The sequence below is a fragment of the Novosphingobium sp. 550D genome (genome assembly GCF_057401885.1).
On the sequence record NZ_CM171613.1, the window covers coordinates 380,001 to 608,098 of the forward strand.

At 61.6% G+C, this 228,098-nt stretch carries 207 protein-coding genes, 1 tRNA gene and 4 pseudogenes (2 of these 212 cut by a window edge); 89 read left to right on the forward strand and 123 right to left on the reverse strand.

Translation table 11 applies throughout. The features are described 5' to 3' along the window. Together AC2S2E_RS01830 and AC2S2E_RS01835 are read left to right on the forward strand one after the other, a co-directional pair. Positions 1–620: the 3' portion of a retroviral-like aspartic protease family protein gene (locus tag AC2S2E_RS01830; protein WP_486523510.1), read on the forward strand. 304 nt of this gene lie to the left of the window's left edge; the window shows 620 of its 924 coding nt (coding positions 305–924); its start codon lies beyond the left edge, outside the window; it ends in the stop codon at positions 618–620. Between the two features lie 70 nt (positions 621–690). Further along, on the forward strand, positions 691–2,532 hold the full coding sequence (locus AC2S2E_RS01835) for an ABCB family ABC transporter ATP-binding protein/permease (protein WP_486523511.1): 1,842 nt from the start codon (positions 691–693) through the stop codon (positions 2,530–2,532). 33 nt (positions 2,533–2,565) lie between these two features. Here AC2S2E_RS01835 and AC2S2E_RS01840 read toward each other — a convergent pair whose 3' ends face one another. From AC2S2E_RS01840 to AC2S2E_RS01855, 4 genes are read right to left on the reverse strand one after another with little or no spacing between them, the layout of a single operon-like run. Then, positions 2,566–2,772, reverse strand: coding sequence for a DUF1737 domain-containing protein (locus AC2S2E_RS01840; RefSeq protein ID WP_486523512.1), 207 nt, complete (start codon positions 2,770–2,772; stop codon positions 2,566–2,568). Positions 2,773–2,824: 52 nt separating this feature from the next. After that, positions 2,825–4,141, reverse strand: coding sequence for an ATP-dependent protease ATPase subunit HslU (gene hslU, locus AC2S2E_RS01845; protein WP_476105962.1), 1,317 nt, complete (start codon positions 4,139–4,141; stop codon positions 2,825–2,827). A 6-nt stretch (positions 4,142–4,147) separates the two neighbouring features. Further along, positions 4,148–4,720 (reverse strand): ATP-dependent protease subunit HslV, encoded by a 573-nt coding sequence (gene hslV, locus AC2S2E_RS01850; protein WP_476105963.1) that lies wholly within the window; start codon positions 4,718–4,720, stop codon positions 4,148–4,150. A gap of 54 nt (positions 4,721–4,774) precedes the next feature. After that, positions 4,775–5,284: an outer membrane protein assembly factor BamE gene (locus AC2S2E_RS01855; RefSeq protein WP_476106128.1), complete on the reverse strand. Its 510-nt coding sequence runs from the start codon at positions 5,282–5,284 to the stop codon at positions 4,775–4,777. A 162-nt stretch (positions 5,285–5,446) separates the two neighbouring features. Here AC2S2E_RS01855 and AC2S2E_RS01860 point away from each other — a divergent pair, with 162 nt between their 5' ends. After that, complete coding sequence (locus AC2S2E_RS01860; RefSeq protein WP_476105964.1) at positions 5,447–6,028, forward strand: ubiquinol-cytochrome C chaperone family protein; 582 nt, start codon at positions 5,447–5,449, stop codon at positions 6,026–6,028. Then, on the forward strand, positions 6,025–6,540 hold the full coding sequence (locus AC2S2E_RS01865; protein ID WP_476105965.1) for a YceD family protein: 516 nt from the start codon (positions 6,025–6,027) through the stop codon (positions 6,538–6,540). Before AC2S2E_RS01860 ends, AC2S2E_RS01865 begins: the two co-directional genes overlap by 4 nt. Before the next feature lie 46 nt (positions 6,541–6,586). Here AC2S2E_RS01865 and ssb read toward each other — a convergent pair whose 3' ends face one another. From ssb to AC2S2E_RS01890, 5 genes are all read right to left on the reverse strand, one after another. Next, complete coding sequence (gene ssb, locus AC2S2E_RS01870; protein ID WP_476105966.1) at positions 6,587–7,174, reverse strand: single-stranded DNA-binding protein; 588 nt, start codon at positions 7,172–7,174, stop codon at positions 6,587–6,589. Between the two features lie 15 nt (positions 7,175–7,189). Continuing rightward, a complete protein-coding gene (gene feoB, locus AC2S2E_RS01875; RefSeq protein ID WP_486523513.1) occupies positions 7,190–9,034 on the reverse strand; it encodes a ferrous iron transporter B in 1,845 nt (614 codons plus the stop codon). Continuing rightward, positions 9,031–9,282: a FeoA family protein gene (locus AC2S2E_RS01880; protein WP_476106130.1), complete on the reverse strand. Its 252-nt coding sequence runs from the start codon at positions 9,280–9,282 to the stop codon at positions 9,031–9,033. Before AC2S2E_RS01880 ends, feoB begins: the two co-directional genes overlap by 4 nt. Before the next feature lie 129 nt (positions 9,283–9,411). Further along, positions 9,412–10,077 (reverse strand): COQ9 family protein, encoded by a 666-nt coding sequence (locus tag AC2S2E_RS01885; protein ID WP_476105968.1) that lies wholly within the window; start codon positions 10,075–10,077, stop codon positions 9,412–9,414. Between the two features lie 11 nt (positions 10,078–10,088). Next, entirely contained in the window at positions 10,089–10,706 is a 618-nt protein-coding gene (locus tag AC2S2E_RS01890; RefSeq protein ID WP_486523514.1) for an ankyrin repeat domain-containing protein, read from the reverse strand. A 99-nt stretch (positions 10,707–10,805) separates the two neighbouring features. On the opposite strand from AC2S2E_RS01890, the gene AC2S2E_RS01895 reads away from it, so the two are divergent. The 6 genes from AC2S2E_RS01895 to AC2S2E_RS01920 are packed head-to-tail and all read left to right on the forward strand — an operon-like array spanning position 10,806 to position 14,692. Then, positions 10,806–11,402: an SCO family protein gene (locus AC2S2E_RS01895; RefSeq protein ID WP_486523515.1), complete on the forward strand. Its 597-nt coding sequence runs from the start codon at positions 10,806–10,808 to the stop codon at positions 11,400–11,402. After that, positions 11,390–11,863, forward strand: coding sequence for a YcgN family cysteine cluster protein (locus tag AC2S2E_RS01900; protein WP_486523516.1), 474 nt, complete (start codon positions 11,390–11,392; stop codon positions 11,861–11,863). The genes AC2S2E_RS01895 and AC2S2E_RS01900 overlap by 13 nt, the downstream gene beginning before the upstream one ends. Then, positions 11,863–12,594: a M48 family metallopeptidase gene (locus AC2S2E_RS01905; RefSeq protein WP_486523518.1), complete on the forward strand. Its 732-nt coding sequence runs from the start codon at positions 11,863–11,865 to the stop codon at positions 12,592–12,594. The genes AC2S2E_RS01900 and AC2S2E_RS01905 overlap by 1 nt, the downstream gene beginning before the upstream one ends. Positions 12,595–12,621: 27 nt before the next feature. Continuing rightward, entirely contained in the window at positions 12,622–13,113 is a 492-nt protein-coding gene (locus AC2S2E_RS01910; RefSeq protein WP_486523519.1) for a hypothetical protein, read from the forward strand. Next, positions 13,113–14,102 carry a bifunctional diaminohydroxyphosphoribosylaminopyrimidine deaminase/5-amino-6-(5-phosphoribosylamino)uracil reductase RibD gene (gene ribD / locus AC2S2E_RS01915; protein ID WP_486523520.1) on the forward strand — a complete coding sequence of 330 codons (990 nt, stop codon included), beginning with the start codon at positions 13,113–13,115 and terminating at the stop codon, positions 14,100–14,102. Before AC2S2E_RS01910 ends, ribD begins: the two co-directional genes overlap by 1 nt. Beyond that, complete coding sequence (locus AC2S2E_RS01920; RefSeq protein ID WP_486523521.1) at positions 14,075–14,692, forward strand: riboflavin synthase; 618 nt, start codon at positions 14,075–14,077, stop codon at positions 14,690–14,692. The genes ribD and AC2S2E_RS01920 overlap by 28 nt, the downstream gene beginning before the upstream one ends. 253 nt (positions 14,693–14,945) lie before the next feature. On the opposite strand, the gene AC2S2E_RS01925 is transcribed toward AC2S2E_RS01920, so the two are convergent. Together AC2S2E_RS01925 and AC2S2E_RS01930 are read right to left on the reverse strand one after the other, a co-directional pair. Next, a complete protein-coding gene (locus AC2S2E_RS01925) occupies positions 14,946–16,124 on the reverse strand; it encodes an amino acid aminotransferase (RefSeq protein WP_476105976.1) in 1,179 nt (392 codons plus the stop codon). 63 nt (positions 16,125–16,187) lie between these two features. Continuing rightward, positions 16,188–16,919 carry a DUF1134 domain-containing protein gene (locus tag AC2S2E_RS01930; protein ID WP_486524525.1) on the reverse strand — a complete coding sequence of 244 codons (732 nt, stop codon included), beginning with the start codon at positions 16,917–16,919 and terminating at the stop codon, positions 16,188–16,190. 264 nt (positions 16,920–17,183) lie between these two features. Here AC2S2E_RS01930 and AC2S2E_RS01935 point away from each other — a divergent pair. Continuing rightward, a tRNA-Ser gene (locus AC2S2E_RS01935) sits at positions 17,184–17,275 on the forward strand. Positions 17,276–17,369: 94 nt separating this feature from the next. Here AC2S2E_RS01935 and AC2S2E_RS01940 read toward each other — a convergent pair. From AC2S2E_RS01940 to AC2S2E_RS01950, 3 genes and pseudogenes are all read right to left on the reverse strand, one after another. Further along, positions 17,370–18,479, reverse strand: a complete 1,110-nt coding sequence (locus AC2S2E_RS01940) for a tyrosine-type recombinase/integrase (protein WP_127709390.1) — start codon at positions 18,477–18,479, stop codon at positions 17,370–17,372. Positions 18,480–18,526: 47 nt separating this feature from the next. Continuing rightward, a pseudogene (locus AC2S2E_RS01945) lies at positions 18,527–18,655 on the reverse strand (hypothetical protein); the annotation flags it as partial. Positions 18,656–18,704: 49 nt separating this feature from the next. After that, positions 18,705–18,908 (reverse strand): helix-turn-helix domain-containing protein, encoded by a 204-nt coding sequence (locus tag AC2S2E_RS01950; RefSeq protein WP_227711300.1) that lies wholly within the window; start codon positions 18,906–18,908, stop codon positions 18,705–18,707. Positions 18,909–19,018: 110 nt separating this feature from the next. Between AC2S2E_RS01950 and AC2S2E_RS01955 the strand changes: the two genes are divergently transcribed. The 4 genes from AC2S2E_RS01955 to AC2S2E_RS01970 all read left to right on the forward strand — a co-directional run bounded on the left by AC2S2E_RS01955 (position 19,019) and on the right by AC2S2E_RS01970 (position 23,385). Next, positions 19,019–19,408, forward strand: coding sequence for a helix-turn-helix domain-containing protein (locus AC2S2E_RS01955; RefSeq protein ID WP_008068470.1), 390 nt, complete (start codon positions 19,019–19,021; stop codon positions 19,406–19,408). A gap of 1 nt (position 19,409) precedes the next feature. Further along, on the forward strand, positions 19,410–19,811 hold the full coding sequence (locus AC2S2E_RS01960; RefSeq protein WP_127709388.1) for a hypothetical protein: 402 nt from the start codon (positions 19,410–19,412) through the stop codon (positions 19,809–19,811). A gap of 240 nt (positions 19,812–20,051) precedes the next feature. Beyond that, the gene (locus AC2S2E_RS01965) at positions 20,052–21,035 is read left to right on the forward strand and encodes an AAA family ATPase (protein WP_127709386.1); all 984 of its coding nucleotides are present in this window, start codon (positions 20,052–20,054) and stop codon (positions 21,033–21,035) included. Between the two features lie 10 nt (positions 21,036–21,045). After that, complete coding sequence (locus AC2S2E_RS01970; RefSeq protein WP_127709384.1) at positions 21,046–23,385, forward strand: S8 family peptidase; 2,340 nt, start codon at positions 21,046–21,048, stop codon at positions 23,383–23,385. Positions 23,386–23,420: 35 nt separating this feature from the next. Here the strand turns inward: AC2S2E_RS01970 and AC2S2E_RS01975 are convergent, their stop codons facing one another. From AC2S2E_RS01975 to AC2S2E_RS02010, 8 genes and pseudogenes are all read right to left on the reverse strand, one after another. After that, positions 23,421–24,830, reverse strand: a complete 1,410-nt coding sequence (locus AC2S2E_RS01975) for an argonaute/piwi family protein (protein WP_127709382.1) — start codon at positions 24,828–24,830, stop codon at positions 23,421–23,423. After that, positions 24,827–26,272 carry an SMEK domain-containing protein gene (locus AC2S2E_RS01980; protein WP_127709380.1) on the reverse strand — a complete coding sequence of 482 codons (1,446 nt, stop codon included), beginning with the start codon at positions 26,270–26,272 and terminating at the stop codon, positions 24,827–24,829. The genes AC2S2E_RS01975 and AC2S2E_RS01980 overlap by 4 nt, the downstream gene beginning before the upstream one ends. Positions 26,273–26,317: 45 nt before the next feature. Next, positions 26,318–27,108, reverse strand: a pseudogene (locus AC2S2E_RS01985) (IS5 family transposase). 39 nt (positions 27,109–27,147) lie between these two features. After that, the gene (locus AC2S2E_RS01990) at positions 27,148–31,392 is read right to left on the reverse strand and encodes a beta strand repeat-containing protein (protein ID WP_278986206.1); all 4,245 of its coding nucleotides are present in this window, start codon (positions 31,390–31,392) and stop codon (positions 27,148–27,150) included. A gap of 431 nt (positions 31,393–31,823) precedes the next feature. Beyond that, the gene (locus tag AC2S2E_RS01995) at positions 31,824–32,321 is read right to left on the reverse strand and encodes an RcnB family protein (RefSeq protein ID WP_051887092.1); all 498 of its coding nucleotides are present in this window, start codon (positions 32,319–32,321) and stop codon (positions 31,824–31,826) included. A 67-nt stretch (positions 32,322–32,388) separates the two neighbouring features. Then, the gene (locus AC2S2E_RS02000) at positions 32,389–33,726 is read right to left on the reverse strand and encodes an ATP-binding protein (RefSeq protein WP_486523525.1); all 1,338 of its coding nucleotides are present in this window, start codon (positions 33,724–33,726) and stop codon (positions 32,389–32,391) included. Continuing rightward, positions 33,720–34,427, reverse strand: coding sequence for a response regulator (locus AC2S2E_RS02005; RefSeq protein WP_202902500.1), 708 nt, complete (start codon positions 34,425–34,427; stop codon positions 33,720–33,722). The genes AC2S2E_RS02000 and AC2S2E_RS02005 overlap by 7 nt, the downstream gene beginning before the upstream one ends. Positions 34,428–34,536: 109 nt before the next feature. Next, a complete protein-coding gene (locus tag AC2S2E_RS02010) occupies positions 34,537–34,794 on the reverse strand; it encodes an EF-hand domain-containing protein (RefSeq protein WP_122129198.1) in 258 nt (85 codons plus the stop codon). Between the two features lie 224 nt (positions 34,795–35,018). On the opposite strand from AC2S2E_RS02010, the gene AC2S2E_RS02015 reads away from it, so the two are divergent. The 5 genes from AC2S2E_RS02015 (at position 35,019) to AC2S2E_RS02035 (ending at position 42,941) form a co-directional block, all read left to right on the forward strand. Further along, positions 35,019–35,438 carry a hypothetical protein gene (locus AC2S2E_RS02015; RefSeq protein ID WP_051887088.1) on the forward strand — a complete coding sequence of 140 codons (420 nt, stop codon included), beginning with the start codon at positions 35,019–35,021 and terminating at the stop codon, positions 35,436–35,438. Between the two features lie 164 nt (positions 35,439–35,602). Beyond that, the gene (locus AC2S2E_RS02020; protein ID WP_051887085.1) at positions 35,603–36,676 is read left to right on the forward strand and encodes an efflux RND transporter periplasmic adaptor subunit; all 1,074 of its coding nucleotides are present in this window, start codon (positions 35,603–35,605) and stop codon (positions 36,674–36,676) included. Further along, positions 36,673–39,768, forward strand: a complete 3,096-nt coding sequence (locus AC2S2E_RS02025; RefSeq protein WP_037523049.1) for an efflux RND transporter permease subunit — start codon at positions 36,673–36,675, stop codon at positions 39,766–39,768. The genes AC2S2E_RS02020 and AC2S2E_RS02025 overlap by 4 nt, the downstream gene beginning before the upstream one ends. Continuing rightward, positions 39,765–41,099, forward strand: a complete 1,335-nt coding sequence (locus AC2S2E_RS02030; protein ID WP_486523526.1) for a TolC family outer membrane protein — start codon at positions 39,765–39,767, stop codon at positions 41,097–41,099. The genes AC2S2E_RS02025 and AC2S2E_RS02030 overlap by 4 nt, the downstream gene beginning before the upstream one ends. A gap of 285 nt (positions 41,100–41,384) precedes the next feature. Next, positions 41,385–42,941: an ISL3 family transposase gene (locus tag AC2S2E_RS02035; protein ID WP_486523527.1), complete on the forward strand. Its 1,557-nt coding sequence runs from the start codon at positions 41,385–41,387 to the stop codon at positions 42,939–42,941. An 80-nt stretch (positions 42,942–43,021) separates the two neighbouring features. Here the strand turns inward: AC2S2E_RS02035 and AC2S2E_RS02040 are convergent, their stop codons facing one another. Both AC2S2E_RS02040 and AC2S2E_RS02045 read right to left on the reverse strand, forming a co-directional pair. Next, positions 43,022–43,687 carry a DUF4410 domain-containing protein gene (locus AC2S2E_RS02040; RefSeq protein WP_486523528.1) on the reverse strand — a complete coding sequence of 222 codons (666 nt, stop codon included), beginning with the start codon at positions 43,685–43,687 and terminating at the stop codon, positions 43,022–43,024. A gap of 92 nt (positions 43,688–43,779) precedes the next feature. Continuing rightward, entirely contained in the window at positions 43,780–44,625 is an 846-nt protein-coding gene (locus AC2S2E_RS02045) for a hypothetical protein (RefSeq protein WP_037523047.1), read from the reverse strand. A 412-nt stretch (positions 44,626–45,037) separates the two neighbouring features. Here AC2S2E_RS02045 and AC2S2E_RS02050 point away from each other — a divergent pair. Next, positions 45,038–45,828: pseudogene (locus AC2S2E_RS02050) on the forward strand (IS5 family transposase). A gap of 340 nt (positions 45,829–46,168) precedes the next feature. Here AC2S2E_RS02050 and AC2S2E_RS02055 read toward each other — a convergent pair. Next, positions 46,169–46,510 (reverse strand): hypothetical protein, encoded by a 342-nt coding sequence (locus AC2S2E_RS02055; RefSeq protein ID WP_486523529.1) that lies wholly within the window; start codon positions 46,508–46,510, stop codon positions 46,169–46,171. A 162-nt stretch (positions 46,511–46,672) separates the two neighbouring features. Between AC2S2E_RS02055 and AC2S2E_RS02060 the strand changes: the two genes are divergently transcribed. After that, positions 46,673–47,056, forward strand: a complete 384-nt coding sequence (locus tag AC2S2E_RS02060; RefSeq protein ID WP_127709580.1) for a lytic transglycosylase domain-containing protein — start codon at positions 46,673–46,675, stop codon at positions 47,054–47,056. A gap of 85 nt (positions 47,057–47,141) precedes the next feature. On the opposite strand, the gene AC2S2E_RS02065 is transcribed toward AC2S2E_RS02060, so the two are convergent. Further along, positions 47,142–47,648, reverse strand: a complete 507-nt coding sequence (locus tag AC2S2E_RS02065; protein ID WP_246027394.1) for a helix-turn-helix domain-containing protein — start codon at positions 47,646–47,648, stop codon at positions 47,142–47,144. 87 nt (positions 47,649–47,735) lie between these two features. Beyond that, entirely contained in the window at positions 47,736–48,125 is a 390-nt protein-coding gene (locus AC2S2E_RS02070; protein WP_246027393.1) for a hypothetical protein, read from the reverse strand. A gap of 295 nt (positions 48,126–48,420) precedes the next feature. Here AC2S2E_RS02070 and AC2S2E_RS02075 point away from each other — a divergent pair, with 295 nt between their 5' ends. From AC2S2E_RS02075 to AC2S2E_RS02160, 18 genes are all read left to right on the forward strand, one after another. Continuing rightward, entirely contained in the window at positions 48,421–48,744 is a 324-nt protein-coding gene (locus AC2S2E_RS02075) for a hypothetical protein (RefSeq protein WP_127709378.1), read from the forward strand. 92 nt (positions 48,745–48,836) lie between these two features. Next, positions 48,837–49,121 (forward strand): type IV conjugative transfer system protein TraL, encoded by a 285-nt coding sequence (gene traL, locus AC2S2E_RS02080; RefSeq protein WP_008065174.1) that lies wholly within the window; start codon positions 48,837–48,839, stop codon positions 49,119–49,121. A gap of 1 nt (position 49,122) precedes the next feature. Beyond that, positions 49,123–49,686, forward strand: coding sequence for a type IV conjugative transfer system protein TraE (locus AC2S2E_RS02085; protein ID WP_127709376.1), 564 nt, complete (start codon positions 49,123–49,125; stop codon positions 49,684–49,686). Positions 49,687–49,727: 41 nt separating this feature from the next. Next, positions 49,728–50,525 carry a type-F conjugative transfer system secretin TraK gene (locus AC2S2E_RS02090; RefSeq protein WP_127709374.1) on the forward strand — a complete coding sequence of 266 codons (798 nt, stop codon included), beginning with the start codon at positions 49,728–49,730 and terminating at the stop codon, positions 50,523–50,525. Continuing rightward, positions 50,522–51,874, forward strand: a complete 1,353-nt coding sequence (locus tag AC2S2E_RS02095; protein WP_127709372.1) for a TraB/TrbI/VirB10 family type IV secretion system protein — start codon at positions 50,522–50,524, stop codon at positions 51,872–51,874. Before AC2S2E_RS02090 ends, AC2S2E_RS02095 begins: the two co-directional genes overlap by 4 nt. A gap of 50 nt (positions 51,875–51,924) precedes the next feature. Beyond that, on the forward strand, positions 51,925–52,755 hold the full coding sequence (locus tag AC2S2E_RS02100; RefSeq protein WP_486524527.1) for a DsbC family protein: 831 nt from the start codon (positions 51,925–51,927) through the stop codon (positions 52,753–52,755). Positions 52,756–52,764: 9 nt separating this feature from the next. Next, complete coding sequence (locus tag AC2S2E_RS02105; RefSeq protein WP_486523531.1) at positions 52,765–53,442, forward strand: hypothetical protein; 678 nt, start codon at positions 52,765–52,767, stop codon at positions 53,440–53,442. A gap of 6 nt (positions 53,443–53,448) precedes the next feature. Beyond that, positions 53,449–55,995, forward strand: a complete 2,547-nt coding sequence (gene traC, locus AC2S2E_RS02110; protein WP_486523532.1) for a type IV secretion system protein TraC — start codon at positions 53,449–53,451, stop codon at positions 55,993–55,995. Further along, complete coding sequence (locus tag AC2S2E_RS02115; protein WP_127709367.1) at positions 55,992–56,345, forward strand: hypothetical protein; 354 nt, start codon at positions 55,992–55,994, stop codon at positions 56,343–56,345. Before traC ends, AC2S2E_RS02115 begins: the two co-directional genes overlap by 4 nt. Then, positions 56,335–56,871, forward strand: coding sequence for a TrbI F-type domain-containing protein (locus AC2S2E_RS02120; RefSeq protein WP_127709365.1), 537 nt, complete (start codon positions 56,335–56,337; stop codon positions 56,869–56,871). The genes AC2S2E_RS02115 and AC2S2E_RS02120 overlap by 11 nt, the downstream gene beginning before the upstream one ends. After that, the gene (locus tag AC2S2E_RS02125; RefSeq protein ID WP_164852730.1) at positions 56,855–57,397 is read left to right on the forward strand and encodes a S26 family signal peptidase; all 543 of its coding nucleotides are present in this window, start codon (positions 56,855–56,857) and stop codon (positions 57,395–57,397) included. The genes AC2S2E_RS02120 and AC2S2E_RS02125 overlap by 17 nt, the downstream gene beginning before the upstream one ends. Continuing rightward, on the forward strand, positions 57,397–58,044 hold the full coding sequence (gene traW / locus AC2S2E_RS02130) for a type-F conjugative transfer system protein TraW (protein ID WP_127709363.1): 648 nt from the start codon (positions 57,397–57,399) through the stop codon (positions 58,042–58,044). The genes AC2S2E_RS02125 and traW overlap by 1 nt, the downstream gene beginning before the upstream one ends. Continuing rightward, positions 58,041–59,129: a conjugal transfer pilus assembly protein TraU gene (gene traU, locus AC2S2E_RS02135; protein WP_246027392.1), complete on the forward strand. Its 1,089-nt coding sequence runs from the start codon at positions 58,041–58,043 to the stop codon at positions 59,127–59,129. Before traW ends, traU begins: the two co-directional genes overlap by 4 nt. A gap of 14 nt (positions 59,130–59,143) precedes the next feature. Continuing rightward, complete coding sequence (gene trbC, locus AC2S2E_RS02140) at positions 59,144–59,902, forward strand: type-F conjugative transfer system pilin assembly protein TrbC (protein WP_127709361.1); 759 nt, start codon at positions 59,144–59,146, stop codon at positions 59,900–59,902. After that, the gene (locus AC2S2E_RS02145) at positions 59,899–61,812 is read left to right on the forward strand and encodes a conjugal transfer protein TraN (RefSeq protein ID WP_127709359.1); all 1,914 of its coding nucleotides are present in this window, start codon (positions 59,899–59,901) and stop codon (positions 61,810–61,812) included. The genes trbC and AC2S2E_RS02145 overlap by 4 nt, the downstream gene beginning before the upstream one ends. Beyond that, the gene (locus AC2S2E_RS02150) at positions 61,796–62,746 is read left to right on the forward strand and encodes a conjugal transfer protein TraF (RefSeq protein WP_127709357.1); all 951 of its coding nucleotides are present in this window, start codon (positions 61,796–61,798) and stop codon (positions 62,744–62,746) included. Before AC2S2E_RS02145 ends, AC2S2E_RS02150 begins: the two co-directional genes overlap by 17 nt. Next, positions 62,746–64,176 carry a conjugal transfer protein TraH gene (locus AC2S2E_RS02155; protein ID WP_486523533.1) on the forward strand — a complete coding sequence of 477 codons (1,431 nt, stop codon included), beginning with the start codon at positions 62,746–62,748 and terminating at the stop codon, positions 64,174–64,176. The genes AC2S2E_RS02150 and AC2S2E_RS02155 overlap by 1 nt, the downstream gene beginning before the upstream one ends. 10 nt (positions 64,177–64,186) lie before the next feature. Then, positions 64,187–66,967, forward strand: coding sequence for a conjugal transfer protein TraG N-terminal domain-containing protein (locus tag AC2S2E_RS02160; protein WP_127709353.1), 2,781 nt, complete (start codon positions 64,187–64,189; stop codon positions 66,965–66,967). Between the two features lie 12 nt (positions 66,968–66,979). Here AC2S2E_RS02160 and AC2S2E_RS02165 read toward each other — a convergent pair whose 3' ends face one another. Continuing rightward, positions 66,980–67,327: a hypothetical protein gene (locus AC2S2E_RS02165; protein ID WP_127709351.1), complete on the reverse strand. Its 348-nt coding sequence runs from the start codon at positions 67,325–67,327 to the stop codon at positions 66,980–66,982. A 305-nt stretch (positions 67,328–67,632) separates the two neighbouring features. Then, positions 67,633–68,682, reverse strand: a complete 1,050-nt coding sequence (locus AC2S2E_RS02170; protein ID WP_486523098.1) for a Rieske 2Fe-2S domain-containing protein — start codon at positions 68,680–68,682, stop codon at positions 67,633–67,635. 76 nt (positions 68,683–68,758) lie between these two features. Here AC2S2E_RS02170 and AC2S2E_RS02175 point away from each other — a divergent pair, with 76 nt between their 5' ends. The 6 genes from AC2S2E_RS02175 to AC2S2E_RS02200 all read left to right on the forward strand — a co-directional run bounded on the left by AC2S2E_RS02175 (position 68,759) and on the right by AC2S2E_RS02200 (position 76,340). Continuing rightward, entirely contained in the window at positions 68,759–69,343 is a 585-nt protein-coding gene (locus AC2S2E_RS02175) for a TetR family transcriptional regulator (RefSeq protein ID WP_486523534.1), read from the forward strand. Between the two features lie 309 nt (positions 69,344–69,652). Then, the gene (locus tag AC2S2E_RS02180) at positions 69,653–72,406 is read left to right on the forward strand and encodes a class I SAM-dependent DNA methyltransferase (protein ID WP_486523535.1); all 2,754 of its coding nucleotides are present in this window, start codon (positions 69,653–69,655) and stop codon (positions 72,404–72,406) included. A gap of 84 nt (positions 72,407–72,490) precedes the next feature. Continuing rightward, the gene (locus tag AC2S2E_RS02185; protein ID WP_227711292.1) at positions 72,491–72,784 is read left to right on the forward strand and encodes a type II toxin-antitoxin system RelB/DinJ family antitoxin; all 294 of its coding nucleotides are present in this window, start codon (positions 72,491–72,493) and stop codon (positions 72,782–72,784) included. Then, entirely contained in the window at positions 72,768–73,088 is a 321-nt protein-coding gene (locus AC2S2E_RS02190; protein WP_127709337.1) for a type II toxin-antitoxin system YafQ family toxin, read from the forward strand. The genes AC2S2E_RS02185 and AC2S2E_RS02190 overlap by 17 nt, the downstream gene beginning before the upstream one ends. After that, complete coding sequence (locus AC2S2E_RS02195; protein WP_127709335.1) at positions 73,085–75,151, forward strand: DEAD/DEAH box helicase; 2,067 nt, start codon at positions 73,085–73,087, stop codon at positions 75,149–75,151. The genes AC2S2E_RS02190 and AC2S2E_RS02195 overlap by 4 nt, the downstream gene beginning before the upstream one ends. After that, positions 75,144–76,340, forward strand: a complete 1,197-nt coding sequence (locus AC2S2E_RS02200) for a GIY-YIG nuclease family protein (protein WP_127709334.1) — start codon at positions 75,144–75,146, stop codon at positions 76,338–76,340. Before AC2S2E_RS02195 ends, AC2S2E_RS02200 begins: the two co-directional genes overlap by 8 nt. A 16-nt stretch (positions 76,341–76,356) precedes the next feature. Here AC2S2E_RS02200 and AC2S2E_RS02205 read toward each other — a convergent pair whose 3' ends face one another. Further along, positions 76,357–77,058: a hypothetical protein gene (locus AC2S2E_RS02205; protein ID WP_486523536.1), complete on the reverse strand. Its 702-nt coding sequence runs from the start codon at positions 77,056–77,058 to the stop codon at positions 76,357–76,359. Positions 77,059–77,161: 103 nt separating this feature from the next. Between AC2S2E_RS02205 and istA (AC2S2E_RS02210) the strand changes: the two genes are divergently transcribed. Beyond that, positions 77,162–78,682: an IS21 family transposase gene (gene istA, locus AC2S2E_RS02210; protein WP_126066408.1), complete on the forward strand. Its 1,521-nt coding sequence runs from the start codon at positions 77,162–77,164 to the stop codon at positions 78,680–78,682. An 11-nt stretch (positions 78,683–78,693) separates the two neighbouring features. Continuing rightward, the gene (gene istB / locus AC2S2E_RS02215) at positions 78,694–79,494 is read left to right on the forward strand and encodes an IS21-like element helper ATPase IstB (protein ID WP_126066410.1); all 801 of its coding nucleotides are present in this window, start codon (positions 78,694–78,696) and stop codon (positions 79,492–79,494) included. A 103-nt stretch (positions 79,495–79,597) separates the two neighbouring features. Here the strand turns inward: istB (AC2S2E_RS02215) and AC2S2E_RS02220 are convergent, their stop codons facing one another. The 11 genes from AC2S2E_RS02220 to AC2S2E_RS02270 all read right to left on the reverse strand — a co-directional run bounded on the left by AC2S2E_RS02220 (position 79,598) and on the right by AC2S2E_RS02270 (position 91,107). Then, positions 79,598–80,383: a nucleotidyltransferase domain-containing protein gene (locus AC2S2E_RS02220; protein ID WP_486523538.1), complete on the reverse strand. Its 786-nt coding sequence runs from the start codon at positions 80,381–80,383 to the stop codon at positions 79,598–79,600. 40 nt (positions 80,384–80,423) lie between these two features. Continuing rightward, on the reverse strand, positions 80,424–82,025 hold the full coding sequence (gene tnpC, locus AC2S2E_RS02225) for an IS66 family transposase (RefSeq protein ID WP_486522254.1): 1,602 nt from the start codon (positions 82,023–82,025) through the stop codon (positions 80,424–80,426). 41 nt (positions 82,026–82,066) lie between these two features. Next, positions 82,067–82,420, reverse strand: a complete 354-nt coding sequence (gene tnpB, locus AC2S2E_RS02230) for an IS66 family insertion sequence element accessory protein TnpB (protein ID WP_486522253.1) — start codon at positions 82,418–82,420, stop codon at positions 82,067–82,069. Then, positions 82,404–82,769, reverse strand: a complete 366-nt coding sequence (gene tnpA, locus AC2S2E_RS02235; RefSeq protein ID WP_486522252.1) for an IS66-like element accessory protein TnpA — start codon at positions 82,767–82,769, stop codon at positions 82,404–82,406. Before tnpA ends, tnpB begins: the two co-directional genes overlap by 17 nt. A gap of 68 nt (positions 82,770–82,837) precedes the next feature. Continuing rightward, positions 82,838–83,095 (reverse strand): hypothetical protein, encoded by a 258-nt coding sequence (locus AC2S2E_RS02240; RefSeq protein WP_486523539.1) that lies wholly within the window; start codon positions 83,093–83,095, stop codon positions 82,838–82,840. A 112-nt stretch (positions 83,096–83,207) separates the two neighbouring features. Then, the gene (gene mobF, locus AC2S2E_RS02245) at positions 83,208–86,222 is read right to left on the reverse strand and encodes a MobF family relaxase (RefSeq protein WP_127709330.1); all 3,015 of its coding nucleotides are present in this window, start codon (positions 86,220–86,222) and stop codon (positions 83,208–83,210) included. 3 nt (positions 86,223–86,225) lie between these two features. Next, positions 86,226–88,664: a type IV secretion system DNA-binding domain-containing protein gene (locus AC2S2E_RS02250; RefSeq protein ID WP_127709566.1), complete on the reverse strand. Its 2,439-nt coding sequence runs from the start codon at positions 88,662–88,664 to the stop codon at positions 86,226–86,228. After that, a complete protein-coding gene (locus AC2S2E_RS02255) occupies positions 88,654–88,944 on the reverse strand; it encodes a hypothetical protein (protein ID WP_127709328.1) in 291 nt (96 codons plus the stop codon). Before AC2S2E_RS02255 ends, AC2S2E_RS02250 begins: the two co-directional genes overlap by 11 nt. Before the next feature lie 446 nt (positions 88,945–89,390). Further along, positions 89,391–89,708 (reverse strand): type II toxin-antitoxin system RelE/ParE family toxin, encoded by a 318-nt coding sequence (locus AC2S2E_RS02260; protein ID WP_127709326.1) that lies wholly within the window; start codon positions 89,706–89,708, stop codon positions 89,391–89,393. Then, on the reverse strand, positions 89,705–89,959 hold the full coding sequence (locus AC2S2E_RS02265; protein WP_127709324.1) for an antitoxin: 255 nt from the start codon (positions 89,957–89,959) through the stop codon (positions 89,705–89,707). The genes AC2S2E_RS02260 and AC2S2E_RS02265 overlap by 4 nt, the downstream gene beginning before the upstream one ends. Before the next feature lie 188 nt (positions 89,960–90,147). Continuing rightward, positions 90,148–91,107 (reverse strand): DUF2493 domain-containing protein, encoded by a 960-nt coding sequence (locus AC2S2E_RS02270; protein ID WP_127709322.1) that lies wholly within the window; start codon positions 91,105–91,107, stop codon positions 90,148–90,150. Positions 91,108–92,095: 988 nt separating this feature from the next. On the opposite strand from AC2S2E_RS02270, the gene AC2S2E_RS02275 reads away from it, so the two are divergent. Beyond that, positions 92,096–93,961 carry a reverse transcriptase domain-containing protein gene (locus AC2S2E_RS02275; RefSeq protein WP_486523540.1) on the forward strand — a complete coding sequence of 622 codons (1,866 nt, stop codon included), beginning with the start codon at positions 92,096–92,098 and terminating at the stop codon, positions 93,959–93,961. A 305-nt stretch (positions 93,962–94,266) separates the two neighbouring features. Then, positions 94,267–94,950 (forward strand): NYN domain-containing protein, encoded by a 684-nt coding sequence (locus tag AC2S2E_RS02280; RefSeq protein ID WP_486523541.1) that lies wholly within the window; start codon positions 94,267–94,269, stop codon positions 94,948–94,950. A 67-nt stretch (positions 94,951–95,017) separates the two neighbouring features. Here the strand turns inward: AC2S2E_RS02280 and AC2S2E_RS02285 are convergent, their stop codons facing one another. The 3 genes from AC2S2E_RS02285 to AC2S2E_RS02295 all read right to left on the reverse strand — a co-directional run bounded on the left by AC2S2E_RS02285 (position 95,018) and on the right by AC2S2E_RS02295 (position 96,442). After that, a complete protein-coding gene (locus tag AC2S2E_RS02285) occupies positions 95,018–95,347 on the reverse strand; it encodes a hypothetical protein (RefSeq protein WP_127709318.1) in 330 nt (109 codons plus the stop codon). A 50-nt stretch (positions 95,348–95,397) separates the two neighbouring features. Beyond that, positions 95,398–95,727, reverse strand: coding sequence for a single-stranded DNA-binding protein (locus AC2S2E_RS02290; RefSeq protein WP_127709316.1), 330 nt, complete (start codon positions 95,725–95,727; stop codon positions 95,398–95,400). Between the two features lie 532 nt (positions 95,728–96,259). Further along, positions 96,260–96,442 (reverse strand): hypothetical protein, encoded by a 183-nt coding sequence (locus AC2S2E_RS02295; RefSeq protein WP_127709314.1) that lies wholly within the window; start codon positions 96,440–96,442, stop codon positions 96,260–96,262. 207 nt (positions 96,443–96,649) lie between these two features. Here AC2S2E_RS02295 and AC2S2E_RS02300 point away from each other — a divergent pair, with 207 nt between their 5' ends. Beyond that, the gene (locus tag AC2S2E_RS02300) at positions 96,650–97,678 is read left to right on the forward strand and encodes an IS110 family RNA-guided transposase (RefSeq protein ID WP_127709312.1); all 1,029 of its coding nucleotides are present in this window, start codon (positions 96,650–96,652) and stop codon (positions 97,676–97,678) included. A gap of 228 nt (positions 97,679–97,906) precedes the next feature. Further along, the gene (locus tag AC2S2E_RS02305; RefSeq protein WP_227711290.1) at positions 97,907–98,197 is read left to right on the forward strand and encodes a helix-turn-helix domain-containing protein; all 291 of its coding nucleotides are present in this window, start codon (positions 97,907–97,909) and stop codon (positions 98,195–98,197) included. A 103-nt stretch (positions 98,198–98,300) separates the two neighbouring features. Here the strand turns inward: AC2S2E_RS02305 and AC2S2E_RS02310 are convergent, their stop codons facing one another. Continuing rightward, positions 98,301–98,717 carry an RrF2 family transcriptional regulator gene (locus tag AC2S2E_RS02310; protein ID WP_127709308.1) on the reverse strand — a complete coding sequence of 139 codons (417 nt, stop codon included), beginning with the start codon at positions 98,715–98,717 and terminating at the stop codon, positions 98,301–98,303. A 115-nt stretch (positions 98,718–98,832) separates the two neighbouring features. Between AC2S2E_RS02310 and hmpA the strand changes: the two genes are divergently transcribed. After that, the gene (gene hmpA / locus AC2S2E_RS02315) at positions 98,833–99,999 is read left to right on the forward strand and encodes an NO-inducible flavohemoprotein (RefSeq protein WP_161719082.1); all 1,167 of its coding nucleotides are present in this window, start codon (positions 98,833–98,835) and stop codon (positions 99,997–99,999) included. Between the two features lie 9 nt (positions 100,000–100,008). Next, positions 100,009–100,725 carry an HXXEE domain-containing protein gene (locus AC2S2E_RS02320; RefSeq protein WP_127709303.1) on the forward strand — a complete coding sequence of 239 codons (717 nt, stop codon included), beginning with the start codon at positions 100,009–100,011 and terminating at the stop codon, positions 100,723–100,725. Positions 100,726–101,128: 403 nt separating this feature from the next. Here AC2S2E_RS02320 and AC2S2E_RS02325 read toward each other — a convergent pair whose 3' ends face one another. Next, positions 101,129–102,016 carry a bacteriophage abortive infection AbiH family protein gene (locus tag AC2S2E_RS02325; protein ID WP_127709301.1) on the reverse strand — a complete coding sequence of 296 codons (888 nt, stop codon included), beginning with the start codon at positions 102,014–102,016 and terminating at the stop codon, positions 101,129–101,131. Positions 102,017–102,346: 330 nt separating this feature from the next. Between AC2S2E_RS02325 and AC2S2E_RS02330 the strand changes: the two genes are divergently transcribed. Beyond that, positions 102,347–102,577 carry a helix-turn-helix domain-containing protein gene (locus AC2S2E_RS02330; protein ID WP_486523542.1) on the forward strand — a complete coding sequence of 77 codons (231 nt, stop codon included), beginning with the start codon at positions 102,347–102,349 and terminating at the stop codon, positions 102,575–102,577. Positions 102,578–102,640: 63 nt separating this feature from the next. Here the strand turns inward: AC2S2E_RS02330 and AC2S2E_RS02335 are convergent, their stop codons facing one another. The 9 genes from AC2S2E_RS02335 to AC2S2E_RS02375 all read right to left on the reverse strand — a co-directional run bounded on the left by AC2S2E_RS02335 (position 102,641) and on the right by AC2S2E_RS02375 (position 108,633). Next, positions 102,641–103,090, reverse strand: coding sequence for a DUF736 domain-containing protein (locus AC2S2E_RS02335; protein WP_486523543.1), 450 nt, complete (start codon positions 103,088–103,090; stop codon positions 102,641–102,643). A gap of 243 nt (positions 103,091–103,333) precedes the next feature. Beyond that, a complete protein-coding gene (locus AC2S2E_RS02340) occupies positions 103,334–103,714 on the reverse strand; it encodes a DUF736 domain-containing protein (protein WP_486523545.1) in 381 nt (126 codons plus the stop codon). Between the two features lie 117 nt (positions 103,715–103,831). Continuing rightward, positions 103,832–104,800: a hypothetical protein gene (locus AC2S2E_RS02345; protein ID WP_486523547.1), complete on the reverse strand. Its 969-nt coding sequence runs from the start codon at positions 104,798–104,800 to the stop codon at positions 103,832–103,834. Between the two features lie 103 nt (positions 104,801–104,903). Then, positions 104,904–105,761, reverse strand: a complete 858-nt coding sequence (locus AC2S2E_RS02350) for a DUF7146 domain-containing protein (protein ID WP_486523548.1) — start codon at positions 105,759–105,761, stop codon at positions 104,904–104,906. 27 nt (positions 105,762–105,788) lie between these two features. Further along, a complete protein-coding gene (locus AC2S2E_RS02355) occupies positions 105,789–106,076 on the reverse strand; it encodes a hypothetical protein (RefSeq protein ID WP_161719072.1) in 288 nt (95 codons plus the stop codon). Then, entirely contained in the window at positions 106,076–106,453 is a 378-nt protein-coding gene (locus tag AC2S2E_RS02360; RefSeq protein WP_161719070.1) for a DUF3768 domain-containing protein, read from the reverse strand. Before AC2S2E_RS02360 ends, AC2S2E_RS02355 begins: the two co-directional genes overlap by 1 nt. A gap of 23 nt (positions 106,454–106,476) precedes the next feature. Then, on the reverse strand, positions 106,477–106,827 hold the full coding sequence (locus AC2S2E_RS02365; RefSeq protein ID WP_161719068.1) for a hypothetical protein: 351 nt from the start codon (positions 106,825–106,827) through the stop codon (positions 106,477–106,479). An 89-nt stretch (positions 106,828–106,916) separates the two neighbouring features. After that, positions 106,917–107,174, reverse strand: a complete 258-nt coding sequence (locus AC2S2E_RS02370) for an SOS response-associated peptidase family protein (protein WP_486523550.1) — start codon at positions 107,172–107,174, stop codon at positions 106,917–106,919. Positions 107,175–107,260: 86 nt separating this feature from the next. Further along, positions 107,261–108,633 (reverse strand): IS3 family transposase gene (locus AC2S2E_RS02375; RefSeq protein ID WP_486523551.1). Its coding sequence is split into 2 segments (ribosomal slippage): positions 107,261–108,276 and positions 108,276–108,633, totalling 1,374 coding nucleotides; the frame shifts between segments, so codons are not numbered across the junction. A 67-nt stretch (positions 108,634–108,700) separates the two neighbouring features. Here AC2S2E_RS02375 and AC2S2E_RS02380 point away from each other — a divergent pair. After that, positions 108,701–109,699, forward strand: coding sequence for an IS110 family RNA-guided transposase (locus tag AC2S2E_RS02380; protein WP_486523552.1), 999 nt, complete (start codon positions 108,701–108,703; stop codon positions 109,697–109,699). Positions 109,700–110,099: 400 nt separating this feature from the next. On the opposite strand, the gene AC2S2E_RS02385 is transcribed toward AC2S2E_RS02380, so the two are convergent. From AC2S2E_RS02385 to AC2S2E_RS02430, 10 genes are all read right to left on the reverse strand, one after another. Continuing rightward, positions 110,100–111,194: a 5-methyltetrahydropteroyltriglutamate--homocysteine S-methyltransferase gene (locus AC2S2E_RS02385; protein WP_161719064.1), complete on the reverse strand. Its 1,095-nt coding sequence runs from the start codon at positions 111,192–111,194 to the stop codon at positions 110,100–110,102. Positions 111,195–111,270: 76 nt separating this feature from the next. Then, the gene (locus AC2S2E_RS02390) at positions 111,271–112,434 is read right to left on the reverse strand and encodes a molybdopterin molybdotransferase MoeA (protein ID WP_486523553.1); all 1,164 of its coding nucleotides are present in this window, start codon (positions 112,432–112,434) and stop codon (positions 111,271–111,273) included. Between the two features lie 26 nt (positions 112,435–112,460). Then, positions 112,461–112,955 (reverse strand): molybdenum cofactor synthesis domain-containing protein, encoded by a 495-nt coding sequence (locus AC2S2E_RS02395; RefSeq protein WP_227711288.1) that lies wholly within the window; start codon positions 112,953–112,955, stop codon positions 112,461–112,463. Between the two features lie 47 nt (positions 112,956–113,002). Beyond that, positions 113,003–113,998, reverse strand: coding sequence for a GTP 3',8-cyclase MoaA (gene moaA, locus AC2S2E_RS02400; RefSeq protein WP_227711287.1), 996 nt, complete (start codon positions 113,996–113,998; stop codon positions 113,003–113,005). Further along, positions 113,995–114,807, reverse strand: a complete 813-nt coding sequence (locus AC2S2E_RS02405) for a peptidylprolyl isomerase (RefSeq protein WP_161719058.1) — start codon at positions 114,805–114,807, stop codon at positions 113,995–113,997. Before AC2S2E_RS02405 ends, moaA begins: the two co-directional genes overlap by 4 nt. Further along, complete coding sequence (narI, locus tag AC2S2E_RS02410; RefSeq protein WP_161719056.1) at positions 114,800–115,504, reverse strand: respiratory nitrate reductase subunit gamma; 705 nt, start codon at positions 115,502–115,504, stop codon at positions 114,800–114,802. Before narI ends, AC2S2E_RS02405 begins: the two co-directional genes overlap by 8 nt. Then, positions 115,497–116,195, reverse strand: coding sequence for a nitrate reductase molybdenum cofactor assembly chaperone (gene narJ / locus AC2S2E_RS02415; protein WP_161719054.1), 699 nt, complete (start codon positions 116,193–116,195; stop codon positions 115,497–115,499). The genes narI and narJ overlap by 8 nt, the downstream gene beginning before the upstream one ends. Beyond that, a complete protein-coding gene (narH, locus tag AC2S2E_RS02420) occupies positions 116,195–117,751 on the reverse strand; it encodes a nitrate reductase subunit beta (protein WP_161719052.1) in 1,557 nt (518 codons plus the stop codon). Before narH ends, narJ begins: the two co-directional genes overlap by 1 nt. Continuing rightward, complete coding sequence (locus tag AC2S2E_RS02425) at positions 117,748–121,485, reverse strand: nitrate reductase subunit alpha (RefSeq protein WP_161719050.1); 3,738 nt, start codon at positions 121,483–121,485, stop codon at positions 117,748–117,750. Before AC2S2E_RS02425 ends, narH begins: the two co-directional genes overlap by 4 nt. After that, on the reverse strand, positions 121,482–124,217 hold the full coding sequence (locus AC2S2E_RS02430; RefSeq protein WP_161719049.1) for a nitrate/nitrite transporter: 2,736 nt from the start codon (positions 124,215–124,217) through the stop codon (positions 121,482–121,484). Before AC2S2E_RS02430 ends, AC2S2E_RS02425 begins: the two co-directional genes overlap by 4 nt. A 212-nt stretch (positions 124,218–124,429) precedes the next feature. Here AC2S2E_RS02430 and AC2S2E_RS02435 point away from each other — a divergent pair, with 212 nt between their 5' ends. Continuing rightward, a complete protein-coding gene (locus AC2S2E_RS02435; protein ID WP_161719047.1) occupies positions 124,430–125,122 on the forward strand; it encodes a helix-turn-helix domain-containing protein in 693 nt (230 codons plus the stop codon). A gap of 15 nt (positions 125,123–125,137) precedes the next feature. On the opposite strand, the gene AC2S2E_RS02440 is transcribed toward AC2S2E_RS02435, so the two are convergent. Next, positions 125,138–126,334 (reverse strand): NnrS family protein, encoded by a 1,197-nt coding sequence (locus AC2S2E_RS02440; RefSeq protein WP_486523554.1) that lies wholly within the window; start codon positions 126,332–126,334, stop codon positions 125,138–125,140. Positions 126,335–126,372: 38 nt separating this feature from the next. Then, the gene (locus AC2S2E_RS02445) at positions 126,373–126,840 is read right to left on the reverse strand and encodes a hemerythrin domain-containing protein (protein WP_201742495.1); all 468 of its coding nucleotides are present in this window, start codon (positions 126,838–126,840) and stop codon (positions 126,373–126,375) included. Positions 126,841–126,967: 127 nt separating this feature from the next. Here AC2S2E_RS02445 and AC2S2E_RS02450 point away from each other — a divergent pair, with 127 nt between their 5' ends. After that, entirely contained in the window at positions 126,968–127,432 is a 465-nt protein-coding gene (locus AC2S2E_RS02450; protein ID WP_161719041.1) for an RrF2 family transcriptional regulator, read from the forward strand. Beyond that, on the forward strand, positions 127,429–128,661 hold the full coding sequence (gene metB, locus AC2S2E_RS02455; RefSeq protein WP_161719039.1) for a cystathionine gamma-synthase: 1,233 nt from the start codon (positions 127,429–127,431) through the stop codon (positions 128,659–128,661). Before AC2S2E_RS02450 ends, metB begins: the two co-directional genes overlap by 4 nt. Positions 128,662–128,833: 172 nt before the next feature. Here the strand turns inward: metB and AC2S2E_RS02460 are convergent, their stop codons facing one another. Continuing rightward, positions 128,834–129,520, reverse strand: coding sequence for an HPP family protein (locus AC2S2E_RS02460; protein WP_161719037.1), 687 nt, complete (start codon positions 129,518–129,520; stop codon positions 128,834–128,836). A 136-nt stretch (positions 129,521–129,656) separates the two neighbouring features. Here AC2S2E_RS02460 and AC2S2E_RS02465 point away from each other — a divergent pair, with 136 nt between their 5' ends. The 4 genes from AC2S2E_RS02465 to AC2S2E_RS02480 all read left to right on the forward strand — a co-directional run bounded on the left by AC2S2E_RS02465 (position 129,657) and on the right by AC2S2E_RS02480 (position 132,309). Beyond that, positions 129,657–130,112 (forward strand): MarR family winged helix-turn-helix transcriptional regulator, encoded by a 456-nt coding sequence (locus tag AC2S2E_RS02465; protein ID WP_161719035.1) that lies wholly within the window; start codon positions 129,657–129,659, stop codon positions 130,110–130,112. A 168-nt stretch (positions 130,113–130,280) separates the two neighbouring features. Then, entirely contained in the window at positions 130,281–131,528 is a 1,248-nt protein-coding gene (locus AC2S2E_RS02470) for a Y-family DNA polymerase (RefSeq protein ID WP_486523556.1), read from the forward strand. After that, the gene (locus AC2S2E_RS02475) at positions 131,525–131,776 is read left to right on the forward strand and encodes a hypothetical protein (protein ID WP_486523557.1); all 252 of its coding nucleotides are present in this window, start codon (positions 131,525–131,527) and stop codon (positions 131,774–131,776) included. The genes AC2S2E_RS02470 and AC2S2E_RS02475 overlap by 4 nt, the downstream gene beginning before the upstream one ends. Positions 131,777–131,847: 71 nt before the next feature. Then, a complete protein-coding gene (locus tag AC2S2E_RS02480; RefSeq protein WP_486524528.1) occupies positions 131,848–132,309 on the forward strand; it encodes a Ros/MucR family transcriptional regulator in 462 nt (153 codons plus the stop codon). A 447-nt stretch (positions 132,310–132,756) separates the two neighbouring features. Here the strand turns inward: AC2S2E_RS02480 and AC2S2E_RS02485 are convergent, their stop codons facing one another. From AC2S2E_RS02485 to AC2S2E_RS02515, 7 genes are all read right to left on the reverse strand, one after another. Then, positions 132,757–134,055 (reverse strand): MFS transporter, encoded by a 1,299-nt coding sequence (locus AC2S2E_RS02485; RefSeq protein ID WP_081096413.1) that lies wholly within the window; start codon positions 134,053–134,055, stop codon positions 132,757–132,759. 25 nt (positions 134,056–134,080) lie between these two features. Further along, complete coding sequence (locus AC2S2E_RS02490) at positions 134,081–135,040, reverse strand: glycerophosphodiester phosphodiesterase family protein (protein ID WP_081096414.1); 960 nt, start codon at positions 135,038–135,040, stop codon at positions 134,081–134,083. Between the two features lies 1 nt (position 135,041). Further along, the gene (locus AC2S2E_RS02495) at positions 135,042–135,902 is read right to left on the reverse strand and encodes a glycerophosphodiester phosphodiesterase family protein (protein ID WP_073977048.1); all 861 of its coding nucleotides are present in this window, start codon (positions 135,900–135,902) and stop codon (positions 135,042–135,044) included. A 14-nt stretch (positions 135,903–135,916) separates the two neighbouring features. Beyond that, the gene (locus AC2S2E_RS02500) at positions 135,917–138,592 is read right to left on the reverse strand and encodes a TonB-dependent receptor (RefSeq protein ID WP_170271974.1); all 2,676 of its coding nucleotides are present in this window, start codon (positions 138,590–138,592) and stop codon (positions 135,917–135,919) included. A gap of 223 nt (positions 138,593–138,815) precedes the next feature. Beyond that, on the reverse strand, positions 138,816–139,934 hold the full coding sequence (locus AC2S2E_RS02505; RefSeq protein ID WP_161600402.1) for an ROK family transcriptional regulator: 1,119 nt from the start codon (positions 139,932–139,934) through the stop codon (positions 138,816–138,818). A gap of 269 nt (positions 139,935–140,203) precedes the next feature. Then, the gene (locus AC2S2E_RS02510; RefSeq protein ID WP_486523558.1) at positions 140,204–140,506 is read right to left on the reverse strand and encodes a type II toxin-antitoxin system RelE/ParE family toxin; all 303 of its coding nucleotides are present in this window, start codon (positions 140,504–140,506) and stop codon (positions 140,204–140,206) included. A gap of 2 nt (positions 140,507–140,508) precedes the next feature. Further along, the gene (locus AC2S2E_RS02515; protein ID WP_486523560.1) at positions 140,509–140,754 is read right to left on the reverse strand and encodes a type II toxin-antitoxin system ParD family antitoxin; all 246 of its coding nucleotides are present in this window, start codon (positions 140,752–140,754) and stop codon (positions 140,509–140,511) included. 173 nt (positions 140,755–140,927) lie between these two features. Between AC2S2E_RS02515 and AC2S2E_RS02520 the strand changes: the two genes are divergently transcribed. Beyond that, on the forward strand, positions 140,928–141,560 hold the full coding sequence (locus AC2S2E_RS02520) for a tyrosine-type recombinase/integrase (RefSeq protein WP_486523561.1): 633 nt from the start codon (positions 140,928–140,930) through the stop codon (positions 141,558–141,560). 121 nt (positions 141,561–141,681) lie between these two features. On the opposite strand, the gene AC2S2E_RS02525 is transcribed toward AC2S2E_RS02520, so the two are convergent. Continuing rightward, a complete protein-coding gene (locus AC2S2E_RS02525) occupies positions 141,682–142,314 on the reverse strand; it encodes an RrF2 family transcriptional regulator (RefSeq protein WP_486523562.1) in 633 nt (210 codons plus the stop codon). Positions 142,315–142,400: 86 nt separating this feature from the next. On the opposite strand from AC2S2E_RS02525, the gene AC2S2E_RS02530 reads away from it, so the two are divergent. From AC2S2E_RS02530 to AC2S2E_RS02545, 4 genes are read left to right on the forward strand one after another with little or no spacing between them, the layout of a single operon-like run. Further along, entirely contained in the window at positions 142,401–142,853 is a 453-nt protein-coding gene (locus tag AC2S2E_RS02530) for a group III truncated hemoglobin (RefSeq protein ID WP_486523563.1), read from the forward strand. Continuing rightward, positions 142,850–143,143, forward strand: coding sequence for a TehB family protein (locus AC2S2E_RS02535; protein WP_486523565.1), 294 nt, complete (start codon positions 142,850–142,852; stop codon positions 143,141–143,143). The genes AC2S2E_RS02530 and AC2S2E_RS02535 overlap by 4 nt, the downstream gene beginning before the upstream one ends. Continuing rightward, positions 143,136–143,600 (forward strand): hypothetical protein, encoded by a 465-nt coding sequence (locus AC2S2E_RS02540; RefSeq protein WP_486523566.1) that lies wholly within the window; start codon positions 143,136–143,138, stop codon positions 143,598–143,600. The genes AC2S2E_RS02535 and AC2S2E_RS02540 overlap by 8 nt, the downstream gene beginning before the upstream one ends. 20 nt (positions 143,601–143,620) lie before the next feature. Continuing rightward, entirely contained in the window at positions 143,621–145,900 is a 2,280-nt protein-coding gene (locus AC2S2E_RS02545) for a nitric-oxide reductase large subunit (protein WP_486523567.1), read from the forward strand. Positions 145,901–146,205: 305 nt separating this feature from the next. Here AC2S2E_RS02545 and AC2S2E_RS02550 read toward each other — a convergent pair whose 3' ends face one another. The 6 genes from AC2S2E_RS02550 to AC2S2E_RS02575 all read right to left on the reverse strand — a co-directional run bounded on the left by AC2S2E_RS02550 (position 146,206) and on the right by AC2S2E_RS02575 (position 148,973). Continuing rightward, on the reverse strand, positions 146,206–146,625 hold the full coding sequence (locus AC2S2E_RS02550; protein ID WP_486523568.1) for a hypothetical protein: 420 nt from the start codon (positions 146,623–146,625) through the stop codon (positions 146,206–146,208). Positions 146,626–146,627: 2 nt separating this feature from the next. Beyond that, the gene (locus AC2S2E_RS02555) at positions 146,628–147,059 is read right to left on the reverse strand and encodes a hypothetical protein (protein ID WP_486523569.1); all 432 of its coding nucleotides are present in this window, start codon (positions 147,057–147,059) and stop codon (positions 146,628–146,630) included. Next, positions 147,056–147,316: a zincin-like metallopeptidase domain-containing protein gene (locus tag AC2S2E_RS02560; RefSeq protein ID WP_486523570.1), complete on the reverse strand. Its 261-nt coding sequence runs from the start codon at positions 147,314–147,316 to the stop codon at positions 147,056–147,058. Before AC2S2E_RS02560 ends, AC2S2E_RS02555 begins: the two co-directional genes overlap by 4 nt. 333 nt (positions 147,317–147,649) lie before the next feature. Further along, positions 147,650–148,384: an alkylmercury lyase family protein gene (locus AC2S2E_RS02565; RefSeq protein WP_475283830.1), complete on the reverse strand. Its 735-nt coding sequence runs from the start codon at positions 148,382–148,384 to the stop codon at positions 147,650–147,652. A gap of 9 nt (positions 148,385–148,393) precedes the next feature. Beyond that, a complete protein-coding gene (locus tag AC2S2E_RS02570; RefSeq protein WP_081458651.1) occupies positions 148,394–148,621 on the reverse strand; it encodes a GDCCVxC domain-containing (seleno)protein in 228 nt (75 codons plus the stop codon). Then, positions 148,614–148,973, reverse strand: a complete 360-nt coding sequence (locus AC2S2E_RS02575) for a mercuric transporter MerT family protein (protein WP_008068557.1) — start codon at positions 148,971–148,973, stop codon at positions 148,614–148,616. Before AC2S2E_RS02575 ends, AC2S2E_RS02570 begins: the two co-directional genes overlap by 8 nt. 74 nt (positions 148,974–149,047) lie before the next feature. Here AC2S2E_RS02575 and AC2S2E_RS02580 point away from each other — a divergent pair, with 74 nt between their 5' ends. Next, a complete protein-coding gene (locus tag AC2S2E_RS02580) occupies positions 149,048–149,464 on the forward strand; it encodes a MerR family transcriptional regulator (RefSeq protein WP_008068555.1) in 417 nt (138 codons plus the stop codon). Here the strand turns inward: AC2S2E_RS02580 and AC2S2E_RS02585 are convergent, their stop codons facing one another. The 6 genes from AC2S2E_RS02585 to AC2S2E_RS02610 form a co-directional block, all read right to left on the reverse strand. Then, on the reverse strand, positions 149,465–150,328 hold the full coding sequence (locus AC2S2E_RS02585) for an ArdC family protein (RefSeq protein WP_018076189.1): 864 nt from the start codon (positions 150,326–150,328) through the stop codon (positions 149,465–149,467). A 170-nt stretch (positions 150,329–150,498) separates the two neighbouring features. Further along, entirely contained in the window at positions 150,499–152,661 is a 2,163-nt protein-coding gene (locus AC2S2E_RS02590) for a hypothetical protein (protein ID WP_008068559.1), read from the reverse strand. Next, positions 152,658–154,445 (reverse strand): hypothetical protein, encoded by a 1,788-nt coding sequence (locus tag AC2S2E_RS02595; protein ID WP_170171450.1) that lies wholly within the window; start codon positions 154,443–154,445, stop codon positions 152,658–152,660. The genes AC2S2E_RS02590 and AC2S2E_RS02595 overlap by 4 nt, the downstream gene beginning before the upstream one ends. Further along, positions 154,442–155,791, reverse strand: a complete 1,350-nt coding sequence (locus tag AC2S2E_RS02600; protein WP_170172298.1) for a tyrosine-type recombinase/integrase — start codon at positions 155,789–155,791, stop codon at positions 154,442–154,444. Before AC2S2E_RS02600 ends, AC2S2E_RS02595 begins: the two co-directional genes overlap by 4 nt. Positions 155,792–155,948: 157 nt before the next feature. Then, the gene (locus tag AC2S2E_RS02605) at positions 155,949–156,683 is read right to left on the reverse strand and encodes an ArdC family protein (RefSeq protein WP_486523571.1); all 735 of its coding nucleotides are present in this window, start codon (positions 156,681–156,683) and stop codon (positions 155,949–155,951) included. Between the two features lie 102 nt (positions 156,684–156,785). After that, positions 156,786–158,810, reverse strand: coding sequence for a ParB/RepB/Spo0J family partition protein (locus AC2S2E_RS02610; protein ID WP_486523572.1), 2,025 nt, complete (start codon positions 158,808–158,810; stop codon positions 156,786–156,788). A 219-nt stretch (positions 158,811–159,029) separates the two neighbouring features. On the opposite strand from AC2S2E_RS02610, the gene AC2S2E_RS02615 reads away from it, so the two are divergent. From AC2S2E_RS02615 to AC2S2E_RS02630, 4 genes are all read left to right on the forward strand, one after another. Next, positions 159,030–159,344, forward strand: a complete 315-nt coding sequence (locus AC2S2E_RS02615) for a type II toxin-antitoxin system MqsR family toxin (protein WP_486523573.1) — start codon at positions 159,030–159,032, stop codon at positions 159,342–159,344. Between the two features lies 1 nt (position 159,345). After that, a complete protein-coding gene (locus AC2S2E_RS02620; protein WP_486523574.1) occupies positions 159,346–159,837 on the forward strand; it encodes a type II TA system antitoxin MqsA family protein in 492 nt (163 codons plus the stop codon). 111 nt (positions 159,838–159,948) lie between these two features. Continuing rightward, the gene (locus tag AC2S2E_RS02625; protein ID WP_486523575.1) at positions 159,949–160,209 is read left to right on the forward strand and encodes a hypothetical protein; all 261 of its coding nucleotides are present in this window, start codon (positions 159,949–159,951) and stop codon (positions 160,207–160,209) included. 450 nt (positions 160,210–160,659) lie between these two features. Then, a complete protein-coding gene (locus AC2S2E_RS02630; protein ID WP_486523576.1) occupies positions 160,660–161,196 on the forward strand; it encodes a cytochrome b in 537 nt (178 codons plus the stop codon). Positions 161,197–161,249: 53 nt separating this feature from the next. Here AC2S2E_RS02630 and AC2S2E_RS02635 read toward each other — a convergent pair whose 3' ends face one another. The 5 genes from AC2S2E_RS02635 to AC2S2E_RS02655 all read right to left on the reverse strand — a co-directional run bounded on the left by AC2S2E_RS02635 (position 161,250) and on the right by AC2S2E_RS02655 (position 166,121). Further along, positions 161,250–162,164 (reverse strand): MlaA family lipoprotein, encoded by a 915-nt coding sequence (locus tag AC2S2E_RS02635; RefSeq protein ID WP_486523577.1) that lies wholly within the window; start codon positions 162,162–162,164, stop codon positions 161,250–161,252. 30 nt (positions 162,165–162,194) lie between these two features. Further along, the gene (locus tag AC2S2E_RS02640; RefSeq protein WP_486523578.1) at positions 162,195–163,625 is read right to left on the reverse strand and encodes a cytochrome-c peroxidase; all 1,431 of its coding nucleotides are present in this window, start codon (positions 163,623–163,625) and stop codon (positions 162,195–162,197) included. A gap of 67 nt (positions 163,626–163,692) precedes the next feature. Next, positions 163,693–164,709: a sensor histidine kinase gene (locus tag AC2S2E_RS02645; protein WP_486523579.1), complete on the reverse strand. Its 1,017-nt coding sequence runs from the start codon at positions 164,707–164,709 to the stop codon at positions 163,693–163,695. Beyond that, complete coding sequence (locus AC2S2E_RS02650; RefSeq protein WP_486523580.1) at positions 164,706–165,383, reverse strand: response regulator; 678 nt, start codon at positions 165,381–165,383, stop codon at positions 164,706–164,708. The genes AC2S2E_RS02645 and AC2S2E_RS02650 overlap by 4 nt, the downstream gene beginning before the upstream one ends. Positions 165,384–165,419: 36 nt before the next feature. After that, entirely contained in the window at positions 165,420–166,121 is a 702-nt protein-coding gene (locus tag AC2S2E_RS02655; protein ID WP_486523581.1) for a VIT1/CCC1 transporter family protein, read from the reverse strand. 254 nt (positions 166,122–166,375) lie between these two features. Between AC2S2E_RS02655 and AC2S2E_RS02660 the strand changes: the two genes are divergently transcribed. Next, positions 166,376–167,215 (forward strand): nickel/cobalt efflux transporter, encoded by an 840-nt coding sequence (locus tag AC2S2E_RS02660; protein ID WP_486523582.1) that lies wholly within the window; start codon positions 166,376–166,378, stop codon positions 167,213–167,215. 8 nt (positions 167,216–167,223) lie between these two features. Then, the gene (locus AC2S2E_RS02665) at positions 167,224–167,490 is read left to right on the forward strand and encodes a metal-sensing transcriptional repressor (protein WP_486523583.1); all 267 of its coding nucleotides are present in this window, start codon (positions 167,224–167,226) and stop codon (positions 167,488–167,490) included. A gap of 6 nt (positions 167,491–167,496) precedes the next feature. Here the strand turns inward: AC2S2E_RS02665 and AC2S2E_RS02670 are convergent, their stop codons facing one another. Continuing rightward, positions 167,497–167,925, reverse strand: coding sequence for a histidine kinase (locus AC2S2E_RS02670; RefSeq protein WP_486523584.1), 429 nt, complete (start codon positions 167,923–167,925; stop codon positions 167,497–167,499). A gap of 248 nt (positions 167,926–168,173) precedes the next feature. On the opposite strand from AC2S2E_RS02670, the gene chrA reads away from it, so the two are divergent. After that, a complete protein-coding gene (gene chrA / locus AC2S2E_RS02675) occupies positions 168,174–169,487 on the forward strand; it encodes a chromate efflux transporter (RefSeq protein ID WP_486523585.1) in 1,314 nt (437 codons plus the stop codon). Positions 169,488–169,502: 15 nt separating this feature from the next. Beyond that, positions 169,503–170,222 carry a superoxide dismutase gene (locus AC2S2E_RS02680; RefSeq protein ID WP_486523586.1) on the forward strand — a complete coding sequence of 240 codons (720 nt, stop codon included), beginning with the start codon at positions 169,503–169,505 and terminating at the stop codon, positions 170,220–170,222. Positions 170,223–170,724: 502 nt separating this feature from the next. On the opposite strand, the gene AC2S2E_RS02685 is transcribed toward AC2S2E_RS02680, so the two are convergent. Next, the gene (locus AC2S2E_RS02685) at positions 170,725–172,680 is read right to left on the reverse strand and encodes a heavy metal translocating P-type ATPase (RefSeq protein ID WP_486523587.1); all 1,956 of its coding nucleotides are present in this window, start codon (positions 172,678–172,680) and stop codon (positions 170,725–170,727) included. After that, positions 172,677–173,843 (reverse strand): annotated as a pseudogene (locus tag AC2S2E_RS02690) (efflux RND transporter permease subunit); the annotation flags it as partial. The gene AC2S2E_RS02685 and the pseudogene AC2S2E_RS02690, both read right to left, overlap by 4 nt. 84 nt (positions 173,844–173,927) lie before the next feature. Between AC2S2E_RS02690 and istA (AC2S2E_RS02695) the strand changes: the two are divergent. Both istA (AC2S2E_RS02695) and istB (AC2S2E_RS02700) read left to right on the forward strand, forming a co-directional pair. Then, on the forward strand, positions 173,928–175,448 hold the full coding sequence (gene istA / locus AC2S2E_RS02695) for an IS21 family transposase (RefSeq protein ID WP_486523588.1): 1,521 nt from the start codon (positions 173,928–173,930) through the stop codon (positions 175,446–175,448). 11 nt (positions 175,449–175,459) lie between these two features. Further along, positions 175,460–176,260, forward strand: coding sequence for an IS21-like element helper ATPase IstB (istB, locus tag AC2S2E_RS02700; RefSeq protein ID WP_126066410.1), 801 nt, complete (start codon positions 175,460–175,462; stop codon positions 176,258–176,260). A gap of 263 nt (positions 176,261–176,523) precedes the next feature. Here the strand turns inward: istB (AC2S2E_RS02700) and AC2S2E_RS02705 are convergent, their stop codons facing one another. Continuing rightward, positions 176,524–177,555, reverse strand: a complete 1,032-nt coding sequence (locus tag AC2S2E_RS02705) for an IS110 family RNA-guided transposase (protein WP_486523589.1) — start codon at positions 177,553–177,555, stop codon at positions 176,524–176,526. A 220-nt stretch (positions 177,556–177,775) separates the two neighbouring features. Further along, on the reverse strand, positions 177,776–178,273 hold the full coding sequence (locus AC2S2E_RS02710) for an SIR2 family protein (protein ID WP_486523590.1): 498 nt from the start codon (positions 178,271–178,273) through the stop codon (positions 177,776–177,778). A gap of 126 nt (positions 178,274–178,399) precedes the next feature. Here AC2S2E_RS02710 and AC2S2E_RS02715 point away from each other — a divergent pair, with 126 nt between their 5' ends. Further along, entirely contained in the window at positions 178,400–179,413 is a 1,014-nt protein-coding gene (locus AC2S2E_RS02715; protein ID WP_486523591.1) for an IS110 family RNA-guided transposase, read from the forward strand. A 790-nt stretch (positions 179,414–180,203) separates the two neighbouring features. Here the strand turns inward: AC2S2E_RS02715 and AC2S2E_RS02720 are convergent. From AC2S2E_RS02720 to AC2S2E_RS02750, 7 genes are all read right to left on the reverse strand, one after another. Beyond that, positions 180,204–181,124: a cation diffusion facilitator family transporter gene (locus tag AC2S2E_RS02720; protein WP_486523592.1), complete on the reverse strand. Its 921-nt coding sequence runs from the start codon at positions 181,122–181,124 to the stop codon at positions 180,204–180,206. Positions 181,125–181,232: 108 nt separating this feature from the next. After that, on the reverse strand, positions 181,233–182,480 hold the full coding sequence (locus tag AC2S2E_RS02725; protein WP_486523593.1) for an MgtC/SapB family protein: 1,248 nt from the start codon (positions 182,478–182,480) through the stop codon (positions 181,233–181,235). After that, on the reverse strand, positions 182,473–182,994 hold the full coding sequence (locus tag AC2S2E_RS02730) for a helix-turn-helix transcriptional regulator (protein ID WP_486523594.1): 522 nt from the start codon (positions 182,992–182,994) through the stop codon (positions 182,473–182,475). Before AC2S2E_RS02730 ends, AC2S2E_RS02725 begins: the two co-directional genes overlap by 8 nt. Before the next feature lie 9 nt (positions 182,995–183,003). Then, complete coding sequence (locus tag AC2S2E_RS02735; RefSeq protein WP_486523595.1) at positions 183,004–183,594, reverse strand: cytochrome b/b6 domain-containing protein; 591 nt, start codon at positions 183,592–183,594, stop codon at positions 183,004–183,006. A 409-nt stretch (positions 183,595–184,003) separates the two neighbouring features. Further along, positions 184,004–184,738: an MgtC/SapB family protein gene (locus AC2S2E_RS02740; RefSeq protein ID WP_486523596.1), complete on the reverse strand. Its 735-nt coding sequence runs from the start codon at positions 184,736–184,738 to the stop codon at positions 184,004–184,006. Positions 184,739–184,756: 18 nt separating this feature from the next. Next, the gene (locus AC2S2E_RS02745) at positions 184,757–184,900 is read right to left on the reverse strand and encodes a hypothetical protein (RefSeq protein ID WP_486523597.1); all 144 of its coding nucleotides are present in this window, start codon (positions 184,898–184,900) and stop codon (positions 184,757–184,759) included. A 19-nt stretch (positions 184,901–184,919) separates the two neighbouring features. Beyond that, complete coding sequence (locus AC2S2E_RS02750; protein ID WP_486523598.1) at positions 184,920–186,560, reverse strand: NRAMP family divalent metal transporter; 1,641 nt, start codon at positions 186,558–186,560, stop codon at positions 184,920–184,922. 441 nt (positions 186,561–187,001) lie between these two features. Here AC2S2E_RS02750 and AC2S2E_RS02755 point away from each other — a divergent pair, with 441 nt between their 5' ends. From AC2S2E_RS02755 to AC2S2E_RS02765, 3 genes are read left to right on the forward strand one after another with little or no spacing between them, the layout of a single operon-like run. After that, on the forward strand, positions 187,002–187,280 hold the full coding sequence (locus tag AC2S2E_RS02755) for a metal/formaldehyde-sensitive transcriptional repressor (protein ID WP_486523599.1): 279 nt from the start codon (positions 187,002–187,004) through the stop codon (positions 187,278–187,280). Continuing rightward, positions 187,277–188,365, forward strand: coding sequence for a sensor histidine kinase (locus AC2S2E_RS02760; protein ID WP_486523600.1), 1,089 nt, complete (start codon positions 187,277–187,279; stop codon positions 188,363–188,365). Before AC2S2E_RS02755 ends, AC2S2E_RS02760 begins: the two co-directional genes overlap by 4 nt. Next, on the forward strand, positions 188,362–188,973 hold the full coding sequence (locus tag AC2S2E_RS02765) for a response regulator transcription factor (RefSeq protein ID WP_486523601.1): 612 nt from the start codon (positions 188,362–188,364) through the stop codon (positions 188,971–188,973). Before AC2S2E_RS02760 ends, AC2S2E_RS02765 begins: the two co-directional genes overlap by 4 nt. 182 nt (positions 188,974–189,155) lie before the next feature. Here the strand turns inward: AC2S2E_RS02765 and AC2S2E_RS02770 are convergent, their stop codons facing one another. The 6 genes from AC2S2E_RS02770 to AC2S2E_RS02795 form a co-directional block, all read right to left on the reverse strand. Beyond that, on the reverse strand, positions 189,156–189,446 hold the full coding sequence (locus AC2S2E_RS02770) for a ribbon-helix-helix domain-containing protein (protein WP_486523602.1): 291 nt from the start codon (positions 189,444–189,446) through the stop codon (positions 189,156–189,158). A 4-nt stretch (positions 189,447–189,450) separates the two neighbouring features. Continuing rightward, the gene (gene parA, locus AC2S2E_RS02775; protein ID WP_486523603.1) at positions 189,451–190,098 is read right to left on the reverse strand and encodes a ParA family partition ATPase; all 648 of its coding nucleotides are present in this window, start codon (positions 190,096–190,098) and stop codon (positions 189,451–189,453) included. Positions 190,099–190,180: 82 nt separating this feature from the next. Next, complete coding sequence (locus AC2S2E_RS02780; RefSeq protein WP_486523604.1) at positions 190,181–191,374, reverse strand: helix-turn-helix domain-containing protein; 1,194 nt, start codon at positions 191,372–191,374, stop codon at positions 190,181–190,183. Positions 191,375–192,192: 818 nt separating this feature from the next. Beyond that, entirely contained in the window at positions 192,193–193,767 is a 1,575-nt protein-coding gene (gene nadB, locus AC2S2E_RS02785; RefSeq protein ID WP_486523605.1) for an L-aspartate oxidase, read from the reverse strand. Between the two features lie 630 nt (positions 193,768–194,397). After that, positions 194,398–195,339 (reverse strand): ABC transporter ATP-binding protein, encoded by a 942-nt coding sequence (locus AC2S2E_RS02790; protein ID WP_486523606.1) that lies wholly within the window; start codon positions 195,337–195,339, stop codon positions 194,398–194,400. Between the two features lie 41 nt (positions 195,340–195,380). Further along, complete coding sequence (locus tag AC2S2E_RS02795; RefSeq protein WP_476105980.1) at positions 195,381–196,562, reverse strand: glycosyltransferase; 1,182 nt, start codon at positions 196,560–196,562, stop codon at positions 195,381–195,383. A gap of 358 nt (positions 196,563–196,920) precedes the next feature. Between AC2S2E_RS02795 and AC2S2E_RS02800 the strand changes: the two genes are divergently transcribed. The 3 genes from AC2S2E_RS02800 (at position 196,921) to AC2S2E_RS02810 (ending at position 199,195) form a co-directional block, all read left to right on the forward strand. Then, entirely contained in the window at positions 196,921–197,124 is a 204-nt protein-coding gene (locus tag AC2S2E_RS02800; protein WP_476105981.1) for a zinc-finger domain-containing protein, read from the forward strand. Positions 197,125–197,221: 97 nt separating this feature from the next. Then, entirely contained in the window at positions 197,222–198,649 is a 1,428-nt protein-coding gene (gene tldD / locus AC2S2E_RS02805) for a metalloprotease TldD (RefSeq protein ID WP_486523607.1), read from the forward strand. A gap of 90 nt (positions 198,650–198,739) precedes the next feature. After that, positions 198,740–199,195 carry a hypothetical protein gene (locus AC2S2E_RS02810; protein WP_486523608.1) on the forward strand — a complete coding sequence of 152 codons (456 nt, stop codon included), beginning with the start codon at positions 198,740–198,742 and terminating at the stop codon, positions 199,193–199,195. A 76-nt stretch (positions 199,196–199,271) separates the two neighbouring features. On the opposite strand, the gene guaA is transcribed toward AC2S2E_RS02810, so the two are convergent. The 3 genes from guaA to AC2S2E_RS02825 form a co-directional block, all read right to left on the reverse strand. Next, the gene (gene guaA / locus AC2S2E_RS02815; RefSeq protein ID WP_476105984.1) at positions 199,272–200,831 is read right to left on the reverse strand and encodes a glutamine-hydrolyzing GMP synthase; all 1,560 of its coding nucleotides are present in this window, start codon (positions 200,829–200,831) and stop codon (positions 199,272–199,274) included. 478 nt (positions 200,832–201,309) lie between these two features. Next, positions 201,310–203,421 (reverse strand): TonB-dependent receptor, encoded by a 2,112-nt coding sequence (locus tag AC2S2E_RS02820; RefSeq protein WP_486523609.1) that lies wholly within the window; start codon positions 203,419–203,421, stop codon positions 201,310–201,312. 180 nt (positions 203,422–203,601) lie between these two features. Further along, positions 203,602–205,038, reverse strand: coding sequence for a M20/M25/M40 family metallo-hydrolase (locus tag AC2S2E_RS02825; RefSeq protein ID WP_486523610.1), 1,437 nt, complete (start codon positions 205,036–205,038; stop codon positions 203,602–203,604). A gap of 115 nt (positions 205,039–205,153) precedes the next feature. On the opposite strand from AC2S2E_RS02825, the gene gyrB reads away from it, so the two are divergent. Further along, entirely contained in the window at positions 205,154–207,694 is a 2,541-nt protein-coding gene (gene gyrB, locus AC2S2E_RS02830; protein WP_486523611.1) for a DNA topoisomerase (ATP-hydrolyzing) subunit B, read from the forward strand. Between the two features lie 43 nt (positions 207,695–207,737). After that, a complete protein-coding gene (locus AC2S2E_RS02835; RefSeq protein WP_476106133.1) occupies positions 207,738–208,007 on the forward strand; it encodes a hypothetical protein in 270 nt (89 codons plus the stop codon). Between the two features lie 277 nt (positions 208,008–208,284). Here the strand turns inward: AC2S2E_RS02835 and AC2S2E_RS02840 are convergent, their stop codons facing one another. The 3 genes from AC2S2E_RS02840 to lgt all read right to left on the reverse strand — a co-directional run bounded on the left by AC2S2E_RS02840 (position 208,285) and on the right by lgt (position 211,067). Then, entirely contained in the window at positions 208,285–208,977 is a 693-nt protein-coding gene (locus AC2S2E_RS02840; RefSeq protein WP_476105988.1) for a hypothetical protein, read from the reverse strand. Between the two features lie 106 nt (positions 208,978–209,083). After that, a complete protein-coding gene (locus AC2S2E_RS02845; protein WP_476105989.1) occupies positions 209,084–210,142 on the reverse strand; it encodes a class I SAM-dependent methyltransferase in 1,059 nt (352 codons plus the stop codon). Further along, positions 210,135–211,067 carry a prolipoprotein diacylglyceryl transferase gene (lgt, locus tag AC2S2E_RS02850; protein WP_486523612.1) on the reverse strand — a complete coding sequence of 311 codons (933 nt, stop codon included), beginning with the start codon at positions 211,065–211,067 and terminating at the stop codon, positions 210,135–210,137. The genes AC2S2E_RS02845 and lgt overlap by 8 nt, the downstream gene beginning before the upstream one ends. 195 nt (positions 211,068–211,262) lie before the next feature. Between lgt and AC2S2E_RS02855 the strand changes: the two genes are divergently transcribed. Next, entirely contained in the window at positions 211,263–214,019 is a 2,757-nt protein-coding gene (locus tag AC2S2E_RS02855; protein ID WP_486523613.1) for a [protein-PII] uridylyltransferase, read from the forward strand. Positions 214,020–214,289: 270 nt separating this feature from the next. On the opposite strand, the gene gltX is transcribed toward AC2S2E_RS02855, so the two are convergent. From gltX to AC2S2E_RS02885, 6 genes are all read right to left on the reverse strand, one after another. Further along, positions 214,290–215,618, reverse strand: a complete 1,329-nt coding sequence (gene gltX / locus AC2S2E_RS02860) for a glutamate--tRNA ligase (protein WP_486523614.1) — start codon at positions 215,616–215,618, stop codon at positions 214,290–214,292. 291 nt (positions 215,619–215,909) lie between these two features. Beyond that, the gene (locus AC2S2E_RS02865; protein ID WP_486523615.1) at positions 215,910–217,571 is read right to left on the reverse strand and encodes an NAD+ synthase; all 1,662 of its coding nucleotides are present in this window, start codon (positions 217,569–217,571) and stop codon (positions 215,910–215,912) included. Positions 217,572–217,950: 379 nt separating this feature from the next. Then, positions 217,951–222,228 (reverse strand): DNA-directed RNA polymerase subunit beta', encoded by a 4,278-nt coding sequence (rpoC, locus tag AC2S2E_RS02870; RefSeq protein ID WP_486523617.1) that lies wholly within the window; start codon positions 222,226–222,228, stop codon positions 217,951–217,953. Between the two features lie 70 nt (positions 222,229–222,298). Next, the gene (gene rpoB / locus AC2S2E_RS02875) at positions 222,299–226,450 is read right to left on the reverse strand and encodes a DNA-directed RNA polymerase subunit beta (protein WP_476105995.1); all 4,152 of its coding nucleotides are present in this window, start codon (positions 226,448–226,450) and stop codon (positions 222,299–222,301) included. Positions 226,451–226,454: 4 nt separating this feature from the next. Next, positions 226,455–226,637, reverse strand: a complete 183-nt coding sequence (locus tag AC2S2E_RS02880; protein ID WP_476105996.1) for a hypothetical protein — start codon at positions 226,635–226,637, stop codon at positions 226,455–226,457. Between the two features lie 322 nt (positions 226,638–226,959). Next, a protein-coding gene (locus AC2S2E_RS02885) for a spinster family MFS transporter (RefSeq protein WP_476105997.1) crosses the window boundary here: on the reverse strand, positions 226,960–228,098 show its 3' portion. The gene runs 103 nt beyond the window's last position; 1,139 of the gene's 1,242 nt are visible here — the last part of the coding sequence; the start codon falls outside the window, past its right edge; it ends in the stop codon at positions 226,960–226,962.

Below are 228,098 nucleotides of genomic sequence, written 5' to 3' on the forward strand. Positions count from 1 at the left end.
TCGTCAATGTCGACCGCCTGAAACTGGGCCGACGCAGTTGGGAGGGCAAGCAACTGCCCGTCCTGCTGGCCGATGATGTGGGCGCCGATGGCATCATCGGTCTCGACGGTTTGCAGGGGCAACGCGTTCTGATCGACTTTCGCCGCAACGAGGTTACGCTGGTCGACAGGATCAGCAAAAATCCCGAGGCCGACGGATTTGAAATCGTGGTCGAGGCGAAAAAGCATCATGGCGAACTGGTGATGACCAATGCCATGATCGATGGTGTGCGGGTTGATGTGGTGATCGACACCGGATCAGACATCAGCGTGGGCAACCGCGCCTTGCAACGCGCCTTGGGCCTTCGCATCCATGACCGCACCGAATTGCAAAGCGTGACCGGCCAAAGCATCACCGCCGACATTGCCACGGCCCAGCATTTCGCCATCGACGGTTTCAAGGTCACCGGCATGCCGATTGCCTTTACCGATTCGCCCACATTCAGCCTTCTGGGACTGGACCGGCGACCGGCGATCCTGTTGGGCATGCCCACCTTGCGCCTGTTCGACCGGGTGGCCATCGATTTTGTCAGCAAGCGCGTGTTGTTCGACATGCCATCGGCCATCGCCATGGGATCTTAGAGCCACGTGCATAGACCTTATGTGGGGACGAGGATTGGCGTTTGCCCTCTTCATCCCTACATAGGCGGCAATGCCTCCTGATCATTCCACCTCGACCGCCCCTGCCGACAAGACGCCGCGCCATGATGGCTGGCAAACCTTGCGCCGCTTCCTGCCCTATCTGTGGCCCAGCGACCGGCGCGACCTGCGCATGCGGATTGTCGCGGCGGTGGTCTTTATTCTGGCCTCGACCGCCACACAGATGGCGCTGCCCTATTTCCTGAAATGGGCGATCGACGCGATGAATGTCACCGGCCCGCGTGTGATGACCGGGGCGATGCTGTTTGTGGTGGCCTATGCGGCGGGGCGGTTTGCGGGCGTGGCCTTTGACAACCTGCGCAACATCGTCTTCGAACGCGTGGGACAGGAAGCCACCCGCGCTCTGGCCGAGAACGTCTTTTCGCGGCTGCATCAACTTTCGCTGCGCTTTCATCTGGCCCGCCGCACGGGCGAGGTGACCAAGACAATCGAGCGCGGCACCAAGAGCATCGACACGATGCTCTATTTCATGCTGTTCAACATTGCGCCCACGGTGCTGCAATTGCTCATCGTGGCGGTGATCTTTCAGATCAATTTTGGCTGGGGTCTTGTGGCGGCCACCGCGCTCAGCATCGCGGCCTATATCTATGTCACGCGCAAGATCACCGAATGGCGCACGCATTTGCGCGAAAAGATGAACCGCCTCGATGGACAGGCTTTGGCCCGCGCGGTCGATTCGCTGCTGAACTATGAGACGGTCAAATATTTCGCCGCCGAAAAGCGCGAGGAGGCCCGCTATTCCTCCGCCACCCGTGCCTATGCCGAGGCCGCCACGCGCAGTGAAAACAGCCTTGGCATGCTGAACATCGCGCAAGGGTTGGTGGTCAACCTGCTGATGGCGGGGGCCACGGCCTACACGGTCTGGGGCTGGACCAAGGGGGAGTATACGTCGGGGCAACTGGTCTTTGTCCAGACCTATCTGACGCAATTGTTCCGCCCGCTCGACATGCTGGGCATGGTCTATCGCACGATCCGGCAAGGGTTGATCGACATGGCCGACATGTTCCGCCTGCTCGACACACAACAAGAGGTGCAGGACAAGCCCGGCGCCCCCGCGCTGGTGGTGTGTCAGCCTTCGGTGGTGTTTGACAATGTGGTCTTTGGCTATGACCGCGACCGCACGATCCTGCGCGGCCTGTCGTTTGAAGTGCCCGCAGGCCATCATGTCGCGCTGGTCGGCCCGTCGGGCGCGGGCAAGAGCACGATTGGCCGCCTGCTGTTTCGTTTCTACGATCCGTGGTCGGGCCGCATCCTGATCGATGGTCAGGACATTTCGGAAATCTCGCAAACCTCGCTGCGCGCGGCGCTGGGCATCGTGCCGCAGGATTCGGTGCTGTTCAACGATACGATCGGTTACAACATCGGTTACGGCCACCCCACCGGCCATGCGACCTCGGCCGATATTGAGGGCGCGGCGCGGGCAGCGGCGCTGATGGGGCTGATCGACCGCCTGCCCTCCGGTTTCGATACCGAAGTGGGCGAGCGAGGGCTGAAACTGTCGGGCGGCGAAAAGCAGCGCGTGGCGATTGCGCGCACCTTGGTGAAGAACCCGCCGATCCTGCTGCTCGACGAAGCCACCAGCGCGCTCGACACGCGGACAGAACAGGACATTCTGGCCACGCTCCACGCCTTGTCGGAAAACCGCACCAGCCTTTCAATTGCCCACCGCCTGTCCACCATCGTCGATTCCGACAGTATTCTGGTGCTTCAGGACGGGCGATTGGTCGAACAGGGCAACCATGCGCATCTGCTGCGAATGGACGGACTTTACGCCGAAATGTGGGCCAGACAGGCTAATGAAACCAGCGAAGCGGTCGCCAACGCTGCCGAATAGGGAAAGGGCCGGATCAACCGGCCCTTTTTCGTATCAGATGTCCACCTCGTGCCAGACCACCGCCTGCCCTACTTTCACGCAGGCATTTTCCGCGTCATAGGTCATCGTGGGCGAACCATAGAGCCGCCACCCCTGCGTCAGCGCCTCGGACACGCGTTCGCAAAAGGCGCGATCATCCTTGCCGGTCAGCAGGCGATAGATCGGGCGGTCATCGGGGGTTTGATAAGTTTTTTCGGTCATGGGCCGGTGATCCTGCAAAAATCGGGGCAGCGCAAGCGCCGCCCCTCATGCATCAAAGGATGAACTTCGACAGATCCGTGTCGCGCGCCAGCGTGTTGAGCCGCGCCTCGACATAGGCCTCATCAATAGTGATCGTCTCGCCGCGACGATCCTCGGCCTCGAACGAGAGTTCCTCCAGCAAACGCTCCATCACGGTTTGCAGGCGGCGGGCGCCGATATTCTCGACATTCTCATTCACCTGCGCTGCGGTGCGGGCAATGGCGCGCACGGCCTCGGGGGTGAATTCGACCGTCACATCCTCGGTGCCCAACAAGGCGCGATATTGTTCGACCAGATTGGCGCGGGTTTCGGCCAGAATGCGCACGAAATCCTCTTCGGACAGCGCCTTCAACTCCACCCGGATCGGCAAACGGCCCTGAAGTTCGGGCAGCATGTCGCTGGGCTTGGCCACATGGAACGCGCCGCTGGCAATGAACAGGACGTGGTCGGTCTTCATCGGGCCATATTTGGTGGCAATCGTCGTGCCTTCGATCAAGGGCAACAGGTCACGCTGCACACCCTCACGCGAAACCGAGCCACCGCGCACATCCGACACGGCGATCTTGTCGATCTCGTCAATGAACACGATGCCGTTGGCCTCAGCATTGGCCAAAGCGACACGGGCCACATCGTCCTGATCCATCCGCTTTTCGGATTCTTCATCCACCAAACGGTCCCACGCATCGGCCACGCGCATCTTGCGGCGCTTCAACGGCTTGCCGCCCATCGCCTTGCCCAGCATATCGGACAGGTTGATCATGCCGATGCCGCCGCCCATGCCGGGGATCTCCATCGAGGTCGAGGATGGCGTATCCTCCACCTCGATCTCGACCTCTACCTCGTTCATCGCGCCTTCGTTCAAGCGCTGGCGGAAACTTTCGCGGGTGGCCTCGCTGGCGCCATCGCCGACCAAAGCTTTGAGCAAGCGGTCCATTGCCGCCTTGCTGGCCGCATCGCGCACGGCCTCGCGGCGGCGCGCCTTTTCCAGACGGATCGCTTCTTCGGCCAGATCGCGGCCGATCTGTTCGACATCGCGCCCGACATAGCCGACCTCGGTGAACTTGGTCGCCTCGACCTTTACAAAGGGCGCGTCGGCCAGCTTGGCCAGACGGCGGCTGATCTCGGTCTTGCCACAACCCGTCGGCCCGATCATCAGGATGTTCTTGGGGCTCACCTCATCGCGCAGATCCGCCGAGAGATGCTGGCGCCGCCAACGGTTGCGCAGTGCCACGGCCACGGCGCGCTTGGCGTCCTGCTGGCCAATGATATGTTCGTCCAATGCGCGGACGATCGCCTTGGGGGTCAGATTGTCATGAGTTTTGTCATTCATGGGGGGTCAACCAATCGTCTCGACCGTCACGCGGTCGTTCGTGAAGACGCAGATTTCCGCCGCCACAGCCATCGCGCGGCGGGCAATCTTTTCGGCGTCTTCTTCATAATCGGAAACGGCACGTGCAGCGGCCAGCGCATAATTGCCGCCCGAACCAATGGCCGTCACAATACCGCTATCGCTCGCTTCGGGCTCCAGCACATCGCCATTGCCCGTCAGCACCAGCATGGTTTCGGCATCGGCCACGATCATCAACGCTTCAAGATTGCGCAGATATTTGTCGGTGCGCCAATCCTTGGCCAATTCCACCGCCGCGCGCAGCAATTGCCCGCGATGGGTTTCCAGCTTGCGCTCCAACCGTTCAAACAGGGTAAAGGCGTCTGCAGTGGCACCTGCGAAACCGGCAATGACCTTGCCGTCTCCGATGCGGCGCACCTTGCGCGCATTGGGCTTCATCACCGTGTTGCCCATCGACACCTGTCCATCGCCGGCGATGACGGTCTTGCCGCCCTTCTTTACGCCAACGATGGTTGTGCCATGCCACTGGATCAGCCCGTGGCCAGCTTTGCTGCTATCCATGGATAGGCATATGGGAGCGGCCCGGAAATTGTCCAGACCGCGCCGGATGAAAGATCAGCTGCCGTTGGGACCGGGGCGACCGCCGGTGCCGCCCGCACCGCCGCCCATACCGCCCGCGCCCACCGTACCGATGTTGCCAAACAGATCTTCAAAGAAGGTCCGCTTGCGGCCCAGCGTCGGGGTCAGATCCTTGTCAGGATTGAACCGGGCGACCTTTTCCATACCCGCACGATCCACGCCCAGCACATTGCCCTTGGCATCGAAACGCACGCGCAGGATCGTCTGCGCGGTCGGTTGCGGGCGACGGAAGGCCAGCTGCCTGGTGTCGGTGGCGATATAGTACCAGTCCTGATCGCCATACTGGCTGGACAGGGTCGGACGGCCCAGCGTGCGCTCGACCGATGTTTTGTTGTCCACGCCCGGCAAGACCGAATCCACCAATGCCGCGTCAACAAAGAACCCGCGATGGTCACGCACCGTGGTACAGCCGCCAAGGCCCATAGCCGCCAGCGCCACAGGCGCCAAAACGCCAATCTTCGCCAGCTTGCCCGAAACTGCCCGCATCACGCTACTGCTCCATCTATGGCCGGCGCCGCGCGGCGGAATTATCCGCCAATCCGCATTGCCAAAGCCTCAAGTCCATGCTTACCGAAAAACGCCTTACGGCTCCTTGACGCGCTGCGCAACTCTCGTTGCCATGCGCGCTTGGGGGCGGGCAATTGAATAATGGCTGAACAACAAAAGGAGCGGCCGACAGGCGCCATGTCCAGTGCAGCAGAACCCAAGCCCTCGCTGATTTCCCGCATCTTTGGGGGCAAATCCGATGACCATGCGGCGGTGCGCCCGCTCTGGCATGAAATCGTCACCTTTGCCCGGTCAAAACAGTGGTACGCCCCCGATGGCAAGCCGGGCATTGCCGACACGCTGGCGGGGCGATTCGATGCGATCACGCTGGTCCTCTCGCTGGTCCTGTTGCGGATGGAGGGGCCGGAGGAAATGCGGCTGCCTTCGGTGCGGCTTACCGAATTGTTCGTAACGGACATGGATGGGCAATTGCGCGAATCGGGCGTGGGCGATCTGGTGGTCGGCAAACATATCGGTCGGTTGATGAGCGTGCTGGGCGGCCGCCTTGGCGCCTATCGCGCGGCGCTGGCGGGGCAGGAAGATCTGGGCGCGGTGCTGGAGCGCAACCTGACCTTGGCGCCGGGGGCCGATCTGGCGGCGCTGGCCGACCGGGCGCGGGGGCTGGCCGATTATCTGGCCGCTCTTGACGACAAGGCCATTCTGGAAGGAAAGATCGGCCAATGAGCAACACGCCCGAATTCAGCCGGATCATCGATATCCGCCATCTTGAAGACAAGCCCATCGAACTGATCGCCACGCCCGAGGAATGCAAGGCGCTGGCCAAACGTTTCGGACTGGTGCGGATCAACAAGCTGACCGCAACCCTGACCATTACCCGCGATGGCGCGATGATCCGCGCCAATGGCCCGCTGGTTTCCGATCTGGTGCAAAGCTGCGCGATTTCGGCCGAGGATCTGCCGCAAAAGATCCGCGAAAAGCTAGCCCTGCGCTTCGTTCCCGATGCGGGCGAGGAGATCAAGCCGGACGAGGAAATCGAGCTGTCCGAAGATGATTGCGACGACATTCCCTATGAGGGGGAACGTTTCGATCTGGGTGAGGCGGTGGCACAGTCGCTCGCACTGTCCATCGACCCCTTTGCCGAAGGGCCGGAGGCCGCCAAAGTGCGCGCCGCCGGTATTTTGGGACAGGAAAACAACAGCCCCTTTGCGGCGCTGGAGGCCCTGAAGAAGAAATAAAAAGGGGGCCGATTGGCCCCCTTCGCTTTTGATGCGGTCCGGCTGATCAGAACGGGATGTCGTCGTCCAGATCGTCGCCAAAACCACCGCCCGACGACGAACCGCCGCCAAAGCCGCCGCTCGAACCGCCAGACGTACGGCCCCAATCGCCGCCACCCGAGCCGCCGCCCGGCGCCCCGCCCGAACGCGCGCCGCCGCCATAGGAACCGCCCGACGAAGCGCCACCGCCCCAGTCACCGCCGCCCGAACGGCCGCCACCGCCGCCGCCCTGGCCGCCACCGGGCGCACCGTCCAGCATGGTCAGCACGCCGCCAACCCCGCCCACGCTGATTTCGGTGGTGTACCGGTCATTGCCGCTTTGGTCCTGCCACTTGCGGGTGCGCAACTGACCTTCGATGTAAACCTTCGAACCCTTGCGCAGGAAACGTTCGGCAACGCCCACCAGACCGTCCGATTGCAGCACGACGCTGTGCCATTCGGTGCGTTCCTTGCGCTCGCCCGTGGCACGGTCTTTCCAGCTTTCGCTGGTCGCGATGCGCAGATTGGCGATGCGCCCGCCGCTCTGGAACGACTTGACCTCTGGATCGGCCCCCAGATTCCCGACCAGAATGACCTTGTTGACGCTGCCTGCCATGAAACCCTCTTAAGCCTAGAACCCTAGCGCGATCGCGCTCCAATAGGTGATGCCCGCAAAGACATAGGCAAGCGCGAAGAGATAGGCCAGCATGAAGGCAGGCCATTTCCACCCATTTGTTTCACGCCGCGTGACAGCGATGGTGGAAATGCACTGAGGCGCGAAAACAAACCACGCCAGAAACGCCAGCGCGGTGGGCAGGCTCCAGTGCGTTTTGAGCTGATCGGACAATTGATGCGCGGTCGTATCCTCATCATCGGCCGCCACGGCATAGGTGGTGGCCAGCGAGGAAACCGCCACTTCACGCGCCATCATCGAAGGGATCAACGCCAGCGCGATGTCGCGGTTGAACCCGATGGGTTTCAACCCCACCGCCAGCCCATTGGCGATATGACCGGCAAAGGAGGCATCGACCTGATCCTGCCCCTTTTCCGCCTGTGGAAAGTTCAGCAGCAGCCAGAGGACGATGTTCACCTGAAGGATGATCGTGCCCGCCCGGCGCAGGAAGATCCAGCCACGCTGAAACAGGCCCAGCCCCAGATCGCGCAGCCCCGGCAGCTGATATTTGGGCATTTCCATGATAAAGCCGCTGGCCTTGCCCTTGGTCACCGACCCGCGCAGGATCAGAGCGACCACCATCGCACCCACAATGCCGAACACATAAAGGCCAAACAGCACCAGCCCCTGAAGGCCGACGAAGCCCACCGGACGATTGGGAATAAAGGCCGCAATAATCACCGCATAGACCGGCAGACGCGCCGAACAGGTCATCAAGGGCGCGATCAGGATCGTGGTCAGCCGGTCCTTGGGATCGGTGATCGACCGCGTCGCCATGATCCCCGGCACCGCACAGGCAAAGGAGGAAAGCAGCGGAATAAAGCTGCGCCCCGACAGGCCCACGCCCGCCATCATCCGGTCCATCAGGAATGCCGCGCGGGCCATATAGCCGGTGGCCTCAAGGACAAGGATGAAGAAGAACAGGATGATAATCTGAGGCAGAAACACCACCACCGCGCCCACACCCGCCATCACGCCATCGGTGATGAAGTCACGCAACAGGCCCGCGCCCATCTCGGCCTTGATGCCATCGGAGAGCAGACCGACAAAGCCTTCCAACCCGTCCTGAAGCGGCGCGGCCCATGCGAACACAGCCTGAAACACCACAAACAGCAGCGCGAGCAGGAACACCGGTCCCAACCACGGATGCAGCAGGACATCATCCATCCGCGAATGCAGGCGGTGCTTTGCGCTTTCCGAAATGATCACACCATCGGTGATGGCATGGGCCTCCATCCGGCGTTCGGCCAGATCAAGGCGCGCGCGCGGATGGGGTGCATCGCCCGCATGGCCCTCGGCCTTGGCAATCGCCTCGCCCAGTTCGGTCAGGCCCCGGCGGCGCACAGCCACAGTGGGGATCACCGGCACGCCCAGAGCATTGGACAAGGCCAGCGGATCGAGCACCAGCCCGTCACGTTCGGCCAGATCGATCATGTTGAGCGCGACCACAGTCGGCTTGCCCAGCGCGATCACTTCCTGCGCAAAGACCAGGTGCTGCTCCAGATTGCTGGCGTCCAGCACGATGACCAGCACGTCGGGGGCGGGTTCACCGGCAAATTCGCCAAGGATCACCTTGCGGGTGACTTCCTCATCCGGGCTGGTGGCGGTCAGGCCATAGGAGCCGGGAAGATCGGTCAATTCGATCGGTTCGCCATTGGGCAGGATCATGCGCCCCGCTCGCTTTTCCACGGTCACGCCGGGATAATTGGCGATTTTCTGGCGCGCGCCGGTCAAGGCGTTGAAAAGGGCGCTCTTGCCCGCATTGGGATTGCCGACCAGCGCGGCCTTGTGCCAGCGGGTCACAGCCCGTTCTCCACCAGCGACACCTGCATCGCGCGGGCATGGGCGCGGCGCAGCGCCACCGTCATGCGCCCGACACGCAGCGCCAGCGGATCAGCCCCGCCGAAAACGCCGCGATGCGACACCGACAATTTGGACCCGACGTCCAGCCCCAGCGCGCGCAATCGCAACGCCTCTTCTTCAACAAGAGTGGCCCAATCGACGGCCACAATGCGGGCACTTTGTCCAACGGGAAGCATGTCGAGCGTCATCACGGATTCTGGCATCGCGGTCATGATGCTGCGCTGCCAGAGTTCGGAGGGAATTGCAACTCACTCGCAATAACCCGATACGATTTATGATGCGGTTTGGTGATTGGGGAAACGCGCAGACGTTCCCGATCAAACCTTGGCCGGATAACGCAAGCGGCCCAGCAGGCGCACCGGGCTGAAATGCATCCCGTCCCGGCGCAGCAACTGACCCTTGATCTTTTCAAAACGCATCACCCCTTCGATGCGGCGATCGAGGAAGGCCAGCGTCTCGGCCTTGCCCTCGCTCTCGTCACTGGCAAAAACCGCCAGTGTCGCCGCATAGATGCCTGCCAGCGTGGCACGCTTGGTGTAATGATTGAAATCAACCGCCCGGTCGCCCGCAAGACGCCACATCGCATCCGCGCTTTGCCAGCCCAGACGCGCGGCCGCGGCCAGATTGCGCGGGCGCGCCATGATCGCCTGAGCACGGCGCAGACTTTCCTCCGCCCCGCCAAGGGCCGACAGGCGGAAACGCACAAGCCGCGAAATCCGCTCACGAATCGGCAGCTTGGCCAATTCGGCCGCCGGCAAGGCCTCGACCATGGCCAGATCGATCGAGGCGATCCAAGCCGAAATCATTGCCATCGCGCCCTCATTAAAGGCATAAAGGGCGACATCTTCCGACACGCCCTTTTCGGCCGCCGCGCTGCGCACGGCTTCATCGCCCCAACCATCGAACACCGCCGCCCGCGCCACCGCAGGCGCCAGCAGGACGCGCAATTCATCCAGCGAAAGATTTTCGGCCTCTTGCATCATACGCTCCTGATTCAGAACGACGGGCCATAGGCAGCGGCCTTGCCGCCGCTCTTCTTGGCGTTGTTGATTTCATCGACGATATTGTCGTTGCGCTCCAGCTTGGCATAATCGCGTGCGGTGCGGCCCGAACTGTCGGCGCGATCCGGGCTGGCCCCGGCCTTCAGCAAGACGCGCACCATGGCGATATCGCGGCGATGAACCGCCGAAATCAGCGGGGTTTCGCCGGTCGAATTGGGTTCATCCACCCGCGCCCCGCCCGTGATCAGCAATTCCATCCCTTCGACAAAGCCCAGATTGGCCGCCACAACCAACGGTGTCTGACCCTTGGAATCCCGAATGTTCGGGTCGGCGCCCTTGGCCAGAAGGAAGCTGATCCAGGTCGTATCCCGACGCGCCGTCACGATATGCAGCGCGGTTTCGCCCGTGGTGACATCGCGGGTGTTGATGATCGTCGTGCCCGGTTCGGCCAGAGCGTCGGTGACCTCCTGCCCTTCCTTTTTCTTCACGCTTTCGAGGAACTTATAGCTTTTCGAAAACTGGGCCTGCGCCGGGCCCGGCATGGCCACGCCCAAAGCCAGCGCCGCGATCAACGCAACACGCAGCCCGCGCAGATTTGTGCCAGAGATCACTTTACTTCCTCCATTGCCAAGCGCGCCCGCCCCAAACCCTCATGGGCGCATCATCACACCTTGCGCAAGGGGCTTTAGCAGAGCATGAACGCCCACGCCATGATCAAGCCTTTGCAAACAGCCCTGATTGCCCTGATGTCGGGTGCCCTGATACTGGCGGGATGCCAATCCGCGCCGTCGAAATCCGAACCGCCGCTGGCGGGCGCGGCCATCGGCGGCGCTTTCACATTGGTGGGCAAGGATGGCAAGAGCGTTCAATGGTCCGATTTCAAGGGTTTCTATCGGATCGTCTATTTCGGCTATACGTTCTGCCCCGATGCCTGCCCCACGGATGTCGCGGTGGCGATGCGCGGGCTGGACGCCTTTGCCAAGGCCCATCCCAAAGAGGCCGACCGCATCCGCCCGATCTTCATCTCCATCGACCCGGCGCGTGATACGCCCAAGGTCGTGGGCGAATTTGCCGCCGCCTTCTCGCCGCGCCTGATCGGTCTGACCGGCACAGCGGCGCAGGTGGATCAGGCTGCCAAAGCCTTTGCCGTCTATTATGCGCGGGGCAAGGAAACCTCGGGCGGCTATCTGATGGACCACAGCCGCATCGCCTATCTGATGGGGCCGAATGGCGAACCCATCTCGATGCTGCCCGTCGATAAAGGCCCGCAGGCCGTCGCAGAGGACCTTGCACAATGGGTGAAATGAGAGAGCAGTTCTGGGAACTCCCGCTCCACCGCCTGAGCAAGGCGGAATGGGAAGCCCTGTGCGACGGATGCGGCCAATGCTGTCTGCACAAGGTCGAGGATGAGGACAGCGGCGACATTTACATGACCAATGTCGCCTGCAAATTGCTTGACCTGCGCACGGGCCAATGTGCCGACTACAAAAACCGCCGCACCCATGTGCCCGATTGCATCCGCCTGACGCCCAAAAGCGTGCGGCAATTGTCATGGCTGCCCGAAACCTGCGCCTATCGCCGCCGGGCCGATGATCTGCCGCTGCCCGATTGGCACTATCTTCTGACCGGCGACCGCAACAGCGTCCATGCCGCCGGCGCCAGCGTCAAGGGCCGCGCGATCAGCGAGACGGTAGCTGGCCCCCTGCACCATCACATCATCTGGCCCGAAGGCATGGAAGCGATGGAGATCATCGAGGACGAAGAATAATGCTCGACTGGCTGCGCCGCAGTCAGAATGAGGAGGATGCTCCCTCGATCGAATTGAATGGCGTGCGCGTGCCCATCGCCATTCGCCGTCTGGCCCAATCGCGCCGGATGACCATGCGTCTTGCCCCCGACGGCAGCGAGGTGCGGATCGCCATCCCGCAATGGGCGCGGACGCAGGATGCGCTGGATTTCGCCAAATTGCGCGCCGACTGGCTGGCCCAGCAAATGGCCCGCCACGCGCCCAAGGTCGCGTTGGCGCCGGGCGGATTGATCCCATTTGCCGGGGTGCCGCACCGGATCGCGCATATCCCCGGCTCCACCCGGCGGGTCGTGTGTGAAGGCGGGGTCATTCACATGGGCGGCGCGCTCGATTCGCTGATCCCCCGCCTGACCCGCTGGATACAGGCGCAGGCGCGAGAGCATTTTACGCAGGATCTGGCCTTTTACTGCGCCCGCGCCGGGGTTCCGGTGCCTCCTCTGGCCCTGTCGGGCGCACAGGCGCGCTGGGGCAGTTGTTCGGCCCGCGGCACGGTGCGACTCAACTGGCGGTTGATGATGGCCCCTGATTCGGTGCGCCGCGCCGTAGTCGCCCATGAGGTCACGCATCTGGTCCATTTCAACCATTCACCCGCGTTTCACGCCCTGCTTGCCCAATTGTTTGAAGGCAGTATCGAGGAAACCAACCGCTGGCTCAAACGCCATGGGCGCTCACTCTATACGCCGCTTGGCTGATAGCGGCGCATTGGGCTGGCAAATGGCGTGATTCATCCCTATCTGCGGGGCGTGATGGTGTTCAAACGCAAGAATTCGATGTGGGCCGATGTGTCCCCGACGGGCGCGGTGTCCGATTTTGTCACGGTGTGGCGCTCGGCAGGCCGCAATCGGTGGCGCTTTGTGCTGGCCGCGCTGGTGGCCAGCGGGACGGTGCTTTCGCTCATCATCCGTGAAGAACATCGCGTGCCCCCGCGCATGCCCTCGATCACCTATATCAACAGCTGGCGCGCGGACCGCACCGACGAGGAGATCAAGGCCAGCAACCTTGAGTTCCAGAAGATCAAGGAACAGCGCCTGCGCGAGCAGGCCGAAGCGGAGGAAGAGACCAAAAAGCTCTATCGCACGCTGGGCCGGATTTCGGGCATGGACGTGGACAAGATCGAACGCGACGCCGCCGCCGAGCGCGCCGCCGAGGCCAAGGCTGCCGCGGCCGAGGCCGAACACACCAAGGCCGTGCAGGCCGCCGCCGCCAAATAATGGCCGATGCCGCCGATCTGCGCTGGCTGGCCGCCGCGGCAAGGCTGGCGGGGCGGGCGCGGCCTTTGTCCCGGCCCAATCCGGGCGTCGGGGCGATTGTGGTGCGCGATGGCGTGGTCCTTTCACGCGGCTGGACTCAGGCGGGCGGGCGTCCTCATGCCGAAGCGGTGGCGCTGGACCGCGTAGATGCGCGCGGGGCGACCATATATGTTAGCCTTGAGCCTTGCGCCCATGTGTCGGCGCGGGGTCCGGCCTGCGCCGATCTGGTGGCGGCATCGGGCGCGGCGCGGGTAGTGATCGGATGCGGTGACCCCGATCCGCGCACTGCCGGGGCCGGTATCGCCCGCATTCGCGCCGCCGGCATCGCGGTGGAACAGGTCGATTGCCCCGTCTCTCGCGCATCGCTGGCGGGCTATCTGGCGCAGCGGGTGAAGGGGCGGCCGCATGTCACACTCAAACTGGCCATGTCGCTCGATGGCTGTATCGCGCGCGCCGATGGTGAAAGCCAGTGGATCACCGAGGCCGAGGCCCGCGCCCATACCCATCTGATGCGTGCGCAGTCGGACGCGATTCTGGTGGGCGGCGGCACGTTGCGGGCCGACCATCCGCGCCTCGACGTGCGTCTGCCCGGATTGGAGGCGCAAAGCCCTCGTCGCTTCGTGCTGACGCATGGGTCGGTGCCCGAAGGCTGGACCGCCCTGCCCTCACCGGACGCCATCCATGATTTGCGCGATGAACTCTATCTCTTTGTCGAAGGCGGAGCGGCCACGGCGGCATCCTTCCTTCGCGCTGGCCTTGTCGATCGCCTGCTGATCTATCGCGCGCCGATCCTGATCGGCGGCGGGCGGCAGGGCGTCGGTGAATATGGCCTTTCCGCTCTGGCGCAGGCGCATGACCGCTGGCACAAGACCGATCAACGCCAGCTTGGCAAAGACACGCTGGAAATCTATGAGGCTTTCCCATGTTTACCGGCATTGTCACCGCTTTAGGCACCATCGCACAGGCTTCTGGACAGGACCACGTCCACGCCCGGATCACCGCCCCCTTTGACCCCGCTGGCGTCGCCATCGGCGCCTCGATTGCCTGTTCGGGCGTATGCCTGACGGTGGTGGACAAGGGCGGGGTCGCGGGCGATTCGTGGTTTGCCGTGGACATTTCGGGCGAAACCACCAGCCGCACCGTCGCAGGGCGATGGGCGGTGGGCACGACGCTCAACCTCGAACCAGCGCTCAAGCTGGGCGATGAATTGGGGGGGCATATCGTCACCGGCCATGTCGATGGCGTGGGAACGGTGGTCAGCGTGGGTTCAGTGGGCGACTCGATCCGCGTGATTATTGCCGCCCCCGCCGATCTGGCGCCCTATATCGCGGAAAAAGGCTCGATCACGGTCGATGGCATCTCGCTGACGGTGAACGACATCGCCGATCAGGCCGATGGCACCTGCCACTTTGCCCTCAACATCATCCCACACACCGCCAAGGTGACCACTGCGGGCCAGTGGGTTGAGGGCGCGCAGGTCAATCTGGAGATTGACGTTTTGGCGCGGTATTTGAAGCGGATGCAGGCGTTGAAGGGGTGAGTTTAGATGCGAGGGTAATAACCCTCGCGCTCCCGTTACTGTCTGCGTTGCGTGTGGGTTCGGCCAAGGCTGACCGACGCGACGTCGGATATTGAAAGTCTGCGGCGCCAACCAGCGCAAGTTCACCGCGCCGCAGGCTTTATACAAACGAAAAGAGCGCCCCGTCCGAAACGAGGCGCTCTTTCAATATCGGGATTGCAAAGGGACCGAGTCCCTTTGCCCGCCAGAGGCATCAAAGCCCCCAAATCCCAAATCAAGCCGTAACGTCAGCCACAGCTGCGATGAACTTGTCGATGTTGCCCATCGTCAGGCCCGCCACGTTGATACGGCCAGAACCCGCCATATACACGGCATGCTTTTCACGCATGGCCAGAACCTGATCGCCGGTCAGCGGAACGATCGAGAACAAGCCGTTCTGCGTGCCGAAGGGCGCGAAATCGACCGAACCCTGAACGCCCGCCGAACCCAGCTTGGCGCGCACTTCGTTCATGCGGGCGCGCATGACGTCGAGTTCGTTGAGCCACGAAGCGGTCAGGCCAGCATCCGAGAGGATGAGGCGAACCACAGCGCCGCCGTGATCAGGCGGCATCGACCAAGCCGCGCGGGCCAGCGTGGCACCGTTCGAAAGCACGATGTTCACCGAGTCCGCATTCTGGGCCAACACATAGAGCGCGCCCACGCGGTCGCGGTAGTAGCCGAAGTTCTTGTCGCAGCTGTAGGCGATCAGCGCTTCGGGCACTTCGGCCAGAACGCGACGGATGCCATAGGCGTCTTCTTCCATGCCCTGACCCAGACCCTGATAGGCAAGGTCAAGGATCGGCAGGATGCCCTTGGCCTTGATCAGACCGGCGATTTCGTCCCATTCGGCCTTGGTGTAGTCAATGCCGGTGGGGTTATGACAGCAGCCATGCAGCATGATGGCATCGGTGGCCTGCGCCCCGGCAATCGCTTCGCGCAGAGCATCCATATCGGCAACGCCAGCCTTGGTGGCGTGATTGAAACCCTTGATTTCGACGCCAACGTCAGCGGCGATCTGTGCATGGTTGGGCCAGCTGGGCGTGCCCATCAGGATGCGGGTGACGCCCGCCTTCTTGGCCAGAGCCACGGCCAGACGCACAGCGCCGGTGCCGCCGGGGGCCTGCATACCGTCGATGCGGCCATCCATGGTCGGGTTGGCGGCGCCAAACACATAGGGCATCAACGCATGGACAAAGCCCATGTCGCCTTCGGGGCCCAGATAGGCTTTCGAATCCTGCGTATCGAGCAGCAGCTTTTCAGCCGCTTTCACCGATTCGAACACAGGCGTGGCGCCCGTATCGGTGCGATAGACACCCACGCCGAGGTCAATCTTGTCCTCGCGGGGGTCCGCATTGTGGAGCTTGATCAGCGCCAGAAGCGCGTCGGCGGGCTGTTGCTTGAGGTTCGTGAGCATAATGGTCGCGCCCTTACCCCCACGCGCGCGAGGGGGCAAGGGCGTATCGCCACGAAACCGCGCTTAGAGCGGATTCCAGTTCTGCTTTTTCGAAAACTTCATATAGCCGCCGTTGACGCCAAGTCGCAGACCAACGCCCATCCGCACCGGAATCAGCACAACATCCCCGCGGCGCATATAGGAAACGTTGAAACCGCCGACCAAATAGGCCTGCCCTTCACCCGCACCAAAGCGGTGATAGAGATCCTCGGTATTGTAGAGGTTATAGACCAGCATGAAAGTGTTGCCCGCGTTGGCCCCGGCATCAAAACCGATCGACGGCCCCGCCCAATAGGCCGGACGCTGCCCCTCGATCTTGTGATACAACGTGCCCGACCCATAACGAACGCCCAGCGCAAAAGCCCCGCCTGCCTCGCGGCCAACAATATAGCCATTGGGTTCGCCCTGCTTTTTCAGGATATCCTGAATGATCTGGGCCAGCCCCTTTGCGCCTTTGCCAAAGACGCCCTCGGCCGCCCCGATCAGATCGTCTTGATGATAGGTCCGACCATCGACCGGCGGCGTGGGCGCAGGGCCATTGGCGGGCGCATAGGTGGCCCCCGTCGCGGGCGGCGTATAGGGCGCGGCAGGCGCCGGGTTGGCCGGAGCAACGGTGGCCGGAGAATCGGGCCGAACCAGATCGGAATCGATTGGCGGATTACTCTGCGCATGGGCAACCGGGGCAAGGACCATCATGCCCATCGCCACCAAAGCGCCAATTCGGGCGCCGTGGCCTGCAAGACGGTTTGACTTCATCGCTTCATTCCTCTCATCGCGGTGCGGGCCACATCTATCGGGCGCCAGTCTTTTGAACAATCCATCGCCGCGCCCTGTACCAGCCATGGGCGACAGGCCGAGTCGGATATGCGGCAAAACGTGCCCGCCCCACCCTTGCTGCAAGCTGAAGTGCCTTGGCCCCAACGGCAATCGGGCATTTCCCCAAGGAATAAAAAGAAATCATTCTACCCCCTTGCCGGGTGGATAATGCCCCGCTATAGGCCGCCTTCGCCGCTGCGATCCGGAGACGTGGGTGAGTGGCTGAAACCAGCGGTTTGCTAAACCGTCGTACCCTAACTGGGGTACCCCGGGTTCGAATCCCGGCGTCTCCGCCAAGATTGTTGATTTAGGCCATTTTTTCATCAGCCTCTTTCCTCGCTCTTGGCGCCACCCGGCGTAAAACCGTTGGCGCTGTGCCGACTTTTGTGCCTACCCCATCTTGGACTTGAGCTGCTGATCGGGCGTCAGGTAGGCCAGATAGATCTCTGTGGTCTTGACGCTGGTGTGACCCATAATCCCCTGAAGTGCGTAGATTGAGCCGCCATTTTGCAGGTATCTGACCGCGAAAAGATGCCGCAAATCGTGGAATCTGAAGCGCACAAAAGTGTGCCGGGACTGTGCCGACTTTTGTGCCGACCCCTGTGCCGGTTTTTGTGCCGGGGCCTTTGCCAAACGTCGGGCTGTTTTTCCGAACTGAGTGGAAACCCAATCCATCGTTTGGCCATCCGACCGGTGAAAGACGATGAGCGAATGGGGCGACTTTGGCTGCCGCTTGAGGATCGCAATGGCCTTGCTCGTCAAAGGCACGGCGCGCAGCTTACTACCCTTGGTCTTATGTATCGTGGCGATGCTGCGCCCCAGGTCTATGCAATTCCAGTCGAGTTGCACGATCTCATCCTGACGCATGCCGGTCTCGATCGCGAAAGCGCATATGTCGGCGACTTTGGGGGGGAGTTCCTCGAGCATGGCATCAATAGAAGCATCAGTCGGCAGCATAATCGGATCTCGCCGCTCAGGCATCCGTTTTCGATTGATCATGAGAGCTGGATTGTCCTCGATCCAACCTTCATCCTGCGCCACGGTCAGCACCGCGGAAACTGCTGTAAGGTCGCGCCTGAGTGTAGCATTGCTCAAACCCAACGCTCGCCGCCCTTTCAGCATATCACGCAGCCTTGCCACGTCGATCTGATGGATCGCCTTCCCATCCAGCCAAGATCGGCACTGATTCAAGCTAACCAGATAGCGCTTGAGCGCTTTCTCAGAGAGCGAGGCATGCGCCTGCTCGTGCCATGCGATCACCGCTTCTTCCCATAGTTTGGGCGGCGTAATCCCATGGCGTATCTCGTCTTCGATCTGGGCGCGGATGCGTTCTAGCGCTTGGGCCGCCTTTGCCTCCGCCCGCCGCGCTGGTTCAACACGGACATGTAGAGATTTGCGGTACTCACGTCCGGCGACCTGGAAACGGCCCCAGTAGACGCCGTTACGAATGAAGATGTTTTTCGGCATGGCAGTGTGTTTTCCGGTGTTTGCCGCGCCCATTGCCGCAGCTGGGCAATATCGAAGGTCCAGCGGCCTGCCGGCTTGGCAGCACCGGGAATGACACCTTGGGCAGCGAGATTTTGGAGCGTCCGCATCTTCAGACCGGAGATCTGAACTGCCTGACTGATAGACACGCGCTCGATTCCAAGCGGTTCGTTGTAGTCGGCACCTCGCATCGAGGTCCTCCTCTGGTCACGACTGATCTGATTTCGATCCTGGCGACAGCTATGCCCCGGCAGGCTGAGCCGATCCGGAGCCGTTTGCTTCGACAAAATGCTTCGCGACGTAGTCGTCGATTGCCGTCTCCGGCAGCATGAGCCGGCCATTCACGCGGATGTGGGCAAGCTGCTTTCGAGCGACCATCCGTCGAATACGAGATTCGGGCCAGCCGCTTTGAGCGGCCAGTTTGGGGAGTGTCAGCAATTGCATGACTTTCACCTCTGTAGTAGTTTGAGATTGGAGTTTGGCAGAAACTCACAATGGATGGAGTAACTCATGTTTGTGAGTTTCGTCAAGACTGAATCGTGCGGCGGTGCTGTGTGAGCATCGGCGCGCGTTTTCTGGAGATCCGTAAGGCCAAGGGGCTGAAGCAGACCGACGTCGCCGAAGCGATCGGCATCTCGCACGGCGCCTTGGTCAATTATGAAAAGGGGCGTGAGCCTCCGGCCTCGGCGATCCTTGCCTTCAGCCAAGTCTATGGCGTCAGCGCAAATTGGCTTCTGACCGGCGAAGGCCGACCTGATGCTGAGAGCCTAGACAGCATCTATGCCCGTTCAATCGCGACCGCTTGGGCCTTCCTGAGCCGCGGAGGCGATGATGTGGAACAGGACGCGCTCATCAAACTCGGTGGCGCGCTATTCCAATACCTGCTGGAACATGGCGAGATCAGCCCCGCCATGAGCGAGAAGATTTTTGCCCTGAGCGCCTGACATGAACGACAACCAGTTACCGCCAATTGCAGACGCACGCCTCCTAGCCGCAATGAAGGCCGTCAACCCGCCGATAGAAAAGCTGATGGCTGATCGCCTCGCTCTGCGGCAGGAAATGATGCGGACAAAGGATGAATTGGAACGCGTCCGTCATCACTTGCTCCCGAGGTACATTGGCATCGTCAAAGCCATCGCACTGGGGGCCGCGACCTTGGCCCTCATCGCCTTAGCCCTCGCCCTTTTCAAAGGCCTCTTCGAGGTCAAAACCACCGCAACCCTCTTTGCCTCTCTCCTGCTGCCAGTCTGGATCGTCGATCAGGCTGAAAGGAAATTCGGTCGCTGGATCGTTCGCCGTGATGGTCGAGCAGAGTATGTCGATGGAGATGGCAGCGAAGGTCTATAAGGGCGGACGAACCGGAATGACAGGTTTCAAACTGCCAAGGGCGGATAGCTGCCGCTCTGAAAGGACGGCTTTTGCGTGGACTGGCAACCACTTATCATCCTTCTGGTGATGGATCGGGAACGACCTAAGTCGCTACAGTAAGACAGGCAGCACTATCCGCCATGATTTCATGCAAGAAATCATGGCAGATTCAGGAAATCCAGCTATGCTTGTCACACAAGGAAAGGCGTATACGAACCCATGGCGCGCGGCGAACTGATGAAGAAATTGCTGGCGAGTTACGGCAAGGACGAGGAGTTCCGTGCCGTTGCCGAGCAGATCATCGGTGAGGAAGAGAAGAAAAACAATCGCGTACTCGCGCGCTCACTCCGCCGTTCACTCGATGCAGCGCCATCGCGCCCGACTAAACCCAAGGCGCTTGCGCCGCTCATTCCCTTCCCTGAAGCCGCAGCCGACTTCATCGAACTGGTGGAGCCGACGCACAACAAGCAGGATATCATCCTGTCGAGTGAGAATATCCGTATTTTCCTCGATCTTCTGCGGGAGTTTCGGCGGGCCGATGATGTCCGCCGTCGGGGCTTACCGGTCCGTTCCAAGCTGCTGTTTTGCGGCCCTCCGGGTTGCGGTAAGACGCTCTGCGCTGAGATCTTTGCAGCCGAACTCGGCATGCCGCTCTACATCGTCAAGCTTGACCGTCTGATCTCCTCCTATCTGGGCGAGACCGCGACCAATGTCCGCAAACTGTTCGAGTTTGCTCGCAAGCAGCCCACAGTCCTCTTCTTTGACGAATTTGATGCGCTGGCCCGCGCCCGCGAGGACGGTGGCGAGCACAATGAGCTGCGGCGTGTTGTCAACAGTCTGCTGATCTTCATCGACCGGATCGAGCCCAAGGGTTTTCTGGTCGCAGCCACCAATCTCGATCAATCGCTTGATCCGGCTATCTGGCGACGCTTCGATGAGGTGATATGGTTCGATCCACCGGAGACCCGCATGATCGCGCGTTTCCTCGCGATGAAGTTCAAGAATGTCGCGCTGGCTTTCGACCCGCAAGCACATATCGGAGAGCTTTCGGGCTATTCCTATGCCGAGCTGGATCGCATCTGCGTCCAGGCGATCAAGGCGTCGGTGATCGACAAACGAAAACAGGTCAGGGAGCAGGATTTCCTTCATGCCATTGCCGATGAACGACGCCGCCGGCGCAGAGCCGACCGAATGACCGCCTGACCTCCGCCGCGTGGCGCGTTATGATCACCTGCAGCTGTTGCGGCTGCCCGAGCGTCTGCCCCGTCGCAAGAACGGTGGCGGTGGGCCTCCTCCCCAGCGCAATCCGCGCGGGCACAGTGATCGCCTTGGCCAGGAGCTTGGTCAGGCTGTAGCCACCCAGCGCCAGCGTCGGCGCCCCGATGCTGTAGACCCGTCGTTGATCCTACGGGTCCAGATGAGCGGGCCTTTGCTCGAGGAGGAATGGAATCGCGTCGGCCTGACCGTTCTTTCGAGCGATGAGGATCGCACGCTCGTCCTATTCTCCTCAAACGATGAACTGACGGAGTTCCAACGCAAGCTCGATGCCTATGGCCAGGGTGTCCAGCCCGGCCGGCAGAACCCGGCTTTCTCTTCATTCATCGCCAATGTGGAGAGGATTGCCGAAGTCGCGCCGCGCGATCGCATTGGCATGCGTGCCCGCGAAACGGGCTTGGTCGATGTCGATGATTTCCAGGTCGGCGAGGCATACACGGTTGATATCGAGCTCTGGGATCTTGGGAGCCGGGCCTTGCGCGAGCGCAAGATCGACGACATTGTTCGATATGCCGAGGCGCGAGGCGCCGAGGAGCTCGACCGGCATATCGGCCCCAATCTCACGCTAGTCCGGCTTCAATGCGATGGCGCAATTGCGCGCGCCCTTCTGTCAATTGAGGAAATCGCCGAGGTTGATCTGCCTCCCGAGCCGGATCTGCTCGCAGCGCAACACATCGATGATGCGCTGGGCGATGTGCCGGATGTGGAGGATCTCGACGAGAATGCGCCGCTCATCGGGATCATCGACAGCGGGATCAATGACCATCCCTTGATTGAGGATATCATAGTCGGGTCGATCGCCGTGCCGGATACGCTGGGTACAGCCGATGATCATGGGCATGGAACCTTTGTCGGTGGCATCGCGACCTTCGGCGATCTGCGTGCGCAATTGGGTGCTGGAGAACTGGTCCGGCACGCGCGCCTGTGTTCAGCCAAGGTGATCGACCACACGGGCAATTTCCCCAACCGACGTCTCACGCCAAAGCTGATGCGCGAGGCGATAACCGGCCTCCATGAGCAATTCGGTTGCCGGATTTTCGTCATTTCGCTGGGTGATCGGACCAAGGTCGTCGAGGGCGGCAAGGTTGGCCCATGGGCGCAGACGCTCGATGAACTGGTCCGCGAACTGGATATCATCATAATCGTCGCGGCCGGCAACCGTCAGCCACGGCGCGGAATGCGCATCGAAGAGTCCGTCACAGGCTATCCAGGCTACCTCATGGAGCCGGAAAACCGGCTGTGCGAACCGGCCGGTGGCATGAACATCGTCACTGTTGGTTCCGTCGCGCATGGCAACGGGCTTAGCGCCCGCGCTCAGGACAATGTTGGGGTGCGTCCAATCACCGAAGCGTTGGAGCCTTCGCCATTCTCGCGCGCTGGTCCTGGCGTGCGCGGTGCGATCAAACCCGACTTTACCGACATTGGTGGTACGCTGATTTACGATGGCCCTACCGCCTCCCTCCAGGGCGGTGAAGTACGGCCCGAAGCCGGCGTGATGTCGCTCCACTACCGTCCTGTCGACCGGCTCTTCGCGGCGCGATCAGGCACATCCCATGCCGCGCCTCTCGTTGCGTTCAAGGCAAGTCAGATCCTGACACGCTTTCCCGATGCTTCTGCCAACCTCGTTCGCGCCCTACTCGCCACGAGCGCGGTCGCGCCGCCTGAGAGCGTCCGTCGTCTGGCGCCCCTGGGAGATACAGCTGGTCGGGCGCTATTCGGTCATGGACGCGTCGATGCAGAACGTGCTGCCTTTTCTAATGACTCGCGAGTGATCCTCTATGCCGAGGATGAACTCGCGATCGATCATTTTGCAGTATACCAGATACCTATCCCTGAGTTGTTCCAGACCGAACGGGGCCGCCGCACCATCCGGGTGAGCCTGGCTTTCGATCCGCCTGTGCGCCACAGTCGCCTCGATTATAATGGTGTATCGATGGGCTTCCGGCTCATTAGGGGCTGTGAGCCCGACATGATCTTCGAGCATTTCCGACGGCGTACAGCCGATGAAGCTCCGTTCCCCGAGATGGAAGACCGCTATAACTGCAAGCTATTGCCCAATTCGACAGTGCGGGAAAAATCGAGCCTGCAAAGTGCCAGTGTCAGCTTCTCGCGCAATATCCGAGGCTACGGCGACAATTACTATCTTGTGGTGCGATGTGCCGGTGGCTGGGCCGGTGATGAGGGCCAGCAGTCCTTTGCAGTGACTGTTGAAATTTCGCACGAGGCGGAAGTGCCAATCTATGAACGCCTGCGTCAGCGTATCCGTGTCAGGGCATGACGGCGATGACAACGCAACACATCCATCCTATGACATCACATATAGAAGCTGTAGCTGACCTGCGGCTTTTCGTTGACGCTCACATACTTCATGATGTCGCCGATCTTATTGGCGCATTCGAGCGTAATCGGCAGGCGTCCATCTAACTGGGTGTTGTTCCAGTTCATCTTTGTAAGTCCCAGAATCTCGTGACAGATGCTCTCTAGTGATGAATCCTGCTCGTAAACCGTGACCTTCAAGGGGTTCGGCACATACTGCCCTGGATAGGTTTTGTAGAAGTCGACCGTGCCACGCGTGTAAAGGATGCCCTCTGTTTCCGAAAAGGAGAGGAGCGTTCCGCGCTTCGGAGGATATTTTTTGTCGCTGAAGAGGCGAACGTCGGTGTCCGTGATCGCAACGAAATCCTTCGACCGGATGCCCTTTTCTTCGAGCGCGCGCAGGAATCCCTTGCGTTCACCATCCCGGAAGCGACTCGACTTGTGGATCACAATCCGCGCAGGCATGTGTTCAAGCGCGCGGTCATATTCTTCCAGTGCGTTGCGCAGTAGTTCGTATGCCTGATCCTCGCTAAGATAGGGATGGCGGTTCCTCTTATCGATCGACACGGGCGTGCCGCGCAGGATGATCCCGTGCCCGAATTCGTCGAAAACCTGCGCTAGACTAGACGACACGGTCTCACCGTCCCGGCTTTTGTAGAAGCCGATGCCGATATAGCATGACCGCAGCTTGGCCGTGTCTTCCACAAGCCGCCAAGGAATGGTGCGGTTGCCCTTATAGTAGAGGGCGGTACAGAAATTCCATGCCTTGGTGGCGGGATCCTGCTGATCACCGGCGAACTTGGTGATCAGGATCGTCTTCTCACGCACCAGCTGCAGAGGGGTGCCGAGATGCATGCACTTGGCCTTCAGGGTCCGCCGAAAGTTGTGTTCGAGTTCGCTTTCATCCTTCTCGTCGTCATTGGCGGCCGTAGTTATGGAGTCGAACATCTCGTTCGGCATCACGCAGACGATGACGTCCACCGATCTGTTCTCGGCAAGAAACCTGATCTGTTCGTAGTAGAGCTCCACAGCTCTCTCTACACGGCTGGCGCGGGATGAGAGCTTCACGATCCCGGTGATGTCCGACTTCTTTAATGTCCGAGTATATTGGGGCGAGTTGATCAGCCGCGTTAGGAAGCCATAGCTCTGGTTCACACCGCCAAAGCCGCGAAACAGATTGAGGAGCTGCGACTCCGCTTTGCGCTCCACGCCATCGCGGCATTTCTCAAGCCATTCATCGAGAAGATCGATGCCTTCGCCCCGGCCCACGACCCCGATCCGGAGCTCTGTCCGACGCAACTCATCGCGTTTGTCGTATACCCCCATGTGCTCGATGCCGGTACGTGGGCAAATGTGCGTGCCGGTACCGAACTCGAGTAAAGGCTCTGCGAGCGTCGTCAGTTTCATGCCGCCACCTCCTCGTCGGTCGCATCGTCATCATAGTCAGCGAGGGAGACGTCGCCCTCATCGAGGGTTTCATCGGCTTCCCCGCCCACGTCGAATTGAAGCAGCGACCCGAATTCGAGCGGCATCTCTTCGCCCCCGTCTGCGCCGCTGCTGTTCGCTAGAAAGAAGGCCACGAAGCGGACCGCGTTCCTGACGCTGAGATTCAGCTCAAGGCGCTTTTGCTTCGAGAGATACTTCTCATGCCAGTAAGACCGGTTGAAGCCATCATAGGAATAGTACCAGCTCGGCACGATCTGCGCGAACCACTCTCCGCCTAATTTCGAAAAGGTGACGTCGAACGAGAGGTGCTGATGGTACAGAACCTTTTCCGGATCCTTCTTCTGGTACTTGACCGCGTATACAGTCCGGCTCGCGCTAGCCTTGCCAACCCAGGACTCCTTTCGCAGCTCTTGCCCATCCTCGTCCGGCACAAAGAAGAAGAAGCCGTCCTTCGGATGCGATCGGACATTACGCCCTTTCAGCATCTGCCGAGTCTCTGCCCAAAGAAGCTGCTTGAGGATGTTCACGTTGTCCACCTCGTCGGAGTCGGCCAGATCAGCCACGTCCAGCCGCTCAATGGTGCCCTCGTCCACGATGCTGATGAGGTCGCTGGCCTGGATGTCGATGAACGAGAACAGTTTATTGTCATAGCAGATCCACGCGTCCGTAAGCACGTCATTTAGGAGGAGCGCCATTTTGACGACCGACTTGCGGCTCTTCGCGTATCCGCGGTAGTTCAGCTCCTGTTTCGCCCGGGCGATGACTTCCTTGTCGTTGATCGTCAGTTCCGCGACATAGATCGCGTTCGGGAGCTTGATCTGCTGGAGGTTCGTGGTGATCGCCGTGGGCGCTTCGATAGTCTCGGCCCTGATGCTGTTGAAGGCGTCCACCTCCCCGAGAATGTGCTTGAACTCCGTGAGCACCCTTTCTTGTGCGGCTAGGCGCAATCCGCCCACCATGCGGAGGATATCGCCAAGATCGATGATGTGCTTCTTGCAATCGAAGGAAAAGTCGGACGTCAACAGCGCGTCCACGGCACTCTGACTGTACGTCGCCTGTTTCCTGCCGAGCATCAGGACGTAAAGCTCGTCGAACGTGTTGTAATAGGACCGGCTCATGAACTGGGTGACGGTGGATTTCACCTTCTCCAAGGCGGTCGTGGACGTCACCTGGAAGGCTATGCGATCGTAGTCATCGCCCAGATCGATGCCAGGAAAATTTTTCTGCTTCCGATTGAGGTTGATGAGATGGGGGAGGTTGAACACGGACTTCAGGATTGGAATGAAGGCGTCCTCAAGGGCGAGGTTGATATCCGTGCGCCCTTGAGCGGTCGCCAACTCGACCTGCAGGATGATCCGGCTAACAACGTCGCGGAGTTCGTTCTCAACATTGAGCTGTCGCACCTCACACCCCCTTTCGGTAAACGCCTCCTTAAAATGCGAACGCATCTAGGTTTCGTGGACAAAGGGTATCCATTGCAGGGCTGAGACGAGATTGACGAAGCCGAGGTAGGACTCTTTGGTTTTGTCGTATCGAGTTGCGATACGCCGCCAGTTCTTGAGTTTGTTGAAGAGGCGTTCGACAAGATTGCGCCAACGGTATTTTTCGCGATCGTGTGGGATTGGATCGCGCCGATTGCTTTTGGCGGGAATGACAGCCTCAACGTCAGCATTGGCCAATTCCTCGCGGATGGCATCTGCATCGTAGCCCTTGTCCGCCAACAATGCCTCGATCTTATGAGCAATCAAACGGAACAGCGGGCCAAAGCCTTGGATATCGTGGCTCTGGCCCGGCGTCAGGACAAAGCCGAGCGGTCGGCCTTTGGCATCGCAGCGGGCGTGGAGCTTTGTGCTGAATCCGCCTCGCGATCGGCCAAGCGCCTCGGTTTCCTGAGTCCCTTTTTTATGCCGACGGCACAATGATGTGCTCGGACCACGGTGCTGTCGATCATGTCCGCAGTGGCATCACGAGCCACCATTTCGCCCAGTGTCTCGAGCATCGCCTCGAACACCCCGGTCGTAACCCAGCGCCGGTAGCGGCGGAAAACGCTGTTCCACTTGCCATATTCATCCGGCAAGTGGCGCCATTGCGAACCTGTGCGGGCGATCCACATCATGCCTTCGAAATACAGCCGGTTGTCCTGTGCTGGACGACAGCCACGACCACGCTCAGATGGCAGTAATGTGCCGATGATCCCCCACTCGTCCTCCGTCAGCCCAATACGCTCGCCCAACGCCACCTCCAAAAGGCAGCCTTGAATCAACGCCCGATCCTGCTGTCAACCTTTGTCCACGAAACCTAGGTCGATCGACCCGATGATCGTGCCGCTGTTGCGGATGCTGTCGGCGCCATTGCCGACGGTCTGGATCGCGCCGGCAAGGTAGGGATTGCCGAGCGAAAGCGCCAACTGGTCCGTGTCGGCCAGGACGGTGCCCGCCCCGCCATGGATCGTGCCGGCATTGTCGAGTGTCAGCGCGGCGTCGCTCACCCAGATCGCCGTCGACAGGGCACCGGTCGTCTCGATCATGCCGTTCGCCGCGTTGGACACGGCCAGTGTGGCCGCATCATCGCCAAAAAGGGCGATAGCGGCGGAAGGCTGGGAATAAATGAAATCCCCATATCCCGGATAGGCATAGGTTTCCGTCACGCCGTCGCCATTGGCGCGAATGGTACCGCTATTGACGATCTGGGCGCTGTCGCCCGGGAAGCCAAGGCTAAGGCGAATTGCAACGCCTAGGGCACCGCCACTCTCGATCAGGCCACTATTGTCGATCGCATAATGGCCGCCGCTTGCGGTAAGATAATGGTAGTTGCTGACCGCGAGCGCATCGCCTCCGTCAAAGCGCAACGTCCCGCTGTTAGTGAAGCTGAAGCTTCCGGCCGTTTCTCCGGCAAAGCCCGTAAGGACCGACATGGAGCCTTCTATGAGGCCGTCATTCATGATGCCGAGATGGCCTGCTGCCGTCTCTGCGAAACCCGTATTGATGACCACATTTCCGCTGATGAGGCCATCATTGCGGAAACTGACATCGGACACACCATCGCCGAACAGCTCGACCGCGCCATAGCTCGCGCCAGTGATAGTGCCATTGTTGGTGAAGCGAAGATCGCCTTCATAGCCATATTGGACGACCGCAGCGGAATAGCTCAAGTCGGAGATGCCAATGCTGCCCTCATTATCGAAGGTAACGGTCTTGCCTGCGAAGCCGCCGTTCAACGTGCCACGATTGACGAATGTTGCCAACTTCCTGGGCAGATAGGTGGCGACCATCGGTGAGGAATAATAATAGGGAATGTCCGTCGAAATACGCCCGTCGAGCGTCGCCAGATTGACGAAGGCCCCTTCGCCGCCGATGAACAGAATATCGGTCGACTGGGCGGCGGCATCGATCGATACCGTCGCGCCAGCCTGTGCCAGCAGATAGTCGCGTTCAAACCCGATGTCCGGCCGTGCGCCCAGCTTTACCGTGGTGTCGGTTGCGAAGACGCGGCCGAACATGTCCTGCCCCGCGCCACCATCGATGGATCCGGTGACACCAAGATCGTCCCCCAACTGGAAAAGAATGTCGCTTCCTGAGCTGAAGTACAGGTTGCCCTCAATCGTACCTCCATTGGCGATATAGACGCCGGGACCGCCGAAATAATCGTCGCCGAAGCGGACATCGCCCTTGATTATGCCGGCGTTGCTGATCTGGCCGCTGTTGAGGGAAATGGCCGTGTTGCCGACACCGCCCTGAATGGTTCCGGCAGCGTCGTTCCGGATCGACGCTGCGTAGTAGAGGCTTGAGATTGCCGCGCCATTTGCACTGCGGATCAATCCGCTGTTGGTGAGTGTCGCGCCATAAACGAGATAGTCATACGCAACGGCGGTATTGCCCATGTCGATCGTGCCGCTATTGACCAGCGTATTCGCATTGATGATTCCGCGTGCGGTTCCGTCGCCACCTGTCGCTTCGCGAATGGTGCCGCTGTTGATCACGGTCGTCTTGTCATAGGCCGAATAAAAGCTGCCATTAAAAGCGTCCGCTCGGCTGATCTCGATGGTTCCGCTATTAATAATGGTACCGCCGCCAGCGATGGCCGTCAGCCGATAATATTGAGTACCCGTTGCAGTTATGGTGCCCGCATTTTCAAAGCTGTTTTCGCCGCTGACCGCTATCAGGGGCGCCCCAAAAGCAAAGGGATCGGTCATTGTCTTGGACAATGTGCCATGGCTTACCAGCGTAACCGCGTTGGCGATTGCTAGGCCCTCTGCGTCTGTGACGTAGGATGCGGTATTCAGGCGGATCAGAGGATCAGAAAGGCTGGCGGCCATGTCTGCGTTCAGATCGACGCTGCCCTGCCCGGCAAATGTCAGAGTGTCCGCGGGCATTGATGAGGCGCTCAAGGTCAGCGAACTGCCGGTTACCAGATCATAGCCCATGCGCCGGAATATGCCTGTCCTGCCGACGTCAGTCGCAAACGTCCCGTCGATGATATAACGGAGATTCTCGCTACCGTTGCCGGTGACGGTGCCGCTCACTCCGGCAAATTGACCGGGACCATCATTTACGAAGTTGGTGACAAGCGTGTCGTTATCACTTCCCAGATTCAAATCGCCGTCGAGCATGCCGCTCGGGCGAGCGACGAACATGTTGCTGCTAGGCATTCCACCGCCGCCGCTGCCGAAATCGACATCGCCGATTATCAGGCCGGCGTTGGAAAGGAGCGAGCCGCCGGAACCGGGATAGACGGAAGACTGACGAACCGCGGCCATGCCGCCGCGCACGATGGCGCCGGATTCATTGTAAAAATTGCCGCTATAGCCGAACTCCAGGGCTGTTCCGGCGGATCCGATCGTGCCGTTGTTGACCAGAGTGGCATAATAGATACGTGCGCCAACGGTTGCGCCTTCTATAAGCCCGCTATTGGTGGAACGTCCATTCAGCGCATTGCTGAAATCCACGCCTAGTCCAGCGGTGGAGCGGATCGTGCCGCTATTGGCTAGCGCAATGGTCGTGATGACAGCTGTCCCGTCGGCAAGGATATCGCCGCTATTTGCAAACGCGTCGCCACGGGTAATGCGGACCGCGCCACCGCCAATTGCCGAGATAGCGCCGGAATTGCTGAAATAGGACTCGTTATCCAGATCAACCGCGAACTGATCCGTGCTGATGAGGCGAGCACGAATTCTACCTTCATTGCTCGCCGTCAGGCCGCCGGTCGCGCCATTGTCGCTGACCAGCGCCGGACCATTGGTATCAATGAGGCCTCGGTTGATGAAGCGATTTTCCGGGTTGTAGTAATAGCGATCACCGCCACCAACGGCGATCGTGCTGGTCGACACAAAGTCCAGCCCCAATGTCAGCGTGGAACTTCCGCCCACCCATATGGCCTGTTGCTCAAAGGTCGCCGGAAGCGCCATCCCGGAATCGAGGATCGTATCTTCCAGGAAGAGGTAACGCAACGTGTCGATCCCGTCACCGGCATCCAACCGTCCCGTGACGGTACCTATGCCGGTCGCGTCGGCAATGAACACATCATCGCCCGCGCCGAGGCGAACATCGCCGTCAATCAGACCGCCGCGATTGTCGATTATGCTTCCGTTATAACGGTTGCCGGTGGCCGAAACGACATTGCCGGCTATGGTGCCAGTGTTGGTCAGATCGATGCGACCGTTCGTTGCGATCGCATCGCCCGGGCTTTCGATCCGGCCGCTGTTACTGATGGACAGATAAGACGGCGCCGTAATCGCCGCGCCCGATGCGGCGCGAATGATGCCGTTCGCGCCATTGTCGAGATAGAAGATCGTGTTGCCGGCGATGGCGGCCCCTGAACCCAGATTTTCGATCAATCCGGCATTTTCGACATAATTGCCCGGATTGAAGTTTCGATATTGGAAGATGGTGGCAGCGCTGCCGCTGGAGCGGATGATGCCGCTATTGGTGATCGTGCCTTGCCCATAATAGACGTAATAGCCGGGAAGGTCGCTGATCGCGCTGATCGCGCCACCGTCGATCAACCCTTCGTTAGCGAGCAGGCCAACCTGCGCCTGGATTGCCCCGATGACGCCCGTCTTGCTGTTATAGATGCTCTCGAACCGACCGCTGGCCGTATCATTGCCGCGTAGCGCAATGCCGCTCGTGCCGCTGATCGTTCCGCTGTTGGAGAGTGTCACCCAGGCCCAGTCCTGATGATAGCCGCCGACCGGGTTGACGGAGATGCCGATGCTGCCGCTGATGCTGCCGCCTTGTTCGACGGTGATCGCGCTTGCTGTCAGCGTTGAATAGTAGCTGTCGGTTAAACCGGCAGGCCGTCCAATCACGTAAATACCGCTATTGGCTCCCGTTACCGTGCCACGGACGATGATTTCCGATGCTGCATGGCCAAAGCTATCGGCTTGTGCGGGAAACTGGACGATGATGCTGCCGCGGCCCGGGCCGGACACCGTTGCACCAGAATCGACGACCACTTTTGCATCTTTGACACCAGCGATCAGACCATTTTCTTCCAAACCGCTGCAGGTCGTCACCATGTCGGTCACAACTGGATTAGGCACACATTGTGCCCAGGCTGGCGAGGCCGAAGCGGTCGCAACCGCAGCCACGCTGCTGCTAAGCGCCAACGTCCAGCGGCGCACCGACATTTTGTTCCGACCGACCACGTAAAACTCCCCCCCGTAATAATGTAGCGCTTATGTGGCGCCAAAATTTCATCCCCGCCAAACCGCATGAACGGTCATGTCATTGTTGTCGAGACGCAAAATTCTAGGGTGCGCCGCATGATGCCTAAGGGGCAGTGTCGCTGCTTTTCTCTCTCGATACGAGCTGACCACTGATGTGGGAGCGTCTGCTGATGGATCTTGAAAAGCCGGGCTGGCAGCAAAAAATGACAGAGGCCGGGATCGATGGGTGAGGGGCTGATAGGGTTCGGATCTGGCGATATGTATCCGGTCGCCCGCCCAAGATTAGGCCGTCACCACCCCCCGGCCACGGATTGGACGATGACGCCGGATGTCCGCGCGATCAGCACGAAATTGGTGCCCGCATAGCACCAGACATGTCCGGCCGGCGCCACGGCAAGGCCGAAGCCGGCGGGATTGAGGACCACATAGTTGCGCATCGAAACAGGCAAGGTGCCGCCCACCCGCCAGACGACGTTCACATAGCGCGGGGCCACGGGATAATAGCCAAAGCCGGGCGCGAAATAATAGCCATGGCGGGGACCATGATAATAAGCGAAGGCGGGATGGCCGCGCCACCAGCCAGGGCGTCCCCGGTCGACCACGACCGTGCGGCTTTGCACCAGCCTTGGCGCAGATATGACGGTCGTCTGACGCACGGCCTGTGCTTTGGCCGGCGTGCCCATTGCCGTGGTCATGGCGATGAAGAGCAGAAGGCCGGTGCTCGCCCGGACGGAACCGATGCGGAATTTGGGCAGGGCAATGACGGGGCGGCCGGATGGATGGAACATGATCGAACTCCATGTGATGGGAGCCCGTTATCGCGCCGTTTTGCATCAACTGATCGGGGCTTGTGTATCAATCCGTGTCGGCCCTGCGGAGCGACAATATCGCGCGAAACCCACCCTCCCGACGATTCTCCAGCATGAGGTCACCGCGATAGCGCTGGGTCAGCGCCTGCACGATCGACAGGCCCAGGCCGACGCCGCCGGTCTGCCTGGCCCGTGAACTCTCGACCCGTTCAAACGGTTCGGTCAGGCGCTGCAAGCTGCCGTGCGGTACGCCGGGGCCATCATCCTCGACCAAGATACGGATATGAGACGCGTCGCTCTCCACCCGGATGCGAGCCAGGCCACCACCATAGCGGACCGCATTATCGAGCAGGTTGGCCAGCATGCGCTGCAACGAGATGTGGGAAACATGGGCATGGAGCGGGTGCGGCAAGGGTGCGATGTCGACCAGTTGGTCGCGCTGGGACCGTTCCGCAGCGACGAGCGCCAATTCGGCGCGAACATCACAGACCGCCATGTCCAGATCGGTCGCGGCGGACTCGCGCGCGAAGGTCAGGGTGTCGCTCAGCAGGGCACGCATTTCCTCGATATCCTGTTGCGCCAGCAGGCGCTGATCCTCATCCTCGATAAACTCGCTGCGCAGATCCATCCGGGTCAGATAGGTGCGATAATCATGAGCGATGGCGGCGAGCATGCGGGTTCGCTCATCGAGCAGCGCGCGCAGGTGCTGGCGCAACTGGCTGAAGCTTTCGCCCAGTTCGATGATTTCCCGTGGTCCTCCCGGCTTCAACTGGTCGAGCCGGTCGTCGCGCACTGCGCGGGCAAGTCGCTCGACCGGGCGCGTGGTCTGCGAGGCGAGCCAGAGGATGACGATGATGTCGACGATCGCCACAGTGAGCAGGAAGAGCATCAGATTGCTGACGATCTTGGTGAGGGGCGCGGCGACCATCTGCTCGACCCGGATGGCGTTGCCCTCCGCCAATGCGACCGATACCCGCACCGGGCTCAGGGTGACGGCTGGCCACATGTCGATATTGGCGGGGCTGATATCGCCCTGTGTCTCGATCCTGAAGGGGCGGCCGCCCAGGGCCTGCCGGTAGCGGGCCAGGGTCGTCGGGGTGGCCGATGCCGGATTTTCAGCTGGCAGCGCCTTGAGCAGGGTGACGCGCAGGGTCGCATCGGAAAAGGCGCGGACAAGGTCGGCATGGGTGTTGGGCGGCGTCCGCTCGAAGGCCGTTACAATGAGGGCAACCTTCTCCGGAACGGGAACCCGGTAAAGCGGTGCGATCTTGCGCATGTCCGTCTGCTGCAGGAACAGAAGGGTCACCGCGATCATCGCCAGAAGATGCAACAGGACGATCAGTCCGATGCGGTCCCGCAGACGCAGCGGACGCAATTTCAGCATCGCGTCACCGCCGGCGCGAACAGATAGCCATCGCCGCGTACCGTGCGGATCATCGCCGGCTCGCGTGGATCATCGCCCAGTTTGCGTCGCAACCGGCTCATCTGCACATCAATGACGCGATCGACCGGGCTGGCATGGCCGCCACGCGTCCAGTCGATCAGCAACTCGCGCGAGAGGATGCGTCGGGGATGGAGAACGAGCGCATGCAGCAGGTCGAATTCGCTTGTCGTAAGGCCGACCGGTTCGCCTGCCGGGTTGGTGAGGTCGCGGGCGCCCAGGCGCAGCAACCAGCCTTCGAAGCGGAAATTGTCGCCGCTTTCTTCGGCAGAGGCGGTCGCGATGTCGCGGGTGCGCCGGATGATCGAGCGTAGCCGTGCCAGCAATTCGCGCTTGTTGAACGGCTTGGCCAGATAGTCGTCCGCGCCGATCTCCAGGCCGATGATCCGGTCGATCGGATCATCCTTGGCAGTGACGATCAGGATCGGCAGGCGCGGCCAGCGCGCGCGCAGACGCTGGCATATCTCCAGCCCGTCCTCGCCCGGCAGCATCAGGTCGAGGATCAGGCAATCGAGCCGTTCCAGGACGCCGTCCGCCTCCAGTCCGGCCGAGCCTTCAAAGGCCAGCACGTCGAAGCCCTCGCGGGTCAGCAACAGCTTTACCAGGTCGCGGATGCCGGGGTCATCCTCGACGATCGCGACCATGCCATTGGACGCCTGGGGCGGGGCCATCATCTCGTTCCTTTCGTCATCAGCATATGGCTGCGATCAGGGCGTCCCCGGAAACAGCCACACTGCGGCCGGGGACGATCGATCACTTGCCATATTTTGCAGCGGCAGCGCGCAATTCTTCCGGGGTCAGTTTACCGTCCCGGTCGGCGTCGATCATCGAGAAGCCACGCTCGCGGCGGCCGGCGGCCTTCCATTCTTCCAGCGACAGGGCGCCATCCTGATTTGTATCCGCCTTGGCAAAAATGTCCCTGGCCCTGGCGGACGCATCCTGCGCCATGGCGGTCGGGCCCTGGGTTGCGGCCAGGGCCACCAGCGTCAGGGCGATCGTCGGATATTTCATGTCATTCTCCTTGGTCAGGCCCGAAATGAGCATGGATCATATAGCGGTCCCACAGGCGCCATGTCCGATGGCTGGATGAAGACAAGTTACAGTTTGTAACAGCGGCGCGCGAAGCGGTGGCTGCTGCAAATATTCGATACATTCTGCGGCAAGGCGGTTCATCCGGATGCCCGACATGTTCCTTCCCGCACGGCTCTCGCTGATGCGGAGAAGGAGAATGCACCATGAACAAGCGCCAATTCGCCATTGCCTTCCTTTCGACGCTGGCTGCCGCCGGCACGATATCGACGGCCGAAGCCCGCAGCCGATCTTTCCAGCACAGCCATAGCCGGAGCGTTCAGGGACCAAACGGGCGCGGATTCCATCATGACTATGCGGCCTCGCGCGGTGGCGGGCAGGCCGCCATGAGCCGGAATATCCAGACCAATGACGGACGCGGCCTCAGCAGCCAGCGCGGATATCAGGTGCAGGATGGCCAGTTCCACGGTGCGACCAGCCATGTGACCAACAGCGGCAAGAGTTGGGGACGGTCGACCAGCGCCGTTGCCAACGGCGATGGCACCGCAACCTATCAGCGCGACATCACTGGCCCCAATGGCGGTTCGGCCTCCCGCTCGGGCACTATAGGCGGCGGACCGCGCTGAACATGCTGAACCATGGCGCATCCCGTTCAGCATCGATGCGCCATGGTTCAGGCGGGCTGTTACATGATGTTACATAGCCCCCATCGAGCTGTTACAGATCGCCTCCATTTCCAAGCCCTTGCACGAACGGGCCTGCTTTTGCGGCCTTTCTCCACGGGGATGGAATGGCACGTTTTGCCCATGTCGCACCGATCGCGGTGCTGTTGCTCGCCGCCTGCCACACGGAGCCCCCCGCCAGGGATGAACGGCGCGCGGTGACGGTCCAGCGCGTCGGCGCCGGTCACGCAAGCGAGGCCAGTTATGCCGGGGAAATCCGGTCCGCCTTCGAAAGCCAGATCGGCTTCGAGGTGGCGGGCCGCATCGTAGAGCGCAGCGTCGATCCGGGCAGCCATGTCCGCGCAGGCCAGATGCTGCTGCGGCTGGACAATGCCGATTATGCGCGCGCGCTGGACAGCGCCGTGGCGCAAAGCGGTTCGGCCCGGACCGCCGCGGCAGTGCAGCAGGCCGACTTGGCACGATCGCGCACCTTGTTGCAGCAAGGCTTCATCTCGCCAGCGGAATTCGATCAGCAAAAGGCCGCAGCAGTCCAGGCGCAGGCGCAGTTGCGGGCTGCGGCCGCCCAGCGCGGTACGGCATCCGCCCAATTGGGGCGCACGCTTCTGTCGGCGCCGCGCTCGGGCGTGATCACGCAGATTCAGGCCGAGGTCGGTCAGGTAGTGGGCGCCGGGCAGGCGGTGGTCACGCTCGCCGATCCCGCGCACCCGGAAATCGCCGTGGCACTGCCCGAAGGCAGTCTGGAGCGCATCAGGGGGGCGTCGCGCTTCAGCGTCACCCTGTGGAGCAGCCCCGACCGGCGTTACCCGGCGACATTGCGCAGCATCGCCGGCGCAGCCGATCCGACGACACGCACATTCGCGGCCCGCTTTGCCATTGCCGCTCCAAACCAAGCGCTACGGATGGGAGAGACCGCCGAATTGCGGGTTGAAGATCCAACGGCAAAGGCCGCCGTCCGGGTGCCGCTGACGGCCGTGCTACAGGCAAATGAGCAGGCACAGGTCTGGATTCTGGATCGGCGGACGATGACGGTGCAACCGCGCGCCGTGCAGATCGCAAGCGCCCAGGGCGACATGCTGACCATCCTATCGGGGCTGAGGCCCGGCGAGACGATCGTCACCGCCGGCATCCATCTGCTGCGCGCGGGCGAGACGGTGCGCGTCGTTCAGGTGCCGCAATCATGAGTGCGGACCAGAAGGGCATGAACCTGTCGCGCTGGGCGTTGTCGCATCAGCAGATGGTCGGCTTCATGCTGGTGCTGGCGGCGGTCGCGGGCCTGTTTTCCTACATGGCATTGGGCCGCAAGGAAGATCCCGAATTCACCGTCAAGACGATGATGATCAGCGTCGGCTGGCCCGGTGCCACCGCCGAACAGATGTCGGAGCAGGTCATCAAGCCGATCGAGACGGTGCTGACCGAAAATATCCCCGAGATCGACTATGTGAAGAGCAAGGCCAGGCCGGGTCAGGCGACGCTGAACGTGACGCTGATCTCGACCGCCAGGAGCAGCGCGGTTCCCGGCATCTGGTACACGGTCCGCAAGACCGTGACCGACCATCGCGGCGATTTGCCCGACGCTGTGATCGGGCCGTCCTTCAACGACGAGTTCGGGACCACCTATGGCAATATCTATGCGATCACCGGCGACGGTTTTTCCTATCCGGTGCTCAAACGCTATGCCGAGACCCTGCGCGACCGCATCCAGATGCTGCCCGATGTCGCCAAGACACAGATCATCGGTGCGCAGGATGAAGCCATTTATGTGACCTATGACAGCGCCCGGCTCGCCATGTCGGGCATTTCCGCGCAGGCGATAGCCGACGCGCTCGACACGACCAATGGCATTGCCGCATCCGGCATCGTGGAGGCCGGCGCCGAACGGGTGCGGATGCAGGTGACGGGCGCCTTCGGATCGGTCGAGGCGATCGGCGCAACACCGATCGTCGCCAATGGCAAGCGCATCCGGCTCGACGCGATCGCGACGGTCGAGCGCAGGCCGGTCGACCCCGCCACCTTCAAGATGCGTTTTGGCGCTCGGGATGCGGTGGGTGTCGGCATCAGCCTGCGATCGGACGGCGATGTCGCCCGCCTGGGAGGCGATCTCAAGCATGTCGTCGCCACTCTCCAGTCCGAGATGCCGGTCGGCGTCGAGATTCACACGGTGTCCGACCAGACCCATGTGGTGGACGAATCGGTCGGTGAATTCACGACCTCGCTGGTCGAGGCGATCGTCATCGTGCTGGCCGTCAACTTCCTGTCGCTGGGCTGGCGTCCCGGCATTGTCGTCGCCCTGTGCATCCCGCTGGTGCTGGCAATGACCTTTGTCTCGATGCTCTATCTGAACATCGACCTGCAGCGCATCTCGCTCGGCGCGCTGATCATTGCGTTGGGCCTGCTGGTCGACGATGCGATCATCGTGGTCGAGGCGGTTGTGACCCATTTGGAGGCGGGATGGACCCGCACCAGAGCTGCGATCAGCGCCTATGGCGTGACAGCCGTGCCAATGCTGGTCGGCACGCTGATTACCGTTGCGGGCTTCCTGCCGATCGCCATGTCCAAGGCGACGGCCAGCGAATATGTGATCTCGCTGTTCCAGGTGATCGCCATCTCGCTGATCCTTTCATGGATCGTCGCGGTCATCTTCACGCCCTTCATCGCCTATTATCTGCTGCCGCAGCGGGCCGATGCGCGCGACGATGCGGGTGAGCCCGACGAGCAATATGAGGGCCGTTTCTACGGCTGGTTCCGGCGACTGCTCGACCGATGCCTGGAACGGCGCAAGACGGTGGTGGGTCTGGCGCTGACCATGTTCATCGCGTCGATGCTGCTGTTCCAGATCGGCGTGCCGCGCCAGTTCTTTCCCGCGTCCGACCGGCCCGAACTGGTGGTCGACCTGCAATTGTCGCAAAATGCCAGCTTCGCCCAGACCCAGGCCGTGGCGGCGCGGATGGAGAGGCTGCTGGCGACCGACAAGCGGATATTGTCCGTCACATCCTATGTCGGGGGTGGATCGCCGCGCTTCTACCTCCCCCTCAACGTCCAGACACCGGACATCACGCTGGCCGAACTGGTCCTGCAGACGCGGGATGAAGAGGCGCGCGAAGCGGTGATCGGCCATATTCAGGGCCTGTTCGCCACCCATTTCCCAGAGGCGCGGGGGCGGGTCAGCCGTCTGGAAAATGGCCCATCCGTCGGTCAGCCTTTGCAATATCGCGTGGCGGGACCGGCACTGGCGCAGATTATTCCCGTGGCGGACAAGCTGGAGGCCCTGATCCGGGCGGACAGCCATGCGCGCGACGTGAACAGTGATCGGGGCGAACCGTTGAAGGCCATCCGCGTCGATCTGGACCAGGACAAGGTCCGGGCATTGGGCCTGTCGACACAGGCGGTCCAGCAATCGTTGCAGACGGCGATCGGCGGTGCAGGGACGACCAGCTTCCGCGATCGCGACCTGGCGCTGGACGTGGTTCTTCGCCTGAATGAAGCCAAGCGCACGGATCTTGGCCGGATCGCCAATCTGCCGATCCAGACGCCCAATGGTGCCGTTCCGCTGTCGCAGCTCGGCCATGTGTCCGCGGGCAGCGAGCCTGCTGTCCTCTACCAGCGCAATCGGCAGCCCACGATCACCATCGCCGCCGATGTCGAGGGCGAGCAGGCGAGCGACCTCGCAAAGCGGATAGAGCCGCAGATCGCCGCGATGCGCCGCGCGCTTCCGCCCGGCGCATCGATCGTCAAGGGCGGATCGGACGAGCAGAGCAGCATCAACCAGAAGGCGACACTGGCGGCAGTGCCATTCGCCATCTTCGTGATCGTCATCCTGCTGATGCTCCAGTTGCAGAATGTGAAGCGCATGCTGGTCGTGCTGGCGACCGGGCCACTGGCGCTGATCGGCGTAGCCCTGATCATGGCGCTGTTCCGCATTCCCTTTGGCTTCGTCGCGATGCTGGGGTCGCTAGCGCTGTTCGGCATGGTGCTGCGCAACTCGGTCATCCTGATCGCGCAGATCGACACGCTGTCGGCGCATGGTCTGCCGATGCGGCAAGCCGTGCGCGAGGCGGCCGTCCATCGGCTGCGACCGATCATGTTGACGGCGCTGGCCGCCATCCTGGCCATGATCCCGCTAACCCGGTCAACCTTCTGGGGGCCGATGGCCTGGGCGATCATGGGCGGCCTGATGGTCGCCACCATCCTGACCCTCATCGTCCTGCCTGCACTTTACGAACTGGTCTTCGATCGACCGCAGCGCTGTGCCGGCAACCCGGAGATTTCCGCATGAAGCATCTTCTTTTCCTCGGGGCCGCGATCATGGTCGTGCCGTCGGCCCATGCGACCGACCTTGTCGACGCATGGCAGGCCGCCGCCACCCACGACCCTGATTATCTGGCGGCCCAGGCCCAACGCGATGCAGGGGGCGAGTCGGCCGTGCAGGCGCGGGCACTCAAGCGTCCGAGCGTCCAGTTCCAGGGCGGCTATCAATATAATGTCACCGAAACAAACGCCCGCCTGCCGGAGGATCTGGAGCCGGTCTTCACCGGCAGCCGGTCCGGTGGTCGTGCCAGCATTGCGGTGCAGGCCGTCCAGCCCCTCTATGATGCCTCGAAACAGGCTCAGGCGGTTCAGCTGCGCGAAAAGGCGGCTGGCGCCGATGTGCAATTTGCAGCCGAACAGCAGCAGTTGATCCTTCGCGTTGGTCAGGCTTATTTCAAGCTGCTGGCAGCGCAGGACAGGCTTGCCTCCTATCAGGCCCAGGTCGCTGCATCCGAACAGCAACGGCGCGGCGCACAGGCGCGTTTCGATGCCGGCCGGGCGCGCATAACCGACGTCCGCGAGGCGGAAGCGCGGCGCGATGCAAGCGAAGCGCAGCGCATCGGCGCGGAAGCCGACCTCGCCTATGCGCGCGCCGATTTCGCGGAGCTGACCGGCCTGCCGACGGAAGGTCTGAAGCGGCCGGCTGACGGGTTCCAGGCGCCTCCGCCGCCTGCCGGGCTGGAGGAATGTATCGAGCAGGCGGAACGCCGATCACCGCTGGTCCAAGCGGCGGTGCATCAGGCCAGGGCGGCGGGCGCCGAGATCGACCGCTACGGTCTTGCCGGGCGCCCCGTGGTCGAAGGCGTTGCAGGCTATCAGGGGCAATATCGCCTGGGTGGCGACAGTGGCAATGGCATCGTGCCTGACCGTCTCCAATCGGCATCGGCGGGGCTGCGTATAACCATCCCGCTTTATGCCGGCGGCGCGATCGCGTCGAAGGAACGGGAGGCCCGCGCCAACGCCAGCAAGGCCGTGCACGATCTGGATGGCGCCCGGCGCGATGCGCGGCTGCAGGCGCAGCAGGCCTGGTATGGGGTATCGACTGGCGCGCGTCGGGTCGCGGCGCTGGATACCGCGCAGCGCTCGGCTGGCCTGCAGCAGGTGGCTTCCAATACCGGTCGCGAAGTCGGTATCCGGACCCAGGACGATGTGCTCAATGCGCAGGCCCAGAGCTTTTCCACGGATCGTGACCGGCGGCAGGCAATCTATGATTATCTGACGGCCCGGCTCCAATTGGCCGCAGCGACCGGCGACCTGAACAGCGAGGCGCTGGCCGGCGTCAACGCCATGCTGCAATGAGCGCCGGCCGCTATTCAGGCGTTGGCCGGGCTGATCGATGGGGCGGGACTGGCGATATTACGGCCGGCGCCTGCGTCGATCGCCATGGCGACCATGATGGTGAACGATCGGGCTGCATGGCCAAATGCCCTGCCGAGCGCCGCGCTACATTCATGGACGAGTGCATGCTCCCGCCCTGTTGAGTATCGCCGAGAATTGACCCAGGATTATCACTGAGAATTGGCTCTGACTCACTTTTGCTGCTGATGATGGTATCCTTCCTGCGCTTCACTGGGAGGATCAGCCATGCATGGTCGATTTCAGCGCGCCAGCCTCGCACCCGAGGGTTTCGTCGTTACCTCGGTTGAGAACACTGGGCAGAATTTCTGCATATTTCTGCGATCTCGCTGTCTTCATGCACTTTGTCCTGACTGTGGACGACCAAGCCGGCGGATCCAGAGCCGATATGTGCGGCGGCCATCGGATTTACCCCTCGGTGGTCGGCGCGTTGTTCTGGCTATTCTGGTGCGTCGCTTTTGGTGCGATAACGTTGTGTGTGGTCGGCGGATCTTTTGCGAACGATTCAGCGAAGGGATCTTGGCACGCTACGGTCGAAGAACCCAAAGGCTTGAGACGATCATCCATCATCTCGGATTGGCACTGGGCGGCAGGCCTGGGGCAGCCTTTGCCGCTCGGCTGGTGATGCCGGTGAGCAAGGATACCCTGTTAAGGGTTGTTCGTCGGCACGTAACAGGCAGTCATGATGAATTGCATGTCATTGGCATTGATGACTTTGCGTTCCGTCGAGGTCAAACCTACGGCACCATCATTTGCGATCTGGAACGTCGCAGGCCAATTACCCTATTGCCAGACAGAGCCTTGGAAACGTCTCGAGCCTGGCTTGCCAAACGCCCGTCAATATCGACCGTCGCCCGCGATCGGGGTGGCGGCTACGGTGAAGCGATTGCCAGAGGCCTGCCTCTTGCCGAACAGGTCGCTGATCGCTGGCATCTCATGGAAAACTCTAGCCGCGCGTTTCTGGATGCGGTCGGCAAATCCATGCGTCAGATCCGACACGCAGTCGGCAGCAATGTCATTGATCCCAAACTGCTTACCTGTGCCGAAAAGCTCCAATACGAAGGCTACTTACGCCGCCAGCAAACCAATGAGGCGATCCAGGAACTGGCAAAGAACGGGGTATCTATCCGGCAGATTGTTCGCCAGACGGGCCACAGCCGAAAGCTGGTACGCGATGTTTTGCGTGGCCAGCGTCTGGACGTATTCCGCAGCAGACCCAGCACCCTGGAAAGCTGGCTACCATGGATGAATGCCCAATGGGAAGCTGGCACTCATAACGCATCGGCGCTCTGGCGTGCGATGCGCTCAGAAGGCTTTACAGGTCAGCGCGGCATTGTATCGCAATGGGCACAGCGCCGTCGCCTTGCTGAAAAGGCCAACCAAAGCGGCCTTGCGCGGACACCCTCGGCGAGGGTCCTTGCGCGACTGATGACATCGGCACGCGATGGGCTGGCCAAATCCGAAGCAATCCTGGTCGCCGTAATCGAGGAGAATGTCCCGGAACTGGTGGAGGCCCGCGAAGCCATCGGCAACTTCCAATCCATGATCCGATCCAAGTCGGCAGAAAAACTCAATGATTGGCTGAAGGCTGGGAAAGGCACCTTGGTTGGTTCTTTCGTCAATGGCGTCGAAAGGGATCTGGCGGCTGTACGGAACGCTATCGTCTCCCCGTGGTCAAATGGACAGACAGAAGGCCAGATCACCCGCCTCAAGCTCATCAAGCGGCAGATGTATGGGCGAGCGAAACTTGACCTGCTCGAAGCCAGGATGGTCGGTGCAACCTGAGCGCTACCAGCAGCAAAAGTGAGTCAGAGCCAATTCTCAGTGGTAATTTCTGCCTCTCCTGGGTCAATTCTCGGCGATACTCAACACCCGCCCCTCGACGAGGTCGAGCAGCCGCCACTCATCCTCCGACAGGATGATGCCTTTCGGGGAGCATTATGTCGTGTTCCGTTCTGGTCGGACGGCCAGGTCCAGCCGGATGCGCGGTAAAGGAGACGGGTTTGCTTGATGATGGCGGCAGCCGATCGCTTCGCGCCCCTGTCCAGGCCACTGCGGCTTTCCATCAGCAGGCCGAGGCCGCCGCCGATGGCGAGGCGTGACAATTCACCGGTCGCCATCGCCACGCCACCCGGCAGGATCACGCCAGGTTTGCGCCCGTCCTTGGCGGAAGCGGAAAAGGTCATGGCGGCGCCCGCCTGTCCCGCAACTTCGAATGAGGCCTTGGTCAGTAGCGCGGACCGGCCTGCGCCGAAGCCGATCAGCAAACGTTCGGCCTGACTGCCGCGATCGGCGCGAATGATCCGGACCCGGATCATCGCGTCACCGGCAGAGGGCGCGCCGCTACTGGCAACAGACGCGAAAAGCCCCGCATCGCGATAGGCCTCGACCAGACAGGCCTGCAGCCTGAGGGCTGCTTTCGCCGCATCGGGATCGGCCTGTATATCCTGCGCCAGCGCAACATGAACGGCCAAGGCGCCAGGCGCTGGGCGCTGATGCGCGGCGGTCATGCGGATGTCGCGAACGGCCACGCTTGCGCATCCCGAGAGCAGGAACAATATCCCGCCCAGCGCTAGCCGAGGGCGTAGGCCGCTGGTCGAATGCCGCGTTGAAATCAGGCGCGTCATCGGCCGCCTCGGTCCGTTGGCATGTCCGTGGCAGGTGCGGACTGGGGGGCGATCACGTCGGCCCTTGTGGTTGCGGGAAGATCGGCCGCCGGCGCCATGCCGGCCTGGGCCAGGTAAAAACCGAACAGATAGGGCCTGCCATCGAAGCGGATGCTGACCCGGATGTCGGCCGGGCCGGCGGCCCGATGCCCCAGCGGCAGGATCACCATGCCGCCAAAGCTGCTGTCGGGGTCAATCGTGGTCGTCTGCAACACCTGTGTGCCCAGTTGCGCCAGCGTATAGTCCAGCTTCCGATCGATGCCTTTGATCACCATGGCGCCACCGGCGACCGCCGCCGTCGCACCGATCACGCCCGGCATATCATCATGCCAGTGGATCGCCTGTGTATAGCTGCCCCGTGGTCCGCGAACATGGCGATAATAGGTGCCTTCGTTCGACGCCGTCGACGCGACACCCGCCAGGACGCCGGCGAACAGCGCCGTTCCGATCTTGGCATTGCGGGCCTTGCGCTCTGCCTCCTCCGCCAGTTGCGCATGGCTGGGCAGCGGGACGGGAATGCCGTTCACCGTCGCGCTGATATTCTCGATACCCAGATTGGCCGGACCTGGACCATGGTTGAAGACGGCCAGGGAGAAGGCGACCTGGCCCTTCTCGACCGGCAGGGGACGAATTTCAACGGTAGCGGTCGGCGATCGAAGCGAGATGGTTGCGCTGCCATGATCATAGCGGGCGGTTTCAGCACCGAGATGTCGCGGATAAAGGACCAGGGGTGGGGTAGCGCCTGCCATGGCTGGAACGCCGGCGAGCAGCATCGCCGCCGCTGCAAGAGGGCGATAGGGCATGATGGGGCCTTTCAGGAAAGGGCGACGCGATGCGGACACAGGGTCTGGGGTCCGCATCGCGTCGGCGCAGGTCGCCCAGGGGGAGGAGCAAGCAACGACGACCCACGCAAGAGCATTGCACGACAAGGGAGGCGACCGGTCAGGTCGCGGATGCGTCAACCGCTGTCATGGCTGCTGAACTGCATAACCGCCTCCTCAATGTCTGAGGCGGTTATCGCGTGATCGCGCAACAGGAGTTGGTGGCGTTTGTAAATCTTTGTGACATTTAGCTTGCTCGCCGTGCCGCAGATCATTCCAGTAATGATGTCGTGATGTCACGGATCGCTACATTCCATTGCGCATCACTCTCTTAGGTTTCGTGGACAAAGGTTGACAGCAGGATCGGGCGTTGATTCAAGGCTGCCTTTTGGAGGTGGCGTTGGGCGAGCGTATTGGGCTGACGGAGGACGAGTGGGGGATCATCGGCACATTACTGCCATCTGAGCGTGGTCGTGGCTGTCGTCCAGCACAGGACAACCGGCTGTATTTCGAAGGCATGATGTGGATCGCCCGCACAGGTTCGCAATGGCGCCACTTGCCGGATGAATATGGCAAGTGGAACAGCGTTTTCCGCCGCTACCGGCGCTGGGTTACGACCGGGGTGTTCGAGGCGATGCTCGAGACACTGGGCGAAATGGTGGCTCGTGATGCCACTGCGGACATGATCGACAGCACCGTGGTCCGAGCACATCATTGTGCCGTCGGCATAAAAAAGGGACTCAGGAAACCGAGGCGCTTGGCCGATCGCGAGGCGGATTCAGCACAAAGCTCCACGCCCGCTGCGATGCCAAAGGCCGACCGCTCGGCTTTGTCCTGACGCCGGGCCAGAGCCACGATATCCAAGGCTTTGGCCCGCTGTTCCGTTTGATTGCTCATAAGATCGAGGCATTGTTGGCGGACAAGGGCTACGATGCAGATGCCATCCGCGAGGAATTGGCCAATGCTGACGTTGAGGCTGTCATTCCCGCCAAAAGCAATCGGCGCGATCCAATCCCACACGATCGCGAAAAATACCGTTGGCGCAATCTTGTCGAACGCCTCTTCAACAAACTCAAGAACTGGCGGCGTATCGCAACTCGATACGACAAAACCAAAGAGTCCTACCTCGGCTTCGTCAATCTCGTCTCAGCCCTGCAATGGATACCCTTTGTCCACGAAACCTAGAACATTTCAAGATGGCGAGCCGCGTGCCGATGGCTGCAATCGCTCACTGCGAGGATTTTATTTTCGAGAAGAATTAATGAATGGCAGCACCATGCATCGCGCCGTGCGAGCAGTTATCCGCCTCCTCTTGTCGGCGACTCCCGACGCGACGAACAGCCGTTTTGTTCCAGCCAACACCATTCCGGTTTGCCGCAATGACCCTGAATCAATGACCGGTTCGGATGCCCCGGCCAAAGCCCATGAATGTCGGCTCTGGGGCGATTGCAGCGTCGACCCGACCTGGAATTGGATTGGCACAGACCAACCTTGGAAATGTAGCAAACGCTCAACTTGTCGCTTGTCAACCTATCGCTGCAAGGCTTGCAAAAGCTCGGCGAACTGGGATGATGCCTATGCGATAACCGAACCCGGCCCCCTTCATTGGGATTGGGTAATGATTTTCAGATTTCTGCTGGCCGGCACTCTGTCGATGGCCATAGCTCCCGGAACCTATGCTCAGCGGGTGAACTTCCAGGCATTCAGCCCTGCGAACGGTGATCAGATACCGTTTGTAATTAGGTCGATAGGTCCAGTCACCGGAGGCCATCAGTCCAACCCCGAAGAGATCCGTGGCTTGGTCGACGATTTCGAAGCGCTCGGGTCGAAGAAATCCCTGGCTCAGGCTGATACCAGAGCGCACCACGTCCGGGCGTTAACTCAGAAAACCAACAGGGATAGGCCAGACTCCCCCCAATCGCCTGTCGATACTATGCTTCAACAAAGCCAATGCGAAAACAGGCCTTACGCCCCCAGCCCTCACCTCCCCCGAGATGCCGAGCGACGCCGCGCCATATGGTATCCGGCCATGGCTCAGGCCGCTTGCGAAGCGGGGCTGCCGGTACATCTATTCGACGCCCTCATCATCCAGGAAAGTCGATATAATCCAGTCGCCGTCAGCCCAAAGGGCGCAACGGGCCTCGCACAACTCATGCCCGCCAGCGCCCGTATCCTGGGCGTGCGCAACATCCTCGACCCGCGCGAGAACATGCGCGGCGGCGCGCGCTACCTGCGCGCTTTGCTCGATGAATTCGGCCGCTTCGATCTGGCTCTGGCCGCCTATAATGCTGGCGCAGGCCGCGTGCGGGCGACAGGCCGTGTGCCCCGCATCACTGAGACGATCCACTATGTATCGAACATTCTGGTGACAATGCAAAGGCAGCTTTCCGCGCCCATGCCACTCAGGGAATAGCTCTGGCACCCCTCATTTCGTTGCGGCTGCTGGCGACCCGAAGGGAATGCAGCCGTTTGCCCTTGCTGTGCGGGCCGAGGGGGGTTCAGAGGGTGGGAAGTTTCACGAACTCATCACGGCGCTGTCTGATCTGCTTCTGGTTGGTGACCAGTATCTCAGCGAGCCATGTCGTGAACTTTTCTTCAGCCGCCTCTGACAAAGGCTCCATCGGGAAATCGGCGCTGGCATCCACCTTCTTAAAAACGGGTGCCAGCATCCGGATGAGGATCTCCAGCACTGGCTCATCATAAGCGCTCCAATCACCGATCACCTCAATGGCAATGACCGCCTTGGCGGCATCAATCCCGACGATAGCCGATAGCCGCTTGAGATCGATGAGGCGTAAAGGCTTCTGGCCGTCAAGGAGACGTCCAAGCTGGCGGCGGCTCATCCCCGCCAATGAAGCGATTTCTGCCAATGACCGGCCATCGCGGTTAATTCGGTCCCGCAGCAAGGCGCAATGGCTCCCGGAAACCGGCGCGTCGGATAACAAGGGGGCCCCTTCTTGGGATACTATAGTATAGTCATCAGGTGGAGTGATAGGTTCGGTCATAGCTCTCCTCGGCGCGCTGCAGCGTTAACCAATACCGGCGCGGGAGGGCGACCTTTGTCAAGTTTCAGGCAAAGTCGTTGCTTTGGCTCAAAGACCCTCGTTCAGCACATGGGCACAAGCGTTGATCGCCTCGATCACGCTGACCGATCGGCCTAACCTACGGCCCGCATCGTCACGAAAATCACGCAGCCGATCATTGATTCTGGAATCGATCCGGATGTTGATCGCCACCTCGCCAACCAGAGCGTCATGATGGCAAATGCCATCCAACTTACTCAAAGGTATATGAAATATTTCGCGCCTTGATGAGGATAGCACCGTGGTCAGTAGGCGTCTGGGTGAGCAAAGCTCAAGCTCGCGCGAGGAGAGATTGTGCAGCGCCAAGCTGAGCGCCCGGAATGCCGCCGGGCTCATCTTCAAGCGATGCGCGGTCTGGGATCGCGGCTGATGACTATCCCCTGTCTGTTCCTCTTTCATTGACAGCCCCCATGTCAAACTCCTGTTTCCCCAAGATTTCAGCCCAAAGATGGGCGCTTTGCGCCCATTGATGTGCCAGATCGAAACCGGTCCAGCTTCGTTTGCGCCCCATGCTGGGCGCATCAGAAACCCCCTGTGGGCCGAATCAGTTCGAGCATACGCTCCAGCTCAGAAATTTACTTGATTTAGCGCCAATTTGGCGGGAGCCGACTTGTCGGTGAGTCCCCGTCTGGCGGAGCCTTCGGTTCGGCACAGGAAACAAATCATTCCTGGCCCTCTCGAAAGGACTTACCCCATGACGTCCCTTGCTCTGCCGGCGCCCAAATGCGCCTCGATCCTGCCCTATCTCGGCGTCGCTGTAGTGGCGGCGGCCATACTCGGCCCGGGCGCCGCCTTTGCCGGCACCGACACCTCGTTCAACACCGCGCTGACGCAGTTCACCAACTTCCTGTCCGGTTCGGGCGGCAAGGTGATCACCGTGCTGAGCCTGGCTGGCGGCATCGTCGGTCTGGCCTCCGGTCGCTTCTCGCTGGCGCAGGTTGCCGTGCCGGTCGGCACGGGCGTTGCCGCTGGCACCGGCGTGCCGATCGTCACCGCGATGGTCACCGCGACCATCTGACGAGAAGGTCGGCTGCGCGGGGAACTTGCCCCTCCCACACCCCCGCGCAGACCGGCCCGATCCCCCACAAACTCTTGTGACGGCGGGCAGCGATGGAACGCTATGCGATCCCCAAACATCTGGATGACCCCGAACTCATCGGGTTCTGGACGCTGGATGAGTTCCTGGTGATGGTCACCCCCTTCATCTGGGGCATTCTGGCTTCGCATATCGTTATCGGGCTGGTGTTCTCCACCGTGGCCTGGTTCGGTTATCGCAAACTCCGCGCCGGACGCTCGATGGCCTGGATCCTGCATTTTGGATACTGGCACCTTCCTGGCGAGTTTTTCGCCATGAAGAGCTTCCCGCCGTCCCATCTTCGCGTGTTGGCGGGCTGAGATGGACATCGATCTCGCCCACGACAAATCGCAAGGCATCCTGCGCCAGCGCAACGGCCTGGCGCTGCTCTCGCTGGTTCTAGGCCTCGTTGCGGTCGGCAGCGTGGTCTCTGCCGGCCACAAGGACCGCGAGGTCGTGCTGGTCCCGACCCTGCGCACCCCGCTCACGCTGACCAGCGCCAAGGTCTCGCCTGACTATCTTGAGATGGTGACCCGCGATGTGGCGATGGTCGCGCTCAATCGTTCGCCCCAGAGCCTGACCTACTGGATGGATTCCATCCTCGAAGTGACTGACGAGCAGGCGCGCGGCGAGGTCAAGAAGGCACTGATGAAGGTGGTGGCCGAGCAGCAAGGCTCGCAGATCACCCAGTTTTTCACGCTCGATGCGATGCACGTCGATCCCGACAAGCTGACCAGCACGGTGGGCGGCACGCTGCATACCGTCGTCGCCTCCAAAGAGGTTACTTCCGAGCATCGCACCTTCCGCTTCACCTGGACCTACAACGGCGTCTCCCTGAAGCTCAAAGGCTTCGGGATGATCGCCAAGCCGGAGGAAACGCCGTGAGTGGCCCATTCCCCGGTACCATCCCACAAGGGTTTTCCTTCATGGCCATTCTGGAATTGTCGGCAGGGGCAAGCCTTGCCCCGCGCCTTTGGTGGGCTGAGCGCGCCCTTGGCCTCGCCCTGATCGGCGTCGGCCTTGCGAGTGCTGCGCCCGCTTATGCCGATCAGACACTGCTGGTGGCCGACAATGGCACCGTCCACTGCGAGGCCTCGGCCAAGGATCTGACCCGCATTTCGCTTAAAGGTGACCAGTTCGCCTCGGTCTCCAAGGTGCAGGCAGCCAATCCTGCCGATGATTTTCAGGTGGTCAACGAGCCGCTGCGCGGGGACATCTACCTTTCCGTAGCGAATGGCTTTTCCAAGCCGACCATCTCCTTCTTCGGGACGACGCGCAAAGGCTTCGTCTACAAATTCATCTGCGCCGTGGGTGGCTCGGACGCCCGACAGGTGTTTGTCGCCAATGCAGATGTCGAGCATCCGCACCCGGTCGGTGAGACATGGCCCGCTGGCCTCTCGGCGCAGGATGCCTCGGCCCGCCTGATCGCGGCCATGTATGCCCAGAAGCCGGTCGAAGGCTTCGACATCACCTGGCGCGCGCTAGTGCCGGTCAACATCGAGACGCTGGTCGTCCAGATGGTCGGGCAATATGTGGGGGCCTCCTACACCGGCAAGCTGCTCAAGATCACCAATCGCGGCCCCAAGCCCGCTATTCTGAGCGCGGACAAGGTTGCGCCTGCTGACGCCATCGCGGTGAGCATCACCAATCCGCGTCTGGCCCCCGGTGAAGCAACCACGGCCTTCATTGTCCAGCGCAGCGCCGATGTGGGAGGTCAGCCATGAGCGCACCCACCACGCAAGGCGGCTCCGCCGCGTCGCCCACCGGCGCCGATGATCTCGCCCGCAATGCCGTCACTCGCCGCCGCCAGCAGATCGCCATGTGGGGTCTGGGCGGTGTGCTGGTGATGGCGGGCATGTGGTGGATTCTTGCCTCGCCCACACCCCAGACGGGCAGCGCCGAGAAAAAGGACGATCCCAAGGCAATCAAGATCTCGACCGATGACATGGTCAACCGCTCGATGGCCGACAAGGAATGGATGGCCCTCTCGGAGAACCAGCTCACCACGCAGGGGAACCAGATCAAGACGCTGCAGGGCGATTCCGTCCGCCTCGACCAGCTCCAGAAGCAGATCGAGGATTTGCAGGGTCAGAACCAGGCGCTCAAGACCGATGGCTCCAAGGTTCTCTCGGCCTATCAGACCGAGAACGACCAGCTTCGCTCCCAGATTTCCGCGCTCTCGACCCAGATGCAGCGGGCAACCGCCGGGCCAACCGCGCTTTATGGAACGGGCGCACCCCCGACTTATCAGCGGTCCTCCTCGATCCCCAGCGGATCGCCACTGGTGCAGCCCGCTGGTGATCCGGCCCGCTCAGCTATCGATCCGGCCAGCGCGCTACGTGCGAGCGAAGTGAAGCTACTGTCCTTCGGCGGAGATACGGGCGGGACGGGTACCCGCATGGTGCCGGGCAAAACGACCCAGTTCACCGACAGCGAGAATTACCTGCCGCCCAATTCAATCGCGACAGCCAAAGTGGTGGTGGGCGTCGATGCCACGACCAACACCAAGAGCCAGACCGACCCGCTGCCCGTCGTGCTGCGCATCACCGGCCCCGCACGCTCGGTCTATGCCCAAGGCAAGCTGCTCAAGACCAACATCGTGGGCTGCATGGTCAATGGCGCGGCGCTCGCCGATCTCTCATCCGAGAAGGTCTATGTGAAGCTCCAGCGCATGACCTGCCCGCAACCGGGCGGCAAGGTCGCGGTAAGCGAGGTCAAGGGCTTCATCGCCTTTGGCGGCAAGACCGGCGTGCGTGGCCGCGTGGTCAACCGCTCGGGCAATCTGGTGGGTCAGGCCTTCATCGCTGGCGTGCTGGGCGGTTTCGGGCGCGGCTTCTCGACCAACTCCTCGGCCTATCTGACCTCGCCAACGGTCAGCGTGAACGGTCAGCGCTCAACGCTTTCACCCTCGGACATCGCCCAGGGCGGGCTTGGTCAGGGCGTCGCACAGTCCGGCGACATGGTCTCCAAATATCTGATCGAGCGGGCCGAGCAGTACCAGCCCGTCGTCGAAATGCCGACCGGCCTCGATGTCGAGGTCGTGTTCCTCGACGGCGTCTTCATCCGCAATTGAAGGAACCCCCTTGCGTGTCTCACTCCCGATCCTTTCTGCGCCTGCTGCCCATGCTCGGGCTTGTGCTGAGCACTTTGCCGACCATCGCCGAGGCCCGCGCCGCGACGGCAACGCGCGCTCGTCCTGCTCTGGCGAGGGATGCGGCAGCGATGCGGGCTTTGACCCAGCGCCTGCCGCGCACCGCCGTCACTAAGGTCGATTGCGGACAAATCCCCGGCATCTGCGAGGTGCAGGCGGGGACCAACCTCTTCTACATCGATCCCTCGGCCCGTTATCTGATCGTCGGGCGGATCTATGACATGGAGACGCACCAGGATCTGACCGCCGCGCGCCTGCTGGCCATCAATCCTGATATGCTGGTCGGCGCGGCCGCCTCGGCCAAGGCGCAGGAGACCGACAGCGCGGGCCTCGCGCCATCACGTCCCCAATCCACTGCGGCGCCGGCCTCGGCCCCCGCTCAAAAGGTGAGCCTCGCCAGCCTTCCGGCCAATGGGGCCATCGAATGGGGGAGCGGCAATGCCAACGCGCCCAAAGTCACGGTCTTCAGCGACTTCCACTGCGGCTATTGTCGCGCGCTGCACCAGACCCTCAAGGCCACAGGTGTTCGCGTCACCGAGCGGCCGATCTCGATCCTCGGCACGCGGGCGATTTCCGAAGCCGTGATCTGCGCCGAGGATAAGGCTGCTGCCATGGAGTGGGCCTATGGCGATCAGGAGGTCGCGAAACGCGCCTGCGACACCAGCGGCCTCGACGCCAACGAGGCCTTCGCCCGTGCCCATGGCTTCACCGGCACGCCGGTGCTGGTCCGTGAGGATGGCGCGGTGTTGCTGGGCTTCCGCCCGCGTGAATTCCTCGAAAGCTGGCTCAAGGGGGGCGCCTGACCCATGCGCATGTCCTCCATCATCGCCGCGCTCGGCCTGATGCCGCTGGCCGGTTGCTCGATGTTCCACTCCAACGTCAAAGGCGGTTTCGTGTGCAGCGCGCCACGCGGCACCTGCGCGCCATCGACCACCATTGATGACAGCGCCATCCACGCGATCGACGCCGGGGCCGAGAGCAAAAACGCGCCCACGCCCAATGACGACCCCGTTGCCATTGGAACTCAGGCGGCCCCCAATCTCAAGGAGAAGAAGGCATGGACTTTTGTCGGCCCAGCTCGGCCGGTGCTCAAAATCGTCTATCTGCCCTGGCGCGATGGTTCGGGGCGCCTCCATCCCCGCACCACCGGTTTTGTCCCCGTCGACGCGCCGCTTGCTTCCGAGCTGTCCAGCGCGTCGCTCGACGCGAAAGCCATGGGCACAGGCGCCGAAATGAGCCTGCTTTCCATTGCAGAATTGGCTCCCGACATGGCGCTGATGGATCCGTCGCCCAAGCCAGCGATGCAGGCAAAGCCCAAGGCAGACGCCGCCGCTCCGATCGCTCCGGGCGATCCGGTCGCGGCGATCAAGGACAAGGTGAAGGCGACCCTGAACCAGCCCCAAGAACAGCCCGGCACGCCAAAGCCTCCGGCCTCCCAGCCAACGCAAGCGAAGACCAACGCGGCGACCTTCCCGCCGCAGGGGAACTGACGCGCCATGCTCGCCCGGCTCATCGAACTTGTCACCGGCGACAGTGAGGCGCCCGAACATCGCGCAGAATCACGCGATGTGCCGATGCTCGCCAGCTTCCTCGGCTACCGCGCCTATGCGGCTGAGACGCAGATCTTCCATCTCACCCGCTCGAAAGGCTTCATCCTCGAACTGGCCCCGCTCATAGGGGCCGATGAGCGCATCGGCGACATTCTGACCTCGATCATCTCTGATGTGCTGGTGGCGGGCTGTGAATTCCAGATCATCAATTATGCCTCGCCCCGGATCGCCGAGAAGCTGCAAGAGTGGGCCTTGCCGCGCGTCCGCGCCGGTGCGGTGTTCAACAAGCTGGCTCGCTACCGGCTCGATCTGCTGCGCGGCGGTGCCTGGGCATCGCTCGCGACCGATGGCCCCTTCCATCTGCGCCAATTCCGCGTGCTTTTTGCCGTGGGTGTTGGCGTGGGTTCTGGCGTTGATACCGAGACACTGCTTGGCATCCGCGACGGGATCACCTCGGCGCTCGATTCGATCAACGTCAAGACGCGGATCTTCAGCCCAACCGAACTCATCCGTTTCATCGACGATGTAGTCTGCCCTGCGACGGGCGCGGGCGATGACGCGCCCGATTACAGCCCGTTCGATCCGATCAACGAGCAGTGCATCCGCCGCGATCTCGTCACCCGCGTCGAGAAGGACCGGCTGATCCTCGAGGCGCCTTCGCTGCGGCCCTCAGGGCTGGTGATCGATGGCGCGCCCGAAATGGCCGACGTGAGCCCGCATGAGTTCGATGTTCGGACCATGTCGGTCCGTTATTTCCCCGAGCGCTGGGCGCCCTGGGATACGCAAAAGGTCATCGGCGACATCTTCAATCCCAAGCTCTGCCTGCCGTGCCCGGTGCTCCAGTCGATCGCAGGGATCATCCCCTCGGCCGAAACCTCCGAAGCCAAGGCAGGCTGGAAATTCACCCGCACCACGGCGCTGGCCGATGGCAAAGCCGCGCGCCTTGTTCCCACCCTCAAGACGCAATCTGCTGAATGGGAACATGTGCAGGCGCAGGTCCGTCTGGGGCAGAAGCTGGTCCAGATATATTACAGCGTCACCATGGTTTCGCCGCTCGGCCGGGGCGATGTGAATGAACGCACCCTCAAGGCGATCTACAAGGCCGCTGGCTGGGATCTGATCGACGAGACCTATCTCCAGACCGGCGGGCTACTGGCCTCGTTCCCGCTGACGCTGGCCGATGGCCTGTCGCGCGATCTCATGCGGATGCGCCGCTTCCGCACCGTGCTCTCGGCCAATGTGGCGGCGCTTGCTCCCGTCCAGGGCGAATACAATGGCGGGGCCATCCCGCACCTGCTTTTCATCGGACGGCGCGGTCAGCCCCAGTTCTGGTCGCCTTTTCAGAACAATGCCGGCAACCACAATGTCGCGATCGCTGGCAAATCCGGCTCGGGCAAATCGGTGCTGCTTCAGGATCTGACCGCCAGCCTTGCCGGGGTCAATGCCAAGACCATCGTCATCGATGATGGCCGCTCCTTCGAGCATATGGCCAAGGCCTTGGGCGGCACCTTCACCGAGTTCAAGCTCTCCTCAGGCATCTCGATCAACCCGTTCCGCATGATCGATCTCGAGCTTGCTGCGGGTGACGAGGACTATCTGGTCGACTGTCTCGCAATGCTCAAAGCCATCATCAGCCAGATGGCGCGCTACGAGAACCGCCTCAACGACACTGAGCGCGGGCTGATCGACGCCGCCGTGAACAGCGTCTGGAACGAGAAAGCGCGCGAGGGCACGGTCGATGGCATCATCGCCGCGCTGCGCGCTGCCGGTCATCCGCAGGCCGACGATCTGGCGACGGCACTGCTGCCGTTCTCAGAAGCCGGCACCTATGGCCCGTTCTTCCTTGGCGACACCAATCTCGACCTCTCAGCCGACCTGACGGTTTTCGAGCTGTCGGACCTCTCCTCGCGCGAGGAACTGCGCAGCGTGGTCCTGACCTCGATCATGTTCGTCGCCTCGCAGACGATGAGGAAGCTCGACCGCCAGATCCCCAAGGCGCTCATCATCGACGAGGCCTGGGCGATGCTGAAGGGGGGCGCGATGGCGGATTTCGTCGAGACCTATTCGCGCACCTGCCGCAAATATGGCGCCTCGCTCATCACCGCGACCCAGTCAATTAATGACTTCTACAAGTCGGGCGGCTCGAAGGCAGCGCTGGAAAACTCCGACTGGATGCTGGTGCTCCAGCAGAAGCCCGAGACCATCGCGGATTTCCGCAAGTCCGACCGTTTCGAGATGGACAATTTCACCGACGCGCTGCTGCGTTCCTTGAAGCGCAACGGCACGGAATATTCCGACCTGCTGATCCGAGGCCCGGACACACAGACCGTCTGCCGCCTCGTGCTCGATCCCTTCTCAGGCACGCTCTATTCGTCGAGCCCCGCCGTCTATGCCCGGATCGAGGCCGAAGTCGCGCGCGGCGCCACCATGGCTGAGGCCATCGAATGCGTGGCTTACGGCCTTGATAGTAGCGCCAAGGGAGCACGGCAATGACCCCGCGGCGCTCCGGCACGAAAGCCACCTCCATCAACTGGGGCGCGGTGGCCGCCTGCGCTCTGCGCCTGACGGGCTGGTTTGCCGTCAATGTGCTGGCCGCTGCCGGCGTTCTGGCTCTGATCCTCTTTGCGATCGGCGACTTCTCGCTGCCCGTCACCATGGCGCAGCTCGCCAATCTCGCAGACCGCTATGTCGCGGCCAACGCCATCCGCCGCGACCAGTTCGACAGCCAAGTCATTATCGGCTTCTTCGCGATCCTGTTGACTGTCGCCTTCTTCCGCCGCGGCGGCTTTGCGCGGGCCTTCGAGGACGCCTCCGACAAAGGGAAACCCTCCGATGCACGATGACAACCCGCTGCCGCAGGGAGAATTGCCCTTGGGGCTCAAAGCAATTCCCACGCCTGCTGCCGTGACCGGCAGGCGCCGCTCACTGGTGGCCTTCTTTGCCAGCAATCGCCGCCAGATCCTCGCCATGGGCCTTTCCGGCGCTTGCCTGCTCTGGGGAAGCTGGACCACGCACAAGCTGCTCGGCCTCGAGCAGCGCGTGACCACGATCCGGAAAGTGGCACTGGCCGACCTCGTGCGGGACTACGTTCAGGCCGAGGCCCGAAGCGGCGCCACACCTGACCAGATCACGGCGGAAACCGGCGCCTACATCAAGGCGCTCAACCTCGCGGTCGCTCGCCACGCGGCGAAGGGCGAGGTTCTGCTGCTGAGCAATGCTGTGGTCGCTGGCGATGTCCCTGACATCACGCCCCAAGTCCGCGACGAAGTCACGGCCAGCCTGGCCAAGCCGGCCTCATCTCAGAGCCCCGCCGTGCAGATGCAGCAGTTCTTCGATGCCAAGGGAGCCGACCATGGCAGCAGCAAGTGAAGCTGCGCCAGTCGCGGCACCGCGCGCGTCGTCGTTGCGTCTCAAGCTCGGCGGGATAGCGCTGATCGGCGGCGCAGCGCTTGGCTGGTCCGCACTCAAGGATTGGCACGATCACCACGCCATCCTCATCAACGCGAGCGAATCGCTCCCCAACTGGGCTTTGCTGGTCGAGACCGGGCGCTTTCCCGCGCGCGGTGACTATGTCGTTTTCGCGCCCGGTCATGATCCGTTGGTCATCAAGCATTTCGGGGCTGATCCCAAGCCCTTCGCCAAGATCACCTATGGCGTGTCGGGCGATGTCGTCACCCGCACAGGCGACGCCGTGCAGGTGAATGGCAAGACCATCGCCCACTTGAAGCCCAAGACCCATCAGGGCGAGGATCTGGTGCCCGGCCCGCTTGGCACAATCCCGCCAGGCTGTATCTATGCCGGAAGCCCGCACAGGGACGGGTTCGACAGCCGCTATGCCGCGATCGGCTTTGTCTGCCGCGACCGGTTGATCGGCATCGGGACGCCGATTCTGTGATGCGCGCCGGTCCCGCCTCGATCCTGCTCGCCGTGCTGGGGATCGGCTCAGCGCCGATGATGGCGAGCGCCCGCGATTTCGGGACGTTTGGCCCGACCTGGTCGATTGCCGAGCCGGATCTGCTCGCGGTCATCAAGGCGCGCCTCGAGGCTGCGCGGCAGAACGGCAAGCTCGATGCCATGAACCAGCGCTTTGTCGAGGCGGCACAGGCCAGCGTACGCCGGCCCCACGCTGTGGCAGGGATCACGCCGGCCACCAGCGACAGGCGCTGGAGCTTTGATCCGAGCGTCACGCTCTCTCAGGACATCCGCGATGCACGCGGCAACCTGATTGCCGCACAGGGCCAGCGATTCAATCCGCTGACCCATCTCAATCTCGCCCACAGCTTCGCCTTCATCGATGGGGATAGTGCGGCTGAACGCGAGTGGGCCATGCGCCAGGGGGCGCCGGACAAGCTCTGGATCGTGCTGGTCAAAGGCTCGCCCACCGATCTCATGAAGGCAACCCAGCGCCGGTTCTATTTCGACCAGATGGGGAGCCTCACGGGCAAGTTCGGCATCGCCCATACGCCCGCTTTGCTCGTCCAGCAGGGCGACCATCTCGACATCCGCGAAGTCGCGCTGCCGCAAGCCGGAGAACGCCGATGAAGCGCATCCGCCCTGTCTTCTGGCAACGCTTTGGGCGTGGTCTTCGCACCGGCAAGGCAGCGCGCCGCGCGCCCCGTCGCCGCTTGGGCAAATTCTGGGCGATGCTCGCCGCTAGCCTGGCGTTGGGTTCGGCGCAGGTGGCGCAGGCGCAGGGATCACCTACTTGCCACGGCCATTTCCCCAATCCCATCAGCGACATCTGCTGGGACTGCTTCTTTCCGCTCTCGATCGGCGGCTTCCACCTCTGGCCGAGCGACAAGCCCGATCCGTCCAATCCCAGCCTGCCGGTGTGCCTCTGCGGCATCCGACCGGGCCTATCCTTCGGATTCTGGGAGCCGGTGCGGCTGATCGACGTGACGACCAAGCCCTTCTGCTTCCCCAACCTTGGCGGGCTGACGATCAATCCTGGCATGTATGTGGGCAACGGCCATGTCTCGACCGCCTCACAGAAGGGCGGCAACACGCAGATGAGCGCCCAGTATCAGGCACATTATTACGTCTACCCGCTGTTCTATCTGCTCGAACTGCTGGGGGATTTCATCTGCTTTGAATCCGCCTCCTTCGATCTGGCCTATATGACCGAGATCGACCCGACCTGGAACGATGATACGCTGGCCGCGCTCGTCTATCCTGAGACCGTGGTCTTCGATTTTCCGCTGGCGCAGGTTGCTTGTGCTGCCGATTGCGTCGCCGCCACCGCCGCGCTGCCGCTCGACCAACTCTTCTGGTGCGCAGGCTGCAATGGCTCGATGTATCCGATGACCGGCAACATCGGTAACAACGATACGATGGACCAGTCGATGCGGCTTGCGGCCGAGCGCATGGTCTTCAAGATGCACCGCACCGCGCTGGCCTGGGGCACGATGGGGGATCAGGGCCTCTGCGGCAAATATATCATGCCGATCATGCGTAAGCAGCAATACCGGCTGCAAATGGTCAATCCGGTCGCGGCCACCTCAGGCCGCTATGCCTGCCAGCCTCCCGGTGGATCTACGGCTGTCCAACTCACCTCGCACACCTATCCGGTGGTGGGCGAGGATGTGGGCTACCTCCTGTGGCGCAAGCGCAATTGCTGCGCGTTCTGATGGGAGGGACAAAGATGCGCAAATCTCTCCTGTTGCTCGGCTCACTGGTCGCCCTCGGCGGTGTCGGCACGGTGCTGGCCCAGACCACGGTCGATGGCCTCGATCTCGATGCCATCAACAAGGCAGCGCAGGCCCATGCCCGCAACCTCGGTCAATTCGTCGACCAGGTGCTGGGCCATCAGGCCGAGGCCAACGCTGATCTGGCTGAGGATGTCGAGGCGCTGGTCGAGCGTTCTCAGGCCAAGGTGAAGGCTGAGGCCGCTGTTCGAGCTCAAATGGCCCCGACCGGCGATGCAGTCGATCTCGATGCGCTGGTGGCGGATGCTGGCCACAGCATGGCGCCATCCCCGCAAGCTGCCCCGATGCTGATTGCCTTTGCCAGCCTGTCGATGCCGCCCGAGTCCCTGAAACGAATGATTGCCGACGTTTCCAAGGCGGGCGGCATGGTGGTCTTCAGGGGGTTCTCGCCCGGTGGCCCCAAGCCCTTCATGGCAGCGCTCCACGAAGCTATCGGCGATACGTCCGGCGCTCATGTCAGCATCGATCCGCGGCTTTTCCGTGCCTTTGGCATTGAGGCGGTGCCCACCTATGTCGCGGCTTCGTCCAGCTTCGACCTGTGTTCGGGCGAGGACTGCGCCAGCAGACCCACGCCTTATGACCGCATCGCCGGCAACGTCACCACCCATTTCGCGCTCGAGACCATCGCGCAAGGTCGTGGCCCGGGCGCGCCGGTTGCAAAACAAGCGCTGGCCAATCTGGACCGCATGCCATGAGGGGGCGCGCGATCTTGCTGGTGGGTTTGGCTTGCCGGGCATTGCTCGCTAGCGCGCCACTTTCCGCCCAGACCGTCGATCCCAAGGCTGCGGCCAGCGCGATTGCCAGCCAGTTGCAGGGCCAGGTCACCGGCAATGTCACCAGCCAGTCCGCGCCCAATGCCGTGCCGGGCTATGGCGGCGCCGATCTGCCGCAAGGCCAGTATCTGTCCAACCCGAACAGCCTTGCAGGGGACGGCGCGGTCGCCGCAGTCACCTCGCAGCCCTATGCCATCGTCACCAACCCGAACCGACCAGTGGTCGATGCCTCAAGCCTTGGCCTCTCGAGCGCCAAGCAGGTCGAGAGCAGCCCGACGAGCTACACCGGGATAGTGGGGAGTTCACAGGGCAATTGCCAGCCCATTCCGGCCAGCAGCGGCACGAGCAGCACCTATTACGATTCCTGCCAGATTGGCACGGCCGAAACCGACAGCAGCTTCTCCTGCACGATTGGCTGGACCAACCAGTTCACCAGCGCCTACCAATACACCTGCCACACCTCGGAATGGGACATCTACAACCCCAACACCGGCGGCACGTTCTATTGGGGCGAGGTTTCAGACTGTGGCAGTTTCGCCAGCCAGTCTTCCTGCACGCAGGTCAGCCAGACCAAGAAGCCCTCGGTCACCAACTGGCCGCCCGGCGCGGGCCTCGGCATGGTTTTCACCGAGACCGACACGACCTACAATTGCGGCGCGCAGACCAATTACGGCGCGAGTGCCTCGAAGACCTATTGCATCAATCACACGACGCTCTGCTTCGAGCCTCCGCCGCAGGATCAGGCGCCGGGTGTGCCGGGCGCGGCCTATGTCGGGCCAATCCAGATCTATCAGGGCTCGAGCGTCGACAATGCCGATTGCCAGGCCAAGCTGAAGGCTCTGCCCACGGGCCAGACCTGCCTGCAACCCAGCCAGGTCTGCGTCGAGGCCTCGCCAACAACTCGCACCATCAATGGCGTCGCGGTCACGCACGATTGCTGGCAATGGCAGGCGAGTTACCAGTGCAGCACACTCTCGAATGCGAACGACTGCGCAACGCTGTCGGCCAAGAGCAATTGCAGCTTCGACCACGAGGTCTGCCTCGACAGCCCGCAGGTTGGCGCCTGCCAGGTCAAGAGCGAGGTCTACAAATGCACGACCCCGGCCACGAGCCAGACCACCCAGGCCTATTCGTGCAGCGGGGACGTCTATTGCATCGATGGAAGCTGCACCCAGCTTCCGACCTCGCCAGCGCCTGATCTGGCCAAGACCTTGGTCGCGATGAACGCGATGAAGGACGCCAAGCAGCAGTTTGACGCCAACAAGCTGACGATCTTTGATGGCGATGCCACCGGCTGCCACAAGCCGCTGTTCGGCCTTGTCAATTGCTGTGCAGGCAAGGTTTCCGGCCTGTTGACCGGCGCTGCGGCCGCCACGGCCGCCATCGGCCTCGCCTCGGGCAATCCGGCCATGCTGCTTGGCCTTGTAACCCAGTTCCTGCCACTCTTCATGTGCTCGGGCGAGGAGATGCAGCTCGACGTCAAGGACCGCATGGGCCTGTGCCACTATGTCGGCGAATATTGCTCGCAAAAAGCCCTCTTCGTCTGCACAACCATGCGCAAGAGCTACTGCTGCTACCAGTCCAAGCTCGCCCGCGTAATCCAGGAACAAGGCCGCGCGCAATTGGGGCTGGATTTCGGGAGCCCGCAATCGCCCACCTGCACCGGCTTCACCGTCGACCAGTTCTCCAAGCTCGACCTCTCCAAGATGGATTTCGCGGAAGTCTTTGCCGACTTCACCAGCGCCGTGTCGCTGCCCGCCTCGCTCCAGACCTCCGCCCAGATCCAGCAGAAGGTCCAAGCCTACTACCAAACCCATGGTCAAGGATCCTGACGCCATGCGCAAAGCTTCACGCCCGATCACCGCCACGTTCGCCGCCTTGCTCGCTGGCGTCAGCCTTCTTGCGGCCAGCCCGCTCATGGCGATGGACAGCCCACAAGCCAGCCTCACACTGGAACAGGAGGACACGTCCAATCGTGAGGATGTGAACCCGTCCACGCGTGAACAGTTGGACAGCGCCACAGGTGAACATGTGGACACGTCCAGCGTTACCGGCGATCCCTTCTATTGCGGCGAGCGTAAGCTGGGCACCTGGTTCTACTGCGAGCGCCCGAAACCCAAGCCCAGCGAGCCGGCGGCCTCGGCCAGCGCCGCCTCTCCAACCTACCGACAGCAGCTCGACAAGATCGGCGCGCGCCTTGAGGAACTAAAGGCCAAGGCAATCCTCGAGCCAACCTCGGACAACATCATCGCCTATGTCCGCTACCAGCGCGAGCAACTCGACCGCGCCTCGACCTTTGCCGATGTCTGGGAACGCGCGATCTGGCAGCACCCCGATCTCGATTACACGCTCCAACGCCCGGTCAGCACGCTGGGCAAGACCGCATGGCTCGCCCAGCGCAAAACCGACCGTGAGGCCGTCATCGCCTCGCTCTCGGAACGCTATGGGCTGTTCTTCTTCTACTCGTCGTCCTGCGGGGCCTGCGAGGTGTTCTCGCCCATCGTCCGAACGCTCTCGGACAAATACCACCTCTCGGTCCTGCCGGTCTCGATGGACGGTGGCCCGACACCCGCCTTTCCGCGCTATGTCGTAAACCAGGGGCAATATGAGAAGATGGGCCTTGAAGGCGGTCAGGTACCGGCGCTCGTGCTCTTCGACACTTACCTCAAGAAGCCGATCCCGATCGGTTACGGCATCATGGCCGAGGACGAGGTGCTGCAACGCATCTTCTACCTCACCAGCGTCAAGCCGGGGAGCGACTTCTGATGCGCTGGCCCCAAGCGATCCGCCATTGGCTGGCCCGCGCGGTCACGGTGCTGGCGCTGGGCAATCTGCTCTGCGTCCAGACTGCGCAGGCTGATGTGAACGGCCAGCTCAATTCGTTTTTCTCGAACCTCGGCGGGGCGGCTAATGCCACCGGCCCCGTTGCCTATAACGGCCAGCAGGGCGGCTATTACTCTGGAGGAAACCTCTGGGTCCGTTTTCCCGCCCAGACGACCTACCAGTTGGGCTCGCTGCAAATGCCCAGCGTCAAGGCAGGCTGCGGCGGCATCGACATTTTCACGGGCGGTTTTTCTTTCATCAACACCGACCAGATCGTCGCCGCCATGAAGGCTGCGGCCAATGGCGCGCTGGCCTTCGTCTTCGACCTCGCGATCAACGCCATCTCCTCGCAGATCGGAACCTCGATCGAGAAGATGATGCAAAAGGTCCAGCAGTTCACCCAGCACAGTCTCGATGCCTGTCAGGCAGGCCAACAGGTGGCAGCCGGCCTTGCCGGTATGGTAGGGGCGCGCGACAGCCAATTCTGCAAGATCATCGGCAACAGTCAGGGCGTTTTCTCTGACTGGGCATCGTCCGAGCAGGGCTGCGGCACAGGAGGCAGCCAAAGTTCGACCATCAAGGGGAACTCGGACAGCACAATCCCGGCCGGCCCCTACAATTACACTTGGGTAATGCTGAGCCAGAAATACCCAAGCTTCGACACCGCCTTCAAACAATATCTGATGAGCCTTGTCGGCACGGTGATCTACCAGCCCGGCACCAGCGACACCCAAGGCCCAACCTTCAAGTTTCTTGGCCAAGGCGATCCAGCGCTCATCACCGCGCTGCTCGATGGCGGCAACAGCGCCACCATCTATGCCTGCGACACCACCGACAAGTGCCTCAACCCCTCGCAGACCAGCCTCTCGGTCAGCACCGCCAATGCGCTCAAGACGCGGGTCTACAACCTGCTGATCGACATTGCCGGGCGCATTCAGGGCAACCAGCAACTGACGTCGGAAGAGATCGGCCTGCTCGGCGCGACCACGATCCCGCTCTACAAGATCATGGTGGTCAATGCCGCAGCGAGCTTTGGCGGCATGAACACGGCTGACATTTCCAGCCTTGCCGAAATCACCTCGGTCGACCTGCTGGAAACCATCGTTGGCCAGTTCTACAGACTCGTGACTGACGGCCAATCTTCCTTCCAGAACGCCGATCCGCTGACCCTCAAGCAGTGGCAGGATCAGCTCCGCGATGTGACCAAGACGCTGGACGCGCAGGTCGTCCATAATTCCGAGCGGCTGACCCGCACCGAGCAGATCCTCGAGCGAACGATCCGCATCGAGGCGACGCTACGCAACACCATGTCCCCCCAGATGACCGCCGCCCTCCAGTTCGAGAGATCGCTCGGCCAGCACCCCCTTCAGTGAGATCAGCCCCATGACCGTCAATGTCATCACCAGCGGGGGCGGTCAGTATATCGTCAACGTGCTCAACGCCGTCGCTGCCTGGACCGGCGGCGGCGGTTTCCGCTCGATGCTGCAAGTCGTGATGGTGATGGGCCTAGGCTACAGCCTGCTGGTCATGGCCTTTTCGCTCAACTGGCGGGTGCTGTTCCACTGGTTCCTCTCGGCCACCGCCATGTACATGTGCATGATCGTGCCCACGACCACGGTGGTCGTCTCCGACACGATCAACCCGACGGCGGGCAATGGCGCGGTCGCCAATGTGCCGATCGGCCTTGCCATGGTCGCCAGCTTCTCGAGCCAGATGAACAACTGGCTGACCAAGACAGCCGAGAGCGTTTTCACCATGCCCTCGGCGCTGACCTATAGCGCGGGCGGGATGATTTACCCCACCCGGCTCAACGATTTGACCAGCCAGTTCACGATCGCCGATCCGATCATGAAGGCCAATGTCGAGGGCTATCTGGCCCAATGCACCTTCTATGACATCCTGCTGGGCCAGGGGAATGGCTGGTCGACACTGGCGAGTTCGCCTGATCTGCTCTCCGCCATCGGACCGGGCTCGCCGGCGCGCTCGACGACGTGGATCCCCGCTGGCGGTGGCACCGCTTCGATCATCGGATGCCAGAGCGCCTATCAGGCGATCGTTCAGGCCTTTCCGGCGCTGACCACCGCTGGGATCAACGCAGCGGCGCCCGCCTTCTATCCTAACCTGCCTGCCGCCAGCGCAGTGGCCAAACTCAAGAGCGATCTGCCCACCATGGTGCAGACCTATTACGGCGGCACCTCGATGAGCGCGCAGACGATCTTCCAGCAGCGCAGCCTGGTGAATGCCTTCATGGAGGCGCGGGCCAATTTCGGATCTGGCGGGGGCGACACCTTCGCCGCGCTTCACGCCGATGTGCAGGCGCAGAACAGCTATATCTCGGCGGCGCGGCAGGCGATGACCTGGGTGCCGGTACTGAACCTTGTCCTCACCATCGTCTTCTATGCGATGTTCCCGGTTGTCTTCCCGCTCTTCCTGTTTCCGCAGACCGGGCCGGCACTGCTGAAGGGCTACCTCACGGGCTTCTTCTATCTCGCCTCCTGGGGGCCGATCTATGCGGTGCTCCACATGTTCATCACGCAATACTCGGCGGCGCAGCTTTCCGCGCTCGCGCCCACTGGCATGACGATGGCGACGATGGCGGGCATCGATTCCGTCAACCAGAACATGGAAACGCTGGCCGGCTACCTCCTCATGTTCGTGCCGGTGATGGCTGCCGGCATGGCCAAAGGCGCCATGTCCATCGCGTCCAACACCACCGCCATGTTGGCACCCGCGATGCACGCGGCCGAGGCTGCGGCTGTCGAGCGCACCACCGGCAACTATGCCTATGGCAACAGCCAGTTCCAGAACGTGACCGGCCATCAGGTCAACACCGCGCCCACCTGGAATGTCGCTGCCAGTTCCATCCCGCAAGTCAACATGCGCGGGGACAATGGCACGATCACCTCGACGATGGCCGATGGCTCCACCATCTATAACACCAGTGGTGCGATCAGTCGCTTCGGCTTCTCGGCCAGTGAGATGCAGAGCGTCACCGGCAACCTTCAGCAGACCGGCGCGCAATATCACACGCGCGCCAATGCGCTGCGGGAGACCTCGGCCGAGCGCTGGAGCAAGGGCATGCGCACCCTCGACAGCCTATCGTCCGGCTCGCGCCGTGCGAGCGGCAGCGAAGGGGCGACAGGCGGTCAGGGCGGGAACACCACAACATTGTCCGACCGGCAGGGGACCGATTCGAAGCAACATACCGGCACCAACCGCACGATTGGCGAGAACCTGACTTCTGGCCGCTCGCTGGGCCATGCCGAGACCAGCACGTTTGGGATCAATGCGGGCGCGAAGGCGGGTGTCGGCGGCAAAGTGCTGGGCGCCGAAGTCGGAGCTTCCGCTGGGGGCACGTGGGATCATCGGTGGACGAAGACCACCAGCGATCAGGAAGCCCATGGTACCAGCGACAGCCTCAGCCAAAGCCAGGGCAGCAGCGTCACGCGCTACCATGCCAATGGGCAGGACATCACGCTCACCGATGGCGGCTACTGGCGTGATGGCACCTTCCACCGAGTCGAGAACTTTTCCGAAAAGCGCCACGCCATCGAGCGCGATTTTTCTGAAGCCCAATCGTTGGAGCGGCAGGCGACCCGCTCCGATGAAGTCGGCTCGCGCCTCGAACGCATGGCCTCGCTCTCGCGCAGCAACGGCTACCAGATTTCCGACGACATGAGCCAGGTCATTGCCTCGCGCTATGCCGAAATGGCGGCAAGCCCCGAATTCCGCGATCTGGGCGCGCCCTCACTCACCAACACCACACCCTCCACCCATCAGCGCGAAGTCCGTAACATGATCGTCGGGCGCATTCTGGAGCAATATGCGGCCGAGGGCTTGGCGCCGGTTCGGGCGGGTCTGGTGGATCCGGCTGCGGCGATGGGTGCCGTGCCAGCGCCCGCTGAGTTTTCCATGCCGCAGGTAACACCTCGACCGCAGAGCCGCCGCGGGGCAGGATCAGCGGACCGCCACTCGCCCCAGAACCCCGAGGTTGGGTCGGGCACGGCCCATCATGCGCCAGGCGATGATGCCGCAAGGGCTGCGATCCAGCGTGGGGCGGCACAAGTGGCTGGAGATAATGCGGCGGCCAGACGGGGGTTTGAAGCGAGAGCGACGTCTGCAAACGCCGATGGAGCTAAAATTCGTGATGACCTCAAACCCTAATGGGGCAGTGGCCTATTTCTGGGTTTGAAAGGCAGTATCTGCCTGGAAGGAAGAATGGACCCGTTCGAGCCGCTCGGCAATTTCTTGACGTTGCTGGTGGTCCCGAAAGGCATAGAGTCCCCCGAAAACTCCGACGGCAACCAAGATAAACGGCACGATAATCATCACCGCCGTGGCGATCTTCCGCTGCCAAGCAATGGCCTGATGGCTCTTCAGGAAGGTGGGGATACGATCGTACTCGAGCGCCATCAGCGCTTCGGCCTTCGACCCACGGAAGCCAGCCTCGCGCAAGGCTGCATTCTCAGCAGTCAATTGCTCGACCTGAGCCTTGAGTTGGGTGATTTCATCAAGTTTTGACATAGCAGCAGAATATGCAAAACAGGAACATATTGCAAACAAATCCGAAGGGCATGTCTTCACGACTGCCTACAGACCCGCAGTTCAAGGCGCCATGCGGCAGTGTCGGCGCCCGCCTTTCATTTACCACATTCGGCGAACAACCGAATGTCGTGGGCTGGGACATTTCTGACGGTCACCGCTTCTACTGGGAACGTCCGGCTACGCCAAAATCGGCCCTTCGTCGGGCCGCGAAAGCCCTATCTCCTAATGGGGGCTCCTGAGCGGCAGGTTGCAATGCGCGACTTGCGGATAGCTGCCATATGCCGTCATGCGGCTTGCTGCGGTTTTTCTCCTTCCTGACGAGCGAGTTTCTCCACGAGACGGTTGAACAGCGTGGCGCCACGGTCATGGCTGGTGGGCATGATCTGGACATCGGCGGTATCGTCGATCACGCGCTGTTGTGCCTCGATCATTTCCTTGTCTTCAGCGAAAGCCCGCGCGGCGATGCCCATGAGCCCGTCGCGCACGGCAGCATCGCCTTGATCGCAACGCGGGCCCCAGGAGAAGAAGTAGCGCGCATTCTTGTCCCTCATCGGCGTTACTGCCTGGCTGGTAAATGTCACGCCACTCACCGCCTTTGACAGGTCCGGCGTGCCATGTTCACAAGCGCTTGCGGTTCCGAGCGGAAACACGCCGCCCGTCATCAGCAGGATGCCGGGGATCAGGAAGTCGTAAGTCATGAAGCTGTCCATCGGGACATCGCTTTTGCGTGAGGATGAACCAAGGGAGTTCTCGATCCACCGTTCATAGCGGATCCCACGGTCCAGCGGCGTGATCCGGGCCTGGGTTTCGGCAAATTGCGGACCGGCACCGAAGCTGTTCGCGTGAACGAAGGTGAGATGACTGAAATCGAGCAGATTATCGTTGATGAGCCTTGCTTCGGCAGCATAATCCAGATGGCCGTGCCCAAGAATATAATCCGGATGGTCGAGGCCCACCGCGGGCGGAATGAGGTTCTCGTCAGCCTTGTCCTGATCGCCCATCCAGATCCAGATCCAGCTGTGACGGTCGACTACAGGATAGCGCCGGACATGCGCCTTGGGCGGGATCGTCTGTTGTCCCGGAATTTCCACAACCCGGCCTTCACGATTGAAGAGCAGTCCATGATACATGCATCGCAGCCCCTCGCCCTCGCAGCGGCCGAGTGAAAGCGGTGCCAGACGGTGGACGCAGCGATCCTCAAGCGCGTTGAGCATGCCGCTTGCTGATCGCCAGACCACGATCCTCTCACCGAGGATCGACAGGGCGAGTGGGGTTTCCGTTGCCAGTTCGTGCGACCATCCGGCGACATACCAGGCGTTACGAACATATGACATGGCGCGCGATCCTCCGGCTGCGATTTGCAAGATCCAATTTGACTTAACAGCGTTAAGGAGTCAATCAGTCATACTTATGACTACTCGCGCTCATCCAACTCTCGACGTTGATCGCCTCGTCTCCACGGCATTCGAGTTGCTGGACCAAGAGGGCATAGATGCACTCAGCATGCGTCGGCTCGCGGCAAGGTTGGGCGTGCAGGCTCCGGCGATTTACTGGCACATCAAGGACAAGGCCCAATTGCAGGGGCTGATGGTCGAGAGAATTTATGCCGCTGCCTATCGCGAGGTTGCCGCAGTCGGGGAATGGCGGGAATGGCTGAGACTATTTGGTCGCGCGCTTCGGCGCAGCTTCGCGGCACACCGTGACGGTGCCCGCCTATGCGCGCTGGCACGACCGGCCGCGCAGGCCGATCCGGCCGAGCGCGCACAACACATAGCTGCGCCCCTCACTGCGCTGGGGCTCAGTCACGAGCAGGCATTGTCATACCAGGCATCGGTCATATCCTTTGCTCTGGGGTGGGCGACATTTGAAGCGAACGGTCCGATGCACCACTATCTGGACCAAATACTTGACTTTGAACGCAGCTTTCATGGGGGCTTGGACGCGCTGGTTAATGGATTGGCTGACGCTGCGGTGGGAAACGCCGCAGCCGGATAAAGTGAACCAACGCCTGCTTTCAGGATCCAGCAGGCCGCGACGCAGTGTCTGGGTTGTCGGCGGGTCCCGCCGGACGGGCTGAAGTGAGCCGAATGACGGCTATTGTCTGGCGCAGACGTTCGCATTGGCCGACCTCAACGACCGACATTGGTCGGAGGCTTCCTATGGCGTCCCCCGCTGGAACGGCCACTTTCAATCCTTCGATTTATGCAACCTATCGTTCCGACCGCCCCCTTGAAGTGACCATAGACGGAATAAATGTGCGTCGCCGACTTGCCCCACCACGAACCATCGACCTAATGTCGAACCATGAACGCCGTTGAAATCGAACAAGCCATCACCGACCTTGCCTCCGCTGCGTTTGATGCGGCGGAATTTCCGTATGCCTTTCTGGAGGCCTTTGGAAACAAAGCCACCACGCTCAAGAAGCTGCGCACTGGCGCGTCGAACGGTTCGGACGTGCCTGGCGGCGTCCTTCAGCGCAGCAACATCCACATTGCCACCTGCCCTGCGGGCGAGGTCGATGCCACGCTTCAGGCCCTGCGCGCCAGCCCCAAAACCCAAGCTGCCAAGGCCAAGTTCATCCTCGCCACCGATGGTGCGGACTTTCAGGCAGAAGAGTTGGCCACCGGCGAAACCGTCGCCTGCCAATATGCCGATTTCCCTAATCACTTCGGCCTGTTTCTGCCCTTGGCAGGCATCACCACGGTCAAGCAGATCCGTGAGAGCACCTTCGACATTCGGGCGACGAGCCGACTCAACAAGCTCTATGTCGAGCTGCTTAAAGACAACCCCGACTGGGCGGCTGCCGAGCGCCGCGCCGACATGAACCATTTCATGGCGCGGCTGATCTTCTGCTTCTTTGCCGAGGATACCGACATCTTCAACGGTCAAGGGCTGTTCACAGCCACGGTCGACCGCATGTCGGAGCGCGATTCCAGCAACACGCATGAGGTGATCAGCACCATCTTCAAGGCGATGGATACGCCCACGCGCCATGAGGGCAAGCTGGATGACCGCTATCGCAAGGCCGCAGGCACCCCGCGCTGGGCCGATGTGTTTCCCTATGTCAACGGCCAGCTCTTTTCCGGCAGCACCGATGTGCCGCGCTTCAGCCGCATTGCCCGGTCCTATCTGATCCAAATCGGCAATCTGGACTGGCAGAAGATCAACCCAGACATCTTCGGCAGTATGATCCAGGCTGTGGCCGACGATGATGAGCGCAGCGCGCTGGGCATGCATTACACCAGTGTGCCCAACATCCTGAAAGTGCTCAACCCGCTGTTCCTCGACGATCTGCGGGCGGCGCTGGAGGAAGCGGGCGACAATCCGCGCAAGCTGCTCAACCTGCGCAACCGGATGGCGCGCATTCGCGTGTTTGACCCGGCCTGCGGCAGCGGTAATTTCTTGGTGATCGCCTATAAGCAAATGCGCGAGATTGAGGCCGTCATCAACGCCCGGCGTGGCGAACCCGACCGCAAGAGCGTGATCCCCGCGACCAATTTCCGGGGCATCGAACTGCGCCCCTTCCCCGCCGAGATCGCCCGTCTTGCGCTGATCATTGCCGAGTTCCAGTGCGACGTATTGTATCGCGGTCAGAAGGAGGCGCTGGCCGATTTCCTGCCACTGGACAGCCAGAACTGGATCACCTGCGGGAATGCGTTGAGGTTGGATTGGCTCAGCCTTTGCCCGCCCACCGGAACGGGGGTGAAGGTGCATGGGGACGACCTGTTCAACACGCCACTTAATCAGACTGAAATCGATTTCGAGAACGAGGGTGGCGAGACATATATCTGCGGTAATCCGCCATTCAAGGGTAGCCGAAAGCAAGACAAGCAAGAAAAAGAAGATCTTGAATCTGTATTTTCTGGCATCACCTCTAAGTGGAAAAATGTCGATTACGTCGGAGCTTGGCTGATGAAGGCCGCACTCTACAACGACGCTTGCAATGCCCCTTTTGCCTTCGTGACCACCAATAGCCTTTGCCAAGGCCAGCAGGTGCCAATTACGTGGTCGCTGCTCATGAATAGGGGGTTTCACATCCGCTTTGCTCACACCTCATTTAAATGGTCAAATCTAGCTGCGAACAAAGCAGGTGTGACTGTCGTGGTGACAGGAGTTGATCGCCGCCCCGGAGGTTTGAGACGAATTTATTCGGATGCAAGCGTCCGTGAGGTGACAAACATCAATCCTTACCTTACCGATCACGAAGTCACTGTCGTTAGGTCCGAGAAAAAACCAAAATGGACCAAAGTCGCTATGGAATACGGCGTGTATTATTCGAAATCCTCGGGACTCATGCTCGAGCCATCTGAAAAATTGGATTTAGAAAAAAAAGGCGTTCCCAAAAGCCTTTTTAGATCCTTCATCGGCTCGTCGGAGTTCATCAATGGCAAGCAGCGTTACTGCCTTTGGCTTTCAGACGCCGACCTTAACGTAGCAAACCATTTCCCGGAGGTAATGGAGCGAATCGAGTCTGTTCGGCGGGACAGAACTGAAAGCGATGATGCTGCGATGAATAAGCTAGCTTCCCGGCCACATCAGTTCCGGGAACGGAAGGGGGACGAGGAAGTTAAGATCTTTGTGCCCATAGTCTCGTCGGAAAACCGAGAATTTTTTCCCGCCGGGATTGCTGACAAATCAATTGTTCCGACAAACAAGGCCTTTTACATTCCCCAAGCCCCCCTGTGGTCTTTGGCCATTATCACGTCCCGCCTCCACCTTACATGGATAGACGCCATATGTGGCCGGCTGGAGATGCGCTTCTCTTACTCCAACACCCTTGGCTGGAACACCTTCCCCGTCCCCAAGCTGACCGAACAGAACAAGGCCGACCTCACCCGCTGCGCCGAGGACATCCTGCTGGCGCGCGAGGCGCATTTCCCGGCCACCATAGCAGATCTCTATGATCCAGAGAAAATGCCGGAAAACCTGCGCCACGCGCATGAGCGAAATGACGAGGTGCTGGAGCGCATCTACATCGGCCGCCGGTTCAAAAACGACACGGAACGTCTGGAAAAGCTGTTCGATCTCTACACCAAGATGACCGGCGGCCCAAAATGACCACAATGGGCGGCTGCATGACGGCTGCTCGGTTGACTTTTGGCGCCTTTGGCGTATCTCTCATTTGAGATACAGGAGTTTCCGATGAACGCACCTCATGTGCCGTCACAAAGCTCCATGCTGCATATCCGCATGGACAATGAGCTGAAGGCCAAAGCCACGCAAGCGCTGGCAGCCATGGGGCTGACGGCTTCCGATGCCGTGCGCCTGCTGTTCCACCGGATCGCGGTCGACCAGGCGTTCCCGCTGGAGCTGAAGGTGCCCAACGCCGAAACCCGCGCCGCGCTGGACGAGGCACGCGAGATCATCGCCCAGCGCCGCGCCCGCTTTACCGATCCTGATGCCATGTTTGCCGAACTCGATGGCAAAGAGGGATAAAGCGGCGACCCTGCCGCGCACGTTCGATTTGGCCAAGGCATTCAGGAAAGACTGGGAGCGTCTCTCGCGGTCTGGCCGTTACGACATGCGCCAGCTCAAAGAGGCCATGCTGCTGCTGATCGCGAACGACGCCCCGCTGCCTCCTGAGTGGCGAGACCACGCGCTGAAAGGCGAATGGGCAGGCACGAGAGAATGCCATATCGGCGGGGATTTCCTGCTGATCTACGAAGTGGACGACACAGCGGGACCGGGCGGAACGCTCGTCTTCGTGCGCGCCGGAACCCATAGCGAGTTGTTCAAATGACCCAGAATGCCGACATCATCCCCACCGTCACATTCCGCCCCGCTGGCACCGGCGCCAGCGCCAAGCCCAATGAACTGGGTATGCGCGAGATGCAGGCTCGTGCCTTTGACAAGCGCGGCGAGCAATATCTGCTGATCAAGTCGCCGCCTGCCTCGGGCAAGTCGCGAGCGCTGATGTTCATCGCGCTGGACAAGCTAACCAACCAGGGGGTGAAAAAGGCCATTGTCTGCGTGCCGGAACGCTCGATTGGGGCCAGCTTCAACAGCGAGCCGCTGAGCAAGCATGGCTTCTGGGCCGATTGGGAAGTCGCACCGCAGTGGAACCTGTGCAACGCGCCGGGTGCCGATGATCCCAAGGTGGCCAAATCGAAGGTGAAGGCGGTCGGCGAGTTTTTGGCCAGCGACGCCCGAGTGCTGGTCTGCACCCATGCCACCTTCCGCTTTGCGTTTGACGAATTGGGTGTCGAGGCTTTCGACGATGCGCTGATCGCCATCGATGAATTTCACCATGTCTCGGCCGACGCGGGCAACCGCCTGGGGGCGCAGCTTGCTCAGCTTATCGGGCGCGACAAGGCCCATATCGTGGCCATGACCGGCAGCTATTTCCGCGGCGATGCGATCCCCGTGCTGGCGCCTGACGACGAGGCCAAGTTCGAGACAGTCACCTACACCTATTACGAGCAACTCAACGGTTACCAGTATCTCAAGGTGCTGGACATCGGCTACAGCTTCTACACCGGTCCCTACACCGATAAGATCTCGGCGCTGCTGGATCCGACCGTCAAGACGATCGTCCACATTCCCTCAGTCAATTCGCGCGAAAGCCTGAAGGACAAGCATCGCGAGGCCGAGGACATCATGGGTCACCTCGGCGAATGGCAGGGTGTTGATCCAGAGACCGGCTTCCACATGCTCAAGACTGCGGGCGGCGCGACGATCCGCGTGGCAGATCTGGTCGATGACGATGCCTCCAAGCGCGACCGCGTGGTCGCCTCGCTGAAATCCGCCGCTGCGCGCAGCGACCGGGACTTTGTCGACGTGATCATCGCGCTGGGCATGGCGAAGGAAGGTTTCGATTGGATCTGGTGCGAGCATGCGTTGACCGTCGGCTATCGTTCCAGCCTTACGGAAATCATCCAGATCATCGGCCGGGCCACCCGCGATGCACCAGGCAAGACGCGGGCGCGCTTCACCAATCTGATCGCGGAACCGGCTGCGGACGATCCGCTGGTGGTGGATGCGATCAACGATTACTTGAAGGCGATCGCGGCCAGCCTGCTGATGGAGCAGGTGCTGGCGCCCCGTTTCGAATTCACGCCCAAGGATGCTGGCCCCAAGCCCGGTTTTGAATATGGCCCTGATGGCTATCAGGAAGGCGCCACCAACATTGGCGTCAATTCACAGGGCCAGATGCATTTCGAAATCAAGGGCCTCAAGCTGCCAACCAGCATCGAGGCAACGCGAATCTGCCGCGAGGATCTGAACGAAGTGATCGCCAGCTTTGTGCAGGACAAATCCATTCTCGAGCGCGGAATGTTCGACACCGAGGTGGTGCCCGAAGAGCTGACCCAGTTGAAAATGGGCAAGATCATCCGCGAAAAGTTTCCTGAATTGAGTGACGAAGATCAGGAGGCGGTTCGTCAGCACGCCATTGCCGCCCTAACCCTGACCCAGCAGGCCAAAGCTGCCATGGTCGGCGATGTGGTTGATGGAGAGTTTACGGGCAGCACCGCCTTCATCGACGGTGTGCGCAAATTTGCGCTGAGCGTTACTGATCTCGACATCGACCTGATCGACCGGGTCAATCCGTTCGACGCGACCTATGCCGTGCTGGCCAAGGCGATGGATGAAAAGACCCTGATTCAGGTGCAGGCGATCATCAACGCCAAGAAAGAAAAGCTAACCTATGAAGACGCACGAATGCTGGCCGAACGCGCGCTGGAATTCAAGCGTGAGCGAGGACGCCTGCCCTCGCTGACCGCGCAGGACGCCTGGGAGCGCAAGATGGCCGAAGGCATCGCGTTCCTGCAACGCCATGCGGCAAAGGCAGCGGCCGATGGCTGAGCTGAGCGATCTTGAACTGTTGGCCGAACTCGGCGTCGAGACGGCACCTGAACCCAAGCGCGCACTGACGCCGCTTCAGGAGCGGATCATTGCTGGCTTTGAGGACATCCAGCGCTTTGTGGCTGAGCATGGGCATTTGCCAAGACACGGCGATGACCGTGACATTTTCGAGCGCCTCTATGCGGTGCGGCTAGACCGCCTGCGCAGCCTTCCGGAAGCGCGCGAATTGCTGGCCAGTCTTGATCGTGAGGGCCTACTGGATGGCAATGGCCAAGAAGCCGCAGCGCCCCAAGAATTGGGCGACGATGCCCTGCTAGCGGAACTTGGCATTGCTCCCGGAGCATCTGACGACATCACCCAGTTGCGCCACGTGCCTCCCCGTGCAGAAAAGCGCGCAGCCGAAGAAATCGCCAATCGCGAAAAGTGCGAGGATTTCGAGACCTTCAAGCCGCAATTTGACAGGGTGCAGGCCGAACTGGCAAAGGGTGCGCGACAGGCCAAGGTGATTGACCAGACCGAGGTTACCCTTGCCGAGATTCATCCTGGCAAGCTTTTCATTGTGGCCGGGCAGATGGCCATGATCGCCGATACATCTGATGAATTTGTCACGGATTACGAACGCAAGGATCGGCGCGTGCGAGTCATCTATGACAATGGCACCGAAGTCACCATGCTGGCCCGGTCGTTCCAAAAGGCGCTCTATCGCGATGAGACTGCGCGGCGTATCACAGACTTGAGTGCAGGCCCGCTGTTTGGCGATGTGGCCGAGCCTGATGATCTAGCCAGTGGGACGATTTACGTCCTGCGCAGCAAGTCGGCCCACCCCTATGTCGCCGAGCACCGGGAACTGATCCATAAGATCGGCGTGACAGGCCAGAGCGTCGCGCATCGTGTGGCCAATGCGCGCAATGACCCGACCTTCCTGCTGGCTGATGTCGAGGTTGTCGCCGAATACCAGCTCTTCAACATAAACCGCACCAAAATGGAGGGCCTAATCCATAAAGCCTTGGCGGCGGCCCGGCTTGACCTGGCTGCCGGTGATCGCTTCGGCCGGACCGTCCAGCCGCGCGAATGGTTCCTGATCCCGTTCCAGGCGATCGACGACCTGATCTCCCGGATCAGTGACGGAAGCGTCACACAGGTTCGGTATGATCCAATGGAGGCCAGGTTCGTCCCTGCCGAAAACTGACCTCCACCAGCTTGGGTTAGGAGGCTTGGCGGGCAGGCTCGATGTAATGATAGAATCGTAGCGTTTCATCGAGACCAGCCATCGGTCGCCGCTTGGCGGCGATGGTATGTGCCAGCGACGCCAGCTTCCTTGCTTCACGCCCGAGGATGCTGCGGGTTTTGAAGAAATGGCTGCCCCGTTCCTCATACTGTTTGATCTGGATCCGCTCAGTCATGGTAAGCTCGAGCATTGCAGGCGATGCCATGGTTGCGACCGAGACTCGCTTGCGCAAAGCCTCATCCATCGAAGGCTCCAGAATGCCAAATTCGATGGGCCATGGCGCGACCAGAGACTCGGGCTTGTCCTCTGGAGAAAAGGCGGTCGAGACCATGCAGCGCAACTCGCCGAAGTGCTTGCCCATATGCCTGTACCAGCGCAACGCGAAGTCGACGATCTTCACAAGCGTTGGGAATATGCGGCTATCGCCCTCGCAAACGATATCGTGGTTCACGCCAAGGCGGGCATTGCCGACAATGCTCCGGTTGTCCGATCGTTTAGCATTGACTTCGATCATGACTTGCCGGGGTGCCAAAACGTCGAGTTTAACGCCAATCCAGTAATCACGCTGTGGCTCCAGTGCCTGGCTCACCGTTGCCCGAAAACTGCTGTCGAATTTGAAATCGACGGGCCGTCGTGAATGGCAACTGGCCAGATAAGCCGACACGCCGGATTTGGACATGCCTGAGAACACCGGGAATAAAAGGGGCCACGGATCGGCCGGTAGCACCGGATTAAAAATGGGCCAGTCCTGCTAGACCCCTGCTTTTGTGCGGGGGTGGAGGATGAAGAGAGTGGAGCTTTATCAGAAGGTCCGCCGCGCCGTGCTGATTGACGGGATGAGCCGTCGCGCTGCTGCCCGGTATTTTGGGATCAACCGCAAGACCGTAGACAAGATGCTGTGCTTCCCGGAACCGGGGGCGCATGGCCGGAGTGGGCAAACCTACAGCCGCAAGCTGGCGGAATATACCGAGATCATCGACCAGATCCTGGTGGATGACCGCAAGGTGCACAGCAAGCAGCGACACACTGCCGCCCGCATTTTCGAGCGTTTGCGCGATGAGCATGGTTTCACCGGTGGCATCACCATTGTCCGCGATTATGTGGCGGGGGCCAAGCTGCGCAGCCGCGAGGTGTTCATACCCCTGAGCCACAAGCCGGGGCACGCACAGGTAGATTTCGGCGAGGCGGACGGGATCATCGACGGCAAGCTGGTGCGGTTCCACTATTTCTGCATGGATCTGCCGCACAGCGATGCGCCGTTCATCAAGGCCTATCCTGCCGAGGTGGCCGAGGCCTTTTGTGAAGGACATGTGGCCGCCTTCGCCTTCTTTGGCGGCGTCCCGCAGTCGATCCTGTATGATAACACCAAGCTTGCGGTGGCGCAGATCCTGGGCGACGGGACGCGCGAGCGCAGCCGGATGTTCGCCACGCTGCAAAGCCATTACCTGTTTGCGGACAAGTTTGGCCGCCCGGGAAAGGGCAATGACAAAGGCAAGGTTGAGGGGCTGGTCGGCTACTCCCGGCGCCATTTCATGGTGCCAAGGCCGGAGGCGCCCAGCTTTGATGCGCTGAACGCGCGCTTCCTCGAACAATGCGTGGAGCGCAGGCAGGCCATCTTGCGTGGGCATGAGCACAGCATCGGGGACAGGCTGGTGGCTGATCTGACGGCCTTCATGCCACTGCCTACGGTGCCATTTGATCCCTGCCATATGGTGACGGGGCGGGCCTCGTCGATGGCGCTGGTGCGCTATCGCACTAATGATTACTCGGTGCCAACGGCCTATGCCCACCAAGAGGTTGTGATCAAAGGCTATGTCGACCGGGTTTCCATCATCTGCGGCGGGGAGCAGATCGCGGTGCACCCGCGCAGTTATGAGCGTGAGGACTTCATCGCCAACCCGCTGCATTATCTGGCGCTGTTGGAGCAAAAGCCGCGTGCCCTTGATCAGGCGGCGCCGCTCGATGGCTGGGTGCTGGCCGAACCGATGCATCGCATTCGCCGGTTGATGGAGGCCCGCAGTGGCAAGGAAGGACGGCGCGAGTTCATCCAGGTGCTGCGGCTATGCGAGCGCTTTGAGCAACCCTTGGTGGAATGGGCGGTGGCCCGCGCGCTGGAGATGGGGGCGATCAGCTTTGATGCAGTCAAGATGATCGCGCTGGCCCGACTTGAGCAGCGCGTGCCACGCCTCGATCTGCAATTTTACCCGCACTTGCCACGCGCCCATGTTGGGCGCACTGACCCGCGCAGTTATATGGGCCTGCTCTCGCAGTCCGGCACCCCGGCGACAGGAGTGGCGGCATGAGCGATCCCATGATGCCGCTGCCGGTCATCGAGGCAGAACCAACCAGCGTGCCGCCCGCCGTGCTGCTGGCAAACCACCTCAAAGCACTCAAGCTGCCATCCTTCGCGCGCGAATATGAGAAGGTCGCGTTTGAGGCCGCGCAGGATCGGGCCGATTACCCGCGCTATCTGCTGCGCCTGTGCGAACTGGAGCGCATCGACCGTGAACGCCGGATGGTCGAGCGTCGCATCCGCATGGCCAGGTTCCCGCATACCAAGAGTTTTGACACCTTCGACTTTGCAGCCCAGCCATCACTGAACAAGGCGCTGGTGCTGGAACTGGCGCGCGGAGAATGGATCGAGCGGCAGCGCAATGTCATTGCGCTGGGCCCCAGCGGTACCGGCAAGACCCACACCGCCCTCGCGCTGGGACTGGCCGCTTGCCAGAAGGGGCACAGCGTGGCCTTCACCACCGCTGCGGCGCTGGTCCATGACTTGATGGAGGCGCGCGACGAACGGCGACTGCGCAGCCTGCAAAAGCATCTGGCCTCGGTGAAACTGCTGATCCTCGACGAGCTGGGCTATGTGCCCTTCACCGCAGTGGGCGGTGAATTGCTGTTCGAGGTGCTCAGCCAGCGGTATGAACGCGGCAGCACGCTGATCACCAGCAATCTGCCCTTCGATGAATGGACATCGGTGTTCGGGTCCGAGCGCTTGACTGGCGCCCTGCTCGACCGCCTGACCCACCACGTGCACATCCTCGAGATGAATGGTGACAGCTTCCGCCTCACCAGCAGCCGCAAGCGCCAGAAGGACAAGGGGGAGGCAAAATGATCTGACAAAAGGCGGCCATCGGCAGCGGGAAATCGGCTTCCGCTCCGCTACAGCCGCTTCCCCGCTGCCGATGCTGTCCAGCCTCAACCATGGGGCTTTTTATTCAACCCAACTGGCCCCTTTTTAAACCGGTGCCTGGCCCGTTTTTATCCCGGTGTTGACACATGCCGACAGTCTTGGCGATCAGTTCGATCGGCGCACCGCGCAGCCACATATGCAACGCCTGTTGTAATGCGCTCGCACTGACATAGGCCTCTCTAGGCGCCTTGGCAGGCATTTCCGGAAAATCGATTCTGTCTCCATGGCGCTTGGCGAGCCAGTTGAAATCGCTCGCCGTTTCAGCAGTATCAGTTGAGAATTCTGCCTCTTTTACCGCGGTATCGAAGGGCACTTCACGCTCCTTCTCGACGTCATAGGCATAGACCATCTGATAAGGTGCATTGAGCGCGCGCAGGTCATCCTCGTCATGAAGGGAAAGCTTGCGGGACACCTTTTTCAAGCGTCGCAGGATCTGCTTGCGGGACCAGAAGAGCTGGTCGACATAGTCCATGCCCACAGGCGCCTCCTTGCATTCGGCATGTTCCAGTTCCTTAAAGACATCGCTGGGCAGGACGCGCCGTTCAACCAGCACCACCATATCAACATCGCCAACGGTTTCATCGTACGAACCAGTGAGCACACTGCCAAAGAGCCGGATCTCCTTGATCCGCCGAGAACGCTCCGGTTCACTGTTGATGGCTCTCGCCATTTCAATCACTTCGTCCACAATGCGGCGACCTTCCTCACGCGGAAAGCGCGGCACAAGCGGCGTTGCAAGGAGCCGGTGGCCCCGGTCAGAGGTAAGCGCGCATTTCATAGCGCGCGGATCACGCTGGTGGGCGGCGATCATAAATGACGCAGGGCAACGTGCGCGGAACGAATGTGGCGGTTCAGGCTTGGTTTTTGAAGTTGAATGGCAGCAGGTCGTCGATATCGGCGCCATGTGGGCGCTGGGGCAGTTCCGTGAGGACATGGCGTAGCCATGCGAGAGGCTCGACGCCACAGGCGCGGCAAGTCAACATCAGGCTGTAGATGACGGCGCTGGCCCTTGCTCCGTCCGGGGTATCACAGAAAAGCCAGGATTTCCTGCCTGTTGCAAAGATTCTGATGTCGCGTTCGAGAAGATTGTTGTCGATCGGCATTCTGCCGTCTTCGGCATAGCGCATCAGATACCCCCACTGGTTGAGGGTGTAGGAGACCGCATCGCCAAGCTTGGTGTCGGGCACGACCTTGGGTGCGATGGCATTGAGCCACGCCTTGAGGGCATTGAGGACCGGGACGCTATGTTTCTGGCGGAAGCGACGCATGGTGTCGGCCTGTGTTTCTCCCTCGATGGGTATTTCGTCCCGCGCCTGCCTTTCGATCCGGTAGAGCTGGTCGAAGAACTTGAGGGCCTGTGCGGGCGGCCCGCCTGGTTTCTTCCTCGCCTTGAGGGCGTCAGCAAAGCGCCGTCTGGCGTGAGCCATGCATCCCAGATGGGTAGCGCCTTTCAATGTGCGCCAGGCCGAGTATCCGTCACTCATCAGGATGCCGCGATAGTCGCCAAGGAAGGTCTGCGGATATTCCTGCCCGCGACCGGGCTGATAGTCGAACAGCACGATCGGCTGCTGGCTCTCCTCGCCGCTGCGGTACGCCCACATATATGAGGTGCTGGCAGGGGCCTTGCCTTCTTCCTTCAGAACCTGAACCGTCGTCTCGTCGCCATGGATGACCTCCTGGGACCGGAGGCGCAGCTTCAGGGCGTCATAGATGCGATACAGGTGCCTCTGGCTTGAACCGATCACCCAATGGCCCAGAGCACCGCGGCTGACCGGCACGCCCGCGCGCTCGAAGGTTTGCGCCAGACGATAGAGGGGTGTGCCGTCGACGTATTTATGAACAAGGGCGAAGGCCAGCGTCGAGGCCGTGGCAATGCTGCCCGGCAAGGGCTGTGCGGGCATCGGGGCAAGAATGATCGGCGTCGTGATCCCGGTGCGGTCGCAATGGCGGCAGGCATATTTGGCGCGGGCATTCTGCAGAACCGTGGCCTTCACCTCGACGTGAAGCTGCTCCGTAACGACCTCGCCCATGCGATGCATCCGGCCGCGGCAGCACGGGCAGACCTGCTGGTCCTCGGCAAGGTCATACTCGACGCGTTGGCGCGGCAGGTTGGCGGGCAGCGGCTTGCGACCGCGCTTTTTGCCTGCGGGCTTTTGCGCCTCCGGCAATTCCGTATCGGGAAGATCGGCCGCGCCCGGCTCATCGATATCGTCGTGATCTTCGCCTGCATCACCCTCATGGGAGACCTGCTCGGCTTCGTTGAAGATACGATCCATGTGCTTTTCGCTGCGCGGCGCAAAGCGGTGCAGCCGCGCCAGCGCCAGTTCCTCCTCAAGCTTGCGGATGCGCCGTGCGAGGGCGTCTTTCTCGGCCTCCAATGTCGCGACCTCGGCGGCTTTGGTCGCCAGAAGCGCCATCAATTCCGCAACAGTGGGGACGCCGGTTTGATCCATCACAGTCTTGAATCGAAAGCCCCCTCCCGCGTCAACAGCCTTTAGCCAACAAACTGATATTGCCGCACCGGATGAGGCACCATCGCGTCAATATCGATCCCGTCCAGCAGCCACCGCAATTGCTCGGCGGTGAGCGCCACCACCGTTTCCGCGCGTCGGGGCCACCGGAATTTATCCTCCGTCAGCGCCTTCAACACCAGGACAAAGCCGGACCGCTCAAAGAACAGGAGCTTCATCCGGGTGCGACGCCGGTTGCAGAAGGCAAACACCGCGCGCTCGAACGGATTGAGGCCCATCGATTGCTCGACCAGGATCGCAAGACTGTTGATCCCACAGCGAAAATCGATCGGATCCCGGTGGAGATAGACCCGCAGATCTTCAGCGAGCCGGAACATGGCAACGCCCCAGCACTTCGATGAATACAGACAGGGCTTGTGCATCCGCATCGGCCAGCTCAAGCAGAACGCCATTCGGCAGCGATGCCTTCAATTGCAGGCGTGCCGGTGATGTGACTTCAACAACCGGAACGAAAGCTGACGGCCCGCAGGCAGGCACATTCTTCGGTGCCCACACCCCCTGTCGGTCCCGAAGCACTTTGACCCAGTTGCGCAACTGGTTGGCATTCACCCCATGCTCCAGTGCGAGCCTTGCAATCGAGACCCCCGGTTCAAGGGCTGCTGCGATCAACCGCTCCTTCCAGATCGGATCATACCGACGCTTCCCATTGCGAGAAACACTGACCACTCCGGGCCGCCCCAAAATCCCACCATCCAATGCCATTGTGTCCACGATCTCCTCGTGGACACAATCCATCATGTCGATGTCAGTGAACAGGTGCAGGGCTTTGCGCGCTTACGGTCAGAGACCATCCAATGGTCGATATAATCGCGTGTGCCGTTGAAACAAATCCAACCTGCTTCACACAAGGCAATCAGCGTCTCGCTCGCCTGACGCACATCTATACCCAGCTTCTTGGCAGCACGCAGTGTGCTGAAATCATTCCTGGCAAACAGGTCCTTGAGTTTCGCCGGACGCAGGCCACAAATCGTGTCTTTTGCAGAAATCCGCATAAATCATCCTTTGCATCAGTGAGAACACTGCCCAGAGTTGAGCAGGCGTGAGGCCATTCCCCATGGTGAGGCCCCGCCCGCGGAAGAGCGGCCGACATGACGCCGGCCCGGGTCAGAGTCCCAACTCCATCGATTTTTCCGGGCCGATGGTGGGCTGCTCAGGCTGAGGCACAGGCGATGCTTGCCGACCTAGTCGGCTGCGGATCGTCGCAGGATCGATCGCGAAAGTAACATTGCGCGCGCCATCACCTGCACTTGCCGGCGTCCCTTCGCCTCGGCCTCGGCCGTCTGGTGATGCTGCGCTTGGAGCCCTGCCGACATGTTCAAGCGCGCTGGCCTTGTCCCCAGCGTTGCTCTCGACCGCGCGCAGCAGGGCGGCGCGATCGTCAGTGAAGACGGTCAGCTCGTCGCGAACGCGGGTGGCCATCACATGGGTCAGGCGTTGGTTGGAGAGATGGCGCTCGGCAGAATGCATGACGCCGATGCCATTGTCGGTCGTCATGCCCTGCGCCTGATGCATATTGATTGCGTAAGCGAGGCCGAGGCGTGAGAGCATCTTGTCGCCATGCGGCAGCAACATGTTCACACCTTCACCTGTCCGCATCTCCACACCCTCACGTGTGATGGTGACAACCCGCGCCTCAGCGGAATTGAGCAAACCCCGCTGCTTGTCATTGGCAGTCCAGCGAATGCGATCGCCTTCATAAAGGACCAGGTTCTCGCGCTGGGAGAGAGTCAGGCTGTCATGCTTGTCGCTGGGATCAAGGCGATCAGGCCTGAACTTGATGGTCCGCCCTTCGCTATCGCGCAGGCTGACGACACCCTTGGTAGAAACGCGGGTCACTTCATAGGTGCCAGCATCCAAACCAGCGGGCCGATGCTTACCGATCACTTCCAGAACCTGGCCGGTCCGATAATTCTGGGCGAAGCGCAATTCCTCGCGGGTGAGATGAAGGCTTTCAAGGCGGGTGATGGCCATACCCTCTCCGCTGAGCGAACCCTCGGCCTTCAGGCCTTCCTGTACCAGCGCATTGAGCACTGCGCGGCTCTCACGGCCGGAGGCATAGAGCGCGGTTCGCTCACGGTCCTCAGCCGATAGTTCCAGCCACTTGCGGGCTGCCGCTTCCCGAAAATCACTCCCTGCACTTACAACGCGATCCCCCATAACCTTGAAGGCAGACGCGAAATGGCCCGATCGGGTGAGCGCAGCGACCGCTTTCATGCTCTCCGTCCTTTGCCGCTGGCTGGTCTGAAGTTCGGTCAGTGCGGGCCGGTGCTGCTGGATCAGGGTGAAGGCCTTGCCGGCATCGATCGGCTGCAACTGCGCACGATCTCCGATCATCACCAGTCGATCCACCCCCAGTCGATTGGCGATGGTCACCAGATCATTCATCGGCTTGTTCGCTACGAGCGAGGCCTCATCGAGGATCAGCATTGTGCCCTTGAGCATGGCGCGGGATGCGTCAAAGCCTGCCCCTTGGCCTGCCAAAGCCGCACGCAGATGCTGGTTCACGAAAGACGAGACTGTCCGGGCCTCGATTCTCGCCTCGCTTTTCAACATCTCCACCATGGTATTAGCCTGCGCAAGGCCAAGCACCTGCCGCCCCTCGCCTCGAGCAACTTGCGCCAGTGTCGAAACGAGCGTGGTCTTGCCTGCCCCGGCCACACCCTGGATCACCACAACACGGTCGCTGCTCGACAGCGCCATGATGCCGGCGCCCAACTGCTCCTCATTGAGCGGTCGCGAACCGGCTTGCTGCTGGAGGCGGATGGCGGCCTGATCTGCAGGGAGAACTATCGGTGCGTTTCCCCGCCCGGCATCGAGCCCTTCAAGCAAGCGCCTCTCTTGCGCGATATGCTCGGGTGTCGTGACATGGGTGGTGGTCCCGTCGGGTCGACCCACACTGCCAAAGATCAGAAGGCCCTTGTGCGCGAGAGCCTGGACTCGCGCCTCGACATGCTCGATGGTCACACCTGAAAGCCCCAGATTCAGCGCTGTACGGGAGACCTCGTGGATCGGAAAGGCTGCCTCACGTTGCCCCAAGATGCGAACCGCAGAAGCGACCGCCATTTCGGCGCCGATTTCAGCGGAGGACAGTCCCAACCGCGCCAAGCCCCGCGTGAGCAACGGATCTCCAGGCTTGAGCCATTCACGCAGCGCTTCTCCCCAACCGGCCGCTGCTTCCATCACATGGCGCACAGCCCCGGCCCCGAAAGGCCTACGCGCTGCCAGCCCCACCCTCGCCTCGGCCTCGGTAACGACGGCCTTGCCATCAAACCCCAACGCCGCAGCCCGCTCCCCCCACTCCGCGCGAAGACCATCGCGGTCGTCCAGATTGATCTTGTCATCGCGGGTGCGCTTGGTGATCTCGCGCATCAGTTCGGGATTTCGGCCATCGCGCCCAAGGTCTGATGCCTTGGCAAGAATGTCCTCGCGCCGCTGGCTGAAGGCCGTGAGAATGTCCTTGGGAATGCCCTCGATCTCGAACTGGCCGTGCTTTCCGGTCTGAAGGGTCTGATAGCCGAGTTCTTCGACGATCGCCCGCAAGGATGCGTGATAGACGCTGCCGATCAGGGAATTGTTCTTCCAGAGTTCGTCGTTGAACAGGGCCTGCCAGTTGCCTGCAACCTTGGTCAGATTGGCGATGACCACATGGATATGCGCCTGCGGGTCGAGCTTGCGGCTCGTGTCATGCTGGAACAAGGCATAGGTCAGATGCCCGGTACGGATGGGATCGCCTTTGGGATTGTCCACATAGGACCGCCCCTCGGCGAAGGTCTTCTCGACCCACCCCATCGTCTGACGAACCGCCTGCATGTGGGCGGCGAGCAGGCGCTCATCTCCTGCGACATAGGCAAGGACACTGGCGGATTTTGGCATGGAGAACGTCAGGTCAATACCCGCTCTGCGCCTTTCGGGATCACCGACTTGCTCACCGTCGGGTAAGCGGCCCTTGAGGAGATCCTCGAAGGCCTTTTTCTCTACCTCACCGGAAAGGCCGAGTTCGGCGGCGCCGTTTCCACCCCAGCCACTGACCTCGCTGGCGTGCTCGCCAACGTAATAGTCATCCTTGGCAAAATAGTTTGCAGCGCCGCCCGCGGAACGCACAGATGCAACCGAGAGCACGGGTCAGAGCCCCATATCCATGTCATCGCCAAGATCGGGCGATGCCTCATGATCCTCTCGGGCCGCACGATGGCTGTGTTTCTCGGCCGGATCGGTGAAGGACTGGCCGGTCCGCTCCTCGATGGTGATCTGCTGTTCGCGGCGTTGGGGCGAGGAATGGACGTTGGGCTTCATCAATGAGGATTGCTCGTCCCTGCCCTTCTCCTCGCGCGTTGAAACGGCTCCATCCCGCATCGGCGCCGAACGCGGGCGGCGTAAGCTGTCGCGCAGATTGCCAGCATCTTTGGCATTGGCAGGCGCGTCGTCCTCTGCCTTGGTCTGGGATTTCCCTTCTGCGCGCGTATCGGCCTGGACCTCCGCTGTCGTCATCTCGCGGGGATCGATCCCATCGATTGGCTGGCGTTCGGCATCCTCTTGCCGAGCATCTTGTTCGGTCTCGGGCTCGGCCATCGCCCGCTCGGCTGACCCAACGACAGGCGCTGGCCCACCATCACCGCCAGCGGCTTCTTCATCGCCTTCACCCGGAGGAGCGTAGGCAGCCAATTGCATATCGCTCTTGCGCAGGAAGGGTTCGGCGATTTTGGGATAGTCGCGCCAGACAAGGCGGATGCGTGCTGCCGGAAAGCCCTCGGGAAACTTCACATAGCCGTGGAGCGAGGGCAGGTTCATGATGTCATCGGGGATGACGAGCGGCTTGACCTCGGTGCGCGGAGTGATGGTGGCCGCATCGCGTGACCGGCTCGCGCCGATCGAATAGGCCTCATCGGTCTCCCGCACCTCGCGAAAGCCGATGAAGTTCGAGCAAACCTCGGCGGTGTTTTTGTCAGCGGTGGCGAGGATCAGCTTGGTGCGTGCCAGCGAGGCAAGGTTGATCGCGCCTTCCTCGCCATAGGTTTCCGCCAGCTTGTCGAAGCTGTGCATCCCAAGCACGAAGGCCCCGCCGAAGCCGCGAGCGGTCTGCAAGCCATGCTCAATCGCCGGCATCCGGTGGAGCGCGTGGACCTCGTCGAAGAGATACCACATGCGCAAATCGCGAGTGCGCGGCATTCCCATCAGTGCATTGACCGCCAGATCCATCCAAAGGGTGAGAAGCGCGCGGTTGAGCGTCAGATCGGTATGGGTCGAGGTGATGAACAGGATCGAACCCGGAACCGGCTCCTCTTGCACCCAGCGCCGGATCGAGAACGGTGGCCGCTCTCCCGGCACTGGATCAGGCAGGAATCTGATCGCCTGGGCATTGGTGTTGAACACGGCGCGGATGGATTCCGCCATTCGCGCCGCCTCGGTGGCAGTCAGCGGGCTAGCGATGGTGTTGGCGAGCTTGGCGTGAACGGCCTTGAGGTCGGCAGACATAAGGTGATGGGCTATTGCGCCATTGGTGGTCTCGCCCGACGCCGCGAGTTTCACGCACATTTCGACAAAGAGCGTGCGCGCCGCCATGGCCCAAAACGGTTCGGCATTGCCGCCGTCACTGGGGATCAGTGCCGCGGCAGCCGAGATGTAATCGGCATAGTTCTGGCAATCGTTGAAGATAGTCCAAGGCGGGCAGCGCTGGTCCATCGGGTTGAGGATGTGGTCGCGCCCTTCCTCATAGAAAGCTTCGACAAAGGCACCCGTGAGGTCGAAGACCACGCAGCGCTGGCCGCGCTCGCGCGCCTCGGTTACCAGCTTGCGAAGCTGCGTCGTCTTGCCCGCGCCAGTGGTGCCGATCAGCATGGCGTGGGTCTGTTCAAGCCGCCAGGGATAGGCGATCCCTGCCATGGCATAGGGCACATGCAGCCCCAAAGCGACGCGCTCGGCGATGGTGGCGCGAGCCACGCGGTCGGCAGCCATAGTGGGGTGTCTCTCGGCCAATTCGGCGTCGAATTCGGCAGCATTATGTGCATCAATCTCGCCCGTCAGCACCGCGGCGCTGACCAGCATGGCACCGCGCTCGTGGCGCTCCTTTAGGATGTCGACGCCTATTCTCTGCGATAGGCGGACAAACCAGGTCGCCAGCGGGCCACTGAAGAACAGCGAACCGGCCAGAGCCACGACCATGCATCGGACGAATTTGGTCCAGGCCTGCGCGACATCGGGATAGTCGGGCACGTCGCCGATGGTCATCGGCACCACGCTGTCGTCCGGCAAAGTCAGGTTGACGCTATGGCCTGGATCGAGATCGACCAGATCCCAAAGGTCGGCGAAGAGGCGCATCTCAACAAGCTGAACCTCATGCTCGCGCATCAGCAGCGCCAGCAGAATGACTAATAGGAGGCTGAAGCTGAGGACCGCTGCCAGGATCGGCCAGCGCAGACCCTCCATCATCATCATGTAGCGCAGCCGGATAAGCTGCGACCCACGGGTGAAGGCCCCGACGTTGCGAACGATCTCGCCGCGCGCCGATTCATGCTCGACCGCCACGGGGCGTCGGTCGAAACGGATATCCCCATCACGCGCCATGGTAGGTCTGCGCATGTTCGATGGCGAGGTCGAGCAGGCGGTCTGCCTCATCAGGCGCAGCCTTCTGCACCAGCGTGTCGAGAGCGAGCGTGTTGAACTCGAGCATGGTGATCAGCCGGGCGAAATCGACCTTCTGGCCCAGTTCAAACAGCGGCAGGGCAAAGTCGATCATCGAGCGAATGCACTCGGACTGACGACGGCCGTGTTGCTGGGCGAGCCGTTTGATGCGCTCGTATTGCGGCGGGCTGACGCTCAAGCCGCATTGGATCAGTTTGGTCACAACGGCTCCTCACAAGGAGAAGCCTGGTCCGGTTATCGCAGGACGATGTTTAGCTTGCTGACGGACCTTGCGCAAGCGGGTGGCCTTCCGTAGCCGGAATGATGACGGAATGACCATTCCACCTGCGGAATGGCAATTCATATGAATATCAATGCTTTATGTATTGAAGGCCTCGACATAGGCCTACTCATGGCCTATTATTCTACCGACGGAATTCGCATTTTTGCAATTCCGGAGGCGGAATACAACAAGCATACTATTGTTTTTAAATGAATTATCTAGCCATAGCCCACCCCTTCACTGAGCGGTCCTCCGCGTTCGGTGTGCTGCTGCTCCCTTCAGGAACTGGGCATTTAAGATTGATCGTGGATGCTTGGCAAAGGCTGCCGATCACCGGGTTCTTGGCCGCTGCCCAGTCGCCGACCAGCCATCTGCATCATGGCAATTCAAGTCAATGAGAGCCGGTCGCCGAGCCGCTGAATGAGGTCCATCCGCTCATGCAGGATGGCGACAATCAGCGGTGGATCGATGTCGCGTTCAAGGCAGAAGGCATAGTGATGCTCACAGCGGCCCATCCGCAGGCCGGGATGCATATCGCTCATGTCACGGTAAGAGCCCAAGCCTTGCGCGAGACGAGCGATGCCTTGCTCGATTTTGGCCATATAGGCGCGGACTTGCGCCTCGCCCCATTGCTGGCGCGTGTAACGGATGATCGACCGGACATCAGCCTCGGCCGCCGCAGTCAGAACATAGGCGTGGCTCAAGAGGCTTGGCCCGTGCCCAATTCCTCATCAACGATGGCACTGATGCTCAGCGCCGAGGTCTGTCCGGCCAAGCCCTGCTCGATGCGTTCGCCCAGCAGCACCTGCAATTCGCGCCAAGCCTGATCGCCGCTGGCATCAGCGGGGAACAGGCGTTCGAGCGCATATTGCTTGATCGTCTTACCTTGAAGGGCAGCCAGTGCCTTCAGGCTTTGGTGCTGTTGGCTGGTAATGTCGATGGTCAGGCGGCTCATGACGACCTCTTGGCGATTACAACGATCCATCATTACCGCAAATGTGGGTTTGTGGCCAGCTTCGTGTTTCTCGCCGTTTCCAACAGGCGCGCGGCATGAGGTGGGCTTGTCCCACCTCTACGTCCGCGTGCCTCCTGCCATCGGAAAAATAGAAGGAGGACGCCGCGGAAGCGGCGCCCTCCGAAACGTCAGGCAGCGATGCGCTGGTGACGCTGGGCGAAGGCATGGTGGGGCAGGTTCGCCTCACGCACGCGGCTCAAGAGGTTGGACTGGAGTCCCGAGCCTTCGCAGACGATGGCGTGGACCGGCTTGAGGTTCATCAGTTGCTCGTTACGGACGAAGCCTGCGCGCTTGCCCAGTGCCCGGTTGAGGGTGAAGCGGACGGTCTTGACGCCGCGCGCGGCGGCCCAGGCGTGGGCGATCTGGTCGCAGCCTTTGTGCTGGGCTGTGGTGGCGAGGATCATGTGGGGCACGCGGGTGTGGGTCTCGTCGAGCGCCTGCCAAAGCAGTTCGTGGTCGTGCCAGTCGGTGCCGCCGGAGAAGATCACCACCGGGCCAGTGGGCGCGTGGTCTTCGCGGCGCTTGGCTGCGCGGGCGGCGAGGAAGTCGCGGGCGTCGATCTGGCTTGCGGTCAGGCCGGAGGACACGCGGGTGCCTTTCAGGCAAGAGAACGGGCGACCGGTTTCGACGCGGTAGATCTCACCGGCGTAGTCGCGCATGGCCTCCATGGCCTCGCGGCAGTCCATCAGCGTCTGGGCAATGCGCTGCGTCTCTTCCAGTTCGACGGCGTAGATTTCAGAAGGGTCAAAGGCGCGGGCCATGTCGCCCAGCTTCTTGGTGGCTTCATCTTCCCGCTTCTCGATGCGCTGCGAGGTGACGTGGAAGCTGTTGACGATGCCCCAGACGATGTCCTGGCCGAATTCCTCCATGCGAGTGCCATGGAAGAGGTCAAAGACGGTGCCGATCACCATTTCCATCGCGCCGCGCGCGGCCTGCGGGTCGGGCATGTCGGTGGCGACGGGTTCGTCGTGGACGGATAGTTGCGCCATACTGCCCTGCTCGGTGAAGGCGGTGTCAAAGCCGGGGACTTCGATCTGCTCGCGGTAAAAGGCAGAGGGGGCTTCAAAGTTGGCGAATGCTTGCGTCATGGTGACCTCCAGAAGGCTTCTTGTTCGTCATCTTCGTGATGACGGGAGGTCAGAGGGCGAGCTGGACCAGCTTGTCAGGGACGTTGGCCGGGAAGCCGGGAGCGCCGGAGCATCGCGCCAAAAAGTGGGAACCGGTTTTTGGCAACAGCGATGCGACCAAAAAGCGCGGACGGACCCCGGTTGACGCCGCGCCAGCGGGGCGTGGGGGAGCCGATTTTGTGGTGGGCTGGCCCGCCGCAAAATTGGGGGCACCGCGCATCCTTGCACAAGCGCCCGGCCAGCTTGCCATAATAGGACTACGAGAAAGAGATTGTTGGTTTCAGGGGTACGCTACGGTGCCCCAAGCGCCCTGCGCCATGCGATCGTCACCCGAATGGGCGTGCGCCGTTGTGGCGCGAAGAAGAAAGGAGTGTTCGAATGAACTGAGCTTATTGGCATAGCTCATGCCTGACCGACTTACCGGTGCCGGTGATGAATCGGCTGAGACCCCGAAAGGGGAACGGGACCATAGCATGTCGGGGTATGGATCGAAGTTGGGCGCCGCAGCCTGACGGTTGACCAGCAGGCAAGATGCGCATGGTGAAGACTGGATTGTCTGAATCCCAGTTTCCAACGACCACTAGGTAGGTGACGGTGAACGCGGCTGACACACCGTCTCGAGCGGAGCGAGGAGCACGTCCCAGTGAATCGCTGCCAATCCGTTCGGCGTGGCCCCGGTCAGGGGATCAAGGAAACGAACGGGGCACCTAACCGCATCGCGACTCCTCACTCGCGCAACTGCGGGATCGCCTAAACAGGACGGCTCGCCGGACCTGCATGGCGACGGAGCCGTCATAGTAGTCAAACGCCCGGTGTAATGGCCGGGACAGCCGCCGCAAGGCGGACGGGACAGCGGTATAAGCGGGAGCGATCCTTGTCGAAATCCGCTGCGTCCGGGCGAAGGACGGCAGTTCTGTAAACTCGATGGATCAATGGAAAGGGACTGCTGATGCAGACCGCTACTATCCTGAGACGGATCGAGAAGCTTCCGGCCCTGTCGCGGGCGGGCAAGCGGATCAACGGTCTCAACCGCCTCATGCGGTCCCGCTGCTTATATGAGCGGGCCTATGACAGAGTATCCCGAAATCGGGGTGCGATGACGCCGGGAGTAGACGGACAGACCTTCGACGGCATGACGCTGGCGAGGCTCGACCGTCTGGTCCAAAGCGTGGCGGAAGGCCGTTACCGCGCTCGTCCAGTGCGACGGGTCTATATCCCCAAGGGCAATGGTAAAATGCGCCCACTGGGTATCCCAACGGCGGATGATCGCATCGTTCAGGAGGCGGCAAGAATGGTCCTCGCGGCGATCTATGAACCTGTGTTCTCGAAACACAGTCATGGGTTCCGCGCGGGTCACTCCTGTCACACGGCTCTCGAAGAGATCCGTAAAACCTGGACGGGCGTGAAATGGCTGATCGAGGTGGATGTCCGCGGGTTCTTCGACAACATCGACCATGACATCCTGCTCGGCCTCTTGGCCCGGCGGATCGATGATCCAGTGTTCATCGATCTGATCGGGACAATGCTCAAGGCCGGTTGCATGGACGATTGGAAGTTCGAGCGGACCTATAGCGGCACCCCACAGGGCGGGGTTATCTCGCCCCTGCTCGCCAACATCTATCTCCATGAACTTGACGAGTTCATGGAGTCGATGCGGCGGGGCTTCAACAAAGGCGACAGACGACGGGCGAACCCCGCGTATGTTGCCTGCTCTCAGCAAATCGCCGCTCTCCGCAAGGAGATCGATGCAGTCCGTGCCGATGGTGCGGGCGATGGCGAGGTTCGCGTCCGACTGGCGCGAATCGAAGCTGTCAAACAGGATCGGCGGAAACTCTCTTCCGTCGATGACATGGACCCCAACTTCCGCCGCCTGCGCTATTGTCGCTACGCTGACGACTTCCTCGTCGGCGTGATCGGCAGCAAGGCGGACGCTGTCCGGATCATGGCCGATATACAGCGCTTCCTCGCTGATCGGCTCAATCTGGCGGTGTCACCGGAGAAAACCGGGGTTCGCGATGCATCGAAGGGATCACCGTTCCTAGGCTTCCATGTATGCGCCTTCACGTTGCGCTCCGCCGGAACAATGGCGGGGCGGCAAAAGACCGGCGGCGGAACGCGTAGCGTTCTTCGTCGGCCGACGCGGGGGAATATCAAGCTGTGGGTGCCACGGGATCGGGTCTATGCGTTTTGCAGGCGCAAAAAACTCGGCAACCTCGACATGAGGAATGGTCGGGTGCGTCCGCAGCTCATGGAATCCAGTGTGGCGGAGATCATCATCGCCTACAACTCGGAGTTCCGAGGCTTCGCGAACTACTATGCGATCGCCGATGGCGTGAAAGCGTCACTCGACAAGTTGGAACTGGTCATGCTCAGGAGCCTCTTCGCGACTGTGGCATGCCGGCGACGCTCGACGAGGCGGCAGGCCGAGGAATATCTGAAAATGGGGTCGGATCACGGGATTACGACCGTGGTTCGGGGCGAGCCGCGCGTCCATAAGGTGTGGAAACTGAAGCATCTGATCGTGAAGACGTGGGATAACCCCATCGTCGACACCATCACGGTAGGCTCTCGCCTTGCGCAGAGTCCGAACGATCTGGTCACGCGCCTGAGTGCCGAGCAATGCGAGGCATGTGGCGATACCGATGGTCCGTTCGAGATGCATCATCCCAATCGCCTGAAGGACAAGCGGCGCGACCAACTGACGCCTTGGGTACAATCGGCACGACGGCGCAGGACAATCGTCCTGTGCCGAAAGTGTCACGTTGCCCATCATGGTGGCCGGATGCCCAGCGGAATGGAGAGCCGTGTGCATTGAAAGGTGCAAGCACGGTTCGGGGGGAGGCGCTGGGGCGTCCTCGAAAGAGGCGTCTCGCGTCTACCCTACCGAGACCCACACGGGGCTCGGTGGAGCCCGGAGCCCATCAGGGTTTTGGGCGGAATAGAGCGCGGTGACCGCCTTGGCGGGCAGGCGTCCCGATCTCATGATCCTGCTGATCAGAAAGAAAGCGATTGAAAAATTCTGCCAGCAAGCCTATCTCATCGTCACTACTCCCCCGGCAGCTTCGGTTGCCGGGCGCACGGCGGGCGAAAGCCCGCCGTTGCTCTTTTCGGGACAGCCTTTTGGACACACACGTCTACATCGACGGCTTCAACCTCTATTATGGCTTGTTGAAGGGCACCGCGTTCAAGTGGCTTGATCTGGAGCGCTTCTGTGACCAGTTGCTCCCGAAAAATACCGTCGAGAAGATATATTATTTCACGGCCAAAGTCGATGCCCGCCCCCAAGATCCCGATCAACCAGTGCGCCAGCAGGCCTATCTCAATGCCTTGGCGACCCTTCCTCGTGTCGAAGTTCATTTAGGAACCTTCATGAGCTCCGTTGTAAGCCAAGTGGTGGTTGCAACGGATCCAGCCACTGGGAGATATATGAAAGCTGGCGGACAACCTGTCTTGAAGGCTGATCCTGTAACGGGAGCGCTGGACAAGGCCTGGGTCCACAAGACCGAAGAAAAAGGCTCGGATGTCAATCTTGCCGCTTATCTGTTGCGCGATGCTTACCGCTCGGCCTGTCAATGCGCCGTGATCATTTCCAATGATTCTGACCTGTTAACGCCAATTCGTATGGCCAAAGCTGACTGCGGATTGACCATTGGCCTCGCTCCGCCTCGCCCGAAAGGGAGCGTAGAGCTCAAGCGACTTGCCGACTTCAAGGTCGAACCGCGAACGCACTTGTTGGTCTCATCGCAATTCTCAGATCCAGTCGCCACGATCAGCGGCTCGGTTCACAAGCCGGTCGCTTGGTAATCGGCAAAGTGGAATTTGTCTTTTAGCGGACCGCTGGCAGCGCCGATCGGCGCTACCAGCTCGCCACTCAATGCAACGCCACCACATCGATGAGTAGCCCGTCCAGACTGTCGATGCCGCGCTCGCTGGCGATCAGGCTCCAGGCGGCGACCAGTTCCTCGAAATATTCGGCGTCGACCAGCGTCTCGGCGCTGACTTCGCCAAGCTGGCTCTGTTCCCAGGCAAGGGCGTGAGCGGCGTCGGTCGAAGAGGCGATGGCGTTGCCCAGATGGGCGGCGATCTCGTAATCGCTTATCGTGGCGGCATGGGCGCGGATGCGGGCGACCATGGCGGGGTTGGTGACGGTGATGCCGCAGGGGACGCAGGCGAATTCATCGAAGGCCGAGGTGTAAAACATGGGCTTACTCCCGAAAAAGGAAGGGCGGCCCGTGGGGCCGCCCGTCTTGGTCAGATGAACTCGATCTCGTCGGCGACGATCTCGGTGTTGTAGAAGGTGCGCCCGTCCTTCTCGTTCTTGGTGTAGCGGATCTCGCCGGTGACGATCAGCTTTTCACCCTTCTTCTTGTGGTTGGCGATCGACTTGCCGAGGCCGTTGAAGGCCTTGATGGTGTGGAACTGGTCGTAGGTTTCGGCGTAGCCATCGTCGCCCTTGACGACCTGGCCATCCTTGATGACCGGCCTGCTGGTGACGAGGGTGAAGCTGACGCCGCCCTTGCTGTCGGTGCCGAAGCGGCTGATGTCGGAGGTGATGCGGCCGGACAGGAAAACCTTGTTCATGGGATGTCTCCAGATCTTACCGGCGAGCCTTTCCCGCCGGGATGAACTGAAGCGCAGCCCGCGATTGAGGGACCGCCGCACCGGAGCGAAGCGCAGGGGAACCTCCATTTTTCGAGGGGTGCGGGCCTGAGCGCAGCGAAGAACTCGGTCGACAAATGGGGGTTGCGGCGGTCCCGCGCGGGCGTAGTGTTCATCCCTTCTCTGGCGGGATGGCTTGCCGGTCAGATTGCCCGGAGATGTGTGACCAAGGTTGTGCTTGGCTGTCGGGCCGCCCTGGAATCAGGTGCCATGCTTGGCGCTTGCCAAGGGTTAGCTTGCCCGTACGCTCTCGCGCTGGCGCTCAATGGTCGCCAGACAAAGGGTCCGGAGCATGGCTTGGCTTCGACCCGCAGCTTTCCACCCTTGGCATGAAACCCGGCAGGCGGTCGCCTCGAAGCTCCATGGGGCAACAAGCTGATCGTCACCGGGATGCTGCGCCTATCCGAAACGGAACGGGCGCGCCAAAACAGCCGCGTCGGTGCCCACTGGAAGTTCAGGCCTGAGCGGTGGCCTGCTGGTTGAGCGGATTTTCGGGATCAAGGCATTGCAGCGCATGATCGATGTGCATGGCTGCCATCAGATCCCCAGCGTCGGAGAGTCGGGACTTTATCTCGCCCAGTGTGGCACTGATTGCCTGATAGTCGGCGTGGGTGAGCGGAATGCGTTGATCGTTCATGATGTGAGGCCTTTGGCAGGGCTGTTCTGACAAGCGCAGATTAGCAAACAGGCGTTACAACGCTCGGGAAGCCGAAACTTAACGCGGATTGGCCACCACGAGGGGCCGAGGGATCGTCCTGCAAGATCATTTACATATTATAGATGGTGGTATTCGTCGCGGCGTGCCCCATCTGAATGTGGCTCCATCAAAACATGGAGACTCGAAATGGCCTATTTTGCAGGACTGGACGTTTCCCTGAACCTGACGAGCATCTGCGTTGTCGATGCTGTCGGTGAGATCATTCGCGAACTGAAGGTGCCCAGCGAGGCGGAAGACCTTGTGGCGGCGCTGCGCCCCTTGGCGGCAGACCTTGAGCGCGTTGGGCTGGAAGCTGGACCGCTTTCGCAGCACATCTATTCTGCGCTGGCCGAAGCGGGCCTGCCGGTGGTTTGCGTCGAAGCGCGCCATATGGCGCAAGTGCTGCGGGCGCAGACCATGAACAAGACCGACCGGAACGACGCGCGCGGTCTCGCGCTGATGATGCGCGTCGGGCTGTTCAAGCCTGTTCACATCAAGTCTGACCGCAGCCAACGGCTCAATGTGCTGCTTCAGGCGCGCAAAGTCCTCAAGTCCAAGCTCTTGGACATCGAGGCTGACCTGCGGGGCCTCCTCAAAAACTTTGGCTTGAAGGTGGGCAAGGTCACGCCCAAGGCCTTCGATGAGCGAATTCGCGACCTCGCTGCCTTCGACGCTTTCTTGGCCGAGGTGGTGGAACCCATGCTGATCGCGCGGAACGCTATGCGCCGACAGTATGATGAACTGCACGGCATCCTGCTGCGGGTCGTCAAAGAGGATCCCGTCTGCCGCCGGCTGATGACCATGCCCGGCGTCGGTGCCGTCGTGGCCATGAATTTCCGAGTTGCGATCGACGTGCCATCGCGCTTCAGCCGATCTCGCACCGTTGGGGCGCACCTCGGCCTCACTCCGAAGCGATACCAATCCGGCGAAGTCGATTGGACTGGCCGAATATCCAAAGCGGGCGACGCCATGATGCGCGCCTCGCTCTTTGAGGCCGCCCAAGTGCTGATGACCCGCGTCGCGAAACCATCGGCTTTGAGATCTTGGGCAATGCGCCTTGCCAAGCGCCGCGGCAGGAAGAAGGCGGTCGTAGCCTTGGCCCGCAAGATGGGGGTCATCCTCCATCGCATGTGGGCCGATGGCACTGATTTCCGCTGGGCAGCGCAGGAGGTGTGACGTCCAAAGGCTGACAGGTTTCCGCGCCAGCGGAAGAAGTTCCCGCGAGGGAGGTTGGGACGGCGAGGTCGCGTTATCAACTGGCCAACCATATGCCGCACTATAGATAAGACCCGCCGGACCTTCCGACCCCATCTTGCAGCGGCCCCGCGCCGACTGCGCAGAGAAGCATGACCCCAAGCGGGACTTCAATCGGAACTGGAACATTGCAAGCGGAACCCCACGGCGTTGTTTGTCGAGAATACTCCGTGGTTAAATACTCATCAAGAGCGGCTTTTCCGGGTCATGGAGATCCAGGAGATATTTGCCGCCAATCTGCGCCGACACCGGCAGGCCGCTGGCTTGTCGCAGGAAGAGCTCGCCTATCGGGCTGACATTGATCGGACCTACATCAGCGCACTAGAACGCTGCGTCTATTCCGCCAGCATTGATGTGGTCGACCGGCTCGCCAAGGGGCTGGGCATCAATGCTGCGGACCTGTTGCTCCTACCGAAGTCATCTGATGGTCAGGGGAATTAGCCGATGACGGCAAAGGCTGAGGGTGGGACAAATTCGCCGGTCGCCGTCGCTTCTGGGTGAGTCACGTTACTTCGGAACCAGTCATTGGTGAAACGCTGCCCATTCAATTCAACCGCGCAAGGAGGCGCTCTGCCTTGTCGCCCAGCACATCGGCCAGAGTGTAACGTTCCAGCACCGCAAAGAAGGCGGTCAGCGCCTGATCGAGCGGATCGGGCAGGCTACAGGCTCCGTTGAGCTTGCATTCCGAGCAGCCCACCAGATCGATCTCGCCCTCGGTGTGGCGGATCAGGCGGCCGATGTTGATGTCGGGCGCGGGGCGGGCAAGGCGAAGCCCGCCGTTGCGGCCGCGCAAAGCCTCGACATAGCCATGAGCGGCAAGATCGCTCACCACCTTCATCAGATGATTTTGCGATATATCGTAAGCCTTTGCGATTTCGCCGACGGAGCAGAGGCGGTCTGGATGCGTGGCGAGATAGAGCATCACGCGCACGGCATAATCGGAGAAACGGGTCAGGCGCATAGGTTGTGTCCTTAAAGGTGCATTTCATTTGCATCATTATGCCTTCGGCTATATCTAGCATTTGAGATGCATGATTACGAGTCGGATCGACACCACAAACCCAAGGACATACCCCATGCTGAGCGCTGAACAGACCGCCATCATCAAAGCCACCGTGCCGCTGCTGGAAACCGGCGGCGAGGCGCTGACCACCCATTTCTACACGATGATGCTGAGCGAATATGCGCAGGTGCGCCCCCTGTTCAATCAGGCGCATCAGGCCCATGGCACACAGCCGCGCGCGCTGGCCAATGCGGTGCTGCAATACGCCCGCCATATCGACAATCTGGGCGCGCTGGGTGCCTTGCCCGCGCAGATCATCCAGAAGCATGTCGCGCTGCAAATCCTGCCCGAACATTACCCCATCGTGGGCGCCTGCCTGCTGCGCGCCATCCGCGAAGTTTTGGGTGAGGAGATTGCCACCGATGCCGTGATCGAAGCGTGGGGCGAGGCCTATTGGCAATTGGCCAACATCTTGATCGGGGCCGAGGCGGCGGAATATGAACGCCTTGCCGCAGCGCCCGGTGGCTGGCGCGGGGGGCGCGATTTCCGCGTCGCGCACAAAGTGGCCGAGAGCGCGGAGATCACCTCCTTCACGCTGGAGCCTGTCGATGGCGGGGCGGTGGTGGCCTATCAGCCGGGGCAATATCTGGGCCTGCGCCTGACGATTGACGGGCAGGAGGTGCGGCGCAACTACTCGCTCTCGCAAATGGCCGATGGCCAGACCCTGCGCATCAGCGTGAAGCGCGAGAAGGGCGGGCTGGTGTCCAACCATCTGCATGACCATGTTCAGGTGGGCGACACGCTGGAGGTGTTCCCGCCCGCTGGCGAATTTGTGCTGCGCGATGGCGATGCGCCTTTGGCGCTGATCAGCGGCGGCGTGGGCATCACTCCCACGCTGGCCATGGCGCAGGCCGCGCTGGCGGCGGGTAAGCGCGATGTGATCTTCATCCACTATGCCCGGAACGGCGATGTCCACGCCTTTGGCGATCTTATCGATGGCTGGGCGGCCCATCCACGATTCTCCGCCTATGTGGTGTATGAGCAGGGCGAGCACCGCGATGGCCTCTCGGGCCGCCCCTCGCTGGACCAGCTTCAGGCATGGGTGCCGGTTGATGCGGATGCCTATTTCCTTGGTCCCAAGCCCTTCATGGGTTTTGTGAACAAGGCGCTGGCCGAAATTGGCCTGCCAGCAGAAAACCGCCACTATGAGTTCTTTGGCCCCGCCGAAGCTTTGGGTTAGGAGAGAGGCATGGCACTGCTCGACACAGCATTCCCGTGGATCGGTTTGGTGGCCGCCATCCCGCTGGTGGCTTTGCTGGCGGGCAATGCCTTGCGCATGGATCGGTCTGTTGCGCGCTGGCGTGATTGGGGCTGGCTGTCTTGGGTGGGGGTGGCGGCCTATCTGGTCCACAATGTCGAGGAATATGGCTTGGACATCCACGGGGATGCCGATGCCTTCCCCAAGGCGTTCTGCGCGATGTTCGGCTTTCCGGGCCTTTACCCGGTTTGCCCCGTGCCGGGGGCGGTGTTCACCGCAGTAAACGTACCCCTGTTCTGGATTGCCGCGCCCCTTGGTGCATGGCTGGCCAAGCGCCACCCATGGGCGGGCCTTGGCCTTTATGGCGTGATCGCAGTCAACATGCTGGCGCATATCGGGCGAGCTTTGGCCGATGGCGGCGTTTACAATCCGGGCCTGCTCACCGCTGTGGCAGTGTTCCTGCCTTTGGCATTTTGGGTGCTGGTGGGGGCGCGTTTGTGGACCAAGGCGGTTGTTGTGGCTGTGGTTGCCTTAGGGTTGACCCTGCACGGCATCCTGATCGCGGGCATGCTGTTGCTGGTCAAAGGCGTGGTGCAAGATGCTGGCATCGTGGCCCTGATCCAGATTGGCAATGCGGGATTGATGATCGCGCTGCCTCTGCTGGCAGAGCGAGGGGTGAGATGCTTGAATAGATCACCATCGGCATAAATCGCCAGTCTGGGGCTATCCTCCATTGCCGAATGACCCCTGCGCTAGATGAAACAGTGATGGCCTGCCGGGCGTTGTCCGTCACGAGTTGCGGGGTGATGGGACTCTCAAGCACCATTTGCTAAACTGCGTATACTGGTCGGGTTCTGCGATCTGGCATTCATCGAGGCCGCTACCCTTGACCTCACCCGTCCTGCTTCTTGGTAAATTGGCTCGAAGCCTTGCTTATTTTCCGAACAAGCGTGGCAGCGTCGCGCTTTCGAGCTAAAGCGCGCCTATGGCGGACACTGCGGACCTTGCGTCGCCCGTCCCGCTGAAATTTCCCGACTCATCGATGAAGATACGCATGGGTTGCTCACGCGAAGTGACGAGTCTCAGGCCGGAGCCAGTGATACCCCTGACATTACAGCGACGCGAGGCCGGCAAAGGTGACGGTACATCGTGGCACAGCAAAATTCGCGAAGCGCTCGCAGGTGTGCGTCAGGGAGCTGCGGTAGCTGACGGTCCACCGCGCCGCTGGATCGACGTGACTGGCGACCTCACGAAGGTACGATTCATCAACATCAGAGAGCGAGTGACCGAGCACAAAGACTTCGCTAACGTCAACGAGATTGTCGAACCACGATCGATTTCGTTTGATGATCTGCTCGGTCGGTTTGAAGGTCCGGGCGAAATAGTCATCGATGAGCCGATAACCACCGGCAACGCGCGTGTCCGTGTCTTCGTCAACGCTGTTTGAGAGCCTGTCCTCGGCGCTCCGATCCCAGCCATGTCCCAGGACGATCTGCGCATCCTGGTCAGATGCCTGGCCATGGATGTGCAGCACGTTGCTATCCGGCACCCCATAGAGTTGCTGAAGCGTGGGCGTGTAGTTGAAATTCAGGAAAGCGGCGGTCGGATCGATGCAGCGAACTGCCGTAAAGCTGCCTGCCGCCGGCATCGCCAGCTGGCGGATCCACTTGGCGAATCGGCCCCGCATGCCATCCGCTAGCCCGCTGACCACCCGCTCGATCTCGTATTCGAAATCATGATGGGCCGAGTCTTTCCAGTCATCCGAACCATAGGACACCAGAAATTGCTCGGCATTATCGATCACTGTGTCGGAGTCGAAGCTAGCAAGTCGCTCCTCGAAGGTTTTCCAGAAGTCATCATCGATGCCAAGATATTCCTCGATGAGGGCGTAGACGTCCGGATCGGCCGACTTCACATAGCGGCCGAAATCGCTGTATCCTGACCGAATGCCATGATGCAGATCGAAGCCATTGCCGATCACGAAAAGTTTGCGCGTCATCCGTTCCCTTTCTGGTCCTGTTTCTTGCTTAGGTCAGTTTTGTCATAAAGTCAGGAGGCAAGCTGATTTTCAGGCGAATAGCTTTTGACGACGGAAACTAGGTCAGCGGAGGTCGGCTTTGTCAGCGGCCTAGGCTCGCAGTTCGAGGAGCCGTGAACGGAAGGTGTCGGGGTGAACCGACATTCCCAGCACCGCATCGGAACGACGTAATCTGGTCGGGAGCAGCACCATTACCGGCTTGCGAAGCCAATCGCTGGGGAATCAATGCTTCCCCTTGACGAATAGAGAAGTTGATAAACTCAAAGTATGTAAATCGCGATCCTGCTGCGCATGGACATGCGTAAACTGGTTGGCCGAAATTTCGCGCGCCTGTGTCGGGATCAGGGCCTGACTCAGGAGCAGGTCGAGGAGCGTTCTGGCTTCAGCCAGCAGTATCTCAGCAGCTTGGAGCGCGGTCGGCGCAATCCGACCGTCATCACACTCTATGAGCTGTCGCTGGCGCTGGGCGTCAGCCATGTCGATCTGGTTCGCCCCGACCTCGAAGACATCTCCGCGCATTGAACAAAAAAAGGCGACCCGTCGCGAGACGGGCCGCCCATAGAGCAAGCATTCTGGAGGTTGGCGTCAGGCCGCCTTGGCGAGACCCGGCTCGAGATCGCCAAAGGGCGAGGCGTCACGACGGTCATCCTCACCAGCGCTGAAAGCATCATTGGCCGCGCCCATCGAGGCCGTATCGGCGAAGCCAGCTTCCGCTCGACGACGCGGGCGCGACCAGGCGATGTTGAGCGCGCCATCGGCCTGCGCGAACAGCGCGATCGACAGCGGGGCCTCGAAGCTGGGATCGTCGATCTGGCCCTGAAGGAAGGTGCCGCCACCATTGTTCGCGGTCTTCTCCCACAGACCGCCGACGGGGATGAACTGGCCATTCCTGGCGCGGACCATAACGTCATATTTGGGGGCGGCGGCATTGCTGGAATTGACCGGGCGCAGGCCCACCACGAGGTCGAGCGTGGCGGTCTGGATCTTGCCCATGTAAACGCCAGCGCCGTTGAGCTTGAGTTCACCGATATTCATGGCCGTATTCTCCTCTGGCCCGACACCCTCTTGCGTCCTGGGTGCCGAAGGTTGGTTCACGTCTTTGGCCCCTTGGCCCCAGACACCCATCCTCATTCCCCTTAGCTCTTCCTCGCCCGGTGGCCGCCCCCGCAGCCCCGCTGCCGGAGCCGAGCAAGGCCAGCGCCCCGCACAGCGCCAAAGCCCGCAGGCAGGGAAATGATGCCACGCGCGATCATCACCCAAGGTATCGCCAACTGGGCGTCAGGCGGCGTCCAGATAAGTGGGATTGTCGTTGGCCGAGGCCGCCACGCGAAAGCCGGAGCGGCGCTGCGGGCGCAACCAAGCGACGTTGTAGCTGCCGTCGCTCTGGCGAAAGGCGCTGATTGCCAGCGGCCGTACCATTGAGGGATCATCGATCCGGCCTTGCAGGAAGCATTCGCCGGTGGTCTTCGAGGTCTGCTCCCACAGCGCCCCGATCTGGACGGCCGCCCCGGCGGGGCTCCGCGTGCAGATCTCATAGCGCGGGGCATTGGGGTGGTTCGATGCCACGCCGCGCAGGGCGAAGTTCATGGCGACGGTCAGTGTGGCGATGCTGCCGGTCAGCGCGCCGCGGTCATTGGCGCGAATGGTGCCGATGTTCATGGGGTTTTCCTTTGGCAAAGGCCCCGTTTTGCATTCCAGGGGCCGGAGGGTGGGATGCGTCTCTGGGCGCCTGCGCCCACGACACTCACGTTCCACCCGCTCTCCTTCTCGCACCGATCAGCAGTTTTCAGGCGCGGCCTGCGTCACTGCGGCATGATAGTAAGGCGTGTGCAGGCAGCAAATGTTCTCCGGCGACCAGCGCAGATGCCCGCCGGACAGGAAGCGCCCGTCCTCCGGCTTCACGGTCACCGGCCCATTGGCTGGCACGTCGAAGAAGGTGCCGTTGATCGGGTCCATTGTTGCCACCCAGCATTTCTCGAAGGTCACGGGGCGGCTGAGGTCGAGCGCAATCAGCTCCGGGATCGGCACGATCGCGTAGAGGCAAAAGAGGAACGAGGTCGAGCAGGCATTGTCGATGATTTCGGCAAGCTGCTCGTGGCTGATGATCGGCGCGCGCCGTCGCCTCGCGTTGCGCGGCAAGGCGCAGTCGGCCGGATGGCGGTTGCCGCTGGCCTTGCGGAAATCGCCCATGGTGTAGCCGAGGTTGTTCAGCGCGAATTGCAGATTGGTGGTGATGGCCAGCTCGCTCGTCTCGGGCCACGAGCGGTGCGAGAAGACCAGCGCATCATCGAGCCAGCGCTCGGCGCTGAAGCGGAACAACAATTCGCAGCGGTCATAGCTGGCGAAGAGATCCGCCACGCTGCTGTCATCACGCTCGGCGGCTTGGTCCTCCCACGCGTAGCGGATGGCATCGATGGCATCGTCGTCGTCATCCAGCCCAGCCTCCGCAAGGTTGGAGCGCAATTGGGGCGCGACCTTGTGATACCAGGTCTGGCCGAACTCGGCGGGCGGGAACTCGGCCTCCATGACTTCTTCGATCTCTTGACCCTCATATCGAGCGTCGATAATCTTCGCGGCCAGCGCGTTGAGGCTTTTGAGCGACCAGCAGTCCGAGCGATCTCGCGAGTAGCGGGTGTGGGGGAAGTTATCGGCCAGCGCCCCGATCCAGCTTTCGCCAGCGGCGCTGACCAGAAAGCCGGGATCGGCAAGAACATTGGGCGCGGGCAGAGTGGGAACGGTGAACATGGGTTTTGGGCCTCCTTTCGGGTTCACCCGCCCATCGCCCTCTCAGCTTTGCGACCTGTGGCATCGTCCACATGTCCACATGTGGACCTATGAAGCCGTGGACCTATGAGGCCGTGGACATGTGAACAGGTGGACGTGTCATCTCCGCCCAATCGTTGAAGCCAGCAGGGCAGCGCTCAAGGCTGAAGGGCTGCTCGCGCGATTGTCGTGCAGCGATGGCAGCTCTTGCTGCCTGCGTTCCCTCTTGGTCGTTGTCGGGCAGGAGGATGACATGCCGGATGCCGGCGCCCACGGCAAAGCCAGCAAAGTTACGCAAACCAAAGCTGGTTCCGGCCTCACGCCCCGTGAGTTGGTGATAGGCGCAGGCCGTCTCAAAGCCCTCCGCAATCCGCATGGTGTCGCCCGCCAAGCTGGCGGGCCAGGTTCCGCCCCGCGAATTTCCCAGCATCATGCGATGCGTGCGCTGACCGGTCACAGGGTCGAGGAACAGCCGCTGAATGGCAATAAGGAGCTGCGCATGGAAAACGCCGACCAGCAAGGCTGGCAGGCGTTTGGGCGATGGGCCGCGCCCCATCGGGCAAGCAGGATGAAACCGGACATCAGGTGGCAGCAAGGTGATGCCCCGGATCTCGCGCAGGTAGCGGTGGGCGAGCGTCCCGGCGATCGCCACCCCTTCGGACCATAGGCGCTGAAAGGGCGCGATCCGGTCATTGGCTGGTACGGGCAAAGCCCGCTGGCTGCCAACCGGATGCCCCAGCACATGCCGGATGGCCTGCATAACATCGCCGCCATCGCATCCAGCGAAGCAATGGACGAGGATAGAATTCCGCCCTTGCCGGATCGACAGGCTGGGCGTGCGATCCTCATGCGCCGGGCACGGCACCAGCGCATAGCGGCCATTCCAATGTCCGCCGAGGCGCTGCACGATGGCCAGCGTCTCGACGGTGGGTTGAAAGCGCATGATGGAAGGCTCCTTGGTGGGATGGGTTCAGCCGCGGCAATGGCGGCAGCCAGAGCCGTCGCAGCAATCGGCCCAGGCGCTGATGTGGAGGGTCGAGCCGTCCTTGAAGCGCGCGGATACACCCGTGGCATACTCCAGCGTGCTGGCGTCGCGGTCGAGTTCGAAGCGCCAGTCTTCTTCAAGCCTTTCCCAGACCTCGTAAATGTGGACAAGGTTGCAGTTGAAGTCGAGAAAGGAATGGCGCGCGAGGTCGGCGATGGTGACCTCGGCGCCGAACCTTTCGTGGGCGCGGTCGACGACAAGCTGCCCGCACATCAGTAATCCTCGGGCAGCAGGATGGTCATCACCCGCGTGGTGATCGAGGCATCGGCGGGATCCTCCGAGCCGAATTCCATGGCCGCGTCGTAGTAATCGATCTTCATCCACACCTTGCGACCGAGGAACTCGATCGCGGCAAAGTCCCGTTCAGGGCTATCTTCCGAGAAGGTGCAATGCCGAAAGGCCGCCATGAGGCGGGCTTGCAACACGATGGTTTCCTCAGGCGCCCCTTCGGCCTCGGCAAGACGTTCAAGGCAATTGCGGGTGATGACGATGCGGGCGCTGCGGTCGAGGCCAAGGCGGGTGCGATCATTGAGCCGGGCAATCTGTTCCAGGCGCGCGTCAGCGCCCGCCGGCGTGGCGGTGGTCAGCATGATGGTTCTCCGGTGGATGAGCTTTAGGCGGCGGGCGTGACGAGCGCTGCCAGCGCTGGATCGACGACGAAGCCGAGCGCCGTGGCCAGCGCGATGGCAGCCTCAATATCGGCGGTAGTCAGGTTGAAAGCGGCGGTGAAATCACCCAGCGTTTCATGCGCCTTGGGCTGAACGCCATGGAGCTTGCCCGTCACCTGCGTAACGGCGAAGGGCCAACAATGAGCCACGCCGACAACGCCCTCCGGCAGGATCAGCAGCGCGTCACCGCTGGTGATCTGTTCGTCGGTCTGCGTGGCGTCATAGGCATTCCCGGTGTTGGCAAAGCTATGGATGCGCTGGGCTGTGAAGGCGAAGCGTTCGCTGTCGGTGAGCATGAGGCGAGAACTCTCGGGCGAGCGGAATTGCTCGCACCGCCGCCTCCACCTCCGCTCTTCGCATCGATCGATGCCTGCAGCGGAATGCTTCACTCGAACGGCAGCATTCCCATGCGGCCGCGCCCCGCCCACCGGGTCGTGGTCTGCTCAACGGCCAGTTCATCCTCCCAGGTCCGGCAAAGCCCAAAGGCTTCCCGTGGTGAGGCCTCGATCCATGCCTTCCATTGCTCCTGCCTCAGGATCACCGGCATCCGATCATGGACCTCACGCATCTGGGGCGAGCTTTCGACCATGACCATGGTGTAGGCATCGCCCCATTCCTCGGTCGCCCGCCATAGGCCGGCCACAGCAAAAGGCTCTGTCCGTCGTCGAAACATTTGGCGCAAAGTTGGCGGCGCGGTAACGGAGGTGGGGCCTCGTCTGGGTTTGCCTTTTAGGCGGCGAGCTTGCGGTGCTGCAAGCGCCGATGTTCGATGGTCTGTTTCTTGATGGCGGCGCGCTGGGCGTGGATCTGCCGGTCGCGGCCAAAGTAGGCATCGGCGGGCGTCACATTGCCCAGGCTTTCGTGATAGCGCTGGTGGTTGTAGTGCTTGATGAAGGCTTCGATCTGGGCTTCGAGATCGTCGGACAGGTAATAATTCTCCAGTAGGATGCGGTTTTTCAAGGTCTGGTGCCAGCGCTCGATCTTGCCCTGTGTCTGGGGGTGAAAGGGGGCGCCGCGAACATGGCTCATGGCCTGCGCCTCGATATAGGCGGCCAGTTCGCCCGCGACATAGCTGGGGCCATTGTCTGACAGCGAGCGCGGCTTGTGCAGCACGGTGGCGCTGTCGCAGCCTGAGGCGGCCAGCGCCAGATCCAGCGTGTCCGTCACGTCGCCCGCCGTCATGGTGGTGCACAGCTTCCACGAGATGATGTAGCGGGAATAATCGTCGAGCACGGTCGAGAGGTAAACCCAGCCCCAGCCGATAAGCTTGAAATAGGTAAAGTCGGTCTGCCACATCTCGTTTGGCCGGGTGGTTTTGGTGTGGAATTCGTCGCGGGCTTTGATGACGATATAGGCCGGGCTGGCGATCAGGTCCTGTGCCTTGAGCAGGCGATAGACCGTGGCTTCGGAGACAAAGTACTGTTTCTCATCGGTAAATTTGGTGGCCAGTTCGCGCGGGGAGAGCTCGCTTTCCTCCAGCGCCATGTCGATGATCTGTTTGCGCACATCATCGGGCAACCGGTTCCACACTCGGCTCGGAGCCGAAAGCCGGTCTTCGAGCGCCTCGGGCCCGCCATCGAGGTAGCGGGCATACCAGCGGACAAAGGTGCGGCGTGGGATGCCCAGTTTGTCCAGCGTCTGGCGGGTGGGCAGATGGGACTGCTCGACGAGGCGGATAATCTCGAGTTTCTCAGCGGCGGGATACCTCATTCGTGGTCTCCCCCATCCGGACAAATGCTTTTTTTAAGCAGGCGGTTCTCGAGCGTCAGGTCGGCCACGCATTCTTTCAAGGCCAGTGCTTCACGGCGCAGATCCTTGACCTCGTCACTGGTGGCAGCACGGGCCGTGTCCCCGGCCAGACGGCGTTTGCCGGCCTCGAGGAATTCCTTCGACCAGGAGTAATACACGCTCTGGGCGATGCCTTCGCGGCGGCAAAGCTCGGCAATGCTCTCCTCGCCGCGCAGGCCTTCGAGCACGATACGGATTTTATCCTCGGCCGAGACATGCCGGCGTGTGGCACGGCGAATATCTTTCACCACCACCTCGGCGGGCTTCTTGGCGGGCTTGGCAGCCGATTTTGGGCTGGAGGGATTGGGTCTCATCTTATGGGATGGACGCCTCCTGCAACCTCAGAGATCGTAGCTGGCCTCAAAGCAAGGAGTCGGTGTTATGCAACTTTTGGCAGTCGACCTTGGAAAACAGTCATTTCACATTCATGGCATTTCAGGAGATGGCGAGATCATCTCCCGAAAGCTGAGCAGGGCAAAATTCCTCGATGCTGTAAAACGCCTGAATCCGGCAATTGTGGCCATGGAAGCGTGCGCCAGTGCCCACCACTGGGGGCGTGCGCTTGAGGCTCATGGGTGTACCATTCGCTTGATCCACCCACGTTTCGTCAAACCATTTGTGAAGGGTGCCAAGAACGACGCTGTTGATGCCGAAGCGATTTATGAAGCTGCGTCTCGTCCCACGATGCGCTTCGTGCCAGTCAAGACACTCGCCCAGCAGGATTTGCAAATGCTTCATCGGATGCGAGACCGGGTTGTTGGTGAGCGTACGGCACTAATCAATCATATTCGAGGCCTGCTTGGTGAGTACGGCGTCGTGCTCTCAGCAGGTGCCTTCAGATTCCGAAAGCAAATTACCGAAACGGTAGCCAGTGCGCCATTGTCCGAACTCGCCTCCGATCTTTTCTCAGCCCTGATAAGCGAATTCCGGGCGCTTGATGAGCGAGTGGTCGATCTTGACCGAAAGCTCGTCGCCATTTGCCGCGACAACGAGCGGTGCCGCCGCCTGGCGACACTCCCGGGCGTTGGCCCTGTGATAGCGACCGCGCTCGTTGCAGCCGTCGATGATGGTCGGCATTTTTCTTCAGGTCGGGCGATGGCGGCTTGGGTCGGTCTGGTTCCCCGCCAATACACCACCGGAGGCAAGCCCAGGCTCGGTGGAATTGGCAAAAAGGCCAGTCATTATCTTCGGCGACAGTTGATCCATGGAGCACGAGCTGTGCTACTCACAATTGCCAAGCGCAATGATCGGCTCGCCAAATGGGCGCAAGAACTGCTCGCGCGCGCTGGTCACAACAAGACAGCCGTCGCCATGGCCAACAAGACTGTCCGCATGGCGTGGGCGATGCTGCGTGCAGAGAAGGATTTTCAAATGGCTTGATTGGAATTGCTGCCCCGGCCGTGACAATATGCGAGGTGAGAAATTGATGGTGCAACGGCAAGCGCCGCCCCTTCACAGCCTGCAAGGAACGATGGCCATCTCAGGCCGCTCATCTTAGAAGGCATTGAAGAACGCGGATTCCCATCATGGCCCGGAGTTTTATCGCTCCAAACAGAGGCCGGATAGATTCACGCATAGTAAGCCGTTCGTACGATCGAAAAATTGCCTTGCGCAGGAGGCGTCCATAGATGCGTTCCTTACGTCACTACGACGAGACCCAATCCCTCCGTTAGCCGCAACCCCTTTTCTGGGCCATAGGTGCTGACGCCGAACAGTCCGCCAGCATGATGGCCAAGATCACTTGCCCCATGGTGGCGAGAGCCGGATCCCACTTAAGGTACTATATTTCGCCCCAAAGTCTTTGAGCTGTCTTGAAAACCAATTCCAGCTTTCGGCGTTGATCATCTTCGCTCAGCGCGTTTCCGTGTTCGGTAGACGCAAAGCCACATTGGGGGGCAATTCCCAGTTGATCCATGTCCACATAAGCAGAAGCCGCTTCGAATTGCCGCGCCAGATCATCGGCCGTCTCCAGCATCGGGCTTTTGGTGGTAATGAAGCCGGCCAACACGCGCTTGTGCCCTTTGGGCAGCAATTTCAGCGGCTCCAGGCCGCCAGCCCGGTCTGTGTCATACTCCATGAAGTAGATATCGACATCGGTCTGGTTGAATATCGCATCGGCGGCAGCATCGTATCCGCCCGAAGCGGCAAAGGTGGAGCGGAAATTGCCGCGACACATGTGCATGCCGATCAGCATGTCGGACGGGCGGTCCTTGATCGCTTCGTTCAACATCCAAGCATAGCGATCGATCAACCAGTCCGGGTTTTGCCCCATCGCGTTTCGCTTTTCGCGCTGCACCGGGTCGCCTAGATAGGCGAAAAAAATGTCATCGAGCTGGAGATAGCGGCAACCCGCCTCATAATATGCCTGAACGGCATTTTTGTAAGCTGCGGCGATATGCGCGAACAGGATCTCGGGATCACGGTATATTTCCGGGAAGACATCGGATGGATCGGTGCGAAAATGTACGCAGGATGGTCCTGGAATGGAGATCTTGGGGCAAACGGCGGCATGCTTTTTCACAAAAGTGAAATGCTCCAGCATGGGGTGGTTCCCGGGAAAGCCCAACTCCCCGGTTATAACAGGCCGTACTGCGGGAATGCGCGTCCCGTGGAATTGAACCCCATCCTTGCCCCGTTGCATTTCCATGCCGTCAAGCATGCCCATAAAGTCAAAGTGCCAGAAAGCACGGCGGACCTCGCCATCGGTGACCACTTTCAAGCCGATGTCTTCCTGCATTTTGATCAATGCCGGGATTTCTTCATCCTCGATCGCGCGCAGTTCGGCAGGGCTGGCACCGGCTTGGCGCGCTGCGGCAATTCGCGCCGGGCGTAGCAGGCTGCCAACATGATCAGCTCGGAACGAAGGCTTGCGCATGGTCTGATTTTTCCTATCTAGCAGAAATACTTAAATCTGACGCCCATGCAAAGCCGTCGGACACGCCTGCCGGCAGTTAAAACTGCAAAGCTTTGGCCGTAAATTTGAAAAATTCTGGTGAGGCATCGTCGTGCTCTGGGTCGATACGCACCAGCCAGTCGGACTCCTGTAAGGGGAGCTGAGCGCCAGAATCCTGATTCTGCGTTGGGACCAGTCCTTCATCAGTCATGCAAGCGCGCACGAAATTGGTGCGAGTTTGCCTTTGCGGCCATTGCCCAGTAATCGGGAGGTGCAGCCAATTGACCGCATCGCCGATGGCCCGGCCTTGCAGCAGCGCGAGTAGCGGAGCCAGAAACAGCCGCGCGGTGACCATGGCCGAGGTGGGGTTTCCCGGCAGCCCCACCACCCACCGCCCCTGGGCACGCCCGATCCAGATCGGCTTGCCGGGCTTCATCGCCACTTTGGTAAACAGCATTTCCAGATTCTGGTCGTCAAACATGGCCTTTGCAAAGTCACGCTCTCCAACCGAGGCGCCACCCGTCACCACGACAACATTGGCCAGCGTCAGCGCGCGATCAGCCAGCCTGCGAAGGTCTGCCAGCTCATCCGCGCCGGTAAAGCGCGCTTCAATGCTTGCGCCATATTCCCGGGCAAGCGCGGCGGCGCCAAAAGAGACTGATTCTGGGATTTTCAAAACGTTGTTTCTGGCCGTTCCGGGCGGGGCCAGTTCATCGCCGGTGGCGATAATGGCAACACGGGGACGCTTGTAGACCAGAGCAGTGTCGACATCGGCCCCAGCCAAAGTCACCATCGCACGAGGCGTGAGCAAGGTGCCTTGTTGAAGCAGCAGGTCTCCCTGCGCAAAATCGCTGGCTTCGGGGCGTACATGCCAGCCTGGCCCATACGCGGCCACAATGGTCATGCTGCCATTTTCGGCGCAGCAATTCTCCTGCATGATGACCCGGTCCGCCCCTTCGGGCAGGGCTGCCCCGGTGAAGATCCGCAGGCATTGGCCCGGTCCGATCGCCGGTGGCAGCAGGCCGCCGGCAAAGCTCTCCCCAGCAATCCTTAGCGTGGCGCCGATGGCAGCGTCGCTGTCACGCAGGGCATAGCCGTCCATGGCCGAAACCGCCCTGCGCGGCGCGGAAATGGCGGCATGGACCGGCTCTGCCAACACACGGTCAAAGGCCTCGGCAAGGGCAACGCGCTCGATTGCCAAAGGCTTGACCGCCTCGGCCAACAGTTTCTGCGCTTCATCGAAGTCGATCATGCGCACACCTCGCGCAGGCGCGGCAAAGCCCCCGCGATGGAACAGGGCTTGTGGCGGCTGTCGAACTCCAGTTCGAGCAAGCCGTCCCAGGCATCGCGGCAGGCGCCCGTGGAGCCGGGGATGCAGAAGATGAAGGCATCGCCAGCCTGCCCGGCAAAGGCGCGCGATTGCATCGAGGCGACGCCCACGGTGCCAAGGCTCTTCTGATGGAAGGCCACGGAGAACCCGTCCATCTCGCGCTTCAGCAGTGGGCGCACCGCCTCGGGGGTGTTGTCTCGCGGCGAGAAACCGGTTCCGCCCGTGGTCAGAATGACCTCGATCTCTGGCCGGGCAAGCCAGCTTTCGATCTGCGCGCGGATCGCGGGAATGTCATCGGGCACCAAGGCACGGTCGAGCAGGCTGTGCCCAGCGGCCACCAACCTGTCGGCCAACAGGCCGCCGGAGGTGTCGGTTGCCATGGCGCGCGTGTCAGAGATGGTCAGAACAGCCATGCCGAGGGGATAAAAGGGCAGGTTTTGGTCAATTCCGGGCATGGCAATCAGCCTCCGATAGAAGCGAGATGGGGCGTGGCGCCGCTGTCGTTCTGCAACAGGCGGTGCGACAGGCTTTTCGTTCGAGTCAGTTCCTCGATGCGCCCCAGCAGTTCGTCCTGTTGAGCGTCATCGGCCAGCAAGGGGCGCAGATCCACGCCGAAATCGCCAAACAGGCACAGGTGCAGTTTGCCCAACGACGACACTCGCAGACGGTTGCAGCTGGCGCAGAAATCCTTGGCATAGGGGGCGATCACGCCGATGCGGCCCCGGCCAGCCGGATGGGCAAACTCTATCGCTGGCCCGGCGCCCGGCGCGCGGGCAAGCCTTTGCCATCCAGCGCGTTCCAATTGTGCGATGACCGTGGCGGCGGGCAGGTAATACCGCCTGAAAAAGGGCACATTGTCATTGGTGCGCATGACTTCAATGAAGCGCAGGCTCAGGTCATGCCGCTCGACAAAATCCATGAAGGCAAGCAGTTCGCCGTCATTGATGCCTTTCATCAACACCGCATTGAGCTTGATGCTCTCGATGCCCGCATCGCGGGCCGCATCAACGCCAGCCAGAATTTCCGGCAGGCGATCATGGCCGGTGATCTGTGCAAAGCGGGCCGGATCGAGTGAGTCCAGCGAGAGGTTGAGCGAGGTGATGCCAACGCTGGCATAGTCTTTGGCCCGCTCGGCCAGACGATAACCATTGGTGGTCATGGCCAGCCTGCGAATGCCCGCAGTGCCCGAAATCGTCTGGGCGATATCCAGCACTTCCGCCCGCAGGCTTGGCTCGCCGCCGGTCAGCCGCACTTTCCACAAGCCCAGGGCGGCAAAGGCGCACACCAGCCGGGCGATCTCCGCCACCGACAGGTTTGCCGGCTTTCCCGCCTGCTTGCGATAGCCATCGGGCAGGCAATAGGTGCAGCGAAAATTGCACACATCGGTGAGCGACAGGCGCAGATATTCAAAGCTGCGCCCATGCCCATCGCGCAAATTGTGCAAAGGCGAGGTCATTGCACGAGTGGCCCGTTGGCCGCGGCAATTTCGACGCCTTCCAGCTGGGCATTGGCGGCCAAAAGCCCGACATATTGCGCCACAGCCCGCCGCCAGCTAGCCTCTTCGAGATACTCGACGATCTGTCGCTCCACCGCCTCGAAGGGCAAATCCTGCGCCTCCACCCGGCGCCCGGCGCGGATGACATGGACGCCAAAGCGTGTCTTGACCGGCTCTGCGTGCAGCGCGCCAGCCTCCAGCTTGAAGAGCGCCTCCTCAAATTCGGGCACCAGCGATCCGGGGGCAATCTGGCCCAGCATCCCGTCCTGCGCTTTCGAGGGGCAGACCGAATGCTTCTGCGCCCATTCGGCAAAGCGCTCAGGCTGTCGTTGCAGCACCTTGATGGCATTGCGCGCGTCGCCCGTGGCCAAGCCATAGGCCATGGGGTCGGCAGGGTCTGCCGCAAACAGGATATGCGCGGCCTCCACCAGCACCGGCGACCGGAACCGTGCGCGATGGCCCTCGTAATAGCGGCGCGCAGTGGCCTCGTCGGCCTTCGGGGTTTTTACTTGCGACGCAAGCAGCGCCTCGATCTGCGCTTCCTCGCGCGAAAGGGGCCGTCCCTCATCGTCGTTGATGTCATGGCCCTCCACGCCCAACCTCTCCGCCTCGTCGAGCAGGAGCTGGCGGATGACGAGCGCTTCGCTGGCGGCCCTCAAGGCTTCCTGCGGAGTGCCGGCGGGATGATGCTGCGCTTCGGCGGCGATGGCAGCTGGCGGGATTTCTGTGCCATTGACCGCCACGCGGGCGTGTTCGAGCGTTTCAGCCATGACGCGCCGCCAGTTTGCGCGAGCGCACAACCTGATAACCCGAACGCCAGATGTAGCGCACCGGAACGCTCAGCATATGAACGAGACGGGTGAAGGGGAATAGCAGCAGAATGGTCATCCCCAGCATCAGATGCAACTTGAACACCAGCGCGACATCGCGAATGTGGTCGGCCGCATCACCGCGCAGGGTGAAGATGCCTTGTGCCCATTCCATAAACTTGACCATTTCGTGGCCGTCGAGATGCTGCGCGGATACCGGAATGGTCGACAGGCCCAGCGCCAGTTGCATCCACAGCAAGAGAATCACGAGATTGTCGCTGAAATTTGACGCTGCGCGCACGCGCGGATCGAAGAAGCGGCGATGGATCAGCAGCGTCGCCCCGGCAATCGCCATAATGCCCGCCACGCCGCCCGCGCTCATGGCCAGCACTTGCTTGGCGCCATGGGGCACACCAAGAGCATCCCAAATGGCGATGGGCGTCAGCAGGCCAACCAAATGCCCGGCAAAGATCATCAGCACACCCAGATGGAACAGCACCGAGCCGATGATAAGCTGTTTGCGCCGCAAAAGCTGGCTTGAGCCCGCGCGCCAGGAATAGGGCTCGCGGTCATAGCGGATCACCGAGCCGACCGCCAAAACGGCCAGCGCAATATAAGGGTAAATTCCGAAGAGCAGATGGTGAAGGAAATCAGCCATGGTTCTGGCTCCTTGCAGGCTCGGGGGCATGGAGGCGGGCGATCATGGCCGCCGCTTTCGGGCAGGCGCTGTCACTGCCGCCTGGCAAAGGGGCATCGAAGCGAACCTGTTCCTCCGCCCAGATGGCGTCCAGCGCGGCCAGATCATCGGGATCGTCGGCCGGCGCGATAGCCAGCGCCTCACCAGTGGAACCGGCAAGCTTGGCCAGGATTTTCATGGGGGCAGCGTATAGCGTATCGCGCTCGTCCAGCCTTTCGGCCAAAGCCTGAAGGATGAGGCTTGGTTGTGCCAGTTCCTCAAGAACCTGCTCAAGGGGAAGGCAGGACAGGTATTCGAGGAACATCGGCAAATAATCAGGCAGTTCGTTTGCCGTGATTTCAAGGCCATACGCGATGTAGCGGCTGCGCAGTTCAACCATGGCCTGACCGCGATCCCGGCTTTCGCCATGCACATGCTCGAACAAATGCAGGGAAATCGCACGGCCGCGATCAAACAGCCCGACATAACGCTCCTGAAGATCGAGCAACTCCTCATCAATGATCGCGTCGATCAGCGGCTGAAGCTTCTCGATCTGCCGGCCTTCCAGTACCCCGTCGAGTTCGAGCATGGAAAGCAATTCGGGGGCCGCCTGTTGCAAGCCTTCGGTTGGATATCGCAACAAATGCGAGAGAATGAGCAGCGTGTGGCGCATCACAATGCCTCCCTTGCAGGTGCAATATGGGACGACGGCGTTTCCAGCTTCTTGCGGCCTGAAGCCTTTGATGTTGCGCCAAATAGGTTGGCGCTGGACGAACCGCCAGAACAGCCATTGCCAAAGGAAAATCCGCAGCTGCCGCGTTCGTCATACATATCCTCGGTGTCCTCGCGGTGGCCACTGGGAATGACAAAGCGGTCTTCGTAATTGGCGATGGCCATGATCCGGTACATCTCTTCGATCTGCGCGCCCGACAGGCCCACACCTGCCGCGATCGGCTCCTCGATCACACCCTTGACGGTCTTGGCGCGCATATAGGCGCGCATCGCCAGCATCCGCTCCAGGGCGTCGATCACCGGCTCCTCCTTGCCTGCAGTCAGCAAATTGGCGAGATACTTCACCGGGATGCGCAAGCTGCGCACATCAGGCATGCCGTTGTGGGCCGAAATCTTGCCCGCGCTGGCCGCCGAATTGATTGGCGAGAGTGGCGGCACGTACCAGACCATCGGCAGTGTGCGGTATTCGGGATGGAGCGGGAAAGCGACCTTCCATTCCATCGCCATCTTCCACACCGGCGAGTGCCTTGCGGCCTCCAGCCATGCCTCTGGCACGCCATCCTTGCGGGCTTGCGCGATCACCTCCGGATCGGTGGGATCAAGGAAGATGTCGAGCTGAGCCTGATAGAGGTCTTCGACATTCTCGGCGCTGGCCGCTTCCTCGATACGGTCGGCATCGTAAAGCATCACGCCTAGGTAGCGGATGCGGCCCACACAGGTTTCCGAGCATACCGTGGGCTGCCCCGCCTCGATCCGGGGATAGCAGAAGATGCATTTTTCGCTCTTGCCGCTTTTCCAGTTGAAGTAGATCTTCTTGTACGGGCAGCCCGACACGCACATGCGCCAGCCCCGGCATTTTTCCTGATCGATCAGGACAATGCCGTCCTCCTCGCGCTTGTAGATCGAGCCGGAGGGGCAGGCGGCAACGCAAGTGGGGTTGAGGCAATGCTCGCAAAGGCGCGGCAGATACATCAGGAACGTGTTTTCAAACTCGCCGTAGATCTCCTTCTGCACGCCCTCGAAGTTGTAATCGGCCGAGCGCTTGGCAAATTCGCCGCCAAGGATCTCCTCCCAGTTCGGGCCACCTTCGATCTTTTCGATCCGCTCGCCCGATATCAGGCTGCGCGGGCGAGCCGTGGGGAAGGCCTTGCTCTCGCCCGCCTGCTGAAGGTGGGCGTAATCGAAGGTGAAAGGCTCGTAATAATCATCGATCTCGGGCAGATCGGGGTTGGCGAAAATCTTGGCCAGCAGCCGCCACTTGCCGCCCATGCGTGGCTGCAACCGGCCATGGCGCAGTTCCCAGCCGCCGTTCCAGCGCTTCTGGTTTTCCCAATCCTTGGGGAAACCCACGCCGGGCTTGCTTTCGACATTGTTGAACCAGGCGTATTCCACGCCTTCGCGGCTGGTCCACACATTCTTGCACGTTACCGAGCAAGTGTGGCAGCCGATGCACTTGTCGAGATTGAGCACTTTGCCGATTTGAGCGCGGACCTTCATGCTGCATTCTCCCCTTCGGCCAGCGGCCCTTCGAGCCAGTCGACCTTGTCCAGCTTGCGCACGATCACGAATTCATCGCGGTTCGATCCGACCGTGCCGTAATAGTTGAAACCATAGGCCTGCTGGACATAGCCGCCGATCATGTGGGTGGGTTTGAGGATGGCGCGCGTCACGGAATTATGAATGCCGCCGCGCTGTCCGGTCAGCGGCGATCCGGGCACGTTCACATGCTTTTCCTGCGCATGATACATGAACAGCGTGCCTTCCTTCATGCGCTGCGACACCACGACGCGGGCGACCAGCGCACCGTTGGCGTTGAACGTCTCCACCCAGTCATTATCGACCAGACCGGCTTTGGTAGCGTCCACCTCGCTCATCCACACGATCGGCCCGCCACGTGACAGTGTCAGCATCAGTTGATTGTCGGTGTAGGTGGAATGGATCCCCCACTTCTGGTGCGGGGTGATGAAGTTGAGCACCACATGGTTCTGGCCCGCAGCCCGGTCGAGCATCGGCTTGACCGCCTTGGTATCAATCGGCGGCCGGTAGACGCACAGCGCCTCGCCAAACGCCAGCATCCACTTGTGATCCTGATACAATTGCTGGCGGCCAGTCAGTGTGCGCCAGGGGATCAGTTCATGGACATTGGTGTAGCCGGCATTGTAGCAGACATGTTCGCTCTCAATGCCCGACCATGTGGGCGAGGAGATGATCTTGCGGGGTTGGGCCTGAATGTCGCGGAAGCGGATCTTCTCGTCTTCCTTGGGCAGCGCCAGATGAGTGTGATCACGCCCGGTGTTTTCGGACAGCGCCGCCCATGCCTTGACGGCCACTTCGCCGTTGGTTTCCGGGGCTAGCATCAGCAGCACTTCTGCCGCATCGATTGCGGTGTCGATGCGCGGCATGCCCTTGCTGGGGCCATCTTCTTGCACAGTGCCGTTCAACTGACGCAGGTTTTCCACCTCATGCGCTGTGGGCCAGGCGATGCCCTTGCCGCCATTGCCGAGCTTGTCCATCAGCGGGCCCAGCGCGGTGAAACGCTTGTAGAGATTGGGATAATCCCGCTCCACCACCGCCACGGTCGCCATGGTCTTGCCGGGCATGGGTTCGCATTGGCCTTGCCCCCAGTCCGCCACATCAAAGGGCTGGGCCAGCTCGTTGGCGCTATCATGCTGGATCGGGGTCAGTACCACATCCTGTTCGACACCCAGCACTTCGGGCGCCACTTGCGAGAAGGTCTTGGCCAGGCCCTTGTAAATGTCCCAGTCGCTGCGCGATTCCCAAACCGGATCGACCGCCGCCGACAGCGGATGGATGAAGGGATGCATGTCGGAGGTGTTGAGGTCGTCCTTCTCGTACCAACTGGCCGTTGGCAGCACGATGTCGGAATAGACGCAGGTGGTGGACATGCGGAAGTCGAGCGTGACCAGCAGGTCGAGCTTCCCCTTCGGCGCATCGTCATGCCACTTGACCTCCTTGGGCTTCTGGCGCCCGGCCTCGCCCAAATCCTTACCCTGCACGCCATGCGCGGTGCCCAGCAGGTGTTTGAGGAAATATTCGTGCCCCTTGCCCGAGGAGCCGAGCAGGTTGGAGCGCCACACGAACATGTTGCGCGGCCAGTTGGCGGGATCGTCGGGGTCGAGGCAGGACAGCTCAAGCTCGCCTGATTTGAGCGCATCGGCGACATAGTCCTTGGCATCCTTGCCGCTGGCTGCCGCCGCCTTGCCGACATCAAGCGGATTGTTCTTGAGTTGGGGCGCACTGGGCAGCCAGCCCATGCGTTCGGCCCTCACGTTGTAATCGATCAGGCTGCTGTCCCAATCGCCCTTGGGGGCGGTGGGAGAGAGGATTTCCTCCACGCCCAGCGTTTCATAGCGCCACTGGTCGGTGTGGGCATAGAAGAAGCTGGTGCCGTTCATGTGGCGCGGCGGGCGTGCCCAATCGAGCCCAAAGGCCAGCGGCGCCCAGCCGGTTTGCGGGCGCAACTTTTCTTGCCCCACATAATGCGCCCAGCCGCCGCCTGATTGGCCGACACAGCCGCACATCACCAGAAGATTGATGATCCCCCGGTAATTCATGTCCATGTGATACCAATGGTTGAGACCCGCCCCCAGAATCACCATCGATTTGCCGTTGGTTGCCTCGGCATTGGCGGCAAATTCGCGGGCGGTGGTGATGATATGGTCGGCGGGAATGCCGGTGATCTTCTCGGCCCACGCCGGCGTATAGGGCGCCATTTCGGCATAGTCGCGGGCTACAAAATCACCGCCAAGACCCCGATCCAGGCCATAGTTGGCGCAGAGCAGATCGAACACGGTGGCGACATAGGCGCGGCCTCCGGCCAGCTCCATTTCCCGCACCGGAACGCGCCGGTTCAGCACGTCGGGATGGTCGGTGCCCGCGAAATGGTCATGCTCCCGATTGCCGAAATAGGGGAAGGCCACTTCGACGATCTCGTCATGGTCCTTGTCCAGTATGGCGGTCAGGCGCAGTTTGACAGGCTTGCCCTTGCCGTCCTTCTCCTCAAGGTTCCATTTGCCCTTTTCGCCCCAGCGGAAGCCGGCGGTGCCCGAAGGGGTGACCACCTCGTCGCTGTCCTCATCAATGGCGACGCATTTCCAATCGGGATTGTTGCCCTCGCCTAGGTTGCCGGCAAAATCGCTGGCGCGCAGCAGGCGTTCGGGCACCAGCCGGCCATCCTGCTCCACCAGGCGGACCAGCATCGGCATGTCGGAATATTTGCGGCAATAATCCTCGAAATAGGGCACCTGCCGGTCGAGATGGAATTCGCGCAGGATGACATGGCCCATGGCCAGAGCGAGCGCGGCATCGGTCCCTTGCTTGGGGTTGAGCCACAGGTCGGCGAATTTGGTGGCCTCGGCATAATCGGGGCTGACCACCGCCACCTTCGCGCCGCGATAGCGTGCCTCAGTCATGAAATGGGCGTCGGGGGTACGGGTCTGCGGCACATTGCTGCCCCACAGCATCAGAAAGCCGGCATTGTACCAGTCGGCGCTTTCGCAAACATCGGTCTGCTCGCCCCAAGTCATCGGACTGGAGGGCGGCAGGTCGCAATACCAGTCATAGAACGACAGGCAGGTGCCCCCCAGCAGCGAGAGGTAACGCGCGCCAGCGGCATAGGACACCATCGACATGGCCGGGATCGGCGAAAAGCCGATGACGCGATCGGGGCCATAGATCTTGGCGGTATAGGCATTGGCGGCCGCGATGATCTCGTTGACCTCGTCCCACGTCGAGCGAACAAAGCCGCCGTGGCCGCGAATGGCGGTGTAGCTTTTGCGCTTGGCGGGGTCGTTCTGGATCGAGGCCCAGGCGGCCACGGGCGGCAGGTTGCGGCGCGCCTCGCGCCACATACGCACCAGCCGCTTGCGGATCATGGGGTATTTCAGCCGCTGGGCCGAATAGATGTACCACGAGTAGCTGGCCCCGCGCGGGCAGCCACGCGGTTCGTGGTTGGGCAGTTCGGGGCGGGTGCGGGGATAGTCGGTCTGCTGGGTTTCCCAGGTGATGATCCCGCCCTTGACATAGATCTTCCACGAGCAGGAGCCGGTGCAGTTCACGCCATGGGTGCTGCGCACGATCTTGTCGTGCTGCCAGCGCTGGCGATAACTGTCTTCCCAGTCTCGCGCCTCGCCGGTGGTCACGCCATGGCCGTCGGAGAAGGGTTCCTTCTTCTGGCGAAAGAAGGTGAGACGATCGAGCAAATGGCTCATGCGGAGGCTCCTTGGGTTTGGGCAGGACGGGCGGGCTGTCCGTGTTCGGTGGCGTGAAGCAGGCCGTCACGACGCGAATAGGCCCACCAGGTCAGCACGGCGCAGCTGACGTAGAATGCGAGGAAACCCCAAAGCGCGGGCAGCGGACTGCCTGTCAGCGTGATCGCGCTGCCAAAGGCCTTGGGGATATAAAATGCGCCATAGGCGGCGATGGCTGAAGTGAAGCCAACAATCGCGGCCGATTCCTTGGCAGCCTGCTTTTCAGCGTCGGGCCGCGAAAGTGCAGGCATCAGGCGCGGAATTTCGAGGCGCATGATGTTGGGGATCATCTGGAAGGTCGATGCATTGCCAACCCCGGTGACGAAGAACATGAAAACGAACATCGCGAGGAAGCCGTTGAAGTCCTTGGCCTGGAGGAAATGCATCACCCCGAAAGTGCCCGCGATCATGGCAATGAACACCCAAAGCGTGACCCTTGCGCCGCCCCAGCGATCGGCGACCCAGCCTGTGGCAGCGCGGCTGATCGCGCCTACCAGTGGGGCGATCCAGACATATTTGAGCGCATCAACCTCGGGAAACTCCTTGCGGGCCAGCAGGGGCAGGCTGGCGGAAAAGCCGATGAACGAACCAAACGTGCCGGTGTAGAGCCAGCACATCAGCCAATTGTGCTTGCGCTGGAAGATGATGGCCTGTTCGGCAAAGCTGGCCTTGGCATCGGCAATGTCGTTCATGCCAAACCAAGCCAGCAGGCTGGAGGCGATGATGAAGGGCACCCAGATGAACCCGGCGTTTTGCAGCCAGAGATGAGCGCCCTTGACGGTGACCTCCGGCGTGCCGCCCAGCGCGCCAAACACCCCGCTGGTGATGACAACAGGCACCAGAAACTGCATCGCGGACACGCCGAGATTGCCGAGACCGCCGTTGAGAGCCAACGCATTGCCCTTGCTCGCTTTTGGGAAGAAAAAGCCGATATTAGCCATAGAAGAGGCGAAATTGCCGCCGCCAAAGCCGCACAGCAGCGCCAGCACCAGAAAGATGAAATAGGGCGTCTCGGGGTTTTGCACGGCATAGCCGATGCCAAAGGCCGGGATCAGCAGCGAAGCGGTGCTGAGCGTCGTCCACAAGCGTCCGCCAAAAACCGGCACCATGAAGCTGTAGAAAATTCTCAGCGTAGCGCCGGACAGGCCTGGCAATGCGGCCAGCCAGAACAACTGGTCCGTGGTATAGTCAAACCCGATGAGGGGGAGTTTGGCCACCACCACGGACCAGACCATCCACACCGCAAAAGCAAGAAGGAGGGCGGGGATGGAAATGTAAAGGTTGCGACGGGCAATGCGCTCGCCGGTCTGGCCCCAGAAATCGGCATCTTCTGGGCGCCAATCGGCCAGCACCTTGCCAGTGGGGGCGGGTGTATGACGCGCCGGATCATGCAGGCCCGCCATCTCGGGGAATTGCGGCAGGCTGCGGCGGTCGATCCCGCTGGCCTTTTGCTCCATCTGGCGGATGGCAATGTGCATCCATACCAGCGCCACAAGGACGAGCGCGAATAGCACGGCAAAGCAACTGGTCCAGATGCCGGTCAGGTCGCTGACCACGCCAAAGATGATCGGCAGGACAAAGCCGCCCAGGCCGCCCACCATGCCAACCAGCCCGCCAACCGAGCCAACATGATCGGGATAATAGACTGGGATATGCTTGTAGACCGCCGCCTTGCCCAGCGACATGAAGAAGCCGAGCACAAAGATCGTCAGCACAAAGGGCACCAGCCCTATCGAGGTTGAAAAGTGGATCGCCCCCTTCACACCGTGAACGGTGTAGTCGGTGGCCGGATAGGACAGCATGAACAGCAGCAGCATCGAAACGCCAAAGGTGGTGTACATGATGCGGCGCGCGCCATAGCGGTCGGACAGGATGCCGCCATAGGCGCGGAACAGGCTGGCCGACAGGCTGAAGGTGGCCGCCAGCATGCCCGCCACTTTCACATCGAGGCTATAAACGCCGATCAGATATTTCGGCAGCCACAGGGCGAGAGCCACAAAGGCGCCGAACACGAAAAAGTAATAAAGCGAAAAACGCCAGACCTGCTCGTTCTTCAGCGGGGCGAGTTGTTCAGCCAGGCCCATTGGGCGTTCACCGCTGAGCCGGCGGGCGGCCAGTTCCGGGTCGTCTTTGGCGAAGAGGAAGAAGCAAACGGCGGTAAAGGCAAGCACGGCCGCCCAGATCTGCGCCACCGCGTGCCAGCCCAGCGCGACCATGACAAAAGGCGCGGCAAATTTGGTGACCGCAGCCCCCACATTGCCCATGCCGAAAAAGCCCAGGGCAGCGCCTTGTCTCGATTGGGGATACCATTTGGAAACATAGGCAACACCAACCGCAAAGCCGCCACCTGCCAGCCCCATGCCCAGCGCCGCCAGCAGCATCAGCGGGTAGCTGTCCGCATGAACCAGCAGCGAGGTAGAGCCAGCCGAGGCCAGCATGGTGAGCGGGAAGACAATGCGCCCGCCATACTGGTCTGCCCATACGCCCAGCATCAGGCGAACCAGCGATCCGGTCAGGATCGGCGTGCCAACCAGCAAGCCAAATTGCGTATCGTTGAGGCCCAACTCGGCTTTGATACGGATGCCGATGATGGCAAAGATCGTCCAGACGGCAAAGCAGATGGTGAAGGCGAAGGTGCTGAGGCCTAGCGCCCTGTTCTGATCTGTTTTGCCAATGCTATGGTGCGGTTGCATATAGCCGTGCTCCATCCCGCAGAAAGTTTCGCGATAGCCCATTGCCTTATGGCGCAAGCCGGGGCTTGATCCGCATCAATTTGACCAAGGCGGCACGGTCAAAATCGACTTGGCCTGATTTCAAGGGGCTTTACGCCAAATATGGATCCATGGGTGACTTGATATATGTTAATTAAGGCCCTAGGCAGGCGCCTCGCCCGGCATGGAGTTTTGTGACAGTGCGCCCCGGAGAACGCCCCGAAATCGCCCAGTTGCCGTTGTTCAGCCAAATGGCCCCTGCCGAGCAGGAGCGTATCCTGTCCGGATCGTTTTTGCAAGTATTCCCGCCTCAGTTGACTCTATTCGAGATCGGGCAAAGGGCTGATTTCCTGTATGTGCTCGTGGATGGCATGGCAGAGTTATACTGCCATGGCGCAGGGCGGGACACGACCATGCGGATCGTGGAGCCGGCGTCGAGCTTCATCCTCGCGGCGGCCGTCACCGATATGCCCTATCTGATGTCAGCAAGAACCTTGATGTCCTCGCGTATCCTGCTGGTTCCAGCCGCCCTCCTTCGGGAAATCGTGCGCAAGGACCAGGCCTTGATGGAGGCCACCATGCACGAGCTAGCCTTAGCCTACCGCGATATGGCCCGGGCGCTGACCGATATAAAGTTGCGCCAGTCGGCCGAGCGATTGGGCAATCTGGTTCTGCAGCAGGATCATCGGCAAAATGGCAATGGTCGGGTGATACTGCGCGCCGAAAAGCGCGTTTTGGCATCGCTGCTGGGCATGACGCCCGAGAACATGTCCAGAGCCTTCGGCGTATTGGCCAAGCATGGTGTAGTAACCGATGGCGCACAGGTGACGATCTGCGACCGGGCCGCGCTTGAAGCCTTTGTGCGGCCCGATCCGGTTCTCGAATAGGCCCCGCGCGCGCCATCAGCCCTGCTTGGGGCGCAGCAGCATGGGGCCATAGCTCCAGCAAAAGCCGGCATAGCAGCCGATCCATGCCGTGCCCGCCAGCGTATAGAACGTGCCGCTCAATTCGGGCCAGAAGCCGGCGGCGACGCGCAGCAGCACGGCGGCCAGCAGGGCGATGTAGATCCATGCCGTCGTGCGATCGGCGGCCAGCGCGCGGCCGGTGTGCCCGCGCGTCGCTCGGGTCATCACCGCCAGCGTCATCATGCCGATGGCGCCGGCCATCCACAGATGCTGGCCAGCAGCCCGATTGCCCCAGGCCGGCGCGACATTGGCCACGGCCAGCGCGAGCGCGCCTGCCGGCACAAAGCCATAGGCCAGATGCAGCACCCACACCAAGGGCTCTGCCCGCGTGCGATCCCCGGCCCAGCGGGCGAGCCGGAACAGATGGAGCAGGCCCGCAATAGCCAGCAGCGCGGTGGTGAGCCCCGCCGCCGGGCTGAAGATCCAGCCTAAACCCGCCAGCAGCAGGCCGGCGAGCGCTACCTTGTCAAAGGCCTGCTCGGGCTGTGAAGGCAGCCTGCCGGGATTGTTCCTGGTCAGCCAGTTGCGCGTGAAGGCTGGAACAATCCTCCCCCCGACCACAGCAATCATCAGGATGGCCGCAGCCACCCCGATCCGCAGCCCCATGCCTTGCGCGGGGCTATTATTGCGGGCCCCGTCGCAATGGAAAATCGCATTGCCCCGCGCAAAAATGGCCAGCAAGGCCAGGACACCAAGGTTGCGCCAATTGCGCCCGGAGATGATCTCCCAGCCGATCACCAGGAACAGGGCCAGCGGCAAGGCCAGATCGGCCACCGCCACCCAGACGGGGGAAAGCCGCAGCGACAGCGCAACCGCCAAACGCCCCAGCACCCACAAGCCAGACAGCCCGACCAGCGGCCAACCGGTCAACGCTCGCCGCCCCGTCCAATTGGGTACGGCAGTCAACAGAAAGCCAGCCATCACCGCGCCCAGATAGCCGTAGAGGAACTCATGGGCATGCCAGCTGACCGGATCGAAGGCGGTGGGCAGGGCAAACCTGCCAGCCAACATGCCGATCCACAGTGCCATGGCCAATCCGGCCCACAGGCCTGCTGCCAGAAAGAACGGCCTGAAGCCATAGGCGAAAAGCGCTGGCCCCTGCCATGATCGGCTCTGTTCTGCGGTGCTGGTCACATTCCGGCTCACTTCTGGCTCGCAAGGATGAATTGGGTTTAGTGCTCGAAAAGCGGAAAAAGCTGCTCGTTTTCGGTCCTTACATGGTCCGCAAAGTCAGCCAGAAATTCGCCAAGGCCCTCATAGAGCGCGGCCCATGTGCGACAGGCCCCCTCAGGCAGCACGAGATTGCCCGCAAGCCTGCGGATAGCCTCGGCGGTTTCGATGTGGTCCGCGTGGTCGGCGCGCATGACGTGGATCGGATGCTCAATGCCTGGCATCCCGCCCTGCCGCATGGCAGGAAACAGGATGACTTCCTCTTTGTGCATATGCTCCACCAAATCGTCGTGGAAACGGCTCAGGGCTGCCGCCAGCCCGTGCGGGGCATCGCTATGAGCGGCGTGCACGGCTTCCACCTTATTCGCCAGTTCGATGAGCAAGGGCAATTGTTCACGATGCCGCGCATGGAAGTGCTTTTCGATGTGATTGGTCAGGATCACTGGGTCGAGAATAAGGGTGTCTGTCACGATGGGCTGCTCCATTTCTCAAGGAGGCAACGGGTCGGGATGGCGCCAGCCTTGACTTGCAAGGCGTGGCTACGCCTGTTAATGCGTATTGTAAATACCCATTCATCCATACACAGAGGTAACGGCCATGCGTTTGACCGCTTTCACGGATTACGGGCTTCGTATGCTGATGCGCATGGCCAGCGTGCCTGAACGTGTGTTCTCAACCGCAGAATTGGCGGATGAGTTGGGCCTTTCGCGCAACCATCTCGCCAAGATCATCCAAAAGCTCGCGCAAGTTGGTATTGTTGAAACGCGCCGTGGCGGCGGCGGCGGATCTGTCCTGGCCCGGCAACCAGCTCACATCTCGCTGGGCGAGATTATTCGCCACCTGGAGGAAGGGCACCCACTCGTGGACTGTCTGGCCCATGAACCACGCGATTGCTCACTGGACGGCCAATGCCGACTCAAATTCCGCTTGCAAGCGGCCGAGCGCGCATTCCTTGCTGAACTCGACAAGCATAGTCTAGCAAGCGTCGCCTTGAGCCGCCTTTCTGGTGCACGCGACCACCTGATGCCGCCCACGGGCACACAAGCGGAGGCACGGCCATGATCAAATCTCGCCGTCTCCACAGCGAAACGATCGCCGCAAGCCATGGCGTAGCCACGGACCCGACCTTCGGCGCCATCGCACCCCCGTTATACCTCTCAACCACCTATGCGTTTTCAGGATTCGGCCAGGCTGGCCCCTATGATTACGGCCGGGCGGGCAATCCCACGCGGGATCTTTTGAGCGAGGCCCTTGCCAAGCTGGAAGGCGGAGCCGGGGCGGTCGTCACATCTAGCGGAATGGCCGCCATCGATCTCGTACTCGGGCAATTGTCGGGTGATGATCTGATCGTGGCGCCTCATGATTGCTATGGCGGCACAATGCGGCTGTTGAAGGCCCGTGCACAGCGGCGACATTTCCAGCTCGATTTTGTCGATCAAACTGACCTAGATGCTGTGGCACAAGCCTGCAAACGCCATCCTGCCCTTGTGTTTATCGAGACGCCAAGCAATCCGCTGATGCGTGTTGTTGATATCACGGCCCTGTGTCAGATGGCCCATGCCGTGGGGGCGAAGGTGGCTGTCGACAACACGTTCCTATCGCCGGCTTGTCAGCGTCCGATCACGCTGGGTGCCGATTACGTCGTCCACTCGACAACAAAATTTTTGAACGGCCACTCCGATGTCATCGGCGGTGCGATCATTGCTGCAGATGGCGCTGACGTTACCGCCTTGAAGCAGTGGTGCAATATCATTGGCACTGCCGGATCGCCGTTCGATGCCTGGCTCACGTTGCGCGGGCTCAGAAGCCTGTTTGCCCGCACGGCGCAGCAACAAGCGACCGCGATGACACTTGCCACCTTTTTGGCGCAACATCCTGCTGTCGCCAAAGTGCATTATCCGGGGCTGCCAACAGATTGCGGTCATCTCCTGGCCGATTTGCAGCAATCCGGCTTTGGGGCCATGCTGAGCTTTGAACTGTCCGGCGGTGAGCAGGCGGTTCGCCACTTCGTTTCCAATATTTCGGTTCTGACTTTGGCCGAATCGCTCGGGGGCGTCGAAAGTCTCATCGCCCATCCGGCGACCATGACCCATGCCGACATGGGCGAGGAGGCACGTCAGGCAGCGGGGATAGGGAACAATCTCCTGCGCATGTCTGTGGGACTGGAGCATTGTGAGGACCTGCTGGCCGACCTTGAGCAAGCCTTGCAGGGCAGTACCCAAAATTCGATCCCGCTATGCAGATATGAGGAGCTTGCACGAGCTGAAAATGCTCGAAAGACGGAAAGGTAGAGTTATGGTTCTCTCGCCACTTTTTCGAACCATCCGCAATTCACTGCGCAGGCTGCTACTCATCAAAATTTGCCCGCTTTGCGGGCACGTTAATGAGCTGGCCAATGATGAAAATTGCGTATTTTGTGCATGGTGTGGAAACAAGATTTAAATCTCTTCCATCAACTATCTACTAATTACCTGCTTTTTCCTGCATCCGGGCCAGAAGCTCTCGGAACAGGACCTCCAGATCCTCGCGACCGATGTCGAGCACTTCGCCGTAGTCGGCCAACACCTCTTCATAGTCGCTCGCCTCAAGGGTGGTTTGCGCCAACCCCATATGCGGATGCGCGGGAAGGTGTGCGTGGTGCGGGTAGGAGTGCCCAGTCAGATTGTTGTAGGCGTAGGCCGCAAGTACCAGCACCAGACTATTAAGCGCGACTGGAATGGCCAGAAATCCATAACCCTGGGCAAGAACTTGCGGCCCTCCCAGCACAGCGGTGAGGGCGATGGCGCCACTTGGCGGGTGAACGCAGCGACAGATCGTCATGGCGGCAAAGCTAACTCCGACCGCAACGGTGCTTGCAAGGAAAGGCGAGGGTATGCAGCGCGCCGCACTCACCCCGACAAAAGCGGCGATGAGATTTCCGCCGATGATAGCCCTGGGCTGCGCGAGCAAACTCGCCGGAACGCCAAACAGCAGGACAGCAGATGCACCCATCGGGGCGATAAGCAATACCGGACTGTTCCAACCGCCTGCAATCGCGCCAGAGACAAGGCCCGTTAAGGCTAGGCCCAACACGATGCCCAGGCCTGCGCGCAAGCTTTCGCCAAATTCCGCGAAAATCCTGGCGGATGTAACGCGCTGAAACGTGCTCACAGCCTCACACCTTGCCTTTGGCCACCGGACCAACCAAAGGTCAAACGGTTCGAATGCTCTGAAAGCCCGTATTTTTTTGGCATGCGCGCCATTCTCTGGTTGCTGGAGGGTGCGACCCATTATATCGTAATGCGATATGTTGCAACCTGCTCCCTGTCAGCCCCATCTCCCTGAGTCCCTTGATCTTACCGATACCGATTATGAGGCGCTGGCGGAATTTCGCCATACCATGCGCGGCTTTTTGCACTTCAGCGAGGCTGCCGCGAACAATGTTGGCCTGATGCCACAGCAGCATCAGGCTTTGCTGGCTATCCGTGCGGCCCGGGGACGTCAGATTTCGGTCGGAGAATTGGCCGACCGACTATTGTTGCGTCCACACAGCGTGACCGGGTTGGTTGATCGCCTGGTCCGTTTGGGTCTGATCGTTCGGCAGCCGAGTGAGGCTGATCGGCGCAGGGTTGTGCTGGGGCTAACCAAGAACGCCGAGACCACGCTTGCCAAACTGACGCTGGCACACCGCACAGAACTTCTCCGCATCCGCCCCGTACTTGCGGGATTGCTGGAGCAAATTGCCTTTCTCAATTCGCCTTGAGCTGCATTCGCCGGTAGCTCGGGGCCAGATCCGGCTTGATTTACGCAATTTCAAGCCAAATTTCCCAATGATCTGAGTGCCCATCGCTTTCATGCTGGGTGCGGCCCTATTGCCTACAAGTTCCCATTATGTTCTCATTTGTGGCTCACCCGATTCGGGCTGGAGCCCATGCGAAAACCAACAACGATTGAACACCTTTACCTTGATTTTGATGGATTCTTTGCGTCCGTCGAGCAACTGCGCGACCCCCGCCTTCGGGGTAGGCCGGTTGGTGTGATCCCCTATGCCGGTGGCGGGCGCACCTGCATCATCGCTTGTTCACGCGAGGCGAAGGCGCGCGGCGTGAAAAACATAATGATGGTCGATGAAGCGCGCCGGATCTGCCGGGACATTGTTTTCGTGCCGCAAAAACCGGACCTCTATCGCAGAGCGCACAATGCCCTGATCTCCGAGATCGGGTCGGTGATCCCGGTCGATCAGGTGAAATCGATCGACGAAGTCTCGTGCTGGCTGGACGATACGCAGAGGGGTGATCCCAGCGATCTTGCCCAGCGGATCAAAAACACGATCCGCTACAATATCGGCGCCACGCTGACCTGCTCGATCGGCTTTGCCGCCAATCGACATTTGGCCAAGATCGCCAGCGACACGAAAAAACCCGATGGTCTGACGATCTGGTATCCTGAGGATGTTCCAGGCCAGCTCGCCCGGCTCAAGCTGGAGGATATCCCCGGCATCGGACGATCAATGGTCAAGCGGCTTGCGGCAGCCCGCGTTGGCGATGTTCCTGGCTTGCTGGCGCTGCAACCCAAGCAGATGCGGGCGATCTGGCGAAACGTGACGGGTGAACGGCTGTGGTATGCGCTCCATGGCTATGCGGTGGAGGCACCCGAGACCGAGCGGAACATGTTCGGCCATGCCCGTGTGCTGCCGCCCGATCATCGAAATCTTGATGATGCCCGCGCCATTGCCCGCCTGCTGCTGGTGAAAGCCGCGCGGCGGATGCGGCGATCCAATTTCTATGCCTCGGCGCTCTATCTCTGGCTCAAGGGCTTTGAGCGTGGCTGGGGCAATGTTGCGCCCTTGGGCGAGGTTCAGGATGACATGGCCATTCTCGCCGCGCTCAGCGAGCTTTGGGAGCGCGTGACGGGGGTGATCCCGCCGACGATGAAGATCATGCGCGTTAGCGTGACGCTGGGGGAATTGACGCTCGATTCTGCACGACAGCCCGATCTGTTCGCCAATGACGACAAGGAGAGGCAGCGCTGCGAGGCGCTGAGCCGGACCATGGACGGCCTCAATTCGCGCTTCGGCCAGACGGTGGTGAGCGTAGGTCCGTGGGCTCCTCCCGTCGGCGGCAATGTCGGGTCGAAGATCAGCTATACCCGGATCCCCGAGGCGGAGGACAGCTGGTGAGCTGGCTCGATGCCATCCAGTTGCGCGACCTCGATGCCGACACACGGCTTGAGCTTACCTGCCGCGTCTGCGGCAAGGTGCGCTTCGTGACGCCGGCACAGTTGTTGGCTCTGGGCGATTTCGGGCACCTGTGGCTGTCGGAAGTGCAGGCCCGCGCCCGCTGCAAGCAGCGTGGCTGCAAGGGCGCGATGCGACTTGCGCTGCCACATCGCGGCGAAACGAAGGGATTTGTTGGGGGTATTGCCTGATTGGCCCCTCGTGACTGAGCGATATTGCGCTATGCAAGTGCCGTCACCGAATGGATGAGGACATTATTTTCATGGCCGATGAAACGCTGCTGACGCTGGCTGCCGATATTGTTTCCGCCCATGTCAGCCACAACGCTGTTGGTGCTGACCAACTGCCTGTGCTGATTCAGTCGGTCTATACCTCGCTTGCTGGCTTGGGTCAGGCGCCCGCGCCGGTGGAGGAAAAGCGCGAGCCTTCTGTTTCGGTGCGGTCCTCGGTCAAGGCTGACGCCATCGCCTGCCTGGAATGCGGAGTGAAAATGAAGATGCTCAAGCGGCATCTTTCAACCGATCACGGCCTGAGCCCCGCCGAATATCGCACACGATGGAATTTGGCCGCAGACTATCCCATGGTTGCGCCTGACTATGCCGCGAAGCGCAAGGAACTTGCGGTGAAGATTGGTCTCGGTCGCAAGCCAAAGGTGGTGGTCGAAGCCGCGCCGACGCCGAAGCCGAAGGTCGTGCGGCGCAAAAAACAGACGCCACCTGCGTAACAGGGCGTTGGGAAGAAATTCCGAACCTCAAGCATGGCGTAGTTTTGGGACAAAACCGCCGTTTCAGCGCGCATCCGTGGGTGTCAGGTTTCGGATAAACCGGCCGTTCGCGAACCGTAGGAGATCGGGCAGGGAACGAGCAAGGCTGGCCGATTCCAGAATGGCTGCTTGACGGCAGTCGACTCTGGGAAGCTGCCATACCCCAAGCAAGAAAGCCGGTCGGAAGGATGTCCGACAACATAGCAAGATCACGGATACGCTCCATGGCGCGGTCGCGATCGGGGAATTCGAGCAGATTGAAGTCGGTATGGGGCACTAGGCAATATTTGGCTTGGCCACCGATCGAGCCGCCCGTGTCGACATGGCCATAGGCGCCGCCGGCTCGCGACGGATTGCATCCTCTTGGTGCAATCCTGTTTGGCCGGAGACATTGAACGTTGTCACCGATCAGATCCGCGGCATAATGCCGAGCCGTCCGCCGCTTCGGATCGGGGTCGACAGGACCATGACGGCCAGGCACATTGCCACGGCGGCCGCTGGAATGCCCGCCATGGCGAGGACAAGCCCCGTGCCGTCAACGCGATAGTCCACCAGAAAAAGCCACGCCGCGACCGTCAAGCTGGCGACCGCCAGCCCGAATTTCGAAATCGCCGTCAACAGCGCAAATGCGGAGGCGGGCGCGGTCGGACGCTCGGCGGAAACCCGATCCGCGAAGCTCGCCCACAAAAGCGTGGCAATGCCTCCATTGGCCGCGCCGAACAGGAATGCGAAGGCCGCCTGCGCATAATAGCCGGCGGTCTCGGCAAGCGTGAAGGCGATCGCCCCGGCGCCCAGAAGGACGAACGCCACGCAGAGCGTACGGAGGTGGCCCATCCGACGCAATGCGATCAGCCAGAATGGCTGCGCCACGGTAAGGCCGACTGAGACGGCGATGATGATCGTCCCTCCCTGGCCCTGCCAGCGATAGGCGACATAATAGGGTTCGAGCTTGCCGAACACCGATGTCGCTATCGATACCAGAAACATCAGCAGGAGCAGCGGGATCAGGCCGATGCCGGTGCCCGAAGCGGACGATGCGGCGGGAACCGCGCAGTCGGCGCCAGGACGTGGCCGCAGTCGCGTCAGATACCAGGCCGAGCCGATGGCGACCACGGACATCCCCAGCGTCACTAGCGCAAAACGGCCGCTTCCGTTCTGACTCCCGCCGCTGACCAGCCAGGCGAGCGCGGTGGCGACCGCGATGGAGGCCATACCACTACAGGACAGCCGCAATGCAGCCAGCCGCGCGCGCTCCCTGGCATTGCGCGTGGCGAGACCCAGCGTGGCGTTCTGTGGAATGTCATAGAGCGCATAGGCAATACGAAAGAGGGTCGCGAGCAGCACCGCCCAGATCAGCCGCCATGCCTCGGGCAGCAGATCCGCGGCGAAGAGAGGCGTTATCACCGCCGCGCTCGCGCAAGCCCCGATGAACTGCAACCGGCAGGCGCGGGCAAGTGTGAACGAGGCGCCGCGCAATTTCCAGCCGATGGCGAGGTCGATCAGCGCGCTCAGCACCAGTCCACCGGCCAGCAGGCCCCCCATCCATGCGGCGGGCAGCCCTGCGCGCTCGGTCAGGAAGAAGGCGAAGACCAGCTCGCTTGAATACCAGAAAAGGCTCTTTCCGAAATGCGCCACGCCATAGGGCCACAGCGCCGCCTGGCTTTCGGTAAGCGCTTCCCGATGCAAAACTTTCAAATTCCGGCGCACGCGGGCTCGCTAGCGCCGATATGCGTCAGCGATGTGACGCCTCGCCTGAATGCTGGCGCGCGATAAATTCCTTGAGCATTTCCGGTGCGTCGGTCTGGATCATCGAGAAACCATCGCTGAGCAGGCGGCCCCAGATGCGGTCCGGATCGCTCATGGCTTGGGCATCGCCATCGCCCAACGTGTTCGTCCAGAGCCTTACGCCCGCCTTGCGTGCCTCGTTTCGCAGCGCCGCAAGGGAAACGCCGTCGAGCCGGGGCGTGCCGAAGGCAACGGGACGGCGGCCGCCCGCAAGCTGTTGCCGGGCGAGCGCCACCATCTCGGACGGAGTTCCGCTGACTTTCGACAATATGGGCATGAACGGCACGCGATCATAAGGGGAGATGGCCGCCAGCGGCGGGGAGCCTGACCCGGCCCTCGTTTTCAGGATGGCATCGTTCGCCGCGCCCAGGCGCAAAGCTTCGTCGATCGCTTCGCCATAGATCGCTTCCTGTATATCCAGGTTGAACAGGATGCGGCCCTGTCCATGGGACAACATGTCGGCAAGGGTCGGCACCTGCTGGGCGGTCACCGCCGCAGCCGCGCCGCCCATGCCGTCGCGCAGGTGCAATCGCCTGATCTCGGCAAGCGTCATGTCAGCGACCTTGCCGGTGCCGTCCGTGGTCCGGTCGACCGTCGCATCGTGCATGATGACGAGATAGCCGTCGCGGGTGCGACGGACATCGGTTTCCATGACGTCGATTCCCATGGCGATGCAATGGTCGAGCGCAAGCAGAGAATTTTCCGGCGCGCCCGGCAATCCATGCTTCACGCCTGAGCGATGGCAGCCGCGATGGGCAACTACCATGGCGCCGCTTTCAGCGTTCGCCAGCCGTTGCCGGGGACTTTGCGCAAGCGCGCGGTCTGCCGCGCCCGTCCCGATGCAGAGCGATGTGACAAGGGCAATGGCCCATAGCCGGCGGGAAGTGGTGGCGATCGGTCCAGTCATATTAACGGATCATCCTGTGACGGCCAAGTTCGGTCATGCGCTCGATAAGGTCTTTTGGCCGGTCGGTCTGGATGATGCTGACTCCGCTGTTGATGAAAGCATCATAGCTTGCACCGCGATCCGCCGCCGCCGCGCGATCGGGACCGCCAATGACGTTGACCATGCCTCTCACCCCACGCCGATCCAGCCCTTCAATCAACTCGCGCGAAAGATAGGCCGGTGTCAGGTGAACGAAATGCGGGCTGGCCTGCTTCAGATAATAATCCAGTTCTTCGCGAGACTGGGCCAGCCGCACTGTTTCGCCGCCACGCCATTGCGCCTGCATATTATCAAGCCACGGCGCATCGTCGGCATAGAAAAGGGCATGGCGGATGCCCGCCTGCCGCAGAATCGCCGCCACCTCAGGAGCGCGATCGACCTTGAGGTGAAGATCGACCACGATCTTGTCCCGCGCGATCCGCAGCACGGATTTCAGCGTCGGCACCCGATAGGCCGTCGGCTTGCCATCGGGACCGAGCAGGCGCAACCGTTCGATTTCCGCGAACGTCATGCTTTCCACTTCGCCGTGGCCGTTCGTCGTCCGGTCAATCTTCGGATCATGCATCAGAATGGCGACATTGTCCCGGGTAAAGCGGACATCAATCTCGACAATGTCGACGCCAAGTTCAATCGCGCGGCGAATGGCGGCGGCCGAGTTTTCCGGCACCTCTACATGGGCGCCGCGGTGCGCGACAACGAAGGATCGGGCGCCGGGCGGAGCCATCAGTGCTGTCCAGATGTCATCCGAGCGATGGGCCAGCGCGGGCTGGCCGATCGACAGGGCGGCGGCAATGACGGATACCGCGAAAAGGGATTTGCGCATATCTTGTGCTTTCGTCAGAATTTGTAGGATGCGCCGGCGAAGAATGACCGGCCATTGTCGATCACATCGCGGGTCACGGCACCGCCGGGGCCGAAATAGCGTGTGGGACGATCGTTTCCGACATTCTTCGCGGTGACCATGAATGTGAGATTCTTCCTCACGCGATAGGAAGCCTGGAGGTCCACGATGTTCGCAGCGCCTAGATAACGGTCGTTGGCGGCAAAGTCCGTGCCGACCACCGCAAGCTGACGGCCGGTGTAGTTATAGGCCGCCTTCGCGCTGAACCGGCCAATGCTGTAGAACAGGCTGGCGTTGAACACGGTATCGGCCTGCTCCAGCAGGGAATTAAGCTGGCGATAGGTGCCGTTGTTCATGAGAATGCTGGTGGGATTGGTCTTGAGCAGCGTGACGTTGGTCGAGAAACCCAGCCCCCTGAGCGGCGAAGACAGCGAGCCGAGGCTCGACACCACGAGGCCCAGTTCCAGTCCTTCCACACGCGCCTTGTCGAGGTTACGCGCCTGGCTCACGGTAACAAGGGTGGGAACGCCGCCGATGTCGAGCGTATCTTCCGACACAGACCGGAAGATTTCATTGGCGATATCCTTTCGAAACAGCGCGGCCGAGAAGATGCTGTCGCTGGCGAAATACCATTCGAACGAAAGATCATAATTGTCGGCCAGACGGGCCTTGAGATCGGCATTGCCCCTGGCGACCGACAAGCCCATCGGCGTGCGGGTGATCGTAGCGGGCGTAGCGAGGTCATCATAATTGGGACGCCCGATGGCGCGTGCATAGGCCGCCCTGAGCTTCACATTGCCGGTAACGTCATAGCTGGCGTTGAACGACGGCAGCAGATTGCCATAGCTGCTGCTGCGCTGGGCCAGAGCATATTGCGCGGGTGTGGTGTAAGCCGATCGCGTATAGGATGAACTTTTGAAATCGGTCAGTTCATAGCGCAAGCCGGCGGTCATGCGCAGCCGGTCGCCCCGCCATGTCGTCATGAAATAACCGGAATAGACGTTCTCCTTCACGCCGTAATTACCGCTGATATTGTTGTCCGCCGTGGCAGCGAGCAGGGCGTAATTCCCCTTGTTGGCCTGAAAATAGGCTTCCGCAGCGTTCTGATCGACCAGCATCATCGTATAGGCCGGATCGATAAAGGGCGAGAAGCTGTTGCCGCGGATCTGCGTGCTCAATAGCGGCGCAAGCGCCGTGGAGACCGGCTGATAATAGCTTTCGGTGTGATCGTAATTCCGGTCAAGCAGCCGGAATTGGGTGCCCGCCTTGAAGCCCAGCCCCTGGTCCTGCGCGGACATATTATGTCCGTAGTCCAGGCCCACGGTCGTCGCCTTTTCAATGTTGCGATTCAGGCCATAGCCGTAAAGCGTCTGCCGATAGCGGGACGGGTCGGTCGCGGCAGCATTGCGCGGCGCCAATATCGGAAAATCCGATTGGTTGTAGCTATAGTCATAGCCGAACAGGCTCGAGGCGCTGCCGCCTGTGTAGATGCTTTCCACATTGGCGCTGCTGAACCTTCCCACGCCATAACTGGCGCGAAAATTGATCTCGTCGCGCTCGGTCGGCTGGAGATCGAGCGTGCCGGTGACATAGCGGATCTGGCGTCGCTGGAAATATCTGTCATATTGCACCGTGCCGGTGCCGGACTGGGCCGTGCCGCTCGTTGCTGTCACATTCGTAAGATTGCCCGATGCCGCCAGGACATTGTCGTTGCGGTCCTCGTCATTCTTGTGCGTGAACTGAGCTGCCGAGATGGTGGCGGCAATGCCGTTGTGGTTGTTGAATTCCAGCTTCCCGAACAAGCCGAGGCGGTCGCGCAGATTGTCGTAGACATAATAGTCGCGCCGCAACGGTCCGGCATTGGCGCTGGCGATGCTGGGCGAATTGAGCGCGAGGCGCGCGCCAGCGGCATCATAATAGCCGTAGGAGGCAGCGGTCGGATCCGTCGACGAAGAGTCTCGGCGGAAATAACTGCCCCCGACGACCAGGCCGAACTGGTCTTCATTGCCGAAGCGGGTGGTTAGCAATGCATCGATTTTGCCGGACGGCGTGCGGTTGCTGTAACGGCGACCATTTTGATAATCGCCATAATCCACCCGGATCGAACCGAACAGGCGATCATGATCGAAGGCGCTGGGCGTGCGATAGTTGATCTGGCCACCGATGGCATTGCCGTCCATGTCGGGTGTCAACGATTTGGTAACCGTGATCTGGCTGGCAATGGTGGAGGGCAGCACGTCAAGCGACACGCTGCGGCGTCCCACCTCGGTCGAAGGCAGGGCAATACCATCACGGACGACGAGCGTATAGGCCGAGTTAAGCCCTCGAATGCCGACGAACTGATCTTCGCCCCGCTGATTGTTCTGAACCAGAGAGATGCCGGGGATGCGCCGCATGGCTTCGCCGAAACCGAAATCGGGCAGCGAGCCGACCTCGGACGCGGACACGACGTCCGCGATCCGCGGATTGGCGCGTTTGGCCTGAATGGCGGCACGATTCACATAGCGTTCGCCCGTGACGACGATATCGCCGTCATTCCCCTTCGCCTCCACATTATCCGGCAATCCGGTCTCACCCGGCTGAGGTGTGACCTGAGCCTGTGCAGCCGAAGCCGTAGCGATGGCGATCAGGCCCGCAGCCCAATAGTTTCGCCTGTTTGATCCCTGTTTCATCTGGAGAAGCCCCTGCATCTTTGTCCTGTTGGCAGCGGCATATCCACACCCAAAGTGTAGAATATATGACATTTCCACACATTTGGTGTGATAAAGAAAAACTCTATTTTAATATAATGAAATCAAACAATATTTTATATAGAGATGAAGGCCTACCATTGTTTGGCGCGGGCGCTCCTTAGCATTGCGAGCCGAATCAAGCCGCAGTATTAAAGCAGTGATGTCAAAAAAATACAGCTTGGAACGGGAGCATCGCTGCCCCGACAGCGACTGGATCGCACGGGGATGCGGCGAACCGAAGCGGTGGAGATGGACGGCGAAAGCCTCGCCGTTCTGCGGGATAGAAGTGCAACCGCTCGATCAACGCGCTGGCCAACACTTCTGGTAGTCGTCCGCCAAGGATAATCATGCCCGGGTCCACCGCAGACCCGATGCCGTTGACGATCAGGGTGAGCGAGCGTTCCGCTTCCTGGAGCCAGGTCGAGACCCCAGCCCATGATGGATCGAAAGCGTCCAGAAACGCCTGCAAGGTCGGATAGGATATTCCCGCCTCGGCCTTGACGATCTGCATCAATTTGCCCAGCGATGGGGAGACATAATCGGGCGGCAGCATGCCACCGAATTCACCGGCGTTGCCGCTGACGCCGCGAACCGCTCCCCCATTGCGGATCAGACCTCCGCCGAAGCCGGCAGCAAAGTGCAAATAGGCAAAGTCATCGACTTCACGACCATAGCCGAGCAAGGATTCTCCCACTGCGGCGGCCGTACCATCATTTTCCACCCACACAGGGATACCGAGCGCATCCTTGAACACGCGGCCTATTTCGACGAATGCCCAATCATCCAGGGCGGGCGGATTGACCTGACTGCCGTCAACGACGAAATAGCCCGTAATCCCGATTCCCAACCCGGCCAGCGCAGTCAGCGCATGCCCTTGTTCAGCCAAACTGGCAATGAAGCTGCTGGCCATTTCCAGCACATCGCAAGGACTTGGAGACTCAACGCCGATCGCGCTCTCGCAGATCACCTCACCGCACAGGTTTATGGCGACCAGCTTCACACCATCCGCCATGATCGACAAGCCAAGCGAGAATGCGGCATCCGGATTGAGGTTGATGATCGGGCTGGGCTGGCCCCGACCGTTGCGGACAATCTCGCCGATCCTGATGAGGTCGCGTTTTGCAAGGCGGTCGATGATACGCGACACTGATTGTTGCGTGAAGGATGATGCTTTCGTCAATTCAGCGCGTGTTGCACCTATATGACGTTGAATGAGGCTCATTACCAATCGGTCACCGGATGTTTCCAGACCCTGCATCATATCTCCGGTTTCGTCCCGCATTCCGTCCCGTGCCCTTTGCATATTACGTTAATCGATGCCAAATGATTGTCGGACGCTGCAAAGGCCGATCGTCCGGCCCTCGTACCAACACCATCATTCAGAAGAGCTAATTGCCAGAGCTGCTGGTCGGGGCCAACTGGAATGACCTGTTCCGGCGTAAGCTGACCTTCCTGCATCGGCATCCGAACGGCAAGAGTTGGTCGGCAAGAGAAGTGCCAAGTGGGGTGAGAATCTCTGTGGATTAGCCGCCAGCGCTTTCCTCGCCACGGCTAACCATCGTAATTCGAGGACATCCAATCTTCCCGACCATGCCGGACGCGCAGAATGATGGCCTCGCCCTCATCCCCCACGTCATAAATCACCAGATGGGCCTTGTAGGGATGCACGCGGACAGGCGGCGAGATTTCCTCTCGCAAGCGCGCGGCATGGGGATAGTCCGCGAGAAACGCGAAAATCGCGCTCAGCCCTTCGTGATAGGCGTCAGCCTGAGGCAGGCCGAACTGTTCGATGCCTTCCTGAAAAATGGCTGTCAGATCGTCGGCTGCGGCGCGTGTTAAGTGAAAACGTGGCACAGTCAGGCTTGCAGGCCGGCCTGGCTGATCGCTCGCGCCCGGATATCCGCCATCGTCTCGTCGCTCAAACCGCTGGCGCGGGCCTCATCGACAAGGCGCTGCATGGCGGCAATCTTGTCGGCGCGTTCCTGGTCACGGCGGATAAGATCGCGCACATAGTCGCTGGCATTGCTATACCGACCAGTATCAGCTTGAGCTTCCACCCATTGCTTCATAGGGTCGGGCAGTGAGATGTTCATCGTAGCCATGGCAACCTCCAAGACCAGAAGAATAGCAAGGATTGGCAAAGTTTGTCAATTAACACTCTGCCATGGCCTACCCCGCAAACAGAGGCCTTTATGCAGCCGACGCCTCGCAGCATTTCCCCCAGCGGCTGTCAGACGTTCTTCCGTTGGCCAATTCTGGCTATCGGAGAATAAACATGGAAATGCCTGAAACCCAAACCACATCCCCAAAACGTCAAGTCTGGAACGCAGGTCGGGCCGTCGGCGCGAAGCGGGCGCTGAAACCCAAGCAAATTTGGGAGATCCGCTTTTACCTCAATCAGCGTCGTCGCCTTCGAGACCGGGCCTTGTTCGACCTGGCGATCGACAGCAAATTGCGTGGCTGTGATCTCGTGCAAATGAAAATCGGCGACATTGTCAGCGGCGGGCAGATCCGAACACGCGCCATCGTGATGCAGCAGAAAACCGGCCGCCCTGTGCAGTTTGAATTGCTGCCCGACGCCCGAGCCAGTCTGTTGGCATGGCTTGAACGCCGTGGCGGCACGGTGGAAGATTATGTCTTTCCAAGCCGGGTCGATCGCAACGGCCATCTCAGCACCCGCCAATATGCCCGGCTTGTCGATGAATGGGTGACCGGTGTAGGCCTGATGCCAAGCGAATATGGCACCCACTCGCTGCGCAGGACGAAGGCGTCGATCATCTACCGAGCGACTGGCAACCTGCGCGCCGTTCAGATTTTGCTCGGCCATAGCAAGATCGAAAATACGGTGCGCTATCTCGGGATAGACGTGGAAGACGCGCTGGCCCTCGCCGAGAACACCGAAATTTGAACAAGTGGCTCCTCGCTGCACGCGGGGAGCCAACTTTGAAGGCTTGGGACTTTCGCGACGTTCGCATCCGGCATGTCAAACGGCGGCTCTCGTAAGAACCCGACGTTCAACGTTCGCCCGATCAGTGTCGCAGGACGACCCAATGTCGATCTTTGTCGGCACGGTGACAAACGACCGGTTCAAGGAAATTCCGTCGCTCGCTCTGACGGAAGCAGATCATTAGTAAAGCGCGAAGTTCTGGTCTAAAAACAAAAAGTTGGGTTCCGGAGATCCGACAATCCGGCAGTTGGCGGCCAAGCTTATTGCTCCATTGGTGGAGGAGTGATTTGCAGGCCGAGTTGCCTTCCGTAGCTTTCAAAATTCGGCACAAGATCGGCATCGTGAATTGATCGAGGTGCTGCACGAAAGCTTCCAGCGCCCCCGCCAAGGCATGGCGCAATCCGCATACAGGCGTCACGACGCAGCTATTGGTTGCCGGGTCGAAGCATTCAACGAAGTCCTTCGTATCTTCCATGACGCGCATGATTGCACCGACGTTCAGCGCATCGGCGGCCTGTGCCAGTCTGAGGCCGCCGCTTCGGCCGCGCACGCCCTCGAAAAATCCTTTCGCAGCCAGTCGCTGCGCAACTTTCATCAGATGATTCTTCGAGATGCCATAAGCCTGTGCGATGTCGGCGATCGAATGATGGCCCTCCTTCACGGTCAGGAATATCAGGGTGCGAAGGGCATAGCCGGTATGGAGGGGCAATTCCATAAAAGATGCATATCAGATATTTGATTTGGCGGCCAACGCGTCTAAATAGTGGGTAGAGAATATCTCTTGATCGAGTCGAGGTGGATATGGCTTCGAACCACGCCGCGCTGGCACGAGCGCGCAAGACGGCGGAGGCGCTGGCATGCGGCATTGATGAGGCCTTCATCTCGCGGCTCGTCGAGAGCTTCTACGAGACCGTGCGTCAGGACGAGGTGCTCGGCCCGATCTTCGCCAAGCAGATCGGCGATTGGCCGCACCACCTAGCGCGCATGAAAGATTTCTGGGCCTCGATCATGCTGGAGTCCGGACGATTCAGCGGCAATCCGATGCAGAAGCATATCGCGATCGGCGGGCTCGAGGAGGCGCATTTCGCGCGCTGGCGCTTGTGCTGGGACCAGACGCTCGACCGGATAGCGCCCAGCGCGGCCGTTGCAGATCGGTTTCGCGAGGCAGCGCAGCGGATTGGCGAAAGCCTGCTGACCGGCATCCGGATCGACCGGGGCGGTCTGGCCGCCATTTCCAGGAGGGCAATGTCATGACTCCGGCGCCCTATGCCACCTCGCCGATCTTCGACGAGCAGAGCCTGCCCGATGCCTTGCGCAACGATCATCGCACCAAGGACGGCACCTGGGGGCTCCTGCGGGTGTTCGACGGCGAGGTACGGTTGGTCTTCGTCGATCCGCTGAGCGAGCATCTGGTGACGCAGGACCATCCGGCGATCATCCCGCCGCAGGCGACCCACTATGTCGTGCCGCTCGGCGCCATGACGATGCAGGTCGAATTCTATCGGGAGCGTCCCGACGCTGGCGAAGGTGCGGCCCATGGATGATTTTGCGCTTGCGCGCGTCGTTCATGTCATCGCGGTCCTGTTCTGGATCGGCGGCGTGGGCTTCGTCACCTGGGTCCTGATGCCGACGCTGAACGCGACGGAAGCGTCGCAGGATCGGCTGCGCCGCTTCCAGCAGATGGAAGCGCGCTTCGCCTGGCAGGCGCGGCTGTGGGTCCTGCTCGCGGGTGCCAGCGGCTTGTGGCTGGTAGCGCGGGCCGATCTGTGGAGCCGCTTTCTCGACGGTCGGTTCTGGTGGATGCACCTGATGGTGGCGCTCTGGACCGCATTTGCGCTGATGCTGTTCGTCATCGAGCCGCTGCATCTGCACCGCCGGCTTGCCGCTTCAAGATCACCGGAAGCCGATTTCGCGCGAATGATGCGGCTGCATCAATTCTTACTCATCGTGAGCATCATCACTATTTTCGGAGCGGTTGGCGGCAGTCACGGACTGTTCTGAACGCAAAGGGGAACGGGGGCATGCGGAGCTATCAAACGACATTCAGCATCAAGCGGCTGTGGATCATCCTGTCGGTCGGCATGGTGGTCATGTTCGGTATCCTGCTGCTGCTCGGCCAGCAAATCTACCAGCAGGCGCCGCCCATTCCCGAGGCGGTGAAATCCCAAAGTGGCCAGACCTTGTTCACGCGTGCCGACATTGAGACGGGGCAGAATATCTGGCAGTCGATCGGCGGCATGGAGCAGGGCTCGATCTGGGGCCACGGCAGCTATCTCGCCCCCGATTGGAGCGCCGACTGGCTGCATCGTGAGGCGGAGGCGCTGCTTGCCCTGTCGGCCTCGCAACCCCTCCCGGGCATATCCGCAACGCAGGTCGAGGCCGTGCGAAAGACCGCGCTGCAGGAGGAAATGCGCCGGAACACCTATGACCCAACGTCGGGCGTCATTACGGTGAGCGACACCCGCGCCCAGGCGATCCGGCAGGTACAGCAGCATTTCGTCAGCCTGTATGACGGCAGTGACTCCGCCTCGCTCAAGCTCCGCCGCGACTATGCCTTCCCGGTCTATGGCGAGCTGACGGCCGCGGAAGCCAGGCAACTCACCGCCTTCTATTTCTGGACAGCATGGGGCGCGACCACGGACCGTCCGGGCCAGACCATCACCTATACCAGCAACTGGCCGCATGAACCCCTGGTGGGCAATAGCCCGACGACCGGGACTCTATTGTGGAGCCTGGCTTCGGTCATCCTGCTGCTCGCGGCTGCGGGCGCGCTGATCGCCTATTATGCCAAGCAGTTCGACGTCTGGCGTGCCGACATGTTGCCCGAAGACGGCATGGCGCAATCGGACCTGCTGGGGCAAGCCGTCATCACCCCATCGATGCGCGCCACCGCGAAATATTTCTGGGTCGTCTGCGCGCTGTTCTTGGGGCAGGTGCTGCTCGGCATCGTCACCGCCCATTATGCGGTGGAGGGGCAAGGGCTCTACGGCTTGCCCTTTGCCGAATATCTCCCCTACACCATTACCCGCACTTGGCACACGCAGCTCGCGGTGCTGTGGATTGCCACCGCATGGCTGGCGACGGGGCTCTATGTCGCGCCGATGCTCGCGGGGCGCGACCCAAAATTCCAGCGGCTCGGTGTCAATTTCCTGTTCGTCAGCCTGCTCGTCATCGTCATCGGCTCCTTCGCCGGCCAGTGGGCCGCAGTCCACCGCCTGTTCGGTGACCTGACGGCCAATTTCTGGTTCGGGCATCAGGGTTATGAATATGTCGATCTCGGCCGGTTCTGGCAGATCTATCTGCTCATTGGCCTGTTCCTGTGGGTGGCGCTGGTGGTGCGCGCGCTCTGGTCCGTGCTGCGGCGCAAGGGCGGCAAGTCCCTCATCTATCTCGTGCTGGTGTCAGCGCTCGCCATCGGACTGCTCTATGGCGCCGGGCTGATGTGGGGCCAACACACCAACATCGCGGTGATGGAATATTGGCGCTGGTGGGTGGTCCACCTCTGGGTCGAGGGCATCTTTGAGGTATTCGCCACCGGCATTATCTCGCTGCTGTTCGTCCAGATGGGCATCCTGCGAACCTCGACCGCAACCGTGATGGTGTTGTTCTCGACGATCGTCTTCCTGTTCGGCGGGGTCCTCGGAACCTTCCACCACCTCTATTTCAGCGGAACGCCGACATCGGGGATCGCGGTCGGCGCGATGATCTCGGCGCTGGAAGTGGTGCCGCTGCTGGTGGTCGGCTTCGAGGCCTATACCCGACATAAGGTCGAGCATGAGGCCGAATGGGAACGGACCTATCACTGGCCGTTCATGTTCTTCGCCGCCGTCCTGTTCTGGAATCTGGTCGGCGCCGGCCTGTTCGGCTTCCTCATCAACCCGCCGATCGCGCTCTATTACATGCAGGGTCTGAACACGACGGCGAACCATGGTCATGCTGCGCTGTTCGGCGTCTATGGTATGCTCGGCCTTGGGCTGACGCTCTATTGCATGCGCGGATTGACCGACGTCACGCGGTGGAACCAGAAATCGATCAGACTGTCGTTCTGGTTGCTCAACATCGGCCTTGCGATGATGACCTTCCTGTCGCTGCTCCCGCAAGGCATCCTGCAAACTTACGCCAGCATCGAACATGGATACGCCTATGCCCGCTCGGCAGAGTTCATCCATAGCCCGATCATGCAGGCGCTGGTCTGGGCAAGGGTGCCCGGCGACGTCGTCTTCGCCCTCGGCGTCTTCGCGTTCGCGTGGTTTATGGTCCGGGCATTCCTACCCGGCCTGAAGTTTCGGGAGAATCGTTGAAGCCAGCCCCTTCCACGCGAAAGTCGGCTTGCCCGCGTTCAGGACGCCGAACCGCCCCCTACCGGCCAATGATCGTTCATCCGGTTTTAGGTAGACATGTAGCCCGCCTGAACGACGGGTATGTTGGCGACCTCCGCTCATGGTCAGGCGCGTCCCAGGTGACGGCTGCCGATGAACGGACGGTCGCTTTCAAGGAGCTCGGAATGACCGGTGTCGGCGTAAGCTGACGCTCTCAGCACCGCACCGGAACGACGTGATTTGGTCGTTGCCGTCCACTATGCAACACTTGTGGATCTTGGCCCGTCTTATCCCATCTGATCGTTCGCTGGCGTAGACGGTTGATATTGCGCGATACCAAACTCGCCAAGCAACGCCCGCAAAGGCTCCTGCTGCTGTAACAGTGCGTCGAGACAATCCGCCGCGCTGTCGACGAAGGCCTCATGGTCAGGATCACTCATGTCGAGCACTTGGGCTACAGCTTGCAGGATCCGGAACATTGCAGGCGCTCTGGTCATGAGGCGCAGGTTGGTCAGCGCCTCGTCATAACGGCGAGTTCCGGCTTGCCGGACCGTGCCGATGCAGGTGTAGCTGTGGGTCAGAGGGTTGATCGCTGTGATTTCGGCGACCCAGTGGAACGGCCAGTCAGCGGCGGTTCGGCAAAGGCTGCCTTCGCGCCATTCGCCAAAGGTGGACAATCGGGACATAGTGATCTCCAGAGAAGGCACAATCAGGCGGCTGCGAGCCAAGGCTGATCGGCAAGCTGATGGATGGGGGCAAAGCCGAGGCGTGCTGCGGCGGCTTCGAAAACAGGTGCGATGCTGGCGAGCCAGAGGCGAGCCGGGCCGGAAACATCGCTCCATTCGCAGCGGATGCGGTAATCGCGGTCGATCCGCTCACCGATCCAGACCGTAGCTTGGCCGTCGAGGCAGGTCAGGCCGATGTCGGCATAGGGATTGCGCAAGAGCACGCGATGCGCGTCCCCCCGCCAGCGGTGGATAAGATCGAAGGATCGCATATCCCGCCGTATGTTCGTGCGGATCGCTGCCACCAGATCGAGATAGGTGGGATACCAGTCAGCGGGCGAGATGCCGGACATGGTGCGGCAGGCAGCCTGCGCGCCGTCAGGCCAGAAGGAGGCAATGGCCACGGCGCGCCTCATGCAGCCAGCGGCAAAGGCGCTGCCGCCGCCTTGTGCGCCGCGTGGATCCAGTCGGCGGCGGCCTGCGCCTGCGCGGCAGCGTTGAAGATCGCCTTGGGATCGTGCCGCAAGGCACCCAGCCAACTGGCGAGATAGGCGGCATGATCGGGCCGCGGCGTGTAGGCGAGCCCCAGATCGGCCATCAGGTAGCTGGCGCCCAGTTCGGCGACATATCCTGACAGTCCAGCGAAAAACGGCGGTTGGGGGATCAAAATCATCGGTAGCCTCCAGCCCCACCCAAAACCCCAAGGCTCCCCCGAGGCGGGGGTGGGCGGCGAGAACGACCGGAGAGGCCCGCTGAAGCGGCGGGCCGCACCCGGAGGGGCGAAATGCAATGGAGCAGCGCGGCGCAGCCGGGCTTGCGGCGCGTCGTGGCGGGCCTAGTAGGGAGCGCCGACCAGACCCGCATCGAGGGAGGCCCCACAACAGCGTCGCCGCGTCAGCGGCGTCCGCTGTGCGCGGGCGTCAGCCCGCGCCTGTCGCAAGGGCGCAAATGATGGTTTGTCGGCTAATCTGGGGCGATCAGTCGCGGTGTCGCGCGCCAATGCCGCTCAGTCGTTGGCCAGTCTCAAAGCACTTCGCATCGCTTCGAAGAGCGCGCGGCCTACCTCGAGCGCCTCCGAGAGGTTGAGGGGCACGCCTTCGTCATCCTGGCGGGATTTGTCCGCACGCCAACGTTCCATGTGTTCGGAAGTACAGAAGAAGCCTTGCTGGGTGCAGAGCGAGGTGGCTGCGCAGTCGTCGGCATAAAGCTGACCCGACCATATGACGATGCCGGCGGGTTTAGCGAAGTCGAGGGTCTGGCCATTGTCGCGCGTACGAATAGAAAGTGTCTGTCCGCACGAGCGGCAGACCGAACGAATGACGCTAGCCTGGCCGAGCATTGCGCCGATCCCGAGCGCATCGATGGCGCACATGGCGCTCACCGTGATGCCGGCGACGGTCACGTGATGCTCGCTCGGACGTTCGGTGAATGGATATGCGCCGACTATACGACCGGCATCATCGAGTACGACCAGATCGCGCCCGGCAAGACGCCGTAGCGCAGCGGTGACCTCGTCGAATGAAGGGCCGACCGCACCAGCAATCTGTGCCCCTGCCGGCGCGCGGCCCGTGGCTGCATAGCCCTGCAGCACGTAGCGATGGACGCGGTTCTCGGCTTCATCCATCCCGCGCCATCTGGTGCCGATGAACGATCCGCACAGCCCACGCAGGGCCGCTTGCGCCATAGGCGTCGTGACCACGGTCCAGTCCGCAACGATATCAACGCCGGAGCGGACGCTCATACGCCGTGCTTAGCCGCAGCACGCGCCGTCCTTGCCGTCGACCTGGATCGGCGGACACGGCACGGTTCCATAAGAGCAGAAGACGCAACAGTCGCCGGACCTGGGCCTGAGCACCGTCCCGCACCCGATACAATCATAGAAGAACTGGCAGGCATTGGTTGGCATGGTCTCGGTCGCCTGATGGCCGCAATGCGGGCAAGTCAGCGTGGAGCGCAGCTCGATGACGGGATCAGACATAGCGATAGCCGAGATAGAGCAGAACGAGGCCGATGAGCAGCCCGACGAGCGTGACGATCCGCACCGCCGGGGGTGTGCAGACGCCGTCCGGTCCGCAGCGGGAGGCGGTGATCTGCTGGCGCGCCAGCGACACCGCCCCGGCGGCGAGGCACAATGCGCCGATGAGGAGTAGCGGCGTGCGATAGGGCGCTGCCGCAAGACCGATGCCGCCAAGCCATGCGCTGCCGATACCGATCGACGCCAGCAGGAATGGGAGAGCGCAGCATGAAGCGACACCGAATGCCGCGGCGATGCCTCCCAGCGTCAGCGACGCGGCGCCAACCCCCTTCGATGGGCGCGATTGCTGCGTCACGGGCGAATCCTTGTTCTGGTCATGCGCTCGTCCTAGCGTCTGTAGTTGCTACAGACTCAAGAGGTATTTTTACGATGGCTGGAACCGGCGCGATCCAGATCGGTGAGCTCTCCCGCCGCACCGGCTGCAATATCGAGACGATCCGCTATTACGAGCGGATCGGGCTGCTGCCGATCCCGCCGCGGCGTGGCCGCTATCGCAATTACGGCGCTGAGGATGTGGCGCGTCTCGGCTTCGTGCGCCGCGCCCGGGAACTGGGGTTCACGCTCGACGAGGTGCGCGCGCTGTTGGGGCTGGCGGCGGGTGGACAGGCCTCCTGTGCCGACGTGCGTGAACTGGCGGCCTCGCACCTTGAGGACGTGCGCACGCGGATCGCCGACCTCAGACGAATGGAACGGGTTCTGGCTGCGTCGGTGCGCGCCTGCGATGCGGGCCAGGATCCGGGCTGTCCGCTGTTGCAGGCGCTCCACGCAGAGATATCAGATGCCTGATCATGGCTGCTGGGCGTGCATCCAGTCGGCCGCTGCCTGCGCCTTGCTCGCCGCGGTGAAGATCGCCCGGGGCTCGTCCTTGAGCAGTTGCAGCCAGGAGGCGATATAGGCCGCGTGATCGGGTCGCGGTTCGTGCGCGATCCCGAGATCGGCGAGCAGGAACGATGCGGTCAGTTCGGCGGTCGCTTCCTCCATGGCAAGCGCGTGCCTGGTCCACTTGGCGCTGAAATCCCGGTCGAGCCGGTGGGCTGCGCCACTGGCATGAGCCGCCTCGTGAATATGGGTGGCGTAGAAGCCGTGGGCATCGTGGAAGGCTCTGAAATCCGGCATGTGAATGCGGTCTTCGGCGATATGATAATAGGCGCTGGCCGAGCCGTAGACAGTCTCGATGCCGAGCGCGGCGATAAAGGCTTCGGCGGCGGCGAGGCGTTCGCTCTCGGGCAGGTCCGGCCCCGGTTCGGGCGCGTAGCCATCGACCTGATCGGCGTTGAACAGGCTGAACGCCTTGGCGAAAAGCCGGCGGTGGTCGTCATCGTCGCCGGCGTCGTCATCCTTCGCGCGAAACTCCTTCCAGAGGATGCCGAGGCTGGAGTGCTCACCCTTGCGGACCTGCGCGCCGAGCGCCTGCCACTGGCGATAGGTGCCCCAGACCCCGCTCGTATAGCCGCTGCCATAGGCGGCCGCCCAGAGCGAGACCGTATTTATGCCGCGATAGGGCCTGCCGCTGGCGACGTTGGTCGGGCGGGTGACGTCGGCGCCGGAATGATGCCATGGCATGCGCCAGGTGGCGGTGCCGGCTTCGATGGCGTCGACGATCGCTTGCGTGACGCGAGCATAGACGTCTGAGCGTTGTGAGGCTGACATGATCTGTTCTTTCGTTCTCGCGCCGGGGACCATCCCCGACGGCGGAGGCCCGTTCGCGCCGGGCACAGGGGGGCTCGCGCACCCGTCAGGGCCGCAGCGAAGCGAAGGACGGCAGAGCCGTTGCGCGGGCGCGCCGACCGGCGCAGGACTCCGCCAACAGCCGGGGTGGTCTACGGCGCGGGAGGATCGATCCCGGCAATCACCGCGGTCAGGCGATCAAGCTCGCGCTGGAGAGCCTGACGCTGAAGATCGGAGATGCGCCGTTCGCGTAAATGCGCCCTGGCATCGGCCGCCGCGCGTTCCCAGGCCGGCCTATGGCGAGCGGTGATGCAGGCGTTGGGACAGCGGGTCGGCTCGCACAGGGCGGTGAGCGGCTGTGCCGGATCGGGGGTCGTCACGCGCTTGAGGCAGAGCGCGGTCGCGGGATCGAAGAAGCAATCCGCGAGCGGGCCGACATGGAAGGTGCGCGCGACGCTGGCGAGCATGACGCGCAGGCGGGCGCGATCGGCGATCATGGCGGGCAATGGCCCGAGCTTGACGGCGGCATCGTCGAGCGTCCGTGCGATACGCGGTCCCGCCGGACCGCCGAGCGATGCGCCGCCCTGACGCCGGTCGAAATAGTCCAGCAGGTCGTCAATCTGACCGAGCCGGCGCTGCGCCTCGACCTCAGCGCGAAACCCCGATGCGCTGGTCCCGGCATAGCCTTCGAACGCGGCGACCGAGGCGTGCTTGTACTGGATCATGCCGGCGATGGTGCCGAACGGACGGTTGGCGATGTGCCACGCGATGGTGCGCCGGAACTGCCTCGTCGTGATGCGCCATGGGTTGCCATCGGGACCGGGCGGGATGACCGGCTCATCGGGGCTGCCGAAGGCGGTGTTGAGGTGATCGCGGAAGGTGTTGAGCTGGCGCACCACCTCACTCGACAGATGCGTCTTGCTGACAGCGCGGGGACGAAGCACCGGCCAGAGCGTATCGCTGCCGCTGGCGCGTGCCGCGCCTGCCGACAGACGTTCGAGCACCGCGATCGCGTCTGCGACCGGTTCGATCGTCACCCAGCTCGCCGCCTCGCCCGCGGCGGCGCGGCGCTTGTAGATGGTCGATCGGATGCGATGCCGTTCGATCAGGCCGTCCTCGCTGCGCGCGATCGAGAGACACCCGCGCCGCATCGCCTGCACCTCGCAGTCGCGCATGCCGGTCAGGTAGGCGCACACGATATAGGCGGCGGCCTGGAGCATCCGTTCCTCGTGTGCGAGAGTCTTCGCGTCGAAGCGCTCGCGCCATGGCCGACCGCTCTCGGGATCGATGGTGATCGGCGTGTCCATGCCGCCGACCTCGACCCCCAGCTCGGCCGCCACTGCGTCGATCAACCTCGCTTCACCGCCAGTCAGCATGAAATGCGCGCCAGGCTCGGCCTGCACGTCTATCCCGGCATGGAGATGCAGGAGATGGGCGTTGATCGGTGGGGTCACGGCGCCGGTGCCCGGATCGATGCGCAGCTTGCCGTTATGAGCGGTGCCCCAGATCGGTACGCCGCGCCCCTCGCGGCGGCGGCGATCGAAATAGGCGTTCAGGCGGGCGCGGCGACGCTGCCGGCGATCCGCGTCCGGAAGGCCCGCGTCGTCGGCGGCAAGGCGATCCCGGCGCGCTTCGAGCCGATCAAGCTCGTGGCGGGCGGCGAGAATATCGTCAGCGAACATGGTGACGTAGCGCAACGACCAGGCGAGCAGCGCGGCGATAACCACTTCCGGGAAGCGCGGCGTGCAGTTCTCCCGGACATGGCGGTAGCCCGCAACGCGGGCGGGCGCCTGTCCGGCCCAGGGCTCGAATGCAAGGCCTCCGCCAGCGAGGTGGTCACGATAGTAATAGAGATCGGAGACCACTTCGAGGAGGTGACCGACGATGACGGGTCGTCGGGCAGGATCGTCGCGGAGATGACGGACATAGGCATCGACCAACGGCGGATCGATACGGGAAACGTCGAGCCGTCCGAGCCGCTCACGGGCGAAGGCGAAGAACCGGCGAGCACGGTTGAATACCTGGCGTATGCAGGCGGGTGGTAACTTCGTTCGATAGCCGGGAAGATCGACGTTGAGGCGCGCGTAGAGATAGGCACGCATCGCTGCCTGGACATCGGCATGTTCGAGCACGTCGAAATGCACGGTAACGTGGCAGCGCCGGGCGTTCTCGCGGAAGACGGCGGGACCGAGATCCCAACTCGGGTCGCCGACGCGCGATAGCTCCTCACGGATATGGCCTTCCTTGAGCGGCGCACTCGCCAGCACGGGGCGATCGTCGAAGGCGGGCGCCTGGGCATGGGCGGGCATGGTCATGTGCGGACCTCTGGCGGCAGATAAAGCCGCTCGCTCTCCATCTGCCGGCGCGCATCGGCGATGACGGCATCGGAGAAGGCCGGCAGGACCTGGGCGGTGATGCGGGCATGGACGCGGCCGAAATTGGCCGCCCAGTCGGTCGCGGGCAGGCTCAGCCTCTGCTCTTCGACGAATGCGAGGAAAGCGAGGATCGCGGGGAGCTTGCGCGCGGTGATGACGGCGTTGGGACAATCGAGACAGCCCCAGAAGGGCTGCGCGCAGGGTGATCCGGCCTCGGCGAAGGGGCTGCTATGGAAGCCCGCGCAGGCGGCGAGCCAGACATCCAGTTCGCCGTCGAGCAACGGCCCCACGTTAGCCAGCGGGATCAGCGGCGCAGCTTGATCGGGCGCTTCGCGCAACGTCTGTTCGGCGGTGGGCGGAAGCACGGTCGGCATCGCGGCAGCGACCGCCGCGCGGAAGGCGTCGGCGATGGCCGTCTCGTGCAGGGGCCGGAGCGACGGCAGATCGGCATAGTGGCGCGCCGCCACCTCGCGCGAGTGGCCGACCGCGAAGCGGGTCATGTGCCCCTCGGTCTTGGTGTACCATAGCGCCTTGTGGGTCTTGCGTAGCCGGGAGAGCAGCAGGTGGAGCGGCTTGCCGTCATCATCGCTGATGCCATGGCGCAGAGCCCAGGCTGCAAGTTGGTGCTTGAGATCGAAAATGCCACCGCGAAGGCCGCCGACGTTGTGATAGGCCCAGAGGCAATCGTCAGGCAGGTGCTCGCGGGCGGCGGCGGTGACGTCGATCAGGCGACGGATCAGGCCGCCCGGTGTGCCGCCACCGCCATCGCGCACCCGCATGCTCTTGTGCTCGGCGCCGCGGGCGCGGCGCTTCAGATAGCGCAGCTCCACCGTGCCGGCATGGGGGTTGGTGAGACAATCTGTGGTCAGCGCCTTCAGGCACTCGGGCTCGAGGCCGGTATCGAGCGTGAGCAGCACGAGCAGCGCCGGCAGATCGCGCGCAAGCAGGTGATGGCGGCCATGCAGATCGTCGATGAGCGTGCTGATCGGCAATCCGCGCCGCATGCGCATGAAATAGAGGCTCTTCAGCGCCGGATGGTCTGCAACGATAAAGCCCTGCCGCGCGATGATGGCTTCGACGTCGGCCCGCGCTCTGGCGATGACCGGGTCGCCCTCATCGATGCGGTCGTCGGCACCGAGACGGCGGAACATCGCTTCGACGTCGGTCCTCGCGGCGTCGCGCAACACGCGGGCGACGAAGGGGCTATAAGCATCGCGCGGGGTCGAGCGGCCCGCCGACGTGGCCAGTGTGTAGCGCAGCCGCTCATGCAGGTCAGGCGCAATCCGATCGGGCCAGTCTGCCTCGATCGCGCGCAATGTGTTGACGATCTTGCCGACCGTTATGTGCCGGTGGATCGCGCCCATCCCGCGGCGGTCGAGCGCGGAGGCGAACCCATCGATATGGGCTGCGCGCAGGTCGCCGACGCCAGCCACGTTCAGCGCTTCGTCGCCACGCCAGGCGAAGAACAGGCGGTAGGCATTTAAATACTGCTTGATGACGCTCGCCGCACCGATCGGTCCTCCGAGTGCGGCCGACCGACGCAGCGCGCCGGCGAAGGCGATGGCGAGCGGACGAGGATCGAGTGCGGCCATATCGATCAGGACCGTCCCGCCATGCCGCGCCTCGATGGTGAACTTGAGGCCGAGCACGGGATCAGGCTGCACGGGCTCGGGCGTGATCGGCGAGAAGACGACGGGCCGACCCTTGCGGGCACGCCCGCTCATGCGCCCTGCGGTCCCGGCAGCAGCGCGAGCAGCTCCTCGACCGCCGCATCCACCGTATCGGCGCGGGTCGCAATATGGTCGAGGTAGATATAGGTGGTGGTGAGGCTCGCGTGGCCGAGCAGGCGTTGCACCTGTTGCAGCGGGTCGCCCAGGATCAAACGATAGCTCTCCACCGGCCCCGCCGGCAATGCCGCTTCGCGCAGCCGCTGCTGGATCAGCAAGGCGAGCATATGGACCGCGAATGTGTGGCGAAGCTGGTGCGGGCTGATCGACAGCGGGAAGCCGTTCTCCGCGCACCTCTTGCAGGCGCGGGTGAAGATCACCTCCCACGAGTTGGGGCGGACAGGCTGCCCGACCTCGGTCAGCCATAGCGCCGCCGGCTCGCGGGGCGATCCATCCTCGTCGCACAGGATCAGGCGGCATCGTTCCTCCGGGGTGCAGACATCGCGCATGCGGTCGAGACCGGCGCGGGTGACAGGGATCGGTCGCTCGAAGCGGGCCGCGCCATCGCGTGCGGCGAACTTGGCCACGCCCGCTGCGCGCTCGACGGCAACATAGGCGGCGATCTGACGAAGCAGCCGGCGTGGGACCAGAACGCTGCGTCCCCGGTCGCCCTTGGTGAGCGGCGGCGGGAGAGGCAGCCAAAGTTGCCCAGCATCGCCGTCCGCGCGGTCGATCGCCGCGAGCTCGGTGGTGAGCAAGCCCGACGCCTCTTCGAGGCGCAGGCCAGTGGTGACGAGAAGATCGGCGAACAGCGCGTTGCGTAGCCCATTACGGTCGCGAGCGCCGGGGCGCTCCGTGCCGTCAGGGGTGAGCCCGCGCAGGCCGACCTCGCCGAAAATGCGGTAGTCGTCCATCGTGACGAACCGGACATCCGATCGCCTGGCGACACGTTCATAGGCGTCGTTGCGCGCCGCGATCATGCCGCGACGGCCACCATGCGCCGGTCGCCACACGGCGCGGCGGCTGAACGGCGCGTCGGTGATCAGCCCTTGCTGTTCACCCCAACGGTAAAGGCGATCGAGACTGGCGACGGCGCGGTTCCAGCTTGCGGCCGTTATCCGGTGATCGGCCTCGTCGCGGCGTCGCTCACGATGATAGGCATCGACGTCGTCGCGGGTCGCAGCCCACACGGTCTTGCCGCAGGCATCGAGAAAGCGAAGCCAGACAACGACATCATAGGCATAGGCGCGAAGCGAGTGCCGCGAGCGGACGTCCGACAGCGGCAGGTCGAGAAAGAAGCGATCCAGATCGGGATCATAAAGCGCGTCGCCGCGCTGGATCAGCGGCACATGCGCATCGAGGCCCTTGGCCTCGCGGCGCTCGTAAACAGAAATGATCGACACCGGCGCGAAGCCCTCCCCCCGGACCCCCCACCCGGAAGCTGACCTTCACACCGATGCGCGCTATGGCCCGGCAGCAATCAGGCTGGCCTCCGCCAGCTCTTGGGTCAGCGCTACGGCCAGCCTGATTACTGCCTACCGTGGGCGTCCATCGCCGACCTTACTGCAATGTTGCGGGCGGCGCAGACTGTCCAGATAAGGCGACCAGCTCCTCGCGCGCGCGGATGCTGCGTTCCTTGTGATAGTCGCGCAGCGTCTCACGGGCTAACCTGTCCACATGTCCACTCGCGTGGGTGACCTCATGTGCGAGTGTGGACACCAGATCGAGGTCATGGTCGAAGGCCATGCGCTCGGGCATGAAGACCTTGTCGATGTCAGGCCGGTAATAGGCGTCATGCAGGCCGTATTCGACCGGGATGCCAAGCCCTTCGAGGAAAGTCAGCGCATCGGCGACCGAGGTGCTGATGGGCGCGACCTCCTTCTCGGCGGCCTCCTCGGCGCCGTCCACCTGATCGCGGTTGAAGACGACAAAGCTGCGCGCGAAGAAGCGGGCGCGAGAGTCGCCTTCTCCGCCCGCTTCTGTGGCGGCATCGCCGCGCTCGACCTTTTTCCAGAGTATGACATGAGTGCCGATCGCACCTTTGCGGACCTGTCCGCCATTGGCGCGCCACTGCTGATAGGTCGCCCAGATGCCCGAGGCGTAGCCGCAGGCATCGGCGGTGGCCCACAGGACAAGGCGATTAATGCCGGAATAGCGCCTACCTGCAACGCTGGTCGGGCGCATGACTGGCGCACCGGAGTGGTGCCAGGGCATCCGCCATTCACCCGCGCCGGATTCAATCGCGGCGACGAGCTGGGCGGTGACGGTGGCATAGATGTCGTGACGGGGCTTCATGGGATGGTCTCCTCCTGATCCGAGCCTTGCTCGCGCGTTCGCATCCTCCTCCCGCTTTGGCGCGGAAGGAGGGTGGGTCCGGTGGCTGTTCGAGGTTGAGGGTCAGGCCGCTTGGCTGAACGGGCCGTCGGCATCGTTCTGATTGGCGGCATCAAGGGGCAGATCCTCGGCGCCATCAAGCTCGGCGTCAGGCGCGATGCCGTCGCCGACAGGATCGCTCGCAAGGTCGCCAAAGCGCATCACATCGGGCACCCAGGCAAGCGCCTTGGCCTTGATCTCGGGCTCGATGATCGTGTCGCCAGAACACAGGCGCGCCGCAGCCGTCGCCAGTTCGGTCTTCTTGGCCGCCGCATAGCGCAGGGCAATTTCAGGATCGAACCCGCCCAGAATGGTGAGGATCTGCGCCTTCTTGATGCGGTCGAAGAAGTTCTCCGCACCCGGCCGCCAGTGCTGCGCCATATCGATGCCGATCTCGGCGCCAAGGCGGCTCTGGAAGGTGCAGGCGTGCGTGCCGCAGGCAAGGCTGGCCTTGAGGCTCTGGCTGACGGCATAGGCAAGCCAGCCAGCCTTCACGCCATCGTCAAGCGACCGGAAGGCGAGGAAGGAGGAGAAGCTGTCCTCGTCGCTAGCCCAGTCATTGGGCAGGCTGGCGCGCTGCTGTTCGAGTTCGGTCACAGCGGGGCTCGCCGGAATGCCGGTCAGGCCCGAGGGCTCGTTGCGGTCGGTGATGCGGATGGTGCAGCCGGTGTCGGAGTAGCCAAAATGCCCGGCATGATCGCGAGCCAGACTGAAGATCGCCAGATCGAGGGCCAGCACCGGATCATGGGCGATGTGGAGCGCCAACACGTCGCGGCGATCCTTGGCCATCTGCTCTTCGAGCGAGCGCGGCAGGCTGGCCGAAGGCGCGGGTTCCTCGCCTTCGATTTCAGTGGCGCTCATGGGTTCGCCCGATGCGGAGGGCCGCCGCGTGGGCTTGGTCGAAGTGTAATAGGTTTCGAGGAGGCGCGGCTGCCCATCCTTACCCAGCACAAGGAAGGTGCCGACGTTGGGTTTGTCCTCTTCGGGGATCAGCAGGTCGGTGTCAGCGAGCCGGTCATGCTCGGTATCGAGCGCGTTGTATTCCGCCTCCAGCGCGTCGACATCATCGCCCTCGTCGGGCGCGTCGAGGATCTCGGCGATCTCGGTCATCCGGTCGGAGATTTCATCCATGCGGGCCTGTGCCTCGGGGCTGGGTTCGGCCCGGCGCGGCCAATAGGCGTGGAGGTCCTTGGTCTCATCATAGGTCACATGAGTCGCCAACGTCGGTTTCACCCAGGCGAGCTTGGAACCGAGTTCGGCGACCTCGGCCTCATGCGCCAGCTTCTTGGCGGCGAGATCCATGGCGAGATCGCCATCGAGCCACCGGCCTTCACCTTCGGCGGCGAACAGGTCGCGCTCGATCCGGCCACCGCAGGCCACATATTCGGCCTCGCCCAGAAAGCGTGCGATAGGGTGATCGGCCGAGAGGCTTTCCTCGGCAATCGCGCGGCGGATCGCCTGCGGATTGTCAGCCTGCCAGCTCGTCGACAGGCGCTCCCATGCCGCCGCCTGCCGTTCACGGTCGCCAGTCGAGCCATAAGCCATGGCGACATCGAGCGTGATTTCGCCAGCGGCGAGCGCCGCAAAGATCGGCTCGGCCAGATCGGCAAGGCGCAGACGGCCCTGCACATGGCGGACGGTTACGCCAAAGCGGCGCGCGACGGCCTCGGCATCGGCACCGCCATCCACGATGTCACGATAGGCCCGCGCTTCATCCGCCGGCGTCATGGCCTCGCGGATCAGATTTTCTGCAAGGCTGATCTCGCGCGCGGCGGCGTCCTCGTTCTCGCAGAGGCGCACGTCGATAGCGTAATCCTTGGGCAGCACGCCACGTTCGATCAGCAGACCGATCGCGCGCCAGCGGCGGCCACCGGCGTGGACATCGTAGAGGGTCTTCTTGCCCGCCGAGGGGCTGACGATGAGCGGCTGCAACAGGCCGTGTTCGGCGATGCTGGCGGCCAGGGCCTCAAGGCCAGCGTTGCCATTGGCCTTGCGGACATTGCTCTCGGACAGGCGCAGCTTGGCGTGGGTCAGGGTGATTGACTGCATGGTAGGGTCTCCCGCGCTTGGGTCGAGAGGCCCGGATCATGGTGACGCTTTCGCCTCCAGGGGGCCTCGCCCCATGGCTTTCCCCTTTTCTCTGGGCGTTTGTTTCCTCACGGCGCGTGGGGCGCTAAGGCAGCGATCCGAACAGTTTGCATCGCCGATTCCCCCGTTCAGCCTTGCAAAAGCGCCTCTTGAAAAAATGACCTTTAAGGTGTATTAGGTATGCCGGTAAAGCGGACCCCGCACCATGACCTCAAAGCGATCCAGGCCAAGTTTGCCGATGTGGACACACTTGAGATCACGAGCAAGGCGGCCCGCGATGCCCAGAAGATCGGCTATTCGCTCGAGGATATTGTCGATGTCGTGCAGGCGCTGGAACCGGGCGATTTCATCAAGTCCGAGACCGCGCACAACCCGCCGAACCATCGGATTTGGCACGACACCTACAACATCCCCTGCGATGGCCTCTGGTTGTATCTGAAGTTTGCTGGCGAGACGTTGATCGATGTCGTGCTGACATCCTTCAAGGAGGTTTGAGATGAGCGAGACGCGAATTCACCCCGAGACGGGCCAGGAACTGCGCCGCGACACACGCCCGCAGACGGTGCGCGTCGGCTCGCTCTCGCGTGTCGTGGATGTACCGGGCTGGTATCCGGAAGGCGATGGCGATGCCATTCACAGCGGCGCAGATTTGCGCGTCTTTAACGAGGCGTTCAAGGAACTCCGCGAGGCCTATGCTGCCCGCATCAAGACTGTGCGGAAAAAGCTCGGCCTGACCCAGGAAGAAGCCGGCGTTATCATTGGTGGCGGCAAACGAGCATTCCAGAAGTATGAAAGTGGCCGCACGCCGCCAAGTGACGCGGCGGTGGGCCTCATCGAGATCCTGGCCCGCCATCCCGAGGAGGTCGCAACTCTGCGATCATTCCGCATGGCGACACCAAAGGCGATGACGCCGGATCCGCGCTCATCGGGCACGACCTCGCCTATCGGCAAGCGCATCAAGCGCGGTGTGCGCAACGCCGCGGCCTGACGGCCTCAATGCGAGTTTCATTAGGCCGCCAGCGCCTGCGCGAACTTGCGAGCATTGTTCACCGGCATAAACAGCCAAGTCTGGTAGGCGATTATCTCTGTTAAGCAGCCCTTGGATACCAATGTCATTCGTGCCGACCTTGCTCGCCGCGAAATGCAGGCTGTCATCCCGGCCAAATCCAATCACCGTGAGAAAATCGACCATGACCGGATGCTGTACCGCCAGCGCAACCGCGCATTCGACAGGCTGAAAATCAACCGCGCCATCGCCACTCGGTATGTTCAGATGCCTTCAAGCTTCCTTGGCATGGTCTATCTGGCAACCTTTCCACCTCAAAATCAAAAATATTTACCCATAGCCATTACACAGTAAACCTATAAATAACATAGAATGAATATACGATAAAAATCATTATATCAAATATATATCATAATTTTCATACATTTCTAATAAATAAAAATAAAATTTCACAGCAAATTTACAATTTATTTTCACAACATAAATATTTTTATTATTTATTTTCGTCGACCTTCTGCATTCATGCGTTCAATCTGTTCACGCAGTGCCATATGGCTGCTGGCCCCGATGACGTTCGCGGATCACCTCCTTGATCACGTCAGGGTTTGGTCAGATTCTCCCCTTAGCCGGAGGGAGTGCGCAGACCGACCTATATGTTTGCTGGCGTTTTGTGCCGGATTAACACTGATATCGCTGCGGTGGATCGCTTTGAACTGGGTGCGTATTCCAAGCGATCGCGCACTTTTCAAACTTGAGGTCGACTTTCACATCACATGAGCATCGGATGAGGAGAAGGGGCGTTTCATGACCGGTTCTATAATACGATATGACGCTATCACGATCCTCCTTCACTGGGTTACGGCCCTTCTCGTCGTAACGCTGTTCGGGCTCGCGGAATTTTGGGGATTTCTTCCACGCGGGACACCGCTGCGTCATGAACTGCAAGGACTCCATATCTCGCTGGGTCTGGTTCTGGCAGTGGTGGCGACGCTTCGTGTCGTCTGGCGTCTGATGTTTGGCCGCACCCTCCCAGAAATCGAATCGACATTGCCTTATTGGGCAGCCAAAGGCGTACATTATCTGCTCTATATCCTGCTCGGCGGTCAAGTCGTGTTGGGCTTTGTGTTTCGCTGGGCGCAGGGAGAGGCCTTCACCTTCTTCGGGCTGTTTGCTGTCCCGTCCGCATTCGCGCCCGACAAGGCTTTGGCCCAGACCATCGGTGAAGCCCATGAACTCGTCGGTTGGGCGATCATCCTTCTTGCCGGTCTGCACGCAGCGGCTGCACTGTTCCATCACTATGCGCTGCGCGACAGCACACTCAAGCGGATGCTGCCTTACTGATCGGCGCCTGTCTTGCCAGAGTTGCTCAATGCGTGGCTCTGGCACGGCTTCAATTATTGGATATTGATCGCAGAGGCCTTTTGCTCATCGGGGATGTGCTTACCATGCAGAGCCTCGATCTCAGCCTGGCGCATCTGTAGGTAGAACGCCCGCGATGTCGCGTAGGCATGGGCCGGATCTTCATGCAGCTTCTGAAGACGATCATCGAATTCCGCACGCCTGTCGATGAGCCTGATCGCTGTCGTCGGGATGGAGTAGGCCAGTCGATTGAATGGCCTGCCGACCGCCAGGGGCAAGGTAAGACGATCAACGACATCACCAAACAGGTCGCGCACACTCGACGGGCCGATCAGCGGGAGATAGAGGAAAGGCCCTGATTTGACACCGTAGAACCCGAGCGTGTCGGCAAAGCCATTAGGCCGATGGGGAAGATTGAACCTGCGTGTTTTCGCCACGTCAAACAAGCCTGCCACGCCGATGATCGAATTGATCGTGAAGCGCCCGAGTGTCTCGGCCGCCTTCCCAGGATGATGCTGCACCAGATAATTGGCGAATACGACCGGCTCGTTGAGATTGGTGAGGATATTGCGCAGACCGCTGCGAACCGGCGACGGCAAACCATGCCTGTAGGCAAGGGCAACGGGTCGAAAAACGGCTTTGTCGATCGAATGGGTCAGCGCGAAGGACCTGATGTTGACGGATTGCAAGGGATCGCCGGGAACATTGTCCCGCATCGCCGTCACGACGATGGAATCCTGAGGACTGTCTTGCCCAGTCGGCGCGGGAACTAGCGGCTCTGGCCTTAACGACAGGGATGTGGAAGCTGGATCTCCACTATTTGCTTCCTCCTCCTTCGGTGACGAAACTGCCAGCATCGTCTTCTGCACAAAGGTTGTCGAGTGGCCATCCGACAAGATGGCCGGCAAGGGCGTCTGCAACAGCAAGCATGTCAGCACCGCTATGGTCATTTGCCTGCTCCAGCAGCCAGAGGGTCGGAGTTATTTTACGACCGCAGGTGTGGTAACGAGCTGCCTGCCCTGCCATGTGCCAGTCAGCGTGTTCAGGAAGGCGACGATATCATCGACATCCCTATCGGGCAGACTGCCGTTGGGTGTCTGGAACCGTACCATCAGCCTGACTGCCTCTGGCAATGTCTTCGCACTGCCATCGTGCATGTAAGGCCCGGTCAAGGCTATGTTACGCAGGTTGGGCACCTTGAAGCGAGCACGGTCCTGCGCGGCTTGTGTCACAGTGTATCGCCCGAGATCCGCATCAGTCAGCGCGCCGCCGCGCGCTGCGAAATAGTTGCCGTTCAGTCCCATGACTTCCATACTCTGGCCGCCCAGTGACTTGCCGACATGGCATGAGGCGCAACCATTCTCCTTGAACAATGCATAGCCGCGCTTCTCGCGCGCGTTGATGGCGTTGGCATCGCCTTGCAGATAGCGGTCGAAGCGGCTGCCAGGTGTCTCAAGGGTTCCCTCGAACGCAGCAATCGCATCGGTGATGCGACGTTGGTCGATCAGGCCGGAGCCATAGACTTTAAGGAAAGCAGCGTCGTAACCGGGCTGGGCTTTCAGTTTCGTTGCGACCTTGCTCCATGTGTGGGAGCCCATTTCCAGCGGATTCATCACGGGGCCTGCGGCCTGCGCCGCAAGGGTCGGCGCGCGACCATTCCAGAACTGTACTTTGTTGAACAACGCGTTGTAGACGGTCGGGACATTGATCGGGCCCTTTTGCCCACCTATGCCGGTGGCCGTCATCAGTCCATCCGCGCCGCCCTTGTCGAGACCATGGCAACTCGCACAACTGACGCTATTGTCACCTGAAAGCTGGGGATCGAAAAATAGCCGCCGCCCCAACGCGATCTTGTCGATATCGGTCAGCGATGTCGCCATGATTGGCTGAACAGGTTCGGCCGCGAATTGCGCGGCCACATTCGCAGAGGCGTAGTATTTGCGGCGGGCCGCTGCCGCCCAGGTCAGAAGGGCATTCCTTTCCGTCTCTCCAAGCCTCGCTCGCCAATGCATCAAAGTGTAGGGAGAAGGCGGCATCCGGTCTTGGCGCGTCACCCATTCGATGCGAGCTAAAGCCTCTTCCGGGGGAGGCGTGCCATCCTGCAATGCCGTAAGCACCGGTTCGATGCGGAAATGGCGCAAACCCTGTGCCAGGTCGCGTTGCATCAACTGTTGGGCGATCGGCACATTGGCATAAAAAGGCAATGTGGCACCCTGCGTGTGGCAATAGTCACAGCGCGCCTTGGCAAGAACCTGGAATGCCGCCAATGTGACCGGATCTCGCCGGGTGGCGGAAGACGCCGGTAACGTCGGTGCCGTCATCCTGTCGAAATGCGCCAGATAGCCAACGGTCCCACCGTAAACGGCAACAAGCGCACCAGCGCCGACGAGCAGGATGTTTCGTTTGAGCATGTTATCCGGCTAGGCACCAAGTCTGACGGAAGCCTGACGGGCCGTTGTTGCCAGATGGCACGAAACCTCAGACGTCGGGGAACCTCAGCATCAGTTCGCGCCGATCCGGATCGCTCACCAGCAGCCCATCATGAGCAGCCATGATCTGATCGACGATGGCGAGACCCAACCCCGCACCGTCCTTACTGGCATGGTCGGCACGCCTGTGACGACGCACGAGATCGCGCAGGCGCTCCTGATCGAGGCCAGGCCCTTCATCGCGAACGCCCGTTGTAGCCCCCGGACCGACGAAGACCTGGATCATGCCGCCAGCAGGCGTCACCCTGACCGCGTTCTCAATGAGGTTCCGAAGTGCCGTCGCAATCGCTTCCTTCCTGCCCCGAACGATCACAGTCTCGTCTTCGATATCGAGGGCGATCATCTTGCCTGCGGAAAGGATCGCCGGCGCGAGGAGGCTGACCACTTCGCGCGCGATCTCGACAAGGCGAACCTGTTCGGGCGCGATCTGTGCCGATGCCGCAGCATCGATCTGGGCAAGCAGCATCAACTGGTCGATCAGCCGGCGCATTGCAGCGACATCGCCTTTCAAACGCGGGGCATCAACCTGGTCGAGGCGATCAAGTTCGAGTGACAACAAGGCTAAGGGTGTACGTAATTCGTGAGCGACATCGGCCGCAAAGGCTTCTTGCCGCCTGGCTGCCTCGTCAAGGCGCTCCAGCAGATCATTGACTGCCCCGGTGAAAGGCAGGGCCTCCTCCGGCATCTGTGAGGTGTCGATGCGGAAGCCCCGTTCATGACCCTTGACGGCCTCGATGCGTATGGCCGCTTCCTCCAGGGGGACGAAAGCTTGCCGGATGACACGGAGCCCAAGGACGGTGACTGGCACCATCAGAACGATCACAGGCAGCGCGACATGTTCCAGCGATTCCAGGATTGCACGCCGCAAGGCCGCGCCTGCATCGAGATGACTGAAGGTGAGCCGGTAGAAAAAGATCACGGCCGCAAACAGCAGCAATGTGCCGACCAGCCCGACCTGCCCCAGCCCGCGTATGAGCCTGCGCGACACGGAATTTCGGCGCATCATGCAGTCAGATCCTTGAGGATATAGCCAACCCCCCGGATTGTCTGGAGCGCGCCGCGAACCTGAGCGTCTTCCAGCTTGCGTCGCAAGCGGGATATAGCCGCTTCCACGGCGTTGGGCGTCACCGGCTCATTGAAATTATAGAGAGCGTTCTCGATCACTTCCCGACGGACGACTGTTCCCGCACGGCGCATCAGCAGTTCCAGAAGATCGGCTTCCCGGCGCGACAATTCCATTTCATGATCACCGACATGCGCAATCCGGCGGGCCGCGTCGAAACGCAGGGTGCCGACTTGAACGATGGTCTGCGCTCGTATGCCCGGTCGGCGCAGCAATGCGCGAAGCCGGGCAGCCAGTTCCTCTACGTCCACGGGTTTGACGACATAGTCGTCTGCCCCGGCATCCAGCCCCTGCACCCGGTCCTCCAATGCGCCCCGCGCAGTCTGAACAATGGCCGGCGGGATCTCGCGATAACGTCGTGCTGCCATAAGCCAATCGATCCCGTCGCCATCGGGTAGACCAAGGTCGAGAATGATCGCGTCATATGTGGCACTTGTCATCGCGTCGTCCGCGCCCGACAAGCTGAGGGCGGTATCGCAGGAAAAACCACGACGCTGGAGGCCATCGACGACAAGCCGAGCCAGACGTTCATTGTCCTCGATGACGAGAATGCGCATTCTTCCGATACTTCCTGCCAAGCCGGCGTCTGACGCCTAGACGACGGTGCCAAACAGTCGGCCGATACCCGCCGTTACAGCCAGTGCCAGAGCCCCCCAGAAGCTAACGCGGAGAAGCGATCGCGTCAGCGGCGCACCACCGGCCCTGGCGCCAAGCGCGCCCAGCATGGCGAGGCATAGAAGTGTGGCAATGACGATCAGGGGGATCAGACCTTGGCGGGGCGCGACCGAGACAAGCGCAAGCGGTAGAAAAGCACCCGCGCTGAACGTCAGAGCGGATGTGAAGGCGGCTTGGAGAGGTCGGGCGGCAGCGACGTCGGACATGCCAAGTTCATCGCGTGCATGGGCTCCAAGCGCATCGCGTGCCATCAACTCATCGGCAACCTGCCTCGCCAGATTCGAGTCCAAGCCGCGAGCAATGTAAATCTCGGCCAGCTCTGTACGCTCCATTTCGGGCTGGTCGGAGAGTTCCCTTTTTTCCCTCTCCAGATCCGCCTTTTCCGTATCGGATTGCGAACTGACCGAGACATATTCGCCTGCCGCCATCGACATGGCACCGGCAACCAGCGCCGCGCCTCCCGCGACCATGATGGCAGCCTTGCCTGCGCCAGAGGCTGCGACGCCAACGATCAGACTTGCGGTGGACACAAGACCGTCATTGGCACCAAGTACCGCTGCTCGCAGCCAGCCGATCCGTGACACGGCATGGCGTTCGGGATGCGATCGCAATCTCGTCATACTATCTCCCGCACGTCACGAATACTCTCTTCATCCGATTTTCCTGACCGGAGCCTGACAGTTATCAGCCCGGAGCGCCCAATCGCGCAGTAGAAGTGGACGGATCAAGTGCGGGCATGGCCCTGCAGTCGGGCAAGACAGCCCATCGATCAGCCTCACTGCGATGACCTGATTGATCGGTGTGAGTGGCCGTACCCTCAAGGGTTTGGCCTGAAGTCTTGTTATATCCCCCCAGGGGGGATATTGGGCAGGACATGACAGACCTTTCCTCGCTTGTTGTCCAGGATGCCGCCCATGGCTGGCTGTTTATTCCCAGCGCCATCGTGCTGGGCGCGCTGCACGGGTTGGAGCCCGGCCATTCCAAGACGATGATGGCCGCCTTCATCATCGCGGTGAAAGGCACCGTCCGGCAGGCGGTTCTGCTGGGGCTGGCGGCCACGCTGTCGCATACGCTGGTGGTCTGGCTGGTGGCGATGGGGGGCATGTGGGCCTTTGGATCGTTCCGCGCCGAGGATAGCGAACCCTATTTCCAATTGGCATCGGGTGGGGTGATCATCGCCATGGCGCTGTGGATGCTGCGGCGTGCCCGCGCCGATCTGCGCGCGGCCCATGCCCACGACCATGGTCACGCCCACCACCATGATCACGGGCATTACGATCATCATCACGCCTCGGGCGAACAAGATGTCCACGAACTGGAACTGGCCACCGGCGGCTATGTCGATGCGCATGAGGCGGCCCACGCCGAGGACATCCGCCGCCGCTTTGCCGATCGCGCGGTCGGCACCGGCCAGATCGTGATCTTCGGCCTCACCGGTGGGCTGGTGCCATGCCCCGGCGCGATCACCGTGCTGATGCTTTGCCTGCAACTGCACCGTATCACGCTGGGCGCGATGCTGGTGGCGGGCTTTTCGGTTGGGCTGGCCCTGACGATGGTGGCATCGGGCGTGCTGGCGGCGCTGTCCTTGCGCCATCTGGAAAAGCGCTGGAGCGGATTTGGCGAGGCGGTTCGCAAGGCCCCGCTGGTCTCGGGCGGGGTCATCCTTGTGGTGGGCTGCATCGTCGCACTTGACGGCGCACGCCACCTGCTCTGAATGAGGCCATGAGCCACGTCACCGACAAGGACCTGATCAACCGCCTGCGCCGGGCCAATGGCCATCTCGCCAAGATCATCGCCATGATCGGGGAGGACCGCAGCGCGCTCGACATTGCGCAGCAGTTGCAGGCGGTGATTGCAGCGCTCGACAAGGCAAAGACCAACCTGGTCGCCCACCACATCGAGCACCATCTGGCCGAAACCCTGGGCGAATTGACCCCTGAAGCCCGCGAGACACTGGGGCGCCTGACCGAGATCGCCAGATATCTCTAGGTTTGGTCAGCGCGGGCGCCAGCCCTGCCTCCAGTCCCGCCCATCGCCATAGCCATGGGCCGCGCGATCCATCCACTGGCCGATCCGGTCGTAGCGCCAGGCGATCTCGCGTACCGAACGCACATCGCCCTCGGCGCATTCCCGACGTTGGCGATCCTCCAACCCGTCGATCGCGGCGTGCATGCGATCAGCCATGTCAGGGTCGATCTCTCCCTCGTCGACTTCGTGACCAAGCCGCTCCTCGAGCATATGCGCCCGCTGACCGGAGCAGACAAAACCCATCATCCGATCAGCGCCGTCGTCATGCCAGCGCATCGCATAGGAGGCTGGCGCCGGTGCGCCATTACCCACATAGACACCCCAGCTTTGCGCTTGTGCGCTTCCTGCCGACAGCAGGGCCGCCGCCACCCCGATCACACCCACCAAATGCCGCATGTCGCATCTCCCGAACCGGCAAATCACCGATACATTCTAGATAGCGAAGGGCTGCTTGTGCGATGCTGAATACAATTGTCGTAATCGGTTCATCTTGACGGCCAAGGGGCGCAAAGCCGTTGCTGCTGCGGCAAAGCTGCGCTAGAGACTGGCCTTACCGGGATAAAGCAACCTCCCGGCCAGGCGTCAGCCCAAGTGTTGCCTTCTCTAGCCTGCAGTTTTGCGGGCAGAAAGGTCTTGGGCACCCGATGAAAACGACATCTCCTTGTCCCGATTTTGCCGAACTGGTTCGCGTTTCAGCACGAATCGGCTGTCTCAGCTTTGGTGGTCCTGCCGGACAAATCGCGCTGATGCACCGCGAGTTGGTCGAGGAACGCCGCTGGATCAGCGAGGAGCAATATCTCCACGCGCTCAATTTCTGCCACCTCCTGCCCGGGCCGGAAGCGCAGCAACTGGCGATCTGGATCGGTTGGAAGCTGCATGGCATCCGGGGCGGACTTGCCGCAGGCCTGCTGTTCGTCATCCCCGGCGCGGCAGTCATTCTGGCCCTTTCCATCCTCTATGGTACGGCCGCGCATCTGGCTTGGTTTGCCGCGCTGTTTCTGGGCATCAAGGCGGCCGTGCTGGCTATCGTGGTGCAGGCTGTTCTGCGTCTTGCCGGTCGAGCACTGGGCACGCAGTTCCGCAAGGGCGCAGCCCTCGTCGCCTTTCTCGCGCTGTTTGTGTTCAATGCGCCTTTCCCGCTGGTGGTAATCGGCGCCGGGCTGACGGGCTGGCTGGTCGCGCGCTATCGTCCCGCCTCGCTGGGTTTGAAAGCCCAAGGCGCCCCATCGCCTGACACGCCGCGCCCATGGCGTCACAGCTTGTGGTCGGCACTGATCGGCGGAGCGATTTGGGCCGCGCCGATGGTGGCGGTGCTGGCGTTGTTGGGGCGGGACCATGTGCTGTGGCGGATCGGCCTGTTCTTTTCCAAGCTGGCGGTGGTCACTTTCGGCGGCGCCTATGCGGTGCTGGCCTATATGGCGCAGCAGGCGGTATCGAGCCAGCACTGGCTGAGCGCGGGCGAAATGGCCGATGGCCTCGGCCTTGCCGAAACCACCCCCGGCCCGCTGATCATGGTCACCCAATTCGTGGGCTATCTGGCAGCGTTTCGTGCCCCTGCGCCTTTCACACCGCTGGTTGCGGGACTTCTCGGGGCTGCGCTGACCACATGGGTCACCTTCGCGCCTTGTTTCCTGTGGGTTTTCGCGCTGGCTCCGTGGATCGAGCGTCTGGAAAACGCCCGCCTGCTTAAAGGCGCGCTGGCACTGGTTACCTCGGCCATCGTCGGGGTGATCGCCAACCTCTCGGCATGGTTTGCGCTTCAGGTGCTGTTCCATCGCTTGAGCCCGACTGTGCTGGGCCCCATCCACCTTAGCCTCCCCGATATGCTCAGCTTCGATTGGCGCGCGGGTCTGATTGCCGCCGTTTCGGCCTGGGCAATCATCGGGCGCAAATGGAACGTGATCCCCGTCCTTGCTCTGGCCGCTGTGAGTGGCTGGCTTCTTTCCCAACTGTCCTGAGTGGAGTGCACAAGCATGTCTGATCTTTCACGCCGCGATGCGATCGGCAGCCTCGCCTTGGGCGTCGCTGCAGCCGCCACCATCCCTACCGCTGCCAGCGCCCAGACCGCCCCGGCGAGCATCGCCCCTGCCTTTGGCGGCGGACATAGGCCCAAACCGCTGGGCTTTGACGTGACAAAACTCACTGGCCTGTCGGAAAAGCTGATCCGCTCACATTGGGAAAGCAACTATCAGGGCTCGGTCAAAGCACTCAATATGGTGGAAGGTCGCCTTGCTGCCGCCATGGCGGACAAGGATCTGCCCCCGGTCATCTATGGCGATCTCAAGCGCGAGGAATTGCATCGCACCGGCTCGGTGATCCTGCATGAACTCTATTTCGAGCAATTCGGCGGGGATGGTCAGGCCAAGGGTGCCATCCGCGATGCTCTGGCCAAGAGCCACGGCAGTTTCGAGGCTTGGGAAGCCGAATTCCGCCGCACTGCCATGGCGCTGGCTGGCGGGTCGGGTTGGTGCATCCTGGCATGGAACCAATACACCAAATCGCTGCACAATTATTGGGCATGGGATCACACCAATGGCCCCGTGACCGGCACGCCCCTCTTGGTGCTCGACATGTATGAACACGCCTTCGCCATCGACTATGGCGCCGCAGCCGCCAAATATGTTGAGGCATTCATGCACAACATCGACTGGGCTGTGATCGATGCGCGCTACCGGGCAGCGATCAAGGGGTAACTGATCTCGAAGGACGCTGACGGTATGGGTATGCCGCGATCAACTGCTATTGCATCGCTGTTAGCAATGCTCATGCTGAGCGGCTGCGCCAAAGCCCAGCCTTCCGGTAACGAGCCATCTCTATCCCTGGAGCGCGAGATTGCCCCACCCAATGTCGTCTCATGATGCGGTGGATGCCCCCTTCACCCGGCATTGTATGATGCTCACCGGAGCCGTACTCTTGAGAACATAGTCCCGGATCAGAGCAACGGTTGTGGACGACAGCCCGAAGCCCCGTCGCGCCACTTGCTCAAACAAACGCAGGAGATCGAATCGCCGAAAACCCGGTAGATCGGCAACTAAAACCGGCCCCGAAAGCTTGGGCGAAGAAGCGCCCTGGGGGGGGCAATCACAGCCGCTCCTGAGAGTGCTCACGAGAGCATTTGCCATCCGACCGCGCAAGTCCCGCCGGATGGCGCTCTGGTAGCCATTTGTCGGTTTGCGGCAGATGGCTACCACTGCATCATTTCTCTTTATAAGCCAGCAGTCTGAGCGCGTTGAAGACAACCAGCAGCGTAGAACCTTCATGGGCGATAACCGCAGGACCAATACCCAGCCCAAGAATGGTGGCAGGCACCAGCAGGCCAACCACACCAAGACTGACCACCAGATTTTGGCGAATGATGCCGCGGGTCTGACGGCTCAGCCCCACAGCAAAAGGCAGATGGCGCAAATCGTCGCTCATCAGGGCAATGTCCGCCGTTTCCAGAGCAACATCGGAACCGGCCGCCCCCATGGCGATGCCAACAGTCGCCGAAGCCATCGCCGGGGCATCGTTGACACCATCGCCCACCATCGCGACCCGTGTGCCCTCTTTGAGCCGCCCGATGGCCTTCACCTTATCCTCGGGCATCAGGTCGCCCCATGCCTCGGTGATGCCAACATTTCTGGCGACGGCCTCGGCTACGCGCTGGCTGTCGCCCGAGATCATGATCATGCGCCCAATACCCAGCAGTTTCAGCCGGTCGAGCGCCTCACGGGCATGATCGCGAGGCGTGTCCATCAGGCCGATGGCGCCCAGATCGCGCCCGGCCCGCCGCACGATCATCGTGGTCATACCTGAGACACGCATCGCATTTGAAACTTCGGCAGCCTCCTCCGTCAGCGGGGCGATATCTTCAGTGTCGAAAAGGCCGGGCTTGCCAATAAGCACATCCTCGCCATCCACTTTGGCGGAAATTCCCCGACCTGTCAGGCTTTGCAGATCGGTGGCGACCGGCACAGGCGTCCCGGCAAGATAGGCTGCGCCATCGCGAACAATGGCCTGCGCCAGAGGGTGCTGGCTCAATTGCTCGACCGCCATGGCCACAGCCATCAAATCGCTCTCCTTCACGCCGGATACAGGCGCGATGCGGGCAATGCGCGGCTTGCCTTGAGTCAAGGTGCCTGTCTTGTCGAAAGCCATGGCATCAAGCGACCCCAGTTCCTCGAGAGGCGCACCGCCCTTGATCAACACGCCGCTGCGCGCCGCTCGTGCAATGCCCGACAGGACAGCGCTGGGCGTGGCGATTGCCAGCGCACACGGGCTAGCCGAAACCAAAACGGCCATGGCCCGATAGAAACTGGCCCTGAAAGGTTCGTCCACCACCACCCATGCCAGCAGGAGCAAGGCGACCAGCATCAGCACACCGGGCACGAAATAGCTCTGAAACCGCTCAGTAAAGCGCTGGCTGGGTGATTGACGCGTTTCGGCCTCGCTCACCATGCGCACCACGCGGGCCAGAGTGCTTTCCCCGGCGCTGCGGGTTACCTCCATTTCCAGCAGGCCGCCGCCATTGATTGTGCCTGTAAACAGGCGATGCTCTGCGGGGAGAGCGGCGCTGTTGCTCCTTGCGGCATCCGGATCGGGCACAGCCTGTTTGTCGACGGGAATGCTCTCGCCAGTGATGGGCGACTGATCCACCGCGCTGACGCCTGACAGCACGAAACCATCGGCGGGAATGCGCTCGTCCGGACGGATGATGAGCACATCCCCCGGCACCAGTTGCGCGACAGGAATGGTTTCCGAAGTTCCGTCCAGACGTTTGATCGTTGCATTTTCAGGGGCAAGCTTGGCCAGCGCCGTGATGGCGCTTTTGGCCCGACCGAGGGCGTAATGTTCCAGCCCATGTCCAAGGCTGAACAAAAAGAGCAGCAATGCTCCCTCTGCCCAGGCGCCAATGGCCGCCGCCCCGACGGCGGCAACCAGCATCAGTGTATCGATCTCGAATTTCCTGTGCCGCAGGTTTTCCAGCGCCTCGCGCAAGGTAAAACAGCCACCACAGGCATAGGAGGCCAGATAGGCCGCAAACGATAGTGACGGGAATGACGTCTCGATCAGATAACCGAGCGCCAGCATCACCCCGGCAAAGGCCGCCAGTACCAGTTCGGATCGTGCCGATCCCTCTTCATGACTATGTGTGAGGTTTGCCTCGGTCATGCCGCAACCTCCTCGTCGTTCTTGGCAAGTGCCGGCCCGTGGCCGTATTCCGCGTAAAGCGTTGGCAGAAGGAAAAGTGTCAGCAAGGTGGCGGAAACCAGCCCCCCGATCACCACCGTGGCCAGCGGCTTCTGAACCTCGGCCCCCGCGCCCGATCCCAGAGCCATGGGCACAAAGCCCAGACTGGCAACCAGCGCCGTCATTACCACCGGCCGCAACCGTTGCTGCGCGCCCACACGGGCTGCTTCCGCGCGCTCCATACCGCCCCGGATCAAATCCTGGATCGAGGAAACCATCACCAGCCCGTTGAGCACCGCGATGCCTGACAGGGCGATAAAGCCTACAGCCGCCGAGATGGAGAAATCCATGCCCCGCAGGAACAGCGCCAGCACCCCGCCCACCAGCGCCATCGGGACGCCCGTGAAGACGATGGCGGCATCACGCGCCGAACCCAAGGCGCCATAAAGCAGCATCAGGATCAGCGCGAAACAGGCCGGGATCACCAGTTGCAGCCTTTCGCGCGCCGAGGCGAGGTTTTCAAACTGGCCACCCCATTCAAGGTAACTGCCCGCAGGCAGGCGCACGTCCTTCGCAATGGCCGCCTTGGCATCACCCACTACGCTGGCGACATCGCGCCCGCGCACATTGGCTTGCACCACCACGCGGCGCTTGCCGTTTTCGCGGCTGATCTGGTTGGGGCCTTCGGTGACGCGGATGTCGGCCACGCTGGAGAGCGGCACGAACTGGCCGCCGGGCGCCGGTACTTGCATCTGGCCCAGCATCGCCAGATCGGCCCGCTGCGCCTCGGACAGGCGGATGACCACGGGGAAGCGGCGATCGCCTTCAAAGATCATGCCGGCCTGTCGCCCGCCCAGCGTGGCCGTCACGGTATCCTGCACATCCTGTGCGCTGACGCCAAGACGCGCCATCGCATCGCGATTGACCCTGATGTCGAGCATGGGCAGGCCGGTGGTCTGCTCCACCTTCACATCGGCCGCGCCGGGGGTGCGGCGCAGAATGTCGGCGATCTTCTCGGCGGTGCCGTTCATGGAATTGAAGTCGTCGCCGAAGACCTTGACCGCCACATCACCGCGCACGCCCGCGATCAACTCGTTGAAGCGCATCTGGATGGGCTGGGTGATTTCATTGAGAACACCGGGAATAAAAGGGGCCACGGATCGGCCGGTAGCACCGGATTAAAAATGGGCCAGTCCTGCTAGACCCCTGCTTTTGTGCGGGGGTGGAGGATGAAGAGAGTGGAGCTTTATCAGAAGGTCCGCCGCGCCGTGCTGATTGACGGGATGAGCCGTCGCGCTGCTGCCCGGTATTTTGGGATCAACCGCAAGACCGTAGACAAGATGCTGTGCTTCCCGGAACCGGGGGCGCATGGCCGGAGTGGGCAAACCTACAGCCGCAAGCTGGCGGAATATACCGAGATCATCGACCAGATCCTGGTGGATGACCGCAAGGTGCACAGCAAGCAGCGACACACTGCCGCCCGCATTTTCGAGCGTTTGCGCGATGAGCATGGTTTCACCGGTGGCATCACCATTGTCCGCGATTATGTGGCGGGGGCCAAGCTGCGCAGCCGCGAGGTGTTCATACCCCTGAGCCACAAGCCGGGGCACGCACAGGTAGATTTCGGCGAGGCGGACGGGATCATCGACGGCAAGCTGGTGCGGTTCCACTATTTCTGCATGGATCTGCCGCACAGCGATGCGCCGTTCATCAAGGCCTATCCTGCCGAGGTGGCCGAGGCCTTTTGTGAAGGACATGTGGCCGCCTTCGCCTTCTTTGGCGGCGTCCCGCAGTCGATCCTGTATGATAACACCAAGCTTGCGGTGGCGCAGATCCTGGGCGACGGGACGCGCGAGCGCAGCCGGATGTTCGCCACGCTGCAAAGCCATTACCTGTTTGCTGACAAGTTCGGCCGCCCCGGCAAGGGCAATGACAAAGGCAAGGTTGAGGGGCTGGTCGGCTATTCCCGGCGCCACTTCATGGTGCCAAGGCCGGAGGCGCCCAGCTTTGATGCACTGAACGCGCGCTTCCTCGACCAATGCATGGAGCGCCGGCAGGCCATCTTGCGTGGGCATGAACACAGCATCGGTGAAAGGCTGGTGGCTGATCTGGCAGCCTTCATGCCGCTACCTGCGGTGCCGTTCGATCCCTGCCACATGGTGACGGGACGGGCCTCGTCGATGTCATTGGTGCGCTATCGCACCAATGATTACTCGGTGCCAACGGCCTATGCCCACCAGGAGGTTGTCATCAAAGGCTATGTCGACCGGGTTTCCATCATCTGCGGCGGGGAGCAGATCGCGGTGCACCCGCGCAGTTATGAGCGTGAGGACTTCATCGCCAACCCGCTGCATTATCTGGCGCTGTTGGAGCAAAAGCCGCGTGCCCTTGATCAGGCGGCGCCGCTCGATGGCTGGGTGCTGGCCGAACCGATGCATCGCATTCGCCGGTTGATGGAGGCCCGCAGTGGCAAGGAAGGACGGCGCGAGTTCATCCAGGTGCTGCGGCTATGCGAGCGCTTTGAGCAACCCTTGGTGGAATGGGCGGTGGCCCGCGCGCTGGAGATGGGGGCGATCAGCTTTGATGCAGTCAAGATGATCGCGCTGGCCCGACTTGAGCAGCGCGTGCCACGCCTCGATCTGCAATTTTACCCGCACTTGCCACGCGCCCATGTTGGGCGCACTGACCCGCGCAGTTATATGGGCCTGCTCTCGCAGTCCGGCACCCCGGCGACAGGAGTGGCGGCATGAGCGATCCCATGATGCCGCTGCCGGTCATCGAGGCAGAACCAACCAGCGTGCCGCCCGCCGTGCTGCTGGCAAACCACCTCAAAGCACTCAAGCTGCCATCCTTCGCGCGCGAATATGAGAAGGTCGCGTTTGAGGCCGCGCAGGATCGGGCCGATTACCCGCGCTATCTGCTGCGCCTGTGCGAACTGGAGCGCATCGACCGTGAACGCCGGATGGTCGAGCGTCGCATCCGCATGGCCAGGTTCCCGCATACCAAGAGTTTTGACACCTTCGACTTTGCAGCCCAGCCATCACTGAACAAGGCGCTGGTGCTGGAACTGGCGCGCGGAGAATGGATCGAGCGGCAGCGCAATGTCATTGCGCTGGGCCCCAGCGGTACCGGCAAGACCCACACCGCCCTCGCGCTGGGACTGGCCGCTTGCCAGAAGGGGCACAGCGTGGCCTTCACCACCGCTGCGGCGCTGGTCCATGACTTGATGGAGGCGCGCGACGAACGGCGACTGCGCAGCCTGCAAAAGCATCTGGCCTCGGTGAAACTGCTGATCCTCGACGAGCTGGGCTATGTGCCCTTCACCGCAGTGGGCGGTGAATTGCTGTTCGAGGTGCTCAGCCAGCGGTATGAACGCGGCAGCACGCTGATCACCAGCAATCTGCCCTTCGATGAATGGACATCGGTGTTCGGGTCCGAGCGCTTGACTGGCGCCCTGCTCGACCGCCTGACCCACCACGTGCACATCCTCGAGATGAATGGTGACAGCTTCCGCCTCACCAGCAGCCGCAAGCGCCAGAAGGACAAGGGGGAGGCAAAATGATCTTCTGTGGACGCCCCAGCGAACGCAAGCGGTAATTTGGGTATAGACTGCACTTGATCGGATGCTGCCATCTGTCCGGCCTCGTGATGCAGTATGGAATGCTGCGGGCCAGTATGGGAGTTCGCGGATCGGATCCAGATCAGACGAGCGTGCTCTAGGCACGAGAACATTTCCTGGTTTTCCGACGCCGTCTTGCCGACTGTTGTGCCATACCCTCCTTCGACCGCTTGTCGTCCTCCGACGACCTCTGATGGCCGTCCGGCTTACGCCGCCGCTGCCATCGGAGCTCTGTAATCCTCGTTCTTCATGAGCAGCGCCCAAATTATACGCGCCGTCTTGTTGGCCTGTGCGACTGTCACCAGCATGCGCGGCTTGCGCGCCAGCATACTGGCGAGCCATGATCCTTCAGGCGCCCCGCGCCTGCTTGCATGCAGGACTACTGAACTGCTGCCGATGATCAGCAATCGCCGCAGGGTGCGTTCGCCCATCTTGGATGTTCGGCCCAGCTTGGTCTTTCCGCCCGATGATTTCTGCAAGGGTGTGAGCCCGAGCCAGGCAGCAAAGTCACGGCCGCGTTTGAATGTTTGCGCTGCCGGTGCCAATGCCGCGATTGCTGTCGCCGCAATCGGCCCGATGCCTGGAATGGTCATCAGCCGGCGAGCCACCTCATCCTCACGGGCACGCCGAGCAATCTCCTTGTCGAGGTCTGCAATCTGACAATCGAGTTTTTCGAGCATGTTGAGCATAACCCGAAACATCTCCCGCGCTGCATTCGGCAGTGACGCACCGACCTCGTCTTCAATCAACTCGCCCAGCATTGTCACCCAAGAAGGACCTTTCGGTGCCACCCAACCGTACTCAGCCATGTGCCCGCGGATCGCATTGATCGTCTGTGTGCGCTGCCCGACCAGCAGGTCGCGCGTGCGGAATACCAACGCTGAGGCCTGCTGCTCCTCGCTCTTGACCGTTACAAATCGCATGTTCGGCCGCTGCACCGCTTCGCAGATCGCTTCGGCATCGGCTGCATCGTTTTTGTGACGCTTTACAAAGGGCTTAACATAGGCCGGCGGGATCAGCCTCACCTCATGGCCCATGCCTATCAACTCACGGGCCCAGTGATGCGCCCCGCCACAAGCCTCCAGCGCCACGAGGCACTTCGGTTGCTTGGAGAAAAATTCCAGCACCTTGCCGCGTGCAATCCGCTGGCTGAAAACTTGGCGGCCCGCAGCATCAGCGCCGTGCGCCTGAAAGACATTCTTTGCGATATCCAACCCGATCGTGATAACATCTGTCATGGACGCCTCCTTCTCATAGGTGTTCTCCAACACCTACCTTGGCACATAGATGCCGTCGGGGGGCGTCCACCCCATCAGACAAAAGGCGGCCATCGGCAGCGGGAAATCGGCTTCCGCTCCGCTACAGCCGCTTCCCCGCTGCCGATGCTGTCCAGCCTCAACCATGGGGCTTTTTATTCAACCCAACTGGCCCCTTTTTAAACCGGTGCCTGGCCCGTTTTTATCCCGGTGTTGACAGTGGATCGTCCGCCAACCTTCCATGCAGATGGATGATTCCAGAAAATTCAGCCGAACTTGGCGCGGGCAGAGATTGCCCGGCAAAACTGATCTTCGCAGGGACGGGATCAGGCGCAACCGCTGACGATGCCCTTTCGAGCAATGTATCGAAGTTGGTGGTAACAATGAGGATGCGATTTTCGAGGTCGCGCGAAAGGCGCAGCAGGGTGGCGTGGTGGTCCAGTTCCGGCTCGTCGGGTACGCTCAGCAGGTCTGAGACAGCACGCACCATCCTTCCAGCTTCGGCGAGTCGGCGTTCAAGGGATCCGAGGACCTCCTCGAACCGTCCTCCGTTGTAGGCGTTGGCCTCAGAAGTAGACATTTCCACGTTGAGGCGCTCAAACGTCAAGTCTACCAGCTTTTGGAAGCCATGGAGTTGCGGCGCGCTGACGCCTGCACCGCAGAGGAAGACGACCTCTCCCGCCATAAGGGCATCGACCAACTTCGAGGGGAAGACAGGTCCATGCTCGGAAAAGCGCAAGGTCTGAAGTGATGCGGTGGATGCCCCCCTTTGTCCGGCATCGTAAGATGCTGATCGGCGCCAGCGTGGCGCACGAAGGAGGATCAGATGGCAGAAGCATATATGCTGGCAATTGACCTTGCAAAGCGCAGCTTTCAGGTCTGCGCTACCGATCGCGCAGGGTCGGTTCTATACAACCGGACAGTTTCCCGAGCAAAGCTTGAGCAGTTGTTGGAATCGCAGGCGCCCTGTATCGTGGCCATGGAAGCTTGTGCGACCAGCCACTTCTGGGGCCGGTTTGCGCGGGCGCTCGGGCACGAGGCCCGCCTGATCCCGCCCATTTACGTCAAGCCGTTTGTCAAAAGGCAAAAAAATGACGCAACAGATGCAGCGGCAATCGCGGAGGCAGCTGTCCGTCCGAACATGCATTACGTGGCGGTGAAGAGCCCCGAGCATCAGGCGCGCGCGGTTGCTTATCGAACGCATCAATGCTTTGTCGGTCAGCGCACGCAGATGATCAACGCGTTGCGCAGTCATCTTGCGGAATTTGGCCATGTCTTTGCTCAAGGAGCGGCCCATGTGAAGGATATTCGCATCGCGATCGACAATGAGGCACTGGAATTGCCTGATGGCGTGCGCGAGGTCGCTCAACTCTATCTCGAGCAGATCGACACCTTGTCGGAAAAGATTGATCTTCTGAGTTTCAAACTGCGTGAAGCAACGCAGGTCAACGCCGAAATGCGACGGCTGTGCACGGTTCCCGGCGTTGGGCCCGTGACGGCCGGGGCGATCATGGCCTTCGCGCCAGATCTACGAAGCTTTGCCAGTGGCAGGAACTTCGCGGCGTGGCTTGGCTTGGTGCCGCGGCAGCGCTCCACTGGTGGCAAAGCTCGGCTCGGCGGTATGAGCAAGATGGGGCAAAGCGACATCCGCAAACTTTTGATCGTCGGAGCGATGAGCAGGATAAGATGGATCGTGCGCAAAGGCGTGCTGCCGGACAACTGGCTGGGCAGGTTGCTTGCCCGCAAGCCGAGAATGGTGGCTGCTGTCGCATTGGCCAACAAGATGGCGCGCATTGTCTGGGCTATGATGACACGTGAGGAAAGTTACCGTTTGGCGTAGTCGGCATCAGAGCCGTCAGCGCCAGGGGCTGCGGCCCCGGCAAGGAGATCGACTGAGGATTATGCGGCAAGGACTTCAAGTCCAGAACGAGACAAACCAGTCCCGGGACCCGAGCCATCAAGCTCGCTGAACCGATGTGGCTCCCGTTCTTCGGACTGCATACCGGCCCGTGGCGTCAAAGCCACATCAAGAGGCCTGACACACGACCGATGAAGCGCTGCGCCGAAAAATCTCAGAAAATCCCCTTGCAATCCTGGGGGCATCCACACACGACCCTGCGCGATCGGTAGCGCAGACCTGAAAGCTGCGCTTTGCAAGGTCAATTGCCAGCATATATGCTTCTGCCATCTGATCCTCCTTCGTGCGCCACGCTGGCGCCGATCAGCATCTTACGATGCCGGACAAAGGGGGGCATCCACCGCATCACTTCAGTCATGATAAGCTGCCCAAAGTACGACGTCGGTAGACGGGTCATCGCATGGAGGCCTCCTCTGGGGAAGGCCAGAAGTGCCTTCCGTTAACCGGTCGGTGGCGGAACCGTTGTAAATTTACCTAATTCGCGTTCCGGGGAAGAGCTGAAGCTCAGGCAGGTCCATCTGGTTAAAGCCGTCACGCATCACCCGGCCTCCGTCGGAAGCCGCCCTCATTGATGCCGTTCCAGCCTTCTGATCAGCAGAACGAAACCTGCCTTCTATTCACGTTGACAGGGCAGCCTCGGATCAACCAGGTCCGAAACAAAGCCAGTATTCAACAAGGAATAGCCAGGCCGCAACATCTACCTGAGTAAAAGTCACTCAGACTTCCAAGGATCGGCATGTGCGATCATGCCCAGCACACGATGGCGCGCACGCACGGCCTCCTCGGCGGACTGGACTATGGCATGCCCCGCCTCGACAGTGATGCCGGCGTCGATATCGATGTGGACATCGACCATCAGCATGTCACCCATCTTGCGCGTGCGCAGATTGTGGCAGCCGCGTACGCCATGCGTGCCCAGAATGGTGGTGCGGATCGCCTCCACCTCTTCGTCATCGCCCGATTGGTCCATCAGGTCGTGCAGCGCTTCCCACCCGAATTCCCAGCCCATTTTGAGGATCATCAGGCCGACAATCAAGGCTGCGACCGGATCGAGAATGGGATAGCCCATGAGATTGCCAACAATGCCGCAGCCCACCACCAGCGAGGAGGCAGCGTCCGAGCGCGCATGCCAGGCGTTGGCAACCAGCATGCTGGATTTGACGCGCTTAGCGACGGCCAGCATGTAGCGAAACAGCAGTTCCTTGGCGATCAGCGCGGCCCCTGCCACATACAGAGCGGTGATCTCCACCTTGGGGATGGCCTCGTGGTGCTCGATCTTGAGGATTGCGCTCCACAACATGCCAATGCCGACGCCCGCCAACAACAGGCCCAGCGCCAGCGAAGCAGCATTCTCGAAACGCTGATGGCCATAGGGGTGGCGCTCATCCGCCTCGGCTTTCGAATGGGCCGACACGAACAGCACCAGAAAGTCCGCCACCAGATCGGACAGCGAGTGGATGCCGTCGGCAATCAGGCCAGAAGAGCCAGAGATCAGCCCAACCGCGACCTGCAAAGCTGACAATGTGCTGTTGACCGCCACGCTGACCCATGTGCTGCGCGACGCTGCCTGCGCCTTCATCGCCGGATCCACTTCGGCATCTTCAAGTGCCAGCATGGGATCAAGGTTGTTCATAGGATAAGACCTTTTGCTGAATGTCTGCGCGATAGTGCTTTGCCCCGTGATTGTGAATACTGGGGGACTATGAGTTTTTTCGTGCTGACGGCGCGGATGGCGAAGGCTTTAAAGGACCTGCAAGGCAACGAGCCCTGCGATCCATGATGCGATAACAATTCCGGCCTGTGCGGGAATGACCCGCGCTGCAAATGCCCTCGTTCCCGCCGTGGCTGAAAACAGCATCTTGGCGAGGCTGCTGGTGGTGCAGGCGATCAGCACTGGCACGATGGCTTGGGCCGGCGTGATCGCCCGTTCGCTTACCAGCGATGCGATGGAAATGACGGCGGCATGCACATCCAACACCCCGCCAATGGCGGCTGCCGCCGCGATCCCCATGGTGCCGAACCATGCCTGCATCGCGGCCACCAGGATCAACATCCCAGCCAGCATCCCGGCAAACATCAGCGCGATCATCACGTTGAAAGAGCGACTGAACCTGGGCGGTTCTGCAGAGGTTTCGCGCCATGCCGCCACCATGAACCAACCGCCTGACAAAGCGGCGGCCAAGGCAGCAGCGGCAACGGGTGCGACCGTTGCCAGAAAGGCATTGTGATCAGTGACTTCGATGACGAAGGCCATCTGCATATAATTGGCCACCGTTGAAAGCACCGCCGCGGCAACACCTGCCGAAAGCGAGGCAGGATTGGCGCGCACCCAGGCCCCCATCGCGCCAATCGTCGCCGAACTGGAGATAAAGCCCGACACCAGCCCCAGCATCGGCACGCCCAGTCGCGCGCCCAAAAGCCGCGTGGCCAGTTGCCCCACCGCATTGATGCCCAGGATCATGATCACCACCAGCCAGATGGCATGGGGATTGAGCGCGCCAAACGGCCCCATGGGGCGATCAGGCAGCATGGGCAGGATGATCAGCGTCGCACCCGATATCAGCAGCACATCGGCCACTTCATTCGCTGTCACAATCTGCCCCACAAAGCGATGCAGTGGCTCACGCGCGGCCAGAATGATGGTGATAAGCACCGCCGATGCGCCCGCAAGATCGGGCGCGCTGACCGATAGCGCCCCCAGCAGCGTGGTGGCGATCAGTGCGATTTCCGTCGTGATGCCGGGATCGCCCGAGGCACGGCGTTGCCAATTGCTGAACATGGCCAGCGCGGTGATGCAGGCGAGGACGACACCGCTCATCCAGCCCCACGGTGTCAGCGCGCTGACACAGCCCAACAGGCTGGCGATGGTGAAGGAGCGCAGCCCCGCAGAGGCCGGGTGCTCGGCCTTGCGCCGCTCACGCTCCGCACCAATCAGCAGGCCGATGCCCAGCGCAATCAGCAGGTGATGCATCAGCGCGATATCAGCCATGGGCACCCGCCTCCCCCAGCGTGGAGGCTTGGTCGATCAACTCTTCCATGAACAGCGCGATCAGGCCAGTCTGGGATGTGGTGCCCGCCTTGGCGTAAATCCGCGTCAGTTGCGCCCGCACGGTGCCCTGCGCCGATCCGCGCAACGCCGCGATCTCGGCCACGTCCAGCCCCTTGATGGCGAACAGTGCCACATCGGCCTCCGCAGCGGTCAGCCGCCATTCGGCAAAACGGGCGCGGATCAAGGCCCCCATCGCCCCGCGCGCGGCGGTGATCAGGACCTGATCCTGCCGCGCTTGTTCGATCAGGGAGCGGACATGAATGGCCCCCACTACCACCCCGGCGGCCAACGCCAGCGTGGCCCCCAATTCGATCGACAGGTGCCAGCCCAGCCCCGCATCGGCGATGTCCCCCGCCACATCGAGCGTGAAGAACATCGCCGCCATCACCTGGCAGCCCAGCACCAGCGTCAGGATCAGGGCTTTGCGTTCCAGTGATCGGGTGGCAGGTTGCATGGCTCCGGTTTACCGCCGACCGGGCAACATGGCCAGCACCAGCCCGCGCCCGGAGCGCCGCGTTTCAAAGATAACCCCGCCCAGATGCAACACGATCAGCACATAGAGCAGGTTGACGGCGGCCTCATGCGTTTCGCCCAGCGGGTTTTCCTCGCCTTCGCGCTCTTCATCGTTATTTGGCGCGGCCTGCTCCACCGTATGATGCTCATGCGTCACCGCCTTGGGTGGCAGGCCCGCCATGGCGATGCCGCTGGCAATGATAATGCCCAGCGTGCCCCAGATGGCATAGACCATCAGCGCCCCCAGCGGGTTGTGCGAGGGCTGATCGTGGACTTTGCCAGCCTTAATCTCGCCAATATGGGCCAGCGCCCGCCGCAGGCTGGGAGGAAAGGCTGAAAAGCGCGCTTCGCGTGGCCCCACCAGCCCCCACAGCAGGCGCAGCGCCAGCATTCCCGCCAGCGCATAACCAACCCAGATATGCGCCCAGGAACCGCCTTCGGTGAAAACGCCATTGGCGAGCACTGCCGCCACGATGCTCCAATGCGTCAGCTTGACCACCGGATCCCAGTTGCGCGGCGGTTTGGTGAGGGTGATGGTCATGCGGACTCTCCTTAACGGGTGCGAATGACGGGAGATCTGAACCGCCTTGCCCAGGAGCGCCATTACAGCACCGCTTATTCTGGGTGTTGTAAGCGCCTGCTTATCCACGTTCCGTGACGATCGCGCCCCAATATTATGAGTTTGATCTCGATGAACGTCCGTTTGGAGCGGGAGGATGACGCTCCGAGAATGTTTGGAGTTGATGCCACAGCCCAGCAGTCCTGCCATGCGAAGACGGTCAACTTTGCCAGTTTGGACCTTTCGCGCTACCAAAATTAAAAGGTGTTCTATGGTCGCCTGCTGCCGGTGATGCTTGGAAAGGATAACCGACCGCGAAGCCGCTGTTCCATGACCAAATCCAATTCCTTCAAACATGCCCTACCTCTTGCGGGCTTGTCATTCTGGCAGATCAATTGGTTGCGCTGACGGTCCAGGTGGCGCTGGTGATGCCCTCGTGGCGGGCGATATGCGCGGTGATCGAGTCCAAATCTGCCGGATTGGCTGTGGTGGGCACTAGGATTGCCGCCAGTTCAACCTGCGTATCGCCCTCGGCCAGCGTTTCCATCTCGCGGATCGGGTAGTGGTGGGTTTCAAGCTCGTCAAACAGCAGGTCGCGCGCCGCCGACACCACGTTCGCCGGACACACGACATGCACGCGATAGAGCGCTTCGGTCTCGCCGGGCGCCATCGGGCGGCGGTTGACGAAATCGACCAGCGGACGAAGCAGCGTATTGCCCGCCAGCACAAACCCCGCCACGAGGACGGCTTCGGCGGGTTTGCGCGCACCGGCGAAGCATCCCACGGCGGCTGAGGCCCACAGTGTGGCCGCCGTGTTGAGCCCGCGCACATGCGTGCCTTCTTTCATGATCACGCCCGCGCCCAGAAAGCCGATCCCCGAGACGACGTAGGAAATCACCCGAACCCCGCCATCAGTGCCGGACACGCGCAGACCAAGATCGGCGAAGGCGGCAGCTCCCACCGCCACCAGCACATTAGTGCGCAAACCTGCGGTGCGCTGGCGCCACTGGCGTTCGAGCCCGATAGCAGTGCCCAGCACAAACGCGGTAATCATGCAGATAAAGCTGGTGGCCAGGCCGATGAAATCAACATCGAACAAGGCAAGCAGCGCAGCAGGAGGAGTCACGGAAATTCCTCTTTATTTCTATCGCACAGAACGGCGGGAAATGTGGTATCTCTTCAGTCTACGCACCGGATGGCGGCGCTTGCGCTTCTGGTGCCGGTAATAGCTGGCCAGGGCAAGGCAGGCGAAGCCTATATAGGCAAACACGGTGAACAAGGCGGTCATGGTCCCGTCTCCTTGCGGCTCAGTGCGCGCCCAGTGACAGCAGTGCGATGCGGTAAAGCACCAGCCCGCCGGCCACCACGAGATAGACGCGCAGCACCACCATCCACAGCCTTACCAGCGGCGTCATGGCGGCGGGCGGAAGCGCGGCGAGCGGCGGCATATGCCAGCGTTCCTTCTTCCAGCGCGGCAGCAGCGGGGCTGGATCGCCCTTGGTGGAAAATACCAGCGCCCCACCCACCAGCACGGTGAACACCGCGCCCGCGCCCAGAATGGCGAGGATGGCGCGCTCGCTAAGGTCGGGGAATAGCACCGCGGCGGTGAGGATGGTCGACAGCATAACCAGCACCGCGATCACCATGCCGGTGAACAGGTTGAGCCACTTGCCATTGACCCAGGGACCGAGCACCGCCTTGTCGTTGCACAGCAGCAACAGGAATACCGTGGCACTGGGCAGCAGCACGCCTGCCAGCGTCTGCACCGCATTGGTCAAGAGGCCGAGCGGCGTTCCCGGAGTGAGCACCAGCCCGGCGGCCAGCGCCACCAGCCCCGCATAGACCGCGAAAAAGCCCTTGGCCTCGCTTGGGCGGCGATGCAGCGAATGGCGCAGCGCCAGCACATCGCCCACCGCATAGGCGGTCGACAGCGACACCGCCATCGCGCCGATCACGCTGGCATCGAGCAGCGCTACCGCAAAACACACGCCCGCCACATGGCCGCCCGCGCGGCCCAGTGCGACCGCCACACCCAGCGCGTCCTGGAAATGGCCCGCCTCGGAGCGCCCGGCAAAAGCGGCGGCGGAAAAGGCCATCATCGCTATGCCGCCAATCAGCACCAGCACGATCCCCATCACCAGATCGACACTGCCATACCGCAGGAAACGCGGGGTGATGCGCTTGTCGATCACATAGCTCTGCTGGAAGAACAGCTGCCAGGGGGCCACCGTGGTGCCGACAATGGCGATGATCAGCAGCATCACGTCTCCCAGCGCCCCCTTGTACGGCAGGCCGGGCACCACCAGATCATGCGCTACCTGTGCCGCCGGCGGATGAACCCAGATCACCACCGGCACCAGCAGTAGGCTCGCTCCGACGAGGCACATGGCGATGCGTTCGAAGCGGCGGAAGCTGCCTGTGGCCGCCGAGGCAACGATGATCAGCGCCGCGGCCGCCACACCCCATTGGCGCGGCAGACCAAGATAATCGAGCGCCAGCGCGATGCCGATGAATTCGGTGACGATGGTCAGCGCGTTGAGCAGAAACAGGTCGATCACGCTGAACGCGCCCCAAAAGCGGCCAAAGCGTTCAAGGATCAGCCGGCCATGGCCCACACGCGTCACCGCGCCGAGTCTCAGCACCATCTCCTGATTCACATAGAGCACCGGTACCAGCAGCAACAGCGTCCACAACAGGCCAGTGCCATAGTTCTGCCCGGCCTGTGTATAGGTGCCAAAGGCCCCCGCGTCATTGTCGCCGACCATGACAATGAGGCCGGGGCCGATGATCGCCAGCAGCGTGCGCAAACGGTCGCGCCAGCGTGTGCGCGGGGCGATGTCGTCGAGCTTGATCGAGCCGAAGGCGCCGTGGATGTCACCGATGTGGGCGGTGTCGAGCACCGCTTCGCCGGCGGTTTCGGCCAGCGGGGTGGGGAAAGACTTGTGCATGGGCATCTCGTTAATTTCGTCGATTGGGGCAGCCCAAGGGGCGTTGGACAAGAGGCATCAGCCTCGCCATCGGCGGGGAGGCGGCAGTTCCGCACAGGCTGCAAGGCGACGAATGCCGATCGCACAGACGTTGGGAATTATGGTCTTCATCGAGGTCCTTCCGAAGCGAGGGCTCGGAAGGCAGCGGGCCGATCGGGCGGCCCAAACCGGCAACCCTCAGGCGCGCTGTGCCATCCCGGGCACGCGAAGGCCGAAAATGCGCAAAGTCACCTCGCAGCGGCGACTGTCGCCTTCTCCGGCCTGTGAATTGCAGGGTCGCGGGTCATGGAGATCCCTTTTGGGGTTGCGGTTTAAGACAGGGCTTTCGAGTCGGCCCAGCCTTTGCTATGGCTCGCTTACATACCCATGGGGGTATATTTCAACTATACGCGGGTATAGAGCATGACCCACGAGCGCGCCGACAAACGCAAGCTACTCAACCGCACCCGCCGTCTACGCGGGCAGATCGAGGCGATCGAGCGCGCGCTCGATGGCGATGAGCACTGCGCCGAGCTGATGCGCCGCATCACTGCCGCGCGCGGGGCGATCAACGCGCTGATGGCCGAGGTCCTGGGCGAACACATCCGCGAGCATATGATCGACGAGGGCCGCACCCCCAGTGCCCACGAGCAGCAGGCCGCCGACGAGTTGGTCTCGGTGCTGAGGACCTATATCGCATGAGTTCCCCCCGCGAACATCATGGTTGGCGCGCCTATGCCGCCGCCCGCCCTTTGGGGCAGACCGCGCGTTGGCTACTGCCGCTGATTACCGTGCTGCTGGCGGGCGCGATCTTTGCCGCCGACACGCTGACCGATTATGAAATCGCCGCCGCCACTTTCTATGTGGTGGTGGTGCTGTTGGCTTCGCGGTTTTGCGGAATGCGCGCGCTGCTCGCGGTGGCGGGGGCCTGCCTTGGGCTCACTATACTCAGCTATTTTCTCACCCATGACGGCAATTTCCACACCGGCATCATCAACACCGCGATCAGCCTGCTGGCGATTGGCGCAGTGGCCTGGCTGGCGGTCCGCTCGGATCAGGCGCAGGGACGCGCCGATATCGCGCAGGCGCAACTGGCGCGCGTGACGCGCATCACCACGCTGGGTGGCATTGGCGCCGCCATCGCTCACGAGGTCAACCAGCCGCTGGCCGCGATTGTCGCCAATGCTGGGGCCTGCCGCCGCTGGATGGGGGGCGATCCGCCCCGGCTTGACCGCGTCGCCGCCACCATCGACGATATCGAGCAGGACGCCACCCGTGCCAGCGCAATCATCGCGCGCGTGCGCAACCTGATTTCGAACGCCGCGCCTCGGCGGCAACGCAGCGATATCAACGACACCATCCGTCAGGCGATGGCGCTGATCGCCCCGCAGATGCGCGAGCGCGGCATCGATCTACATCTGGCCGCCGGAGCCGATCTGCCGGCGCTGTCCATCGACCCGGTGCAGATCCAGCAGGTAGTGCTCAATTTGTTGGTCAATGCCAGCGAGGCGATCGATCACGCCAGCGGCGAGATCGGCATTGTCACGAAGGGTGCGCGCGGCGGGGTGATGATCAGCGTCGAGGACAATGGCTCCGGCCTTGGCGCTGGCACCCTGCTCACCATGTTCGAGCCTTTCCATTCGACCAAGCAGGGAGGGATCGGCATGGGGCTGGCGATCTGCCGCTCGATCGTCGAGGCGCATGGCGGTACAATTACCGCCGCAGCGCGCGCGCCAAACGGCCTGATGATGACGATTTTCCTGCCGGTTTCGGGAATTCAGCCATGAGCGATGATCTGGTGGTGGTGATCGACGACGATGTTTCGGTGCGCCGGGCTTTGGGCAATCTGCTCGATTCGGTGGGGCTGACGCATTTGGCCTGCGCCGCACCCGAGGATCTGAGCGAGGCTGATCTGGCTGGACGCCCCGCCTGCCTGGTGCTCGATGTGCGGATGCCCGGCTGCAACGGGCTCGATTTTCACGAGGCCTTTGCTGCCCGCCATCCCGAAGTGCCGGTGATCTTCATCACTGGCCATGGCGATGTGCCGATGTCGGTGCGCGCGATGAAGGCGGGCGCAATCGAGTTTCTCACCAAGCCTTTCCGCGAACAGGATCTGCTCGACGCGATCTACGCCGGGCTCGCCCAATCGCGCCAGCGCCTCGCGCGCGAGGCCGAGCACGATGATCTGCGTCGCCGTCATGCCTCCTTGAGCCCGCGCGAATGCGAGGTCATGGCGATGATCGTGGACGAGGGGCTGCAAAGCAAGCAGATCGCCGCAAAGCTGGGGCTGAGCGAGATTACCGTCAAGCTGTGCCGGGGCAGCTTGATGAAGAAGCTGGGCGCGGCCTCGCCGGTCGATCTGGGCATGATGGCCGAGCGCTTGAAGGGGGCCTGACCCTATTGCTAGCCACCCCTTGGCCAATTAAGGCTAACTATTTATTTTTCCTTGCGAAAAGGTACTTTCGTGGAATCCACGATATGCTTGATGGAGCCTGCTCATTAATGGGCGTGAACAAACGGCGGTTTAGGGCAGCGGCAAGCTCGGAAGGGGACTAACCGGATCGTCCCTAATCATGGTCATTCCCCCACAGGGCTTTGCCCATATTTACGCAGCACGTCATCGAAGGCCTCGGCCATCAGTTCCTGAAGGCTAAGGCCGTGCTTACGGGCGCATACATGCATGGCCAGCGACATCTCTGGCGAAAAGTAGGCTGCGATGGCCTTGCGACCAGTGCGGCTGTTCGATCTGGACCTACTCCCCAAATGTGCTGCTGAGGCAGCGCCATCTTCATGGCCGGGCGCGGTGGGCTGAGTTTGCGATTTGGGGCTGGCCTTAGGCTTGTCGGCGAGGTTGGCAAATCGGCTCATCTGCTCACACTCCCTCATGTACGGTGGTGGACTTGTTCACCTGTGCGAAGGTCCACATGTGAAGCGCAACTATCTCTGCGGCGGCCTTTCCGCCAGGCTCGAACTCGATCACCGAGGCACCCGCAGCACTGGCATGACGATAGACGGCGCGATCCGGTAGGTTATGCGGGCAAGCCTCGATCCCAAAGCCCATAACCAGTTCTGCCGCCTCCTCGTACATGCGCGGCGCGTAATGCGGGCCAGCGGTGAAGACGACGAACGCAGGTTTGCAGAACAGTCGCACCAGACTGACCGTGGTCTTGATCGCCGCAAGATCAAAAGCACTGGGGCGGCAGGGAATCAATACCAGATCAGCAGCCTCCACCGCCCTGCTGGCCGCACTGTCGGCATGGGGCGGCGTATCGATCACGATGAAGGTCGCGCCTTGCGCCTCGGCTGCATCGACCTTGGCTTGAATACGCGGCGGAGCGCTGTCGATCACTTCGGGCGCCTTGTCCGCGCGCCAAGCACCCCATTGGCTGGCGGTGGCCTGCGGGTCGGTGTCGATGATGAGCGCGATGGCGCCAGCGGTTTCAGCTGCGGCAGCCAGATTTACCGACAGGGTGGTTTTGCCCGAGCCGCCCTTCTGGCTGACGATGGCTATAATGGTCATGATGATTTCCTTGGCCGTTCACATGTGGACGTGTGGGCTTGTGAGAATGTGGACCCTTGGACGCGTGAGATGCTGGACAGGTTCAACCATCAGGGGAGACGCGCCGCTCCATGCTAGCCATCAGCCTCGCGGTGAGGTGAGCCAGTGGGCCTGCCTGCGGCTCGATCAACTGCTCAACCTCTGGGGCTTGTTGCGGGGCCTCTTGGGCATTGCGTTCAGTCGCGCGGAACAGTCCGGCGAGGTTCATCCCTGCCGAGCCCGCCCGCCGTACCATGCCCGCCAAACAGCGCGCTGGTGAACCAACCCGATAGCGGTGACCTGGCGGCAATTGGGCATTCCGGTCGATCAGCAAGACGCTAAGCGCCGCACGTTCCCGCCCGAACTGCTGGCAAGCCCGGCCCCAGGTGCTCTCGGCAATTCCAAGCCGCCCACAACTGCGCCACGATGCCTCGACCAGATTGGGCCAGGTTGGCCCGCCCAGCGCCTCGACGATGCCGCGATAGCTCTCTGTGGCTACCAGCAGCGCGGTCGCAGGCCGGATGCGCCCCAGCGGATCGCTGAGTCGCGCGGTACACCTTCGTGATGTGTTTTTGTCCTGTATATTGGGTGCGCAGTTTTCTTCCGGCGCGTCGGAAGTTTTCAGCGCACGGGGCTTGGGATCGGGCCCAGATTCGATGGCGGCGAGCATGGCGGACAGAGCCTCGCGGATAGCGATCAAGCGTTCGATGCTGGTGATCCGGGCCGTGCGGCCATCGGGCAGGATGGTCTCGGCCCGCTCGCGCAAATCGTCGTCACCCGCCTCACGGATGCGCTGGCCCAACTGGCGTATCTCGGCGCGGCATTGCTGGATGGCGCGGGCTTGCAATTCGAGCGCCTCGGCCTTGGCCTGCATCTCAGCAAAGCGCTCAACCAGCGGGGCCAGATTGATGCCCGCTGCCCAGACCACGGCCCCATCCTGCCGATCACCGGCGCGCTCACCGTTAATGCCGGCGTTGCGCAAGATGAAGCCGGCCTTCTCCAGTTCGCGCTCGGCGGAATTGATCGACCGTGGCGTCAGCCCCAAGGCCTCGGCGAAACGGCACGCTTGAGTCCAGACAGCGCAGATGCGGCCAGACAGGTAATCACCGTCCATCGTCTTCAGCACATAGTGACGGACCAACGCGACCGCTGTTGAGGACAGACCGAAGCCTGGCCGCGCCACCTGTTCGAACAGGCGCAGCAGATCGAAACGCCCCACGCCTGCTGGCAGCCCCCTATGGGCAAGGGTGGTGCTCATGGCGCTCCTCCCTTCGAAGCAAATCTTGCCCCCTAGAAAGCCGCAAGGTAGATTGCAGTTGTGGCTTTCGAGCTATGCCCCGGACCTGCGGCAAGGATGGCAGACCTTCCAACGGTTCACTCACTGCCGCCATGGTGCGTCTTGCGCGTTTGGCGTCAAAACAACGGTTTTCAGCTAGGCCCAAGGGTCCAAAGGAGGTGTGCCGACTTTTGCGACGGAAGGTGTTGCGCTTGGATGCGCGTCTTGCGCGTTCTGCACAGGCTCTAACGCCATAGAAACAGGCGATATTCCCGAAATTCGCCGCTTTGCGCGCTTCCGGTTCGTGAATTGCTAAACCGTCGTGCCCTTAAGGGGGCACCCCGGGTTCGAATCCCGGCGTCTCCGCCAAGATTGTTGATTTAGGCCAATCTTATCATCGGCCTTCTTCTTCGCTCTTGGCGAAAATCGATTAGCGGTGAAGCCGGGGCGTTGTCGCAAGCCTCGGTGCCCGCATAAATCTTCTACAGCCGGCTGTATAGCGGACGCCAAGGACGTCCATATGAAGCTTGGCACACAATCTCGGTGTGCGAGCGGGCCGCCATGCCTGTGTTGATAACCCAAAGCCCCCCCTCATCGATTGCCCAGTTGCTGCACCGGTCAAAGCGCCGAACCGCAGCATGGCGGCATTGGTTTACGCCTAACTTGGCCGCACACGTGCCAACAAAGGCGGGGCCAGTTCAATGGCAGGCACCAAGCGACAGACCCTCGAATATCGACGCGTGCAACGCAGAAGACGCAATTCGCGGCAAAGGCACAGGAATCACGCCCCTCGCTGTGTTTCAGGGGACCAGAACCGTGTCCTGCGCCGGTTCCACCGTCTTGGGGTAATCCAGCGTGTAATGCAGGCCGCGGCTTTCATGCCGCTTGAGCGCCGAACGCACGATCAGATCGGCGCTCTGCAACAGGTTGCGCAATTCGATAAGGTCGGTCGTTACGCGGAAGTGGCCGTAATAATCATTCACTTCATCAAACAACAGCTTGATGCGATGGGCTGCGCGCTCAAGCCGCTTGGTGCTGCGCACGATGCCCACGTAATTCCACATGAACCGGCGGATTTCGGTCCAGTTCTGCTTGATGATGACTTCTTCGTCCGAATCCGAAACCCGGCTTTCGTCCCACGGGCGGATCGCGGGCGGTGCGTCAAATTCATCCCAGCGCGCCAGAATATCGGCCGCCGACGCATCGCCAAATACCAGACATTCCAGCAATGAATTGGATGCCAGACGATTGGCGCCATGCAGCCCGCTTTCCGCACATTCGCCCGCCGCATACAGGCCGGGCAGATCGGTGCGCCCGTCCAGATCGGTCACTACTCCGCCGCATGTGTAATGCTGGGCAGGGACGACCGGGATCGGTTCCTTGGTCATATCGATGCCCAGCGTCATCAGCTTGTCATGGATATTGGGGAAATGCTCACGCACAAAGGTGGCGGGCTTGTGACTGATATCCAGATGGACGAAATCGAGACCATATTTCTTGATCTCGCTGTCGATGGCGCGGGCCACGACATCGCGCGGGGCCAGTTCGAGCCTCTCGTCATATTCGGGCATGAAACGCTTGCCCGTGCGCGGGTTGATCAGATGGCCGCCTTCGCCGCGCACCGCCTCGGTGATCAGGAAGTTCTTGACCTCCAGATTATAAAGGCAGGTGGGGTGGAACTGCATCATTTCCATATTGGAAACGCGCGCGCCCGCACGCCACGCCATGGCAATGCCATCACCCGTCGCCCCGCGCGGCGCGGTCGAGAATTGATAGACACGCCCCGCCCCGCCCGTGGCCAGAATAGTGGCGCGGCCGATATGGGCCTCAACCTTGCCGGTTTTTTCGTCCAGCGCGTAAACGCCCCAAACGCGGCCCGACCCGGAATAGCGCATCTCGTGCCGCCCGGTGATCAGGTCGATGCAGCTTTGCCCCGGCAAAAGCGTAATATTGGGATGGTCCTGTGCGGCGCGGATCAACGCTTCCTGAACCGCCCAGCCGGTGGCGTCGGCCACATGGGCGATGCGTCGGTGCGAATGCCCCCCTTCGCGGTGGAGGTGGAGATGGTCACCTTCTGTATTGAAAGGCACGCCCAGCCCGGCCAGACGCTCAATCGCCAAAGGCGCGCGTTCGACCACATATTCAACGGTTTCCTGTCGGTTCAGCCCCGCCCCGGCGACCATCGTATCGCGGATGTGATCTTCAAACGTATCGCCCGCATCCAGCACCGCGGCGATGCCGCCCTGTGCCCATGCCGTCGAACCGCCGGTCAACGTCCCCTTGGCCAGCACCAGTACCTTGAGGCGCTCTGCAAGGGAAAGCGCCGCCGTCAAACCAGCAGCACCCGAACCGATCACGATCACATCTGCATTCATAAACCATTCCAAACTGGGCCGGTGCAGCATTCACACTGTGATTGCGACCGGATCCGCTGTTGCGGCATGCGGGCAACCGGCAAGCGATTCGCGGCCCCGCTTTGCGCCCAATGAACCCGTTTGAAAAGCCAACAACGCATCGGACGCGCCATTTTCGCACTTTGCGTCGCCTAAGAATATAAGAGTTTAGTAAACAAAGAAATTTTCCATGATCGCAGCAATATAATACTTTGCGCCGAACTAGTTTAGGTATATCTACGTTGCTGGATCGAAGGAATACAAGTTCACACCGCAAAGCCATGAGGCACTTCCAACAGGATGTGCCTGTCAATGGCCTGCGTCTTATTCAGGGCCGCCGCAATGAAACTAGAACTGCCTTTGTGCCTATTCAATCGCCATGCCCCACGCCGGAATCGCGTAAAATGGGATGGGTTGAATTTCATCGGAACCTGTCGGTTTTGCAACAAGCCCGTACGTCGGATGGACCGGGGGCGTTGGGTCAAGGAATGGATGGAGCAGCCATCGTCCAATAATTCGACCGAAGCGGATCATACATAGAAGCACATAGAAGCCGGCAATTTCGACGCGACTGCGCGCCCTGACCCGTTGCCGGCCCGCGTTACGGCGTCATCAGGCCGAGGTTGTCAGCCTGACAAAGACATCTTCAAGATCAGCCTCACGCGTGGTCACGTCGACGATCACCATGCCCTGCCCCTGAACGACGCCAAGGATCTCGCCGGCATTGGTCTTGTCCTTGTTATAGGTGATCTCGATCTTGTCCGGGGCCGCCGCGACGCATTTCAGGAAGGCCGGATGGCTGGGCAACACCGCCACCGGGCGGTCGAGCGTCAGCACCACGATCTTTTCACGGGCCATATCGACCATTTCGCGCGTGGGCTTGTTGGCGATCAATTCGCCGTGGTTGATGATGGCGATGCGGTCGCACAATTCCTCGGCTTCTTCGAGGTAATGGGTGGTCAGCACCACCGTCACGCCCTCGTCATTGAGCCGCTTGACCAGTTCCCAAAGCTGGCGCCGCAATTCGACGTCCACGCCCGCGGTCGGTTCGTCCAGAACCAGCACGGGGGGCTGATGCACCATCGCCTTGGCCACCAGCAACCGGCGCTTCATCCCGCCCGACAGCGTGCGCGCATAGGCCTTGGCCTTGTCGGACAGATGTACATCGGCCAGCAGTTGCTCTGACAGACGTTCCGCCTTGGGGATGCCGTAAAGGCCCGCCGTGTTTTCAAGCACCTCGATCGGGGTGAAGAACGGATCGAACACGATTTCCTGCGGCACAATGCCGATGGCGCGCGAGGCATTGCGCCGGTCGCGGTCGATGTCAAAGCCCCAGATCGACACATCGCCGCTGGTCTTGCGCACCATGCCCGCCATGATGTTGATCATGGTCGATTTGCCCGCGCCATTCGGGCCCAGCAGGCCGAAGATCTGTCCCTGCGGCACGTCAAGCGACACACCCTTGAGCGCCAGCTTGCCCTCTCCTCCACCTGCGGGCGCATAGCGCTTGACCAGATTGCGGATCGAGATGGCGGGGGCGTCAGATTGGCTCATGCCCGCTGCTTAACCCCCTGACGCCATACGCGCAACCACGCTTATACGGCCGAGCGCACCAGTTCGGGCAGGCGATGTTCGGCCCAGCGATAGACCGCCGAACGACGTTCGATCGCGCGCATCATGGCGGCGGGATAGACCTCGTTCACCAATTGCGCGAAGGTCTTGTTCCAGCTGAAGCGCTGTTCGACATGTTTGCGCGCCGCATCGCCCATCGCGCGATAATTGCCGCGCCACAGCGCCTGCACATGCTCGGCCATGGCCTTGGCATCATCGACCGGGCCAAGGCGACCAAGACCAGCGGGCACGCGCGCGGGCATGGCCCCGCTGGCCACACCGACCACGGGCAGGCCGCTCGACTGCGCCTCGATCACCGAAATGCCGAAAGTTTCATCGGCCATGGCCGACACATAAATATCCGCCGAAGCCAGCGCGACCGCCAGTGCATCGCGATCATCGACAAATCCGGGCAAAGCCACCGGCAGGCCGCGCGTTTCGCGGATCAGACGGTCCCGCAATTTGCCATCGCCCAGCATCACCATCGCCGCGCCCATTTCAGGCGGCAATTGACGAAACATCTCGACCAGCTTGTGCGCGCGCTTTTCATTGTCGATGCGCCCGGCATACATCAACAGCGGCCCCTTGCCCGCCAGCCCCAGCTTTTCACGGAAAGCCGGATCGCGGCGCGAAGGATTGAACTGATCCGTATCCACGCCCAGCGAAATGACATCGACATGGCCAATGCCCCATTCCGCCAATTGATCACGCACCGGCTCATTCAACGCATAGACGCGGTCAAAAGCATTATACGTCTTTTGCGCATAGGCCACGCCCACCGAACGCAACCCATCGGCCATGCGACGGCCAAACAGGCGTTCGCCCACGCGGTGAATATGCACATTGGGGAAATCAGTGTGATAACCGGCAACCAGCGCGGTTTCAGGATGCGCCCGGCGATAATTGATCGCGGTCCATGGCAAGACCCAGGGGCAGAGCGATTCGATCACATCGGGGCGGAAATGTTCCAGAACCTCACGCACGGCGCCCGTGCGCAGGATAAAGCGGTAATTCGGGCTTCCGCGAACCTGTTCGGCACCCACTTCGACCCAGATATGCCGCCCGCGTTCCACAACGCGATCTTCGGGGCCGGGCACGATCTGGATCAGCCGATGATCGGTCTGTTCCAGAATATAGCGGCGCTTTTCCCGAAGATAGGTGCTCACTCCGCCACCACCGACGGGGGCATAGGACTGGGTAAGGTCGCAGATTAACTTTTCTCGTTGGGCGTGACGCATGCTTCTTCGACCTCACCTATGAGGTTACCCGACCGTGCCCATCAGACACAGAGTAAGGCAACCCATCAGCGGCGAGGTATGGCCCCAACATCGGCCTCGCACGCTTTAACGCAGAATTCGGCCCCCGTGCATCATCCCTTACGCGAATGACACGATTTGGCAAAGGAGATAAATTAGCCAAAAGCCTGTAACAATTTGTCGCACCGCATTGCACCATCGACGACGCACAATCGACAACGCGCGGGGTCTGGAATTCCTGTCAAACTCCTGCTAGTGGCCTTTTCCCATGAGCGACCAGCCCGAAACCGTCACCGTTCACACCAACCGCGTTCACTGCGATGGCGCCGACGCTATCCGCACCGATGGCACGTTTAAGCCGTCGGCGCTGGGTCACCCGCGCGTCTATCTCGAAATTGACGAACGTGGGTTTGTGGATTGCCCCTATTGCGACAAGCGCTTTGTCCTGGATCAGGCGCACGCCCACCATTGAACAATCATGTCGACGGCGCAACGGACGCGCCGCGTGACATAACCCCGCCGCGCCAATAGTCCATTGCGCGGCGGCGGCATCGGCCTATATCAACGGCATGACCTTTTCTGCCGACCCCCGCTCGCTGCTTTACCGTTCCGGCCAGCTTGAACCCGATGAAGCCCGCGCTTTGGTGGGCCGCACTCTGGCCCAATGCGACGATGGCGAGCTTTATCTGCAATTCATCGCGTCCGAAGCCTTTGGCTTTGATGATGGCCGGTTGAAAACCTGCGACTACAGCCGAGAGGCAGGCTTTGGCCTGCGCGGCGTGTCGGGCGAGATGACCGGCTTTGCCCATGCCAATGAAATTTCCGCCGCAGCGATTGCGCGGGCGGGCGAAACGCTGACGCTTTTGGACCCGACGACGGGCGCCAAGGCCGCGCCGCCGGTGCGCACCAATCGCCATCTTTATACCGATGCTTCGCCGCTCGACGGCGTGGAATTTGCCGCCAAGGTCGCACTGCTTGAACAGATCGATGCCGCCGCCCGCGCGCGCGATCCACGCGTGGTGCAGGTTTCCGCCTCGATTTCCGGTTCGTGGTCGGTGGTGGAAATTTTGCGCGCCGATGCCGATGCCGTGACCGACATTCGCCCGCTGGTGCGTCTGAATGTTTCCATCGTCGCCGAACAGAACGGGCGCCGCGAAACGGGCAGCTTCGGGATCGGCGGGCGCTATCTCTATGATGACCTGATGAAGCCGGAAACGTGGAACCGGGCCATCGATGCGGCGCTGGCGCAGGCTTTGATCAATCTGGAATCGGTGGCGGCACCGGCGGGCGAGATGACCGTGCTGCTCGCGCCGGGCTGGCCGGGGGTGCTGCTGCATGAAGCGGTGGGCCATGGCCTTGAGGGCGATTTCAACCGTAAGGGCACCAGCGCTTTCTCGGGCCGTCTGGGCGAACGGGTGGCCGCGCCGGGTGTGACCGTGGTGGACGATGGCAGCATCGCGGGCCGACGCGGTTCGCTCAGCGTCGATGACGAGGGTACGCCGACTCAGGAAAATGTGCTGATCGAGGATGGCATTCTCAAGGGCTATCTTCAGGACCGGTTGAACGCGCGCCTGATGGGCGTGGCCCCCACCGGCAATGGTCGGCGCGAAAATTATGCCCATGCGCCCATGCCGCGTATGACCAACACCTTCATGCGGGCCGGGAATGATGACCCGGCCGAACTGCTCTCCCGCGTTAAAAACGGCATTTTTGCCAAGAGCTTTGGCGGCGGTCAGGTCGACATCACCAGCGGCAAATTCGTCTTTTCCTGCACCGAGGCCTATCGCATCGAAAACGGCAAGCTGGGCGCGCCGATCAAGGGCGCGACATTGATCGGTGACGGGCCAAGCGTGCTGACCCGCGTGACCGGGATCGGCAATGACCTCGCGCTGGACGAAGGCGTCGGCATTTGCGGCAAGGGCGGCCAGTCCGTGCCCGCAGGCGTGGGCCAGCCCACTTTGCTGGTCGAAGGCCTGACCGTCGGCGGAACGGGCTGAGCGCCCCTTTCACGCGACTCATGGACGGTTCAGCCGAATGGGCGTATTATCCGAATCCGAAGGGGGCCTTCAGGCCCAAGGAGAAGGCAAATGTCTGTTCGTTCCATGCTTCGCAGCGCCGCACTGGCTGGCGGCGCATTGGCGCTTTTGTCCGCACCCGCCATTGACGCGCGCGAAAGGTTGACCCCGGATCAGGAATTGGCGAAAATCGTCAAGGATCGCGTGCCGGGCAAACCCGTCAATTGCATCAACCTGACCCAGATCCGTTCGACGACCATCATCGATCGCACCGCCATCGTCTATGACATGGGCGGCACGATCTATGTGAACCGCCCGCCCTATCCGCAATCGCTCGATGATGATGACATTCTGATCACCAGGACCTGGGGATCGCAATTGTGCAATGTCGATATCGTCCAACTGGCCACGCGCAATGGCGGCGCGGGCATGTGGTGGCGCGGATCGGTGGGGCTGGGCGAATTCGTGCCCTATACCAAGCCCAAGCCTGCTCCGGCGGCGACTCCGGCCACGCCGCCTGCGGGGTAAAAGCGCAAGTCCTGAAAACAAAAAGGCTAGCGAGGGATGCCCCGCTGGCCTTTTTACTGGTCGGCTGTGCGGCCGATTATTCCCACTCAATCGTGCCCGGCGGCTTCGAGGTATAGTCATAGACCACACGGTTGATGCCCTTGACCTCGTTGATGATCCGGGTGGCCACGCGCGACAGGAAGGCCGCGTCGAAGGGGTAGATGTCGGCGGTCATGCCATCGGTGCTGGTCACAGCGCGCAGGGCGCAGACGTGGTCATAGGTGCGACCATCGCCCATCACGCCCACGGTTTTCACCGGCAGTAGCACGGCGAAAGCCTGCCAGATGGCGTCATAGAGGCCCGCGTTGCGGATTTCTTCGAGATAGACCGCATCAGCCTTGCGCAGGATGTCCGCGCGTTCGCGGCTGACTTCGCCCGGGATGCGGATGGCAAGGCCGGGTCCGGGGAACGGATGGCGTCCCACGAAAATGTCGGGCAGGCCCAGTTCGCGGCCCAGATCGCGCACTTCATCCTTGAAGAGTTCGCGCAAAGGCTCGACCAGCTTCATGTTCATGCGTTCGGGCAGACCGCCGACATTGTGGTGGCTCTTGATCGTCACGCTCGGCCCGCCGGTAAAGCTGACCGATTCGATGACGTCGGGGTAAAGCGTCCCCTGAGCAAGGAAGTCGGCGCCGCCGATCTTCTTGGCCTCGTCTTCGAACACGTCGATGAAGGTTTTGCCGATAAACTTGCGCTTGGCTTCGGGGTCGGTGACGCCCTCAAGGCCCTTCATGAACAGGGTCGAGGCATCGACATGGACCAGCGGAATGTTGAAATGGCCGCGGAACAGGCTGACCACCTGCTCGCTCTCGCCCATGCGCATCAGGCCATGGTCAACGTAAACGCAGGTGAGCTGCTCGCCGATCGCTTCGTGGATCAGCACAGCGGCCACCGCCGAATCGACGCCGCCCGAAAGACCGCAGATCACGCGGCCCGAACCGACCTGCTCGCGGATTTCAGCGATTTTAGTCTTGCGGAATTCCGCCATCGTCCAATCGCCCTTCAGGCCGCAGACGTGACGTACGAAATTCTTCAGCAGCTTGCCGCCATCGGGCGTGTGGACCACTTCGGGGTGGAACTGCATCGCATAAATGCGCTTTTCATCATTGGCGATCACGGCATAGGGCGCGCCGGGGCTGGACGCCACAGGGCGGAAACCGGGGGCCAGCGCGGTGACCTTGTCACCATGGCTCATCCACACCTGATGCTTTTCACCAATCGACCACAGGCCGTTGAACAGCGCGCAAGTGTCGTTGATATCGATAAAGGCGCGGCCGAACTCGCCGCCGTCGCCACCCGTCACTTCCCCGCCCAGCTGATGCATCAGGCTTTGCTGGCCATAGCAGATGCCAAGGATGGGCAGGCCGCTTTCCAGAATAACCTCTGGGATGCGCGGGCCATTGGCGTCAAGCACGCTGGCGGGTGAACCCGACAGGATGATGCCTTTGGGCTGCATCCGCGCAAAGGCGGCTTCGGCCATGCTGAAGGGAGCGATTTCGGAATAGACGCCCGCTTCGCGCACGCGGCGTGCGATCAGCTGGGTCACCTGGCTGCCGAAATCGACGATGAGGATGGAGTCGGATGGCTGGACAGTCATGGCAGGCCCGTAAGGTTTACGCGCGCAATTGTCCAGATAGCGCAGGCCCATTGGCGCCAGAAAAGCGCGCCGAAAGGGGGGTGAGAGGGGATTGGGCGCCATGCACGATTCGGTTGCGCAAAACGCAACATCGGTCGAGGTCTTCGCACGTGCAAAATAAAACTTTGGTCGTATATGCCCGTCTCACAGACGGCAGTCACTACGCCAAATAGCGTAGAGCACAGGCCGGCATAACAACAACCCAGGAGTAACCCCATGTCGCGCAATATCGTGGCTTTTGCCGCCGCGCTCAGCGTCAGCGGCCTGTTTTTCGCTGCTGTGCTGGCCTAATCGCGGTCACACAAACTATAGCTTCCATGGTCCTCTCAACCCCATGAAGCACCAAAGGGCTGCCCCACTTCGGTGAGGCAGCCCTTCGCATTTGCAGCATAGAAGATTGCGCCGCTGCAAAATGCATGCGGCGCAACCATGACCTCGATCAGACCGTCAAACGCACGGACAGGCGAATATCGCGTCCGGCCAAGGGCGCGTAATCCTTGAGGAAACTGGCCGCGCGGCGCGCATCGACATTGAACAGATTGCGCGCACCAAGGGTAAAGGACACCCGGCCATCCTTGCCGCCCGGCTTGAACCCGAATTCGGCATTGACCAGCGTATAGGCCGCCGTCGGCGTTTCTTGCGCCGCGATGCGGTTTTGCGCGGTCACATGTTCGACCTCGCCGCGCAGATCCCAACGCGGATCGCTCAGCGTCAGGCCGCCCAGAACGCGCAGAGGCGGGATTCGCGGGGCCGGACCGACGCCCGAAATCGTCGCCTTGACCGCATCGGCCATCGCGTCGGCCTGTAAACGCCAAGCGCCGATTTCGGCCAGAGTCGCCGCGCCCTGAATTTCAAAGCCGTAATAGCGCGCGGGCGCCTGACGCATCTGATAGACGGGCAGGCCGTCCTCGGTGGCGCCGGTCGGATCTTCGTAAATGAAATTGCCGAACCAGCTGTGATAGACCGAAGCCTCGATCGAATAACCCTTGCCGCCGCCGCGCACGATGGCCTCGACACTGGTGGAGCGTTCGGTTTTCAGGTTCACATCGCCGATTTCAAACGCCTGCGTCCCGGCATGAGGCCCGTTGGCAAACATTTCCTCGGCCGCGGGCGCACGTTCGGTGCGCGATGCCGAAAGGCCCAGCGTCCATGCCGGATTGACCCGATAGGTCGCCCCGCCAGAGAAGGAGAATGTGTCGAAATTACGCTGACCGCCCCAGAACTGGGTCTGATCGGGCAAGGGCGATGCGCTCAGGCTGGAATGTTCATAACGGCCGCCCGCCTCAAACTTGACCGCGCCCGCATCAAAGCTTTGCAGCGTGAAAAGGCCCAGTTGCTGGGTGCTGTTACGCGGCAGAAAAGCTTCATCGCCGATCACGTTGAAATCGCGATTGACGAATTGCACGCCGCTGGCGCCCTGCCATCCGCCCATCTTGGTCTGGGTGACTTCAAGGCGGCCCTCGATGCCATGGTTGAAGAAGCGGGTGCCCACCGCACCCGTCGGGTCCAGCTCGGCATGCTGATAGGCCGCATAGCCGACACGGGCCGAGATCTTTTCAATCACGCCGCCGACCGGGCGGATTTCGGCGCGCATGTCAAAACGGTCCTGTTGCAGCTTGATGCGCGGGGCTTCCTGCTCCTGATCGGGCAGAGTGGCGTAGCGGATTGGCACGCCATAGAGGCTGTCCGTGTGGCTATAGGCAAAGCCGATGCTGCCCTGTGCGCCGATATAGGCGATACCTGCGCCCGCTTCCCAGCTTTTGGCGGCGGTATTGGGCAGGCGCCCCTTTACATTGGCATTGGCGGCATAATCGATATCCGGATCGCCCGCGCCCGATGCCGCCGTGGCCAAAGCCTGCTGACGCAAGGCGGGCGTCAGCGCATAGCCGCCGATCTTCATATCATCGGACACCGCCCGGCTGCCATCGGCATGGGCCACCCAGCCCCCGCCCAGCGGCACATCTACCGTTCCGGCAAAGGACTTTTCATTCGCCGCCGAACCATATGTGGCCAAAGTGCTGATATGGATCGGCTCCTTGGGCACTTCATTGGGGATGCGGCGGTCGATCACATTGACCACGCCGCCCACCGCCGCCGAACCGTAAAGCAAGGCCTGCGGCCCGCGCAGAACCTCGATCCGGTCGGCAAGCAAGGGGTTAACAGCGGGTGCGTGGTCGGCGCTGGTGTTCGACACGTCGATGGACCCGATGCCATTGACCAGAACGCGCACGCGCTCGCCCTGCATCCCGCGCAACACGGGGCGCGAGGCCGTGGGGCCAAAGGACGTGGCCGTCACGCCCGGCGTATGGGCCAGTGTTTCACCGATGGAGGAGCGCAGCGCCTGATCGAGATGCGCGCCCTTGAGCACGGCGACGCCCGAAAGGATGTCCTGCTGGTTGCGGGGCAAGACGCCCGAAACGACGATTTCAGCCGGGGGGCCGGCATGCAGGCCACCATCGGGCGCGGCATCATCAGCGGCAAAGGCGGGGGAGGCCAAAGCGACAGCCAAGGCCGCAGTTGCGCAGGCAGGGGGGATGCGCGTGATTTTCATGGGAAATGCCAGACCCTTATTCTTGTTGCGACGCAGCACCGCTACGCCCTCATACGGATCCTCCTAGCACCCCCATTTTAATGATACAATATCACATATCGTAAAATCCGCCCATTTGCCGCCAAACTACGACAAATTGCGGATCGGGGGCGAAATCAACCTCGCCCCCGCCCGCCGCACTCACTTGTTGGCGTATTCCTTCACCAGTTCGTTCAGGAATTCGCGCCCCGTATAGACAGCCTTGACGATGGCGCGTTCGTTCAAACCATGCGCCCCATTGCCATCGGGATCGCCATAAAGGCCCGGAGGACCATAGGAAGGAATGCCCACCGCCTCCAGATAGATGCCATCGGTCGCGCCGGTCGACATCACCGGCACCAGCGGCGTTCCGGGGTAATATTTCGCCACCAACCGTTCCGCAGGGCCGACGATAAAGGGCGTAAGCGGCGGCGATTTGGCCAGAGGGCCACGATCATCGACCTGCTTCACGGTCATTTTCGGATCGGCAATCACCTTTTCCAGCGTGGCACGCACGTCCTCTGCCGCCACACCGGGGAAGATGCGGCAATTGACATTGGCCCCGGCCCGCTGGGGCAGAGCATTGTTGGCATGGCCGCCATCAAGCAGCGTCGCCACGCAGGTCGTGCGCAACATCGAGTGATAGGAGCGGTCAGTATTAAGGATCGCCTCGGCGGCATTGCTTTCCGGGCTGCCGATGGGGGCGGTGGCGATGGTGGCCATGGCCTTGCCCATATCGCCGCCGCGCGCGGGGCCGGCCTTGGCAAAGAAAGCGCGTGTAGTGTCATTCAACATCAGCGGGAAATCAAAGGCGCGCAATTTTACCAGCGCATCCGACAATTCATATATCGCATTGTCGGGAATGGGGATCGAGGAATGGCCGCCCGGATTGGTCGCTTCGATCCGGTAATTCACCACCGTCTTTTCGCCGACATGCAGGTTCTGGACGATGACCTTGCCTTTTCCGTCCGTGCGCCCGCCGCCGCCTTCATTCAGCGCAAATTCCGCATCGATCAGGTCGCGCTTGTTATTGGCCAGATATTGCGCGCCGTTAAACGCCCAGCTCGTTTCCTCGCCGCAGGTCAACGCCAGTTTGAGCGTGCGCTTGTTCTTGACGCCCTCTTTCTTCATCCGCGCCATCATGTCGATCCAGATGGCGTCCATCGCCTTCATGTCGGATGTGCCGCGACCATAGAAATAGCCGCCTTCCTCGATGAATTCATAAGGGTTGCGGGTCCAATCCTCACGCTTGGCCACCACCACGTCGAGATGGCCCAGCAGCAGGATCGGCTTCAATGTCTTGGAGGTGCCGGGCAGGATCACGACAAGCCCGCCCTCCTTGGGATGTTCGGGCACGGCAAAACGGGTGATGTCGGCGTCGCCATAACCGGCGGCGCGCAGATGCTTTTCCACCTTGTCGGCCAGCAGCGTGCAGGAGCCCGTCGTGATCGAGGAATCGGTTTCGACCAGTTCCTTGTAGAGCGAACGGAAGGCCACCTGATCGGGGCGCAAGGGCGCCTCCTGTGCGGCCGCGCCCCCGCCCGCCATCACTCCCGCCAGAGCTGCCGCTCCGGCCAGCAACTGCCTGCCATGCTTCATTATTGCCTCCTGTTTCGCCTATTCGCGATTTTGCGGCAATTCAGCAGGAAAACTCTGTGGACGGAAGGGGGCAAAGCGCCTTTCAGTCCTGCGCCAAAATGCCTATAGGCTATCTATGAGCACCGAAAATTCGAACACCAATCAACCCAACACCAACGCCTATGGCGCAGACTCGATCAAGGTCCTCAAGGGACTGGACGCGGTGCGCAAGCGCCCCGGCATGTATATTGGCGACACCGATGACGGCAGCGGCCTGCATCACATGGTGTTCGAAGTGTCGGACAATGCCATCGACGAAGCCTTGGCGGGCCATTGCGATCTGGTGCTGATCGAGATCAACCCGGATGGGTCGGTGTCGGTTGAGGACAACGGGCGTGGCATTCCCACGGGCCTCCACCCCGAAGAAGGCGTCTCGGCGGCCGAGGTCATCATGACCCAGCTCCACGCGGGCGGCAAATTTGAAAACACCAGCGACGACAACGCCTATAAGGTTTCGGGCGGTCTGCACGGCGTGGGCGTGTCGGTGGTCAACGCGCTGTCGGAATGGCTCGAACTGACCATCTGGCGCGAGGGCAAGGAACATTGGATGCGGTTCCGCAATGGCGACGCGGAAAACCCGCTGATCGTCAAGGGCGAGGCGCCGATCTATGAATCGGGCACCCGCAAGGGCCAGAAGAAGAACGGCACACGCGTAACGTTCCTGGCCAGCGACGAGACGTTCAAGAATGTCACCGTCTATGACTTTGACAAGCTGGAGCATCGCTACCGCGAACTGGCCTTCCTGAATTCGGGCGTGCGCATCCTGCTGCGCGATCTGCGCGGAGAGGAAGTCAAGGAACACGACCTCTATTACGAAGGCGGCATCGCGGCCTTCGTGCGCTATCTCGACCGCAACAAGATGGCGCTGATCCCCGAACCCATCGCCATCACGGCGGACAAGGACGGGATCGGCATCGATGTGGCGTTGCAGTGGAACGATTCGTACTACGAAAACGTCCTGTGCTTCACCAACAACATCCCCCAGCGCGACGGCGGCACCCATTTGGCCGCCTTCCGCGCCGCGCTGACGCGCACGCTCAACAATTATGCCGAGCGTTCGGGCATGTTGAAGAAGGAAAAGGTTTCACTCTCGGGCGAGGATATGCGCGAGGGCCTGACCGCAATTGTGTCGGTCAAGCTGCCCGATCCCAAGTTCTCCTCGCAGACCAAGGACAAGCTCGTATCTTCCGAAGTGCGCCAGCCTTTGGAAAGCCTGATGGCCGACAAGATGACGCAGTGGCTGGAGGAAAACCCTGCCAACGCCAAATCGATCATCCAGAAGGTCATCGACGCCGCCGCCGCGCGTGAGGCCGCCAAGCGCGCCCGCGAACTGACCCGCCGCAAGGGGGTGATGGACATCGCCAGCCTGCCGGGCAAGCTGGCCGATTGTCAGGAACGCGATCCGTCGAAGTGCGAGCTCTTCCTGGTCGAAGGTGACTCGGCCGGTGGTTCGGCCAAGCAGGGCCGCGACCGCCATTATCAGGCAATCCTGCCCTTGAAGGGTAAGATCCTGAACGTCGAGCGGGCACGTTTCGACCGGATCATTTCGTCCAAGGAAGTCGGCACGCTGATTCAGGCGATGGGCACCGGCATCCGCGATGAATTCAATCTGGAAAAGCTGCGCTATCACAAGATCGTCATCATGACCGACGCTGACGTCGACGGCGCGCATATCCGCACGCTCTTGCTGACCTTCTTCCACCGCCAGATGCCCGACATCATCCGTGCGGGGCATTTGTTCATCGCCCAGCCGCCTTTGTACAAGGTCGCCAAGGGGCGGTCCGAGGTTTACCTGAAAGACAATGCCGCGCTTGACCGTTATCTGGTCGAAGCGGGCCTGTCGGGCCGCATGCTGGAAACCGCCACGGGCGCGCGTTCGGGCCGCGATCTGGAGGATCTGGTCGAACACGCCCTGCGCTTCCGCAACCTGATGGCCTTTGTTCAGCGCAAGTATAACCCCGCCGTCATCGAAGCGATGGCGCTGGCCGGTTCGCTTGAACATGGCATGACGCCGGACGAGCGCAAGGCCGCCCTCGACAAGGCCGCCGCATGGCTGGGCCGCGCCGACCGCGAGGCCAAGTGGGAAGCGATCCTGACCGAGGATGGCCATGTCGAATTCCTGCGCCATTGGCGCGGCGTCACCGATTATCACAAGATCGAGGCCGCCTTCCTGATCAGCGCCGAAGCGCGCAAGCTGGCCCGTTTGGCCGCCGAACAGGCCGAGGTTTACAGCGCCCCCGCCAAGTTCAGCCGCTCGACCGCCGTGGCCGAACCCGAGCCGATGGCCGAGGAAACCGAGGGCGATGACGCCCCCCCCGCCGCGCGCCCGGTTGATCTGGATGGCTCGATCACGCGCCCCTCGCAATTGCTCGAAGCGGTGCTGGCCACCGGGCGCAAGGGGCTCTCGATCCAGCGCTATAAAGGCCTTGGCGAAATGAACGCCGAACAGCTCTGGGAAACCACGCTGGACCCGAACAACCGCGCCCTGTTGCAGGTCAAGGTTGAGGATGCCGACGTAACGGACGAAATCTTCACCCGCCTGATGGGCGATATTGTCGAACCCCGCCGCGAATTCATTCAGGAAAACGCGCTCAACGTGGCCAACCTCGATGTCTGATGAAGAAGATAAAAAGCGCGATTACACCTCGGCCGACGCCTATATGCCCAGCGAGCCCAAGCGCGCCACCGTCGATACCATCCCGTGGGACCAAGCCGCGACGATGATCGACCTCGAAGGTCGCGTGCCCGTGATCGCCGATGTGCGCGAATGCGTGACCCATTTCACACTCTACAAACCCCATGCGCGGGAAAACGCCCGCCTGCTGCTGACCGCGCCCGTGCATCGCGCCGGGCGGATCACGCGGACATGGCTGCTGGAACCGGCAGAGCTGGAGGCTTTGGCCGAGCGGATGAAGCGGGAGACGAATTAACGAGGTTTTTCCTGGGGTTTTAAGGGCCTCCGGCGGGCAAAGGGACTTGTCCCTTTGCAATCCCCATACTGTATAGGTTGCGCTGTGAATTGGACCTTGGGTGTCGGGCGCAATATCGGAAATTAAAAGCCTGCGGCGCTGATCAGCGCGAGTTCGCCGCGCCGCAGGCTTTAAAAACCCCAACCACCCACGCTTCGATCAAACGCCACACCATAACGGGATTGCAAAGGGATGGATCCCTTTGCCCGCCGGAGGCAAAAACCCTCCCGCCCCAAAATCACCCTTTGGTAAAATCAAACCTGATCCGCACCCAAGTCCCTATCTGCGGCTTACCATCGACGCGCGGCGGCCAGACAAGGAATTGCCACGAGGCCCGGCGCAACCCGCGCGCAAGGCCGGAACCCAGCGGATATTCGTCCAGTTCCTGACAATTTTCGACATGAAAACGATCAACCGTTTGGCAGGCGATCGTTGCCCATGCCCCCGGCGGCGCGTTAGCCCCGGCCAGAAAGGGGCGCAGTTCCGCGTCACTTGGCTCACGATACCATGCAGCGGCGTAGAGATGGACGCCGCCCGGCCCCTCACCCGGCCCGACGGCCGCGGCGCGTTGAGCGGCGGCATTGGCAGCCGCGACCGCTTCGGTACGGCGACCGATGGCGCCAATATCGGATGCGGCGAAATCGGCGTGGTTAAGCTTGATGTAATTGGCCGGCGGCGGGGTGGTCGGCACAGGCTCCGGCGGGGTGGGCACAGGCGTCTTGGGCGGCTGGGCCAGTTTCGCCACCTTGGGCGCGGTCACCTGTTGCTGCTGCGCCTTGGCCTGCTGTTTGCCATCGTCCAGTTGGATCGACACCAGATGCGGCACGCCGGGCAATTTGCTCGCCCCTGCCAGCCCCAGACTGAGCAGCGCCGCGATAAACAGCAGCATGATCGCCAGCGACAGCGCGATGGCCGTCGCGCGACTGCGCAACCGCGATTGCCGGGCAAAGGAAGGCTGGGCAGAAATGGTGAAACTTTCGGCAGAATCGGACGGTTGCGCGCCCGCGTGTATGCGGAGGAAAAGCTGTATCGCAGATTTACGGATTGGTCACAGGCGCAAATCCCGCACCATCGGGCCAATCGCGCCCGGCCAGCCCCAAAACCTTGAACAAAACACCCATCTGATCGGGCGCGGTCAGGCGGTGATAGGCCGCCTCGACCTCCTGCGCCTGATCCGGTGCGGCCTTGGCCAGTGACGCCGCGCGTTCGGCCATGCCCAGCGCCATCAACCAGCCCCCTTGTCCCGCCAGCCCCATCACCCGCGCACCATGGGTTTGCGCGACATGGGCCGCGGTGACAAAATCGACCAGACAGGTCAGATCCGCCTCACCCGGCGTTGCGAACGGATCGACATGCTGATGCGCGCGCAATGCCTGAAGCGTCGATCCCATCTGCCTTGGCGCATAGCCATAGTCGATGATCAGCGCCGCCCCGCCCTGCGCGGCCAGCCTTGCGCCGATTTCGCCCATGGTCGCACTGGCCGCCGGGCATGTTTCGACGATCGCGCCCGCATCGGCCCCCTGCCATGCCTTGGGGATGGCTTTGTCCATCGGCAATCCGCCCGACACCGGCACGAACCGATCCTCGTCCAGCCCGACCATCCGCTCGCGCCACCCCGTTGGCGTCTTGACCATTTGCCGCACCGGCAAGGCATCGAGAAATTCATTGGCAACCAGCAGGATCGGCGCATCCTCGGGCAGGGTCGAGAGATCCTCGTGCCAGACCGCCTGCGGAAAAGCCTGCGCCTGCGCGCGACGCAATTCGGGCGAACCTTCGATGAAATGCACATCCGGCACCAGACCGAAACGCGCCGCCACGCGCAACGCATCGCGGGCCAGCGTGCCGCGCCCCGGCCCCGGTTCGGCATAGATCACCCGCGCGGGCGCCCCGGCCCGCCGCCACACATCGGCCAGCCACACGCCCACCATCTCGCCAAACATCTGGCTGATTTCGGGCGCGGTGATGAAATCGCCGCCCGCGCCCAACGGGTCGCGGGTCGAATAATAATGGGCATTGGCCTCGGCCATGTAAAGCGCGAGCGGGATCGGCCCCTGCATCGCGATCAGGCGGCGCAACCGGTCGGAAAGATCAGCCATCGGCGCCCGAACGCACCGGAACCCGCGCCCCCAGCATAGGCCGCACCAAAGACCGCACGATCAGGAACAGGCCCAGCAGGATCATCGGCACCGTCAGCCATTGTCCCATCGACATATGGGTCTGGGCGGCGAATTCCTCCAATTGCTGATCCGGTTCGCGATAGAATTCGACGATGAAACGCGCCATGCCATAGCCCAGCGCGAAAGTGCCCATCAACATGCCCGGCCGCCAACGCGCTCGCGTCAGCCAGAACAGCGCAAACAGCCCCAGCCCCAGCGCCAGACCTTCAAGGCCCGCTTCATAAAGCTGGCTGGGGTGACGGGCAAAGCTGCCCGCGGCTTCATCGGGGAACACCATGGCCCATGGCACATCCGGCCCGGCCACGCGGCCCCACAATTCACCATTGATGAAATTGGCGATGCGGCCAAAAAACAGCCCTACCGGCGCACAGGGGGCGACATAATCCAGCACCCGGATAAAGGACAGCTTGGCCTGACGGCACACCAGCGCCACGGCCACGACCACCCCGATCAACCCGCCGTGGAAACTCATGCCGCCTTCCCACAGGCGCAGCAATTTCATCGGTTCGGTATAGAGCGTGTGGTCATAAAAGGTCGCATAGCCCAGACGCCCGCCCAGAATGATGCCCAGCGTGCACCAGAAAAACAGGTCATCGACATGTCGCTGCGCCAGCGGGCTGCCCGGTTGGCGGATCATGCGCGAAAGGTGCCAATAGCCAAAGATGATGCCCGCCAGATAGGCCATCGAATAATAGCGCAGAGTGAAAAACCCCAGATCGATCCCCTTTTTCAGACCCAGACTGGCCCAATAGATCGGCTCTTTCACCGCGCTGGCCCCGGCGGCCAGAACGTCGAAGATTGCCGCGCCATGGTGCAGCGAAACAGGCAGGAGATCGGTTAACATGGGGAACTGGTGTCCGTATCTGGGGCTTTATGCTGGGGCGATACAACAAGGCGATGACAGAAGTCACCTTTTTCTGTGTCAAACCTCTGGCGCGGCCATGGTCCCACGGGGTAATGTGATAAGTGTCGCTTAAGTAGAGACGTTTAGACTAAGGCCACCAGAGGCCCCTGACCTGCCTCAAGTTGAAAGCTGCCGATGAACGCCATTCGCATTCCCAACCAACGCGCGGTGATCGACCGCCGGGCTTTGACCATCGCCATTGCCGAAGCGATGGAGGCAGCAGGCGGCAAGGCCAACCTTGCCCGGCAAGCGATCGTCGAATTGCTGCGCAAGGCGCTTGCCGATGGGCGCGAAGAGATCAACCGGCGCCTGCTGGAACGGCCCGGCGCGGGCCATGATTGCGCCGAGGGGCAGGCTTTCCTGATCGATCAGTTGTTGCGTGTGATCCACGATCATGTGGTCGAACATGTCTATCCCTCCGTCAACCGCAGCACGGGCGAGCGGCTGACCATCATGGCGGTGGGCGGGTATGGGCGGGGCGAAATGGCGCCCCATTCGGACGTTGACGTCGCCTTTATCACCCCGTCCAAACAAACCCATTGGTGCGAGCAGGTGATCGAGGCCATGCTCTATTTCCTGTGGGATCTGGCGCTTAAGGTCGGCCATTCCAGCCGCAGTCTGGACGACACCGTCCGCATGGCCAAATCGGACATCACGATCTGCACCGCGCTGCTCGAAGGGCGCTATGTCTGGGGCGATCAGGCTTTGTTCGACGAATCGCGCCGCCGGTTCTTTGCCGAGGTCGTGGCGGGCAGCGAGCGCAATTTCGTCACCGAAAAACTGGCCGAGCGTAACGAGCGGCACAAGAGGCTGGGCGACAGCCGCTATGTGGTCGAACCCAATGTGAAAGAGGGCAAGGGCGGATTGCGCGATCTGCACACGCTCTACTGGATCGGCAAATACCTGCACAAGGTGCGCAGCCCGGCCGAACTGGTCGATGTGGGCCTGTTGACGCAGGACGAATATCGCGCCTTCCGCCGCGCCGAGAGCTTTTTCTGGGCGGTGCGTTGCCACCTGCACACGATCACCAACCGCGCCGAAGACCGGCTGACCTTTGACCTGCAGCGGCAGGTGGCCCAGCGCATGGCCTTTGCCGACCGTCCCGGCAAAAGCGCGGTCGAACGTTTCATGCAATATTTCTTCCTTCAGGCCAAACAGGTGGGCAGCCTGACCGGCGTGTTCCTGGCGCAATTGGAGGAGCAGACCGAGAAGAAGAAGCGCAAGGGCCTGCTGGCCTCATTCCGGGGGCGGACGCGCACGATCAAGGGGTACAAGGTTTCCCATGGCCGTATTGCCGCGCCTTCGGATGACTGGTTCGAGGCCGATCCGGTGCGTCTGCTGGAAATTTTCACGATTGCCGACGCGGAAAGTTTCGAGATCCACCCCGAAACCATGCGCCAGATCGCCCGCGATTCCAAACTGATCGACGCGGATGTGCGCAAGAACCCGCGCGCCAATGAATTGTTCATGGAATTGCTGACCAGCCGCCATGACCCGGAAACGGTGCTGCGATGGTTGAATGAGGCCGGGGTATTTGGCCGTTTCATCCCCGATTTCGGCCGCGTGAATGCCCAGATGCAGTTCGACATGTATCACCACTATACGGTGGACGAACATACGATCCGCGCCATCGGCCTGCTGGCCAAGATTGAAAAGGGCGAACTGGCTGAAGACCACCCTTTGGCCACCGCCATCATCGGCAAGGTCCACTATCGACGCGCGCTTTATGCCAGCGTGCTGATGCATGACATCGCCAAGGGGCGCGGGGGCGACCATTCGGTGCTGGGCGCAGAAATCGCACTGCGCCTTTGCCCGCGTCTGGGCATGACCAGCGAGGAGACCGAACTGGTCAGCTGGCTGGTGCGTCAACATCTGTTGATGAGCGCGACGGCGATGAAGCGCGATCTGGCCGATTGGAAGACGATCACCGATTTCGTGGCGGTGGTGCAATCGCTCGAACGGTTGCGGCAACTGACGCTGCTGACCATTGTGGACATTCGGGCGGTGGGTCCGGGCGTGTGGAACGGGTGGAAACGACAACTCCTGACCGAACTCTTCGCCAGCGCCGAGGAACGCCTGCGCCTTGGCCATGTCGAGCGCCACCGTGCCGAACGCATCGCGGCCAAGCAGAAGATCGTTACCGAACGCATGGGCGAGCAAGGCTCGCTGGTCGCGCGCTATGGCAAATTGTTCACCGACGCCTATTGGATCGCCGAACCAGAGGATGTGATCGAACGCAACCTCATCCAACTGCACGAGGCCAAGGGCGCGCCTTTGTCCATCACCACCAGCTATGATGCCTCTCGCGGGGCGACGCTGGTGATGGTCATCGCGTCCGACCACCCCGGCCTGTTCTATCGCATCGCGGGGGGCATCCACCTTGCGGGCGGCAATATCATCGACGCGCGCATCCACACCACACGCAGCGGCACCGCCGTTGACAACTTCCTGGTCCAAGACCCGCTGGGCCGCCCATTCTCGGAACAATCCCAATTGGAACGCCTGCAAAAGGCCATCGGCGACGCGCTGGCTAACCGGGTCAAGCTGCTGCCCCAGCTGGTCGCGCGGCCCCTGCCCCGCCCGCGTCAGGAAGCGTTTGAAGTGCGTCCCCGCGTCGAATTCGACAATGACGCGTCTAACCGCTTTACCGTGGTTGAAATTTCCGCCCGCGACCGGCCCGCTTTGCTCAACCGACTGGCGCGCGCCCTGTTCGAATCGCGCCTGATCGTCCATTCCGCCCATGTCGCCACCTATGGCGAGCGCGCCGTCGACACATTCTATGTCACCGACCTGTTCGGCGGCAAAGTCGATGGCGGCGGGCGCCAGAAGGCAGTCGAAAAGCGGTTGCTGGAGGCGGCAAGCGAAGAGGTGGCGGAGGTGGCGACGGCTTGAATGGGAGCGTTCGGGGGGAAGTGATGCCTCCGGCGGGTTAAGGGCGGGGGGGCCCTTAACAATCCCGATATTGTCTATGTTGCGTTGGAAACGGCGGCCTAAGCGGAGCCTTTCAGCGTTGAAATCATAAAGCCTGCGGCGCTTGTGGCGTAACTTCGCCGCGCCGCAGGCTTTCATCCCATTCAACAAACGCCCCGCTGGCAGACCATGCGCCACCCCATAACGGGATTGCAAAGGGACCAGTCCCTTTGCCCGCCGGAGGCAAAACCCTTACCGCTTCAACCGCGCCACAACCTCATCCCGGCCGATCAAAGGCAAGAGCGCGCCCATATCCGGCCCATGCTCCATGCCGGTGATGGCCAGACGCAGCGGCAGGAACAGGGCCTTGCCCTTGCGCCCGGTGGCTTCCTTGAGCGCGCCGGTCAGCGCGGCCCAAGGCCCGTTGCCCCAATCGAGCGTGGTGGCGACGTCGGCGGCTTGGGCCAGAAACGCGCGGGACTCATCATCCTGCGCCGGGGCGTTGATCGGCCCCTTGATGACGGCCCACCAATCACCCGCCTCGGCCACGGTGTTCAGGTTGGGGCGGATCGCTTCCCATGCTTCCTCGCCCATCCCGGCGGGCAGACGGTCGGCAACCTTGGCATAGGGCATGCGGTGGATGATCTGGGCGTTGAGCCGGGCCAGTTCGGCCTCGTCAAAACGGGCGGGCGCGCGGCCAAACCGCGAAAGGTCGAAAGCCTCGCACAATTGTTCGACCGAGAGCGAAGCATCGACCGGATCACTGGTGCCAAGCCGGGCCAGCAGGCTGATGATCGCCTCGGCCTCGATCCCCTGTTCGCGCAATTCCGCCACGCCCAGCGAGCCGAGGCGCTTGGAAAGCTTGCCCTCGGTCCCGGTCAACAGCGCGCTATGCGCAAAGGCAGGGACCGGCGCGCCAAGGGCGGTGAACATCTGCACCTGCGTCGCGGTGTTCGACACATGGTCTTCGCCGCGCAGGATTTGCGTGACGCCCATGTCGATATCGTCAATGACGCTGGGCAGCATATAGAGCCACGAACCATCGGCGCGGCGGATCACAGGATCGGACATGGTGGCGGGGTCGAAATTCTGAGGCCCGCGCACACCATCCTCCCACGTGATCGCCTCGTCACGATCCAGCAGGAAACGCCAGTGCGGCGCCTCACCTGCCGCCGCCTTGGCCTCGTGATCCGCCTCGGTCAGGGCCAGCGCGCCGCGATCGTAAATCGGCGGCAGGCCACGGCTGAGCAGCACCTTGCGCTTGAGATCCAGTTCCTGCGCCGTTTCATAACAACGGTAAACCCGCCCGCTCTCAACCAGCTTCGCAAATTCACGCTCATACAGGGCAAAGCGGGCCGACTGCCGCTCCTCGCCCTCGTAATTCAGCCCCAGCCAGGCCAGATCGGCGCGGATGCCCTCAACATATTCCTCACGGCTGCGCGCTCCATCCGTATCGTCGATGCGCAGCAGGAATTTACCCCCCACACGTTGCGCCAGCATCCAGTTGTGCAGCGCGGTGCGGATATTGCCAATGTGGAGCATGCCCGTAGGGCTGGGCGCGAAGCGGGTTACGGTGGTCATGCCGGGCATATAGGAGGGATGAGCGAGGGAGGAAAGAGAGAGATGCCTCCGGCGGGCAAAGGGATTTATCCCTTTGCAATCCCGATATTGTCGGGGTTGCGCTTTGAAGGCTGCCTTGTGCGTGGCTGCAACGTTTGAATGTTAAAGCCTGCGGCGCTTTTAGCAATGAGTTCGCCGCGCCGCAGGCTCTAAAAGCCATCCGCGCCCCGCCGCAAACTCCGCGCAACCCCATAAGCGGGATTGTTAAGGGGCCCCGCCCTTAACCCGCCGGAGGCAAACAGCCCTTAAAAATCATGCCGTCCGAAACGCCTGCGTAATCGGATATCGCCGATCCCGCCCGAAATTGCGCGAGCCCAGCTTGACCCCCGGAGGCGCCTGACGACGCTTGTATTCGGCCAGATGGAGCAATCGCTCGATCCGGCTGACGGTGGCGCGATCAAAGCCTTCGCTGACCAGTTGCTCAACCGACTTTTCATGCTCGACAAGGCCCAGGAGGACCGCGTCCAGCACGTCATAGGGCGGCAGGGAGTCCGAATCCTTCTGATCGGGGCGCAATTCGGCCGATGGCGGCTTGCTGATGATATTGTCGGGCATAACCGGACCATCGGGGCCAAGACCAATGCGCGGCTTGTTCCAGTTGCGCCAGTTCGACAGGGCAAAGACGGTGGTTTTATACGCGTCCTTCAACGGGTTATAGCCGCCGTTCATGTCGCCATAAATCGTGGCGTAACCCACGCTCATCTCGCTCTTGTTGCCGGTGGTGACCAGCATCGGGCCGAATTTGTTCGACAGCGCCATCAGCGTGACGCCCCGGATGCGGCTCTGGATATTTTCCTCGGTCAGGTCCGGCCCGCGACCGGCAAAGGGCGGCGTGAGCATCTCTTCAAACGCCTTGACCGCCGGGACAATCGGCACCGTATCGTATTTCACGCCCAGCATATGCGCGCATTCTGTCGCGTCGATCAGGCTCTCGGTGCTGGTATAACGGCTGGGCAACATCACGCACCACACGCGGTCGGCGCCCAACGCATCCACGGCAATCGCGGCGCAAAGCGCGCTGTCGATCCCACCCGAAAGACCCAGCACCACGCCGGGAAACTTGTTCCGGTTCACATAATCACGCAGCGCCAGAACCATCGCGCAATAAATGTCCTCGGGATGCTCGGCCTGAGGCTCGATCTCGCCGCGATCACAGCGCCAGCCCTTGGCGGTCTTGGTCCAGCGGGTCAGAACCTCCTGTTCTTCCCAATCCTTCATCTGGACCGCAAGGCTGCCATCGCCATTGACCACGAAACTGGCCCCGTCGAACACCAATTCGTCCTGTCCGCCCACGCGGTTCAGATAGGCCAGCGGCACCCCCGCCGCCGAAGCACGACGCTTGGCCACGCCGTCAATGCGCAGCGTGTCCTTGTCGATTTCATAGGGGCTGCCGTTCGGGCACAGGAAGATCTCGGCACCGAAATCGGCCAGATGGCGGCAGACATTGGGATGCCAGATGTCTTCGCAGATCGGCACGCCAATCATCGTGCCCCGAAAGATGATCGGCTCCGGCAAAGGCCCCGGCGCGAACAGGCGCATTTCATCGAACGTGCCGTAATTGGGCAATTCATGCTTGAACCGGATCGCGGACACCTTGCCCTGATCCAACAGCGCTACGCCATTATGCAGCGCGCCATCAGCCACAAACACGCTGCCCACCAGCATCGCCGGGCCGCCCGCCGCGGTCGTTTCGGCCATCTTTTGCAACTCTGCCGTCGCGCGCTCGACCAGACTGGGCTTCAACACCAGATCCTCTGGCGGATAGCCAACCAGTTGTAATTCCGGGAAGGCAATCAAATCCGCCCCCGCCTCTTTCGCACGATCACGCGCGGCCAGCATCCCTGCGGCATTGCCGGCAAGATCGCCAACGGACTGGTTCAACTGGGCGAGGGTGATTTTCAGCGTATCAGGCATGGGGGCAGGTTTAGGGGGGCTTTGCGCGAATGGAAAGGGTGCAAGAGGCTTTTGTTTGATGCCTCCGGCGGGTTAAGGGCGGGGGCCCTTAACAATCCCGTTACTGTCGGCCTTGCGGTGCGCAGGCCGCGTTGCGCATGATTGCATTGTTTGAATGTTAAAGCCTGCGGCGCTTTTGTTGCGAGTTCGCGGCGCCGCAGGCTTTCAAATCCATACCCAATAACGCACCGTGGCCGAGAACACACAACCCCATACCGGGATTGTTACGGGCCCCCGCCCTTAACCCGCCGGAGGCAAAGCGCCCCTACTCCACCCAACAAAAAACCCCGCCGGATCGCTCCAGCGAGGTCTTCTGTTTCAGCCCTGAAAGGCGGATCGCTTATTCAGCGCCGTCGTTCAGGTAATCACCGGCATCGGCGTCCAGACCGTGGGTTTCGCCCTCGATCGGCGCCAGCGGATCGACCAGACCAGCAGCCTCAGGCCCCTGCGCCAGTTCAGCCGCATGCTCTTCGGCCGCAGTTGCCGGAGCGATCAGGTGCTCCTGCAACTTGCGGTAGGAAGCGCGCAGCGCCGCGTCGCGGCTGGAGGCGGCCACGCGGATACGGTTCATGCCCGCGCCGGTACCTGCGGGGATGAGACGACCCACGATGACGTTTTCCTTCAAACCGATCAGGCTGTCCTTCTTACCTTCGACCGCCGCCTGCGTCAGCACGCGGGTGGTTTCCTGGAACGAAGCCGCCGAGATGAACGAACGCGTCTGGAGCGAAGCCTTGGTGATGCCCAGCAGCACCGGCTTGCCCTCTGCCGGACGCTGGCCTTCGCTCAGCTTGGCATTGGTTTCCAGCATTTCTTCCAGATCGACCTGCTCGCCCGGCAACAGCGTGGTGTCGCCACCAAACGTGATTTCAACCTTCTGCAGCATCTGGCGAACGATCACCTCGATGTGCTTGTCGTTGATCTTCACGCCCTGCAAGCGATAGACTTCCTGAATTTCCGCGACGAGATATTCGGCCAGAGCCTCGATCCCCATCACTTCCAGAATGTCATGCGGGTTGGGCGAGCCCGAGATCAGGTTGTCGCCCTTCTTGACCCAGTCGCCTTCCTGAACGTCGATCACCTTGCTCTTGGGGATCAAGTATTCGACGGGTTCGCCTTCCTGCGGCACAATGGCGATCTTACGCTTCGCCTTGTAATCGCGGACAAATTCAATGCGGCCAGCGATCTTGGCGATCACCGCATTGTCCTTGGGAATGCGCGCTTCGAACAGTTCGGCAACGCGCGGCAGACCACCGGTGATGTCGCGGGTCTTGGCGGCTTCGCGGCTTGCACGAGCGATAACGTCGCCCGATTCCACCATCTGACCGTCTTCGACCGACAGCGTCGTGCCCGGCGCCAGCATATAGCGCGCCGCTTCACCCGAACCTTCGTCCAGCAGGGTAAGGCGAGGACGCAGGTCTTCCTTCTTGCCGCGGCTGGTGGAACGGTTTTCGGTGATGATGCGCTGGGTCATACCCGTTGCTTCGTCGACCTGTTCCGTCAGCGTGCGACCGTCGATAAGATCCTGGTACTTCACGATACCCGACTTTTCGGTGATGATCGGCGTGGTGAACGGATCCCATTCGGCCAGACGTTCGCCCTGCTTCACCGTCGCACCGCTCTTGTGGAGCAGATGCGTACCATAAGGCACGCGGTGCATGGCGCGTTCGCGACCATCGGTATCGATCAACGCGATTTCACCATTACGAGCCAGCGAGAGCAGACGGCCACGCTTGTCAACGATCGTCGGAATGTCGCGATATTCGACGTGACCGTCGCACAGCGCTTCAAGGTTCGACTGTTCGTTCACCTGCGCCGCGCCACCGATGTGGAACGTACGCATGGTCAGCTGCGTGCCGGGTTCACCGATCGACTGGGCGGCGATAACGCCGACCGCTTCACCGATGTTGACCGGCGTACCGCGTGCAAGGTCGCGACCATAGCACGTGCCGCAAACGCCCTGCGTCGCTTCGCAGACCAGCGGCGAACGGATGCGCGCCGACTGGATGCCGTGCGATTCGATCAGCGCCACAGCCGGTTCGTCCAGCAAGGTGCCCTTGCCAACGATCACCGAACCGTCCTTGGCCAGAATATCCTCGGCCAAAGTACGGCCCAGAATACGTTCGCCCAGCGAGGCGATGGTGCTGCCGCCCTGAACGATCGCGCGCATTTCCAGAGCGCGTTCGGTGCCGCAATCGTTGATGATGACGACGCAGTCCTGCGAAACGTCCACCAGACGACGGGTCAGGTAACCCGAGTTTGCCGTCTTCAACGCGGTATCCGCCAGGCCCTTACGAGCGCCGTGGGTCGAGTTGAAGTATTCAAGAACGGTCAGACCTTCCTTGAAGTTCGAGATGATCGGCGTTTCGATGATTTCGCCCGACGGCTTGGCCATAAGGCCGCGCATACCGGCAAGCTGCTTCATCTGGGTTGGCGAACCACGGGCGCCCGAGTGGCTCATCATATAGATCGCGTTGATCGGCTTTTGACGGCCGGTCTCCGGATCGATCGGGCTGGACTTCAGCTCTTCCATCATGGCCGCGGCCACCTGATCGCCGCAACGGCTCCAGGCGTCGATGACCTTGTTGTACTTTTCCTGCTGCGTGATCAGACCGTCCTGATACTGCTGCTCGTAATCGGCCACCAGTTCCTTGGTTTCAGCAACCAGTGCTTCCTTGCTGTCAGGAATGATCATGTCATTCTTGCCGAAGGAAATGCCGGCCTTGAACGCATGGCGGAAGCCAAGGCTCATGATCGCGTCGGCAAACAGCACCGTGTCCTTCTGACCGGTGTGACGATAGACCTCGTCGATCACGTCGCCCACGTCCTTCTTGGTCAGAAGGCGGTTGACGACGTCGAAGGGCACCTTGTGGCTGTGCGGCAGGCATTCGCCGATCAGCATACGACCCGGCGTCGTTTCAAAACGCTTGAGGTACGTCTTGCCGTTTTCGTCGGTCTGCGGAACGCGCGCGATGACCTTCGAGTGCAGCGTGACGGCCTTGATTTCAAGCGCCTGATGCACTTCGGCCATGTCGGCAAACATCATGCCTTCGCCCGGTTCGCCCGCGCGGTCCATCGACAGGTAATAGATACCCAGAACCATGTCCTGCGAAGGAACGATGATCGGCTTGCCGTTCGCGGGGCTGAGGATGTTGTTGGTCGACATCATCAGCACGCGCGCTTCCAACTGGGCCTCAAGGCTCAGCGGCACGTGGACGGCCATCTGGTCACCGTCAAAGTCGGCGTTGAAGGCCGAGCAGACCAGCGGGTGAAGCTGGATCGCCTTACCCTCGATCAGAACGGGTTCGAACGCCTGAATGCCCAGACGGTGCAGCGTGGGCGCACGGTTGAGCATGACGGGGTGTTCGCGGATCACTTCGTCCAGGATGTCCCAGACTTCCTTGCGTTCCTTTTCCACCCACTTCTTGGCCTGCTTCAGGGTCATCGACAGACCCTTGGCATCCAGACGCGCATAGATGAACGGCTTGAACAGTTCGAGCGCCATCTTCTTGGGCAGGCCGCACTGATGCAGCTTCAATTCCGGCCCGGTCACGATGACCGAACGGCCCGAATAGTCGACGCGCTTGCCCAGCAGGTTCTGACGGAAGCGGCCCTGCTTGCCCTTGAGCATGTCGGACAGCGACTTGAGCGGACGCTTGTTGGCACCGGTAATGACGCGGCCACGGCGACCGTTGTCGAACAGGGCGTCAACGGCTTCCTGCAACATGCGCTTTTCGTTGCGCACGATGATGTCGGGCGCGCGCAGTTCAATGAGGCGCTTCAGACGGTTGTTACGGTTGATGACGCGACGATAAAGGTCGTTCAGGTCCGAGGTCGCAAAGCGGCCACCGTCCAGCGGCACCAGCGGGCGCAGATCTGGCGGGATCACGGGCACAACGTCGAGGATCATCCATTCGGGGCGGTTGCCCGAATCGATGAACGATTCCACGACCTTCAGGCGCTTGATGATCTTCTTGGGCTTCAGTTCCGACTTCGTCTCGGCCAGTTCCTTGAGAAGGTCTTCCTTCTCCTGAACCATGTCCAGGCTCATCAGCATGTGCTTGACCGCCTCGGCGCCGATGCCGGCGCTGAACGCGTCTTCGCCATACTCGTCCTGATAGTCGAGCAACTCGTCTTCGGTCAGCAACTGGTACTTTTCAAGCGGGGTCAGGCCCGGCTCGATCACCACATAGGATTCAAAGTACAGGATGCGTTCCAGCTGCTTCAACTGCATGTCGAGCAGCAGGCCGATGCGCGAGGGCAGCGACTTGAGGAACCAGATGTGCGCGACCGGCGCGGCCAGTTCGATATGGCCCATGCGCTCGCGGCGCACCTTGGTCACGGTCACTTCGACGCCGCACTTTTCGCAGACGACGCCCTTGTACTTCATGCGCTTATACTTACCGCAAAGGCACTCATAGTCCTTCACGGGGCCGAAGATGCGCGCGCAGAACAGGCCGTCACGTTCCGGCTTGAACGTGCGATAGTTGATCGTTTCCGGCTTCTTGATTTCGCCGAAGGACCAGCTGCGGATACGCTCGGGCGAAGCCAGACCGATCTGGATCTGGTCGAAGGTTTCGGTCTTCGCCATCTGGTTGGTAAATTTGGTCAGGTCGTTCATATGTCGTCCCTCTAAGGGGTCAAATCTCTGGGGCGAAGGGCGGGCGGCCGGTCAAGACCGCCCCATCCCCTTACTCCGCAGCCTCCGGCAGATCGTCGTCGCTGTCGTCCGTCAGGCTCGAAAGCTCGACATTCAGACCCAGCGAACGCATTTCCTTGACGAGCACGTTGAAGCTCTCAGGGATACCCGCCTCGAACGTGTCGTCGCCCTTGACGATGGCTTCATACACCTTGGTGCGGCCCACCACGTCGTCCGACTTGACGGTGAGCATTTCCTGAAGCGTGTAAGCTGCGCCATAGGCCTGCAGCGCCCACACTTCCATTTCACCAAAGCGCTGACCACCGAACTGCGCCTTACCGCCCAGCGGCTGCTGAGTGACGAGCGAGTAGGGCCCGATCGAACGTGCGTGGATCTTGTCGTCGACCAAGTGGTGCAGCTTGAGCACATACTTCATGCCCACCGTCACCTTGCGGTCGAAAGCTTCGCCCGTGCGGCCGTCGAACAGGGTCACCTGACCCGATTCGTCCAGACCCGCCTTGCGCAGCATGGCCGACACGTCGGCCTCGACGGCGCCGTCGAACACCGGCGACCCCATCGGCACGCCATTGCGCACGCTCTGGGCCAGTTCGACGATTTCCAGATCACTGCGGTCGTCCAGCTCGGCGGTGTAATTGTCGCCGTAGATGTCCTTGAGCAGTTCACGCACCGCTTCAGGGGGCTGCCCCGCCTGCGGGTTCGGATTGGCCTCGCGCCATTCATCCAACGCAGCACCGATCTTGCGTCCCAGACCGCGCGCGGCCCAGCCCAGATGGGTTTCGAAGATCTGACCCACGTTCATACGCGAAGGCACACCCAGCGGGTTCAGCACGAAGTCCACCGGCGTACCGTCTTCGAGGAAAGGCATATCTTCCTGCGGCAGAATGCGGCTGATGATACCCTTGTTGCCGTGACGGCCGGCCATCTTGTCGCCCGGCTGAAGCTTGCGCTTCACGGCCACAAAGACCTTGACCATCTTGAGGACGCCCGGAGCCAGCTCGTCGCCGCGTTCCAGCTTTTCCTTACGATCTTCGAACTTCTCGACGATCGCCTTGATGGCCGTGTCATACTGCGCCTTGGTCGCTTCCAGCTGCTGCTGGCGCGCATCATCGGCAACGGCAAACTTCCACCATTCGTAGCGCTCGACCTCGGCCAGCACTTCTTCGGTAATCTCGATGCCCTTCTTCAGCCCCTTGGGCGCGGCTGCGGCCACCTGGCCGAGCAGCATGTCCTTGAGACGGTTGAAGGTGGCACGGTTCAGAATCGCCCGCTCGTCCTCACGGTCCTTGGCGAGGCGTTCGATTTCCTCGTTCTGGATCGCGCGGGTACGGTCGTCGATCTCGATACCGTGACGGTTGAAGACGCGAACGTCGACAATCGTACCGGCAACGCCCGGCGGCAGACGCAGCGAGGTGTCACGCACGTCGCTGGCCTTTTCACCAAAGATCGCGCGCAGCAGCTTTTCTTCCGGCGTCATCGGGCTTTCGCCCTTGGGCGTGATCTTGCCGACAAGGATGTCGCCCGGATGCACTTCGGCACCGATGTAAACAATGCCCGCTTCGTCGAGATTGCGCAGCGATTCCTCGCCCACATTCGGGATGTCGCGGGTGATGTCTTCAGGCCCAAGCTTGGTGTCGCGGGCCATGACTTCAAATTCCTCGATATGGATCGAGGTAAAGACGTCTTCCTTCACGATACGTTCGCTGATCAGGATGGAGTCTTCGTAATTGTAGCCATTCCAGGGCATGAACGCGACCAGCACGTTGCGGCCCAGCGCCAGTTCGCCCAGCTCGGTCGAGGGACCATCGGCAATGATGTCGCCCTTTTCGACGCTGTCGCCCACCTTCACCAGCGGACGCTGGTTGATGCAGGTCGACTGGTTCGAGCGCTCGAACTTTTGCAGCGTGTAGATGTCCACGCCCGACTTGCCCGGTTCGATGTCGCCCGACACGCGGATCACGATACGGGTGGCGTCAACCTGATCGACGATACCCGCACGTGCGGCGGCAATGGCCGCGCCCGAATCGCGCGCAACGGTTTCTTCCATGCCGGTACCGACGAAAGGCGCATCGGCCTTCACCAGCGGCACAGCCTGACGTTGCATGTTCGAGCCCATGAGAGCGCGGTTGGCGTCGTCATTTTCCAGGAACGGAATGAGCGAGGCGGCGACCGAGACGAGCTGCTTGGGCGAAACGTCCATCAGCGTGATCGTTTCGCGCGGCGCCATCACGAATTCGCCGTTCTGACGCGCCGAGACCAGTTCTTCGACGAACGAGCCATCCGCGTTGGTTTCGGCCGAAGCCTGCGCCACCGTGTGCTTCTGCTCTTCCATCGCCGAGAGATAGACAACGTCGCCCGTGACCTTGCCGTCGATGACCTTGCGGTACGGGGTTTCGATGAAACCGTACTTGTTCACACGCGCAAAGGTCGAGAGCGAGTTGATCAGACCGATGTTCGGGCCTTCCGGCGTTTCAATCGGGCAGATACGGCCATAGTGCGTGGGGTGAACGTCGCGGACTTCGAAGCCTGCGCGCTCACGCGTCAGACCGCCCGGCCCGAGCGCCGAAACGCGGCGCTTGTGGGTGACTTCCGAGAGCGGATTGGTCTGGTCCATGAACTGCGACAGCTGCGAAGAGCCGAAGAATTCACGCACCGCAGCCACGGCGGGCTTGGCGTTGATGAGGTCATTCGGCATCACCGTCGACACGTCGACCGACGACATACGTTCCTTGACGGCACGTTCCATGCGCAGCAGGCCGACGCGATACTGGTTTTCCAGCAATTCGCCCACCGAACGCACGCGACGGTTGCCAAGGTTGTCGATGTCATCGACTTCGCCCTTGCCGTCCTTCAGGTTCACCAGTTCCTTCACCACGGCAAGAATGTCGTTGGTTTCCAGCGTGGTGACCGTATCTTCGACGTTCAGGCCCAAACGCATGTTCAGCTTGACACGGCCCACGGCCGACAGGTCATAGCGATCGGCATCAAAGAACAGGCCAGCAAACAGCGCTTCGGCGGTTTCGCGCGTCGGCGGTTCGCCGGGGCGCATCACGCGATAGATGTCGGCCAGAGCGTGGTCGCGGTCTTCGGCCTTGTCAGCCTTCAACGTGTTGCGGATCCACGGACCGGTGCTGACGTGGTCGATGTCGAGCAGTTCGAAAGCGTCGATTCCGGCGGCGTCCAGCGCGGCCAGATTTTCCGCCGTCACTTCCTCGCCAGCCTCAATATAAATGCGGCCGGTCGATTCGTTGATGACGTCATTGGCGCTGTAACGGCCAAAGATTTCCTCGGTCGGGATCAACAGATCCTTGAGGCCATCCTTTTCCGCCTTGTTGGCAGCGCGCGGGCTGATCTTGGTGCCGGCGGCGAAAACCACCTCACCGCTGGCCGCATCGACGATGTCGAAAGCGGGCTTGGCGCCGCGCCATGCTTCGGCAACATAGGGAATCTTCCAGCCGCCGGTGGCACGGTTCCACACGATCGTCTGATAGAAGTGATGCAGGATCTCTTCGTCGTTCAGACCCAGAGCATGCAGCAGCGCCGTCACAGGCAGCTTGCGCTTGCGGTCGATACGGACGTTGACGATGTCCTTGGCGTCAAATTCAAAGTCCAGCCACGAACCGCGATACGGGATCACGCGGGCGGCGAACAGGAACTTGCCCGAAGAGTGCGTCTTGCCACGGTCATGGTCGAACAGAACGCCCGGCGAACGGTGCATCTGCGACACGATCACGCGTTCGGTGCCGTTAATGACGAAAGTGCCGTTTTCGGTCATGAGCGGCATGTCGCCCATGTACACGTCCTGCTCCTTGATATCGAGCACCGACCGGGTTTCAGTCTCGGCGTCGACTTCAAACACGATCAGGCGCAGCGTCACCTTCATCGGAGCGGCATAGGTGATCCCGCGCTGACGGCATTCGGTGATGTCGTACTTGGGCTCTTCTAATTCGTAATGGACAAAGTCCAGTTCGCTGGTGCCGGCAAAGTCGCGGATCGGGAACACCGAACGCAGCGTCTTTTCCAGACCCGAGACGTAACCGACCGAAGGGTCGGAACGCAGGAACTGTTCATACGATTCGCGCTGAACCTGAATCAGGTTCGGCATCTGCGTCACTTCGTGAATATCACCGAAGATCTTGCGGATCCGGCGCTTGGCCGAAGCGCGGGAGATGGGCTGGGTTGCCATAGGGCTAGACTTTGCCTCTTTCGTTGATGGCCGAATGTCTCTTTTTCGCGGAAAAAAGAGGCACGAAGCCGAAAAATAATGCCATGCGCGGGGTAAATGGCGGCACCGTTAAACGCACAAAAGGCCGCTGGCGAATCACCCCTGTTCCGGAATGAAGGCCCGCAGCCTCTGGCGTCAGATGCAACACCACCGCCTCCTTTCGTGGATGACCCCCGCGCTGGGCCGCCCTTGCTCGAAGCGATGGAACCGGCGGGCATTAGGCGTGTCGGGGTGTTTTGTCAATTGTCGGAGGAATAAGGTTTGCCTCCGGCGGGCAAAGGGCGGGAGCCCTTTGCAATCCCTTTATGGGGTCGCGCAAAGCCCGCCAGATTACCCTATCCGCGAAGCGGCTTTATAGCCTGCGGCGCGGCAAGTTTGCGCAAGGCCGAACCCATAGCGCACCATCGACAGTCATGGGATTGCAAAGGGTCGAGACCCTTTGCCCGCCGGAGGCACCATTAAATCCCCCCTTACTCCACCCATTCCCGCGCCAAAAACCGCCCCCCCGCCATCATCAAAGCAGCGGCCAGCAGATAGAACCCCAACCCGATCAGGATCGCATGCCGCAACGCATCGTCCCCATAGGCAGGCGTGAGCATATCCGACAGCTTCCCAATCGTCATCGACCCCAACCCCACGCCGATGAGGTTGTTGATCAGCAGGAAACTGGCCGAAGCGGTCGCGCGCATGGGGGCGGGCACAAGATGCTGCACCGCCGTCAGCACCGGGCCGAGCCAGAGATAAACCAGCGCCTGCGGCACGAGGAAAAGCCAGAAGGTGATCTGCGCCGAGCCGGAATAGAGCCCCGCGGCAAACAGCGGCACGCCCAGCAGAAAGGACACCGCGGGCAACCACGCATAGGCCGCCCTGCTCTTACCCCCCAGCCAGTCGGCAAAGACCCCGCCCGCCATCACCCCAACCGTCCCGCCGATCAACAGCAGCAGGCCAAAAAACTGCGATGTTTCCACCAGCCCCAACCCAAAGGACCGCCGCATCAACGAGGGTAGCCAGAAGGCCAGCCCATAGCCCATCATCGAACATGACCCCGCGCCAAAGGCCAGCAGCCAGAAGCTGCGCTTGACCGCCAGAATCGAGAGCACCTCGCGCATCGCCGGGGCTTTGGCCCCCGGCGCCTTGGGCGGATCACGGACCAGCAGCCCGAACAAAGGCGTAAACACCAGCCCCGCCAGCCCAACGCCGATAAAGGCCGCCCGCCAATTGACCGCCGCCGCCACATAGCCGCCCAGCAATATCCCCGCCGCCGATCCCAGCGGAATGCCCAGCGAATAGACCGCCAGCGCCCGCGCCCTTTGATGCGCCGGGAACGTATCGGAAATCAGCGCATAGGATGGCGCCACCCCGCCCGCCTCGCCCACGCCCACACCCAGACGACAGACAAACATTGCCCAAAAGCCCGACACCGCCCCGCACAATGCGGTAAACGCGCTCCACACCGCCAGAGAGGCCGCGATCACCCGCGTCCGCCCCCGCCGATCGGCCAGCCATGCCAGCGGCAGGCCCATCGTCGAATAAAGCAGCGCAAAGGCAAAGCCGCCCAGCGCGCCCAATTCGGTGTCGGTCAGATGCAGATCGGCCTTGATCGGCCCGG

Excerpts from the sequence above, each read along its gene's own strand:
- AC2S2E_RS02200 (WP_127709334.1), top strand. The coding sequence starts at position 75,144 with ATGGCTGAGCTGAGCGATCTTGAACTGTTGGCCGAACTCGGCGTCGAG.
- AC2S2E_RS02635 (WP_486523577.1), bottom strand. The coding sequence starts at position 162,164 with ATGACCATAGCGGTGCTGACATGCTTGCTGTTGCAGACGCCCTTGCCG.
- AC2S2E_RS02705 (WP_486523589.1), bottom strand. The coding sequence starts at position 177,555 with ATGACAGATGTTATCACGATCGGGTTGGATATCGCAAAGAATGTCTTT.
- AC2S2E_RS02540 (WP_486523566.1), top strand. The coding sequence starts at position 143,136 with ATGGATGATTTTGCGCTTGCGCGCGTCGTTCATGTCATCGCGGTCCTG.
- AC2S2E_RS02595 (WP_170171450.1), bottom strand. The coding sequence starts at position 154,445 with ATGAGCGGGCGTGCCCGCAAGGGTCGGCCCGTCGTCTTCTCGCCGATC.
- AC2S2E_RS02615 (WP_486523573.1), top strand. The coding sequence starts at position 159,030 with ATGCCGGTAAAGCGGACCCCGCACCATGACCTCAAAGCGATCCAGGCC.
- AC2S2E_RS02720 (WP_486523592.1), bottom strand. The coding sequence starts at position 181,124 with ATGAACAACCTTGATCCCATGCTGGCACTTGAAGATGCCGAAGTGGAT.
- AC2S2E_RS02425 (WP_161719050.1), bottom strand. The coding sequence starts at position 121,485 with ATGAGCCATTTGCTCGATCGTCTCACCTTCTTTCGCCAGAAGAAGGAA.
- AC2S2E_RS02645 (WP_486523579.1), bottom strand. The coding sequence starts at position 164,709 with ATGATGCGCCGAAATTCCGTGTCGCGCAGGCTCATACGCGGGCTGGGG.
- istA (WP_486523588.1), top strand. The coding sequence starts at position 173,928 with ATGAAGAGAGTGGAGCTTTATCAGAAGGTCCGCCGCGCCGTGCTGATT.
- AC2S2E_RS02025 (WP_037523049.1), top strand. The coding sequence starts at position 36,673 with ATGAGTGCGGACCAGAAGGGCATGAACCTGTCGCGCTGGGCGTTGTCG.
- AC2S2E_RS02395 (WP_227711288.1), bottom strand. The coding sequence starts at position 112,955 with ATGGCTGTTCTGACCATCTCTGACACGCGCGCCATGGCAACCGACACC.
- AC2S2E_RS01865 (WP_476105965.1), top strand. The coding sequence starts at position 6,025 with ATGAGCAACACGCCCGAATTCAGCCGGATCATCGATATCCGCCATCTT.
- AC2S2E_RS02100 (WP_486524527.1), top strand. The coding sequence starts at position 51,925 with ATGCTCGGGCTTGTGCTGAGCACTTTGCCGACCATCGCCGAGGCCCGC.
- hslV (WP_476105963.1), bottom strand. The coding sequence starts at position 4,720 with ATGGATAGCAGCAAAGCTGGCCACGGGCTGATCCAGTGGCATGGCACA.
- AC2S2E_RS02585 (WP_018076189.1), bottom strand. The coding sequence starts at position 150,328 with ATGTCAGCCTCACAACGCTCAGACGTCTATGCTCGCGTCACGCAAGCG.
- hmpA (WP_161719082.1), top strand. The coding sequence starts at position 98,833 with ATGCTGAGCGCTGAACAGACCGCCATCATCAAAGCCACCGTGCCGCTG.
- AC2S2E_RS02350 (WP_486523548.1), bottom strand. The coding sequence starts at position 105,761 with ATGCGCTTTCAACCCACCGTCGAGACGCTGGCCATCGTGCAGCGCCTC.
- AC2S2E_RS01840 (WP_486523512.1), bottom strand. The coding sequence starts at position 2,772 with ATGACCGAAAAAACTTATCAAACCCCCGATGACCGCCCGATCTATCGC.
- AC2S2E_RS02450 (WP_161719041.1), top strand. The coding sequence starts at position 126,968 with ATGCGTTTGACCGCTTTCACGGATTACGGGCTTCGTATGCTGATGCGC.
- AC2S2E_RS02000 (WP_486523525.1), bottom strand. The coding sequence starts at position 33,726 with ATGCTGAAATTGCGTCCGCTGCGTCTGCGGGACCGCATCGGACTGATC.
- AC2S2E_RS02535 (WP_486523565.1), top strand. The coding sequence starts at position 142,850 with ATGACTCCGGCGCCCTATGCCACCTCGCCGATCTTCGACGAGCAGAGC.
- AC2S2E_RS02755 (WP_486523599.1), top strand. The coding sequence starts at position 187,002 with ATGACCCACGAGCGCGCCGACAAACGCAAGCTACTCAACCGCACCCGC.
- AC2S2E_RS02530 (WP_486523563.1), top strand. The coding sequence starts at position 142,401 with ATGGCTTCGAACCACGCCGCGCTGGCACGAGCGCGCAAGACGGCGGAG.
- AC2S2E_RS02145 (WP_127709359.1), top strand. The coding sequence starts at position 59,899 with ATGAGGGGGCGCGCGATCTTGCTGGTGGGTTTGGCTTGCCGGGCATTG.
- AC2S2E_RS02855 (WP_486523613.1), top strand. The coding sequence starts at position 211,263 with ATGAACGCCATTCGCATTCCCAACCAACGCGCGGTGATCGACCGCCGG.
- AC2S2E_RS02035 (WP_486523527.1), top strand. The coding sequence starts at position 41,385 with ATGCATGGTCGATTTCAGCGCGCCAGCCTCGCACCCGAGGGTTTCGTC.
- AC2S2E_RS02295 (WP_127709314.1), bottom strand. The coding sequence starts at position 96,442 with ATGAACGATCAACGCATTCCGCTCACCCACGCCGACTATCAGGCAATC.
- AC2S2E_RS02610 (WP_486523572.1), bottom strand. The coding sequence starts at position 158,810 with ATGCAGTCAATCACCCTGACCCACGCCAAGCTGCGCCTGTCCGAGAGC.
- istB (WP_126066410.1), top strand. The coding sequence starts at position 175,460 with ATGCCGCTGCCGGTCATCGAGGCAGAACCAACCAGCGTGCCGCCCGCC.
- AC2S2E_RS02715 (WP_486523591.1), top strand. The coding sequence starts at position 178,400 with ATGGCAGAAGCATATATGCTGGCAATTGACCTTGCAAAGCGCAGCTTT.
- AC2S2E_RS02820 (WP_486523609.1), bottom strand. The coding sequence starts at position 203,421 with ATGAAAATCACGCGCATCCCCCCTGCCTGCGCAACTGCGGCCTTGGCT.
- AC2S2E_RS02045 (WP_037523047.1), bottom strand. The coding sequence starts at position 44,625 with ATGCCCTATCGCCCTCTTGCAGCGGCGGCGATGCTGCTCGCCGGCGTT.
- AC2S2E_RS02525 (WP_486523562.1), bottom strand. The coding sequence starts at position 142,314 with ATGGAATTGCCCCTCCATACCGGCTATGCCCTTCGCACCCTGATATTC.
- narH (WP_161719052.1), bottom strand. The coding sequence starts at position 117,751 with ATGAAGGTCCGCGCTCAAATCGGCAAAGTGCTCAATCTCGACAAGTGC.
- traC (WP_486523532.1), top strand. The coding sequence starts at position 53,449 with ATGCTCGCCCGGCTCATCGAACTTGTCACCGGCGACAGTGAGGCGCCC.
- AC2S2E_RS02520 (WP_486523561.1), top strand. The coding sequence starts at position 140,928 with ATGGAAATGCCTGAAACCCAAACCACATCCCCAAAACGTCAAGTCTGG.
- AC2S2E_RS02620 (WP_486523574.1), top strand. The coding sequence starts at position 159,346 with ATGAGCGAGACGCGAATTCACCCCGAGACGGGCCAGGAACTGCGCCGC.
- AC2S2E_RS02170 (WP_486523098.1), bottom strand. The coding sequence starts at position 68,682 with ATGTCATATGTTCGTAACGCCTGGTATGTCGCCGGATGGTCGCACGAA.
- AC2S2E_RS02590 (WP_008068559.1), bottom strand. The coding sequence starts at position 152,661 with ATGACCATGCCCGCCCATGCCCAGGCGCCCGCCTTCGACGATCGCCCC.
- traW (WP_127709363.1), top strand. The coding sequence starts at position 57,397 with ATGCGCGCCGGTCCCGCCTCGATCCTGCTCGCCGTGCTGGGGATCGGC.
- AC2S2E_RS02015 (WP_051887088.1), top strand. The coding sequence starts at position 35,019 with ATGAACAAGCGCCAATTCGCCATTGCCTTCCTTTCGACGCTGGCTGCC.
- AC2S2E_RS02605 (WP_486523571.1), bottom strand. The coding sequence starts at position 156,683 with ATGAAGCCCCGTCACGACATCTATGCCACCGTCACCGCCCAGCTCGTC.
- AC2S2E_RS02745 (WP_486523597.1), bottom strand. The coding sequence starts at position 184,900 with ATGACCGCCTTGTTCACCGTGTTTGCCTATATAGGCTTCGCCTGCCTT.
- AC2S2E_RS02570 (WP_081458651.1), bottom strand. The coding sequence starts at position 148,621 with ATGTCTGATCCCGTCATCGAGCTGCGCTCCACGCTGACTTGCCCGCAT.
- rpoC (WP_486523617.1), bottom strand. The coding sequence starts at position 222,228 with ATGAACGACCTGACCAAATTTACCAACCAGATGGCGAAGACCGAAACC.
- AC2S2E_RS02185 (WP_227711292.1), top strand. The coding sequence starts at position 72,491 with ATGAACGCACCTCATGTGCCGTCACAAAGCTCCATGCTGCATATCCGC.
- AC2S2E_RS02865 (WP_486523615.1), bottom strand. The coding sequence starts at position 217,571 with ATGCCTGATACGCTGAAAATCACCCTCGCCCAGTTGAACCAGTCCGTT.
- AC2S2E_RS02120 (WP_127709365.1), top strand. The coding sequence starts at position 56,335 with ATGCACGATGACAACCCGCTGCCGCAGGGAGAATTGCCCTTGGGGCTC.
- AC2S2E_RS01995 (WP_051887092.1), bottom strand. The coding sequence starts at position 32,321 with ATGTTCCATCCATCCGGCCGCCCCGTCATTGCCCTGCCCAAATTCCGC.
- nadB (WP_486523605.1), bottom strand. The coding sequence starts at position 193,767 with ATGAATGCAGATGTGATCGTGATCGGTTCGGGTGCTGCTGGTTTGACG.
- AC2S2E_RS02030 (WP_486523526.1), top strand. The coding sequence starts at position 39,765 with ATGAAGCATCTTCTTTTCCTCGGGGCCGCGATCATGGTCGTGCCGTCG.
- AC2S2E_RS02150 (WP_127709357.1), top strand. The coding sequence starts at position 61,796 with ATGGTCAAGGATCCTGACGCCATGCGCAAAGCTTCACGCCCGATCACC.
- AC2S2E_RS02555 (WP_486523569.1), bottom strand. The coding sequence starts at position 147,059 with ATGAGGCGCGCCGTGGCCATTGCCTCCTTCTGGCCTGACGGCGCGCAG.
- AC2S2E_RS02660 (WP_486523582.1), top strand. The coding sequence starts at position 166,376 with ATGACAGACCTTTCCTCGCTTGTTGTCCAGGATGCCGCCCATGGCTGG.
- AC2S2E_RS02365 (WP_161719068.1), bottom strand. The coding sequence starts at position 106,827 with ATGCTCACCGACAGCGAACGCTTCGCCTTCACAGCCCAGCGCATCCAT.
- AC2S2E_RS02220 (WP_486523538.1), bottom strand. The coding sequence starts at position 80,383 with ATGATCGCCGCCCACCAGCGTGATCCGCGCGCTATGAAATGCGCGCTT.
- traU (WP_246027392.1), top strand. The coding sequence starts at position 58,041 with ATGAAGCGCATCCGCCCTGTCTTCTGGCAACGCTTTGGGCGTGGTCTT.
- AC2S2E_RS02430 (WP_161719049.1), bottom strand. The coding sequence starts at position 124,217 with ATGCAACCGCACCATAGCATTGGCAAAACAGATCAGAACAGGGCGCTA.
- AC2S2E_RS02470 (WP_486523556.1), top strand. The coding sequence starts at position 130,281 with ATGCGAAAACCAACAACGATTGAACACCTTTACCTTGATTTTGATGGA.
- AC2S2E_RS02760 (WP_486523600.1), top strand. The coding sequence starts at position 187,277 with ATGAGTTCCCCCCGCGAACATCATGGTTGGCGCGCCTATGCCGCCGCC.
- AC2S2E_RS02300 (WP_127709312.1), top strand. The coding sequence starts at position 96,650 with ATGGCCTATTTTGCAGGACTGGACGTTTCCCTGAACCTGACGAGCATC.
- AC2S2E_RS02780 (WP_486523604.1), bottom strand. The coding sequence starts at position 191,374 with ATGAGCACCACCCTTGCCCATAGGGGGCTGCCAGCAGGCGTGGGGCGT.
- guaA (WP_476105984.1), bottom strand. The coding sequence starts at position 200,831 with ATGACTGTCCAGCCATCCGACTCCATCCTCATCGTCGATTTCGGCAGC.
- AC2S2E_RS02490 (WP_081096414.1), bottom strand. The coding sequence starts at position 135,040 with ATGACTGGACCGATCGCCACCACTTCCCGCCGGCTATGGGCCATTGCC.
- AC2S2E_RS01950 (WP_227711300.1), bottom strand. The coding sequence starts at position 18,908 with ATGCAATTGCTGACACTCCCCAAACTGGCCGCTCAAAGCGGCTGGCCC.
- AC2S2E_RS02650 (WP_486523580.1), bottom strand. The coding sequence starts at position 165,383 with ATGCGCATTCTCGTCATCGAGGACAATGAACGTCTGGCTCGGCTTGTC.
- AC2S2E_RS02465 (WP_161719035.1), top strand. The coding sequence starts at position 129,657 with ATGTTGCAACCTGCTCCCTGTCAGCCCCATCTCCCTGAGTCCCTTGAT.
- AC2S2E_RS02155 (WP_486523533.1), top strand. The coding sequence starts at position 62,746 with ATGCGCTGGCCCCAAGCGATCCGCCATTGGCTGGCCCGCGCGGTCACG.
- AC2S2E_RS02730 (WP_486523594.1), bottom strand. The coding sequence starts at position 182,994 with ATGCAACCTGCCACCCGATCACTGGAACGCAAAGCCCTGATCCTGACG.
- AC2S2E_RS02090 (WP_127709374.1), top strand. The coding sequence starts at position 49,728 with ATGGCCATTCTGGAATTGTCGGCAGGGGCAAGCCTTGCCCCGCGCCTT.
- AC2S2E_RS02360 (WP_161719070.1), bottom strand. The coding sequence starts at position 106,453 with ATGCTGACCACCGCCACGCCGGCGGGCGCTGACGCGCGCCTGGAACAG.
- lgt (WP_486523612.1), bottom strand. The coding sequence starts at position 211,067 with ATGTTAACCGATCTCCTGCCTGTTTCGCTGCACCATGGCGCGGCAATC.
- narI (WP_161719056.1), bottom strand. The coding sequence starts at position 115,504 with ATGGCTGATTTCCTTCACCATCTGCTCTTCGGAATTTACCCTTATATT.
- AC2S2E_RS02345 (WP_486523547.1), bottom strand. The coding sequence starts at position 104,800 with ATGTTCACCGTTCCCACTCTGCCCGCGCCCAATGTTCTTGCCGATCCC.
- AC2S2E_RS02845 (WP_476105989.1), bottom strand. The coding sequence starts at position 210,142 with ATGGCTGATCTTTCCGACCGGTTGCGCCGCCTGATCGCGATGCAGGGG.
- AC2S2E_RS02085 (WP_127709376.1), top strand. The coding sequence starts at position 49,123 with ATGGACATCGATCTCGCCCACGACAAATCGCAAGGCATCCTGCGCCAG.
- AC2S2E_RS02335 (WP_486523543.1), bottom strand. The coding sequence starts at position 103,090 with ATGAATATCGGTGAACTCAAGCTCAACGGCGCTGGCGTTTACATGGGC.
- AC2S2E_RS02380 (WP_486523552.1), top strand. The coding sequence starts at position 108,701 with ATGCAACTTTTGGCAGTCGACCTTGGAAAACAGTCATTTCACATTCAT.
- AC2S2E_RS02685 (WP_486523587.1), bottom strand. The coding sequence starts at position 172,680 with ATGACCGAGGCAAACCTCACACATAGTCATGAAGAGGGATCGGCACGA.
- AC2S2E_RS02075 (WP_127709378.1), top strand. The coding sequence starts at position 48,421 with ATGACGTCCCTTGCTCTGCCGGCGCCCAAATGCGCCTCGATCCTGCCC.
- AC2S2E_RS02790 (WP_486523606.1), bottom strand. The coding sequence starts at position 195,339 with ATGAGCCAATCTGACGCCCCCGCCATCTCGATCCGCAATCTGGTCAAG.
- AC2S2E_RS02565 (WP_475283830.1), bottom strand. The coding sequence starts at position 148,384 with ATGAGCGTCCGCTCCGGCGTTGATATCGTTGCGGACTGGACCGTGGTC.
- AC2S2E_RS02265 (WP_127709324.1), bottom strand. The coding sequence starts at position 89,959 with ATGAGCCGCCTGACCATCGACATTACCAGCCAACAGCACCAAAGCCTG.
- tnpB (WP_486522253.1), bottom strand. The coding sequence starts at position 82,420 with ATGTTCCGGCTCGCTGAAGATCTGCGGGTCTATCTCCACCGGGATCCG.
- AC2S2E_RS02310 (WP_127709308.1), bottom strand. The coding sequence starts at position 98,717 with ATGCGCCTGACCCGTTTCTCCGATTATGCCGTGCGCGTGATGCTCTAT.
- AC2S2E_RS02515 (WP_486523560.1), bottom strand. The coding sequence starts at position 140,754 with ATGGCTACGATGAACATCTCACTGCCCGACCCTATGAAGCAATGGGTG.
- AC2S2E_RS02020 (WP_051887085.1), top strand. The coding sequence starts at position 35,603 with ATGGCACGTTTTGCCCATGTCGCACCGATCGCGGTGCTGTTGCTCGCC.
- AC2S2E_RS02560 (WP_486523570.1), bottom strand. The coding sequence starts at position 147,316 with ATGATTTTGATCCCCCAACCGCCGTTTTTCGCTGGACTGTCAGGATAT.
- istA (WP_126066408.1), top strand. The coding sequence starts at position 77,162 with ATGAAGAGAGTGGAGCTTTATCAGAAGGTCCGCCGCGCCGTGCTGATT.
- moaA (WP_227711287.1), bottom strand. The coding sequence starts at position 113,998 with ATGACCTCGCCTTTGCACAATTTGCGCGATGGGCATGGGCGCAGCTTT.
- AC2S2E_RS02115 (WP_127709367.1), top strand. The coding sequence starts at position 55,992 with ATGACCCCGCGGCGCTCCGGCACGAAAGCCACCTCCATCAACTGGGGC.
- AC2S2E_RS02205 (WP_486523536.1), bottom strand. The coding sequence starts at position 77,058 with ATGTCCAAATCCGGCGTGTCGGCTTATCTGGCCAGTTGCCATTCACGA.
- AC2S2E_RS01940 (WP_127709390.1), bottom strand. The coding sequence starts at position 18,479 with ATGGGCGCGGCAAACACCGGAAAACACACTGCCATGCCGAAAAACATC.
- AC2S2E_RS02765 (WP_486523601.1), top strand. The coding sequence starts at position 188,362 with ATGAGCGATGATCTGGTGGTGGTGATCGACGACGATGTTTCGGTGCGC.
- parA (WP_486523603.1), bottom strand. The coding sequence starts at position 190,098 with ATGACCATTATAGCCATCGTCAGCCAGAAGGGCGGCTCGGGCAAAACC.
- AC2S2E_RS01835 (WP_486523511.1), top strand. The coding sequence starts at position 691 with ATGCCTCCTGATCATTCCACCTCGACCGCCCCTGCCGACAAGACGCCG.
- trbC (WP_127709361.1), top strand. The coding sequence starts at position 59,144 with ATGCGCAAATCTCTCCTGTTGCTCGGCTCACTGGTCGCCCTCGGCGGT.
- AC2S2E_RS02640 (WP_486523578.1), bottom strand. The coding sequence starts at position 163,625 with ATGCTCAAACGAAACATCCTGCTCGTCGGCGCTGGTGCGCTTGTTGCC.
- AC2S2E_RS02680 (WP_486523586.1), top strand. The coding sequence starts at position 169,503 with ATGTCTGATCTTTCACGCCGCGATGCGATCGGCAGCCTCGCCTTGGGC.
- AC2S2E_RS02290 (WP_127709316.1), bottom strand. The coding sequence starts at position 95,727 with ATGAACAAGGTTTTCCTGTCCGGCCGCATCACCTCCGACATCAGCCGC.
- tnpC (WP_486522254.1), bottom strand. The coding sequence starts at position 82,025 with ATGGATCAAACCGGCGTCCCCACTGTTGCGGAATTGATGGCGCTTCTG.
- AC2S2E_RS02500 (WP_170271974.1), bottom strand. The coding sequence starts at position 138,592 with ATGAAACAGGGATCAAACAGGCGAAACTATTGGGCTGCGGGCCTGATC.
- ssb (WP_476105966.1), bottom strand. The coding sequence starts at position 7,174 with ATGGCAGGCAGCGTCAACAAGGTCATTCTGGTCGGGAATCTGGGGGCC.
- AC2S2E_RS02580 (WP_008068555.1), top strand. The coding sequence starts at position 149,048 with ATGGCTGGAACCGGCGCGATCCAGATCGGTGAGCTCTCCCGCCGCACC.
- AC2S2E_RS01880 (WP_476106130.1), bottom strand. The coding sequence starts at position 9,282 with ATGACGCTCGACATGCTTCCCGTTGGACAAAGTGCCCGCATTGTGGCC.
- AC2S2E_RS02545 (WP_486523567.1), top strand. The coding sequence starts at position 143,621 with ATGCGGAGCTATCAAACGACATTCAGCATCAAGCGGCTGTGGATCATC.
- AC2S2E_RS02810 (WP_486523608.1), top strand. The coding sequence starts at position 198,740 with ATGTCTGTTCGTTCCATGCTTCGCAGCGCCGCACTGGCTGGCGGCGCA.
- AC2S2E_RS01895 (WP_486523515.1), top strand. The coding sequence starts at position 10,806 with ATGATCAAGCCTTTGCAAACAGCCCTGATTGCCCTGATGTCGGGTGCC.
- AC2S2E_RS01965 (WP_127709386.1), top strand. The coding sequence starts at position 20,052 with ATGGCGCGCGGCGAACTGATGAAGAAATTGCTGGCGAGTTACGGCAAG.
- AC2S2E_RS01885 (WP_476105968.1), bottom strand. The coding sequence starts at position 10,077 with ATGATGCAAGAGGCCGAAAATCTTTCGCTGGATGAATTGCGCGTCCTG.
- AC2S2E_RS01900 (WP_486523516.1), top strand. The coding sequence starts at position 11,390 with ATGGGTGAAATGAGAGAGCAGTTCTGGGAACTCCCGCTCCACCGCCTG.
- AC2S2E_RS02325 (WP_127709301.1), bottom strand. The coding sequence starts at position 102,016 with ATGACGCGCAAACTTTTCGTGATCGGCAATGGCTTCGATCTGCATCAT.
- AC2S2E_RS02835 (WP_476106133.1), top strand. The coding sequence starts at position 207,738 with ATGCCCAGCGAGCCCAAGCGCGCCACCGTCGATACCATCCCGTGGGAC.
- AC2S2E_RS02010 (WP_122129198.1), bottom strand. The coding sequence starts at position 34,794 with ATGAAATATCCGACGATCGCCCTGACGCTGGTGGCCCTGGCCGCAACC.
- AC2S2E_RS02725 (WP_486523593.1), bottom strand. The coding sequence starts at position 182,480 with ATGGCTGATATCGCGCTGATGCATCACCTGCTGATTGCGCTGGGCATC.
- AC2S2E_RS02175 (WP_486523534.1), top strand. The coding sequence starts at position 68,759 with ATGACTACTCGCGCTCATCCAACTCTCGACGTTGATCGCCTCGTCTCC.
- AC2S2E_RS02270 (WP_127709322.1), bottom strand. The coding sequence starts at position 91,107 with ATGACGCAAGCATTCGCCAACTTTGAAGCCCCCTCTGCCTTTTACCGC.
- AC2S2E_RS01855 (WP_476106128.1), bottom strand. The coding sequence starts at position 5,284 with ATGCGGGCAGTTTCGGGCAAGCTGGCGAAGATTGGCGTTTTGGCGCCT.
- AC2S2E_RS02180 (WP_486523535.1), top strand. The coding sequence starts at position 69,653 with ATGAACGCCGTTGAAATCGAACAAGCCATCACCGACCTTGCCTCCGCT.
- AC2S2E_RS02005 (WP_202902500.1), bottom strand. The coding sequence starts at position 34,427 with ATGGTCGCGATCGTCGAGGATGACCCCGGCATCCGCGACCTGGTAAAG.
- AC2S2E_RS01925 (WP_476105976.1), bottom strand. The coding sequence starts at position 16,124 with ATGCTCACGAACCTCAAGCAACAGCCCGCCGACGCGCTTCTGGCGCTG.
- AC2S2E_RS02340 (WP_486523545.1), bottom strand. The coding sequence starts at position 103,714 with ATGAACATCGGCACCATTCGCGCCAATGACCGCGGCGCGCTGACCGGC.
- AC2S2E_RS01960 (WP_127709388.1), top strand. The coding sequence starts at position 19,410 with ATGAACGACAACCAGTTACCGCCAATTGCAGACGCACGCCTCCTAGCC.
- gltX (WP_486523614.1), bottom strand. The coding sequence starts at position 215,618 with ATGACCACCGTAACCCGCTTCGCGCCCAGCCCTACGGGCATGCTCCAC.
- AC2S2E_RS02495 (WP_073977048.1), bottom strand. The coding sequence starts at position 135,902 with ATGCGCAAATCCCTTTTCGCGGTATCCGTCATTGCCGCCGCCCTGTCG.
- metB (WP_161719039.1), top strand. The coding sequence starts at position 127,429 with ATGATCAAATCTCGCCGTCTCCACAGCGAAACGATCGCCGCAAGCCAT.
- AC2S2E_RS02750 (WP_486523598.1), bottom strand. The coding sequence starts at position 186,560 with ATGCACAAGTCTTTCCCCACCCCGCTGGCCGAAACCGCCGGCGAAGCG.
- AC2S2E_RS01860 (WP_476105964.1), top strand. The coding sequence starts at position 5,447 with ATGGCTGAACAACAAAAGGAGCGGCCGACAGGCGCCATGTCCAGTGCA.
- AC2S2E_RS02250 (WP_127709566.1), bottom strand. The coding sequence starts at position 88,664 with ATGGCGCGTGATGGGGATATCCGTTTCGACCGACGCCCCGTGGCGGTC.
- AC2S2E_RS02275 (WP_486523540.1), top strand. The coding sequence starts at position 92,096 with ATGCAGACCGCTACTATCCTGAGACGGATCGAGAAGCTTCCGGCCCTG.
- AC2S2E_RS02105 (WP_486523531.1), top strand. The coding sequence starts at position 52,765 with ATGTCCTCCATCATCGCCGCGCTCGGCCTGATGCCGCTGGCCGGTTGC.
- AC2S2E_RS02385 (WP_161719064.1), bottom strand. The coding sequence starts at position 111,194 with ATGCGCAAGCCTTCGTTCCGAGCTGATCATGTTGGCAGCCTGCTACGC.
- AC2S2E_RS02165 (WP_127709351.1), bottom strand. The coding sequence starts at position 67,327 with ATGTCAAAACTTGATGAAATCACCCAACTCAAGGCTCAGGTCGAGCAA.
- AC2S2E_RS02770 (WP_486523602.1), bottom strand. The coding sequence starts at position 189,446 with ATGAGCCGATTTGCCAACCTCGCCGACAAGCCTAAGGCCAGCCCCAAA.
- AC2S2E_RS02125 (WP_164852730.1), top strand. The coding sequence starts at position 56,855 with ATGGCAGCAGCAAGTGAAGCTGCGCCAGTCGCGGCACCGCGCGCGTCG.
- AC2S2E_RS01920 (WP_486523521.1), top strand. The coding sequence starts at position 14,075 with ATGTTTACCGGCATTGTCACCGCTTTAGGCACCATCGCACAGGCTTCT.
- AC2S2E_RS02070 (WP_246027393.1), bottom strand. The coding sequence starts at position 48,125 with ATGAAAGAGGAACAGACAGGGGATAGTCATCAGCCGCGATCCCAGACC.
- AC2S2E_RS02655 (WP_486523581.1), bottom strand. The coding sequence starts at position 166,121 with ATGACGAGATTGCGATCGCATCCCGAACGCCATGCCGTGTCACGGATC.
- AC2S2E_RS02240 (WP_486523539.1), bottom strand. The coding sequence starts at position 83,095 with ATGCGGATTTCTGCAAAAGACACGATTTGTGGCCTGCGTCCGGCGAAA.
- hslU (WP_476105962.1), bottom strand. The coding sequence starts at position 4,141 with ATGAATGACAAAACTCATGACAATCTGACCCCCAAGGCGATCGTCCGC.
- AC2S2E_RS02735 (WP_486523595.1), bottom strand. The coding sequence starts at position 183,594 with ATGACCATCACCCTCACCAAACCGCCGCGCAACTGGGATCCGGTGGTC.
- AC2S2E_RS02195 (WP_127709335.1), top strand. The coding sequence starts at position 73,085 with ATGACCCAGAATGCCGACATCATCCCCACCGTCACATTCCGCCCCGCT.
- AC2S2E_RS02065 (WP_246027394.1), bottom strand. The coding sequence starts at position 47,648 with ATGACCGAACCTATCACTCCACCTGATGACTATACTATAGTATCCCAA.
- AC2S2E_RS02630 (WP_486523576.1), top strand. The coding sequence starts at position 160,660 with ATGACCGGTTCTATAATACGATATGACGCTATCACGATCCTCCTTCAC.
- AC2S2E_RS02285 (WP_127709318.1), bottom strand. The coding sequence starts at position 95,347 with ATGTTTTACACCTCGGCCTTCGATGAATTCGCCTGCGTCCCCTGCGGC.
- AC2S2E_RS02320 (WP_127709303.1), top strand. The coding sequence starts at position 100,009 with ATGGCACTGCTCGACACAGCATTCCCGTGGATCGGTTTGGTGGCCGCC.
- AC2S2E_RS02405 (WP_161719058.1), bottom strand. The coding sequence starts at position 114,807 with ATGGCTGAAACGCTCGAACACGCCCGCGTGGCGGTCAATGGCACAGAA.
- AC2S2E_RS02825 (WP_486523610.1), bottom strand. The coding sequence starts at position 205,038 with ATGAAGCATGGCAGGCAGTTGCTGGCCGGAGCGGCAGCTCTGGCGGGA.
- AC2S2E_RS02355 (WP_161719072.1), bottom strand. The coding sequence starts at position 106,076 with ATGTGCGGGCAGCTTGTCGTCGACCGCGCCCACGAAAGGTTCGGCGCC.
- tldD (WP_486523607.1), top strand. The coding sequence starts at position 197,222 with ATGACCTTTTCTGCCGACCCCCGCTCGCTGCTTTACCGTTCCGGCCAG.
- AC2S2E_RS02670 (WP_486523584.1), bottom strand. The coding sequence starts at position 167,925 with ATGCGGCATTTGGTGGGTGTGATCGGGGTGGCGGCGGCCCTGCTGTCG.
- AC2S2E_RS02330 (WP_486523542.1), top strand. The coding sequence starts at position 102,347 with ATGGACATGCGTAAACTGGTTGGCCGAAATTTCGCGCGCCTGTGTCGG.
- AC2S2E_RS02095 (WP_127709372.1), top strand. The coding sequence starts at position 50,522 with ATGAGCGCACCCACCACGCAAGGCGGCTCCGCCGCGTCGCCCACCGGC.
- chrA (WP_486523585.1), top strand. The coding sequence starts at position 168,174 with ATGAAAACGACATCTCCTTGTCCCGATTTTGCCGAACTGGTTCGCGTT.
- AC2S2E_RS02665 (WP_486523583.1), top strand. The coding sequence starts at position 167,224 with ATGAGCCACGTCACCGACAAGGACCTGATCAACCGCCTGCGCCGGGCC.
- AC2S2E_RS02060 (WP_127709580.1), top strand. The coding sequence starts at position 46,673 with ATGGCTCAGGCCGCTTGCGAAGCGGGGCTGCCGGTACATCTATTCGAC.
- AC2S2E_RS01905 (WP_486523518.1), top strand. The coding sequence starts at position 11,863 with ATGCTCGACTGGCTGCGCCGCAGTCAGAATGAGGAGGATGCTCCCTCG.
- AC2S2E_RS02800 (WP_476105981.1), top strand. The coding sequence starts at position 196,921 with ATGAGCGACCAGCCCGAAACCGTCACCGTTCACACCAACCGCGTTCAC.
- narJ (WP_161719054.1), bottom strand. The coding sequence starts at position 116,195 with ATGCGCCACACGCTGCTCATTCTCTCGCATTTGTTGCGATATCCAACC.
- AC2S2E_RS02160 (WP_127709353.1), top strand. The coding sequence starts at position 64,187 with ATGACCGTCAATGTCATCACCAGCGGGGGCGGTCAGTATATCGTCAAC.
- AC2S2E_RS01930 (WP_486524525.1), bottom strand. The coding sequence starts at position 16,919 with ATGAAGTCAAACCGTCTTGCAGGCCACGGCGCCCGAATTGGCGCTTTG.
- istB (WP_126066410.1), top strand. The coding sequence starts at position 78,694 with ATGCCGCTGCCGGTCATCGAGGCAGAACCAACCAGCGTGCCGCCCGCC.
- AC2S2E_RS02190 (WP_127709337.1), top strand. The coding sequence starts at position 72,768 with ATGGCAAAGAGGGATAAAGCGGCGACCCTGCCGCGCACGTTCGATTTG.
- traL (WP_008065174.1), top strand. The coding sequence starts at position 48,837 with ATGGAACGCTATGCGATCCCCAAACATCTGGATGACCCCGAACTCATC.
- AC2S2E_RS01975 (WP_127709382.1), bottom strand. The coding sequence starts at position 24,830 with ATGAAACTGACGACGCTCGCAGAGCCTTTACTCGAGTTCGGTACCGGC.
- rpoB (WP_476105995.1), bottom strand. The coding sequence starts at position 226,450 with ATGGCAACCCAGCCCATCTCCCGCGCTTCGGCCAAGCGCCGGATCCGC.
- AC2S2E_RS02505 (WP_161600402.1), bottom strand. The coding sequence starts at position 139,934 with ATGCGGGACGAAACCGGAGATATGATGCAGGGTCTGGAAACATCCGGT.
- gyrB (WP_486523611.1), top strand. The coding sequence starts at position 205,154 with ATGAGCACCGAAAATTCGAACACCAATCAACCCAACACCAACGCCTAT.
- AC2S2E_RS02480 (WP_486524528.1), top strand. The coding sequence starts at position 131,848 with ATGGCCGATGAAACGCTGCTGACGCTGGCTGCCGATATTGTTTCCGCC.
- ribD (WP_486523520.1), top strand. The coding sequence starts at position 13,113 with ATGGCCGATGCCGCCGATCTGCGCTGGCTGGCCGCCGCGGCAAGGCTG.